Here is a 226,901-nt window from a genome sequence, read left to right on the forward strand (position 1 = left end):
GTGTCGACGTGGGTGCCGACGCTGCTGGTGCTCGCGCTGCTGGCGGCGGCCGTGGGGGCGTACCGCTTCGAGTGGGGCCAGCGCTACCTGCCCGGCCTCGCCGCCGACCCGGCCACCGAGCCCGAGCAGGTGCTCCCGCCGGCCGGGCTCGAGCTGCCGGACTGGGCACCGGCGTCCGCCGGCGGGGACCCCGTCGACACCTCGGCGGCCATCGATCCCGATGCGGTCGCGGCCGCCCTCGCGCCCGACCTCGCCGACCCCGACCTGGGCCGGCACGTCGTCGCAGCCGTCACGTCGCTGACGCCGGGCCCCGCGGGGTGGAGCACGGAGGAGCAGCGCTACCTGCCCGCCTCCACCACCAAGCTGCTGACCGTCGGCGCCGCCCTGGCGGTGATCGGCGCGGACCGCCGCTTCACGACCCGCGTGGTGCGCGGCGACCGCCCGCGCGACGTGGTGCTGGTGGGCGGGGGAGACCCGCTGCTGGCCAGCCAGCCGCTCTCGCTCACCGAGGCGGCCACCACCTATCCCGCGCGCGCCGACGTCACCACGCTCGCCCTCGAGGCGGCCGAGGCGCTCGGCGGGAAGGCGCCGGTTCGGGTCCGCTTCGACGACAGCCTCTTCACCGGCCCCACCGACAACCCGGCCTGGCGGCGCGACTACGTCCCCGACGACATCGTCAGCCCCATCACCGCGCTCATGGTCGACAGCGGCGTCGAGCCCGACGGCCAGTCCCGCTCCGACGACCCCTCCCTGGCCGCCGCCCGGGCCTTCGCCGAGGGCCTGCGCGCCGCCGGGCTGCGGGTGACCGGCCAGCCGCGGCGGGTCGTCGTACCCCCGGGCGCGGAGGAGCTCGCCGCGGTCGAGAGCGCACCGCTGTCGCAGATCGGCGAGCGGATCATCGAGGTCAGCGACAACGAGGGCGCCGAGGTCGTGGCCCACCACGTCGGGATCGCGATGCTGGAGACGGGCTCCTTCGAGGCCGGCGCCACCGGCGTGCTCGAGGCGCTCGCCTGGCGGGGCATCGAGAGCCGCGGCGACGAGGTGTACGACGGCAGCGGGCTCTCGCGGCGCACCCGGGTGTCCACCGCGACGGTCCTCGAGCTCCTCCAGCACGCCGCCTCGCCCGAGGGCGAGGACCTGCGCAGCCTCGTCACCGGCCTGCCGGTGGCCGGCTTCACCGGGTCGCTGACCTACCGCTTCGCCGAGGGCCCAGCCGTCGCGCGCGGCCTGGTCCGCGCCAAGACCGGCACCCTCACCGGCGTCAACGCCCTCGCCGGGATCGCCGTCGGGCGCGACGGCACCCCGATGGCCTTCGTCCTCGCCGCCGACAGGACGCGGCCGGAGAACAGGTACGACGCCCAGGAGGCCCTCGACCGCGCCGCGGCGGCGCTCGCGGCGTGCCGCTGTGGTGCCTGACGGGCGGTGCGTCTGACCGCCTCGCTGCGGTGGTTCAGCTCGCCGCTGGTTTCCCCGCCTGTCTCGCGCTGGTTTCCCCGCCTATGCGGGGAAACCCGAACATGTCGAGGCGTGTACGCCCCCAGAAGTTGGAGGAACGCTCGAGGAGTCGGTCCGGCATGGGCCTGTCCTGCTCGCTCCTCCTGCACGTCGCGGGCGCGCCGCGGACCCCCTCCCTGGGCGGGGGAGGGATTGTTCGCGCCCGGCTAGGGTCGGGACATGAACCTGATCGACTGGGACTTCGCCGTCACCGTGGGGTCCAAGGTCGCCGGCCCGGGGCCCGAGGTGTCCGCCGACGAGGCGGCCGCCGCCGTCGTCGAGCTGCGTGAGGGGGCGGCGAGGTCGACTCCGCTCGTCAGCGAGTTCACCGGGCTGCGGACGACGGCCGGCACGGCGCCGGTGCTCGTCGTGGACCGGAGCGGCTGGCTGCAGGCCAACGCCGACGGGTTCGCCAAGATCCTGACGCCGATCGTCGACAAGCTCACCGAGAAGAAGGGCGCTCCGTCCGGGTTGTCCGCCGCCATCGGCTCGCGGGTCACCGGCGCCGAGGTCGGCCTGCTGCTGGGGTTCCTCGGCAGCAAGGTGCTCGGCCAGTTCGACCCCTTCCACGACCCGCACGGCCGGCTGCTGCTCGTCGCGCCCAACATCGTGCACGTCGAGCGGGAGATCTCCGCCGACCCGAGCGACTTCCGGCTCTGGGTGTGCCTCCACGAGGAGACCCACCGCGTGCAGTTCACGGCGAACCCGTGGCTGGGCGACCACCTGATGGCCCAGATGAACGCCGTCGCCGACACCATCGAGCCGAGCGCGTTGCTCGACGGGCTGCGGCGCGGGGCCGAGGCGATCCGCGGCGGCAACGCCAGCGTCGTCGACATCGTGTCCTCGCCCGAGCAGAAGGAGATCCTCGACCGGGTCACCGGCGTCATGTCGCTGCTCGAGGGCCACGCGGACGTCGTGATGGACGGCGTCGGCCCGAGCGTCATCCCGTCGGTCGCGCAGATCCGCACCAAGTTCAACCAGCGCCGCCAGGGCGTCGGCACGCTCGACAAGCTGCTGCGGCGGCTGCTCGGCCTCGACGCCAAGATGGCGCAGTACCGCGACGGGGCCGTCTTCGTCCGCCACGTCGTCGACAAGGTCGGCATGGAGCAGTTCAACGCCGTGTGGACCGGGCCGGAGACGCTGCCGTCGAAGGACGAGATCGGCGATCCGGACGCCTGGGTCGCCCGGGTGCTGTGACGCTCCACCCCTCCGTCGCGGCGGTCCGGCTCCCGGTCCGTGCGGCGCTGTCCGGCCTGTCCGCGGGCGACGTCGTCGCCGTCGCGTGCAGCGGCGGGGCCGACTCGCTGGCCCTGGCCTCGGCCGCGGTCTTCGAGGGCCACAAGCGCGACCTCCGCGTCGTCGGGGTGACGGTCGACCACGGCCTGCAGCCCGGCTCGGCCGCCCAGGCCGACCGGGTGGTCGCCCAGCTCGCCGCCCTGGGCGTCGACGAGACGCTCACCGCGCGCGTCACGGTGGACGCCGTCTCCGGCCTCGGTCCCGAGGCCGCCGCGCGGGAGGCGAGGTACGCCGTCCTCGAGGAGGTCGCCTCCCACCTCGGCGCCCGCACGGTGCTGCTCGGCCACACCCTCGACGACCAGGCCGAGACCGTCCTGCTCGGCCTGGCTCGCGGCTCGGGCGGTCGCTCGCTGCAGGGCATGCGGCCCGGCTTCGGCGTCTTCGCGCGCCCGCTGCTCGGCGTACGCCGGACCGACACGCTCACCGCCTGCCTGGTCGAGGGGATCGAGCCCTGGGACGACCCCCACAACCACGACCCCGGCTACACCCGCGTGCGCGTACGCGACCGGGTGCTGCCCGTGCTGGAGGCCGAGCTCGGCCCGGGGATCACCGAGGCGCTCGCCCGCACCGCCGACCAGCTGCGCGAGGACACCGCCCTGCTCGACCTGCTCGCCGCCGAGGTGCTGGCCGAGGTGAGCAGGGACGGCGGCCTCGACGTCGCCACGCTGGGCGCCCGGCCGCCGGCACTGCGCCACCGGGTGGTCCACCGGGCCGCCCTCGGCGCCGGCGCCCCGGCGTCCGAGCTGACCCGCGACCACGTCCTCGAGGTCGACAAGCTGCTCGTCGGCTGGCGGGGCCAGAAGTGGATCGACCTCCCCGGCCACCTGCGCGCCGTGCGCCGCGACGGACTGCTCGTGGTCGAGGCCCGCTGAGCGTCCGGGACCCAGCAACGGAGCGGCGACACCTCACGACGGTGCAGAGTGGGTACCTCAGGATCGCGCGCCCGACGACGGCGCCGCCCGGAACGGGGGAGCCATGGACAGAGTGCTGGTCGTCGACGACGACGACGACATCCGTGACCTCATCGTGTTCGCCCTGCGCCGGCGCGGCTTCGAGGTGCACAGCTCCGGTGACCCGCTCGCCGCGCTGGCCTTCGCCACGGCCGAGGGCTGCACCGCCGCGGTGCTCGACTGGAGCATGCCGACGATGGACGGTGGCGAGCTGTGCGCCCGCCTCCGCGAGCTGCCCGACCTGCGCTCCGTGCCCATCGTGATCCTCACCGCGCACGCCGACGCGGAGACCCGGGAGAAGGCGTTCGCCGCCGGAGCGACCCGCTACGTCACCAAGCCGTTCTCGCTCAAGCACCTCGCCGAGGTGGTGGCCGAGCTCGTCGCCGCACCCGAGGGGTGAGACCGGTCGGCCAACTCGCCCAACTCCCGGACCGCGGGCCACCAGTCGACATACGATCCGACGCGTGGGGAAGCGGACTCGGGTGGAGGTCTGCGTGGGCGCCCTCGTCGTCGCGGCGGTGGTGGTCTACGCAGTCTCGGACAGTGCTGCCCTCGACCGGCTCGTCTACCTCGGCGTCCTGCTGGGAGCCAGCGCGGTGGCGTGGGTCGGAGCGCTCCGTAGCCCCGCGGAGCACCGGCGGTTCGGCTCGCTCGTCGCGGCCGGCATCCTGCTCACCGCGCTGGGCGACACCGCCTGGGAGCTGCTCGCGTGGCAGGGACGCGACACGGACGTCTCCGTCGCCGACCCCCTGTGGTTCGCCAGCTACGTCGTGCTGTGCGCCGCGCTGTGGGTGCTGCTGCGCCGCAGCGAGGTGGGTCGCGACGCCCAGGCGCTGGTGCTCGACGCGGTGACGATCGTGGTCGTCAGCATCCTGGTCTTCTGGAACTTCTCGATCCACACCATCGTCAACGACCAGCAGCTCGCCCCGCACGTCCGGGTGGCGTGGTCGGTCTACCCGGTTGCGGACGCCGTCCTGCTCGCGCTCGTGGCCCGGGTGCTGATGAGCCGGACGGCGCGCGCGCACCTCGAAGCGTCGTTCGGGATCGGCGTCGTCCTGTGGCTGGCCGCGGACATCGCCTGGCTGATGTCCGTCGAGGGCGACGCCGTGCTGCTCATGGACGCCGCCTGGATGGTCGCCCCGGTGCTGCTGGCCCGGAGCACGTGGCGCTCGGCCGAGTCGGGGGTGGACCGCGGTCCCGCCCTGCCCAACGGCCGCATGGTCCAGATGGGCATCGCGATCGTCCCCCTGCTGGTGCCTCCCGTGCTCATGCTCTTCGCCGACACCCGCGACGAGCTCGACCACCTCGTCCTGGTGGTCGTCGGCGCCACCACGCTGACCCTCCTGGCGTTCGTCCGGACGGCCCGGCTGATGCGCTCCGAGGAGCGCGCGCTGCGCGAGCTGGAGCTCGCGCGCGACGCCGCGCTCGACGCGTCGCGGGCCAAGTCGATGTTCCTCGCGACCATGAGCCACGAGATCCGCACGCCCCTCACCATGGTGCTGGGCACCGCCGAGCTGCTCGAGGACACCCCGCTGGACGAGGAGCAGGTGCACCTCCTCGCCACCATGCGACGCTCGGGCGACCACCTCACGGCCCTCGTGGACGACATCTTGGACTTCTCGCGGATCGAGGCCGGTCAGGTCTCGCTGACGGCGGAGCGGTTCGACGTCGCGGGCGTGGTCACCGACCTGGTCGGCGCCTACGCGCCCCGCGCGGCCCGTGCCGGCATCCGGTTCGAGCACCAGGTCGCCCCGGGCGTGCCCACCACGATGACGGGGGACCGGACCCGCGTGCTGCAGGTCGTGCGCAACCTGCTCGACAACGCGGTGAAGTTCACGCCGGAGGGAGGTGTACGCCTCGACGTGCGCCCGGCGGCCGACGCGGGGGGAGGGGTCGGTGCGGTGGAGGTCGCCGTCTCGGACACCGGGATCGGCATCGCCGAGGACGACCTCGCGACGGTCTTCGAGTCCTTCCGCCAGGTGGACGGCTCCACGACCCGCCCCTACGGCGGCAGCGGGCTCGGCCTGGCGATCTGCCGCCAGCTCGTGGAGCTGATGGGCGGCGAGCTCGACGTGACCAGCCGGTCCGGTCAGGGCAGCACCTTCGTCGCGCGCCTGCCCGTGGGCCCGCGCGAGGACTCCCGCGCGGACCCGCGCGAGAGCCGGACCCTCGCGCCGACCGGCGGCGGGGGCGCGCGGCGTACGCCCTAGGCTTCAGCCATGGACTCGTCCCACGTGGAGAACGACCTGGTCAACATCCTCTTCACCGAGGCCCAGATCCAGCAGCGGCTGGGCGAGATGGCGGTCCAGATCACCGAGGACTACGAGGGCCGCGACCTCCTCGTGGTGGGCGTGCTCCGCGGCGCCGTCATGGTGATGGCCGACCTCTCCCGCGCCATGCCGCGCCACCTCGAGATGGACTGGATGGCCGTCAGCTCCTACGGGTCCGGCACCAAGTCGAGCGGGGTGGTCCGCATCCTCAAGGACCTCGACACCGACATCAGCGGCCGCGACGTGCTCATCGTCGACGAGATCATCGACACCGGGCTCACGCTGAGCTGGCTGGTCAACAACCTCTCCAGCCGCAACCCGGCCAGCGTCGAGATCGCCACGCTGCTGCGCAAGCCCGAGGCCCTCTCGATGCCCGTCGAGCCCAAGTACGTCGGCTGGGACATCCCCAACGAGTTCGTCGTCGGCTACGGCCTCGACTACCGCGAGCGCTACCGCAACCTGCGCGACATCGGCACCCTCGCGCCCCACGTCTACTCGTGATCGCGGGCGCCGCTTCACCCCGCCTGAAAGAATGAGCGCCCGAGCGGCGTGTAGCGTCGCCTCCTCAACTCCGAACCGGTGAAAGTTACCTGTGAAGCGCATATTCAAGGGTCCCTGGCTGTGGATCGTCCTGTCCGCCTTCGCGGTGCTGCTCGCGATCCAGTTCCTCGCGCCCAGCGACGGCTACGACGAGGTCGAGACCTCGACCCTCTCCACCTACATCTCCGACGGTGACGTCGAGGAGATCGAGTTCAACGGCGTCGACTACGAGATGCGCGCCACGCTCGACGACGGCGTCCGCGACAGCGGGGAGAAGGTCGTCGCCTCCTACGTCACCGGCCAGGAGGAGACGCTGATCGCGGCCGTGGAGGAGCAGGTCGACGAGGGGACCATCGAGTCCTACAAGGCCGAGACCCCCCAGCCGAGCTTCCTCGGCTCGCTGCTCGCGACCCTCCTGCCGTTCGCGCTCATCATCCTGCTCTTCATCTTCTTGATGAACCAGGCCCAGGGCGGCGGCGGACGCGGCGTCATGCAGTTCGCCAAGTCCAAGGCCAAGCTGATCACCAAGGACATGCCGAAGACGACCTTCAGCGACGTCGCCGGCTGCGAGGAGGCGATCGAGGAGCTCGGCGAGATCAAGGAGTTCCTCACCGACCCGGCCAAGTTCCAGGCCGTCGGCGCCAAGATCCCCAAGGGCGTCCTGCTCTACGGCCCTCCCGGCACGGGCAAGACCCTGCTCGCCCGCGCCGTCGCCGGCGAGGCCGGCACCCCGTTCTACTCCATCTCCGGCTCCGACTTCGTCGAGATGTTCGTCGGTGTCGGCGCGAGCCGCGTGCGCGACCTGTTCGAGCAGGCCAAGGAGAACGCACCTGCTATCGTCTTCATCGACGAGATCGACGCCGTGGGACGCCACCGCGGCGCCGGCATGGGCGGCGGCCACGACGAGCGCGAGCAGACCCTCAACCAGCTGCTGGTCGAGATGGACGGCTTCGACGTGCGCGGCGGGGTCATCCTCATCGCGGCCACCAACCGGCCCGACGTCCTCGACCCCGCGCTGCTGCGCCCGGGCCGCTTCGACCGCCAGATCCAGGTGGACGCCCCCGACCTCAACGGCCGCCACCAGATCCTCAAGGTCCACTCGCGCGGCAAGCCGATCGCGCAGGACATCGACCTGCTCAGCATCGCGCGCCGCACGCCCGGCTTCACCGGCGCCGACCTGGCCAACGTGCTCAACGAGGCCGCGCTCCTCACCGCTCGCGGCAACGCCAAGATGATCACCGACGAGGCCCTCGACGAAGCCATCGACCGCGTCATCGCCGGCCCGCAGCGTCGTACGCGCCTGATGAGCGAGCGCGAGAAGCTCATCACCGCCTACCACGAGGGCGGCCACGCCCTGGTGGCCGCGGCGCTGCCCGGCACCGACCCGGTGCACAAGGTGACGATCCTGCCGCGCGGCCGTGCGCTCGGCTACACGATGGTCCTGCCCGACCGCGACAAGTACTCCCAGACGCGCAGCGAGATGCTCGACTCCCTCGCCTACATGCTCGGCGGCATGGCCGCGGAGGCGCTGATCTTCCACGACGTCACGTCGGGCGCCGGCAACGACATCGAGAAGGCCACCAGCCTGGCCCGCGCAATGGTGACCCAGTACGGCATGACCGAGCGCCTCGGCGCGGTCAAGCTCGGCGACAGCAACTCCGAGCCGTTCCTGGGCCGCGACATGGGCCACACCCGCAACTACTCCGAGGAGACCGCCGCCGCGGTCGACGAGGAGATCAAGAAGCTGCTGGGCCAGGCGCACCAGGAGGCCTTCGAGATCCTCGAGACCAACCGTGACGTCCTAGACTCCCTGGTGCTGGCGCTCCTCGACAGGGAGACCCTCGACAAGGGCGAGATCGCCACGATCTTCGAGCCGCTCAACCGTCGGTCCGCGCGACCGGCCTGGACCGGCTCGCCGGAGCGGGTGCCCTCGACCATCCCGCCGGTCGACATCCCGCAGGAGATCCGCGACCGCGTGCACGCGGGCGCGCTCGCCCCGGAGTCCTCGGGCGGCGCCATCCTGACGCCCCCGGGTGCCGGTGGTGACATCCACGGCGCCCCCGAGCTCGGCCCGGACACCCCGACGCCGCCGCACCCGGACGCACCGTGACCGACCCGATCACGGTCCCGGAGCGGGCGCCCGAGGAGGTGCCCGACTTCGACCACGAGCGGGCCGAGGCAGCCGTGCGCGAGCTGCTGGCCGCGATGGGGGAGGACCCCTCCCGCGAGGGCCTGCTCGACACGCCGGCGCGGGTCGCACGGGCGTACGCCGAGATGACGCTGGGCATGCGCCAGACGGCCCGCGACGTGCTGACCACCACCTTCGACATCGGCCACGAGGAGATGGTGCTGGTCCGTGACATCGAGCTGTGGTCGATGTGCGAGCACCACCTCGTGCCGTTCACCGGGGTCGCCCACGTCGGCTACATCCCCGCCGAGACCGGCAAGATCACCGGGCTGTCCAAGCTGGCCCGGCTCGTCGACGTCTACGCCCGGCGCCCGCAGGTGCAGGAGCGGCTGACCACCCAGGTCGCCGACTCGCTCATGGAGATCCTCGAGGCGCGCGGCGTGATCGTCGTGATCGAGGCCGAGCACCTCTGCATGACCATGCGCGGCGTGCGCAAGGCCGGCGCGCGCACGATCACGTCCGCGGTGCGCGGCGCGATGCTGACCAACCAGGCCACCCGCGCCGAGGCGATGGCGTTGATCTCGGGCACCAGGTGACCGAGGGCCGTCGCCCACGTGCTCCCCGGGTGATGGGGGTCGTCAACGTCACCCCGGACTCGTTCTCCGACGGCGGCCGCTGGGACACCACGGAGGCGGCGGTGGACCACGGCCGCGCCCTCCTCGCCCAAGGGGCCGACCTGCTCGACATCGGTGGCGAGTCCACCCGCCCGGGCGCCACCCGCCCGCTCGTCGAGGAGGAGCTCGACCGGGTCGTGCCGGTGATCCGCGAGCTCGCCGCGAGCGGTGCGCTGCTCTCCGTGGACACGATGCGCTCCGAGGTCGCCGAGGCGGCGCTGGCCGCCGGGGCACGGATCGTCAACGACGTGTCGGGCGGCCTGGCCGACCCGCGGGTGCTCGACGTCGTCGCCGACCACGGCGCCTCCTACGTCGCCATGCACTGGCGCGCGCACGCCGACCGGATGCGCGACTTCGCCGACTACTCCCCGCACGGCGTGGTGGAGTCCGTCCGCCGCGAGCTGGGCGACCGCCTCGAGGCGATCGAGGCGGCCGGGGTGCCGCGCGAGCGGGTCGTGCTCGACCCCGGCCTGGGCTTCGCCAAGGAGGGCCACCACAACTGGGAGCTGCTGGCCTCGCTCGGCTCGCTGCGCGAGCTGGGCTGCCCCCTGCTGGTCGGGGCGAGCCGCAAGTCCTTCCTCGGCCGGCTGCTCGCCGTCGACGGCGAGCCGCGGCCCGTGGACGGGCGCGAATACGCCCACGCGGCCCTCGTCGCGCTGCTGGCCGCCCGCGGCGTCGACTGCCTGCGCGTGCACGACGTACGCGCCACGCGGGACGCGCTCGCCGTCGTCGCGGCGATGGGAGCGGCGATTGGCGAGTCCTCCGACGCCCCACAGGCTGACGCCACCGACCCGCTGTCCCACTGGGAGGACCACGCATGACCGACGAGCTGTCCGTGACGGGCATCGAGTGCTGGGCCCACCACGGCGTCTTCGACTTCGAGCGGCGCGAGGGGCAGACCTTCGTCGTCGACCTGGTGCTGGGGATCGACACGCGTCGCGCGGCCGCCACCGACGACCTGGTGGAGACGGTGAACTACGGCACCCTGACCGCCGACGTGAAGGCCGCCGTGGAGCGCGATCCGGTGGACCTGATAGAAACCGTCGCGCAACGCATCGCCGATGTGTGCCTGTTGGACACTCGTGTTGAATGGGCGCGAGTCACGCTCCACAAACCTGATGCACCCATCGACGCGACGTACTCGGACGTCGCGCTGACGATCACCAGAACGCGAGGCAACGCTCATGACTGAGACACCCAATCCCAACCTCGTGGATGCCGACTCCCTCACCGGAGAGATGCACCCGATCCGCCGGGTGGTGGTCGCTCTCGGATCCAACCTCGGTGAGCGGCTGTCGTCCCTGCAGGGAGCGGTGGACGCGCTCGCCGACACCCCCGACTTCTTCGTCACCGGCGTCTCGCCGGTCTACGAGACCGCCCCGGTCGACTCGCCCGACGGCTCCGGTCCCTACCTCAACGCGGTCGTCCTCGCCGACACCACGCTGCCTGCCGCGCGCCTGATGGAGCGCGCGCTGGCGATCGAGGACGCCTACGAGCGCGAGCGCACCCACGTCCGCAACGCCCCCCGGACGCTCGACGTCGACCTCGTCGTGGTCGGCGACCGCCGCTCCGACGAGGACTTCCTCCGCCTGCCGCACCCGCGCGCCCACGAGCGGGCGTTCGTGTTGCAGCCCTGGCACGACCTCGAGCCCGACGCCGTCTTCCCCGACCGCGGCCCCATCGCCGACCTGCTGATGGCGGCGGACTCGACGGGAGTCAAGAAGCGCGACGACCTCACGCTCGAGGTCGAGTGACCCGCTGGTGAGCCAGCCCGGACCGGACGACGAGCCGACGGAGCCACACGGGTCGCTGCGTCCGACGTCGGCGCGGGCGCTGACGACCTGCGCCGTGGTCGGGCTGGTCCTCGGGTGGGGGATCCACCCGCTGATGGTCCGCGTCGGTGGCAGCGCGCCGCTGGTCTCGTGGTCCCAGGCCCTCGCGCTGGTCCTCGTCGCGCTCATCATGTCGTTCCTCGCGTGGCACACCTGGCAGACGGTCCAGGTGCGCGGCGAGCGGCTCGAGCCGCACCAGGCGGTCAACCGCCTCGTCCTGGCCCGGGCGTGCGCGCTCGGTGGCACGCTGGTGGGCGCCGGCTACGTCGGCTACGCCGTCAGCTGGCTGGGTGACGACTCGCAGTACGCCGACCGCTGGATCCTGCGCGCCCTGGTGGCGGCGGTCGCCGGCGCGGTCGTGGCCCTCGCCTCACTGGCCCTCGAGCGTGCGTGTCGCACGGACGGGGGCCGGCCGCAGGCCTAGGGTGGCGCCATGCCTTCCCAGCAGCCCCAGCAGTCACAGGCGTCCCGCGCGGCGGCACGTCGTCGCCAGCGCAGCACGCGCCTGGTCGTCGCCGTCGTCCTCCTCGCCGTCGCCGCCGCGGTCGTCGTGGCCGCGCTGGTGTCCTCGTCGGCCGGCCTGACCGCAGTCGCTGCCGTGGTGGCCCTCGTCCTCGGGGCGGCCGCCACCCGCATCACCCACTCCGAGCTCATGCAGGCCCGCCGCGACGCCGCGCGCGACCGCGCCCAGCAGGCCCAGGACTACCGCGTCCTCACCGAGCAGCGCACCGAGGAGGCCGCCGCCTTCGCCGCCGACATGCGCCGCAAGATCGCCGACCGCGAGGAGGCGCTCGCCGTGCTCGAGCGCGCGCTGTCGACGGCCCAGAAGTCCGCCGCCGAGTCACAGCTCAAGCGCGGCCAGGAAGCCCGTCGCGCCGACGCCGCCGAGCGTGGCCGCGAGATCGCAGAGCGGGGCCGTGACGACGCCGAGGGGCGCGCCGCCGAGGCCATCGTGATCGTCGCCGAGCTCGAGGCCGAGCTCGACGTGGTCCGCGCCGAGCTCGACGCCCTGCGCGCCACCGTCGCGCGCAGCGCCCACCGCAGCGCCTGACCGCCCTCCCCGTCTCACCGCCGGCCCGTGCTGCCCCGCCGGGCGGTGAGTGACGCAGCTTCTCGTGACGCAGAACCTGCCTCACCACCGCCGAGGCGATCGAGCGGTGAGTGAGGCAGCTTCTCGTGACGCAGAACCTGCCTCACCCACCGCCGAGGCGATCGGGCGGTGAGTGAGGCAGGTTTTCTGCATCCGGACCCTGCCTCACTCACCGCCGGGGTGGGCCGTGACGGCGTACGGAACAATGGCCGACCGTGATCCCCGAGGACAACAGGTTCGAGAGCGATCCCGCCGACGCGCTGCCCGAGGACCCGGGCCTGCCTCGCGGCTGGGTCGTCGAGGCACCTGACGGCGCCGACGCGGCCACCGTCGAGCGGCTGGCGGAGCTGCTGCGCGGCCACGAGCGCGCCGGCCGCGGCTGGGCGGGCTCGGGCACGGACGAGGTCCTCGTCGAGGTCTCCGAGCGCGGCCTGCTGATGCGGGAGAACGTCGTCGTGCGCGACCCGGACGGCGTCGTCCGGGCGTGGGGGAGCGTCCACGACCGCGCCGAGGGCCGGATGCTCCTCGTCCACATCGTCGACCGCGCGGTCGACGACGCGGTGGCCGACCGGTGCAGCGCCGTCCTCTTCGAGTGGGCCGAGGCGCAGGCGCAGGCAGTCGGCGCCGCGCGGGGGCTCGAGGTGCAGCAGATCGACACGGGCGCGTTCGCCGACGACGAGCGCCAGCACGCCTGGCTGGCCGCAGCCGGCTTCGAGAAGGTCCGCACCTGGTGGCAGATGAGCCGCTCCGTCGAGCCAGCGGAGGCGGAGCTGGTGCCCGACCCGGCGCGCTGGGAGCGCAAGGGCGTCGTCTTCCGCCTCGTCGAGCGGCAGGGCGGCCCGGACTCGGACGGCATGCCCGACGAGGCCGACCTGCGCGCGGTCCATGAGGTGCTCGAGGGGGCCTTCACCGACCACTTCAACTCCGCCGAGGAGACCTTCCAGGAGTTCATCCATCGCCTGCGCGAGGACCCCGGGCACCGCTGGGACCACTGGTGGCTCGCCGAGGTCGCGGACGAGGCGACCGGCGCGGTGGAGCCGGCCGGCGCGCTGGTCGGCAGCGTGAGCGAGTCCGCCACCGGCCCGGACGGGTCGTACGTCGCCTACCTCGGGGTCCTCGAGTCCGCCCGGGGCCGCGGCGTCGCCTCCGGCCTGCTCCGCACGATCATCGCCGACGCGGCCTCGCGCGGCCGTGACCGCGTCGGCCTCGAGGTCGACGCCGACTCCCCGACCGGCGCGGACGGGATCTACACCGCGATGGGCTGGGGCACCACGTACGTCACCGAGTCCTGGCACCGGGATGTGCCGGTCACGTAGCGCTAGGCGCGCAGGGACTCCCGCAGCGCCCGGTGCACCCCGGCCGGGGTGAGCACGCCGAGGAACGTCGGGCCGCGACGCACGCCGACCATCGGCTTGTCGTGGCGCAGCATCGCGGCGAGCGCCTCCTCGAGCGAGGAGTCGATGTCGATGGCCGAGCCGAGGTCACCGGTGGAGACGCCGTCGAGGGGCTCGAGGTGCTCCGCGCGCAGCCGGGTGACGGAGAGCCCGCGCAGCCCGCCGGCGCCCACGAAGTCGGCCACCTGGTCGTCGGCCGGGCGCGCGAGCAGCTCGACGGGGGTGGCGAACTGGGCGAGCCGACCGCCGACGGCGAAGACAGCCACCCGGTCGCCCATGCGGATCGCCTCGTCGATGTCGTGGGTCACCAGCACCACGGTCTTGCCGAGCTCCTCCTGGAGCCGGCGGAACTCGTCCTGCAGCCCGCGGCGCACCACGGGGTCGACGGCGCCGAACGGCTCGTCCATCAGCAGGACCGGCGGGTTGGCCGCCAGCGCCCGCGCGACGCCGACGCGCTGGCGCTGCCCGCCCGAGAGCTCGTGGGGGTAGCGGCGGGCGTACTGCTCGGGGTCGAGCCCGACCGTCGCGAGCAGCTCGTGGGCCCGCTCGCGGGCGGTGGCCTTCGACTCGCCGTAGAGCAGCGGCACCGTCATCACGTTCTGCTCGATGCGCTGGTGGGGGAACAGGCCGATCTGCTGGATGACGTAGCCGATGCCGCGCCGCATCGCGACCGGGTCCTCCCCGGTGACGTCGTGGCCGTCGAGCCAGATGCGGCCGGTGGTCGGCTCGATGAGCCGGTTGATCATCTTCAGCGTCGTCGACTTGCCGCAGCCCGACGGGCCCACGAGGCAGACCATCTCGCCGCGGCCGACGTCGAGGTCGAGCTCGTGCACGGCGACGGTGCCGTCGGGATAGGTCTTGCCGACCCCCTCGAGGCGGATCATCGCGTCACTCGAGCCGGTGGCCCCGCCGGTCCTCGCGGGTGGCGTCGATCCGGCGACCGAGGCGGTAGCGTCCATGCTCGTGACACTACTGGTGAGCGCGGCGGAGCCGAGCTGTTACAGCCGGTTCGTCAACGAGTGGTTCTGCTGGCAGTACGTCGAGGACCGGCACGAGCAGATCACCGACGCGCTCGTCCAGCACGTCGCCATCACCCTCGCCGCGCTGGCGCTCGGCGTGGTGCTGGCCTTCCCGCTCGCCCTGCTCGCCCGCCGCTACACGCGGCTCGAGTCGGCGGTGCTCGGCTTCAGCGCCGGGCTCTACACGATCCCGTCGCTCGCCCTGCTGCCGCTGCTGGTGCCCTTCACGGGGCTCTCCCCGGCGACCGTCGTCATCGGGCTCGGGCTCTACGCGTTGACGATCCTGGTGCGCGCGCTGCTCGACGGTCTGCGCTCGGTGCCCGACGAGGTGCGCGAGGCGGCGCGGGGACTGGGCTACGGCAGGGCGCGGATGCTGACCCGCGTCGAGCTGCCGCTGGCATTGCCGGTCGCGATGGCCGGGCTGCGCGTCGCGGCGGTGTCCACGATCGCGCTCACGACCGTCGGCACCCTGGTGTCCTACGGCGGGCTCGGCAACCTCATCTCGCACGGTGTCGCCCGCGACTTCCGCGCCGAGCTCATGACCGCGGCCGTGCTCTGCGTCGTGCTCGCGCTGGTGCTGGACGTCCTGCTCGTGGTGCTGCAACGGGTGCTCACGCCGTGGACGGCGGGGACGCGCTGATGGAGCTCTTCGCCGAGACCTGGCAGTACCTCCTCGACCCCGACAGCTGGACGGGCGCCGGCGGGTTCGTGGCCCGCCTGCTCGAGCAGCTGCTGCTCACCGCCACGGCGCTCGTCGCCGCCATGCTGCTCGGACTGCCGCTCGCGCTGTGGCTGGGCCACATCGGTCGCGGCGGCTTCCTCGCCGTCAACGTCTCCAACGTCGGCCGTGCGGTCCCCACCTTCGCCCTGCTCGCGCTGCTGGTGGCCGCCGACTGGCCCGGCTCGGCCGACTTCGGTCCCTACGGACGCGCCGGCCTGGCCACCCTCATCGCCCTGGTCCTCTTCGCCCTGCCGCCGCTCATCACCAACGGCTACGTCGCGATGCGGGAGGTGTCGCCCGACGTGCTGGAGGCCGCCGACGGCATGGGGATGTCGTCGGCGCAGCGCTTCCGGCGGGTCGAGCTGCCGCTCGCGCTGCCGGTGGTCGCCTCGGGCGTACGCCTCGCGCTGGTGCAGGTCTGGGCGACGGCCACCATCGCGGCGCTGGTCGCGGGGCCCGGTCTCGGCCGGATCATCACCGAGGGATTCGCCCGCAACGACTACGCCCAGGGGATGGCCGGCGCGGTCGTCGTCGCCGTCGTCGCGCTGGTGCTCGAGGTGGCCGCCGCGGCCCTGCAGCGGGCGGTCGACCCCATGCCGCGGGGTCCGTCACCGGATCGTGATGAGGCGTTGTCGGTGCGCTCGGCTACGGTGACGGAGGCCCCCACCGGGGGCTGAGCGGCACCGCTCGCATCACCGGACACGCGTGGCTCGGCCACGGGACACAGAAGGTTGAACGACATGCACGTACGACGTCCGCTCATGGCAGTGACCGGCTTGGCGCTCGCCGCCCTGCTGGCCGGCTGCGCCGGCGACGACCTCGCCGAGGACAACGACGACCCCACCACCTCGGGCTCCGGCTCGGGCGGCTCCGGCGAGGGCACCTCCGTGGTGATCGGCAGCCAGAGCTTCGACGAGGCAGCCCTCGTCACCGCGATGTACCAGGAGGTCCTCGAGGCCGAGGGCTACGAGGTGGAGACCCGCCTGGTCGACACCCGCCCGGTCTACCTCAACGAGATGCCCGACGCCGTCCAGATCGCGCCGGAGTACGTCGCCGGCATCGTCGACCAGCTCAACACCGACGCCAACGGTCCCGACGCCGAGCCGCTCTCCACCAGCGACGCCCAGGAGACGATCGACGCCGGGGCGACCCTGCTGGAGGAGAAGGGCATCACGCTCCTCGAGCCCTCGGAGGCGTTCTCCGCCAACGGCTACTTCGCCAGCCAGGAGTTCTCCGACGCCGAGGGCGTCACCAAGCTGTCCGACCTCGAGGGGCAGGCGGTCACGCTCGCCGCCGCGCCGGACTGCAAGGGCCGCACCGACTGCGAGAAGGGCCTCGTCGACACCTACGGCATCGACATCACCCTCGAGCCGCTGGGCTACGCCTCGACCGAGACGTTCCAGGCGGTGCTCGACGGTGAGGCCCAGATCGGCCAGACCAGCACGCTCGACGGCACCCTGGAGGACCAGGGCCTGCTGCTGCTCGAGGACGACAAGGGCATCCAGCCCGCGCAGAACCTCGTCCCCGCCGTGTCGTCGGAGTTCCTCGCCGACCACCCGGACGTCGAGGGCACCCTCAACGACCTGATGGCCGCGCTGGACAACGAGACGCTCGGCCAGCTGCTCGTCCAGGTCCAGATCGACCGCGAGGAGCCGGCCGCCGTCGCGCAGGAGTTCCTCGAGTCCGAAGGCCTGCTCTGATCCCCGCCTGACCGTTCAGCCTGGCCGTTCACCACGGTGTGCAGCCGCCCGGGCACGTCCCTCGATCACGTGACCGAGGGGCGTGCCCGTCGGTCTGCACACCGTGGTGAAGCAGCACCGTCGTGAAGCAGCAGCGTCGTGAAGCAGCAGCGCGAGGGGGAGCGGCGCCGGGGCCGAGCTCACACCTCGTGCTCCCGCAGCGCCAGCGCCTCGGGCGGTACGGTGCTGTCGTCGAGCACGGAGTGCGGCACCGAGAGCCGCCAGGCGCCGGTGGCGACGTCCTGCACCCGGGGTGCCGGGCCGTCGAGCGTCCCCGCCCACTCCATCAGCGAGACCACGTCCGCGCGCCGGTCCTCGGCGACCAGCCACCCCGCCAGCCGGTGCACCGGCGGCAGCCCGCTGTGCACCAGTGAGCGCTGCCCCCACAGCTCGAGCACCCCGGCGCGCAGCAGCCGCCACCACGGGTCGGGAGCCCCCGGCACGAGCAGGAAGTAGCGCCACAGGTCGCCGGCCAGCACCCGGTCGACGAAGACCTGCTCGACCTCGGCCGAGCCGTGCGCGCGCACGGACGCCAGGGCCTGCCGCTTGGTCTCCCACCGGTCGGCGAGGTCCTCCATCGACGACGCGCGGCTCTGGGTGATCGAGCCCTCCCGGATGCGCCAGCGGTAGACCACCTCGTCGAGCACGTCGAACGACCCGTCGAGGAACGACCGGGTGGTGGTGGGCTGGTCCTCGTAGCGCAGGCCCTCGGGCCAGGCCAGGCCCGACGCGTCCCAGAAGGAGCGGCGCCACACCTTGTTCCAGGCGAAGACGTCGCCGAGGATCTCGGGCCGGTCCTCGATCCGCGCGCCCCGCAGCGGCCGGTGCAGCCGGCGCATCCACGGCGGCTCGACCAGCCGGTCACCCTCCCAGCGCACGACCGACCCGGTCGCGAAGTCGGAGCCCGACCGCTGGAGGGCCCCGACGAGGTCGGCGTACGCCGTCGGCGGCAGGACGTCGTCGGAGTCGAGGAACGCGAGGTAGTCGCCGCGCACGTGTGCGGCGCCGAGGTTGCGGGCCGCGCCGAGGCCGCCGTTGGCCGAGTGCACGACGCTGATGCGGCTGTCCCGGCGGGCCCACTCGTCCGCGATCTCGCCGGTCCGGTCGGTCGCGCCGTCGTCGACGACCACCGCCTCCCACCGCGTGTGGGTCTGCGCCAGCAGTGAGCGGACGCAGTCGTCGAGGTAGTCCTCCACGCCCCAGGCGGGGACCACCACGCCGAGGAGGGGAGCCCGGGAGAACAGCCGCTTCATGTCGCGCGAGCCTAGTGGTGCGCGGCTCGGGAGCCGGGCCCGCCGGTAGGCTGCCCGCCGTGACCGAGCAGCCCAGAGCGATCGACGAGATGAACCCCGACGGAGTGCCGCGGAAGGTCCTCTTCGTCGCCGGCGCCGGGCGCAGCGGCACCAGCACGCTCGCCGGCATCGTCTCCCGCCTCGGCATGCACGTCCCGCTGCCGGAGGTGCCGCCGGACGACTCCAACCCCCGCGGGTTCAGCGAGCCGCAGTGGGTCGTCGACGTCCACGACCAGTGGCTCGCCGAGGCCCTCGTGCAGGTCAGCGACTCGCGGCCCACGGCGTGGTTCGACACCGGCCGCATCTGCAGCCGCGAGCCCGCCCGGATCCGGGTCAGCGAGTGGCTCGAGCCGCACTTCGCCGAGCACCCCGAGCTCGTCGTCAAGGACCCCCGGCTGAGCTGGTTCCTCGGCCTGTGGCGCGTCGCCGCGATCCGTACGGGCGCGACGCCGGTCTTCGCCACCATGCTCCGCCCGCCGGCCGAGGTAGTCGGCTCCAAGCAGAAGTACTACGCCAACAAGCTCGGCTCCGCGCACCTCGCGGCCAGCTGGGTCAACATGCTGCTCCACACCGAGCGGGCGACGCGGCCCGCCGAGGGCGACGGGGGGCGCGTGTTCGTCCGCTACGAGGACCTGCTCACCGACTGGGTGCGCACCAGCACGGCCCTGGGCCACGCGCTGGGGCTGCAGACGATCATCCACACGCGCAGCGACCAGATCCGCGAGGTGCACCGCTTCATCGACCCGCACCTGCGCCGCGTCACCGCCACGCTCGACGACCTCGCCCTGCCCCGGCGCCTCCACGAGCTGACCGGCCAGACGTGGGAGGAGCTCAACAAGCTCGCCGACGAGGGCGGCGACACCGCTCAGGCGCGCGCCACCTTCGACCAGCTCCGCGAGGAGTACGTCGACCTCTACGAGGAGGCCGCCGCGATCAGTCGCTCGAGCTCGGTCCACGCCCGCCTGCAGGGTCGCCGGCAGGCGCTCGCCGAGTCCGCCGCCGAGGCGCCGTCGCGGTCGCTGGCCGACCGCGTGCCCCACGACGTACGCGCCGCGATCCCGCCGTCGGTGCGTCGCGGGGTCCGCAAGGCGCTCGGGCGCGAGCGGGACGACCGGTGACGGTCCCCATCGGCTCCGGTCACGGCCTGACCAACATCGAGGGGCACGCCGACTTCGACATCGTCTGGCCGTGGAACGAGCCCGGCGGGCTCCGCCGCGGGGCGACCGCGGTGCTGCGCGTGAAGAACGAGGCGCCGGGCCTGCGCTTCGTGCTGCCGCCGCTGCTGCGCGCCTGTGACCACGTCCTGCTCGTCGACAACGGTTCCGACGACGGCACGGGCGAGGAGGCCCTGCGGGTCGCGGCCGAGCACGGCCTCTCCGACCGGTTCACGCTGAAGGAGTACCCCTTCCAGGTGGCCCGCGCGGGTGCCGAGCACCTCGCGGTCAACGAGCGCTCGGTGCACTCCCTCGCCTACTTCTACAACTGGTGCTTCTCCCACGTCCGCACCCGCTACTCCTGGAAGTGGGACGGAGACATGGTCCTGACGACCGAGGGCGAGGTCTCGATGGCCGACCTGTCCTGGCAGGTCGGGGTGGCCGAGGCCGTCATCCGCTTCCCGCGCCACGGGCTCTACATCGAGTCCGAGAGCCGGGCCTTCCTCGACCTCGGGCTGCGCAACATCGAGGAGTGGGGCTTCCCGATGAGCCCCGACTACGTCTACACCAAGGCTCCCGAGTGGGAGATCCGCACGACCCCGGAGCGGATCGAGATGTTCGCGCTGCCGCAGGGCCTGTGCGTCGAGCTCAAGTGGCTCGACGGCGACGAGTTCGCCCACTGGACCAACCCCGAGTCGTTCGCGACCTCGATCCGCAACCGCCGCAAGCGTCGCGAGTGGCTGGTCTGGAACGCGCTGCACTCCGGCGAGGTGCCCGAGGGCGTCGTCGAGATCGTCGCGCCCGAGGGCGTGCACGTGGTCGACCACGTCACCCACGCCTGGCTGCCGCGTGCCCCGCGGCCGTTCGTCGTCGACGACCCGGACCACGCGAGGCTGCACCTGCGCGCCTGAGGCACCGCCCGTTGCCGGGCGACTCCCCTTCCGTGACCCGGTTCACAGGCTGATCGGGCATACGGGTCCGCTGCGCGACGGTTCCACCGGTCTATGGTCCTCATGGCCTTGGTCGAGTGTGCGTAGTGACTTAGTTGAGTTACGGCGCGCGGACCGGGCCCACCGCCGCGTACGTCGAAAGGCTCCACCATGTCCTCCGAGCTCCCCCAGATCGCGCCGCCCTCCTCGCGGCGCACGCCCCTCATCATCGGCATCGCCGTGCTGGTGGTCCTCGCCGTCGTCGCCGGCGTCCTGTGGTCGCGCGGCGGTGACGAGGCAGGCGCCGCCGGCGGCGAGGAGAACGCGAAGGTGGTGCTGGGCACCGTCGGGGCGAGCGACCCCTACTGGGAGGTGCTCGTGGACGCCGCCGCGGAGGAGGGCATCGACCTCGAGGTCAAGGACTTCGCCGACTACACCCAGCCCAACCCCGCGCTGAGCGAGGGCGAGCTGGACGTCAACCAGTTCCAGCACCTCGTCTACCTCGCGGAGTACAACGTCGCCAACGGCGACGACCTCGTCCCACTCGGCTCGACCGCGATCTACCCGCTCGGCCTCTACTCCACCAAGGTCGACTCCGTCGAGGAGATCCAGGACGGCGACACCGTGGTCGTGCCCGACGACGACAGCAACCAGGCCCGCGCGCTGCTCATCCTCCAGTCGGCCGGCCTGATCACCCTCGAGGACGGCGGCAGCATCTACTCCACGCTCGCCGACATCGACGAGAGCGCGTCCCGGGTCGAGGTCAAGGCCATCAAGGCCGACCTCACGCCGACCTCGCTGCCCGACGTCGCCGCGGCGATCGTCAACAACGACTTCGTGGAGAAGGCCGGCCTGGAGTTCGAGGACGCCCTGGCCACCGACGACGCCGATGACCCCAAGGCGCTGCCGTACGTCAACGTGTTCGCGGTCCGCGCCGAGGACCGGGACGACCCCACGCTGGCCAAGCTCGTCGCGGTCTACCAGGAGACGCAGGCCGTGCTCGACGGGGTCCAGGACGTCTCCGGCGGCACCGCCGAGCTCGTCCAGGTCCCCCAGGACGAGCTCCAGGCGGCGCTCGACGAGGTCGTGGCCGACACCGAGGCCCGCCAGTAGTCCGCGGCGCCCCGCACGCCGTACGAGGAGGAGGAGCCCCGATGCCGCTCGTGGAGATGACCGACGTCCACAAGACCTTCCCCGCCGCTCGCGGCGGGGCCGCGGTCGAGGCGATCCGCGGCGTCGACCTGAGCGTCGAGGCCGGCGAGATCGTCGGCATCGTGGGCTACTCCGGCGCCGGGAAGTCCACCCTCGTGCGGCTGATCAACGCGCTCGAGACCACGACCTCAGGCAGCGTCCGCGTCGGGGGCCGCGAGGTCACCGCCCTCGGCGAGCGCGAGCTCCGCGAGGTCCGGCTGGGCATCGGGATGATCTTCCAGCAGTTCAACCTGTTCCGCTCGCGCACCGTGTGGGGCAACATCGCCTACCCACTGCAGGTGGCCGGCGTGCCGGGCGCCGAGCAGAACAAGCGGATCTCGGACCTGCTGCACTTCGTGGGCCTCGCCGACAAGGCGCACAGCCACGTCGACGAGCTCTCCGGGGGCCAGAAGCAGCGGGTCGGCATCGCCCGCGCGCTGGCCACGAACCCGAGCCTGCTGCTCGCGGACGAGGCGACCAGCGCCCTCGACCCCGAGACCACCCAGGAGGTGCTGGCCCTCCTGCGCCGGGTCAACCGCGAGCTCGGCATCACCATCGTGGTGATCACCCACGAGATGGACGTCGTGCGCAGCCTGGCCCACCGCGTCGTCGTGATGGAGGCCGGGCGCATCGTCGAGGAGGGGCCGGTGGTGCGGGTGCTGTCCGACCCCCAGCAGCCGGTCACGCGACGCTTCGTCGCGACCATCGTCGACGACGAGCCCGACGCCGAGGCGCTCGCCGCACTGCACGCCCGTCACGCCGGACGCTTCGTGAAGCTCGCCTTCCGCGGCGACGAGGTCCGCCAGAGCGACGTGTTCGCGGAGCTGCTGCGCCACGGCGTGCGCTTCGAGCTCGTCTACGGCGGGATCGAGGAGGTCCAGGGCGAGACGTTCGGCAACCTGACGCTGGCGCTCGAGGGCGACCCCGCTGCCGTCGATGCCGCGGTGGGCGCCGTCCGCGACCTCGTCCCGACCACGGAGCTGGCCCGATGACCGCCCTCGCGATCGACACCAACATCGGCGAGCTCTGGCCGCTCGTGTGGCAGGCGACCTACGAGACGCTCTACATCGTCGCGCTCACCCTCGGGCTGGGCGGCCTGCTCGGCCTGCTGCTCGGCCTGGCGCTGTACGTCACCCGCCGCGGCGGGCTCTACGCCAGCCGCCCCGCCAACGTCGTGCTCAACGTGCTGGTCAACTTCTTCCGGCCGATCCCGTTCGTCATCTTCATCGCCGCGGTGCAGCCGCTGGCGCGGGTGGTCGTCGGCACCGGCATCGGCAACCCGGCGATCATCTTCGCGCTGACGCTCGCGGCCACCTTCGGCATCAGCCGCATCGTCGAGCAGAACCTCGTCACGGTCGACCCCGGCGTCATCGAGGCGGCCCGGTCGGTCGGCGCGAGCCGCGCCCGGATCATCCGCACGGTCGTGCTGCCCGAGGCGCTGGGCCCGCTGGTGCTGGGCTACACCTTCGTCTTCGTGGCGATCGTCGACATGACCGCCGTCGCCGGCGTGGTCGGCGGCGGCGGGCTGGGCAACTTCGCCCTGCAGTACGGATTCCGTCAGTTCGACGCCGTTGTGACGTGGACGGCGGTGCTCATCATCGTCGCGCTCGTCCAGGTCGTGCAGCTGGCGGGCAACGTCCTGGCCCGCCGCGTGCTGCGGCGCTGATCCCGCACGTCTGCTCCGCTCACCGGCTGTCGTGGCCCGGTCGGTCACGTGGCGTGCGTCACGCCCGCTGGCGTTCCACCACGGAATCCGCAGGCGTAGGCTCGAGGTTGATCGCAGTAGATCGGTACCCGCGAGGGACTGAAACGAAGAGGTCGACATGACGAAGCACCGCATCGGCGTGATCGGAGCAGGGCGGGTGGGCGCCGTACTGGCAGCCGCGTTCCGCGCCGCGGGCCACGAGGTCGTCGCCGCCGCCGGCGAGTCCGACGCCTCCCGTCGCCGCATCGCCGAGCTGCTGCCGGGCGTCCGCACCGCCAAGCCGACGGACGTCGCCCGTGCGAGCGACCTGCTCCTCCTGACGGTCCCCGACGACATGCTGTCCAACGTCGTCACCATGCTCGTGGCCAGCGGTGCCGTGCGGGAGGGCCAGCTCGTCGTGCACACCAGCGGACGGCACGGCCTCGCCGTCCTCGAGCCCGCCCGCGCGGCGGGCGCGACCACCATCGCGATGCACCCCGCCATGACGTTCACCGGCACCGAGGTCGACCTGCCGCGACTGTCGGGCTGCGTCTTCGGCGTGACCGCCGACGACGCCGACCGCGCCCTCACCGAGGCTCTCGTCGCCGACCTCGGCGGCCGCCCGATGTGGGTGCCGGAGTCGCGCCGCACGCTCTACCACGCAGGCCTCGCCCACGGCGCCAACCACCTCGTCACCCTCGTGGCCGAGGCGATGGAGATCCTCTCCGCCGCCGGTGCGGAGGACCCCGCCGCCACGCTGCGGCCGCTGCTGACCGCCGCTCTCGACAACGCGCTCGAGGACGGCGACGCCGCCCTCACCGGCCCGATCGTCCGGGGCGACGTGGAGACCGTGCGCGCCCACCTCGCCGACCTCGTCGCGACGGCGCCGCAGACGCTGCCGTCCTACGTCGCGATGGCCCGCGCGACGCTCGACCGGGCCGTCACCGACGGCCGGCTGCTGCCCATCCGGGCCGCGAAGATGCTCCGGGTCCTGCAGGCCGCCGAGGCCGGCACCCGCGCGGGCGCCGAGCACCGATGACCGCAGCCCCCGTCCTCGCGTCCACCCGCGAGGAGCTCTCAGCCCTGCTCGACGGCGCCCGCAGGTCCGGCGGACGCGTCGCGTTCGTGCCGACGATGGGTGCCCTCCACGAGGGCCACGCCAGCCTGATGCGTGCCGCGCGCGCAGCGACGGACGGTCCGCTCGTCGTGAGCATCTTCGTCAACCCGATGCAGTTCGCCCCGACGGAGGACCTCGACCGCTACCCCCGCACGCTCGACGCGGACCTCGAGGTCTGCGCGGCCGAGGGCGTCGACGTGGTCTTCGCGCCGGGCGTCGAGGAGATGTACCCCGGCGGGTTCAGCCACGACTCCGTCCGCGACGGCGTCACCGTCGCGCCGGGGTCGGTCGCCACGATCCTCGACGGCGCCTCCCGGCCGGGTCACTTCGACGGCGTCCTGACCGTCGTCGCCAAGCTCTTCGGCCTGGTCCGCCCCGACGTCGCGGTCTTCGGTCAGAAGGACTACCAGCAGCTCGTCCTGATCCGGCGGATGGTCCGCGACCTGTGCCTGGGCATCGACGTCGTCGGAGCGGAGACGGTGCGGGAGCCCGACGGACTGGCCCTCTCGAGCCGCAACCGCTACCTCGACGCCGACCAACGGCGGACCGCGCTGGCCCTGAGCCGGGCGCTGCGGGCCGCGCAGGAGCGGGCGGCGTACGGCGTGCCCGCGGCGCGCTGGGCCGCGATGGCGGTGCTCAAGGCCGAGCCGGGGCTGCAGCTCGACTACCTCGCCCTCACCGGGCCCGACCTCGGCGAGCCGCCGGAGACCGGCGAGGGCCGGGTCCTGGTGGCGGCGCGGGTCGGCACCACCCGGCTGATCGACAACGTGCCGGTCGTCTTCGACCGCGCCACCCCTGACCTCATGACGGCGGGGACCGCGCCTGCGGCCTCGACCACCAGTGAAAGGAGCAGCTGATGCTGCGCACCATGATGACCTCGAAGATCCACCGGGCGACAGTGACGCAGGCCGACCTGCACTACGTCGGGTCGGTGACGGTCGACGAGGACCTGCTCGACGCCGCCGACCTGCTGCCCGGTGAGCTGGTCCACATCGTCGACGTCACCAACGGCGCCCGGCTCGAGACCTACACGATCGCCGGCGAGCGCGGCTCGGGCGTCATCGGCATCAACGGCGCCGCGGCCCGGCTCGTGCACCCCGGCGACACGGTCATCCTCATCGGCTACGGCCAGATGGAGACCGCCGACGCCAAGGAGCACCAGCCGCACGTGGTGTTCGTCGACGGGGACAACAAGGTCCTGGCGACCGGCTACGACCCGGCCGAGACCTTCGGCGACGCAACGCTGAGCCGCGGCGACCTGCTGGCGCCCCGGCCCACTCGCTAGCCTGCACGGATGACTGCTCACCGGCCGGTCCCGGGCCGCCTCCGCGCGCCCGCCCCCGGCTGGACCATCCGCGCCGACGTCGTGGTGGTGGGGTCCGGGATCGCCGGCCTCACCGCCGCGCTGCGCGTGCACGCGGCCGATCCGTCGCTGCGGCTGCTCGTCGTCACCAAGGACGTCCTCGCCGCCGGGTCGACCCAGTGGGCGCAGGGCGGCATCGCCGCGGCGCTCGGCCCCGAGGACACCCCGGAGCAGCACGAGCGCGACACGCTCGTCGCCGGCGCGGGGGCGTGCGACCCCGAGGCCGTCCGGGTCCTGGTGACCGAGGGCCCCGCGGCGGTGCACGAGCTGATCGCGCTCGGCACCCGCTTCGACCACCACCCCGACGGCGAGCTGTCGCTGACCCGCGAGGGCGGCCACCACCGTGACCGGATCGCCCACGCTGGCGGGGACGCGACCGGTGCGGAGATCCAGCGGGCGCTGATCGCCGCCGTCGAGCGCGCGCCCGAGATCGAGGTCGTGCAGCACGCGCTGGCCGTCGACCTGCTCCTCGCCGCCGACGGCGGTGTCGCCGGGCTGACGCTCCACGTGCTCGGCGAGGGCCAGCGCGACGGCGTGGGCGCCGTGCACTGCCGCGCCGTGGTGCTCGCCTCGGGCGGGCTGGGCCAGGTGTTCAGCCAGTCCACCAACCCCAGCGTCTCGACCGGTGACGGGATGGCGCTCGCCCTGCGCGCGGGCGCGCGGGTCCGCGACCTCGAGTTCGTGCAGTTCCACCCGACCGTCATGTGGCTGGGACCCGACTCGCAGGGCCAGCAGCCGCTGATCTCCGAGGCCGTCCGCGGCGAGGGTGCCTTCCTGGTCGACGCCGAGGGCCGGCGCTTCATGCAGGGGCAGCACGAGCTCGCCGACCTCGCGCCCCGCGACGTGGTGGCCAAGGCCATCACCCGCCGGATGATCGAGACCGGGCAGCCCCACGTGTGGCTCGACGCCCGCCACCTCGGGCTGCCCGCGAGCGCAGCGAGCCACCCCGGTGATCGAGCAGGCGGTGAGGAACGAGCCGCCGTATCGAGGTTCTGGGCCCGCCGGTTCCCCACCATCCTCCGCGTCTGCCGCGAGCACGGGGTCGACCCGGTCACGCAGCTCATCCCCGTCGCACCGGCCCAGCACTACGCCTCCGGCGGCGTCGCCACCGACCTGTGGGGACGTACGACCGTGCCCGGGCTCTACGCGACCGGCGAGGTCGCCTGCTCCGGCGTCCACGGCGCCAACCGGCTGGCGTCCAACTCGCTCCTCGAGGGGCTGGTCTTCTCCCGCCGGATCGCCGACGTCCTTCCGGCCGAGCTCCGCGGCTGGGCCGAGCCCGCCGAGGACGACCGGCGCGAGGGGCTGGTCTCGGGGGAGCGGCGCCGAGTGATGCAGGACCTGATGACCCACCGGGTGGGTGTCCTCCGGCACGCCGACGGCCTCTCCGACGCCCTCGACGTCCTCGGCACGCTCGACCCGGGCGACGCCGTCGTCGACCCCGCGGCCTGGGAGACGACCAACCTGCTGACCATCAGCACCGCGCTGGCCGCGGCGGCTGCGCTGCGCACGGAGACCCGCGGCTCGCACTGGCGCGAGGACCACCCCGAGCGCGACGACACGAGGGCCGGCCACGTCGACTCCTGGCTCGACGCGGACGGCACGGTGCGGGTGGAGTGGACCTACGCCCCCTCCACCGACCCCACGGAGGTCGTCGCATGACCACCCCACGACGTTCTTCTCCTCCGCTCCGCTCCTCCGAACAACGCCGCAGGGACCCCGCATGACGAGACCCAGCGACGTGCCGCAGGAGCTGCGCGACGAGCTCACCGCCACCGGGCTCGACCTCGACCACGTGTGGGACGTGCTCCGGCGGGCGCTGTCCGAGGACCTCCCCGACCACCGCGCGGACGACCCGACCAGCTCCTCGACCATCCCGCCCGACGCCCGCGGCGAGGCCGTCTTCGCCGCCCGGGAGCCGGGGGTCGTGGCCGGCCTCGGCGTCGCCGCCGTCGCCTTCGTCATGGTCGGCGCGGACGCGACGATCAGCGACCGCCTGCCCGACGGCACCCGCGTCGAGCGCGGCGACGTCGTGATGCGGGTCGCCGGGCTCACCCAGCGCCTGCTGGTCGCCGAGCGCACCGCCCTCAACCTCGCCTGCCACCTCTCCGGCATCGCCAGTGCCACGGCGCGCTGGGTGGAGGCGCTCGACGGCTCGCCGACGCGGGTGCTCGACACCCGCAAGACGCTGCCCGGCCTGCGCGCCCTGCAGAAGTACGCCGTGCGCTGCGGCGGCGGCGTCAACCACCGCACCAGCCTGCAGGACATGGCGATGGTCAAGGACAACCACGTCATCGCGGCCGGTGGTGCGCTCCCCGCGCTCGAGGCCATCCGGGGGCGGCACCCGGGGCTGCCGGTCGAGGTCGAGGTCACGACGCTCGACCAGCTCGAGGAGCTGCTCGCGCTGCCCGGGCCGCCGGAGCGGATCCTGCTCGACAACATGTCGGACGAGCTGATGACAGAGGCGGTCCGTCGTACGGCCGGGCGGGTGCCGCTCGAGGCCAGCGGCGGGATCACCCTCGAGCGCGCCGGCCGGATCGGCGCCACCGGGGTCGACTTCGTGTCCGTCGGTGCCCTGACGCACTCGGTCGTCGTGTTCGACATCGGGATGGACCTGGTCGACGGGCCGGGGACGAGCGCATGACACTGCTCGCCGCCGACATCCGCAACACCCACACGTTCGTCGGGCTGCTCGACGGCGACGAGGTCACCGCCCACTGGCGCGTGGCCACCGACGAGCGGCGCACCGCCGACGAGTGGTCGATGCTGCTCACGGGGTTGCTCGGCGAGCGTGCCGACGAGGTGGAGGGCATCGCCGTCTGCGCGACCGTGCCGGCCGTCCTGCACGAGTGGCGCGAGATGCTCGAACGCCATTTCGGTGACGTCACCGCCATCGTCGTCGAGCCGGGGGTCCGCACCGGCATCCCGGTCCTCATGGACAACCCCCGCGAGGTCGGTGCCGACCGGATCGTCAATTCCCTGGCCGCCGCAGCACTTCACGGGGGACCCGCGATCGTCGTCGACCTCGGCACCGCCACGACGTTCGACGTCGTCAATGCCAAGGGCCAGTACGTCGGCGGCGCCATCTGCCCCGGCATCGAGATCTCGCTCGAGGCGCTCGGGCGCCGTGGCGCGCAGCTGCGCACGGTCGAGCTGGCCCGTCCGCGCTCGGTGATCGCCAAGAACACCGTGGAGGCGTTGCAGAGCGGGATGGTGTTCGGCGTCGCCGCCCAGGTCGAGGGGCTCGTCGCGCGGATGATCGCCGAGCTCGGCGAGCCCGCCGAGAATGTCAGCGTGATTTCGACCGGGCATTTGGCGCCGTTGCTCACCGACGATTGTGGGTGTTTCACGATTCATTCACCGTGGCTCACCCTGCAGGGATTGCGACTGGTCTTCGAACGCAATTCCTGAATTGCGTCGTCAAGAATTCCCTGACTCCTTTTGTGCAATTCCTGAGTTGCTGCCACACTGCTTTCGCCCTGTCGCAGGAAAGCAAAGGAATCCGCAATGGCACAAAAGGTCAACATCGTCCTGGTCGACGACCTCGACGGCACCGAGGCCACCGAGACCGTCACCTTCGGCCTCGACGGGACGACCTACGAGATCGACCTCAACGACGCCAACGCCGCTGCCCTGCGCGAGGCGCTGAGCGGCTACGTCGGTCACGCCCGCAAGGTCGCCGGCGGGTCCCGCCGCACCCGCCGGTCCACCAACGGCGCGTCCTCCTCGGGCTCCAACACCAAGGACGTCCGTGAGTGGGCCAAGGAGCAGGGGATGGAGGTCTCCGAGCGCGGCCGCATCTCCGCCGACGTGCAGCAGGCCTACGACGCCGCCCACTGACCGCCGCCGCGCGCGAGGCGGCTCACCGGTCCCGGTGGGCTGCCCTCACGCGACGTCGGCGTAGATGGCGCGACGCACGTCCGCCGTCAGGTCGGTGTACTCCGGGAGCGAGCGGATCTCCTCCACCGGCACGCTCTCCCCGTCGCGGCCGAACCGGGCCGGGGCGTCGAAGACGATCCGCCCCGGTCGGGGGCTCATCACGAGGACCCGGGACCCCAGGTAGACCGCCTCGTCCACGCTGTGGGTGATGAACAGGACGGTCTTGCCGGTGTCGCGCCAGATCTGGAGGAGCTCCCCCTGGAGGCGCTCGCGGGTCAGCGCGTCGAGGGCGCCGAACGGCTCGTCCATCAGCACGATGTCGGGGTCGCCGGCGAGCACGCGCGCGATCTGGCAGCGTTGCTGCATGCCGCCGGAGAGCTCGTACGGGCGGTGGTCGGCGAAGGCGTCGAGCCCCACCATCTCCAGGTAGCGGTCGGCGCGAGCGCGTCGCTCGGCCGCCGGCACCCGCTGGAAGCGGGGGCCCACCTCGACGTTGCGGCGCACGCTCAGCCACGGGAAGAGGGTCGGCTGCTGGAAGACGACACCGCGGTCGTGCCCCGGGCCCCGGACGGGCTCGCCCGAGACCGTCACCGAGCCGCTGCTCGGCTCGGTGAAGCCGGCGAGGATCCGCAGCAGGGTCGTCTTGCCGCACCCGGAGGGTCCCGCGAGGGTGACGAACTCGCCGGGAGCGATGTCGAGGGTGGTGGCCGCCAGGGCGGGGATCGACTCCCCGCCGACGTCGAAGCTCTTCGCGACCCCGTCGAGCACGATGGCGCGGCCGTGCCCCGTACGGGCGGTCACGGCGTCACCGACGCGGCGGGGCCGGCATCGACGTGCGAGGCGTAGTCCTGCGTGCTCCCCACCGCCTCGATGCCACCCTGCTCCAGCAGGAAGGACGCCGTGGTGTGCAGGTCCTCGGCCAGCTTGCCGCCGAGGTAGTCCGGTCCGGCCTGGGTCGCGGCGTCGAGGAAGGTGAGTCCCTCGAACTGGGGGAGGACGTCCTCGGGGTCGATGCCGAGCACGACGGCGACCGACTCGGCCGCGGTCTCCGGGTCGTCCTGGATCATCGTGACGGCGTGGTCCTGTGCCTTCGCCCACTGCTCCATGAACGCGGCGTTGTCCGCGGCGAACGCGGCGTCGACGGTGCCCACGTCGAAGGTGGGTCGGCCCGCCTCGGCGGTGTCGGCGCTGGACAGGATGCGGGTGCCGCCGTCCTCGATCAGCTGGCTCTGCGTGGGGTCCCAGACCCAGGCGGCGTCGATCTGGTCGCCCTGCCAGGCGCCGGCCATCTTCTCCGGGTCGAGGTTGATCACCTTGACGTCCTTGTCGGGGTCGAGGCCCTCCTCGATCAGGGCCTGCAGGAGCGAGTAGTGCGCGGTGCTGCTGAACGGCACCGCGATGGTGCCGCCTCGCAGGCCCGTCAGGTCCGTGACGGCGGGGTCCTTGACGACGAGGGACTCGGCGTCGCCGATCACGTCGTGGATCCAGACCACGTCGATGTCGACGTCGGCGTTGGTCGGCGCGGACGAGGCGATGGTCGCCGGCGAGGATCCCATCAGGCCGAGGTCGACCTCACCGGCGCCGTAGTAGCCCACGACGTCGCCGCCCGAGGCCGCCTGGACCCAGGTGATGGTGGCGTTGGGCATGCAGGCCTCGAGCAGGCCGAGGTCCTTGACCACGACGTCGCCGTTGGGGATCGCCTGCCAGGCGATCCTCGCCGTCGTCTCGACCGACTCGTCGGGCGTCCACGGGCACGCGGAGTCCTCGGGGGCGGTGGTGCTCGAGCGGCCGGCCTCGACGCAGCCGGTGAGGCCGAGGGCGAGGGCGGCTGCGGTGGCGGCCGTGGCGAGGGTGCGGAAGGGGTGCATCAGTGCTCCTGGTTGTCAGCGGGGTGAGGGGTGGGTAGGTGGATCAGGCCTTGCCGCGCCACGGCACGAGGGCCCGTTCGAGCGACTTGAGGCCCAGGTCGAGCACGATGGCGGCGAGGCCGATCACGAAGATGCAGGCGACGACGAGGTCGCTGCGCAGCTGCTCGCCGGCGAGGTAGGCCAGGCCGCCGATCCCGGGGATGCCGTTGGCGATCTCGGCGGCCACGACGGTGGTCCACGCGAACCCGGTCGCCACCCGGATGCCGGTCAGGACGTCGGGCAGCGTGGACGGCAGCACGACGGCCCACACGGTCTGGGCACGACGGGCGCCCAGGCTGAGCGCGGCGTTGACCTGGTCCTCGCGCACGCCGCGGACGCTGGCCATCGTCGCCATCGTGATCGGCGGGAACGCGGCGAGGAACAGCAGCCACACCTTGGAGGTGTCGCCGATCCCGAACCACACGATGAGCAGGCCGATGTAGGCGAGGGGCGGGAGCGAGCGCAGGAAGTTGAGGTAGGGCTCCAGCAGGGTGCCGAGGAACGTCGTGCCCATCACCAGGCCGAGCGGCACGCCGACCAGGATGCCCCCGCCGACGCCGGCGGCGATGCGCTGGAGGCTCGCGACCAGGTGCTCCCACAGGTAGTAGTTCTGCTCGCCCCGCACGATGCGGTCCGATCCCGCGCTCACCGGGTGGTCGGAGTTGGCGCGGACGAAGGCGTCCCACACGTCGCCGGGCGAGGGCAGGAACAGGGGCCGGACCAGGCCGGCCCGGGTGACCACCCACCACGTCGCCAGCAGCACGACGAAGGTGGTGACGTGCAGCGCCGTACGACGTGCGCGTGTGCGTCGCGCGCCACGGCGGCGGGTGTCGGCGACGTCGCGGTCACGCGGTGTCGCGCGCTGCAGGGTCGGGGTGAGGCTCATCGGACGTCCTTCGGGTGGTGGAGCAACAGCCCGAGAGCATAACCATACTGACTTACTACACTTTAGGTGCCCACCCCTCGGCCCCGTTCGCTGTGAGCGGACGCTCTGGTGACTGGGGTGGGAACACGTAGGCTGATGGCGGGCGTTGAGCCCAGTGTTCGCGTTCCCGCTCCGGCGGGAGGCAGGCGGACCACGCAGACGTAGAGGAGCGCACATGTTCGAGCGGTTCACCGACCGAGCCCGGCGAGTTGTCGTGCTGGCCCAGGAAGAGGCCCGCATGCTCTCCCACAACTACATCGGGACCGAGCACATCCTGCTCGGCCTCATCCACGAGGGCGAGGGCGTCGCTGCCAAGGCGCTGGAGTCCCTCGACATCTCCCTGGAGGCCGTGCGCGCCCAGGTCGAGGAGATCATCGGCCAGGGCCAGCAGGCTCCCTCGGGACACATCCCCTTCACGCCCCGCGCCAAGAAGGTGCTCGAGCTCTCGCTGCGCGAGGCGCTCCAGCTCGGCCACTCCTACATCGGCACCGAGCACATCCTGCTCGGCCTGATCCGGGAGGGCGAGGGTGTCGCGGCCCAGGTCCTGCAGAAGCTCGGCGCCGACCTCAACCGGGTCCGCCAGCAGGTCATCCAGCTGCTCAGCGGCTTCCAGGGCAAGGAGTCGGCCGCGGCCGGCGCCCAGACGTCCGGCTCCGGCGGCGAGGCCCCCTCGAGCTCGCTCGTCCTCGACCAGTTCGGCCAGAACCTCACCCAGGCCGCGCGCGAGGGCAAGCTCGACCCCGTCATCGGGCGCGAGCAGGAGATCGAGCGCGTCATGCAGATCCTGTCGCGCCGCACGAAGAACAACCCCGTGCTCATCGGCGAGCCGGGCGTCGGCAAGACCACGATCGTGGCCGGCCTCGCCCAGGACATCGTCCGCGGCAGCGTGCCGGAGACGCTGAAGGACAAGCAGATCTACACGCTCGACCTCGGTGCGCTGGTCGCCGGCTCTCGCTACCGCGGTGACTTCGAGGAGCGCCTCAAGAAGGTGCTCAAGGAGATCCGCACCCGCGGCGACATCGTGCTGTTCATCGACGAGATCCACACCCTCGTCGGCGCCGGCGCGGCCGAGGGCGCGATCGACGCCGCCAGCATCCTCAAGCCGATGCTGGCCCGCGGCGAGCTGCAGACCATCGGTGCCACCACGCTCGACGAGTACCGCAAGTACCTCGAGAAGGACGCCGCCCTCGAGCGCCGCTTCCAGCCCATCCAGGTGCAGGAGCCCTCGATCGCGCACACCATCGAGATGCTCAAGGGCCTGCGCGACCGCTACGAGGCGCACCACCGCGTCACCATCACCGACGAGGCCCTGGTCTCGGCGGCGACGCTGGCCGACCGCTACATCTCCGACCGGTTCCTGCCGGACAAGGCCATCGACCTCATCGACGAGGCCGGTTCGCGACTGCGCATCCGCCGGATGACCGCGCCGCCGGACCTGCGCGAGTACGACGAGAAGATCGCCGACGTCCGCCAGCGCAAGGAGGCGGCCATCGACGGCCAGGACTTCGAGGCCGCGGCCCGCCTGCGGGACGAGGAGAAGCAGCTCGCCGCCCGCCGTGGCGAGCGCGAGAAGCAGTGGCGCGCCGGTGACCTCGACGAGATCGCCGAGGTCGACGAGGAGCTGATCGCGGAGGTCCTGGCCGTCGCCACGGGCATTCCGATCGTCAAGCTCTCGGAGGAGGAGTCCACCCGTCTGCTCAAGATGGAGGACGAGCTCCACAAGCGCGTGATCGGCCAGGAGGAGGCCGTCAAGGCCCTCAGCCGTGCCATCCGTCGTACGCGTGCGGGTCTGAAGGACCCCAAGCGTCCCGGTGGCTCGTTCATCTTCGCCGGCCCCTCGGGCGTCGGGAAGACCTGGCTGTCCAAGACGCTCGCCGAGTTCCTCTTCGGCGACGAGGACGCGCTGATCCAGCTCGACATGAGCGAGTTCTCCGAGAAGCACACGGTGTCGCGCCTGTTCGGCTCGCCCCCCGGCTACGTCGGCTACGAGGAGGGCGGCCAGCTCACCGAGAAGGTGCGCCGCAAGCCGTTCTCCGTGGTGCTCTTCGACGAGGTCGAGAAGGCCCACCCCGACATCTTCAACAGCCTGTTGCAGATCCTCGAGGAGGGTCGCCTGACGGACTCGCAGGGTCGCGTCGTCGACTTCAAGAACACCGTCATCATCATGACCACCAACCTCGGCTCGCGAGACATCGCCAAGAGCGTCAACCTGGGCTTCGGCGCGGTCGGCGCCGACCCGGCGGGCTCCTACGAGCGGATGAAGAGCAAGGTGTCGGAGGAGCTCAAGCAGCACTTCCGTCCCGAGTTCCTCAACCGCGTCGACGAGATCGTCGTGTTCCCGCCGCTGTCGCAGGAGCAGATCGTGGCGATGGTCGACAACATGATCGACGCCGTCGAGCTGCGCCTGAAGGACCGCGACATGTCCCTCGAGCTCACCCAGTCCGCGAAGGACCTGCTCGCCGTGCGCGGGTTCGACCCGGTGCTCGGTGCGCGTCCGCTGCGCCGCACGGTGCAGCGCGAGATCGAGGACGTCCTGGCCGAGAAGATGCTGTTCGGCGAGGTCGGCCCGGGCCAGATCGTGCTGGTCGACGTCGAGGGCGAGGGCCCCACGGCGACGTTCACGTTCCGCGGCCAGAAGAACTCGACGGTGCCCGACATGCCGCCGCTCGAGACGGTCGTGGAGGGTCCGCTCGGCGACGGGCCGGACGACTCGGCCGGACCGACCGACATCCCCAAGGCCAACGAGGCCTGAGCCTCATGGCCTGACCCGCCTCACCAGATCACCCCGGGAGCGCCCAGCGCCCCGGGGTGACCTGCGTCAGGAGGCCGTCGGCGACGAGGCTGTCGAGGCACCGCTCGCGCTGCTCCGTCCCGGGCCAGGCCGCCTCGACCTGGGCGAGCCCGAACGAGGCGGCGTCGCGGGCCAGCGCCATGATGCGTCCGCGGCACTGCCGGTCGGTGCCGGCCCACGCCTGGCCGCGGCGGGGCGGTCCGTCGTACGCCGGGAAGCCGGCGGCACGCCAGGCGCAGACCTCCGCGACGGGGCACGCGTCGCACCGGGGCTGGCGCGCCGTGCACACGAGCGCGCCCAGCTCCATCGTGGCGACCGCCCACGTCGCCGCGGTGGCGGGGTCGTCGGGCAGCAGCGCGGTGGCGACGTCGCGCTCGGCGCGGGTGACGGCCGGCGCGGGCAGCTCGGTGCCCGAGACCGCTCGCGCCAGGACCCGGCGGACGTTGGTGTCGAGCACGACGTGCCGGCGGCCGAAGGCGAAGCTGGCGATCGCCGCGGCGGTGTAGTCGCCGACGCCCGGCAGCGTGAGCAGGTCGTCGTACGCCGCCGGGACGACGCCGTCATGGCGCTCGACGATCGCGACGGCGGCGGCGTGGAGGCGCAGGGCCCGGCGGGGGTAGCCCAGCCGGCCCCACATGCGCACCGCCTCACCCGTGGGCGCCGCGGCGAGGTCGGCCGGGGTCGGCCACCGCTCCAGCCAGGCGGCGTGGACCGGGACCACCCGGGCGACCGGGGTCTGCTGGAGCATGAGCTCGCTGACCATCACCGACCACGGCGAGGCCTCCGGCCCGCGCCACGGCAGGACCCGCGCGTGGTCGTCGTACCAGTCGAGCACGGCGTCGTGCAGGTCGCTCGGTGCGGGCGTGTCCATCGCGGCGATCGTAGGTGAGTCGGTGCGCCTCCGCCGAGACGGGCCGGTCGCTGCCTACCCTGACCCCATGCCGACGACCGTACGACCTCGTGGGCCGCTCCCGGCCCGGGTCTACTGGACCCGCCGCATCGTCGTGCTCGGCATCCCGCTCCTCCTCGTCGTGGTCATCGCCCGGCTGCTCGGCGGCTCGTCCGACGGCTCCTCCGACGGCGCGGACCGGGCCACCCAGGCAGGCGCCACGGTCCAAGAGACGGCGCCCAGCGCCGGCCCGACCGCCGGCGCCACCACCGGCACCGAGGGGAAGAAGCGCAACGGCAAGGGAGAGGGCAAGGGGAAGGGCAAGAAGCAGCGCCAGGAGGAGACGGCTCCGCCCGAGCCGGTCCTGGCCGAGCCCACCGGCCCGTGCGCCGAGTCCGACATCGTCGCCACGCCGGCGATCACCACGGCGCCCGGCGGGTCCGACATCCCCATCACGATCAACCTGCGCACGCTGGTGAGCGAGGCCTGCACCTGGCAGGCGTCGGCGCAGACGATGACCGTGACGATCACGTCGGGCGACGACTACATCTGGAGCACCCGCGAGTGCCCGGCCGCCATCCCGGTGCAGGACGTGGTGGTCCGCTCGGCCGTCGACGCCCCGGTGGTGGTGACCTGGTCGGCCAAGCGCTCGGACGAGACCTGCTCGAACCTCACCGCGTGGGCCGAGCTCGGGTTCTACCACGTGCAGGCGGCCGCCCTCGGCGGCGACGCCACCGACGTCCAGTTCGAGCTCGTCGCCCCCCAGCCGGGGGTCGTCACCCAGACCGCCGACCCCCAGCAGCAGGGTGGCGGCAAGGGGAAGAACGGCGACACCGCCCACACGCCCGGCGAGGACGGGGCGGGGAACTCCGCGGGGTGACCCTCCTCGGCGGTGGGTGAGTCACGTTCTCGTCGCCTGGGACGTGGCTCAGGCGCCGGCCGGTGAAGGTCCGGGGCGGTTCCTCGGACACGTGTGCGGGATGTGGTCGTCGTACGCCGGGCGTGGGGGCGGTTTCTCGGACACGTGTGCGGGGTGTGGTCGCCGTACGCCGGGCGTGGGGGCGGTTTCTCGGACACGTGTGCGGGGTGTGGTCGTCGTACGCCGGGCACGGGGGCGGTTTCTCGGACACGTGTGCGGGGTGTGGTCGTCGTACGCCGGGCGCGGGGGCGGTTTCTCGGACACGTGTGCGGCCCGCGCCGCCGCCCCCGCCTCAGATGTAGCGCTCGGTGATGCTCGACTCCGCGAGGCGGGACAGGCCCTCGCGGACGCTGCGGGCGCGGAGCTCGCCGACGCCCTCGACGGCCTGGAGGTCGTCGATGCCGGCGGAGAGCAGCTGCTGCAGGCCGCCGAAGTGGTCGACGAGGCGGTCGACGACGGCGGCGGGCAGGCGCGGGACCTTGGCGAGCAGCCGGTAGCCGCGGGGCGCGACGGCGGCGTCGAGGTGCTCGGCGCCGCCGAGGCCGATCGCGCGGGCGACGGCCGCGGGGTCGACGAGCTCGGTGGGGGACAGGCCCTCGAGCTCGGCGAGGTGGGACTCGGGGCCGGCGATGCGGCGGCGGGCGTGGGGGAGGTAGTCGCGGACCACGAGCTCGCGCTCGGCGTCGACGCCGGTGACCAGCTCCTCGAGCTGGAGGGAGAGGAGGCGACCGTCGGTGCCGAGCTCGAGGACGTAGTCCTCGATCTCCCGGGCGATGCGGATGACCATCTCGAGGCGCTGGGCGACCACGGCGACGTCGCGGACGGTCACCAGGTCCTCGATCTCCAGCGCAGAGAGCGTCGCGGAGACCTCGTCGAGGCGCAGCTTGTAGCGCTCGAGCGTCGCCAGCGCCTGGTTGGCGCGGGAGAGGATCTTGCCGGAGTCCTCGAGGACGTGGCGGATCTCGCCGACGTAGGCGGCGATGATCTGCATCGACTGCGAGACCGAGATGACCGGGTGCCCGGTCTGCTTGGCGACGCGCTCGGCGGTGCGGTGCCGGGTGCCGGTCTCCTCGGAGGGGATCGTGTGGTCCGGCATGAGGTGGACCGCGGCCCGGTGCACCCGCGTGATGTCCTTGTCGAGGATGATCGCGCCGTCCATCTTGGCCAGCTCACGCAGCCCGGTGGCGGTGAAGGGCACGTCGAGGGTGAAGCCGCCCGTCGCGATCGAGTCGACCGTCTTGTCGAGGCCCAGCACGATCAGGGCGCCGGTGCGGCCGCGGAGGATGCGCTCCAGGCCGTCACGCAGCGGGGTGCCGGGGGCGATGGACGCCAGGGTTGCGCGCAGCCTGAGCTGCTCGTCGACGCGCTCTGCCACCGGGTCCTCCACGTGCTCTCTCTGCGGGCGCCGCCCCCGCGCGCCATCGGGTGCAGTGTAGGGGTGAAGCAGCCCTCCCCAGTGATCCTTTGGGGTGCCCGCCCCGGCGGCCGGGCGCGAAGCCCGGATTCGGAGGGTCGGCCGGGACGCGAGGCCGGGTCGCGAGAACGGGTCGGAGCGGGCTCAGAGGGGCGGCGTGAGGTCGAGCGTCAACAGGGCCCCGAAGACGTCGTCGACCTCGATCACCTTGAGCCCGTCGACGGTGCGGTGGCTGGGGATCCCGCGCTCGCTGGCGAGCGTGCGTCCGCGCGGGACGACCGCCACCTTGAAGCCGAGGCGGGCCGCCTCGGCGATGCGCTGGGGCAGGTCGCGCACCCGGCGCAGCTCACCGGCGAGACCGATCTCGCCGATCGCGACCGCCCCGCGGGGCGCCGGCACCCCCAGGTGGGAGCTCGCCACGGCCACCGCGATGGCCAGGTCGGCGGCCGGGTCGTGGAGCTTGGCCCCGCCGACGGTCGCCACGAAGGTGTCGCTGCCGGTGATCCGCAGGCGGGCGTGGCGGGTCAGCACGGCCAGCACCATGTCGACGCGGGAGGACTCCACGCCCGAGACCGTGCGTCGTGGTCGCTCGAGCGGCGAGGGCGTGAGCAGGGCCTGCACCTCGGCCAGGAGCGGGCGACGGCCCTCCATGGTGACCGCGACGCACGTGCCGGAGACGTCCTGGGTGTGGTGCTCCACGAACAGGCCGGTCGGGTCGGTGACCGCCGAGATCCCCTCGGAGGACAGGTCGAAGCAGCCGACCTCGTCGACCGGGCCGTAGCGGTTCTTCATGGCCCGGACCATGCGGAACCGCGAGTTGCGGTCGCCCTCGAAGTGCAGGACGACGTCGACGAGGTGCTCGAGGACGCGGGGGCCGGCGATGGAGCCGTCCTTGGTGACGTGGCCGACGAGCATCGTGGTGATGTTGCGCGTCTTGGCGACGCGGATGAGCGCGGCGGCGACCTCCTTGACCTGGGTGACGCCTCCCGGCACGCCGTCGACCCCGGACGCGCCGATCGTCTGGACGGAGTCGACCACCAGCAGGGTCGGGCGGACCTCCTCGATGTGGGTCAGCACCGCCCCCAGGTCGGTCTCGGCGGCGAGGAACAGCTCGTCGTGGACCCCGCCGGTGCGGTCGGCGCGCAGGCGGACCTGGGCGGCCGACTCCTCGCCGGTGACGTAGAGGGTGCGCTGGCGGGTGCGGGCGGTCTGGGCGGCGACCTCGAGGAGCAGGGTGCTCTTGCCGACGCCGGGCTCGCCCGCCAGGAGGATGGCGGCGCCGGGGACGAGCCCGCCGCCGAGGACGCGGTCGAGCTCGGGCACGCCGCTCGAGCGGGCGACGGACTCGGTGATGGCGACCTGCCCGATCGGCACCGCCGGCGTCGACACCGGGCCGGCGGCGGCCCGCAGCGTCGGCGCCCCCGCCTCGGCGACCGAGCCCCACGCCTGGCACTCGCCGCACCGGCCGACCCACTTGCCGGTCTCCCAGCCGCACTCGGAGCAGCGGTAGGACGGACGCGCCTTGGCCTTGGTCGACATGGCCCTCACGCTAGGTCAGGGCACCGACACCCGGTCCGCGCCGCGCCACCCGACGGGCCCACCGTCACCCGTCCGGTACGGACCACCTCTCCACAGGAGGTGCCCCATCCTGTGGACGACACCCGAAACCTGTGCACAAGTCGGTCCCCGGCTGGGGATGGAGGCCCCCGGTCGGGGGACGGACCGGTGGAGGGGGAACGGGCTCCCGCGACCCCTTGCGCCGCCCGGGAACGGTCGCGTAGAACTGCACCCACGCCGACCCGCAAGGGGAGGCGGGACGACTCGGGGACGAGGATCCGTCCGGACGGGAGGCTTCGGCCGACCGGCCGCCGCGACTGGGTGACGCAGGAGCGGGGATCGTCGAGGAAGAGCCGTCGACCGGAGGTCGTCACACGATCCGGTCAACCGAAGGGCCCTTGCGACTCATACTCGCAAGGGCCCTTCACCTCTGTGGTGGGCGTGGACCCCCGGACGCCAAGGCTTATGCTGACCGCCGTTGGATCGATCAACGTGCGCGGAGGGGGATCCATGGGGCACAGCGACCGTCGGCTCGGCAGCCAGCTGCCGGTGACGCCGCCGACGCTCGCCGACGTCGCCGAGCGCGCCGGGGTCTCCCGGCAGACGGTCTCCAACGCGGTCAACAACCCCGACCTGCTGCGTCCCGACACCCTCGAGCGCGTCCGGCAGACGATCGCGGAGCTGGGCTACTCGCCCAACCGCGCCGCCCGCAACCTCCGCACCCGCACGTCCTCGCTGATCGGCCTGCGCTTCAACCCGGTCCAGGAGGGCACGGCCAACGCCGCGATGGACCGCTTCGTGCACTCCTTGGTCGAGGCCAGCGAGGAGGCGGGCTACCACGTCCTGCTGTTCCCCGGTGACGACGAGGACCCGGTCGGCGGCTACGACAACCTGCTGCGCTCCACCGCCGTCGACGCGTTCGTCGTCACCGACACCTACCTCGGCAACCCGCAGGCCGCGTGGCTGAGTCAGCAGCGCGCGCCGTTCGTGGCCTTCGGCCGCCCCTGGGACGACGAGACCGCCCGCCACGTGTGGGTCGACGTCGACGGGGCCGCCGGGATCCGCCTCGCGACGCAGCACCTCATCGACCGTGGCCACACGCGCATCGCGTGGATCGGGTGGCGCAAGGACTCCCCGATCGGCGAGGACCGCCGCTCGGGCTGGGTGTCGACGATGCACGCCAACGGCCTGTCCACCACCGGCCTCGCGTCGCGCGTGGAGGACGTCGTGCACAGCGGCGCCGAGGCTGCCGCCGTGCTCCTCGACGAGTCACGGCCGACGGCCTTCGTCTGCGCCTCCGACACGCTCGCCATGGGCGTGCTGCACACGCTCTGGATCCGCCAGCTCGCGCCCGGGCGCGACATCGGGGTCGTCGGGTTCGACGACTCGCAGGTGGCGCAGGTCTACCCCGTCGGCCTCACGTCCGTACGCCAGCCGCTCGAGGACGTGGCGGTCGAGGTCGTCCGGACGCTGCGCGCGCTGCTCTCGCACCAGCCCGTCGCCAGCCGGGGCGTCCTGCTCGAGCCGACGCTCGCCATCCGCGAGTCGAGCCAGCCGGGGGTCCCGGTCGCCGGCCGTCCCGCCTAGCTGCTGGACTTCTTGCCCGACTTCTTGCCGCCCTTCTTGCCGCCCTTCTTCCCGAGCTCGGCCTGCGCTGCCGACGACTTCCGGGGGTTGGACTTCCCCTCCTCGTCGGCCTTGGCGTTGGCCTTCCTGGCCGTCTTGCTGCCCTTGCCCTTCTCGTCCGCCACGGCTGCTCCTCACGCTCGGGTGGGTCGGCGCGGCCGCCGGCCTCGACCGCGACGTACCCCCTGTGCCCGGTTCGATGTCGTCGCCCGGGGCAGGCGCCCGGACGTCGCGTCGCTCAGAAGTGGCGCCACCACAGGTTGACCGCGTAGTCGACCGTCGTGCCGGTGTGCGAGGCCAGCGCTTCCTCGGCGGCCTCGGGCGGCAGCTCGATGCGCACCACGGACTCGAGGTCCGCCCTCGACCCGAAGGACCACCCCATGTCGATCGGGCGGCGCTGCCAGCCGCGCGTCGACCAGAACCGCTCCACCGCGTCGGGGTCCACCTCGGGGAAGCCGCGGCGGAACCACGCGCCGAAGGTGGAGCGCGTGGGGTCGTTGTCGACGACGAACGCCGTGCCCCCGCGGCGTACGACCCGATCGAGCTCGCGCAGCCCAGGCTCGCAGCCCGGGCCGAAGAAGTAGGCCCAGCGCGCGTGCGCCACGTCGACCGACGCGTCGGGCACGGGCAGCTCCTCCGCCCTGCCCGCCAGGACGCTCACGTGCGGCAAGGACCGCGTACGGCGGCGGGCGAGCGCGACCAGCGGGGGATGGGGCTCCACGCCGATGACCCGGGTCGCGGACCCGGCCCACCGGGGGAGGTGGAAGCCGCTGCCGCAGCCGACGTCGAGCAGCGTGCGTCCGGCCCAGTCGCCGATCTCGCGCATGCCGGTGGCGATGCGGTCCTCGGGGTCGGCCGCGCGGTTCTCGAGCTCGTAGAGCTCGGGGGTGTTCCAGATGTTGGGAGAGGGGCGGACCCTCACATCCTGACCAGGCCCCGGGGGGTCTGCAGCTGCACCGCGACGATGCCGGGGGTGCCGTTGGGGGCGACCCACTCGACCTTGACGTCCTCGAGCGGGGCCTCGACGGTCTCGCCAAGCCACTCGCTGACCCGCTGCGGGTCGCCGGCGATCTCGAGGCAGGCCAGCGAGAAGTCGCCGCTGGCGCCGTTGCTCGGGTGCAGCTCGGACGGCGTGAGCCACTGGATGAAGAACGGCAGCTGCGGGTCGGAGATCAGGCCGTTGACGCCGATCTGCTGCCACAGCAGCTCGGTGCCGTCGGGGCGGTGGCGGTTGCCCTTGACCGACTCGCGGCCCAGCCGCGTCTCGATGGTGGCGATGTCGGACACGGCCACGACCCAGCCCATCCAGCCGCCGCCGAGGGCGGAGCGGGCACGGACGGCCTGACCGAAGGGAGCCTTGTCGCTGGCGGGGTGGTCGAGGACCTCGACGACCTCCATGTAGGTGCCGCCGGCCAGCGGGAGGATCATGTTGCGGGTGCCGAAACGGGGGTGCACGCCACCGTCGATGAACGTCGTCCCGAGCAGCCCCCCGAGGCGCTGGGCGGTGCTGGCGAGTCCATCAGGTCCGGCGGCGAAGCTGACGTGGTCCAGGCGCATGCAGAGATTCTGAGCCTGTTCCCTCCCGGCAGCCACACCGGGGGTCAGGTCTCTTGACGTCGACAGATCGCTGTCGAAGGTCCGGCCAGCCTCAGCGCGGGTCGGCCGGGTGCAGCGCGAGGGCCGACCGGGAGCGGGTGTGCGCCACGCAGTGGCGGCTCAGCTCGGCGTACGCCTCGACGCCCATCAGCTCGACCAGCTCCGCCTCGTGGGTGACCCAGACCGGCTCCAGGGCGACGTGGGCCTCGGTGTTGCCCGAGCAGTACCAGTCGAGGTCGTGGCCGCCCGGGCCCCAGCCGCGCCGGTCGTACTCGCCGATGGACACCTCGGTGTAGGCCGTCCCGTCCTGGCGCTCGACGTTGCGGAACTGGCGACGGATCGGCAGCTGCCAGCACACGTCGGGCTTGGTCTCCAGCGGGTTGCGGCCCTGCTGCAGCGCCAGGCCGTGCAGCGCGCACCCGGCGCCGCCCGGGCCGGTGGCGGGAGCGAAGTCGACCCGGTTGTGGAACACGCACGCCTGCTGGCCGTCGACCTCGACGGTCAGCGTCTTGCGCTCGCCGTCCTCGTCGGTCTCGATCCAGTCCGACTTCCGCACCGACCGCCGCGGGTGGAGCTGCCAGTCGTCGGGGGTCAGCTGGGCGACGAAGCCGGCCACCCGTCGCTCGTCGTCCTTGTCCGCGAAGTGGGCACCCAGCGTGCAGCAGCCCACGTCGGGTGCGTCGGCGTAGATGCCCTGGCAGCCCTGCCCGAAGATGCACATGTAGGAGGACGTCAGCCAGGTCAGGTCGCACCGGAAGACCTGCGTCTCGTCGGCCGGGTCGGCGAACTCGACGAACGCGCGGGGGAAGACCAGGTCGACTTCGGGCACTCCACAACCCTAGTCGCGCACCGCAGCCCTAGTAGCGTGGCGGTCATGCGCCTGGGCGTCCTCGACATCGGATCCAACACCGGCCACCTGCTGGTGGTCGACGCGCACGGCGGCGCCGCGCCCCTCCCGGCGTCCTCGCACAAGCAGGCCCTGCGCCTGGCCGAGCACCTCGACGACGAGGGCGCGGTCACGCAGAAGGGCATCGACGCCCTCACCGACTTCTGCGCCTCGGCCACCGAGATCGCCGGCGACAAGGGCTGCGAGGAGATGCTCGGCTTCGCCACCTCGGCCGTGCGCGACGCGGTCAACTCCGACGAGGTGCTGGCCCACGTCGAGGAGCACAGCGGGGTCCGGCTCGAGGTGCTGTCGGGCGAGGACGAGGCGCGGCTGACGTTCCTGGCCGTACGCCGCTGGTTCGGGTGGTCGGCCGGGCGGCTGGTGGTCTTCGACATCGGCGGCGGCTCGCTGGAGATCGCCGGCGGCACCGACGAGGCGCCCGACGTGGCGTGGTCGCTGCCCCTCGGCGCCGCCCGCGTGGCCCGTACGGCGTTCCGCGACGGGCCGCACCGGGCCACCGAGGACGACGTCCGCGGCCTCCGCAAGCAGATCCGCGCCGAGATCGCCCGCGACGCCGGCCACCTGCTGCGAGGTGGCGTACCGGACCGCGCGGCGGCCACGTCGAAGACGTTCCGCTCGCTCGCCCGCATCTGCGGCGCCGCGCCGAGCGCCGACGGCCCGCTGGTCCCGCGCGCGCTCGAGCTGGCGACGCTCTCGGGCTGGATCCCCAAGCTGATGGCGCTCTCCCCCGAGGAGCTCGCCTCCCTGCCGGGCGTCTCGCCGAGCCGCACCCACCAGATCGTGGCGGGAGCGCTGGTGGCCGAGGCCTGCATGGACATCTTCGACCTCCCCGAGCTCGAGATCTGCCCGTGGGCGCTGCGCGAGGGCGTCATCCTCGAGCGGCTCGACCGGATCTCCGTGGTCTCGAGGCGGCGCTGATCATGACCGCCACGCCCCTGATCGGCCTCTCCACCGCCTCGGTCTACCCCGAGTCGACGGCGCACGCCTTCGGTTGGGCCGCCTCCCTGGGCTACGACGCCGTCGAGGTGATGGTCGGCATCGACGCCCTGAGCCAGCAGGTGGACGCCGTCAAGAAGCTGAGCGACCACCACCGGGTGCCGATCTGCGCCGTCCACGCCCCGTGCCTGCTCTTCACGCAGCGGGTCTGGGGCACCGACCCGTGGGTCAAGCTGGAGAAGTCGGCGGAGATGGCCCACGCGGTCGGCGCCGACGTGGTCGTCGTCCACCCGCCGTTCCGCTGGCAGAAGGACTACGCAGCCGGCTTCGTCGAGGGCATCGCGTCGCTCGAGGCCCGCACCGGCATCGCCTTCGCGGTCGAGAACATGTATCCGTGGCGGGCCTCGTCGCGGCGCGGCATGGAGATGTACCTCCCCGGCTGGGACCCCAGCGAGCAGGACTACGCCCACACCACGATCGACCTCTCCCACGCCGCCATCGCGCGCTCCGACGTCGTCGAGATGGCCCAGCGGATGGGCGAGACGCTGCGCCACGTGCACCTCACCGACGGCAGCGGCTCGGCCAAGGACGAGCACCTCGTCCCGGGCCGCGGGATCATGGGCGCCGCCGGGTTCCTCGAGCACCTCGCCGGCACCGGCTTCGCCGGCCACGTGGTGCTCGAGATCAACACCCGCCGCGCCGCCGGCCGCGCCGAGCGCGAGCTCGACCTGACCGAGTCCCTCGAGTTCGCCCGGACCCACCTCGGGGTGACCACGCCGTGACCGCGCCGGCGGCCGCCCGCGCGTCCCGCGGACGCCGACCGGGTGCGCCGGACACCCGCGCCGAGGTGCTCGCCGCCGCGCGGGCGTCGTTCGCCGAGAAGGGCTTCCGCGGCACGACCATCCGCGGGGTGGCCTCCGCCGCCGGCGTCGACCCCGCCCTCGTGCACCACTACTTCGGCACCAAGGACGACCTCTTCGTCGCCGCCCTCGAGATCCCCGTCGACCCGCGCGAGGTGCTCGCCCCCGTGGTCGCCGCCGGTCCCGACGGCGCGGGGGAGCGGCTGCTGCGCACCTTTCTCGGCGTCTGGGACGACCCGGCGATCCGGCCGGGCCTGCTCGCGATGGTCCGCTCGCTGCTCGCCGACGACGACGGCGGGCTGGTGCGCCAGGCGTTCATCCCGGTGGTGGTCGGGCCGCTGCTCGCCGAGCTGGTCCCCGACCGGCCTGAGGCGCGCATCCCCCTCGTCGCCAGCCAGGTGGTCGGCCTCATCGTCACCCGCTACGTCATCGCGCTGCCGCCGATGGCCGACATGCCCGCCGACGAGGTCGTCGCCCGCATCGGGCCGGTGCTGCAGCACTACCTGACCGGCGACCTGCCGTGACCGCCACGGCCTGACCAGTGCGGCCCGGGGCCGAGCCGCAACATCCGCAGGATTGCGGATGCGCCCGGTGCTGGCGCGGGTGGAGGGTGGGCCGACAGCTCACCGACATCCCACCGGCAGACGAGGGCACGCCATGGCACAGGGAACGGCACCCGCACCCGAGCACACCCCCGGCCACGCCTCGCGGCACGGCCGGGAGAGCTTCTACATCGAGGGCGAGGGGGTCGTCGGGTCCACCGACCCCGGGGCCGCACCACCGACCACGGCGCGGGCCAACACGACGGCCGCCCGGGGTCCGGCCCTCGCCGCCGCGCCGACCTTCCGCTTCTCGCGCCTCGGGCCGCCCGGCGTACGCCTGCCCGAGGCCACGCTGCGCAAGGTGGCCCTCGCCATGACGGGCGGCTCCGTGGTGGACGGGACGATCCCGGCCGGGTTCACCTACCTCGGCCAGTTCGTCGACCACGACCTGACCTTCGACGCCACCACCGTCGCCTTCGGCGACAGCGTCTCGCCGGCCGCGCTGCTGCAGGGGCGCTCGCCGACCCTCGACCTCGACAGCCTCTACGGCGCCGGCCCGCTCGACGGCGTCTCCGCCGACTTCTACGAGGCCGACCGCACCCGCCTCAAGGTCGGCCGGACCACGAAGATCGGCGGCGACCGGGCGCGGGTCGGCTTCGACGTGCCCCGCGTCGGCGGCCCCGGAGCCGGCCGGGGCAAGGCGGCCATCCCCGACCGCCGCAACGACGAGAACCTCGTGGTCGCGCAGACGCACGCCGCGATGATCCGCTTCCACAACCGCGTCGTCGCGGGCCTCGGCCCGGCCACCCCGCCCGCCGAGCGGTTCGAGAAGGCGCGGCGCAAGGTGGTGCTGCACTACCAGTGGATGCTGCGCACCGACTACCTTCCGAAGATCTGCGACGGCGACGTCGTCACCGACGTCTTCACCACCGGTCGCAAGGTGGTCGACCCGGGCGCCGACCCGTTGACGATGCCGACCATGCCGGTCGAGTTCTCCGTCGCGGCGTTCCGGCTCGGGCACGCCATGGTGCGCGAGGCGTACGACTGGAACGCCCGCTTCCCGGACGGCTCGGGGTCCCTCGACCTGCTGTTCTTCTTCTCCGGCACGAGCGGCGGCGTCGGCAACGGGGACCCGACGCTGCCGTCGAACTGGATCGCGGACTGGCGCCGGCTCTACCGCTTCTCGCAGGTCGGCCACGACGAGCTCAAGCCGCCGCCGGGGGAGTTCAACCTGGCCCGGCGCATCGACACCCGCCTCGTCGACCCCCTGGCGGCCCTGCCGAAGGGCTCCTTCGACGGCAGCGTCTCCGACGAGGCGACCATCCGCGCCAACCTCGCCTTCCGCAACCTGGTCCGCGCACGGATGCTCCGGCTCGCCAGCGGGCAGCAGATGGCCGAGCTGATGCGCGCGAGCGGGGTGCCGGTGACGACCCTGACGCGGGCACAGCTGCGCGACGGCGCCGGCGGGCCCGGCTCCGCGCAGCTGGACTCGCTGACCGACGCCCAGCGTGACGCCTTCCTGGCCGACACCCCGCTGTGGTTCTACGTCCTGCGCGAGGCCGAGCTCAACGACGGCCGCCTCACCGGCGTCGGCGCCCGGCTCGTGGTGGAGACGTTCCACCGGGCGATGGAGGGCAGCACCCACTCGATCGTGCGCAACCCCGCGTTCCGGCCCGACCTCGGCGAGAAGGACGGGCGCTTCCGGATGGCCGACCTGCTGCTGGTCGCGTTCGAGGGCCAGGAGGCGCTGCTGGCGCCGCTGGGGGACTGAGGACCTCTTTCCCGAGCTCGAGCGGTGAGTGAGGCAGGTTCTGGCGGGTCAGAACCTGCCTCACTCACCGCTTTGCGTTCCGGCCGGGGTTGACGCGCTTCGGCTCCCGGCGCACAATTCAACACATGATGAAAAACGTCGTCGAGGTACGCGACCTGGTCGTCGTACGCGGTGAGCGCGAGGTGCTGCCCGGCATCTCGCTGGACGTCCCGGCCGGGGTGACCGGCCTGCTCGGACCGAGCGGCTGCGGCAAGAGCACGCTGCTGCGCTGCCTCGTCGGCGCGCAGCGGGTGCGGTCGGGGACCGTCGAGGTCCTCGGCTCGCCTGCCGGCAGTGCCGACCTGCGCACCCGGATCGGGTACGTCACCCAGGCGGCGAGCGTCTACGACGACCTGACCGTGGCGGAGAACCTGTCGTTCTTCGCCCGGGTGCTCGGCGTGGACCGGTCGTCGGTGGACCGGGCGATCGAGGCCGTCTCGCTCGGCGACCACCGTGACCAGGTCGTCGGCCGGCTGTCCGGCGGTCAGCGCAGCCGGGCCGGGCTGGCCGTAGCGCTGCTCGGGGAGCCCGACCTCCTCGTGCTCGACGAGCCGACCGTCGGCCTGGACCCGGTCCTGCGCCGCGACCTCTGGGCCCTCTTCCACCGGATCGCCGACGGCGGCGCGGCGGTGCTCGTCTCCAGCCACGTGATGGACGAGGCGGAGCGGTGCCACCGCCTGCTGCTGATGCGCGAGGGGCGGATCATCGCCGACGGCTCGCCCGACGAGGTCCGCGAGCGCACCGGGGCCGCCGACGTGGAGCAGGCCTTCCTGCGCCTCGTCGAGGGACGGGAGGAGGTGGCATGACGCCGCGCGTCACGCTCGCCGTCGCCGGGCGGGTGCTCACCCAGGTCCGCCGCGACCACCGCACGCTCGCGATGCTGATGGTCGTCCCGTGCCTGCTGATCAGCCTGCTGTGGTGGATGTTCCAGGAGCTGCCCGGCGACCTCTTCGACACGTTCGGGCCGGGACTGCTGGCGATGTTCCCCTTCATCGTGATGTTCCTCGTGACGAGCGTGACCACCCTGCGCGAGCGCTCCTCCGGCACCCTCGAACGGCTCCTCACGATGCCGATGGGCAAGCTCGACTTCCTCGTCGGCTACGCCCTCGCCTTCGGCCTGCTCGCCGCGGTCCAGGCGGCGCTGGCCGTCGCGGTCAGCGTGGGCCTGCTCGGCCTCGACGTGCAGGGCCCCGTCTGGCTGCTGGGCGTCGTGGCCGTCGCCGACGCCGTCCTCGGCACGGCGCTCGGGCTGCTCGTCAGCGCGTTCGCCACGACGGAGTTCCAGGCGGTGCAGTTCATGCCGGCCTTCGTGCTGCCGCAGATCCTGCTCTGCGGGCTCTTCGTGCCGCGCGACCAGATGCCCGACGTGCTCGAGGCCGTCAGCGGCGTGCTTCCCCTGTCGTACGCCGTCGACGCCATGCAGGAGCTCGTCGGGGCCGCGGACACGGCGGAGGTCTGGCGCAACGTGGTCGTCGTGTGCTGCTTCGCGCTCGCCGCGCTCGGCCTGGGGGCGGCGACCCTCAGGCGTCGGACGCCCTGACCAGGGTGAACAGCCACGCCGCGACGCCGAAGAGGACGGCGTACATCACGGTCAGCATGACGACGTCGCCGATGGAGGCGCTCGCCCCGTCGGCGACGACCAGGCCGACGGCGACGGCACCGGCGACGAGCGTGGTGACGGCCGCGGCGGCGAGCGCGAGGGCCATCCCGCCGGCGCGGAACCGGGTGGCGACGGCGACCAGCAGGCCGACGGCCGGGGCCGCGAGGTAGACCGCGTCGCGGTCACCGTCGCCGACGATGCCGAGCGCGCCGATGCCGAGCAGCAGGAACAGGACGGTGCCGAGCGACACCGCCGCGGCCAGCCCGTAGCGGGCGCGCGGGGTGGCGGGCAGTGCGGACAGGAGAGCGGACATGGGTCCTCCTCGCGATCAAGGATCGCAGGTCGTGGTGGTGAGGTGTGGGTCGTGGAAAGACGTGGACGCAGGCCGGACGGGTCAGCGGTCGGCGTCGGTGGCCAGCAGCCGCCAGCCGCCCGCGACCAGCGCGGCCAGGCCCCAGGCGGCGAGGGTGAGGCGGGCCGAGGTGGTGGTCATGTCGTCGCGCGGGCCCTCGCCGAAGATGAGGAACAGCGCTCCGGAGCCGGGCAGGTGGGTCGCGACGTCGAGGGTCCACTCGTAGGGCAGCTGGGCCAGCAGCAGCGGGCCGACGAGCATGAGGGCGATGGCGAGGACCAGTGCGGCGGCGGTGCTGCGGGTCGCCAGGCCGAGCCCGACCCCCAGCAGCGCTCCGGACCCCAGGATGAAGCCGAGGTCGCCTGCCATCTCCAGCCCGTCCACGAGGGGTAGGCCGAGGTGCGGCACGAACGACCAGACGACCGTCGCCCCCGCGAGGACGAGGCCCACGCCGAGCAGGGTCGTGGTCGCGACGACCACCACCGTGCGCGCGGCCAGCAGGATGCCGCGGCGCGGCGTCCACTGCAGCGTCGGCACGATCCCGCCGGTCGCGTGGTCGGCCGTCGAGACGACGACGGCCATCGCGAGGATGCCGAACAGCGCGAACATCCCGGTGAACCGCGCCCCGTCCCAGGCCGTCGACCCGGGTGTGATGTCCGAGGGGTCCGCGGCCGCGTCGCTGCCGATGACGGCGCCGAAGCCCAGCACCACCACGGCGAGGACGACGGCGAAGATCCAGCTCGAGCGCACGGACCAGATGCGGGACCACTCGGCGCGACCGGTGCGCGCCAGGGCGAGGGCGGGGCTCATCGGAGGGCTCCTTCGGGTCGGGAGTCGGGTCGGGGTGCGGGCTGTGGGTCGGCCTGGGGGCCGGGGGTCGTCCCGGTGAGGGAGAGGTAGGCGTGCTCGAGCGACTGCTCGACCTCGGCGAGGTGGTGGGCCCGTACGCCGACGTGGTGGGCGAGGTCGCCGAGGTCCGGGGCGTCGATCCCGGAGACCTCGAGCTCGTCGTCGCCGGTGCGCTCGACGACGGCGTGGGCCGGCAGGTGGCGCACCAGCTCCTCGGTCGAGGGCGTGCGCACCCGGACCCGCGGCCCGCCGGCGCTGCGCAGCAGCGCGGAGGTCTCGGTGTCGGCGACCAGGCGGCCGCCGCCGATGACCACCACGCGGTCCGCGACCAGCTGCACCTCGCTCATCAGGTGGCTGGAGACCAGGACCGTGCGGCCCTCGTCGGCGAACCCGCGCAGCAGGGCGCGGATCCACCGGACCCCGTCGAGGTCGAGGCCGTTGACCGGCTCGTCGAACAGCAGCACCCCGGGGTCGCCGAGGAGCGCGCCGGCGATGCCGAGCCGCTGGCGCATGCCCAGCGAGTAGCCCTTGATCCGGCGGCGCGCCGCCGAGGCCAGGCCGACCTGCTCGAGCACCTCGTCGACCCGGGCCAGCGGGATCGCGTGGGTGCGGGCCGCGACCGCCAGGTGCGCGCGGCCGGTGCGGCCGGGGTGCATGGCGCCCGCGTCGAGGAGGGCCCCGACCTCGTGCAGCGGCGAGGCCAGGTCGGCGTACGCCCTGCCGCCGATCGTGGCGGTGCCGGACGTCGGCCGGTCCAGTCCCACCATCATCCGCATCGTGGTCGACTTGCCGGCGCCGTTGGGTCCGAGGAAGCCTGTGACGGTGCCCGGGACCACGTCGAAGGTGAGGTCGTCGACGGCGCGGATGCCGCCGTAGAGCTTGGTGAGACCGCGCGCACTGATCATGTCCACGACGCTAGGAGAACCACCGCCCGGAAGGGGTGGAGGACCTGTGAAGGTTCGGTGGAGGTCGGCGTAGCCTTGCCGCCATGTCGTTGCTCCGCCAGCCGATCCTGCTCCTCGCCCGCAGCCAGGGCGTCAAGAAGCTCGTCTCGACCATGCCCGTCTCGAGCGGCATCGTGACCAGCTACGTCCCCGGCGAGACCACCGGCCACGCCGTCGACGCCACCGCCCGGCTCGTTGACGACGGCCTGCGGGTCACCCTCGACTACCTCGGCGAGGACACCACTGACGCCGCCCAGGCCGAGGCCACAGTGGCGGCCTACAAGGAGGTGCTGGCCGACCTCACCGCCCGGGGCCTGGCCCCGCACTCGGAGGTCTCGGTCAAGCTGAGCGCCATCGGCCAGTCCCTCCCCGACAACGGCCACAAGGTGGCGCTGGAGAACGCCCGCGAGATCTGCCGCGCGGCCCGCAACGCCGGCACCACGGTGACCCTCGACATGGAGGACCACACCACCACCGACTCCACGCTCACGATCCTGCGCGAGCTCCGCAAGGACTTCCCGGAGACCGGAGCGGTGCTGCAGGCGATGCTGCACCGCACCGAGGCGGACTGCCGGGCGCTGGCCTACGAGGGCTCGCGCGTGCGGCTGTGCAAGGGCGCCTACATGGAGCCCGAGGAGGTGGCCTTCCAGGACAAGCTCGACATCGACAAGGCCTACGTCCGCTGCCTCAAGGTGCTGCTGGCCGGCCAGGGCTACCCGATGATCGCCACCCACGACCCGCGGATGGTCCAGATCGCCTCCTCGCTCGCGAGCCGCTTCGGCCGCCGCCCGGGGACCTACGAGTTCCAGATGCTCTACGGCATCCGGCCCGAGGAGCAGAAGCGCCTCGCCGCCGCCGGCGAGACGGTGCGCGTCTACATCCCCTACGGCACCGAGTGGTACGGCTACCTGATGCGCCGCCTGGCCGAGAAGCCGCAGAACCTCGCCTTCTTCGCGCGCTCCCTCGTCTCCAAGAAGTAGGTTGACCCCCGTGAGCACAGCGATCATCGGCGCCGGCGTCATGGGGGAGACCCTGCTGTCCGGGCTGGTGCGCGCCGGGCGCCGCGTCGACCAGCTGATGGTCGGGGAGAAGCGGCCCGAGCGGGCCCAGGAGCTCGAGGAGCGCTACGGCGTGGCCGTGGTCTCCAACCGCGAGGCGGCCGCCAAGGCCGACACCGTGGCGCTCGTGGTCAAGCCGCAGGACATGGGCGACGTGCTTGCCGAGATCGCCCCCGAGCTGCGGGCCGGCCAGCTGGTGGTCTCGCTGGCCGCGGGGATCACCACCGCCTTCATCGAGTCGCGCGTGCCCGAGGGCGTCGCCGTCGTCCGGGTCATGCCCAACACCCCGGCGCTCGTCGACGAGGGCATGGCCGCCATCTCGCCCGGCTCGCACTGCGACGAGGCGCACCTCGCCGAGGTCGAGTCGCTGATGGCCTCGACCGGCAGGGTGCTGCGCATCCCGGAGAAGCAGATGGACGCGGTCACCGCGATCTCCGGCTCCGGCCCGGCCTACATCTTCTTCGTCGTCGAGTCGATGATCGAGGCGGGCGTCCACCTCGGCCTGCCCCGCGCCACGGCGACGGACCTCGTCGTGCAGACCCTCGTGGGCTCGGCGGCGATGCTGCGCGAGACCGGCTCGCACCCCGTCGTGCTGCGCGAGCAGGTCACGTCCCCCGGCGGGACCACCGCCTCGGCGCTGCGCGAGCTCGAGATCCACAAGGTCCGCGCCGCCTTCCTCGCCGCGATGGAGGCCGCCCGCAACCGCTCGCGCGAGCTGGCCGAGGGATCCTGAGCGACCACGACGGGGTAACGTCCGCCACATGGAGTGCGCCGGGCCCACGTCAGTCGTCTTCGACCCGACGCTCACGGAGTACGACTTCGGTCCCACCCACCCGATGTCCCCGATCCGGGTGGACCTCACCATGCGCCTGGCCGAGGAGCTCGGCGTCCTCGACCAGATCAAACGGGTCGACGCTCCGGTCGCCACCGACGCGCAGATCGCCACGGTCCACGAGCAGGGCCTCATCGACGCCGTCACCGAGGCCGGCCGCACGCCGGGCTTCGAGGACCTGGCGCGCGGCCTCGGCACCGAGGACGACCCCGTGTTCGCGGACATGCACCTCGCCAGCGCCCACGTGGTCGGCGCCACCCTCGAGGCGTTCCGCCAGGTGTGGAGCGGCGAGTCGCTGCACTCGGTCAACATCGCCGGCGGCCTGCACCACGCGATGCCCGACCGCGCGAGCGGCTTCTGCATCTACAACGACGTGGCGGTCGGCATCACCCAGCTGCTGGCCGACGGCGCCCAGCGGGTGGCCTACGTCGACATCGACGTGCACCACGGCGACGGCGTGGAGAAGGTCTTCTGGGACGACCCGCGCGTGCTGACCATCTCCCTGCACGAGACCGGCCAGATGCTGTTCCCCGGCACCGGCTTCCCGACCGACACCGGCGGCGACGGTGCCGAGGGCAGCGTCGTCAACGTCGCGCTCCCGCCCGGCACGTCCGACGCCGGGTGGCTGCGGGCCTTCCACGCCGTGGTGCCCCCGCTGCTGCGCGAGTTCTCCCCCGACGTGCTGGTGACCCAGCACGGGTGCGACTCGCACATGAACGACCCGCTGGCCCACATGATGCTCAGCGTCGACGGCCAGCGCGCGGCCTACCTCGCCCTCCACGACCTCGCCCACGAGGTGGCCGACGGCCGCTGGGTGGTGACCGGTGGTGGCGGCTACTCCGTCGTCGACGTGGTGCCGCGGGCCTGGACGCACCTGCTCGCGATCGCGTCGGGCCGCCCGCTCGAGCCCGGGCTCGAGACCCCTCCCGGCTGGCGGGCGTACGTCGAGGGGGTGCTCGGCGCGACCGCCCCGCACCGCATGACGGACGGGCGTACGCCGGCCTACCGCGACTGGTCCGCCGGCTACGACCCGGACGCGTGGCTGGACCGGGCGATCCACGCCACCCGCACCGCGGTCTTCCCGCTGCACGGGCTCGACCCGCTGCCCTGACCACAGGCGCCGGGGCGATGTCGACACGCCCGACGCGACCTCGTGCCTCGGTCGCGGGCCCGCTCGATCTTCGCCGAGTTCGATCCACTCCGTGGGCTCGACCGGTGAACAATCAACCCGACACGCCGCCAGTCACACAAGTTTCTCTGGCGTTCCTCTTCCCCACGCGTCACGCGAGCCCTATTGTCACCGGAAGCGGCACGCCTGTGACGCCGGTGGGGAAGCCGGCGCCGTTCCGCACAGAAGGATCGGTGCACACCATGGCTGAGAACACCCCTGGCGACATGTCCGAGGCGCAGTTCCTGACCATCGCGGAGGTCGCGGCCAAGATGCGCGTCTCGAAGATGACGGTCTACCGGCTCGTCCACGGCGGCGAGCTGCCCGCCGTCCGCGTCGGCCGCTCGTTCCGGGTCACCGAGGACGACGTCAACGAGTACTTGCGCAAGAGCTTCTACAACGCCGGCTGACGCCTGCTCGTCCGCGGCCAGACGCTGGCGCGGCGCTCGATCGACGTCCACCAGACGCGATTCCACCCTCCACACCCCCGGCCGTTAGGGTGTGCAGGTCCGGCCGACGAGTGTCGGCCGCAAGGAAAGGTCTGATCCACGTGGGTTCTGTCATCAAGAAGCGGCGCAAGCGCATGGCCAAGAAGAAGCACCGCAAGCTGCTCAAGAAGACGCGCGTCCAGCGCCGCAAGCTCGGCAAGTAAGCACCTTCGCCCATGGGACGGGTCGTGCTGGTCACCGGGATCTCCCGGGACCTGGGGCGACGATTCGCGCGCGCCGCGGCCGGCGACCCGTCCATCGAGCGAGTGATCGGGGTCGACGTCGTCCCTCCCCGCGGCGACATCGGTGACGTCTCCTTCGTCCGTGCGGACATCCGCAACCCGGTCATCGCCAAGGTGCTCGCCAAGGAGGACGTCGACACCGTCGTCCACATGAGCGTGATCGCCACGCCCGGCTCGGCCGGCGGTCGCGGGACGATGAAGGAGCTCAACGTCATCGGCACCATGCAGCTGCTCGCTGCATGCCAGAAGTTGACGACCGTCGAGCGCCTGGTGGTGAAGTCGACGACCACCGTCTACGGATCGAGCCCGCGCGACCCCGCGATGTTCACCGAGGACATGGGCCCCAAGCGCCTGCCCTCCTCCGGCTACGCCAAGGACGTCTACGAGGTCGAGGGCTACGTCCGCGGCTTCGCGCGCCGCCGCTCCGACGTCGCCGTGACGATGGTCCGCGCCGCCAACGTCATCGGCCCGCACGTGTCGAGCCCGCTGACCAACTACTTCCGGCTGCCCGTCGTCCCGCGCGTGCTCGGCTTCGACCCGCGCATGCAGTTCCTCCACGAGGACGACCTGATGCGGGTGCTGCGGCACGCCGTGGTCACCGGCAGGCCCGGCACCTTCAACGTCGCCGGCGACGGCCTGCTGACGCTGACCCAGGCCGTACGACGCCTCGGCCGGCCGTCGGTCGCGATGCCGCGCTTCGCGGTCGGACGGCTCGGTGCCACCATGCGGCAGGCCCGCCTCTCGGACTTCTCACCGGAGCAGCTGGGGTTCTTGACCTACGGTCGAGGGGTGGACACCACCAGGATGCGCACGGTGCTCGGCTTCGAGCCGACCTACTCCACCGCCGAGGCCTTCGCCGACTTCTGCCGGGCGCTGTCGCCCGCGGACCTCGAAGGGGCCGGTCGTGCCTGAGGAGGCCCGCCCCCCGTCGCGCCAGGACGCCGTGGTCATCCCCATCGGCACCGGCGGACGTCCCGGGCGCGGCTCGGGCAGCGCGCGGCCGTCCTCGGCGGCCCGCAACCTCGCACCCAAGCCCCGCAACGCGCGGCCTCCCGCCAAGAAGGCGGCCACCCAGACTGCCGCAGAGCCGGACACCCAGCCTGCTGCTGAGCCTGCTGGCGAGCCGGCCGCTCCGGCTGCGTCCACCCCGACCGGCCCGGGGCCCACCCCGCCGCGTCCCCCGGTCACCGCTGCGGGGCCCACTGACGGCATCCCCGTCGGCGACTGGCTCTCCGCCCTGCAGGACGCGGCCGTCGAGGTGTTCGGCGACGACTGGGAGCGCCGCCTGGCCGAGCTGATGGCGTTCGTACGCCGTCGCCTCGAGGGCGACTACGAGATCGACGACTACGGCTTCGACCGCGAGCTCACCGAGCGCTTCTTCATGACCGCCCTGCGCCCCGTGGCGGAGAAGTGGTTCCGCCTCGAGGTCCGCGGCCTGGAGAACATCCCGGCCGAGGGCGGCGCCCTCGTGGTGTCCAACCACTCGGGCACCGTGCCCGTGGACGGCCTCATGACCATGCTCGCGGTGCACGACCACGCCCACCGCTTCCTGCGGCCCCTCGGCGCGGACCTGGTGTTCAAGCTGCCGCTGGTGAGCTCGCTGGCGCGCAAGTCGGGAGCCACCCTCGCCTGCATCGAGGACGCCGAGCGGATGCTGTCCGGCGGCGAGCTGGTGGGGGTGTGGCCCGAGGGCTTCAAGGGCATCGGCAAGCCGTTCAGCGAGCGCTACAAGCTGCAGCGCTTCGGTCGCGGGGGCTTCGTGTCCGCAGCCCTGCGCACCGGCGTACCCATCATCCCGCTCTCGGTCGTGGGCGCCGAGGAGATCTACCCGCTGGTCGGCAACGTCCCGTCGCTGGCCCGGCTGCTCGGCGTGCCCTACATCCCGATCACGCCGTTCTTCCCGTGGCTGGGTCCGCTCGGGCTGGTGCCACTGCCGTCGAAGTGGATCCTCGAGTTCGGGGAGCCGATCCGCACGGACTCCTACGACGCGACAGAGGCCGAGGACCCGATGCTCGTCTTCAACGTCACCGACCAGGTGCGCGAGACCATCCAGCACACGTTGTTCGACCTGCTCCGCGAGCGCGGCGGGGTCTTCGGCTAGACGGCGCAGGGCCAGTCAGGGCCCGTCGGCGCCGGTCGGTCAGGGCCGGTTCGGGCCGGGCAGCAGGCCGCCGGTCGCGTTGCCGAGGTTGAGGCCGGTGAGCCCGTTGAGCGTGCCGGTCACCTCGCTGATGAGGCCGCCGGTGGCGTCGTCGACGTCGGAGGTCAGGCCGCCGAGCGCGCCACCGGTGACGCCGTTGAGCTGGCTGGCGAGGTCGCCCGTGGTGCTGGTGACGGTCCCGGTGACCCCCTGCGTGAGCTCCTTGACGCCCTGGGTGGGGTCGGGCCGGGTGGTCGGCACGCTCTGGGTCGGGATGGGCGCGACGGGGGAGGGCGTCTGCGTCGGCAGCCCCGGCCGGGTGGTCGGGGCCGGTGTCGTGGGCCCGGTGGTGGGCCCGGTCGTCGCCCCGGGCGTCGGAGCGGTCGTCGGAGCGGTGGTGGTCGCGGTGCCGGGGACGTCGGTCGGCCCGGCCGGCGGGGGCCCGAGCTCCGGAGGAACCTCGAGGCCCGTGAGGTCCTGGCCCGAGACGGGCGCCGCCTCGAGGGTGGCCTCGTCGGTGTCGAGGCCGGTCAGCAGGTCGGTGGGCAGGCCGGCGCTCGTGAGCAGGAACTCCGGGGTCGTCGTGATCCCGCCCTCGCAGCCGCCGCAGGCGCTGCTCACCTCGAGGTCGAGGTCGCTGAGGGTGCGTCCGGCCGCGACGAGGTCCTCGCGGGCGCTGAGCGGCAGCTGGTCCTCGAGCTCCACGAGGCGGTCCATGCTCGTCGCGGTGAACTCGCGTGCCGCCTCGACGTCCGCCTGCACGTCGGCCTCGGCGCCACCGGCGTCGTAGGCCGTCAGGATGCTGCGGACGCCCTCGCTGGACTGCTGCGTGAAGTCCTCGAGCGTGTCGGGCACCAGCTGCTCGCGACCTCCCTCGCCGGCAGCGATCTCCTCGATCTCGTCGAGACGTGTGTCGGCCTGCGCCAGCAGGGTGCGACCACGCGCGGCGTCGTCGTCGGCGAGGCGGACCTCGGCGGACTCGATGCCGCGCTTGACGCCGTAGAGCGACTCGCCGGGCAGCGCGGTCTGGGCCGCCACCGCCATGGTGGCCGCGGCGCCGACGAGGGCCGCACCGCCGAGCGCCGCGCCGAGGCGGCGCTGGCGGGTGCGCACCGTGGCGGGCATCGCGAGGCGCGCGGGTGCGGAGGGCCGGGGGACCAGGACGGTGTCGGCCTCGGCCATCAGCCGCTCGCGCAGGGAGCTGACGAACTCTGGACGGGCGGCCACGTCGGGCACGGACCGCAGGTCCGAGACGACCCCGAGGAGGTCGGCGTAGCGCGCCGCCTCGTCATCCGTGAGCGGGGTGCCGGGTCGCCGGGAGAGGAGCGCCTCGAACTCGTCGGCACGCCGTCGCGCCGCGAAGGGGGCTGTCATCGGGATCGTCCTGTCTCACTGCTGGTGGTTCCTCCCACACAGACGAACGACCGGGACGAGGTGCGGGTTACGGGAGAGGTCATGAGTCCCTCAACCCCTCGGGCAGGAGCTTGGCGAGGTTGCGGACGCCGCGCAGCTGCAGCTGCTTGACGGCGCCGTCCGAGCGGTGGAGGGCCAGCGCCGTCTCCGCGATCGAGAGTCCCTGCAGGAAGCGCATGATCAGGCACTCACGCTGCTCGGTGGGCAGCTCGGTGAGGGCCTTGAGCAGCACCTCGTTGGTGAGCCCGGCGATGACCGTGCCCTCGGGTCCCTCGGTGGCGTCGTCGTGCGGCGTCATGTCCTCGGTCGTCATCTCCAGGCGGGTGCGTCCGGCCTTGAAGTGATCGGTGGTGAGGTTGCGCGCGATGGTCATCAGCCAGGCGCCGAAGTCCTTGCCCTGCCACCGGAAGCTGTTCATGCTCCGCAGCGCGCGGAAGAAGGTCTCGGAGGTGAGGTCCTCGGCGAGCACCTGCGAGCGGGTGCGGTGGTAGAGGAACCGGTAGACCGAGGCCTGGTAGTGGTCGTAGAGGAGCCCGAACGCGTCCTTGTCGCCCGCGCGGGCCAGCTCGACGAGGGCGATCAGCCGCTCGCGCTCGGCCTCGTCGGCCTCGGACGACGTGGCCTGGTCCTCGTCGCCGACCGGTGCGGAGCCCGCGGTCCACGACCGGCCGGGCACGGCGTCGTCGCCGCCGGGACGGGCGGTGGAGCCCGGTGCGGTGGTCTCGGACAGCAGCGCGAGCGCCGGGAGCGCACCCGCGGGCGTGGCGGACAGCTGCGGCTGCGGGGCGAGGACGGCGAGGACCGCGCGGCGCAGCGCGTCCATGCCTTCGTCGAAGGCATGCTCGAGGTCGCGTGTCGAGCGCATGCAGGTCCCCCTCCCGGTTGCAGCAGTGTCCACGATAAGTGGCCCCCGTGTCCGTGTGAACCCGTGAGTAACCCGGAGTTGCAGCGCGCGGTGGCCCGATCCCACCTCAAGAGGTGGAGTGCCGGCCCCGCAGCCCGATCCCGGCGACGACGGCGCCCGACACCGCGCCGGCCGTCGCGGCCGCGACCAGCCCCGCCCGTGCCGCCTTGCGCCCGGTGCGGTAGTCGCGGACCCGCCAGCCGGCGGCCCGGGCGTGGGCGCGCAGGCGCGCGTCCGGGTTGATGGCGCACGGGTCGCCGACGAGCGAGAGCATCGGCAGGTCGTTGCTGGAGTCGGAGTACGCCGAGCAGCGGGCGAGGTCGAGGCCCTCGCGGGCGGCGAGCGCCTTGACGGCCTCGGCCTTGGCCGGGCCGTGCAGCAGGTCACCGACCAGCCGCCCGGTGTAGACGCCGTCGACGTGCTCGGCAACGGTGCCCATCGCGCCGGTGAGGCCGAGCCGGCGGGCGATGACGGCGGCGATCTCGATGGGCGCCGCGGTCACCAGCCAGACCCGCTGGCCCTCGTCGAGGTGCATCTGGGCCAGGGCGCGGGTGCCCGGCCAGATCCGGTGGGCCATGCCCTCGTCGAAGATCTCCTCGGTCAGCTCCTCGAGCTCGGCGGTGGTGTGGCCGGCGATGAAGGACAGCGCGGAGTTGCGCGCGTCGGCCACGTGCTCGAGGTCCTCGACGCCGACGACGCGGAAGTAGGCCTGCTTCCACGCCGCCGCGGCGATCTCGCGCGTGGTGAAGAACTCGCGCCGGTGCAGGCCTCGCGCGAGGTGGAAGATGCTGGCGCCCTGCATGATCGTGTTGTCGACGTCGAAGAACGCCGCGGCGCCCGGGTCGGTCGGGGTGGTGAGGGCGTTCTCGACCTCCGCGGACGCCGCCGCGGCCTCGCCCGCGAGCGCCGATCGCTGCTGCAGGTCGAGCCGGCGGGAGCGCTCGGATCGGGTCATCGCGTCAGCGTAGCTGTGGAAGGATCGCGGCATGCCGCGCAACGACGTCTCCGCCCTGGTGGCCGAGGCCGCCGCGGACGTCCCCGACCGGCGGGCCCTCGTCGAGGGCGGCGGCCGGTCGCTGACGTGGGCCGGTCTCGAGGACGAGGTGGCCCGGATCGCCACCGGTCTCGGTGCGCGCGACATCCGCGCCGGGCAGCGCGTGATGATCGTGGTGGGCAACCGCATCGAGTTCGTCACGACCTACCTCGGCGTGCTGCGCGCCCAGGCCGTCGCCGTGCCGGTCGACCCGCGCTCCACCGCCGACGAGGTGGCGCGGATGGTCGCCGACTCCGGCGCGCGCCTGGTGGTGGTCGACGAGTCCGCGGTCGAGGTCGTCCGCGCCGCCCTGTCCGGCCTGTCCGGGCTCGGCGCGACCGCCGCGCCCACCGTCGTGGTGACCGGCACAGAGCCCGCGGAGGGGGAGCTCGCGCTCGCCGACCTGCGCGCGGACGTCGTACGCCCCGTCCCCCCGCTGCCGGACCCCGAGAAGCTGGCGGCGCTGCTCTACACCGGCGGCACGTCGGGCCGTCCGCGGGCGGCGATGCTGAGCCACCGCGCCCTGCTCGCCAACATCGAGCAGGTCGCCGCCGTGGAGCCGCCGATGATGCACGGCGACGACGTCGTCCTCGGCGCGCTCCCGCTCTTCCACGTCTACGGGCTCAACGCGGTCCTCGGCGGCGTCCTGCAGCACCGTGCCCGGCTGCTCCTCGTCGAGCACTTCGAGCCGCAGGCCGTGCTGGACCTCATCGAGGACGAGGCGTGCAGCGTGGTGCCCGTCGCACCGCCCGTCTTCGCGCACTGGCTGCCCGACGAGCACCTCGCGGAGCGGATGGGCCCCGTCCGGCTGGTGCTGTCGGGGTCCGCGCCGCTCGCGGCGGAGGTCGTCGAGCAGTTCACGGCGACCACCGGCGTCCCGGTCCACCAGGGCTACGGGCTGACCGAGGCGGCGCCCGTCGTGACGAGCACCCTGTGCAGCAACCCGCCGCAGCCCGGCTCGGTCGGCGCCGCCCTGCCGGGCATCGAGCTGCGGCTGGTCGACGAGAGCCGCGGCCGGGTCGCGACCGAGGACCCGGGCGAGATCCAGGTGCGCGGCGACAACCTGTTCAGCGGCTACTGGCCCGACGGGGCCGACGGCCCGGACGAGGACGGCTGGTTCCGCACCGGCGACGTCGGCTTCCTCGACGCCAGCGGCGACCTCTTCCTCGTCGACCGCGTCGAGGAGCTGGTGCTCGTCAGCGGCTTCCACGTCTACCCGTCCGAGGTGGAGGACGTGCTGCGCGAGGTGGACGGCGTCCTCGACGCGGCCGTCGTCGGTGCCCCCGACGCCGACACCGGCGAGTCGGTCGTCGCCTACGTCGTCGCCAGCGGCGACTCCTCCGGCGTCGAGGAGGCGGTCCGCGCCCACGCCGCCGAGCGGCTGGCCCGCTTCAAGCAGCCGGCGCGGATCGAGGTCGTCGACACCCTGCCGCTCACCGTGACGGGCCGGGTCCAGAAGGGACGGCTCCGCGGGCTGGAGCGGCGCCGCGTCCTGGGGCTGCTCGAGTGACCGCCACGCCGGCCCCGGCCCGGGTCACCCTCTACTCCCGGCAGGGCTGCCACCTGTGCGACGACGCACGGGTGGTGGTCGCGGCCGTGTGCGCGGACCTGGGGGAGTCCTTCGACGAGGTCGACATCGACGCCGACCCCGACCTCGTCGACCGCTTCGGCGACGAGGTCCCGGTGACGTTCGTCGACGGGCGCCAGCACGACTTCTGGCGCGTCGACGAGGCGCGCCTGCGGGCCGCGCTCGGCTCCTGAGGGAAGGCGACCGCCCGGCTGCGCGTTGCACCGACGTGAGGCTCTCCCTGCTCGACCGCTCGCGGACGCGCCTCGGCGCGCCCGATGCCGAGGCGATCGGGGCGACGGTGGCCCGCGCCGTGCACGCGGAGCAGGTCGGCTACGACCGCTACTGGGTCGCCGAGCACCACGGGGTGCCGGGCATCGCCTCCGGGACGCCCGCCGTGCTCCTCGCCGCGATCGGCGCGCGGACCTCCCGCATCAGGATCGGCTCCGGCGGCGTCATGCTGCCCCTGCACCAGCCGGTGGTCGTCGCCGAGCAGTTCCTCGTGCTCGACGCCCTGCACCCGGGACGGGTCGACCTCGGGATCGGGCGGTCGCTCGGGTTCACGCCGCCCGTGCGCCGAGCGCTGCGGCGCGAGCTCGACGCCGTGGACACCTTCGAGGAGGACCTCGCCGAGCTGCGTCGCTACCTCGAGGGCACGGCCGAGGTGACGGTGCGGCCCGTCACCGGTCGGCCGGTGCCGGTGCACCTCCTCGCCACCGGGCGCGGGCTCGAGGCCGCCGCTCGTCTCGGGCTGCCCGTCGTCGTCGGCGGACCCGTCCTCGACTCCGACGAGCTGCCGGAGGCGCTGGCCCGCTACCGCCGCGGGTTCCGTCCGCACGGGGACAGCGCTCCGCGCGTGACGATCTCGCTGGACGCGCTCGTCGCGGACGACGACGCCACCGCGCGCGAGCTCGCCCTGCCCGAGGCGTACGCGATGGCGGTGTCGCGCCAGACCGGCGAGTTCCCGCCGCTCGAAGGCGTGGCCGCGATCCGCAGCTCGCCGTGGCCGAGCCAGGTGGAGCGCCGCGTCGAGGCGTCGCTGGACCGGGCCGTGGCGGGGAGCCCCGCGACCGTGCGGCGCCGCCTCGAGGCGCTGGTCGCGCGGACCGGCGCCGACGAGCTGCTGGCGAGCGCCTCGACCCACGACCGAGACGCCCTGCTCGCCTCGGACCGGATGCTCGCCGAGCTCCTGCGATGAGGGTCGCGACGGGTCGCGTTACGCCTCCTCGGACCCTCCGCGCAAATCGCGGGAACCCCCGCCGCAGGTGGGTCTTCTCACATGTGCTAGGCCACGCTCGGCTCGTTTTGTTCTCCCGTTCACAAACTCCTACAGTGGCGGAGTCAGGCGATTCCCGTCACCTGGCTGGAAAGAAGCAGCGCTGTGACTGCACGGACCCCCGACTCTGCCCGGGACATCCCCGAGGCGACCGTCGCCAGGCTTCCCGTGTACCTGCGTGCCCTCATCGGCCTCGCCGAGGACGGGACCACCACCTGCTCCAGCGAGGAGCTCGCCGCCTCCGCCGGCGTCAACAGCGCCAAGCTCCGCAAGGACCTGTCCTACCTCGGCAGCTACGGCACCCGCGGTGTCGGCTACGACGTGGAGTACCTGCGCTACCAGATCGCCCGCGAGATCGGCGTGACCCAGGACTGGCCCGTGGTCATCGTGGGCATCGGCAACCTCGGCCACGCCCTCGCCAACTACTCCGGCTTCCGCAGCCGCGGCTTCCGGGTCGTGGCGCTGCTCGACGCCGACCCCGCACGGCACGCCGAGGTCGTGGCCGGCCTCGACGTCCGCTCCTTCGAGGACCTCGAGTCCATCGTCGCCGAGCACGCCGTCGCCATCGGCGTGATCGCCACCCCGGCGGTCGCCGCGCAGTCCGTGGCGGACCGGATGGTCGCGTGCGGCATCACCAGCATCCTCAACTTCGCGCCGACCGTCCTGTCGGTGCCCGACGGCGTCGACGTGCGCAAGGTGGACCTGTCCATCGAGCTGCAGATCCTCGCCTACCACGAGCAGCGGAAGGCGATCGTGCCCGGATCGGAGAGTGTCTCGTGAGCGTCCTCGTGGTGGGGATCTCCCACAAGTCCGCGCCGGTGGAGCTGCTGGAGCGGCTCGCCCTCGACGGCGACGGCACGACCAAGCTGATCGCCGACGTGATGGGCGGCGAGCACGTCACCGAGGCGACCGCGATCGTCACCTGCAACCGGCTCGAGGTCTACGCCGAGGTCGACCGCTTCCACGGCTCCGTCGAGGCCCTGTCCGGCCTCCTCGTCGAGCGGGCCGGCCAGCCCACCGAGGCCCTCCTGCCGCACCTCTACGTCCACTACGACGAGGGCGCGGTGTCCCACCTCTTCCAGGTCGCCGCCGGCCTCGACTCGATGGTCGTCGGCGAGGGCCAGATCCTGGGCCAGACGCGCGACGCCCTGCGCGTCGGCCAGGAGCACGGCACCGTCGGCCCGGCGCTCAACACGCTCTTCCAGCAGGCCCTGCGCGTCGGCAAGCGCGCCCACGCCGAGACCGACATCGACCGCGCGGCCCCGTCGCTGGTCAGCGCCGCGCTCGAGCGCAGCGCCGTGGCCGTCGCCGGTGCGCGCGTCGTCGTGATCGGTGCCGGCGCGATGGCGTCCCTCGCCGTCGCCCACCTCGCGCGGGGCGGCGCCGGCACCATCACGGTGCTCAACCGCACCTCCGCCAACGCCGACCGCCTCGCCGACGAGTACGGCGCCACGTCGCTGCCGCTGTCCGCGCTGGGCGCCCAGCTGGCCGAGGCCGACCTCGTCGTCTCCTGCACCGGGGCGCCAGAGCCGCTGGTGCGGCTCTCCGACGTGGTCACCGCCCGCGGCAGCAGCGACCGGCCGCTGACCGTCATCGACCTCGCGCTGCCCCACGACGTCGACCCCGCCCTCGGCGAGCTGCCGGGCGTCGAGCTGATCAACCTCGCCGGCCTCGCCGACGAGCTGCGCGGTCTCGAGGCCACTGCCGGTGTCGACGACGTACGCACCATCGTCGGGCAGGAGATCGCCGCCTTCCTCGCCGTCCGGCGGCAGGCGAGCGTCACGCCCACCGTGGTCGCGCTGCGCTCGATGGCGACCACGGTGGTCGACGCCGAGATGCAGCGCCTCGCCGCCCGCCTGCCCGAGATCGACGACGCCACCCGCGCCGAGGTGCTGCAGACCGTGCGCCGGGTCGCCGACAAGCTCCTCCACGAGCCGACTGTGCGGGTCAAGGAGCTCGCGGACGCCGAGCCGGCCGTCTCCTACACCGCCGCGCTGGCCGAGCTGTTCCGCCTCGACCCGCAGGCCGTGGACCGGATGACGCGGGCGGAGGGCAAGCCGTGACGGCCGCGACCCCCGCCGTGCTGCGCCTCGGCACCCGCGCCTCGGCGCTGGCCACCACCCAGTCCGGCCTCGTGGCAGACATGATCCGCGAGCGCCTCGGCCGCGAGGTCGAGCTCGTCGAGGTCTCGACCGAGGGCGACCGCAGTGCGGCCCCGCTGGCCACGATGGGCGGGAGCGGTGTGTTCGTCAGCGCGCTGCGCGACGCCCTGCTCGCCGGGCGGGTCGACGTCGCCGTCCACTCGCTCAAGGACCTGCCCACCACCCCGGCCGAGGGCATCGCCCTGGCCGCGGTGCCGCTGCGCGAGGACCCCCGCGACGTCGTCGTGGCCCGCGACGGGCTCACCCTGGGCGAGCTGCCGGTCGGCAGCGCCCTGGGCACCGGCTCGCCGCGCCGGGTGAGCCAGCTCGCCGCCCTCGGCCTCGGCCTGGACCTCCACGGCATCCGCGGCAACGTCGACACCCGCATCCGCAAGGTCCGCGAGGGCGAGGTCGACGCGGTCGTCCTGGCCCGTGCCGGGCTGGCCCGGCTGGGTCGGCTCGACGAGGTCACCGAGGTGCTCGACCCGCTGCAGATGCTGCCGGCGCCCGGCCAGGGCGCGCTCGCCGTCGAGTGCCGCTCCGACGACACCGACCTGGTCGCCGCGCTGTCGCACCTCGAGGACCCCGCCACCCGCGCCGCCGTCACGGCCGAGCGCGCCGTCCTGTCCGCCCTCGAGGCCGGCTGCTCGGCCCCGCTGGGTGCGCTGGCCGAGGTGGTCGAGGGCGAGGACGGCGAGGAGCTGTGGCTGCGTGCCGTGGCCCTGTCGGAGGACGGCGGGCTGTCGGTGCGGATGAGCGCGACCGGCCCGGTCGCGGACGCCGCGCACCTCGGAACACGCCTCGCGAGCGAGATGCTCGCCGAGGGAGCAGCAGACCTGATGGAAGCACCACCAGTGAGGAACCAGCACGCATGACGCGAGTACAGACCCCGCAGGCCACCACCCCCGCCCAGGGCTGGGTGTCGTTCGTCGGCAGCGGACCCGGTGACCCGGGCCTGCTGACGGTGCGTGCCGTGGAGCTCATCGAGGCGGCCGAGGTCGTCGTGACCGAGGCCCCCGAGCACGTGGACCTGGTCCGGTCGCTCCTCGGCCTCGCCGAGGGCCCCGACGGGTCCTGGGACGGACCGGAGATCGTGGACGGCGGCTTCGGCGAGGACGGCCAGCCGCTGACCCACGCGGCCCGCGCCAAGGTCGTCGTACGCCACGGCAAGAAGCAGCGCGTGGTCCGGCTGATGACCGGCGACCCGTTCCTCTACGCCTCCGGCCCCGAGGAGGCGCAGGCCTGCGTCAAGGCCGGCGTCGGCTTCGAGGTCGTCCCCGGCGTCTCGTCGGTGAGCGCGGTCCCGGCCTACGCCGGCATCCCGCTGACCACCAAGCGGCACCGCGAGATGGCCGTCGTCACCTGCGGCGAGAAGGTCGACTGGAGCGCCTACGCCGACGACCGCACCCTCGTCCTGCTCTCCGGAGTCGGCAGCATCGGCGAGACCTCCGCGGCCCTGATCGAGGCGGGCCGCTCGCCCGAGACGCCCGTCGCGATGACCCGCGTCGGCACCACGACCGAGCAGCAGACCCTCATCTCCACGCTCGCCGACATCGCCGCCGACGCCCGCGCGGCGCGCATCTCGCCGCCCGCGATCACCGTCATCGGCGACGTCGTCGACCTGCGCCAGACGCTGTCGTGGTTCGAGACCAAGCCGCTCTTCGGCTGGCGCGTGCTGGTGCCCCGCACGAAGGAGCAGGCCGGCTCGCTCTCGCGCCGCCTGCGCGACTACGGCGCCGTGCCCGAGGAGGTCCCCACCATCTCGGTCGAGCCGCCGCGCAACCCGCTGCAGATGGACAAGGCCGTGCGCGGCCTCGTCGAGGGCCGCTACGAGTGGATCGCCTTCACCTCGGTCAACGCGGTGAAGGCCGTGCGCGAGAAGTTCGAGGACTACGGTCTCGACGCCCGCGCGTTCTCCGGGCTCAAGATCGCCGCGGTCGGCGACAAGACCGCCCAGGCCATCGCCGACTGGGGCCTGCGCGCCGACCTCGTGCCGTCCGGTGAGCAGTCCGCCGCCGGCCTGCTCGAGGACTGGCCGCCCTACGACGAGGTGCTCGACCCGATCAACCGGGTCTTCCTCCCGCGCGCCGACATCGCCACGGAGAACCTCGTCGCCGGCCTGGTCGACCTCGGCTGGGAGTGCGACGACGTCACGGCCTACCGGACCGTGCGCGCCACCCCGCCGCCGGCGCCGGTGCGCGACGCGATCAAGACCGGCAAGTTCGACGCCGTCGTCTTCACCTCGTCCTCGACGGTGCGCAACCTGGTCGGCATCGCCGGCAAGCCGCACCCGTCGACGATCATCGCCGTGATCGGTCCCGCGACCGCCAAGACCGCCGAGGAGCACGGCCTCCGGGTCGACGTCCTCGCGCCCACGCCCGACGTGGAGGTCCTGGTGGACGCGCTGGCCGACTTCGGCGCCACGCGTCGCCTCGCGATGCTGGAGGGCGGCGAGCCCGTCACCCGGCCCAGCGAGCGCACCGCCTCCGGGCGCCGCAAGGCCCGCGCCAAGTAGCCACCTGCGGTGGGGAAGGATGGACCCGTGACCGACGACAGCCAGCTCGAGGTTCCGACCATCCGACCCCGCCGGCTCCGGCGCACCCCCGCGCTGCGGCGCATGGTCGCCGAGACCCACGTGGTGCCCAGCTCGCTGGTGCTGCCGGTCTTTGTCCGGGAGGGCATCGACGAGCCCCGCCCGATCTCCACCATGCCCGGCGTCGTCCAGCACTCGCGCGACTCGCTCAAGCGGGCGGCCGCCGAGGCGGCCGAGCTCGGCCTCGGCGGCGTGATGCTCTTCGGCATCCCCGAGCACAAGGACGCCACCGGCTCCGGCGGCATCGACCCCGCCGGCGTGCTCAACCTCGCCATCACCGACGTCGTCGCCGAGGTGGGCGACCAGCTCACCGTGATGTCGGACCTGTGCCTCGACGAGTTCACCGACCACGGGCACTGCGGCCTGCTCACCAGCGATGGCGAGGTCGACAACGACCGGACGCTCGCGGCGTACGCCGAGATGGCGCTCGCCCAGGCGGCCGCGGGCGTCGACATGGTCGGTCCCAGCGGGATGATGGACGGCCAGGTCGCCGTGGTGCGGCAGGCGCTCGACGGCGCCGGGCACAGCCACGTCTCCGTGCTGGCCTACTCCGCCAAGTACGCCTCCGCCTTCTTCGGCCCGTTCCGCGAGGCCGTCGACTCCTCGCTCGTCGGCGACCGCCGGACCTACCAGCAGGACCCCGCCAACGCCGTCGAGGGCGTGCGCGAGGTGCTGCTCGACGTGGAGCAGGGCGCCGACATCGTGATGGTCAAGCCGGCCCTGTCCTACCTCGACGTCGTCCGCCGGGTGCGCGACGCCGTCGACGTCCCGGTCGCGGCCTACAACATCTCGGGCGAGTACGCCATGGTCGAGGCCGCCGCCGCGAACGGCTGGATCGACCGCGAGGCCGCCATCCTGGAGACCCTCACCTCGATCCGCCGCGCCGGCGCCGACGTGGTGCTGACCTACTGGGCCTCGGAGGCCGCACGGCTGTTCGCCCGCTGAGGCCTGGGGCGACATCGCGGACACGTGTCCGCGACGTCGCCCTCGTACGCCGCGGCCGGGGGCGACATCGCGGACACGTGTCCGGGGCGCCCGCCTAGGGGTTCATCAGGTTGTTGATGCAGGCGTTCAGCTGGTTGAGGTTGATCGCCAGGATCCCCGAGGCGAGGCACTGCGCCTGGGCCTGCGCCCAGGTGAGCGTCTGCGTCAGCGTCGGGACCGGGACGGTCGGCAGCGGGGGCAGCGTGGACGGCACCGCCGTCGGCTGGGACGTGGGGGTCTGGGTCGGCACGGCCGTCGGGTCGTCGGTGGGCGACTGGGTCGGGCTCTGGGTGGGGTTCTGCGTGGGGCTCGGCGTCGGGTTCTGCGTCGGGTCCTGGGTGGGGTCCTGCGTGGGGGTCGGCGTCGTCGTCTGCGTCGTCGTCGGGCTGGGGCCCTTGGTCGGCGACGGGTTCTTCGTCGGCCGGTCCTCGTCGCGGTCGTCCTTGGTGCCGGCCGATCCCTTGCCGCCGCGGTCCTCGCCGCCGCCGTCGGTCCCGCCGGTGGCGGCGGTCGTCCCCGGCACCATGACCCCGCTGGGCAGGGTGGAGGTCGGCACGGCGCTGAAATCGCCGTCGAGGTAGGCCTGCATGATGGACAGGACCAGGTCGACGTAGTCGTTGGAGTGGTTGTAGCGGTAGACCGAGGCCCGCTGGCCCTGCTCCGTCGACAGGTCGTCCTCGCCGGAGCAGAGGTAGACGGCGGTCGACAGCGCGGCGTCGTCGACGTCCTGCGGGGCGCGGCGGCCGTCGCTGTCGCCGTCGACGCCCACCACCGACCAGGTGGACGGGATGAACTGCATGGGGCCGACCGCGCGGTCCCAGCGGGTGTCGGCGTCGTACTGCCCGCCGTCGGTGTCGACGATCGCCTGGGTGTCGTTGCTGCCGTCGAGGGCGATGCCGACGATGGCGGGCCGGGCCACGCCCGACTCGTCGAGCGAGCTGCCGCCGGAGCGGCCGTGGTCGGACTCGACGCGGCCGATCGCGGCGACGAGCTCCCACGAGAGCCGGCACCCCGGGTCGGCCTTGTTGATCACGCCCTCGGCGCGCTGGTAGGCGGCGAGCGCGACCTGCGGGATGTCGCCGGCCGAGCCGGGGGTGACCGCGGCGGCACGGGTGACGGCGTCGCCCACGCTGGCGGGCGCCTCGATGACGGCAGCGGGGAGGTTGGTGCCGTCGGGGAGCGTCCCGGAGCCCTCGGGGTCCGCGCTGGCGGACCCGACGCCCACACCGGCGAGGCTGGCCGTCCACGCGGCCGAGAGCACGGCCAGCGGGATGATCGCGGTCGCTCGGCGGATGTGGGCGGAACTCGACATGTCGGACACTCTCCCCTGGGTCTTCCCGGTCCATGATGCCCCCTCGGAGGCCATCCACACCCCCCGACGAGGAATCTCCCCACGCACGTTACGCAGCCCCCGGCTGTGGGCCAAGGCACAGCCGCCCCCTGCGGGTGAGCACCGGCTGGGGACGGCTTGCCCACCTACGCGACAATGGGGGGGTGACCACCGCGACCATCTCCACCTCGACCGCGGCCAGCCGGGCGCTGTTCGACCGTGCCCGGGCCGTGACCCCCGGGGGCGTCAACTCGCCGGTCCGCGCCTTCAACGCCGTCGGCGGGACGCCGCGCTTCATCACCTCGGCATCCGGCGCGTGGCTCACCGACGCCGACGGCAACGACTACGTCGACCTCATCTGCTCGTGGGGCCCGATGCTGCTCGGCCACGCGCACCCGGAGGTCCAGGCCCAGGTCATGGCCGCCGTCGCCCGCGGTACGTCGTACGGCACGCCGACGCAGCCCGAGGTCGAGCTGGCGGAGGAGATCGTCGCGCGCACCCCGGTCGAGCGGGTCCGGTTCGTGTCGTCGGGCACGGAGGCCACGATGTCGGCCATCCGCCTGGCCCGCGGGGCCACCGGCCGCGACCTGGTGGTCAAGTTCGCCGGCTGCTACCACGGTCACGTCGACCCGCTGCTCGCTGAGGCCGGCTCGGGCGTCGCCACGCTCGCGGTGCCCGGCACCAGCGGCGTGCCCGCCTCCTCGGCCGCCGAGACGCTCGTCCTGCCCTACAACGACCGCGACGCGGTGCGGGCGGCGTTCGCGGCGCACGGTCCGCGGATCGCCTGCCTGATCACCGAGGCCACCCCCGGCAACATGGGGGTCGTGCCGCCGGAGCCCGGCTTCAACGCGTTCCTCGCCGAGACCTGCCGCACGCACGGCGCGCTGTTCATCAGCGACGAGGTGATGACCGGCTTCCGCGCCACCGCGCAGGGCGGCTGGGGCCTCGACGGCGCCGTCGAGTGCTGGGTCCCGGACCTGATGACGTTCGGCAAGGTGATGGGTGGCGGCTTCCCGGCCGCGGCCTTCGGCGGCCGGAGCGACCTGATGGCCCACCTCGCCCCTGAGGGGCCCGTCTACCAGGCCGGCACGCTGTCGGGGAACCCGGTCGCGACCACCGCGGGCCTCGCAACGCTGCGGCTCGCCACTCCCGAGGTCTACGCCCACCTCGACGCCACGGCCACGACCATCCGGGACGCCGTCGCCGAGCACCTCGGGGCGGCCGGCGTGCCGCACACCGTGCAGACCGCCGGCACGATGTTCTCGGTCTTCTTCACCGGTGGGCCGGTGCGCGACTTCGCCACCGCGAGCCGGACGGACACCCGCGCCTACGCCGCGTTCTTCCACTCCATGCTCGACCAGGGCGTCTACCTGCCGCCGTCGGCCTACGAGGCGTGGTTCGTCTCCGCCGCCCACGACGACCGGGCGGTGTCCACCATCATCGATGCGCTGCCCGCCGCCGCCGCGGCAGCCGCGACCGCGGGAGGCCGCTGACATGGGTGACCGGACGATCGTCCACCTGCTCCGCCACGGCGAGGTGCACAACCCCGGGGGCGTGCTCTACGGCCGCCTCGACGGCTTCCACCTCTCCGACCTGGGCCGGCAGATGGCGCACCGGATCGCCGAGGCCGTCGGCCACCGCGACATCGTGCACATGCGTACGTCCCCGCTCGAGCGGGCCCGCGAGACCGGCGCGCCGCTGGCCGAGGCGCGCGGCCTCACCCCGACGGTCGACCCGCGCGTCATCGAGTCGAGCAACGAGTTCCAGGGCGTCAACTTCGGCGGCGGCGCGATGACCTTCGTCAAGCAGCCGTGGCTGCTGCGCCACATGTACAACCCGTTCAAGCCCTCGTGGGGCGAGCCCTACGACGAGATCGCGGGCCGGATGGTCGCCGCCATCCACGACGCGCGCGACGCGGCCCGCGGCCACGAGGCCGTCATCGTGTCCCACCAGCTGCCCATCTGGACCACGCGGCTGTTCCTCGAGAAGCGCAGCTACCTCCACCACCCCAAGTCGCGCCAGTGCACCCTGTGCTCGCTGACCAGCGTGGTCTTCGACGGCGACCGCATGGTGCAGGTCCGCTACTCCGAGCCGGCGGGCGACCTGATCCCCGTCGCCGACCGGTCCGCCCCGTTCTCCGCCGGCGGGGCGCCGCGGGAGGACCGGCCCTGAAGCTCCTGCGCGCGCTCGTCGCTCCTCTCCTCGCCCTCGCCTGCCTGCTCGTGCTCGCGGGCTGCTCCGGCCTGTCCGGCACCGGCGACAAGGGCTACATCTCCGGGGAGGGCGTCCCGGTCGAGGTGGCCCGGGAGGACCGCGACGCTCCGGTCGACCTGAGCGGCACCGACCTCGACGGCCAGGACGTCGACCTGGCGCAGCTGCGCGGCAAGCCCGTCGTGGTCAACGTCTGGTGGTCGGAGTGCCCCCCGTGCCGGGTCGAGCAGCCCGACCTCAACGAAGCGGCCGCCGAGCTGGGTGACGACGCCACCTTCGTCGGGCTCAACATCCGCGACTCGTCCGCCGACAAGGCCCTCGCCTTCGTCCGCAACTTCGAGGTGCCCTATCCCTCGATCTACTCGCCCGACGGCCAGGCGCTGCTGTCCTTCGCCGGCACGCTCAACCCGCGCTCCATCCCCAGCACCGTCGTGCTCGACGCCGAGGGCCGCGTGGCCGCCTCGGTGCAGGGCCGCATCCCCACCACGCAGACCCTCCTCTCGCTGGTCGAGGCGGCGGCCGCGGATGGGTGAGTTCTTCCAGGAGACGGCCCTCTCCGGGTCGCTCATCCTCGCGCTGCCCGTCGCCCTGCTCGCCGGGCTGGTGTCCTTCTTCAGCCCCTGCGTGATCCCGCTGCTGCCCGGCTACCTGTCCTACGCCACGGGGCTGTCCGGCGCGGACCTCGAGGAGGCCCGCCGCAGCCGGCTGGTGACGGGTGCGGTGCTGTTCGTGCTCGGCTTCTCGGTCGTCTTCGTGCTCCTCGGCAGCCTCACCGGTGCCGCCGGCGCCTGGCTGTTCACCCACACCCGCCAGCTCAACGTCGTCCTCGGGGTCATCACGATCCTGCTCGGCGTCGCGTTCCTCGGCGGGATCGGCTTCCTCCAGCGCGACTGGCGCATCCACAAGGTCCCCGCCGTCGGGCTGGCCGCCGCGCCGCTGCTCGGCTTCCTGTTCGGCGTCGGCTGGACGCCGTGCGTCGGCCCGACGCTGGCGGCCATCAACGTGCTGTCGGTCAACGAGGCGACCGCCGGTCGCGGGGCCGTGCTCTCCGCCGTGTTCGCGCTCGGGCTCGGCCTCCCCTTCATCGCCGCCGCCGTGGCCTACCGGCGGATGATCCGCGCCTTCGCGGTCGTGCGCCGCCACCAGGTCCTCGTCATGCGCATCGGCGGCGGGATGATGGTCGTGGTCGGCATCCTCCTCGTCACCGGCTGGTGGGACCGCATCGTGCAGTGGCTGCAGCTGCAGGCCGTCCAGGGATTCACGGTGGCGGTGTGACCGACCTCCGGCAGCGGCCGTCCGACGACCGCCAGGCCACCCCGCTGCCCGCCGACCTCGACGCCCGCGGGCTGGTCCGCTGGTCGTGGCGCCAGCTGACCTCGATGCGCACGGCGCTCGTCCTGCTGCTGCTGCTCGCCCTCGCCGCGATCCCGGGGTCCGTCGTCCCGCAGGAGAACATCGACTCGCTGGCCGTCTCGCAGTGGCGCGACGACCACCCGCGGCTCGCCCCGATCTGGGACCGGCTCGACCTGTTCTCGGTCTACGGCTCGGTGTGGTTCTCCGCGATCTACATCCTGCTGATGATCTCGCTGATCGGGTGCATCATCCCGCGCCTGTTCGTCTACGGCCGCGCCCTGCGCGCCCGGCCGCCGCGGGCACCCCGCCACCTCTCGCGGCTGCCCGAGAGCACGTCGTACGTCACCGACGAGGACCCGGAGGACGTGCTGCGCCGGGCCACCGACGTGGCCCGCGGGCGCCGGTTCCGCGTGGACCGGGCCGAGGGCTCCGACGCCGTCGCCGCCGAGCGCGGCCACCTGCGCGAGGCCGGCAACCTGGTCTTCCACCTCGCCGTCACCATCGTCCTGGTCGGGGTCGCCGTCGGCAGCCTGTTCGGCTACAAGGGCGGCGTCATCATGTACAACGGCGACGAGTTCGGCTTCTCCAACAACCTCACCCAGTACGACGACTTCGCGCCCGGCAGCCTGTTCGACCCGGCGGTGATGGAGCCGTTCTCCTTCAGCATCACCGACTTCGACGTCGAGTGGATCACCGAGGGGCAGCGCGCCGGGATGGCGCGGGAGTTCGTGGCCCACCTCGACTACACCACCGAGCCCGGCGCCGAGGCGCAGGAGTACGACCTCAAGGTCAACCACCCGCTGGCGATCGGCGGGACCGACGTCTTCCTGGTCGGGCACGGCTACGCCCCGGTCGTCACGATCCGCGACGGCGACGGCAACGTCGTCCAGTCGGGTCCGAGCGTCTTCCTGCCCACCAACGCGCAGACGTTCGAGTCGTTCGGGGTCATCAAGGCACCTGACGCCCAGCCCGAGCAGATCGGGCTCGAGGGCACGTTCTACCCGACGTTCGCGATGGGCCGTGACGCCGCCGGCGAGCTCACGATGCCGGCGTCCATCTGGGGCGACGCGCTCGACCCGCTGGTCTCCCTGCAGGTCTACACCGGCGACGTCGGCCTCGACGACGGCTCGGGCTCGTCGGTCTACGTCCTCGACAAGACGCGCGCGACGCAGGTCCTCAAGGCCAACGGCCAGCCGTTCCGCATGGACCTGCGTCCGGGCGACACCGTGACCCTGCCCGACGGCCTCGGCAGCGTCACCTTCGACGGCCTCCAGCGCTGGAACAAGATCCAGATCAGCCGCAGCCCCGGCAAGATGGTCGCGCTCGTGGGTGTCGTGCTCGCCCTCGCGGGGCTGCTCGGCTCGCTGTTCGTGCGGCCGCGCCGGGTGTGGGTGCGCGCGCGGCGCCGCGAGGACGGCAGCACCCTCGTCGAGGTGGCCCGCCTCGACCGGTCCAACGGGGCCGTGCCGGGCGAGAGCACCGAGCTCGACGAGATCGTGGCGGCCCTCCGGGGCCCCGACAAGGCCGAGACGGCCGACAAGGCCGAGAGGCCCGAGGAGGAGACGTCGTGACCGACGCACAGTGGGAAGTCTTCAGCTACCAGGGCGTGATCGCCGCGGCCGTCCTCTACTTCGTGGCGATGCTCGCCTACTTCGTCGAGCTCGCCGGGCTGCGCACCGTCGGCTCGGAGCAGACGGTGCAGGACCGGCGCACGGCGATGGCCGGCCGGCTCGGGCTCGTCCTGACCGGCTTCGCGGCCGCGGTGCACCTCGTCGCGCTCGTGGCCCGCGGCCTCGCCGCGGACCCCAACCGGGTGCCGTGGGGCAACATGTACGAGTTCGCGATCTCGGGCACCTTCGTGGTGGCCCTCGTGTTCCTCGTCTCGAGCTTCGTGTGGGGCACCGAGTGGCTGGGCCCGCTGGTGACGACGTTCATCGTCGCCGCGCTGATGGCCGCCTTCCTCGCGCTCGACGACGCGGTGCTGCCCCTGCCCGACGCGCTCAACTCCTACTGGCTCGTGATCCACGTCGTGTCGGCCGTCATCTCGACGGGCGCCTTCACCATCGGCGCGCTGCTCTCGGTCCTCTACCTGGTCAAGAGCCGCTCCAGCGCACGGACGGGCTACCTCGCCCGCGTCCCGGACCTCGCGCGGCTGGACCGGCTGTCCTACCGGATGCACGCCTTCGCCTTCCCGGTGTGGACCTTCGCGGTCCTCATCACCGGGCCGATCTGGGCCCACCAGGCCTGGGGCGCCTACTGGAACTGGGACCCCAAGGAGGTGTGGGCCTTCATCACGTGGGTGGTCTACGCCGCCTACCTCCACGCCCGGGCGACCGCCGGCTGGCGCGGGCGCAACGCCGCCTACCTGGCGCTGCTCGGCGTCGCGACCCTCTGGTTCAACTTCATCGGGATCAACTTCTTCAGCTCCTCCAGCCAGCACTCGTACGCCGAGAGTGCGGGCGAGGTCGTGCGGGTCGACCGGGTCGCGGAGGACGCCGCGACCGGGTCCTCAGCCGTCGTCGGGGTCGCGCGGGCGGTCGAGGCCACGCAGGAAGTCGGGGTCGTCGTCGGGGCCGATCACCCGCGGGCGTGAGCCGTTGGCGCCGTCGAGGCGCCGCAGCGTCAGCCTGACCAGGACCCACACGGCGAACGCGATCAGCGCGACCACGAGCAGGACCTTGAGCATTCCTCCAATGTAGTCGGCACGTCCTAGGCTGGAGCCGTGAAGGAGTTCGTCGTCTACACAGCGATGCGGATCGCGCTGTTCCTCGCCTCGTTCGGCATCGTCGTCGGTGTCATGGCCCTGGTCCTCGACGGCCGCTTCAACCTGTTCTGGGCGGTGGTCCTGGCCTTCCTGATCTCCGGCGTCGCCTCGTTCTACCTCCTCGACCGCCAGCGCGAGGCCTTCGCCCGACGCGTCGAGACGCGGGCCGCGAAGGCCGCGGCCGCGTTCGAGGAGCGCAAGGCGCGCGAGGACCGGGACTGAGCCCAGGTCGAGTGGTGGCCCCGACGCTGACCCGCCGCCAGGCGCTGGCCTGGCGCCTCGGGCGCCAGCACCTCGTCGGCGGTGCGTCCGGACCGGCGGAGGTGGTGCGCACCCTCGCCGCGGTCTCCGTCTTCGGCTCCGACCCCGACCTCGCCGTACGCCGCCGGCTGGCGTCGCCCGGCGAGCCGGGGGAGGTGCAGCGCGCCCTCCGCGACGGCCGGCTGGTGCGCACCTTCTCGTTCCGCGGCTCGGTGCAGGTGATGGCCCCGGAGACCGCCGGCGCCTACCTCGCCCTGCGCGCCGCCGGCCGCCAGTGGGAGCTGCGCAGCTGGGTCGAGCACTACCGGGTCCGGCCCGAGGAGTGGCCCGACCTGCGCGAGGTGGTGCGCGGTGCGGTGGCCGACGGCCCGGTCGTCCCGCAGGCGGTCGCCGACGCGCTGACCGCCGGTCGTCGGTTCGCCCACCTGGCCCCGCAGTTCGCTGAGCCCAACCCCACCTTCCTCAAGCCCTTCGCGTGGCAGGGCGACATCGTCCTCGGCCCCGAGCTCGACGGGCCGCTCACCCTGCAGAGCCCTGCCGCGTCACCCGCCTGGGCGGGGATCCCGCCGCTCGACATGGCGGGGCCGCGCGCCGTCCTCGACTACCTCCGTGCCTACGGCCCGGCCACGCCCGCCCACCTCGACGACTGGCTCGGGGGCGGTCTCAGCGCCGGGCGGGCGCGGCTGCGTCGTTGGTGGGCCGAGGTGGAGCCCGGGCTGGTGGAGGTGGACGTCGAGGGCGAGCGCCGGTGGCTCGTCGCCGACGACGCGGAGGAGGTCGCCGGCACCCGGCCCGCCACGCGCGTCGTGCTGCTGCCCGGGAAGGACGACTGGGTGATGGGCCCCGGCACCAAGGACACCTGGGTCGTGCCGCCCGAGCAGCGCACCGCCATGACCCGCGGCGCCGCCTCGGTGGTCGTCGACGGCGTCGTCGCCGGGACCTGGCGCGTCCACGGCGCCAGCGTGGAGCTCACCTGTCGCCTGGTCGACGCGGACCTGGCCGCCGCGCGCGCCGAGGTCTCGCTGCTCGGCGGCCTTCTGGGCCGCGACCTCTCGCTCAGAACCCCGTGAGGCTGTGGGGCGGCTCGGCCAGGTCCGCCATCGCGGCGAACCGGCGTACGCCCTCGTCCGGGCCGTCGACGCGACCGGCACGCCGCAGCAGCCCGACCGGGACGGCGCTGAGGTAGAGGCTGGCCAGGGTGCTCGCGTCGACGTGGACGTCGGCGGCGCGGTCCGTGCGGGCCACCGCGGCGGTGCCGTCTGCGGCGGTGACCTCGAAGCGTCCGGCGGCGTGGCCCTGCGGGTCGTCCACCTCGAGCACGACGGTGCCGTCACCGGCCCACGGGCGGGCCTCGAGGGCCCGGGGGACGTCGAGGACGCGGAGCCAGAGGAACTCCTGGACCTCGGTCGTGCGCACCCGGTTGAGGTCCGTGAGCGCCCACGCGAGGGGGTCCTCGGGGTGGAACAGGTTGAAGGTGACCGTCCGGATGCGGTCCATTCGGCCGAGCAGCGACCACAGCGCGAGCTGCGCCTGGCTGGTCAGCGCGATCATCTCCTCGACGCGGAGGGAGTACTTCTCGCCGTGCTTGAACAGGACGAAGCCGTCCACGTGGCCGTCGGCATCGAGGTGGACCGCGGCCCTGAGCTTGCGGTTGGCGCCGCCGCCGTCGAACTCGTAGGCGCCGGTGTGGATGTCCTCGTACTGCGCGGGCCACTCGACCGAGCCCCGCTGCCGGGCGTGGAAGGCGTCGAAGACCCCCTTGACGTGCGCCCACGCGTCCTTCGGCTCGATGAGCTCGACGCGCCCCGGGTCGGTGGAGGAGCGCATCTCGAAGCCGGGTGTCGTGTCGACCTCGACGCCGCACCGGAACGTCGCCGCGCCGAAGCCCCAGCGCCCGTAGATGGTCGCCTCCGACGCGGTGAGGGCGGCCATCGGCACGCCCTGCGCGACGGCGTCGGCGAGGTCGTCCTCGATGAACCGGCGCAGCAGCCCCCGGCGGCGGTGGGCGGCGCTCGTGGTGACGTCGGTGATCATCCGCAGCGGCAGGAGCCCACGCCCGGCGTTGAGAGTCTTGTCGAGGCTGGCGTAGGTCGCCACGGGGATCGGGCCGGCACCGAACTCCCCCTCGGGCAGCCAGGCGCCGCGGACCACCGCCCGGTCGGCGCGGTAGTGGCCCACCCACCGCTGGACCATCTCGTCCTCGGGCCGGTCGTCGCGGAACCCGCGCAGCACGCCCTCGATCCACCCCCTCCGGCGGGCGGCGGCGGCCTCGGAGTCGTCGAACAGGTCGAGGGTCGCGACGTCGTAGTCCACGCGGTCACGCTAGTGAACGGCTCGGCGGCCCGGCCACGGGTTATCCCTCAGGCGAGGACCAGCAGCGGCACCGCGACGAGGACCGACCAGACCAGCTCGGAGGCGCCGGTGGCGGCGAGCACGGGGACGAGGGCCGGGCCGGACGCGCCGGTCAGGACGGCCCGGGTGGGGGCCGCGGCCCGGGCGAGGAAGCCGAGTCCCACCAGCGCCCACCAGGTGGTCGCTGCGGCGACGGCCACGACCGCGGCGGCCGCGGCCAGGACGAGGAAGGCGTAGAGGAAGCGGGTGCGCTCGTCGCCCAGCCGCACCGCGAGCGTGCGCTTGCCGGCGACGGTGTCGGTGGGGATGTCGCGGAGGTTGTTGGCGACCAGGATGGCGCAGGCCAGCGCGCCGATGCCGACTCCGGCGTAGAGGGCCGGCCACTCCCACGTCCGGGTCTGGACGTAGGTCGTGCCGACGACCGCCACGAGGCCGAAGAACACGAAGACCATGACCTCGCCCAGGCCGAGGTAGCCGTAGGGCTTCCCTCCGCCGGTGTAGAACCACGCCGCGACCACGCAGACGGCGCCGACCGCGACGAGCCACCAGGCCGTCGTCGCCGCGAGCACGAGGCCGGCGGCGGCGGCGACCCCGAACGCGGCGAACGCCGCGGCCTTCACCGCGGCCGGCGTCGCCGCACCGGACCCGACCAGCCGCATCGGGCCGACCCGGTCGGCGTCGGTGCCGCGGATGCCGTCGGAGTAGTCGTTGGCGTAGTTGACCCCGACCTGCAGCGCGAGGCTCACGACGAGGGCGAGCAGCGCCTTCCACCACACCGCCTCATCGACGTGCGCCGCGACACCGGTGCCGGCCAGCACGGGGGCGACGGCCGCGGGAAGGGTGCGCGGCCGGGCGCCGGCGAGCCAGTCAGCGGGGGAGGTCACCGCCGGATTGTGTCAGTGCCGGGTCGGGGTCGAGGAGCGAGGGCGGTCCGGCGGCCGCGACCTCCTCGACGTCGGGAGCGTCGGCGCGGGCGTCCGCGAGGACGTCGGCCGGCACGTTGTGCTCGAGCCAGCGCCGGCCCGCGTGGGCGGCGAAGTGGAGGCCGGTCGCGGCCGCGGTGACGATGGCGGCGATGGTCAGCCAGCCGAAGGCGCCCCACTCCATCGCGAGGAAGCCGTAGACCGCCGGCGCCCAGAAGCGGCCGAGGGTGCCGCCGAGCTCGGAGACGCCCTGGTAGTCGCCGCGCCGCCGCGGGTCCATGAGCTCGACCTCGAGGGTCCAGCCCGACGCGGACAGGAACAGCTCGGACCAGGTGAGGACGACGTGGCCGAGGAAGAAGAGCGCGATCGTCAGCCAGCCGACGGTCTCGTGGGTGACGAGGGTGATCACGCAGGTGAGGACGAAGAAGACCGTGGAGAGGCGCACGGCCCGCAGGGCGGTGGTGACGTCGCGGATGCCGCGGGACGCCAGCTGCGGGAGCACGATGCACATGAGCGTGTTGGTGCCGAAGAGCAGCGCGACGAGGACCTCGGGGGCGTCGGTCTCGGTGACCAGCCAGACCGGGATCACGGTGTGCAGCAGCACCTGGTTGGTCCACATCACGCCGGTCAGGGCGGTGACCGCGAGCCAGCTGCGGTTGCGGATCGCGGGGATGCCCTCGGGCTTGGCGCGCGGCTCCGGCCCGCGGACGTCGTGGCTGGCGTCGGGCAGCCGGAGCACCGCGACGCTGTTGGCCACGAACAGCACCGCGCTCAGCATCGGTGCCCACCGCAGCGCGTCGGTGCCGAAGGCGATCGCCACCACGCCGATCAGCCCGCCGAGGCTGAACCCGAGGTTGAGCGCGGAGTACATGTAGGCCCGCGACTCCACCCGCTCGGCCGGCGGCAGGACGTCGATGACGTAGGCGCCGTGGGCGGTGCCGGCCAGCGTGCCCACGACCTCCATGGCCACCGCGAGGGCGACGTACTCGGGGAAGCTGTCGATCCACGGCCACGCCGCGAACAGGGCGCCCTGCACCAGGGCGCTCAGCGACCACATCCGCTTCGGGCCGAAGCGGTCGACCAGCCTGCCCATGGGCACCGCCACCACGAAGCTCGCGATCGCAGCGATCGTGAGACCGAGGCCCACCTGGCCCAGCGACAGGCCGACGACGAGGATGAAGAACACCGCCGACCCGGCCAGGAAGGCCCCGTCCGCGGAGGCGAAGATGAGCGACTGGGCGGACAGCCGCCCGGCGAGGGTGGACGGGGGAGTGGCGTAGCGCTTGAGGGCAGTGAGCATCGCCGACATCCTCTCCCGCGGCACCGACGTCCGTCCTCCGATTTCCGGGTGGGGTGCGCCACCCCGGACCGACGACGGCCCGCGTCGTCAGGTGCCGGCGGGGGAGAGCATCCCCTGGTCCACCCACATCTCGACGACGGCCCAGCCGTCGGGCTCGGGTGCGGCGACCACGATCCGGCCGCTGTAGCGGCCCTCGACCTGCCGCCAGCCGAGCAGCAACGCGGCCTGGCGACCGTGGGGCCCGTCGTACCAGCAGTGCCGCACCGGCGGGGCCGGCGGCTCGCGGGGCGCCGGGTGCTCGACCGGTCGCTCGGGCGCGACCCCGTGGCCGGCCTCGCGGGCCCGGGTGTTGGCGACGCGCTCGGCGAGCGTCTCCCGTCGTCCCGACGTCATCCCACCGGCCATGTCGCGAAGGGTAGGCGGCGCCACCGACCCTCGCCGGAGCCCGCTGGGCGCCGTCAGGCGCCGGGCACCACGCGCAGGTCGCGGTCGGCGCCGTCGCCGAGGGCCCGCAGCGCCTCCTGGTAGCCCGCGCTGTCGTGCGCGGCCACCGCCGCCTCCACCGACGGGAACTCGATGACCACCGTGCGGGTCGACTCGCCCTTCTCGAAGGTCGCCTCCGGCAACCCCCTGGCGAGGAACCGCCCGCCCGCCTCGCGCAGGGCCGGGCCGGCGAGGTCGGCGTACGCCGCCACCTTGGCGGGGTCGTGCACGGCCTTGTAGACGCAGATCCAGTAGGCACTCATGCGCCGACAGTACGACGTGCGTCCCGCCTCAGGCGGCGCTGCCGTGCCGGGCGAGATAGCGCTCGGCGGCACGCGCCGAGGGTGCCATCGTGAGGGTGGAGACGACGACGATCGCCGCGATGACGACCCAGCCCAGCGAGCCCTGCTCCAACGCCAGCCAGGTGAACAGCGCCGGCGCCCACACCGAGCCGGCCGTGTGACCGATGTGGGCCGCGCCCTGGTACTCCGCGCGCTGGTCGGGATCGGTCAGCTCGGACTGGAAGCCCCAGGAGCCGGCCGACTGGAACAGCTCGGCGCCGGTGACCGTCACGTGGCCCAGCCAGACCAGGAAGATCGTCAACCAGCCGAGGGTGTCGTGGGTGACGAGCACGATGGCGCAGGACAGCACGAAGAACCCCGCCGAGATGTAGGACGCCCGCAGCGAGCGGGCGACCGAGTCGACCCCGCGGGCGGCCGCGACCTGCAGCAGCACGGCCATCACGGTGTTGGTGCCGAACAGCCACGCGAGCAGCACGCGCGGTGCGTCGGTCTCCTCCACCAGCCACAGCGGGATCACGATGTTGAGCAGCACCTGGTTGGTGCCGAGCACGCCGTCGCCGGTCATCAGCGCGAGGAAGGCGCGGTTCTTCAGCGCCGCGGGCTTGATCGTGGCGTCGTCGGCGTGGGTCGTCACGGCCCGGGCGGGCGGATCGGGCAGCCGGGTGATCCACCAGGCGTTGGCCAGCAGGATCGCGCCGGTGAGGATCGGCACCGCCCGCACGACGGCGTCGCTGTCGGTGGCCAGCGCGAGCCCGCCGATGAGCGCACCGAGGGTGAAGCCGATGTTGAGCGCGGCCCGCATGAACGCCTGCGACTCGACGCGCTCCTCGCGGGTGAAGATGTCGAGCGTGTAGGCCCCGCGCCCGCTCCAGCCGGCCTGGCTGACCACCTCGAGCACCACCATCATCAGCAGGTAGGCCGCGAAGCCGTGGATGAACGGCCAGACCAGGTAGAGCGCGGACGTGAGGAACGCGCTGACGGCCCAGGTGCGCCGGGTGCCGACACGGTCGGCCAGCTTGCCCGACGGGACGGCGAAGAAGAACGACGTGATGCCGGCGACGGTGAGGCCGATGCCCACCTGGGCGGGCGAGAGCCCGACGATCTGGGTGAAGAAGACGGCGGAGCCGGTGATGAAGGTGCCCTCGCCGACGGCGAAGAGGATCGACTGCACCGACAGCGACCGGGCGAGCGGGCTGGGCGGCAGCTGTCGTCGCCACCACGACTCCCGCGGTGGGGCACTGCGGGAGCGGTCCTCGGTCCCGTCCTCGGTCCCCGTGCCGTCCATCCGCCCGATGGTCGCAGACCGGTTAGCGTTCGTCGTGTGAGTTTCCTCCGACCCTCGGACGAGCCCGCGATCGCGGTCCGGCAGCTGTCGCGGTGGCTCGAGCAGGACGTCCCCGACCCGCTGCTGATCGAGACCTCCGGCTCCACCGGCAGGCCCAAGGGCGTGGTGGTCCCGCGGCGGGCCGTGCTCGCCAGCGTGGGCGCCTCGGCCCGCCGGCTCGGCGCGTCGGGGCGCTGGCTGCTCGCGCTCCCGTCGTCGTACGTCGCCGGGGTGCAGGTCGTCGTCCGCTCGCTCGTCGCCGGGCACGCGCCGACGGTCGTCGAGGGGCTCGACATCGCGACCGCCCTGGCCGCCGGCGACTCCGACGTCCCGGCGTTCGTCTCGCTGGTCCCCACCCAGCTGCACCGGATCCTGGCCGACCCCGAGCAGCTGGCGGCGCTCGCCCGCTGCCACACGGTGCTCGTCGGCGGCGGTGGCCTCGACCCGGCCCTGCGTCGGCGCGCGGAGGACCGGGGGGTCCGGGTGGTGACCACCTACGGGTCCTCGGAGACGGCCGGTGGCTGTGTCTACGACGGTCTCCCGCTCGACGGCGTCGGGGTCACGATCGGTGCGGACGGTCGCATCCGGATCGCGGGCCCGACGCTGTTCAGCCACTACCACGACGACCCGGACCTGACGGCCGAGAGCGTCGTCGACGGCTGGTTCCTGACCTCCGACGCGGGCCGCTTCGACGAGGACGGCCGGCTCCGCGTCGTCGGCCGCATCGACGACGTCGTCGTCAGCGGCGGGGTCAAGGTCCCGCTCTCCACGGTCGCCGAGCGCCTGCGCGAGCACCTGCTCGTGCAGCAGGCGGAGGTGTTCGGCGTGCCGGACCCGGAGTGGGGCCACAGGGTCGTCGCGGTCCTGGTCGGCACGGCCCGCGACGCGGAGCTGCGCGACTGGGTCAGCGTGCACCACCCCCGGTCCTGGGCGCCGCGTGAGTTCCACCGGGTCGAGCGCCTGCCCCTGCTGCCCAACGGCAAGGTCGACCGCCAGGCCCTGCAGGCCGGCCTCTGATGCACGTCTTCTCGATCCCCCTGCGCACCCGCTTCCGCGGCATCACCGTCCGCGAGGGCGTCCTGCTGCGCGGGGACGCCGGATGGGGGGAGTGGTCGCCGTTCCTGGAGTACGACGACGCCACCTCGCGCCCGTGGCTCGCCTGCGCGCGCGAGTCCGCCGACCAGGGCTGGCCCGAGCCGCTGCGCGACCACGTGCCGGTCAACGTCACGGTCCCGGCCACCGACCCCGCGCACGCCCATGCCATCGTCACGGCCGGCGGCTGCCGCACCGCAAAGGTCAAGGTCGCCGAGCGCGGGCAGAGCCTCGCCGACGACCTCGCCCGGGTCGAGGCGGTGCGCGACGCGCTCGGCCCGGACGGCCTCGTCCGGGTCGACGCCAACGGGGGCTGGGACGTCGACGAGGCCGTCCGCGCGGTCGCGGCGCTCGACCGGGCGGCCGGCGGCCTGGAGTACGTCGAGCAGCCCGTCGCGGAGGTGGAGGACCTTGCCGTCGTACGCCGGCGGGTGCGGGTGCCGGTCGCCGCCGACGAGTCGATCCGGCGTGCCGAGGACCCCTACCGCGTCCGCGACCTCGAGGCCGCCGACATCGCCGTGCTCAAGGTCCAGCCCCTCGGCGGGGTGCGCGCGTGCCTACGGATCGCGGAGGACATCGGGATGCCGGTCGTCGTCTCCAGCGCCGTGGAGTCGAGCGTGGGGATCGCCGCCGGGGTCGCGCTGGCGGCGGCCCTCCCGGAGCTGCACCACGCCTGCGGGCTCGCCACCGTGCAGCTGCTGACGGACGACGTGGCGCTCGCCCCGATGCTCCCGGTCGACGGCGTGCTGCGGGTGGGTCGGCCGGAGGTGGACGAGGCGGCGCTCGCCCGGCTCGCCGCTCCCGACGACCGGGCGGCCCACTGGCGCGACCGGCTCGCGTCGGTAGGGCAGGATCGCTCCTCGTGAACGACTCGACGGAGCTCGCCCGGGCCGTGGTCACGGCGCTCCGCGGCGCCGGGGCGCGGGAGGCGGTGCTCGCGCCGGGGTCCCGCAACGCACCACTGTCGTTCGCGCTCTTCGACGCCGCGCAGGCGGGTGCCCTGCGCCTGCACACGCGGATCGACGAGCGCACGGCCGGGTTCCTCGCGCTGGGGCTGGCGAAGGTCACCCGCGAACCGGCGGCGGTCGTGTGCACCTCCGGCACCGCCGTCGCCAACCTGCTGCCGGCCGTCATGGAGGCCGCCCACGCCGGGATCCCGCTGGTCGCGGTCACGGCTGATCGTCCGGCCCGGCTCCGGGGAACGGGCGCCAACCAGACCACCGAGCAGGCCGGCGTCTTCGGCGCCTTCGCGCCCACCCTCGACGTGGCCGCCGCCGACCTCGACGAGCAGCTGGCCTTCCTCCGCCGGCACCGGCACCGGCGGCCGCTGCACCTCAACGTGCAGCTCGACGACCCGCTCCTCCCCGACGACGGCTGGGACGTCGGCAGCGTGCCCGAGTGGGTCGACCCCGACCTCGGCCCGGTGCAGACCCAGCACCTGCTGGCCCCCGGCCCGCGCACGGTCGTGGTGGCCGGCGACGACGCCGGTCCGGTCGCCCGGGTGATCGCCGAGCGCGCCGGGTGGCCGCTCCTCGCCGAGCCGTCGAGCGGGTGCCGCACCGGCGACAACGCGATCCGCGCCTACCGGCTCCTCCTCGACGGCGCGCTCGGCGCGCGGGTCGAGCGCGTGGCCGTGCTCGGCCACCCGACGCTGTCCCGCCCGGTCGCGCGCCTGCTCGCACGCCCGGACGTCGAGGTCGTGTCCGCGCACCACCGCGGCATGTGGACCCGACGCCCGTTCCCGGTGGACCACGAGGCGGTCCACCTCCTGGCCACGGACGAGACCGACCGGTCGTGGCTCGACGAGTGGCGCAGCGCGGACCGCTCCGTCTCGCAGCAGCTCGACCGGCTGCTCGCCGCGGAGCCCGACCTCACCCCCCACGAGGTGGCCGGCGCCGTGAGCCGGGCGCTGCCACCGGGCGGGCTGCTGTTCGTCGGCGCCTCCAACCCCGTCCGCGACCTCGACCTGATGGTCGCCCGCTACGAGGTCGGGGGGCGCCGCAAGGTCATCGCCAACCGCGGCCTCGCCGGCATCGACGGCACCGCGAGCTCGGCGATCGGCGCGGCGCTGGGCCGGCCGCAGTCCACGCGGGCGCTGGCGCTGATGGGCGACGTGACGTTCCTGCACGACACGACCGGGCTGTTCCTCGGCCCGCGCGAGCCGCGGCCCGACCTGACCATCGTGGTGGTCAACGACGACGGCGGCTCGATCTTCGCGACGCTCGAGCAGGGCGCGCCCGAGTACGCCGACCGCTTCGACACGCTGTTCGGCACCCCGCACGGCGCCGACCTGGGCAGCCTGTGCGCCGCCGCCCGGGTGCCGCACCTCGCCGTGCGGAGCCTGCCGGAGCTCGAGCAGGCGCTCGCGACGCCCAACGGTGGCATCGAGGTGGTCGAGGCGCGCGTGCGCCGCGACAACCGCGCGGACCTGGAGAAAAGGATCCGCGCGCTGTCCCCCTGAGGGGACAACGCGCGGATCGTGGTGCTGGTGCCTGCTGGTCAGTCGATCAGGGCTGCGGGGTCTCCCACACGCGGACCCAGTCGACGTACATGTGCTGCGGCAGCTTCTTGTCGTTCATCTCGAGGGCCTCGTAGTCGGAGGCGAGCAGGCTCAGGATGAGGTACTGCTGCGCCTTGGAGACGCGGGCCGACGTGCGCCAGGTCTCCTTGCCGTCGATGCGGAAGATGATCGCCTTCGGGGTCCACTGGACCGAGAACACGTGGTAGTTCTTCGACCAGCCGTCGCCCTTGTTCTTCAGGAACGACTTCGAGTCCTTGATCCACGAGCCCGTCTTGATCAGGCGCTTGCCCTTGTACCAGTGGATGAAGCTGGTGAGGCCGCCCTGCGGGTGCTTGTCGCCGAAGTACTCGATGACGTCGATCTCGTGGCCGTCGCTGCCCGGCTGGTTCTCGCCGTTGGGCTGCAGCCAGAAGCTGGCGTGCTGGCCCTGGAGCTTGTGCATCTTGATGCGCGCGGCGGCGACGCCGTAGCGGAAGCTGAAGGCGTTGGCGGTGCCGACGTGGCCGTTGAGGCGGTAGCTGATCTTCTTGGTCACCTTGCGGGACTTCGCCGTGCACTTGCCCTTGGCCGAGCGGTCCTTGATGACGCTGAGGCGCAGCGCGCCGCCGCCGACCTTGACGGCCTTCGGCGAGCCCTTGGAGCAGGCGCGCTTGCTCTGCTTCTCGTAGTCCTGGCCGCGCATGCTCCACACGGAGGACAGCGAGCCGCCGGAGAACTCGTCGGTGAAGGTCGGGGTGACCCACTGCGAGGTGTCCTGGCTGGTGCTGGTGACGGCCTTGAGGCCGCCGGCCTTCTGAGCGGTGGCGCGGTAGGTCAGGGGCAGGCCGCCCTTGGAGACCAGTGCGGCGAAGTGGGCGCGGCCCGACTTCTCCTGCTTGGCGGTGGCGACCTTCGTCCACGACGAGCCGTTGAGCTGCTCGAGGACGACCTTGCGACCCACCTTGACCGGCTTGATCGTCGCGGTCACGGCAGCCTTCGCGGAGCTCGCGCTGGCGGCGCCCCGGCCCTGCTGGACGATCTGCGGCAGCACCTCCAGCGAGATCTTCTGGCCGGCCTTCTCGGCGGTCGACGTCGAGGCGGCGCGAGCCGCCGAGTCGGTGGCCGATCCGGTCTCGGTCGTCAGGAGCAGGGACGCGGGCAGGAGCAGCGCGGCGACGCTGCCTGCGAGCACGCGGCGTGCAGACATGTGAACTCTCTTCGTCTCGGGTGCGATTGGCTTTCCCCCAGGGCACTCCACCCAGTCGGAGGCGCGACCACCATAACCGCGCACCCCGTGCGGGAGACGATTCGCCGCCTAGGCTGCGTGTCATGAGGATCACCAAGTTCGGTCATGCGTGCGTGCGCATCGAGGGTGACGGCGGCGTCGTCGTCATCGACCCGGGCGTCTTCACCGACGCGGCCGCGCTCGCGGGCGCCGACGCCGTCCTGATCACGCACGAGCACGCCGACCACGTGCACCCCGACCACCTCCGCGGCACGGACGTGCCCGTCTGGACGATCGCGGCGGTGGAGCGGCTGCTGCGTGACCAGGCGCCCGAGGTCGCCGAGCGCGTCACCGTCGTCCGCCCGGGCGACCGGCTCGAGGTGGCGGGCACGGCCGTCGAGGTGGTGGGGCACAAGCACGCGGTCATCCACCCCGACTACGACCGGTTCGACAACTCCGGCTACGTCCTCGAGTCGGGCGGGACCAGCGTCTACCACCCGGGCGACGCCCTCACCCCGCCCGGCCGTGCCGTCGACGTGCTGCTCGCCCCGGTCAGCGCGCCGTGGCTCAAGGTGGCGGAGGCCGTCGACTTCGTCCGCGAGGTCGCGGCGCCGAGGTCGCTGGGCATCCACGACTGCGTCTACAGCGACATCGGCCTCGACATGGTCGCCACGCACATGGGCAACCTGCTGCCGGCCGGCCAGTCGTTCGAGCGCCGGGAGCCCGGCCAGGACCTCTGAGGTCGGTCCGGGGTCGGTCCGCGGGTCGGTCCGCGGGTCAGTCCGCGCCGAGGGAGTCGCGCACCGGCACGAACTTGGCCTGCGACTCGGCCAGCTCCGCCTCGGGGTCGGAGCTCGCCACGATGCCGCAGCCGGCGAAGAGCCGCACGCCGCCGTCGATGACCATCGCCGAGCGGAGCGCGATGCCCCACTCGCCGTCGCCGGAGGCGTCCATCCAGCCGACCGGCCCGGCGTAGCGGTCGCGCGGCATCCCCTCGATCTCCGCGATCAGGTCCGTGGCCGCCGCGGTGGGGGTGCCGCCGACGGCCGCCGACGGGTGCAGCGACTCGGCCAGCTGCAGCGACGTGGCGGCGTCGTGCACGACGCCGTTCACGTCGGTGGCCAGATGCATCACGTTGGGCAGGTGCAGGACGAACGGCGCCTCGGGCACGTTCATCGACGAGCAGTGCGGCTCGAGCGCGTCGGCGACCGAGCGCACGGCGTACTCGTGCTCCTCCAGGTCCTTCGACGACCGCGCCAGGGTGGCCGCGAGCGCCATGTCGCGCCCGTCGTCACCCGTACGCCGGATCGTGCCGGCCAGCACCCGTGAGGTCACCAGGCCGCGCTCGCGCCGCACCAGCATCTCCGGGGTGGCCCCGAACAGGCCGTCGACGTGGAACGTCCAGCACATCTCGTACTGCTCGGCGAGGCGGCGCAGCGGCCAGCGCACGTCCAGCGGCTCGTCGGTGGTGGCGATGAGGTCGCGGGCCAGGACCACCTTCTCCAGGTCGCCCGCGGAGATCCGGCCGACGGCCTCGGCGACGACGCTCATCCACTCGTCGCCGTTGCGGGCGCCGTCGGAGAAGACGAGGCCGACGGGCGGGTCGGGCACGGGCGCCGGGGCCAGGTCCGGTGCGTCGACCGAGACGGTGGTCAGCCACGTGCGACCGGCACGCCGGCCGACCACGACCTGCGGGACGACCAGCGCCGAGTCGCCGGGCTCGTCGGCGAAGGCGAAGGTGCCGAAGCTGACCAGTCCCGTGCCGGGCTCCCCGACGAGGTCCTCGACCTCGGCGCGTGCCACGGTCTCGGACCACCACTTCACGGCGTCGCTGAACCGGGTCGGGCCGGACGTCTCGAGGCGCGCGGCGACGCCCCAGCCCACCAGGCCCTCGCCGCGGCGCAGCCAGCTGACCGGCTCCTGCGCCGGCAGCAGGTCGAGGAGGGGGAGGTCCGCCAGGTCCACCGCGACGGTGCGCACGACGAGGGGCGCGGTGGGAGCGGACGAGGGGGTCGTCACGAGGGGGGAGCCTACGCCGGGGCACCGAGCCGGCCGTGCGGAGATCGACGAATCCGTGAACAGGAGAGGGGCTCCTGGCCTACGTTGCGGCGGTACACGAGCCAGGGAGGCGCAGGTGCCCGTTCAGGAATCGCCGCTGACGCGGCTGACACGCCACGCTCGCAACCGCGCCCTCGAGGTGGCGGTCGCCGAGCGCGACGGCCGGGCGTGGAGCACGCTGACCTGGAACGAGCTCTACCGCCACGTCATCGACGGCGCCGCGGGCATGATCGAGGCCGGCGTCAACCCGGGCCAGGTCGTCGTCATCAGGGTGCCGACCGGCATCCGGCAGGTCGAGCTCGAGCTGGCCACCCGCGTCGCTGGCGCCGTGCCGCTGCTCCTGCCCGAGCACCTCGACGCCGCCGAGGTGGGCCGCCTCCTCGACGAGATCGAGGTCCGCCTCGTCATCGTCGACGACGAGAGCCGGCTCTTCCTCCTGCGCCGGGCCGCCCTGCTCGAGGCCCAGCTGTTCGAGTGCGACGACCGGTCCTGGGAGCGGTTGCGGGCCATGGGCCTCGAGCGACGCAAGCGCCAGCCCGAGCTCCTGTCCTGGGTCGACTCCGTCCGCGTGGGCGCCCCGTCGAGCGCGGTGCTCGGCCTGCCGCGCGAGAAGAGCGAGGCCTGGCTGTTCCGACCCGAGTCCTCCGGCACGCTCGCCGACCTCACCGCCGACGACGTCGTCGTGCTCACCGGGGAGGCGACCGACCGGTTCACCACGGTCGTCCGCGACGCGCACCTGACCGCGGGGTGCACGCTGGCGTGGGTCGAGCACCCCGAGGACCTCGAGGGCGCCCTCGCCCACTTCTCGCCGACGCACGTCCTGCTCGACCACGCCGCCGCCCGGGTGCTCGAGGACCTCGTCGAGGCCGGGACCGTCGCGGGCGCGCCGTGGCACCCGACCCCGCGGGAGGTGCTCGAGGCGACCTCGGCCCGGGTCGCCGAGGCCAGGCTCGGCTCGCGTGCCCGCAGGCTCGCCGACGACGTGTCGGCACTGGCCCCGTGGTGGGGCGGACGGGTGCGGGTGCTCGCCCTCGACGCCCGCGTCAACCGGACGATCAGCTCCCTCGCCACGACGCTGGGCTTCCGGCTCGGCCGGATCGCGCACCACCCGGCCGTCCGGCTGCACCTCGCCGACGAGCACGCCGTGGTCCCCGTCCCGGCCCCGGCCCCGGTCACCGTGGTCGACGCGACCTCCCTCCCGCGGCGCGGTCGCGCCGGTCAGGAGCTCGACTCCGCGTTCTCCCTCGCCCCCTCCTAGAGGGTATGACGGCGCGTGACGGCGGTCTCACGGACCGGGCGTTCGTTCCACGGCTCGTCGACGACCTGACCACGAACGGGTAAAACGCCCATCCGGAGGCACGGACTGCGCGGAATGCTGGTTGCACATTCAACCAGTACTCAGAGGAGCTCCCAGGTGGCCTTCATCCCGCAGGCTCGCGCCTCGGCGCTGCCGCACGGCGTACGAGCACAGCTCGCGCCGTCGGCACGGCGCCGGGTGAGGGCCCGTGCCGCGGAGCACGGAGGTGACACCGCCTTCCTCGTCGGCCCGGTCGATGCCCTCGAGGCGCGCTCGTGGTCGCAGGTCGAGGACGCCGTCGAGCGGGCAGCGGCCGGGCTCGTCCGCAGCGGGCTGCGGCCCGACCAGGTCGTGCTGTCGCTCCTCCCGGCCGGCCACGGGGTGCCCGAGCTCGACGTCGCCCTGCGCGCGGTCGGTGCCGTCGTCGTCCACGTGTCGCCCGAGGTGGGTGCCGACGAGCTGGCCCGCCGGCTGGCCGGTGCCGACGTACGCCTGGTCGTCTGCGAGGACGAGTCGGAGCTCCAGCGGCTGGTGGGCCTGCCCCTGCCCTCCGCGATGGTCTTCGCCCTCGGCGGCGGCCGCGGCTGGGACCGGCTCCTCGAGCTCGGCGCCGAGCGGCTCGTGATGGACCCCGACGCCGTGGACCGCGCGGACCGGGTGGTCGACCCGGCGGGGACCACCGCCCGGGTGCTGCGGTCCGGGGCGCCGCTCGGCCGCGTCGCTGACGCGGACCGGGCCGGGGAGCTCGTCCCGGGCGACGGCGTCGCGCTGCTCTGCGGCGACCTCGCCGACCCCTTCGTGCAGCAGGTCCGCGACGCCCACCTCGAGTCCGGCGGCGCCCTGCTGCACGTGGCCGCCCCGGCCGACCTGCCCGCGGCCATGGCCGCGGTGCGGCCGAGCGTCCTGGCGCTCGGCCAGGACGCCGTCGCGGCGATGCCCGGCCTGCTCGCGACCGCCGCCGCCGGGGACCACCGCCGGCGTCGCCCGGGACGGGCGCGCGCGGCCGACCCCGCGACGCTGCGGGCCTGGGCTGGCGGCAACCTCGCGTCGGTGGTGGCAGCCGACGTCCCCGACGTCGTGCAGAAGGCGTTCACCGCGGGCGGCGCCCGCGTGTCCGGGACCGGCACCCCCGCCCTCCTCCCCGCCGACCTCCCGGTCCCGCCGCCGGTCGTGCTCGGCGACGCCGCGGACCTGCCGCGGCGGGCCCGGCGCGAGCCGGCGCGCGAGTTCCAGCTCGAGACGGAGCGCGAGACGACGCAGCCCGAGCCGGACGAGTCGGCCTTCGTGCTGCCCTCCCTGTCCCTCATCGGCGGCGAGTCGTTCCTCGACAAGCTGCTGCTCGCCAAGGCGCGCGAGGCCGCGTCGTGAGCGAGCGCCGCAGCCGCCTCACCGGGAGCATCCGGCGTCGCGCCGGCAGCTCCCCCCACACACTTCCCGACCACCCTGGTCGGGATGAGAACAAAGGAAATGACATGACCAACGTTGACGTGATCCTCAAGGAGGCCGTGAACATCGACGGCGCCGTCGCCGCCCTCCTCGTGGACTACCAGTCGGGCATGGCCCTGGGCCAGGCCGGCGACGCCAGCGCCCTCAACCTCGACGTGGCGGCCGCCGGCAACACCGACGTCGTCCGCGCCAAGATGCGCACCATGGAGAGCCTCGGCCTCAACGACACCATCGACGACATCCTCATCACCCTGGGCAAGGCCTACCACCTGATCAACCTGCCCAAGGACCACCCGGGGCTGTTCATCTACCTGGTGCTCGACAAGAGCCGGGCGAACCTGGCCATGGCGCGGCACAAGCTGTCGTCGCTGGCCAACCAGCTCGAGATCTGAGCGCGGCTGCGACCGGTCAGGATCGGTGGACGATCACCTTGTCGCCGAGCCTGACCCGGTCGAACAGCCACGCCACCTTCGCGCGGTCGCGCACGTTGACGCACCCGTGCGAGGCGCCGTCGTAGCCGTTGGCGGCGAAGTCGGGGGAGTAGTGCACCGCCTGCCCGCCGGAGAAGAACATCGCGAACGGCATCGGGGTGTCGTAGAGGCTCGAGACGTGGTCGCGCGACTTGCGGAAGACCGAGAAGGCGCCCTCACGGGTGGGCAGCTCGTCGGAGCCGAAGCGCACCTCCACCGTCTCGAGCACGACCCCGTCGACCACCCAGCGCAGCGAGCGCGAGGTCTTGTCGATGCACATCGCGCGGCCCGTGGTGCACCGTGGGTCGAGCGGGGGGCCCTGCGCCACGATGTTGAAGAGCTCGGCCCGAGTCGGCGCGCGGGTGCTGCCCTCCAGCCGGGTCAGCGTCCGCCGGTCGACCTCGCCGGTGACGGGGATCCGCTGCCGGGTCTGGAAGGCCTGCACGGCGGCCACCGTCCGGGCGGAGAACCGGCCGGTGACCTCGCCGTCGTAGAGCCGCGCCTGCTGCAGGCGGGCCTGTACCTGCCTGACCCGGAGGCCGCTGTCGCCGCGCTGCAGCAGCGGGCGGCCGGGCGTGTAGACGTTGTGCAGCGCCTCGGTGGTCGGCTCGGTGGTCAGCGCGACGATCCTGCGCCACGTGCGCTCGTCGACGACGCCGTCCGAGGTCCAGCCGCGGCGGCGCTGGAAGGTGGCCACGCCGTCGCGGGTCTCCGCGTCGAAGCGGCTGGTCACGACCTCGGAGTGGAGGTCGAGCTGGTGCAGCCGGCTCTGCAGCACCCGCACCGCCCAACCGCGGTCGCCGAGACGGAGCGGGGCGAACGCACCGGCTGACGACGACGCGGCGCTCACCGACGGGCTGACCGACGAGCCCGCTGCGGGACCGGCGGTCACGACGGCGGCGAGGCCGGTGACCCCACAGAGCAGGGCCGCCAGGAGCGCGCGGGCGCGGAACGGCGTGTGGCGTGGCATGTGGGTCCTCCCCCGGGAGCGGCCATCGACGTGACGAGTGTAGGGACGTCCGGCGACACCCCCACGTTGCCGTGACCGGGGCTCGGACGCCTACGCTCGCCGCGTGGCCCGCGCTGACCTGGACAAGCAACCGACCGACGTACGTCGCATGTTCGACACCGTGGCCCGGCGCTACGACCTCACCAACGACCTCATGACCGCCGGGATCCAGCGCAGCTGGCGCCGCTCGATGGTCGCGGCCGTCGCCCCCCGGCGCGGCGACCTGGTCCTGGACCTCGCCGCCGGCACCGGCTCCTCGAGCGAGCCCTTCGCCGCGCACGGCGCCACCGCGGTGCCCTGTGACTTCTCGGTCGGGATGCTCCGGCAGGGCCGCAAGGTCCGCCCGGGGCTGCCGTTCGTGGCCGGCGACGGCACGCGGCTGCCCTTCCTCGACGACACCTTCGACGCGGTCACCATCTCCTACGGCCTGCGCAACTTCGTCGACCCGCTCGCGGGCCTGCGCGAGATGCGCCGCGTCACCCGCCCCGGCGGCCGGCTCGTCGTGTGCGAGTTCAGCCGCCCGGTCAACGGTGCGCTGCGCACCGTCTACCTCGACGGCGTGATGCGGGCGCTCCCGCGGATCGCGTCGGTGACGGCGAGCGCCCCGGACGCGTACGTCTACCTGGCCGAGTCCATCCGCGCCTGGCCCGACCAGCCCGAGCTCGCCGCGATGGTGGCGGAGGCGGGCTGGAAGCGCCCCGAGTGGCGCAACCTCACCGGCGGCATCGTCGCGCTGCACCGCGCCACCGCCTGAGCGGGTCCGTCCGAGCGGGGCTCCCGCGAGGTGAATTAGGGCACGCCTGCGTGCATTAAATGCGCAGGTCAACGCGGGTGTGAGTGGTCCGGCCCCCGACGTGACGCACGCCGCATCGGAGATCTACACTGTGGCGCGCGCCACTCGTGAAGACATTCACAAAGCCACATGCTCCACTCCGCCGGCGCAGGCACCGGAAGGAAAGCGATGGATCTCTACACGCCGATCCTGGCGCTGGCACTCATCGCGACGGGCTTCGCGGTCTTCTCCGTGATCATGAGCGCCCTCGTGGGTCCCAAGCGCTACAACCGGGCGAAGCTCGACTCCTACGAGTGCGGCATCGAGCCGACCCCGCAGCCCGTCGGCGGCGGCCGCTTCCCGGTCAAGTACTTCATCACGGCGATGCTGTTCATCGTCTTCGACATCGAGATCATCTTCCTCTACCCGTGGGCCGTGCACTTCGACCAGATGGCCCTGTTCGGACTCGTCGAGATGGTCTTGTTCATCGCCACTGTCTTCGTCGCCTACGCCTACGTGTGGCGCCGCGGCGGACTGGATTGGGACTGATCATGGGACTGGAAGAGAAGCTGCCGAGCGGCGTCCTGCTCACCACGGTGGAGGGCGTGGCCGGCTACATGCGCAAGGCCTCGTTCTGGCCCGCGACCTTCGGCCTCGCCTGCTGCGCCATCGAGATGATGACGAGCGGCGGCCCCAAGTACGACCTCGGCCGCTTCGGCATGGAGGTCTTCCGGGCCAGCCCCCGCCAGGCCGACCTGATGATCGTCGCCGGGCGCGTGAGCCAGAAGATGGCCCCCGTCCTGCGCCAGATCTACGACCAGATGCCCGAGCCCAAGTGGGTGCTCGCCATGGGCGTGTGCGCCTCGTCGGGTGGCATGTTCAACAACTACGCCATCGTCCAGGGCGTCGACCACGTCGTCCCGGTCGACATGTACCTCCCCGGGTGCCCGCCCCGCCCGGAGATGCTCATCGACGCGATCCTCAAGCTGCACGACCAGGTCCAGCAGACCAAGCTCGGCGTCAACCGTCGCAACGAGGTCGCCGAGCTCGAGACCAACGCCCTGCGCGCCCTGCCGACCTCCGACATGAGGGGCCTGCTGCGATGAGCGACGACAAGCCCGACCAGCAGGCCGCCGACACCCCCGAGGAGAAGGTCGACGAGAAGGTCGCGGGCCAGGCCTCGGACGAGTCCGACGACAAGGCCGACGCCAACGAGTCGGCCCGTCCCGCGGAGGAGCGCAACCTCGAGGAGGCCAAGGACGAGACGGGCACCGGCAGCGGTGTCGCGCAGCCCGCTCCCGACCAGTCGCCCGAGAACGTGCCTGCTCCCACCGGCGAGGTCCGCGCGGTCGGCGAGCGCCACGGCATGTTCGGCGTCACCGGCACGGGTGACACCTCCGGCTACGGAGGACTCGTCGCCGGCAAGGTGTTCCCCGCTCCGTCGGCGCGGCCCTACGGCGGCTGGTTCGACGAGGTCGCCGACGCCCTCGAGGCGCGGCTCGCCGCCACCGAGCTGATGACGGCCATCGAGAGCGTCGTGGTTCACCGCGGCGAGATCACCTTCCACGTCCGCCGCGAGGACCTGCCGTTCGTCGCGCAGATGCTGCGTGACGACGAGGCGCTGCGCTTCGAGTTCTGCTCCGGCGTGAGCGGCGTGCACTACCCCGAGGACACCGGCCGGGAGCTGCACGCGGTCTACCACCTGACCTCGATGACCCACAACCGGCTGATCCGGCTCGAGGTCACCGCTCCCGACAGCGACCCGCACGTGCCCAGCCTGGTGAGCATCTACCCCACCCTCGACTGGCACGAGCGCGAGACCTACGACATGTTCGGGCTCGTCTTCGACGGCCACCCCGCACTCACGCGCGTCCTCATGCCCGACGACTGGCCGGGCCACCCGCAGCGCAAGGACTACCCCTTGGGCGGCATCCCCGTGGAGTACAAGGGCGGCAGCATCCCGCCGCCCGACCAGCGCAGGAGCTACAACTGACATGAGCACCGACCAGGACTTCTACGCGGCAGGCGGCGAGACCAGCCAGGGCCGCGTCTTCACGGTCACCGGCCAGGACTGGGACTCGATCACCCAGAGCATCGGCGAGTCCGCCGAGGAGCGCGTCGTGGTCAACATGGGCCCGCAGCACCCCTCCACCCACGGCGTGCTCCGGCTCATCCTCGAGCTCGAGGGCGAGTCGGTCACCGAGGCCCGCTGCGGCATCGGCTACCTGCACACCGGCATCGAGAAGAACATGGAGTACCGCTCCTGGGTGCAGGGCGTGACCTTCTGCACCCGCATGGACTACCTCTCCCCGTTCTACAACGAGATGACCTACGTGCTCGGCGTCGAGCGGCTGCTCGACATCGAGGACGACATCCCCGAGAAGGCGCAGGTCATGCGCGTGCTCCTCATGGAGCTCAACCGCATCTCCTCCCACCTCGTCGCCATCGCGACCGGCGGCATGGAGATCGGCGCGCTGACGGTGATGACGATCGGCTTCCGCGAGCGCGAGCTGGTGCTCGACCTCTTCGAGCTCATCACCGGCCTGCGGATGAACCACGCCTTCATCCGCCCCGGCGGCGTCGCCCAGGACCTGCCGCCCGGTGCCCTCGACGAGATCCGCGACTTCATCGCCCTGATGAAGAAGCGCCTGCACGAGTACGCCGCGCTCTGCAACGCCAACCCGATCTTCAAGGGCCGCCTCGTCGACGTCGGCCGCCTCGACCTCGCCGGGTGCATCGCGCTCGGCATCACCGGTCCGGTGCTCCGCTCGACCGGCTACGCCTGGGACCTGCGCAAGACCCAGCCCTACAGCGGCTACGAGGACTACGACTTCGAGGTCCAGACCTGGGACACCTGCGACTCCTACGGCCGGTTCCGGATCAGGCTCAACGAGATGTCGGAGTCGCTCAAGATCGTCGAGCAGGCGGCCGACCGCCTCGCCGGCCTCGAGGGCGCCCCGGTCATGGTGGGCGACAAGAAGATCGCCTGGCCCAGCCAGCTCGCCATCGGCAGCGACGGCATGGGCAACAGCCTCGACCACATCCGCCACATCATGGGCGAGTCGATGGAGGCGCTGATCCACCACTTCAAGCTGGTCACCGAGGGCTTCCGGGTCCCCGCCGGTCAGGCCTACGTGCCGATCGAGTCCCCCCGCGGTGAGCTCGGCGCCCACGTCGTCTCCGACGGCGGGACGCGTCCCTTCCGGGCGCACTTCCGGGACCCGTCGTTCACCAACCTGCAGGCCACCAGCGTGATGAGCGAGGGCGGCATGGTCTCCGACGTCATCGTCGCGATCGCCTCCATCGACCCCGTCATGGGAGGAGTCGACCGATGAGCACCGAGCAGACTGCCGGGGGGCACACCTCGGCGCCTGACGCCCTCGACGCCACGACCCTCGCCGAGCTGCGCGAGATCGCGGCCCGCTACCCCGAGGCCCGCTCGGGCCTGCTGCCGATGCTGCACCTCGTGCAGTCGGTGCAGGGCCGGATCACGCCCGAGGGCATCGAGGCCTGCGCCGAGGTCCTCGGCATCAGCGCCGCCGAGGTCAACGGGGTCGCGACCTTCTACACGATGTACAAGCGCAAGCCGGTCGGCGACTACCACGTCGGCGTCTGCACCAACACGCTGTGCGCGGTGATGGGCGGCGACCTCATCTTCGAGCGGCTCAAGGACCACCTCGACGTCGGCAACGACGAGACGACCGCCGACGGGAAGATCACCCTCGAGCACGTCGAGTGCAACGCGGCCTGCGACTACGCCCCGGTGATGATGGTCAACTGGGAGTTCATGGACAACCAGACCCCGGAGTCCGCCGTCCAGGTGGTCGACGACCTGCGAGCCGGCACCCCCGTCCACTCCACGCGCGGCCCGCGGCTGTGCACCTGGCGCGAGGCCGAGCGGGTCCTCGCCGGCTTCCCCGACGACCGTGCCGACGAGGGACCGACCGCCGGCCCCGCCTCGCTGGCCGGCCTCACCATCGCCCGCGAGAAGGGCTGGACGGCTCCGGAGCCCTCCGACACGGCTCGCACCTCGGCCACCCAGGACAAGGGAGACAGCTGATGGGAACACTCACCCCGGTCCTCACCGACAACTGGGACACCGAGCGCGCCTGGACCATGGCGGCCTACGAGGAGCGCGGCGGCTACGCGGCGCTCGACAAGGCCTTCGCCATGGCCCCCGACGACGTGATCGACGCCGTCAAGGAGTCGGGCCTGCGCGGCCGCGGCGGCGCCGGCTTCCCCACCGGCATGAAGTGGGGCTTCATCCCGCAGGACAACCCGCGGCCCAAGTACCTCGTCGTCAACGCCGACGAGTCCGAGCCGGGCACCTGCAAGGACATCCCGCTCATGATGGCCAGCCCGCACACGCTGGTGGAGGGCGTCATCGTCAGCGCTTACGCCATCCGCGCCCACACCGCGTTCATCTACGTCCGCGGCGAGGTCCTCCACGTCGTACGACGCCTGCAGCGCGCGGTGCAGGAGGCCTACCTGGCCGGCCACCTCGGCAGCAACATCCACGGCTCGGGCTACGACCTCGACCTGGTCGTCCACGCCGGCGCCGGCGCCTACATCTGCGGTGAGGAGACGGCGCTGCTCGAGGGCCTCGAGGGCCGCCGCGGCCAGCCGCGGCTGCGTCCGCCGTTCCCCGCGGTCGCCGGCCTCTACGCCAGCCCGACCGTGATCAACAACGTCGAGTCGATCGCCTCGGTCCCGAGCATCATCGTCAACGGCCCGGAGTGGTTCGCGGGCATGGGCACCGAGAAGTCCAACGGCTTCGGCATCTTCAGCCTGTCCGGCCACGTGCGGACCCCCGGCCAGTACGAGGCCCCGCTGGGCATCACCCTGCGCGAGCTCATCGACCTGGCCGGCGGCATGCGCGAGGGCCACGAGCTGAAGTTCTGGACGCCGGGCGGGTCGAGCACCCCGCTCCTGACGCCCGAGCACCTCGACGTGCCGCTCGACTTCGAGTCCGTCGGTGCGGCCGGCTCGATGCTCGGCACCCGCGCGCTGCAGCTGTTCGACGAGACCACCTGCGTGGTCCGCGCGGTGCTGCGCTGGACGGAGTTCTACAAGCACGAGTCCTGCGGCAAGTGCACCCCGTGCCGCGAGGGCACGTGGTGGCTGACCCAGACGCTGGCCCGGCTGGAGAAGGGGCAGGGGAGCGAGGCCGACCTCGATCTGCTCCTCGACCAGTGCGACAACATCCTGGGCCGCTCGTTCTGCGCGCTCGGCGACGGCGCCACGAGCCCGATCTCGAGCTCGATCCAGCACTTCCGCGACGAGTACCTCGCCCACCTCACCCACGGCGGCTGCCCCTTCGACGCCGCCGCCTCGACCGCCTTCGCACCCGCTGGAGCACATGCATGACTGCGACCGACAAGGCGCCCGACACGGTCGGCACCGACCTGGTCACGCTCACCATCGACGGCGTCCAGGTCAGCGTCCCCAAGGACACGCTGGTCATCCGCGCCGCCGAGCAGGTGGGCGTGCAGATCCCGCGCTTCTGCGACCACCCGCTGCTCGACCCGGTCGGCGCCTGCCGCCAGTGCCTGGTCGACATCCCCGACGCCGGCAACGGCCGTGGCTTCCCCAAGCCGCAGGCCTCCTGCACGCTGCCGGTCGCCGAGGGCATGGTCGTCAACACCCAGGCGACCAGCGAGGTGGCCGACAAGGCCCAGCAGGGCGTCATGGAGTTCCTGCTGATCAACCACCCGCTCGATTGCCCGGTCTGCGACAAGGGCGGCGAGTGCCCGCTGCAGAACCAGGCGATGAGCAACGGCCGGGGCGAGAGCCGCTTCGCCCACTCCGGTGGCATCAAGCGCACGTTCCCCAAGCCGATCCACATCTCCGCCCAGGTCCTGCTCGACCGCGAGCGCTGCGTGCTCTGCGCGCGCTGCACCCGCTTCTCCGAGCAGATCGCCGGTGACCCGTTCATCGCCCTGGCCGAGCGTGGTGCGCTGCAGCAGGTCGCGATCTACGAGCGCGAGCCCTACGAGAGCTACTTCTCCGGCAACGCGATCCAGATCTGCCCGGTGGGTGCGCTCACCTCGGCCGACTACCGCTTCCGCTCGCGTCCCTTCGACCTCGTCTCCAACCCCGGCGTCGCCGAGCACGACGCCTGCGGTGCCGCGATCCGCATCGACCACCGGCGCGGCAAGGTGATGCGGCGCCTCGCGGGCAACGACCCCGAGGTCAACGAGGAGTGGATCAGCGACAAGGACCGGTTCGGCTTCCGCTACACGCAGGTCGAGGACCGGATCACCTACCCGCAGGTCCGCGAGGACGGCGAGCTCCGGCCCGCGTCGTGGCCCGAGGCGTTCGCCGTGGCCGCCCGCGGCCTGCGCGCCGCCGGTGCCGCCGCCGTCCTCACCGGCGGTCGCGTGACCGCCGAGGACGCCTACGCCTACGCCAAGTTCGCCCGCGTCGCGCTCGGCACCAACGACGTCGACTTCCGTGCCCGCCCGCACAGCGCCGAGGAGGCCAGCTTCCTGGCCTCGCACGTGGCGCTCACGGGCGGCGTGACCTACGCCGACCTGGAGGCCGCGCCGGTCGTCGTGCTGCTCGGCCTCGAGCCCGAGGACGAGGCCGCCACCATCTTCCTGCGCCTGCGCAAGGCCGCCCAGCGCGGACGTACGCAGGTGGTCTCCGTCGCCCCCTACACCTCGCGCGGCCTGCGCAAGATGAAGGGCCGGCTCGTGCCGGCGGTGCCCGGCACCGAGGTCGAGGTCATCGGCTCGCTCCGCGACGCCGAGCACGGCGTCACCAAGGACGCGATCATCCTCGTCGGCGAGCGCCTGGCCGGCACCCACGGTGCCCTCACCGCCGCAGCCGAGCTCGCCGCCGGCACCGGAGCCCGGCTGGCCTGGGTCCCGCGCCGCGCCGGCGACCGCGGTGCCGTCGAGGCCGGTGCGCTGCCCAACCTGCTGCCCGGCGGTCGTCCCGTCACCGAGGCCACTGCGCGCGTCGACCTCGCCGCCGCGTGGGGCGTCGACACGCTGCCCGCCAAGGTCGGTCGCGACGGCAACGCGATCGTCGCCGCCCTCGCCAAGGGTGAGCTCGGGGGAGTGGTGGTCGGTGGCGTGGACCCCGACGACACCGCCGACCCCGCCGCCTTCCGGGCCGCGCTCGACGCGGCCGGGTTCGTGGTCAGCCTCGAGCTGCGCGAGACCGACGTGACCCGAGTCGCCGACGTCGTCCTCCCGGTCGCCCCGGTGGCCGACAAGGCCGGCACCTTCGTGACCTGGGACGCCCGCCCGCGCGCGTTCGAGGCCGTCTTCGCCAACCCCTCGTCGCTGCCGGACCTGCGCGTCCTCGCCGGCATCGCGCAGGAGCTGGGCCGCCCGCTCGGCTTCCGCACGGTCGCCGACGTGCGCGCCGAGATGCAGTCGCTCGGCCCGTGGGACGGCGCCCGCCCGGCGCACGACGCCGGCAAGCCGCCGCGCGCCGCCAAGGGCAGGCGCGGTGCCGGAGCCCTGGCCCTCGCCACCTGGAAGCAGCTGGTCGACCTCGGCTCGATGCAGGACGGCGAGGCGCACCTGCGCGCGACCGGCCGCACGCCCGTCGTGCGCGTGAGCCGGGCGACGTACGAGTCGGTGTTCGGCCTGCTCGAGGGCGAGCCCGGCCGCGAGCAGCTGGCCACCGTCTCCGGCGACCGCGGCAGCGTCACGCTGCCGGTCCTCATCGCCGACCTGCCCGACGACGTGGTCTGGGTCCCGGCGCGGTCCTTCGGCCGCGGCGTCCTGGCCGACCTCGCCTCGCCGGGCAGCCCGGTGACGCTGCGACAGGCGGCGTCGGTCGAGAGCACCGGTCTGGCCCTGAAGGGAGCCACGAAGTGACGAGCATCCTCCCGCTGGCAGCCGAGCTGCCCGACCCCGGCCTGGCCGCCTTCGGCCAGGACCCGTGGTGGGTCATCGCGCTCAAGGCCGTCTTCATCTTCCTGACCCTGGTGCTGCTGACGCTGTTCAACATCTGGTTCGAGCGCCGGGTCGTGGCCCGGATGCAGCACCGCATCGGCCCCAACGTGCACGGTCCCTTCGGCCTGCTGCAGTCGCTGGCCGACGGCGTGAAGCTCGCGCTGAAGGAGGACATCATCCCCAAGGCGGCCGACAAGGTCGTCTTCCTCATCGCGCCGGTGATCGCGGTCGTCCCCGCGTTCATCACCTGGGCGGTCATCCCGTTCGGGCCGGTGGTCAACTTCTTCGGCCACGAGACCCCGCTCCAGCTGACCGACATGCCGGTGGCCGTGCTGTTCATGCTCGCCATCGCCTCGATCGGCATCTACGGCATCGTGCTCGGCGGTTGGTCGTCCGGGTCGACGTACTCGCTGCTCGGCGGCCTCCGCTCGAGCGCGCAGATGATCTCCTACGAGGTCGCGATGGGCCTGGCGCTGGTCGCGGTGTTCCTCTACGCCGGCTCCATGTCGACCTCGGAGATCGTCGCCGCGCAGGACCGCCTGTGGTTCGGGCTGATCCTGCTGCCGTCGTTCGTCATCTACGTGATCTCGATGGTCGGCGAGACCAACCGCGCGCCCTTCGACCTCCCCGAGGCCGAGGGCGAGCTGGTCGGCGGCTTCCACACCGAGTACTCCAGCCTCAAGTTCGCGTTGTTCTTCCTCGCCGAGTACATCAACCTCGCGACCGTGTCGGCCATCGCCACCACGCTGTTCCTCGGCGGCTGGGCCGCTCCGTGGGGCATCGAGAACGTGTGGGAGGGCGCCAACAGCGGCTACTGGCCCCTGCTCTGGTTCTTCGGCAAGGTCTTCATCTTCATCTTCCTGTTCGTCTGGCTGCGCGGCTCGCTGCCCCGCATGCGCTACGACCAGTTCATGGCGCTGGGCTGGAAGGTCCTCATCCCGGTCTCGCTGGCCTGGATCGTGGCCGTGGCCACCATCCGCGTCATCTCGCTCGAGGGCAACATCAACCGCACCTACCTCGTGGCGGCGATCGCCGTCCTGCTCGTGCTCACCGTCGGGCTGATGTTCCTCGGCGACAGCGGCGACAAGGACGACGACACCCGGGCCGAGGAAGCCGACGAGCCGCACGACGCGTTCGCCGGCGGCTTCCCCGTCCCGCCCATGCCCGCCGGCGGCGCCGTCCGCGGGGGCGCGCAGCCGCTGACGTTCACCCACTCGCCGGGGGGACGCACCACCGTCACCGCTTCAGCGGAGGAGAACCATGAGTGAGTCCAGCTCCGGCTCGAAGAGCGTCAAGGAGAGCCTCTGGGACCCGATCGCGGGGTTCGGCGTCACCTTCCGGACGATGTTCAAGAAGGTCGTCACCGAGCAGTACCCGTTCGAGAAGCTCCCCACCGCCCCGCGCTTCCACGGCCGGCACCAGCTGAACCGCTGGCCCGACGGCCTCGAGAAGTGCATCGGCTGCGAGCTGTGCGCGTGGGCCTGCCCCGCGGACGCGATCTACGTCGAGGGTGCCTCCAACGTCGACCTGCCCGACGGGTCCGGGCGCTTCAGCCCGGGTGAGCGCTACGGCCGCGTCTACCAGATCAACTACCTGCGCTGCATCCTGTGCGGGCTCTGCATCGAGGCGTGCCCGACCCGCGCGCTGACGATGACCAACGAGTACGAGCTGGCCGACAACAACCGCGCCGACCTGATCTACGAGAAGTCCGACCTGCTCGCGCCGCTGCTGCCCGGGATGGAGCAGCCGCCGCACCCGATGCGGCTCGGCGACGACGAGGGCGACTACTACCGCGGCAGCTACAGCGGGCGGACCGCCGACCCGGCGACCGTCGGCGGCGAGGCGCAGGCCCAGGAGCAGTGGACCAGCTCGACCGAGAAGGAGTCCTGATGGCCTTCTGGCTCCTGGCCCCGATCATGGTGCTCGCCGCCCTCGGCATCCTCTTCGTCCGCAAGGCCGTCCACGCGGCGCTGCTCCTCGCCGTGGTGATGATCAGCCTGGCGGTGCTCTACGCCGTCCTGGACGCGCCGTTCCTCTTCGCGGTCCAGATCATCGTCTACACCGGCGCCATCCTCATGCTGTTCCTCTTCGTGATGATGCTCATCGGCGTCGACGCCTCCGACTCGATCGTGGAGACCATCCGCGGCCAGCGGGTGATGGCGGTCGTCCTCGGCCTGCTGTTCGGCACCGTGCTGGTCGTGGGCATCAGCCAGGTCACGCTGGGTGCCGTCGTCGGCCTCGACGAGGCCAACGCCGGCGGCAACGTGCCGGCGATCGCCAACATCCTGTTCTCCCGCTACGTCTTCGCCTTCGAGGCGACCAGCGCCCTGCTGATCACCGCCGCGCTGGGCGCGATGGTGCTCGCCCACCGCGAGCGCCTCACGCCGAAGGCCACGCAGGCCGACCTCGCCGCGAAGCGGATGCGCGACTACGCCGAGCACGGCAAGCACCCCGGTCCGCTGCCCTCGCCCGGCGTCTACGCCCGGCACAACGCCGTCGACACCCCGGCGCTGCTGCCCGACGGCACGGCCGCCGAGTCGTCGGTCTCCCGGGTGCTCGCCGCCCGCGGCACGGTCCGCTCGGCTCCCGCGCTCGCCGACGACATCGACGACGTACGCCGCCAGATCGGGGACCCGGCCACGATGCCGGAGACCTCCGGCAAGGCCGGCGCGGCCGCGAACACCGAAGAGGACGTGAAGTGACCCAGTACGTGATCCTCTCCGCGATCCTCTTCACCATCGGCTGCGTCGGCGTCCTGGTGCGCCGCAACGCCATCGTGGTGTTCATGTGCGTGGAGCTGATGCTCAACGCCTGCAACCTGGCGTTCGTCGCCTTCGCCCGTCAGCACGGCAACCTCGACGGCCAGATCACCGCCTTCTTCGTGATGGTGGTGGCGGCTGCCGAGGTCGTGATCGGGCTCGCGATCATCATGACCATCTTCCGCACGCGACGCTCGGCCTCGGTCGACGACGCCAGCCTGCTGAAGTACTGAGGGAGCACTCGTGAACCTGTTGTCCCACTCGGTCCTCATGGCGGCGGAGGACGGTGGCCACGCACCCGTGGTCGCCCCCGACGGCATGGCCGGTGGCGTGTTCGACCTGCTGTGGCTGGTCATCGCCCTGCCGCTGCTCGGTGCGGTCCTGCTGCTCGGCGTCGCGCCGTTCCTCCGGGGGTCGCTCAAGGCCACCGTCGACAAGCACGGCCACCTCCTCGGCACCGCCATGGCGGTCCTGTCGTTCGTGCTGAGCCTCGCGCTCTTCCTCGCCCTGCTCGGCCGCGACGCCGAGGAGCGCCAGGTCGGCCAGCAGCTCTGGACCTGGTTCGAGACCGGCTCCCTCACCGTCGGCATGGACCTGCTCTACGACCAGCTCGCCGCGCTCTTCCTGTTGCTGATCACCGGCGTCGGCTCGCTGATCCACGTCTACGCCATCGGCTACATGGAGCACGACCCGCGCCGGCGGCGGTTCTTCGGCTACCTCAACCTGTTCGTCGCGGCCATGCTCACGCTGATCCTGTCGGCCAACTTCGTGGGCCTGTTCCTGGGCTGGGAGGGCGTCGGCCTCGCGTCGTACCTGCTCATCGGCTTCTGGCAGCACAAGCCCTCGGCGGCCGCCGCCGCCAAGAAGGCCTTCGTCATCAACCGCGTCGGTGACATCGGCCTGTCCCTGGCGATCGCGCTGATGTTCGCCACCTTCGGCACCACCGACTTCGGCGGCGTCAGCGAGCTGGCCGGCGACGCGTCGCAGGACACGATGACGGCGCTCGGCCTGCTGCTGCTCCTCGGGGCGTGCGGCAAGTCCGCACAGGTGCCGCTGCAGGCGTGGCTGCTCGACGCGATGGAGGGCCCGACCCCGGTCTCGGCGCTGATCCACGCCGCCACCATGGTCACCGCCGGCGTCTACCTCGTGGTGCGCGCCAACTTCATCTTCGACCTCGCCCCGATCGCTCAGACCGCGGTGGTCGTGGTGGCCACGGTGACGCTGCTGTGGGGTGCGGTCCTCGGGTGCGCGAAGGACGACATCAAGAAGGCGCTGGCCGGCTCGACGATGAGCCAGATCGGCTACATGATGCTCGCCGCCGGCCTCGGACCGGTCGGCTACCCGTTCGCGATCTTCCACCTGCTCACCCACGGGTTCTTCAAGGCCAACATGTTCCTCGGCGCCGGCTCGGTCATGCACGGGATGGATGACGACGTCGACATGCGCCACTACGGCGCTCTCAACAAGGCCATGCCGGTGACGTTCCTGACCTTCGCGATGGGCTACCTCGCCATCATCGGGTTCCCCGGGTTCTCCGGGTTCTGGTCCAAGGACAAGATCATCGAGTCCGCCCTGGCCGAGAACCTGCTCGTCGGTGTGCTCGCCGTCATCGGAGCGGGCATCACCGCCTTCTACATGACCCGCCTCATGCTGCTGACGTTCTTCACCAGCAGGCGCTGGGAGAAGGACGTCCACCCGCACGAGTCGCCCAAGGTGATGACCGTGCCGCTGATCGTGCTGGCCGCGCTCTCCGTGCTCGGCGGTGCCCTGCTGCTCAACGACTGGATCGTGACCTGGCTCGAGCCGGTCACCGGTCAGGCCGAGCACCACGAGCCGCCGCTGCCCGCGATCGTCATCACGCTGATCATCACCGCCGTCGTCGCCCTCGGCGTCGCCGCCGCCTGGTTCCTCGTCGGCAAGCGCGACGTGCCGCGCGAGGCGCCCCGGGACGTCTCCTTCGCGACCCGGGCCGCGCGTGCGGACCTCTACGGCGACGCGATCAACGACGCGGTCGTGGTCCGTCCCGGGGCCTCGCTCGTGGGCGGCCTGACCACCTTCGACCGGGTCGGGGTGGACGGCGTCGTCGAGGGCGGCTCGGCCGCCGTCGGCGGGCTGTCCCGCACGATGCGCCGCGTCCAGAACGGCTTCGTGCGCTCCTACGCCCTGTCCCTCCTCGGGGGCGCCCTCCTGGTCGTCCTCGCTCTCCTGGCGGTGAACTTCGCATGATCCTGACGATCCTCATCCTGCTGCCGCTGGTCGGCGCGGTCGTCACGGCCGTCGTGCCGGGCGCGCTCGCCCGACTGGTCGGCCTCGGCTTCGCCGCCGCGACGCTGGTCGCCGGCGTCGTCGTCGCCACGCAGTACGACGCCGGCGGGGGCATGCAGCTCACCGAGACCCACACCTGGATCGAGTCCCTCGGCGTCCACTACGCCCTGGGCGTCGACGGCCTGGGCCTGCTGATGATCCTGCTGACCGTCGTCCTCGTGCCGATCGTGCTGCTCGCCGGCTGGCGCGAGTCCGACGAGCCGGGCAACAGCGGCGCCCGGGCGTTCTTCGCCTGGACCCTGGCCCTGGAGGCCATGTCTCTGGCGGTCTTCGCCGCGACCGACGTGCTGCTCTTCTACGTCGTCTTCGAGGCGACGCTGATCCCGGCCTACTTCCTCATCGGCGGCTTCGGCCGCGCCGGTCGGGGACGGGCCGCGACCAAGTTCCTCATCTACCAGCTCGCCGGTGGGCTGATCATGCTCGCCTCGGTGATCGGCCTCTACGTCGTCTCCGCCAACGCCGGCAACCCGAGCTTCCTGCTCAGCGACCTCGCCGCCATCGACATCGACGAGACCACCCAGCGCTGGCTGTTCGTCGGCTTCTTCATCGCCTTCGCGATCAAGGCGCCGATGTTCCCGGTGCACACCTGGCTGGCCGACACCACCGAGAAGGCGACGACGGGCACCTCGGTGCTCCTGGTCTGCGTCCTCGACAAGATCGGCACGTTCGGCATGCTGCGGTTCTGCCTCGGGCTGCTGCCCGACGCCTCGCAGTGGGCGACGCCGGTCGTGGTCGCGCTGGCGCTGGTCTCGATCATCTACGGCGCGCTGGTCGCCATCGGCCAGGACGACGTCCTGCGCCTGATCGGCCTCACGTCGCTCTCGCACTTCGGCTTCATCGTGCTGGGCATCTTCGTGTTCAGCTCCACCGGTGGCGCCGGCGCGATCCTCTACATGGTCAACCACGGCATCGCGACGGCGCTGATGTTCCTGGTCGCCGGGTTCCTCATCCGTCGCACCGGCACGGCGTCCATCCGGCAGATGGGCGGCGTCGAGCGGACGGCGCCGGTCCTGGCCGGCTTCTTCCTGGTCGCCGGGCTCGCGGCCGCCGGCCTGCCCGGCCTGTCGCCGTTCGTCTCGGAGATGCTCGTCATCATCGCTGCGTTCGACCACCACTGGCTGGTCGGGTCGGTCGCCGTCCTCGCCATCGTCCTCGCCGCGTTCTACGCGCTCTGGATGTACGAGCGGACGATGACCGGCGGCGGCCGCGGGGCCGCCGGCCGCGAGGGCCTCGCGCCCGTCGCGGACCTCGACCGGCGTGAGGTCGGCATCCTCGCGCCGCTGCTGCTCGCACTGGTGCTCTTCGGCTTCTACCCGATGCCGCTGCTCGACGTCATCAATCCCGTCGTCCACGACACCCTCGCGGAAGTGGGCATCGGCCAGGAGGGTGGTCCCCAGTGACCGAGTTCGTGAAGCCCAGCATCGAGTACTTCGAGCTGTGGCCGCTGCTGGTCGTCTTCGGGGTCGCCTGCCTCGGCGTCGTCGTGGAGGCCTTCCTCCCGCGCGCCGCGCGCTACACCGCCCAGGTCGTGCTGGCGCTGGTCGGCCTCGTCGTGGCGCTGGTCGGCGTCGTGCTGGTCGCCCGGGACGTCACCACGTACGACGAGGGCGCCGCGCGCGGCGTCCTGGCGGTCGGCGGCACCATCGCCGTCGACGGGCCCAGCCTGTTCATCTGGGGACTGGTGCTGGCCCTGGCCATCGCCGGCGTCCTCCTCTTCGCCGAGCGCCGGCTCGACAACGGCGTCTCGGCCTTCGCCGGCCAGGCCGCCGCGGTGCCCGGGACCGACGCGGAGACCGCCGCCATCGCGGCCAACCGCGAGCACACCGAGGTCTACCCGCTGATGATGTTCGCGGTCTTCGGGATGATGCTGTTCCCGGCCGCCAACGACCTGCTCACCATGTTCGTCGGCCTCGAGGTGCTCTCGCTGCCGCTCTACCTGCTCACCGGCCTGGCGCGCCGTCGCCGGCTGCTGAGCCAGGAGGCGGCGCTCAAGTACTTCCTGCTCGGCGCGTTCTCGTCCGGCTTCTTCCTCTACGGCGCCGCCATGCTCTACGGCTACGCCGGGTCGATGGACTTCGCCGCGATCAACGAGGCGGTCCGCAACGACGTCGGCAGCTCCAGCCTGCTGCTCCTCGGCACCGGCCTGCTCTCCGTCGGCCTGCTGTTCAAGGTCGGCGCGGTGCCGTTCCAGGCGTGGACGCCCGACGTCTACCAGGGCGCCCCGACCCCGGTCACGGCCTTCATGGCGGCCGGCACCAAGGTCGCCGCTTTCGGCGCGATCATGCGCCTGTTCTACGTCGCCCTCGGCGCCGACCGCTGGTCGTGGCAGCCGATGCTGTGGATCATCGCGATCCTGTCGATGTTCGTCGGTGCCGCGCTCGCGATCACGCAGAGCGACATCAAGCGCCTGCTGGCCTACTCCTCGGTCGCCCACACCGGCTTCATCCTCACCGGCGTGATCGGGATCCAGGCCTCCGACCAGCTCGCGGTCGGCGAGATCAGCTCGGTGCAGGCGGTGCTGTTCTACCTCGCCACCTACGGCTTCGCCACGATCGGCGCGTTCGCCGTGGTCAGCCTGGTCCGCGACGGCGGCGGCGAGACCACGGCCATCGACCGGTGGGCCGGGCTCGGCAAGGAGTCGCCGGTGGTCGCGGCCGTCTTCGCCTTCTTCCTCCTCGCCATGGCGGGGATCCCGCTCACCGCGGGCTTCGTCGGCAAGCTGGCCGTCTTCTCCGTGGCCCTCGCCGCGGGGGCGTGGCCGGTCGTCGTGGCCGCCGTGCTCGCGAGCATCATCGCGGCGTTCCTCTACATCCGGGTCATCAAGGTCATGTACTTCGACGAGCCGATCGGCGCCGGTCCGAGCGTGGCGTACCCGTCCGTGCTGACCGCGACGACCATCGCCGTCGGCGCGGCCGTCACGCTCGTCCTCGGCGTCCTGCCCGGCCCGGTGCTCGACCTGGCGGCGGTTGCGGGAGAATTCATCAGGTGACCGACTCGCCCCTCGCCATGCCCGTCGTCGACGCCGAGCTCGAGCTCCGGCTGGTCGGCCGGCTGGCGCGCATCGAGGAGCTGTTGGCCGAGCACTGCCAGGGGCGTACGCCCTACGTCACGCAGGCGGCGACCCACCTGATGATGGCAGGCGGGCGGCGGTTCCGGCCGCTCCTCGTGCTGCTGGCGGCGGAGGCCGGCACGCATCCTGACGCGCCGGAGGTCGACACCGCCGCGTGCGTCGTGGAGCTGACGCACGTCGCCTCGCTCTACCACGACGACGTGATGGACGAGGCGGCCCTGCGCCGCGGGGCCGACACCGCCAACGCACGCTGGGACAACCACGTCGCGATCCTCACCGGCGACTTCCTGTTCGGCCGCTCGTCCGAGCTCACCGCCGACCTCGGGCCCGACGCCGTACGCATCCAGGCCCAGACCTTCACCCGGCTCGTGGAGGGCCAGATCCTCGAGACGGTGGAGCCGGGGCCGGGGGAGGACCCGCTCCAGCACTACCTCGAGGTCGTCGCCGGCAAGACGGGGTCGCTGATCGCGACGTCGGCCCGCTACGGCGCGATGTTCGGCGGCGCCCGCCCTGAGGTGGTCGAGGCGCTGCGCGCCTACGGCGAGATCGTCGGCTCGGCCTTCCAGCTCTCCGACGACATCCTCGACATCGCCGCCGACTCCGACGCCTCCGGCAAGACGCCGGGCACCGACCTGCGCGAGGGCGTGCCGACCCTGCCGGTCCTGATGGCGCAGGCGTCCACCGACCCCGCGGACGCCCGGCTCCTCGAGCTGCTGGCCGAGCCGCTGGTCGACGACGGCCTGCGCGCCGAGGCGCTCGACCTGCTCCGCCGGCACCCCGCCATGGACCAGGCCCGTGACCACGTCCTCGGCCAGGCCACCCAGGCCAAGAAGCTGCTCGAGGTGCTCGACCCCGGTCCGGTGCGCACCGCGCTGGAGTCGTTCGCCGACATCGTGGCGACCCGCACGTCCTGACGAGACGCCCCGTTGGGGTGGGGCGTGCGCATGGAGTGAGCCCGATGCGGTCACTGGGAGGGACAGAACCTCCGACCAGTCAAGGCGGCACCACATGTCTCACGCGAACGAAGAAGCGGGTCGCGACACGGCCGGGCGCCGGTCGCTCGACGGCGCGGACGACACCCGGCACACCATCCCCAGACCGGCGGACGAGGAGCTCGTCTACCGCGTCGACGACAAGGACGAGGTCGTCGGTGCCGGACGCCGGAAGTTCGACGTCCTGGCCACCATCGCCGGCGCGCTCGCCGCGCTGGGGACCTTCCTGCTGCTCACCAGCCTGCTGAGCGCGCTCGGCGGCACCATCGGCTTCGAGACCGGGCTCGACGACAGCGACATCGCCCTCGGCAGCGTGATCGGTGCCCTCGTGGCACTGTTCATCGCGTGCCTGGTCGGTGGCTGGGTGGCCGGGCGCATCGCCCGCCACCACGAGGCCAAGCACGGGCTCGTCTCACCGCTGTGGCTGATCCTCATCGCCGCGGTGCTCGCCGGTCTCGGTGCGCTGCTGGGCGACCAGTTCAACGTGACCGAGAAGATCGGGCTGCCCAACTGGTTCTCCCGCGACGCGTGGACGACGGGCGCGATCATCGCCGGCCTGCTCGCGCTGGCGCTCATGCTGCTCGGCGGCTGGCTGGGCGGGAAGCTCGCCTCGCGGCACCGCGACCACGCCTCCGTGGCCGTCGTCGAGACCAAGCGCGCGGTGCGCGAGCGACCGGGCGGGATCGTCCGGGGGAGGAGCAACCGATGAGCGGGACGGGCGAAGGTCTGCCGCGCGACCACGACGGCACCGACGAGGTTCACGACTCCGAGCGGACGCTGCACGGCAGCACGACGTACGGCGCCGACTCCGACTCCGATTTCGACGCGACGCGGTCCGACCCGGGCAGCGCCGAGACGGTGCTGCACGAGGAGCGGGCCGTCACCGGGACCGAGACCGTCGACGCCGGCAGCGTCCGGGTGCGCAAGCACGTCGAGACCCACCCGGTGGAGTACTCCGTGCCGCGCGACGTCGAGCACGTCGACACGAGCGAGCGGATCTCCGTCGCGGAGGGCGACTCCGGCGAGGTCGAGGTGCTGGAGGACGGCTCGGTGTCGATCCCGGTCTTCGAGGAGGTCCTCGTCGTCACCAAGCGGCTGGTCGTCCGCGAGCGGGTGATCGTGCGCAAGCACACCGTCGTCGACGAGTACCAGCTGCAGACGGAGCTGCGGCGCGAGCACATCTCCGTCGACGCCGACGACTCGGTCGACCTCGTCGACAACCGGTCCGGCGCCGGCGTGGACCGCGACGACACGACCACGGACGACACGACCGACCGCACCTGATCTCGCGCCGGACGTCATACGGGCGGGGCCGACGGTGGCCCCGCCCGTACGACGTCCGCGGAGCTGCTCAGGTGGCCGGCGCGGAGTCGATGATGTCGGCGAGCACGGACCCTGCGTGCAGCAGGACCAGCATGCGTCGGGCGATGCCGTCCAGCCGGGCGTCGAGGGCGGCGACCGAGTCGCTCGTGTCAGCGAGGTCGCGGATCGCCGTGATGGCCCTCTGCACGTCGGGGATGCGGTAGCCGCCGGCACGCAGGGCAGCGGTGACGCGCGCCTCCCGGATCGCGGTCACGGTGTAGCGCCGTGCGGTCCCGGTGCGTGTGGTGACGCGCTCGGGTGCCACCAGGCCGGCCTGCTCCCAGAAGCGGAGCGTCGACGCCCTGACCCCGAGCGCCTGCGACAGCTCAGTGATCGTCATGGAGTCGTCCTCGACGGGCTCGGCGTCGGTCGTCGCCTCGTCGTCGATGAGCGCGAGCGCACGCCGTGCCGAGAGCGCCTGCTCCCGCTCGGCCTCGAGCCTGGTGTGCAACCCGCAGACGAGGGCCGAGGCCCGGTGGCGCGGCTGGAGGCGGATCTCCCGCATGGCGCGCCGCGCCTCGACCGGCCCCACGGCTCGGGCGAGGTCACGGTAGGCGCGCAGGTCGCGGACGTGGTCCGCCGAGAACCGCCGGTACCCGTTGGGCGACCGGGCCGCCACGGCGATCACGCCGAGAGCCTCCAGGTCGCGCACCTGCTGGGCGGAGCATCCCGCAGCAGCCGCGACAGCAGCCGTCGTCATCAGTGGCGCCGTCTGGTCCGCGCGCATCGTCCGAACCCTCCACAAGCACTTCAACCACACACTTGAACCATGAGTATGGACCAGGTCCTCCGGACGATCCGATCCTTCGACGGGGTGCTCGAGCTCGCCCCGGGCGAGGGCAGCGCCTTCCCCGAGCTGGCATGGGGCGACCACTTCTTCTACTACGCGCCCGACGGCGAGGTGCCGACGCGCGAGCAGCCGTACGCCACCATCGTGACGAAGAACTATCCCGACGACGCCCCGTCCCGCCTCGACGAGCCCGACCGGTGGCGACTGAACATCCATGCCGGCACTAAGAAATTCGTCGAGCTGCTGGGGGAGGACCCCCGCTCACCGGTGAGGACGTGGGACCTCGCCGCCACCGACGTGGTCCTTCCCCACCCGGTCCACCGCGCGCAGGGCTGGGTGGCGATCGTCGTCCCGGGGGCGGCCACCCACGAGCTCGCGGTCCGCCTCCTGCGGGACGCGCACGAGGCGGCTCGGCGCCGGGCTTCGCGACGACCCCGCTAGACCTGCTCGGTCAGCTGCGGCGGCGGCGCGCCGGTGAGCCTGACGCCGGTGATCGTGCGCCGGGTGAGGGCGAACGCCCCGACGAGCACGGCGAGGGCGAAGCAGCCGAGCTGCACGCTGCCCGCGCCGAAGGCGACGGCGAGCGGGCCGACGGCGACCTGGCCGATCGGGGTGGCCACGAACGAGAAGAACCCGTCGATCGCCATGATGCGCGACAGCATCGCCTCGGGCACCTTCTCCTGCACCAGGAGGTTCCACGAGAGGTCGAGCAGGCTCAATGCCGCCCCGGCGACGACGAAGGCCGTCGAGAGGAGCCACACCTCGACGTGCGTGCCCAGCACGAGCATCGGCACGCACCACACGACGAACGCGACCATGATGACCTTCATCGGTGCGGTGACGACGACCTTGGCGAGGAAGAACGCCGCGACGAACACCCCGACCGCCTGGGCGGACCGGGCGAGGCCCCAGCCCTCGCTGCCGATCGTGTCGTCGGCGATGACGGGGCCCAGCACGTTGATCGCGCCGCTGACGAGGGCGTTGAACACGAGGGCTGCGGACGCGGCCGGGATGACCCAGCCCAGCTGACGCGCGTACGCCCAGCCGGCGGTGAAGTCGCCGATGACGCTGGGCTTCGCGCTGCTGCGGTCCCCGGGAGGGAGCCGCACGAGGAGCAGGAGGACGGCCGCGACGAGGTAGGTCACCGCATCGACCGCCAGCGCCCACCCCGGCCCGACGGTCGCGACCAGCACGCCCGAGAGCGCGGGACCGATGATCCCGAGCGCGCTGGTGGCCTGCCCGATGAGCAGGAACGCGGCCTGCCGCTCCTCGGCGGGCAGCAGGATCGGGACCATGCCGAGGAACGCGGGATAGCTCACGGCGAAGACGGTGCCGGCCACGGCCTGGAGGACGACGAGGTGCCAGATCTCCGCCTGCCCGCTGATGACGAGTCCGGCCGTCAGCGCCTGCGTGATGCCCTGCACGAGGTTGCACCCGCGCAGCACGATCGCCCGCGGCAGGCGGTCGGCGATCGCTCCGCCGAGGAGCATGAAGACGACCGTCGGCACGCTCGACGCCGCGACCACCCAGCCGAGGGCCGACGCGGAGTCGTCGATGTCGAGGACCGCGAACGCGAGGGCCACCCCGGCCATCGACGAGCCGGCGCGGTTGACCACCTGCCCGATGAAGAAGTAGCGGAAGGCGGGTGTGGCGAGCGGCGACAGTCGGCTGCTCACCGAGGAAGTGAAGCGGCATCGGCCTCGCCGCACAAGTGACGCGGCCGGTCATGCCTCCCGCGCGAGCGCGGCGACGCTCTCGCCCACGTGGTCGCGGAAGCGCGGCCGGCTCGGCGTCCAGCCGAGGTCGGCGCGGACCCGGTCGCCACGGATGCGGAACGACGTCGTCAGGCTGTCGACCAGGGGACCTCCCAGCAGGAGCCTCAGGAGGGCCGGGGGCACGGAGCCCACCCGCGGGCGTCCCATGGCGTCGGTGACGAGGTCGGTGAGCTCGCGCAACCGGAGCGGCTCGTCGTCGACCACGGCGTACGCCGACCCCGGCTGCGCGCGGGCCAGCGCGGCGACGTACGCCGCCGCCAGGTCGTCGACGTGCACGCAGCTCCACCAGTTGCGCCCGGCGCCGAGGCACCGCAACCGGCCCTGCTCGGCCTGCTCGACGAACGCCGAGGCGAACAGGCCCCCCGGACCGTAGACGAAGCCGGGCGACAGGCGGACGACGTCGAGGCCGCGGTCGCGGTGGAGGGCGTCCAGCTCCCGAGCCATCCGCGCATGGCCCACGCCGAGCGGGGAGGGCGTGAGGGGAGTGGCCTCGTCGATCCACGCGTCGCCGTGGTCGCCCCAGTCGAAGCAACCGCCGGTGTAGACGAGCCGGCGACCGTGCCCGACGCACGCGTCGGCGAGCGCCTGCGTCATGACCCGGTCGGCATCGAAGAGCCGCTCGGCTCGCCGTGCAGTGAGCCGGCCCGGAAGTGACAGCATGGCGGTGTGCACGACGGCATCCACACCCTCGACCAGGTGCGCGTACGTCCCCGGGACGAGCATGTCGCCCTCCCGCAGGACCGGCGCCTCGCCCAGCTGCCTGCGCGCCCGGCCGGCGTCGCGGACGAGGGCCTCGACCCCGTGCCCGTCGGCCAGCAGCCGCCGCACCACGGCGGAGCCCACGAATCCGGTCGCCCCGGTCACCAGCACGCGCATGGCGTCACTCCGTCCGTCGGTGGTCGATCGTCAGTCCTGCTGACGGTAGCCCACGACACCTACGCCGCATGAGGGCCGAGGTACGGGACGGGCTCCCCGCCGAGCTCACCGCGCGCACGGCGGTCCTGCTGCGAGAGGTGCTGGCGCGTGTGGAGGCCACGGGCGAGGAGGCGCTCGCCACCCTCGACCTGAGCGGGCGCGAGTACGGCGTGCTGGCGCTGCTGGTCCACGACGACGCTGCCCGCAACCAACGCCACCTCGGCGCGGCGCTGGGGATCGACCGCACCACGACGATGAAGCTGATGGCCGGCCTGGAGTCGCGGGGCCTGGTGGAGCGTGGACCGGACCCGGCCGATCGACGCTCCTACCGCCTCGTCGCCACGGACGCCGGGCGCGCGCTCTGTGCTCGCGCCGACCTGGTCCTGTCCGCGTGTGACGACGTCATCACGGAGGGTCGGCTCGACGAGCACGAGGTCGTGGTGCTGCGGGACCTCCTGCGGCGGCTGGTGTGACCAGCCTGCACTCCTGAGCGAGACACTGTGCCGGTGACGATGGACCGCGAGCGCTGGCTGGACCTCGTCTCGGAGATGTTCACCCTGGTGATGGAGCAGGCGGCTCTCGGCGAGGTGACCCGTGCGGTGACCGACCTCCTCGGTGACGGACGGGAGGTCGTGCACGGCCCCTGGCAGCCGGATGAGTGCCGGGCGGTGCTCGAGCCGTGGCACCAGGCCGGGTGGCTCGACCTGGTCGCCGATGCAGAGCCTCCCTCCGGTCTCGCCGACGCGCCATGGCGCGACCGGGCCGCGCGGGACGGCGCATACCTCGTCCTGGACGCGGCTGATGCGCGAGCGCTCCTCGCCGCCCCGGCGCGCTGGGTCGCCGGCACCGCGGACGGCGAGGTGATGCTGTGCGTGAGCGACAGCGGCTCCGCCCGCGAGTACGCGGAGTGGCTCCGGCTCGCCGGTGATGCGGAGCGGGTCGGCGAGACCTGAGCCGACGGTTGCCGCGCGCGACGTGCCTGCGGTCTCGTCAGGGCGACGCCCGGCGTGACCGGTGCTCCGTCGGTGGAAGCAGGCGTGGGCCCGTGCCGCACGTGAGGGTGCTGCCCATTCGCACCGAGCGGAGCGGGGCGCGGACTTCGGTAGTGGGACGCGCCGTTGCGTGCCAGAGCCCCCGCCGACCTCAGGTCGGCGGGGTGTGGGGCGGCGTCATGGTCGGTCGGGCGGGTCGGCCCCAGCAGCAGCGCGCGGCGGGGTGTCGATGCGGATCGTGCCGGTGTGGTCGCGTCGGTAGCGGTGGCCGTGCGGGCTGGTCCACTCGTAGACACCCGGCGCGGTCACCTCGTAGCGCCAGGCGGTGTGGGTCTTGAGGCGGTGGTGCCAGCGACACTCCGGGGCGAGGTTGGAGCTGACTGTCGGACCGGGTTGCGTGCGGCCCTCGCCGGCAGCGTCGTGGTCGTAGGCGATGACGTGGTCGATGTCGCAGGCTCGTGCTGGTCGGGTGCACCACGGGAAGACGCAGGTGCGGTCGCGGAGGATGATTTGTTCGCGGATGCGGTCGGGGATGTCGTAGCCGGGTGAGGTGAGCTCGGCGGTGAGGTCGATGACCGGCTTGATGGTGACCTTGGTGCGGGAGTCGCCGCACCAGTTCGTCACCTGGTCGAGGAGGACGAGCCGCTGGCCCTCCTCCATCTGCCCGGTGGGGCCGAAGATGGTGTCCAGCCCGTCGAGACTGGTCGGGAAGTGGGTGTGCAGGACGACTTCTCGCGCAACGGGCAGGCCGTCCTCGCTCCTGGCGGCGGTCGAGCCTCGGGCGTGGAGGTCGAGGGCGGTCTGGGTGCGGGCGAGGTCGCCGAGCGCAGCGGACCGTCGGGCGTCGAGCGGAGCTTGTGAGCCGAGTGCTTTCAGCGTCTCGGCGCCGTGGGTGAGGGCTCGGTCGAGGTCGAGGGCGTCGGCGATGTCGAGCTCGGCCTCGAACCGCATGGTGCCGGCGTAGTGCACGTCGTCGGAGTGGAGGGTGGCGTGGCGCGGGTCGACGTGCTGCCACCCGTCTTCGGGATCACTCGTGGGGTCGTGGGTGTCGAGGTGGTGGCGCTTGATGGTCTCCGCGACGAGCCGGTCGAGCTGTGCGGGACCGACGCGTCCGGCGACGGCCGCGACCTGGGCGTCGACCCACCGCGCCGCCTCGACCGTGAGGGACGGGGTGGCGTGGATCGTGGCTTCGGCGACCGTGCGGGCGCGCCAGGCCGGGACCTGGCCGGCGTGGACATGCGCCCACAGCCGTGGGAGGCGGTGCCGCAGCTCGAGGGCGGCACCGATGAGCCGCTTCGCCGAGGTGGAAGAGATGCCGAGCACGGTTCCGAGCTCGGCGATGCAGAACTCCGCCACCGCCGGACAGCCCTCGCCGGCGATGGGCTCCTCGTGCTCGAGCCCGTAACGGCCATCGTCGGTGAACACCGCGGCGGTGTGGATCGACTCCGGCGGGTGGAGGTCGGCCCACCGGGCGGCCACCTCCAACAGGTCAGCTGCCGCGCGGTCCTCAGCGGCCTTCCGGTCGTGGGCGAGTGCCAGCAGCGCGGGGCCCGAGAGGTCCTCGACCTCTGCTCTTGGGGCCGCTGCCAGCGTCTCGATCATGTGTTCGATTCTACGGACAACCACCGACAACGGACTGTGCTCAAGAAGTTCTGTTGCAGACGTCTCGATACGCCTCGTTCCCGGCTACTCGATCAGCGAGGCAGCCCGGGTCTGGATACGCGTCGATCGTGCCTCGGCTCGGCTGCTTGACCCCGACGGAAGGGGTCTCGATACGCCTCGTTCCTCGGCTACTCGACCAGCGAAGGAGACGAGCGACCAGCGAAGGAGACGAGCGACCACCGAAGAAGACGAGCGACCACCGACCGCCGACCCGCAGCCCTCAGGCAGCGCTCGCGTGCGCCACCAGGCGCAGCTGTCGGCGTCGGTGGTTCACCATCTCGATCGTGAACACCGCGAGGGCCACCCAGACCAGGCCGAAGCCGATCCACCGGCTGGCGGGCATCGCCTCGTCGAAGACCAGGATGCCGAGGGCGAACTGGATGGTCGGCGCGAGGTACTGCAGCAGCCCCAGCGACACCATCGACACCCGGATGGCGGCGGCGCCGAAGAGCATGAGGGGGATGGCGGTGATGATCCCGGTCGTGGTGAACAGCAGCGCGTGCCCGGTGCCGTGCGAGGCGAAGTTGGACTCGCCCGTCGACATCAGCCACGCGATGTACGCCGCCGCGACCGGCGCCAGCACGAGGGTCTCCAGGGTGATGCTCTCCACCGCGTCGACGGCCGCCTGCTTCTTGGCGAGGCCGTAGGTGCCGAAGCTGAAGGCGAGGACGAGCGCGACCCACGGCGGTCGGCCGTAGTCGACCGCCAGCACGACCACCGCGACGAAGGCGATGCCCATGGCCACCCACTGCAGGCGTCGCAGCCGCTCGCCGAGGACGAGCACGCCCATGAGGACCGTGACGAGGGGGTTGATGAAGTAGCCCAGCGACGTCTCCACGACCCGACCGTTGTTGACGCCCCAGATGTAGGCGCCCCAGTTGAACGAGATGACCACGGCGGCGCCGGTGAGGATGAGCACCTTGCGGCGGTCGCGCACCAGGGCGCGGAGCTGGCCGGCCCGGCGCCACAGCACGACGATGACGAGCATGGTCAGCAGCGACCACACGATGCGGTGGGCGAGGATCTCGACAGCGCCGCCGGGCTCCAGCAGGGTCCAGTAGAGCGGGAAGGTGCCCCAGAGGATGTAGGCCAGCGCACCGAGGATCACGCCGCGACGGCTATCTGGCACTCGGGAAGTGTAGGGGCGGGCGTCGCCTACGATGGTGGGGCCCCGGGGGCGGGACCCCGGTCGCACCAGTTCCAGTCGTCTCTCGAGGGGGAGTTACACATGCGGACCTTCCGCGCAGTCCTGGCGGCCTTCGTGGCCGCCCTGCTCGTCTCCAGCGCGCTCGCCACGGGAGCGAGCGCCGGCTCTCTGCCCAAGCGGATCATCGACGAGGTGCCGCCGGGCGACAAGCAGGTCTCCTACAACGCCTTCAAGCTCAAGGGCACCGTGAGCGAGCCCCAGGTCGACGGCACCCTGCTGCCCTACGCCGAGCAGAAGGTGAAGATCCTCAAGAAGGCCTGCGGCTCCTGCAAGTGGAAGACCGTCAAGAAGGTGAAGACCGACGAGCGCGGCGTCTTCAAGACCCGCATCTACGCCCCCTCGAAGGGCCGCTGGAAGTGGCGCTCGAAGGTCGACAACTCCAACGGCTACGGCAACACCAAGGGCAAGGTCTGGACGCTCTACTTCCGCTGAGCCCCGCCCGGACGGTCCCCGACCCCGACCGGGGTCAGAGGATCGTCCAGGTGTCCCCGCCGCCGATCAGCGCCGCCAGCTTGGCGGAGCGGTCGGCGGCGGCGCCGTCTCCGGACCCGTGGGTCGCGCTGGCCACCTGCTCGCGGGCGGCGTCGTCGTACGTCGGTCGCTCGACCTGGCGGAAGATGCCGATCGGCGAGGTGTTGAGGTAGCCCGAGTCGGTCAGGCGGGAGATGGCGAAGGCCAGCGTGGGGTCGGAGCTGTGGGCGTCGTGCACCACGACGTCGGCCGCGGCCACGTCGGCGGTCGCGACGACCTTCACGCCGCCCGTCGCCTCGTCGCGGACCAGCGCCTTGCTGCCACGTCCGTCGTCGAGCGCGGCGCCGAAGGTCACGGGCTCGCCGTGCACCAGCGGGATGATCGCGTCGGCCTTGGTCTCGGGGGACTTGATGGCGTCGAACGCGCCGTCGTTGAAGATCGGGCAGTTCTGGTAGATCTCGACCAGCGAGGTGCCGCGGTGGGCGGCGGCCGCGGCGAGCACCGAGGTGAGGTGCTTGCGGTCGGAGTCGATGGTGCGGGCCACGAACGTCGCCTCGGCGCCCAGGGCGAGCGACACCGGGTTGAAGGGGTGGTCCAGCGAGCCCATCGGCGTCGACTTGGTGACCTTGCCGGTCTCCGAGGTGGGGGAGTACTGACCCTTGGTGAGGCCGTAGATCCGGTTGTTGAAGAGCAGGATCGTCATGTTGACGTTGCGGCGCAGCGTGTGGATCAGGTGGTTGCCGCCGATCGACAGCGCGTCCCCGTCGCCGGTGACGACCCACACCGACAGGTCCTCGCGAGCCGTGGCGATGCCCGTGGCGATCGTCGGCGCGCGGCCGTGGATCGAGTGCATGCCGTAGGTGTCGAGGTAGTAGGGGAAGCGCGACGAGCAGCCGATGCCGGAGACGAAGACGATGTTCTCGCGGCGCAGGCCGAGGTCGGGCAGGAAGGACTGCACGGCCTTGAGCACGGCGTAGTCGCCGCAGCCCGGGCACCAGCGGACCTCCTGGTCGGAGGTGAAGTCCTTGCCCGTCTGGGGCTGGTCGGTGGTCGGGACCGCCTCGATGCCGGAGCGGAAGGCGGGGATGCCCAGGTCGGTCAGGGGCTCAGTCATCGTTGCTCTCCTGGTCGGTGGTGGGGGTGAGGTCCACGTCGATCCCCTCGGCCTCGGCCACCAGTCCGCCGATCACGTCGGCGAGGACGGCTGCCTTGAGCGGGAGACCGCGGACCTCGTTGTAGCCGACCACGTCGACGAGGTACTTCGCGCGCAGCAGCATCGAGAGCTGGCCGAGGTTCATCTCGGGCACCAGCACCTTGTCGTAGCGGCGCAGCACCTCGCCCAGGTCGTGGGGGAAGGGGTTGAGGTGGCGCAGGTGGGCCTGCGCGACGCGGTAGCCGGCGCGGCGGACACGGCGTACGCCGGCGCCGATGGGGCCGTAGGTCGAGCCCCAGCCGAGGACGAGGACCTTGGCGCCGCGGCCGTCCTCGGCGCCCGGGTCGTCGACCACGAGCGGCGGGAGCGAGTCGGCGATGCGGTCGACCTTGGCCTGGCGGGTGCGGACCATGAAGTCGTGGTTGGCCGGGTCGTAGGAGATGTTGCCGTGACCGTCACCCTTCTCCAGCCCGCCGATGCGGTGCTCGAGCCCGGGCGTGCCGGGGATCGCCCACGGGCGGGCCAGGGTGGCCTCGTCGCGGAGGTAGGGCCAGAACTCCGCGTCGTCGCCGTCGCCGTAGTTGGTGGCGGTCGCGAAGTCGGGGTCGATGGTCGGCAGCTCGTCGAGGGAGGGGATGCGCCACGGCTCGGAGCCGTTGGCGAGGTAGCCGTCGGAGAGCAGCATCACCGGTGTGCGGTAGGTGACGGCGATGCGCACGGCCTCGATCGCGGCGTCGAAGCAGTCGCCGGGGGACTGCGGCGCGACGATCGGCACCGGGGCCTCGCCGTTGCGGCCGAACATCGCCTGCAGGAGGTCGGCCTGCTCGGTCTTGGTCGGCAGCCCGGTGGAGGGGCCGCCGCGCTGCACGTCGATGACGACGAGGGGCAGCTCGGTCATCACGGCCAGGCCGATGGCCTCGGACTTGAGGGCCACGCCGGGACCGGAGGTGGTGGTGACGCCGAGCTGGCCGACGAAGGAGGCGCCGATGGCCGCGCCGACGCCGGCGATCTCGTCCTCGGCCTGGAACGTCGTCACGCCGAAGCCCTTGTGCTTGCTGAGCTCGTGGAGGATGTCGGAGGCCGGGGTGATGGGGTACGACCCCAGGAAGACCGACAGGCCCGACTGCACGCCCGCGGCGACGAGGCCGTAGGACAGGGCGAGGTTGCCGGTGATGTTGCGGTAGTTGCCGGGCGCCATCTTGGCGGGCTTGACCTCGTAGCGGACCACGAACGCCTCGGTGGTCTCGCCGAAGTTCCAGCCGGCCTTGAACGCTGCGAGGTTGGCGTCGCGGATGTCGGGCACCTTGGCGAAGCGCTTGGTGAGGAACGCGTCGGTCGTCTCGGTCGGGCGGCCGTACATCCACGACAGCAGGCCCAGCGCGAACATGTTCTTGGCGCGCGAGGCGTCCTTGCGCGACAGCCCGAACTCCTTGACCGCCTCGACCGTCATGCCGGTGAGGTCGACCGTGTGGACGGCGTACTCGGAGAGGCCGTCGCCGTCGAGCGGGTTCTCGGTGTAGCCCGCCTTCGTCAGGTTGCGTGCGGTGAAGTCGTGGGTGTCGACGATGATCGTCGCGCCCTTGGACAGGTCGCCCAGGTTGGCCCGCAGCGCGGCCGGGTTCATCGCGACGAGCACGTCGGGGGCGTCGCCCGCGGTGAGGATGTCGTGGTCGGCGAAGTGGACCTGGAACGACGAGACGCCCGGGAGCGTGCCCTGGGGTGCGCGGATCTCCGCCGGGAAGTTCGGGAGGGTGACCAGGTCGTTGCCGAAGGCGGCCGTCTCCTGCGTGAAACGGTCGCCGGTGAGCTGCATGCCGTCGCCGGAGTCACCGGCGAACCGGATGATGACGCGGTCGAGCTGCTTGACCTGCTTCTCGGGTGCTACCACAAGCGTCAACGATAGCCGCCGCCCGGTCACCGACCGACGCTCGGCTGCGTGGTGGGACGGCCGCCGAGCGGGGGGTGTGACAGGGGTCATGCGGCCGCCGCGGGACGCTGTCGCGTCGCGTCTTCCAGCATGTGAGACGGCCGCCGAGGCGATTCTCCGCGAGGCCCGGTGAGCGTGACACGCGCCGCGACCTGCCCTTTTGTTAGTCCGCCGAACGAATCCGTGCGACGAATTGGTAAGGCCGACTAACGAACCTCTTGTGACCGATGTCACGCAGTCCCTACGGTCGAGGCGACCGGGCGCACCGCGCCCCATCCACTCGGGAGGATCCATGCTGTCCACGCTCGTCCCTCGACCGCCCGTCCGGCGGGCCGTCGGCCTCGTCGCCGCCACCGTGCTGACGGTGGCGCTGCTGCCGTTCGCGCTCGCCGCACCCGCCTCCACGCTCGCGCCGGCCGGCCCTGCCGCCCTGGCTGCCTGCACCGCCCCGGCCTGGACCGCCACCGCGGTCTACACCGCGAACAACCAGGTCACCCACGCCGGGCGCACCTGGCGCGCCAAGTGGTGGACCCAGAACGAGACGCCCGGGACGACCGGGGAGTGGGGGGTCTGGGCCGACCTGGGCGCCTGTGGTGGCACCCAGCCCACCGACCCGCCGACCACCACGCCGCCGACGACGCCGCCGACGACGACGAACCCGCCGAGCCCGAGCGGCAAGAAGGTCATCGGCTACTTCACCAACTGGGGCACCTACGGCCGCAACTTCCACGCCAAGGACCTCGACACCTCCGGCTCCGCCGCCAAGCTCACCCACATCCTCTACGCGTTCGGCAACGTCCAGAACGGTCGCTGCACCGTGGGTGACCCGTACGCCGACCACGACAAGGCCTACACCGCCGCGCAGAGCGTCGACGGCGTCGCCGACACCTGGGACCAGAGCCTGCGCGGCAACTTCAACCAGCTGCGGAAGCTCAAGGCCAAGCACCCGCACCTCAAGATCCTGTGGTCCTTCGGTGGGTGGACCTGGTCCGGCGGGTTCGGCCAGGCGGCCCAGAACCCGCAGGCCTTCGCGGCCTCGTGCCGTGCCCTTGTCGAGGACCCCCGGTGGGCCGACGTCTTCGACGGCATCGACATCGACTGGGAGTACCCCAACGCGTGCGGCCTGACCTGCGACACCAGCGGGACGCAGGCCTTCCCGCGGCTGATGCAGGCACTGCGCGGTGCCTTCGGGACCGACCTGGTCACCGCGGCGATCACCGCGGACGGCACGAGCGGCGGCAAGATCGAGGCGGGTGGCTACGGGCAGGCGGCGCAGCACGTCGACTGGTACATGCCGATGACCTACGACTACTTCGGCGCCTTCGCGGCCCAGGGCCCGACGGCGCCGCACTCGCCGCTGACGTCGTACGCCGGCATCCCGACGCAGGGCTTCGACTCGAGCACCGCGATCGCCAAGCTCAAGTCCCTCGGCGTCCCCTCCTCCAAGCTGCTCCTCGGCCTCGGCTTCTACGGTCGTGGCTGGTCCGGCGTCTCGCAGGCCGCGCCCGGCGGCTCGGCGACGGGCCCGGCCCCCGGCACCTACGAGCAGGGCATCGAGGACTACAAGGTCCTCAAGCAGCGGTGCCCGGCGACGGGCACGGTCGGCGGCACCGCGTACGCCAAGTGCGGCGACCAGTGGTGGAGCTACGACACCCCGGCCACGATCGGCACGAAGATGGCCTACGCCAAGCAGCAGGGCCTGGCCGGCGCCTTCTTCTGGGAGCTGTCCGGCGACACCGCCAACGGTGAGCTCATCACCGCCGTGAGCAGCGGCCTGCGCTGATCGAGCACTGATCCAGCGCTGAACAGGACGTCGCCCCTGCGGGGCGGCACGCCCGGACCGGGAGCGGTCGACCGCTCCCGGTCCGTGGCGTTCCGGGTGGCGTTCCCGGTGGCGTTCCAGGTGGCCTCCGCAGGGGCGCCCGAGGGCGTTCCCGGAGGTGCGCTCGGACGGCGACACGCTCGGGGTTCGGACCAATGTCATCGACATCCATAAAGTCATGTATCTTTCTCGACATTGCTCACCGATCGAGAAAGTCGAGTACCCCCCATGCAGATCCGTTCACGTGCCGCACTCGCGGCAGCTCTGGTCGGGGCCCTGGCCCTGTCCGCCTGCGCGCCGGGTGGTGCCAGCGGCAGCGATGACGACGCGGCCAACACCATCAGCATCGTCGGCTTCGCGGTCCCCGAGGCGGCCAACAAGAACATCGCCGCCGAGTTCACCAAGACCGACGAGGGCGAGGGCGTGCAGTTCCAGACCTCCTACGGTCCCTCCGGCGACCAGAGCCGCGCGGTCGCCGCCGGCCTCGAGGCCGACTACGTGCACTTCTCGGTCCCGACCGACGTCACCCGCCTCGTCGACGAGGGCCTCGTGGCCGACGACTGGGACGCCGGTGAGAACAAGGGCGTCGTCTCCCGCTCGGTCGTGGTGTTCGGTGTTCGCGACGGCAACCCCAAGAACATCAAGACCTGGGCAGACCTGGTCAAGCCCGGCGTCGAGATCGTCACGCCCAACCCCGCGTCCTCCGGCGCCGCGCGCTGGAACGCCCTCGCCGCCTACGGGCAGGTGATCAGCGACGGTGGCACCGAGGAGGAGGCGACCGAGTACGTCGACAAGTTCTTCAAGAACGTCGTCTCGCTGCCCGGCAGCGGTCGTGACGCCACCACCGCCTTCCTCGGCGGCACGGGTGACGTCCTGATGGCCTACGAGAACGAGGCGATCCTCGCGGCCCAGAACGACGAGGCCTTCGAGTACGTCCTGCCCGAGACCTCCCTCCTCATCGAGAACGCCGGCGCCATCCTGGAGGACGCCTCCGAGCCGTCGCAGGCGTGGCTGGACTTCGTCCTCTCCGACGAGGGCCAGAAGCAGTTCGCGCTGACCGGCTTCCGCCCGATCCGCGACGACGTCGACTACGGCGGCACCGTCGAGGGTGCGACCGACCCGTCCAACCCGTTCCCCGAGGTCCCCACCCTGCTGACGGTGGACGAGGACTTCGGTGGCTGGGACGAGGTGTCGACGAAGTTCTTCGACGAGGAGAACGGGCTCATCTTCGAGGCCATCCTCAACGCCGGCCTCTCGCTCGAGTGATCCGCCCCACCTCCACATGACCTCCACCGAGATCGCAGCGGTCCGACCGGCGAGGACTCCTCGCCGGTCGGGTCCGCGTTCCACGCTCACGCGGTCGTCGGGACTCGGGCTCGGCATCGCCATGATCTGGTTCAGCGCGCTGGTCCTGATCCCCCTGATGGCCGTCGTGGTCACCGCCATCGACGGTGGCTGGGACGTCTTCTGGTCGACCATCACCAACGGCCAGACCGCGGCCGCCATCCGGCTCACCGTGTTCACCGCCCTCGGCGTCACCGCCGTCAACGTCGTCATGGGCCCGCTCATCGCGTGGGTCCTGGTGCGCGACCGGTTCTGGGGCAAGTCGGTGCTCGAGGTGATGATCGACATCCCCTTCGCGCTGCCGACCATCGTCGCGGGCCTGGTGCTGCTCTCGCTCTACGGCACCGACAGCCCGATCGGCGTCGACATCGCCAACCAGCGGCCGGCGGTCTTCCTCGCCTTCCTCTTCGTGACGCTGCCGTTCGTGGTCCGCATGGTCCAGCCGGTGCTCGAGGAGCTCGACCGCGACGTCGAGGAGGCGGCCGCGTCCCTGGGCGCGAGCCGGGTCACCACCTTCCGCCGCATCATCCTGCCCAGCCTCGCCCCCGCCATCGCGGCCGGCGCGGCCCTGTCCTTCGCCCGCGGCGTCAGCGAGTACGGCTCGCTCGTGCTGCTGTCGGGCAACCTCCCGTTCAAGACAGAGGTCACCTCCGTGCGGATCCTCAGCAGCATCGAGAACGACAACGTCGCGGCCGCCGCGGCCGTCGCGACGGTGCTGCTGGTCATCTCGCTCACGGTGATCGTGCTGCTCGACGTCATCCAGAGGATGGTGGCCGCACGTGGCTGACACCCTGGTCCACGAGCCCGTCGCGCCGCCGGTGGAGGAACGCCGCCGGCCGCCGCGGGTGCGCAAGACCCCGATGACCTACGTCCTGCGGATCATCGCGGCGACGTACCTGTTCTTCCTGGTCGCCTGGCCGGTGTCCCTGGTCGTGACGAACACGTTCGAGGGCGGCTTCGGCTCCATCACCGCGCTGCTCGAGGACCCCGACACCGTCGTCGCGCTCCAGCTCAGCGCGTACGTCGCCGTGTTCTCCGTGATCATCAACACGGTCTTCGGCATCGGGATCTCGCTGCTGCTCGTCCGCTACGAGTTCCCGGGCAAGCGCGTGCTCAACGCCCTGCTCGACATCCCGCTCTCGGTCTCGCCGATCGTGGTGGGCCTGGCGCTCGTCCTGGTCTACAGCGGGCGCAACGGCTGGTTCGGCCCGACGCTCGCCGGCTGGGGCTTCGACGTCATCTTCTCCACGCCGGGCATCATCATGGCCACCACGTTCGTCGCCCTGCCGCTGATGATCCGCGAGCTCGTGCCGGTGCTCGAGGAGATCGGCATCGAGCAGGAGCAGGCGGCGCAGAGCCTCGGCGCCAGCGCGCTCCAGCGCTTCCTACGGATCACGCTGCCGTCGATCAAGTGGGGCATCGTCTACGGCGTCGTGCTGACCCTCGCCCGGTCGCTCGGCGAGTTCGGGGCGGTCAAGGTCGTCTCCGGCAACGTGCTCGGGCAGACCCGCACCGCCACCCTCGTCGTCGAGGAGAAGTACCTCAACTTCGACCAGCAGGGCGCCTACGCGACCGCGTTCCTGCTGGCGATGGTGTCCGTCGCCTGCATCGTGATCGTCGCCATCATCCGTCCCAAGAACCACCCCTGACCGGTCCTCGACCCGGTTCTCGACTCTTTCCCCGAAAGGCCACCCATGAGCATCGACGTGCAAGGGCTGAACAAGAAGTTCGGCGACTTCGTCGCCCTGGAGGACGTCAACGTCACCATCCCGACCGGCCAGCTGACCGCCCTGCTCGGGCCCAGCGGCGGCGGCAAGTCGACGCTGCTGCGCATCATCGCCGGGCTGGAGAGGTCCGACACGGGCACGGTCAGCATCGAGGGCGTCAACGCCACGAACCTGCCCGCGCAGAAGCGCAACGTCGGCTTCGTCTTCCAGCACTACGCCGTCTTCAAGCACATGACGGTCGCCAAGAACGTCGCCTTCGGCCTCGAGATCCGCAAGCGCCCCAAGGACGAGATCGCGCACCGGGTCGACGAGCTGCTGCGGCTGGTGCACCTCTCGCAGTTCGCCCACCGCCTCCCCTCGCAGCTGTCCGGCGGGCAGCGCCAGCGCATGGCCCTGGCCCGGGCGCTCGCCGTGGAGCCGTCGGTCCTGCTGCTCGACGAGCCGTTCGGCGCCCTCGACGCCAAGGTCCGCAAGGAGCTGCGCGACTGGCTGCGCCGCCTGCACGACGACGTGCACGTCACGACCGTCTTCGTCACCCACGACCAGGAGGAGGCCCTCGAGGTCGCCGACGAGATCGTGGTGATCAACGAGGGCCGCGTCGAGCAGGTCGGCACGCCCGACCAGCTCTACGACGAGCCGGCCAACGACTTCGTGATGTCCTTCCTCGGTGAGGTGACCCACCTCGGCGGGAGCTCGCTGCGGCCCCACGACATCGACGTCGACACGGCGCCCAAGATGGCCGGTGCCGTCGAGGGCACGGTCGCGCGGCTCGTGCGGATCGGCTTCGAGGTGCGGATGACCGTGCTCACGGTCGACGGTGACGAGGTGTCCGTGGTCGTCACCCGGGCCCACGCCCGCTCCGCGGGCCTGACCGAGGGCAGCACGGTGTGGCTGACCCCCGCCGCGGGCGCGACGATGGTGCCGCGGATGGCCGTGGCCGGCTGAGGACCGCCCTCGGGGTGGGAGCGGTGCCGAGGATGCGCACCCACCCCTCCCCCGCGACTAGCGTGCGCGGGTGGACACGACGACCCGGGAGGAGCTCTGGGCGGCGGTCGAGGCCCTTCGACACCGAGGCCGCGGAGATCGCCATCGCCAGGCTCCTGTGGGACCTGCCCCTGTCGGGCGCGGTCGCGGGCGTCGTGCTGCCCTTCCTCGCGGAGGTCGGTGACCGCTGGGAGTCAGGCACGCTGTCGGTGGCGCACGAGCACTTCGTGACCGACATGCTGCGGCGCAGGCTCGCCGTGCTCTCCGCCGTCCCGCCGCACCCGGTCCTCGAGGACCCGTCGGCGTCGGCGCCCGTCGTGCTGCTCGCCTGCCCGTCGGGGGAGCGGCACGACATGGTGCTGCTCTGCGTGGCCCTGATGCTCCGCGAGCGCGGGGTCCGCACCCGCTTCCTCGGTGCGGACACCCCGGTCCCGGCGATCCTCACGGTCGCGCGCGCCACGGCGGCCGACGCGGTGGTGCTCGCCGCGACCCGGTCGACGGCCTTCACCGCCCACGCGACGGCCCTGCGCCGGCTCAGCGCGGCGCACCCCCTGTACGTCGCCGGGCGCGGCGCGGACGCGCGTACGGTCTCCGAGATCGGCGCCACCGCCCTGCCGGACGACGCCGTGCGCGCGGTCGTGGTGCTGGTCGGCGAGCTGCTGCGGTTCAGCGGTAGTTGGTGAACTGCACCGCGAAGTCGTAGTCCTGCGACTTCACCAGCTGCTGCACGGCCTGCAGGTCGTCGCGCTTCTTCGACGACACGCGGAGCTCCTCGCCCTGCACCTGCGCCTTGACGCCCTTGGGGCCCTCGTCGCGGATGAGCTTGGAGATCTTCTTGGCGTCCTCGGAGGTGATGCCCTCCTTGAGCGCGATGTCGATCTTGGAGACCTGGCCGGACTGGCGCGGCTCGGAGGTCTCGAGGATCTTGAGGCTCTGGTTGCGCTTGACCAGCTTGTCCTGGAAGACGCTCAGCACCGCGCTGGCGCGGTCGTCGGCGGAGGCGGTGATCTCGATGGCCTTCTCGCCCTTCCACTCGATGCTCGCGCCGGTGCCCTTGAAGTCGAACCGGGTGGCGATCTCGCGGGCGGCCTGGCTCAGGGCGTTGTCGACCTCCTGGCGGTCCAGCTTGCTCACGATGTCGAAGCTCGAGTCAGCCATGTGTGTGCCTCCTTCAGTGGGGCTGCCGGGGTGCCCCGGCGATTCGTAGCGGGGTTCGTGCCTTGCTATTGTTCCGCACGGCCCGGCAGGTTGCCCGAGCGGCCAAAGGGAGCTGACTGTAAATCAGCCGGCATTGCCTACAGAGGTTCGAATCCTCTACCTGCCACACCTCACTCCCGGACTCGCGCAGCGGGTCCGGGAGTGGCCATTTCCCGGCAGCCCGCGGCTTGACCGCCGGCCGACGTTCTGCCTGACTTTCGGCGTGAGTGAGCAGACGACGTCGCGGCAGTCCGGTCCCACCGACGAGTGGCTCGCCGCCGAGTGCCGCCGCCTCCTCGGTTTCGGCCGTCGGGTGACCCACCCCGCCGGGGGCGCCGCTTGGCTCGACGACGACGGGGCGCCCGACCTGTCGCGTCCGGTGCACACCTGGATCACCAGCCGCACCGTGCACGTGTACGGACTGGGCTCGCTGCTCGGGGTCGAGGGCAGCTCGTCGATCGCCACCGCGGCGCTGCACGGCCTCGCCACGACGCTGCGCGACGCCGACCACGGCGGCTGGTTCGGTGCGGTGGACGCCGACCGGGCGCCGAGCGGCGGCACCGGCAAGTCCTGCTACGACCACGCGTTCGTGATGCTCGCCGGCTCGACCGCGGTCGTCGCCGCGCTGCCCGGTGCGGAGGACCTGCTCGCCGAGGCGACCCACGTGTTCGAGGAGCACTTCTGGGACGAGGCCCTCGGTCGCGTCGTCGACGGCTGGGACCGGGACTGGGAGCACGCCGACCCCTACCGCGGGCTCAACGCGACGATGCACTCGGTCGAGGCGATGCTCGCCGTCGGCGACGTCACGGGCGAGGTGGTCTGGCACGACCGGGCGGCCCGGCTCGCCGGCCTGGTGGTCGACCTCGCGGGGGCACACGACGGCCGGCTGCCCGAGCACTTCGGCCCCGACTGGTCGGTGGACCTCGAGCTCAACCGGGACCGTCCCGACGACCCCTTCAAGCCCTTCGGTGCCACCGTCGGGCACGGCCTGGAGTGGTCGCGGCTGCTGCTCCACCTCGAGGCATCGCTGGGCGAGGCGGCCCCGCCCGGGCTCCTCGACACCTCCAGCCTGCTCTTCGACCGGGCGGTGGCCGACGGCTGGCACGTCGACGGCGCACCCGGGTTCGTCTACACGACCGACTGGGACGGCGCGCCCGTCGTACGGCAACGGATGCACTGGGTCGCGGCCGAGGGCATCTCCGCCGCCGCGGCGCTGCACCGGCGCACGGGCGAGAGCCGCTACGCGGAGCGGTACGCCGAGTGGTGGGCCTACGCGGCCGAGCACCTCGTCGACACCGACCGCGGCTCGTGGCACCACGAGCTCGATCCCGCCAACCGCCCGCAGGCGTCGGTGTGGCCGGGCAAGCCGGACCTCTACCACGCCGTCCAGGCCACGCTGCTGCCCCGGCTGCCGCTGGCGCCGAGCCTGGCGTCCGGTCTCGCCCTCGCCGGGGCGTCGTTCGAGCGGCTCTGACCAGCGGCATGATGGACCCATGACGGGACCCCTGACGGATGCGCCGGCGAGCGTCCTCGTCGTCGGCGAGGCGCTCGTCGACGTGGTCCCGGACGCGTCCGGGCAGCCGCGTGACCACCCGGGCGGCAGCCCCGCCAACGTCGCCATCGCCCTCGGCCGGCTCGACCGCGACGTCCGCCTGGTCACCCTGCTGGGCGACGACGCCCGCGGTGGTGCGGTGCGTGCCTGGCTCGAGGCCAGCGGCGTCACGGTGCTCGCCGGACCGACCGTCACCGGACGCACGTCGACCGCCGCCGTCGCCCTCGACGCGAGCGGAGCCGCGACCTACGACTTCGACCTCTCGTGGGACCTCGGCCCGGTCCCCGACGAGGACTGCGACGTGCTGCACGTCGGCTCCATCGCGACCGTGCTCGAGCCCGGCGCCGACGCGGTGCTCGAGGCGGTCCGCTCGCAGCACGGCAGGGCCGTCGTCTCCCTCGACCCCAACGCCCGCCCGGCCATCACGCCCGACCGGGCCGGGCCGGTCGCCCGGGTGGAGGAGCTGGTCGCACTGGCCGACGTGGTCAAGGTCAGCGACGAGGACCTCCACTGGCTGCACCCCGACCACGACCCCGTCGCGACCGCCGCCCGCTGGGCCGGGGCCGGCCCCGGGCTGGTGGTCATCACCCGCGGCGGCGCCGGCGCGGTCGTCGTACGCCGTGGCGGAGCCGTGCTCGAGGTGCCGGGGGTCCCGGTCGCCGTGGCCGACACCGTGGGCGCGGGCGACACCTTCAGCGGCGTGCTGCTCGACGCCCTCCTCGACCTCGGCGTGCGCGGCCCGGGCGGCGCGGCGGCGCTGCAGGCACTGCCGGACCGCGACGTCCTCGGCGCGGTGACGACCGCCGCGATCGGCGCCGCGATCAACGTCTCGCGACCCGGTGCCGACCCGCCGTGGCGGGCGGAGCTGACGGCCGCGCTCGGCGGTTCCGGAGCGGGCCAGGGGTGAGCGCGGAGCAGGTCCACGACATCGGGAGGCGCCGGGCCTGGGTGATCTGGCTCGTCGCGCTCTCGGTCTACATCCTGGCGGTGTTCCACCGCAGCTCGCTGGGCGTCGCGGGCATCATCGCCTCCGAGCGCTTCGACATCAGCGCCACCAGCCTGGCGACGTTCACGGTGCTGCAGCTGGTCGTCTACGCCGGCATGCAGGTGCCCGTCGGCGTCCTGCTCGACCGCTTCGGGTCCCGGGCGATGCTGCTGAGCGGGCTGGTGCTGATGACCGTCGGCCAGCTCGCGTTCGCCTTCGCCGAGTCCTTCCCGACGGCGGTGGCCGCGAGGGCCGCGGTGGGCGCCGGCGACGCGATGATCTTCATCAGCGTGATCCGGCTCGTCACCGTCTGGTTCCTGGTGCGCCAGGGACCGATGGTCACCCAGGTCACCGGCCTCTCCGGACAGCTCGGCGCGATCGCCGCCGCCGGCCCGCTGGCGTACCTCCTCCACGAGCTCGGCTGGACCCGCGCCTTCGCGCTCACCTCGAGCATCGGTCTGGTGCTGCTCGTCGTGGTCGCCCTCCTCGTCAAGGACTCGCCCTACCGGCGCGACGACGTCGTGGCGATCAAGCTGCGGGCGCTCGCGCAGTCGGTCCGCACGGTGTGGGGCAACCCCGGGACGCGGCTGGGCATGTGGTCCCACTTCGTCTCGCAATTCTCCAGCACCGTCTTCGCGCTCCTGTGGGGCTATCCCTTCCTCGTGCAGGGGCTGGGGTGGTCGACCGGCGCCGCCAGCACGCTGCTGATGGCGATGACCGCGTGGGCCGTGGTGAGCGGACTGGCGCTCGCCCGGCTGGTGGCCCGGCTGCCCTACTACCGCTCGTGGATCGTGGTCGGCGTCGTGGTCGCGATGGTCGTGCCGTGGACGGCCGTGCTGCTCTGGTCCGGCGCCGCGCCGGACTGGCTGGTGGTCGTGATGGCCTTCGCCACCGCGAGCGGCGGTCCCGCGGCGATGGTCGCCTTCGACCTCGCCCGGTCCTTCACGCCCGCCCACGAGACCGGCCGCGCCAACGGCCTCGTCAACGTCGGTGGCTTCACCGCCTCACTGCTGACCATGGGCCTCATCGGGATCGTGCTCGACCTGTCGGCGTCCGGCGGGATGGGCTCGTACACCCTCGACGACTTCAAGCTCGCCATGGCCGTGCAGTACCTCTTCTGGGCGCTCGGCGTCGTCCAGGTCCTCCGCTACCGCCGTCGCGGCATCGCCCACCTCGCGCGCGTGCACCCCGGCTCGATCGAGCAGATGAAGGCCGGGCAGCCCTTCGTGCACCCGGGGATCGGGACCGAGGGGGTCTAGGCGCGGGGCTGGGCGAGGGGGTCCTCCGGCAGGTCCTCGGGCCTGACCGCGGCCGGGTCGATGAACTGGTGGGCGTCGCCCATGAAGGTGTGGACGAAGCCGCACCGGATGCAGATGACCCCGTCGGCCGACCGGTTCATCCAGTCCAGGTCGAAGAACGTCATCCCGGTCGTCGTCATCTTCACCTCGCGGCGGGCGAAGACCAGCCCTCCGCAGACGTGGCACGCGAGGAAGCTCTGCGTGGGGCGGATGAAGACGTGCACCTGGTCGCCTTCGGGTCTCGGGAGCGACGAGCCTAGGGGCTGCGAGGCGTACGACGTCCCGGCCGCGCCCGACCTTCGACACGTGTCCGAGATGTCGCCCCGGAGGTCGCCGAGCGGGGCAGGAACTCGGACACGTGTCCGGGGTGTGGCCCGGGACGCCGCCGCCCAGGGGCAGGAACTCGGACACGTGTCCGGGGCGTGGCCCGGGACGCCGCCGCCCAAGGGCAGGAACTCGGACACGTGTCCGGGGCGTGGCCCCGGACACCGCCGCCCAAGGGCAAGAACTCGGACACGTGTCCCAGGAAGCCCTAGCCGATCTCCCCGTCCCCGTCGGCGTCGAGGTCCCCGGTCGGGTCCTCGGCCGTGGGGTCCTCGAGGTAGTCGCCCCCGACGGGGTGGCCCTGCCACGACACCATCTCCCAGCCGGACTCGTCGTCGCCCTCGAGGACGATGAGCGCGGTGTTGTGCAGCGGCTGGGTCGCCGGGGGCGCGTCGGGGTGCGGGGCCATCCGGGTGGACACCCAGGTCCGGAGCGCCGCGCCGTGGCTGACGACCAGGGCCGCGTCGTGCCCGGCCTCGACGATGCGCCGGACCGCTGCGTCGAAGCGGGCGAGGAACTCCTCGCCGGTCTCGCCGCCGGGCATCCGGTGGGCGAGGTCGCCCTCGAGCCAGGTCGCGACGGTGCCGATGTAGCCGGACACGGCGTCGTGGTCGTTGCGCATCTCGAAGTCGCCGGCCGCGATCTCCTCCAGGCCCTCCACGACCGTCGGCTCGAGGCCGCGGTCCTCGGCGGTGGGCGCGGCGGTCTGGTGCGTACGCACGCGGCTGGAGACGTAGATCGCGTCGAGGTGCTCGTCGGCGAGGGCCTTGCTCGCCGCCACCGCCTGGGCCCGGCCGAGGTCGGTGAGGTCGACGCCGGGGTGGGCCGTGTCGAGCTCGCCCGACACGTTGGCGTGGGTCTGGCCGTGGCGCATCAGCAGCAGTCGCACAAGTGGTCCTCGTCGGTGGTGGGGCGGTGGTTCGAAGGTCGGAGCAGCGGGTCAGGTGTTGAACTGCGACGTCTTGGAGGACGCCAGCTCGCGGGCCTGCTCGAGCGGCACGGTCTCCAGCGCCTCGGCGATGTCGGTGCCGAGATGGGTGACCTCGGGTCCGGGCTCGAGCGGGACGAGGGTGTGGACCAGCCGGTCGTCGTAGGTGTGCACCATCGTGAACGCCTGTGCTCCGTCGACGCCGGAGACGAGGCGGTCGAGCGGGGCCGGGTCGGTGGTGTAGCAGGTCGCCGGGACGACCGAGACCGGGACGCCGGCGAAGGTCGACCACGTCGCGAGGTGCAGGTGCCCGGCCAGGATCCCACGCACGTCGGTGCCGGCGACGACCTCGGCCAGCGCCTGCTGGTCGTGCAGCTCGATGAGCTCGGCCGCGCGCAGCATCGGCAGCGGGAGCGGCGGGTGGTGCATCGCGAGCAGGGTGCCGTGCTCGGCCGGGGTGGCGAGGACACCGGCGAGCCAGTCGAGCTGCTCGCGCCGGAGCTCGCCGTGGTGGTAGCCGGGGACGCTGGTGTCGAGGGCGACGATCCGCAGGCCGTCGACCTCGTGCACCCGGTCCTGGAAGCCGTCGTCGTCGGAGTCGTGGAGCCCGCGGGCGAACGGGCCGCGCTCGTCGTGGTTCCCCATGGTCCACACCACGACCGCGCCCATCTCTGCGGCGGCCGGCTCGACGATGGAGCGCAGCGTCTCGTAGGCGTCCGGCTCCCCGCGGTCGGCGAGGTCGCCGGTGAAGACGAGGGCCTGCGGCGCCGGGCGGACCGCCGCCAGCCGCTCCAGCGCGCGCCGGAGGTGGGCCGCGTTGTCGACGATCCCGTAGTGCAGCGCGCCACCACCGATGAGGTGCGGGTCGGACAGGTGCGCGACGGCGTGCCGGGGGGCGGCGTACTGACCGAGCTGTCTCACAGCACGCAGCCTAGGGGCGGACGTCGTCGCGTCCCCACCGGATTCCGGTCCCGGGGTGAGCCTTGGCCCGGCGTTCACCCGGACGTCGGGTCGCGGTCGAGCACGGCTCGTACCGTCCGCTGCGTGGTGTCACGGGGACTCGTCGGCAGCGTGCTCGTCCTGCTCGGGGGCCTGGTCGTCGCGACCATCCCGTCGAGCGCGACGGTCGCGGACGTCGACCTGCTGCAGCTGCTGCGCGGCTCTGCCTCGGGACGGATGGCCGGGCTCGTCGTCGTGCTGGTGGGCCTCGGCATGCTGGCCTCGGCCTGGCTGCGCCTCTGCCGCGTGGCCGCCCGTGCCGATGCGTCGGAGCAGGCCGGCACGATCGCCCTGGTGCGCGCCGCCGCAGTGGCCTGGTCGGCGCCGCTCCTGCTCGCCCCGCCGCTGTTCTCCCGCGACGGCTGGTCGTACGCCGCCCAGGGCACGCTGGCCCACCGTGGTATCTCGCCCTACGAGCACGGCCCGTGGAGCCTGGTCGGACCCCGGTCGGTCCCCGGACCGATCGTCGAGGGGGTCGACCCGCGCTGGATGGCCACGCCGGCGCCGTACGGGCCGGTCCCGCTGATCGGTGGCGACCTCGCCGCCGGGCTGACCGCCGACCCGTGGCTCCTCGTGGTCGCGCACCGGGTCATGGCGCTCGCCGGCCTCGCGCTGCTCGCGTGGGCGCTGCCCCGACTGGCGCGCTGGTGCGGCAGCAACCCGGCCCTCGTCTCGTGCCTCGTGCTCGCGTCCCCGCTGACGGTCGCGAACGGCGTCGCGGGGCTGCACAACGACCTGCTCATGGTCGGCCTGATGGCCGCCGCGCTCGTCGTCGCGCGCGAGCACGGCTGGGTCGCGGGCGCCGTCCTCGGCGGCCTGGCGGCCGGCGTGAAGCTCCCCGGCGGGCTCGTGTGCGTCGCCGTGGTGCTGCTCACCGCGCCGGTTGCTGCCGGCGTGGCCGTGCGGGTGCGCCACGCCGCCCGGGTCGCCGCGGTGTCGGTGGCCGCCCTCGTCGTGCCTGGGGTGGTGTGGGGACTGGGCATCGGCTGGCTCGGCGCCCTCACCGTGCCCGGGACCGTCGACACCCCGCTCTCGCTGCCGACGCTCGTGGGGGGCTGGCTCGACGTGGTCGCGCCGCTGGTCGGTCTCGGGACGAGCGACGGGACGTTCCTGGACGCGGTCCGCCTCCTGGCGCAGGCGGGCCTCGTCGCGGTGGTGGTCGCAGTCCTGCTCAGGTGGCGCACGGGTGACGGCGCCCAGGCGGTCCGCGCCGCCGCGCTGCTGACCGGGGCGGCTGTCGCGCTGAGCCCGGTGGTCCACCTGTGGTACTTCCTGTGGGTGGTCCCGTTCGTCGCCGTGCTCCGCCTCGGCCGCTCCGCGACGGCCGCACTGGTCGCCGTGTCACTGGTCGCCGGCCTCGTGGCGCCGATGGACTCGTCCCTGCACGGCGCCTACCTCGCGATCGTGATCGGCTCCCTCGTCGTGGCCGCCGCGGCCGCGCTGCTGCTGGTCACCCGGCGCGCCCGCGAGCGGCTGGCCGGCATCGCGACCGACGAGTGGACCGCGAGCAACGACTCGACCGTCGTCGACCAGGGGTAGCGCTCGGCGCGCTCGCGGGCGGCGGCCCGCCGGCTCACGACCGGGCGCCCCGCCACCTCGAGGACGGCATCGGCCAGCGCGGCGGCGTCCGGGCGCGCCCAGGCGCCCGAGGCGCCGTCGACCAGCTCGCGCGCGCCGCCGCGGTCGGCGGTGACCACCGGCGTGCCGGACGCCAGCGCCTCGAGCACGGCGAGGCCGAACGTCTCGCCGGGACAGACGCTCAGCGCGACGTCGGCGTCGGCGAGGGCCCGGCTGAGCCGGGCGGGGGAGTCGACGTAGCCGTGGAAGCGGACCGGCGCGTCGCCCGCGAGCTCGACCAGCTCGTCGAGGTGCGGGCCGACGCCGTAGACGTCCATCCGCACCGGCGTGCCGCGGCGGTGCAGCTCCACGGCGGTCGCCACGGCCAGGTGCGGGCTCTTCTCCCGCGAGAGCCGCCCGGCGTGGACCAGCCGGAGCACCGGGACGGACGGGCGGTCGGACGGGCGGTCGGACCGGCGGCTCCGGGGGCGGAACGTCTCGAGGTCCACGCCCAGCGGCACGCGTACGACGGGGCAGCCGGCATTGTCGGCCGCCTGCTGGAACTCCTGGCGGGCGTAGTCGGAGGTGACCACGACCGTGTCGACGCTGCGGACGAGCAGCCGGTTGAGCAGCCCGATCGAGACCTTGGAGGTGGTGTCGAGGCCGGTGCGGAGGGCGAGCATGTCGCCGAGCCGCTCGTGCGAGAGCAGCACCGACCCGACGCCGCTGCGGCGCGCCCACCGGGCGACGGGGAGCAGGGTCAGCTTGTCGCTGAGCTCGACGGAGGTCGGCCCCCACTCCTCGAGCACCTCGGTCACCCGCCACGGCTCGACGATGAGGCGGTAGCCCCCGCCGACCCGCGGCGCCCGCAGCTGCACGACGTCGCCGAGCGGCGTTGAGGTGCGGGCGTCCTCGGGCCCCGGCACCACCAGCAGGCGCCGGCACCCGGCGTCGACATAGCCCGCGCCCAGCGCGCGCAGCGCGGTGCGCATGCCGCCCGAGGCGGGTCCGACGAAGTTGGCCAGCTGGGCGATGCGCATGCGGGCACGGTGGCGCAGCGAGGTGAACGGACGGGAATGCCCGCCCGGCCGTCAGTGGGCCGGGAGGATGCGCCCGGTCACCTCGCCGAGGGTGAGGCGACCTCCGCCGGTCGCGGGAGCGGTGTAGCGCAGGGTCACCTCGTCGCCGTCCTCGAGGAAGGTGCGCTCGCGGCCCGCGGCGGTGAAGGGCTCCGCGCCGCCCCAGCTGAGCTCGAGCAGCGAGCCGCGCTCGTCGCGGCCCGGACCCGAGACGGTGCCCGATCCCCACAGGTCGCCGGTGCGCACGCTGGCCCCGTTGACCGTGGTGTGCGCGAGCATCTGCGCGGGCGACCAGTACATCGTGCGGTAGGGCGGGCGCGCGACGACCTCGCCGTCGAGGACGACCTCCACGTCGATGTCGAGCCCGGCGGGCCCGTCGACGCGCAGGTAGTCGAGCACGTCCGGGTCGGCCTGTCCCGGCAGGTCGGTCCACGCCGCGCCGAGGGCGGCCAGGGGCGTGACCCACGCGCTGATCGACGTGGCGAACGACTTGCCCAGGAACGGGCCGAGGGGGACGTACTCCCACGCCTGGAGGTCTCGTGCCGACCAGTCGTTGAGCCCGACGACGCCGAAGGTGTGCCGTGCGAAGTCGGCGGTGGTGACGCGCTCGCCCATCCGGGACGGCACGCCCACCACGAAGCCGAGCTCGGCCTCGATGTCGAGGCGCCGGGAGGGGCCGTACGTCGGGTGCTCGTCCGTGGGTGCCTTGCGCTGGCCGCACGGGCGTACAACGTCGGTGCCGGAGACCACGACCGTGCCGGACCGGCCGTGGTAGCCGACCGGGAGGTGCTTCCAGTTCGGCAGGAGCGGCTCCTGGTCGGGGCGGAACATCCGGCCGACGTTGGAGGCGTGGTGCTCGGAGGCGTAGAAGTCGACGTAGTCGCCGACGGTGAAGGGCATCAGCATCGTCACGGAGTCGACCGGTGCCAGCGCCGGCTCGACGAGGTCGCGCTCGGCCTCCCCCGTCAGCAGGCCGGTCACCCACGCGCGGGTCGAGGCCCACACCTCCGGTCCCGCGGCCATGAAGGGGTTGAGGGTCGACTGGTCGAACAGCTCGTGCGTGTCCACCATGTCGGCCGCCGCGACCACGCTGAGGTCGAGCACCTGGTCGCCGATGCGGACCGCCACGCGGGGGCGCTCGCCCGAGCGGGCGAAGACGCCGTAGGGCAGGTGGTCGACGTCGAAGCCCGAGCCGGCCGCGCCCTCGACCCACGTCGCGGCGCTCACGACGCCGCTCCCGCGGACGGCACCAGCCCGAGGGCCACGAGGTCCTCGAGCGGCTCGGTGACCGAGCACGACCCGAACGAGGTGAACCACCGGCGTGCCGAGGCCACGTCCGCCTCGGCCAGCCCGTCGGCGAGGGCCGCGCCGTCGCGCTGCTCGAGCACGGCGACCGCCTCGTCGGCGGAGCCGCCGTCCCAGAGCGCCCGGGTCGCGGCCACCACGTTGAGGAAGCCGTGCGCGCCACCGCCCTCGGGGTCGTGCCGGACGGCGCGGTGCAGGCCGGCGGTGGCCTTGAACGGCGTCTCGCGGTCGAGGGCGGCGTCGATCCAGCCCGCGACAGTGCGCGAGTCGGGGACGAGGTCGTGGTCGACGTGGCCCAGGCGGAGCTTGAGCCGGTGGTCGCAGGCGGCGACCTCGTCGGCGGCGGCGAGCCAGGCGGCGGTCGGCGGGCCGGGCACCTCGATGAAGACGGGCACGTCGAGCCCAGCCGCCCGCGCCGCGGCGTCGATGCGGCGCACGTTGCCGACCGGGTCGTCGGCGTCGCGGACCGCCGCCTCGAGTCCGGCGAGGCGCAGGCCCTTGCGCGCCGCCAGGGCGGCGACGCCCTCCACGGCACCGGCGCCGCCGGTCAGCACGACCGAGACCGGCATGTCGGCCGGGACGGAGCCGAGGGCGGTGTCGGGGACGACGAAGGACCCGGCCAGGCCGGACCACCAGGCCGTGCCGCGCTCGGCGTACGCCGCGAGGGCGTCGGCGAGGTCGGCGTCACCGGGCGGGAATACGGCCGCGTCGTCGACGAGGCCGCGCCACTGCTCGGGCCACGGACCGGGCTGCGGGTGCGACACGACAGGTGCGGAGGAGGGAGGCACGGGACTACTCTAGCCACCAGATAGCGGACGTCAGCGTCCGATAGTCGGATGACGGGAGCACGCGGATGGCCTACTACCGGGCGGTCGGACGACTGCCGCGCCAGCGGCACACGCAGCTGCGCGACGACGACGGGCACCTGTTCCGCGAGGAGCTCATGGGCGAGGAGGGCTTCTCCTCCGACTCCTCCCTGCTCTACCACCGCGGCGTGCCGAGCGCGATCACCGACAGCACGGTCTGGGAGCTGGCCGACCAGTCGCGCACCCCCAACCACCCGCTCAAGCCGCGCCACCTCAGGCTGCACGACCTCGAGACGGGCCGGTGCCCCGTCGAGGGCCGCCGCCTGGTGCTCGGCAACAACGACGTGCGCATCGCGTACGTCGTGACCGGGACAGAGCCCTCACCGCTCTACCGCAACGCCATCGGCGACGAGTGCGTCTACGTCGAGTCCGGCACGGGCACCGTCGAGACCGTCTTCGGCGTCGTGCCCTACCGCACCGGCGACTACGTCGTGGTCCCGCGCGCCACCGACCACCGCTGGGTGCCCGCCGAGCCGTCGCGGCTCTACGCCATCGAGGCCAACAGCCACATCCACCCGCCCAAGCGCTACCTCTCCCGCTTCGGCCAGCTCCTCGAGCACGCGCCCTACTGCGAGCGCGACCTCCACGGACCCACGGAGACCCTCGAGGTCGAGGGCACCGACGTCGAGGTGCTCGTGAAGCACCGCACGAGCGCGGGCATCGTCGGCACGAAGCTCACCTACGCCACCCACCCGTTCGACGTGGTCGGCTGGGACGGCTGCCTCTACCCCTACACGTTCAACGTCGAGGACTACATGCCGATCACCGGCAAGGTCCACCAGCCGCCGCCGGTGCACCAGGTCTTCGAGGGCTGGAACTTCGTGGTGTGCAACTTCCTGCCCCGCAAGGTCGACTACCACGAGCTCGCCATCCCGGTGCCCTACTACCACTCCAACGTCGACTCCGACGAGGTGATGTTCTACGTCGGCGGCGACTACGAGGCCCGCAAGGGCTCGGGGATCGGCATCGGCTCGATCAGCCTGCACCCCGGCGGCCACGCCCACGGACCGCAGCCCAGCGCGATCGAGGCGTCCCTCGGTGTGCAGTACTTCGAGGAGTCGGCCGTCATGGTCGACACCTTCGCCCCCCTCGAGCTCGGGGAGGGCGGTCGCGCGGTGGAGGACCCGGCGTACGCCTGGACCTGGGCCGGTCGTGGTCCCGACTCCGCCGGCGACGACGGCGGGCCGGCGGTCTACAGCAACAGCTGAGCGACGGAGGCTCGGCCGCTGGCCGTCGCCTCGAGGACGAGATCACGGAAGATCCGAGTCACCCGGTGGCTCGGATCTTCCACGTTGTCGCTGGAGTTCCCGGATATCCAGGGACTCCAGCGCAAGCCGACAAGCCGACAGCCGACCGGACCCCTTCGGGTGGTCGTTAGCGTGGCGGGCATGAGTGCCGAGCCAGGGACGCAGGGCGTCCCGGACCTGCCCGCCTGTGTCTTCCTCCTCTTCGGCGCGCGGGGCGACCTCGCGGCGCGCAAGCTGTTCCCCGGGCTCTACCGCCTGGCCGCCGCGGGTCGGCTGCCGGAGCGGTACGCCGTGATCGGCAGCGGCCGGCACGCGCCCGACTCCGACGAGGTCTTCCGCGACGAGGTGCGCGAGGCCCTGGACGACTCGGTGGACGACCTCGACGAGGCCGTCGCGCGCGAGCTGCTGTCCCGCACGTCGTTCGTCGCCTCGGACGCCGACGACGGCTCCGACCTGGCCGCGCGGGTGCGCGAGGCGGAGGAGGACCTCGGCGACGACGCGCTGCGCCTGGTCTACCTCTCCGTCCCGCCGGGGGCCATGTCCGGGATGGTCGGCATGGTCGGTCGCGAGGGCCTCGCGGAGCGGGCGCGCCTGGTCATCGAGAAGCCGTTCGGGCTCGACCTCCAGTCGTTCGGCGAGCTGGACCGCGACGTGCGCGCGGTCTTCGAGGAGGAGCAGGTCTTCCGCATCGACCACTTCCTCGGCAAGGAGGCGGTGCAGAACGTGCTGGCGCTCCGTTTCGCCAACGCGCTCTTCGAGCCGGCGTGGGACCGCAGCAGCATCGCCTCGGTGCAGGTCGACGTCCCCGAGACGCTGGCCATGGAGGGCCGCGGCTCGTTCTACGAGTCGACCGGCGCGCTGCGCGACATGGTCTCCACGCACCTGTTCCAGATCCTCGGCGCCGTCGCGCTGGAGGACCCGGGCGAGTGGACCGCCGACGCCGTCCGCCGGGCGCGCGCGGCGGTCTTCGAGGACGTACGTCCCCTCGACCCGTCCCGGGTGGTGCTCGGCCAGTACGACGGCTACCGCGACGAGGAGGACGTCGAGGAGGACTCGACCGTCGAGACGTTCGTGGCGCTCGAGGCGTGGGTCGACAACGACCGCTGGCGCGACGTCCCCTTCCACCTGCGCACCGGCAAGGCGATGGCCGAGACCCGGCGCACGGTGACCCTGCGGTTCCGGCAGCCCGAGTCGTCCGTGTTCGGCAGCGGCCTGGCCCCCGACGAGCTGGTCCTCGAGCTGACCGACGAGGCGCAGGTCCACGTCGACCTGCTCGGCAAGCGGCCCGGCCCCGAGATGGAGCTCGCCCCCGCCACGATGCGCCTCGACCTCGGCAAGGAGCTGCCGGACGACGAGCCGCTGGAGGCCTACGAGCGGCTGCTGCTCGACGTGCTGCAGGGCGACCACACGCTCTTCGCGCACGCCGACGAGACGCGGCGGCTGTGGGAGGTCTGCCAGCCGGTGCTCGACGACCGCCCCGACCCGCTGCCGTACGCGTCCGGTTCGTGGGGACCGCAGGCGGCTCTCGACCTGCCGGAGGGCGGCTGGCGACTGGGACGGCAGGACGCCGATGCCGACTGAGCCCCGGGAGGCGCCGCCGATCGCCGACCACGGGCTCGTCGGCGACCTGCGGACCGCGGCGCTCGTCGCCACCGACGGCACGATCGACTGGTTCTGCCCCGGCCGCTTCGACAAGCCGAGCGTCTTCGCCTCGATCCTCGACCCAGACGCCGGCTCGTGGCGGCTGCGACCGGAGGACCCGGACGCGCGGAGCCAGCAGTACTACCACCCCGAGACCAACATCCTCGTCACGCGGTTCATGACCGAGAAGGGGGTCGTCGAGGTCCAGGACTTCATGCCCGTCCTGCGCGCCCACGACCCCGACCACCGCCAGCGCCTCGTCCGGCGGGTGGTCGGCCTGCGGGGCCGGGTCGACCTGGCGATGACGATGACGCCGCGACCGGACTACAGCACCACCGAGCCGGACCTCTCCGTCGCCGACGACGAGGTGGTGCGGTTCGCCGACGGCGACCTGCACCTGGCGCTGTCGAGCACGGTGGCCCTCGACGTCGACCGCACCACCGCGTCGGCGCAGGTGTCGTTGACGACGGGGGAGTCCGCCCTCTTCGTGCTCGAGGTCCTCGCCCCGGACGAGCCGGCGCAGGGGTGCAGCGAGTCGGACGTCGAGGAGCTCTTCGACCGCACGGCGGCGTTCTGGCGCGGCTGGCTCTCGCAGAGCACCTACACCGGCCGGTGGCGGGAGTGGGTCGACCGCTCGGCGCTCACCCTCAAGCTGCTGTGCCACGAGCCGAGCGGCGGCATCGTCGCGTCCCCGACCACCAGCCTGCCCGAGACGATCGGCGGCTCGCGCAACTGGGACTACCGCTACGTCTGGGTGCGCGACGCGGCCTTCAGCGTCTACGCCCTCCTGCGCCTCGGCTTCACCGACGAGGCCTCGGCGTTCGTCCGGTTCCTCTCCGAGCGGCTCGGTGAGGCCGGTGACGACGGCGTCGACGTCGAGCGGCTCGGACCGCTGCGGGTGCTCTACGACCTCGACGGCGCGGTCCCGCACGAGCGCGAGCTCGACCACCTCGCCGGCTACCGCGGGTCCCGCCCGGTCCGCGTCGGCAACGCCGCGGTCGACCAGCTGCAGCTCGACGTCTACGGCGAGCTGATCGACTCGGTCTACCTCTTCGACAAGCACGGCAGCGGCATCAGCCACGACGCGTGGACCGACCTGCGCCGCATCGTGTCGTGGTTGATGGACAACTGGGAGCGGCCCGACGCCGGCATGTGGGAGGTGCGCGGTGAGCCGCGGACCCACACCACGTCGCTGGTCATGTGCTGGGTGGCGGTCGAGCGGATGATGCGCGTAGCCCGGCGCCGAGGCCTGCCGGGCGACCTCACCGAGCTCGCCGCCACCCGCGACGCCATCTACGAGCGGGTGATGACCGAGTGCTGGAACGACGACCTCGGCACCTTCACCGCCCACGCCGGCGGGGAGGTCCTCGACGCCGGCACGCTGCTCATGCCGATGGTGAAGATGGTGGCGCCGGACGACCCGCGGTTCCTCTCCACCCTGGCGCACATCGAGGACCGGCTGGTCTCCGACCAGCTCGTCCTGCGCTACGACCCGGCGACCCTGGACGATGGGGTCGAGGGCGCCGACGGCTTCGACGGCCCGCCCGACGGGGAGGGCACGTTCTCGCTGTGCTCGTTCTGGTACGTCGAGGCGCTGACCCGCGCCGGCCGGCTCGACGACGCACGCCTGGCGCTGGAGAAGATGTTCACCTACGCCAACCACCTCGGGCAGTACGCCGAGCAGGTCGGCCTCAACGGCGAGCAGCTCGGCAACTTCCCCCAGGGCTTCACCCACCTGAGCCTGGTCTCGGCCGTGATCAACCTGGACCGTAGCCTCGACGCATGACGACCCCTTCTCGGGCCCGTCCGACCGGGATGGTCGTGGCACTGATCCCGTTCGTGCTGGCGATGCTGTCGATGATCGGCCCCTTCAGCATCGACACCCCGTTCCCGGCCTTCGCCTCGATGGGCGACGAGCTCTCGGTCACCTCGGCGCAGCTGCAGCTGGTGGTGACGGTCTACATGCTGGCCTTCGCCGCCATGAGCCTGTTCCACGGCCCGCTCTCCGACGCCGTGGGACGCAAGCCGGTGATCGTGTGGTCGCTGGTGGTGTACGCCCTCGCGTCCGTGGCGTGCGCGTTCGCGCCCTCGCTGGAGTGGCTGCTGGTCGGCCGCGTCGCCCAGGGCCTGGCCGCCGGCGGGTCGACGATCGTGAGCCGCACCATCATCCGCGACCTCTTCGACGGCCCGCAGGCGCAGCGGATGATGAGCCAGGTCGCGGTGCTGTTCGGCGTGGCCCCCGCGATCGCGCCGATCATCGGCGGCCTGCTCATCCAGGTGGGGCCGTGGGAGTCGGTGTTCTGGTTCATGGCCGGCCTCGCGGTGGCCCTGGTCGTGCTCACCGTGACCCTGCTGCCCGAGAGCCACCCGCCCGAGCGCCGGGTCCCGCTCCGGGTCGGCGAGATCCTGCGCGGCCTCGGCGAGGTGCTGCGCGAGCCGGCCTTCCACCGGATGACGTGGGCCGGCACCCTGGTCTTCGGCGCGCAGTTCCTCTACATCGGCGGCGCCTCGATCTTCGTGGTCGACCTGCTCGGCGAGGGCGAGCTCGACTTCTGGAAGCTCTTCGTCCCGATGATCGGCGCCATGGTGGTCGGCTCGCTGAGCAGCGGCCGCTTCGGCCGGGTGCTCACCAGCTCACAGCTCGTCTCCATCGGCTACGCCGTCAGCACGGTGGGAGCGGTCGTCGGGGTCGGCATCGCGCTGACGCCGGCGGGCGAGGTCCTGCCCTGGGCCGTGGTCGGCATCTCGATGGTCGCCTTCGGCAACGGGCTGGCCTACCCCAACATCCAGCTGCTGATGCTCGACCTGGTCCCCACGCGCCGCGGCGCGCTCATGTCGGCCTCGTCGTTCGTCACCCTCGTCTTCAACGCCGTGAGCGCGGCGGTCCTCGCGCCGTACGCCGGCCGCTCGGTCCTCGGCTTCTCGATCACCGCCGCGGTCTGCGTGGTCCTCGGCTGGCTCTGCTGGCGCTGGCACCGCGCGGTGAGCCGGGTCGCCCCCGCCCCGGCGGCCCCGGCTGTCGCCGACCGCATCTGACGGACCTGGACACCCGTCAGGCGGAAGTCGTCAGGAGGTCCAGGCGCGCCAGAGGGCGGCGTACTCCCCGTCCAGCTCGACCAGCTCGTCGTGGCTGCCCAGCTCGACGATGCGCCCGTCGAGGACCACCGCGATCCGGTCGGCGTCGTGGGCGGTGTGCAGCCGGTGGGCGATGGCCACCACGGTGCGGCCCTCGAGCAGGTTGTTCATCGACCCCTCGAGCGTGCGGGCGGTCCGGGGGTCGATGAGGGAGGTGGCCTCGTCGAGGACCAGCGTGTGCGGGTCCGCGATGATCAGGCGGGCGAGCGCGACCTGCTGCGCCTGGGCCGGGGTCAGCGCGTAGCGGCCGGAGCCGATCATCGTGTCGAGCCCCTCGGGCAGCCGCTCGACCCACGCCAGCGAGCCGACGGCCCGCAGCGCCTCGCGGACGGCGTCGTCGGACGACGCCTCGCGCGCCAGGACGATGTTGTCGCGCACGGTGCCGATGAAGACGTGGTGCTCCTGAGTGACGAGCGCGACCTCGGTGCGCAGCACCTCGAGCGGCAGGTCGACGAGGTCGACGCCGCCCACACGGGCCGACCCGGTGCGCGGACGGTTGATGCCGGCCAGGAGCCGGCCCAGCGTCGACTTGCCCGAGCCGCTCGGCCCCACCACGGCCAGGCGCTCGCCGGTGCGCAGCCGCAGGTCGACGCCGTGCAGCACGTCGTGGCCCTCGCGGTAGGCGAAGCGGAGGTCGTCGCCGACCAGCTCGACGCCGTCGGGGAGGCGGTCGCCGGGCTCGCGGTCGGGCGGCACCTCGGCGATGCCGAGCAGCCGGCTCGTCGACGCGGCGCCGACCTGCAGGCGGTCCACCTCGCCGATCACGGCGTCGAGCGGCTCGGCCAGCGCGACGACGTAGAGCATCGCGGCGGTGATCTGCCCGAGGTCCACCCACCCGCGGCTGTAGCCGTAGGCGCCGACCACGAGGGTGACGACCTGCGGCACCTGGAAGGCGCCGTTGAGGGCGGCGAAGAGCACGTTGCGCAGCGTCATGCCGTAGCGCTCGGCCTGCGCCGAGACCTCGATGTCGTCGCCGCCGGCCCGCACCCGGGCCCCGGACAGGCCCAGCGCCTCGACGGTGCGCGCCCCCTCGACCGTCTCGGTGAGGGTGGTGTTGATCCGCGAGTAGGTGGCGCCCTCGGTGATGTAGGCCTTCGGTGCCCGGCGCAGGTAGGTGCGCACGGCGGGGGTGCAGAGCGCGAAGACCAGCAGTGCCGGGACGGCCAGCACGAGCGAGTTCAGCAGCATGGCGACGACCGAGAGCACGACCGTGAGCAGCGAGATCAGCAGCCTCGGCACGCCCCACTGCACGGACCGCGCCATGGTGCCCACGTCGCGGGTGACGCGCGTGACGAGGTCGCCGGTGCTGGCGCCCTCGACCCGGCCCACCGGCAGCCGGAGGATCGTGGCGACGATGTACTCGCGGGCCGAGGCAAGCAGGTCCTGGCCGAAGTGGGTGGACGTGCGCTGGGCGCCGAAGGTGAACAGCGACTGCAGGACCACGACGCCGATGACGGTGAGAGCCAGGCCGTCGAGGCCGTCGACGGAGGCGCCCTGCGACTGGACGCGGTTGACCAGCGAGCCGAGCAGCCTCGGGACGACGAGCGCCGAGCCCGCGGCGAGCGCGTTGAGGAGCACCAGCACGGCGAACGAGCGCTTGCGGCGGCGCACGAGGTCACCGAAGAACGCGAGCACCGCCCGGTTGCCGGAGACCGGCCACCCGCGCACCGGGTTGCGCGAGGCGTCGTAGACGTCCTCGGCGCGCTGCCGACGCAGGGCGTGCCGCTGCCACAGGGCGCGGTGGCGCTCGCGGAGCCCGGCGTGCTCCGGCGGGTGCAGCTCCGGTGGCACGACGGGCGGGTCGTCGGTCCGGTCGCGCCAGGTGTCGGCCGAGGTCGCGAGCAGGTCGGTGCCCGTCGAGCTGCTCATCGCACGACCTCCTCGGCGTCGAGCGCCCGGGCGACCACGCGCCGGTAGTCGTCGTCCCCGGCCAGCAGGTCGGCGTGGCGGCCCTCCGCGACGACCGTGCCGTCGTGCAGCAGCACGACGTGGTCGGCGTGGTGCAGCCAGAGCGGTGAGACGGTCGTGACCACGGTGGTGCGCCCGCGGCGGGTCTCGGCGACCCGCTCCGCGATCCGCGCCTCGGTGTGGGCGTCGACCGCGGAGGTGGGCTCCACCAGCACCAGGACCGGCGGGTCGGCCGCGACGGCGCGGGCGAGGACGACGCGCTGGCGCTGCCCGCCGGACAGCCCGCGGCCACGCTCCTCGAGCTGGCCCTGCCAGCCCTCGGGCAGCGCGTCGTAGACGTCCTCGGCGTTGGCGACGCGCAACGCCTGCTCGGCCTGCTCGCGCGTCAGCCGCGCGTGCGGGTCGACGGCGTCCTGCAGCGTGCCGGCGAAGAGCTGGCTGCTCGTGTCGCTGACCAGCACCCGGCGGCGTACGTCGTCGAGGTCGGCCCGGGCCAGGTCGACGCCACCGAGCGTGACGCCCCAGTCGCGGCGGGCCTTCTCCTCGTCGAGCGCGGCGATGCGGGCCCGCTCGCGCGCACGCTCGGCCCGGGCGCGCCGGGCGGCACGGCCCTTGGTGTCGTCGTCGTCCTCGGCCGGGACGGGCTCGGTGTCGGCGGGCAGGTAGCGACCGAGGCGGTCGGCGAGCGCCGAGCTCTGCTCCGGGACCGCGCTCACCACCACGGTGAGGATGCCCGGCCGCACGGTCAGGCCGCTGGAGGAGTCGTGGAGGGCGGCGGAGCCGTCGAGGGCGACCGGCTCGGCCGGTGCGCGCCACGGCGGGCGCTGCTCGAAGATCGCGATGGCCTTGCGCGCGCTGACGAGCGAGCGGACGCCCTTCTGCGCGAACTCGAAGAAGGTGCGGATGGGCCCGACCATGAAGAGGCCGTAGCCCAGGAAGGTGATGAGCTCGCCGACGCTGAGGTCGCCCGACTCGACCTCGCGGGTGCCGAGCCAGACCAGCGCCACGAGGAAGATCCCCGACAGCAGCACGCCCACGGCCTCGACGACGGCCTGCCAGATGCCGGCGCCGACGCCGGCCTCCTTGGCCGACTGCGACTGGCGGTCGTAGTTGGCGCCGAAGGTCTGCTCGCCGCCGATGCCGCGCAGGATGCGCAGCCCGGCCACGATGTCGGTGGCCATCGACGTGAGGTCGGAGGTGCGCGAGCGCTCGAGCTGCTGGCGGCGGTGCAGCGGCCGCAGGAGCGGCAGCGCCGCGCCCAGCAGCACGGGGGCGGCGACGAGCGTCAGCAGGCCCAGCTCCCACGACATCGACAGCACGATGAACGCCACCGTCAGGTAGGACACCAGCTGCCCGGTCGCGCGGGCCACGATCTCGGTGAACGCCCCGAACTCGTCGGAGTCGCTGGAGGCGACGCTCAGCACCTCACCGGTGGGTGAGCGGCGGGGCAGCACGTGCCCCATCTGCGCGACCTTGCGGGTGACCATCTCGAGCGTGCCGTAGAGGGCGACGAGCCAGCTGCGGACCACGAGCGTGTGTGAGACGACGCCGAAGACGCCCCCAATCACGACCACGCCGAGGAGCAGCGCGGCCCACCCCAGGAGGGCGGCCTCGTCGCCGCCCACGACGCCCTGGTCGACGGCCCGGCCGAAGATCCACGGCCCGAGGGTCATCGGCAGGAACCACAGCGAGTAGCACAGCGAGGACAGCGCGATGAGTGCCTTCTGCTGGCCCACGACCCACCGCAGGAACGCCACGGGCGACCGGGTGTCGGGGTCGGGCGTGGGGGCGTCGTCTGAACCGGAGAAGAACGTCGCGATCCGGGGAGGGAAGTCCTGCATGTCAGGTCGAACCCTAGGCGCCCGGACCTCATCGGCCCTAAGCATTAACGAGGGGGCGCGCCCGTTCACCCCTGCGGGTACGGTGGCCACGATGACTTCGCACATCGACGTGCTCACCTCGCGCGAGGTCCCGCTGGGCGGTCCCCGGGCCATGCGCGTACGACGCACGCTCCCGCAGCGCCACCGGTCCCTGATCGGTGCCTGGTGCTTCGTCGACCACTACGGGCCGGACGAGGTCGAGCAGACCGGCGGCATGGTCGTCGCGCCGCACCCCCACACCGGCCTCCAGACCGCGAGCTGGCTCTTCGAGGGCGAGATCGAGCACCGCGACTCCGCGGGGCACCGGGCGGTCGTGCGTCCCGGCGAGCTCAACCTGATGACGGCGGGCCGCGGCATCAGCCACACCGAGGTCTCGACGACCGGGACGTCGGTGCTCCACGGCGCCCAGCTGTGGATCGCGCTGCCCGAGGGGAGCCGACACACCGACCCCGGCTTCGAGCACTTCGCCCCGCAGCCGGTGCGTGGTCCCGGGTGGGAGGCCCGCGTCTTCCTCGGCTCCCTGCTCGGCGCGGAGTCCCCGGTGGCCACCCACACGCCGCTGCTGGGGGCCGAGCTGATGCTGGCGACGGGCCGGACCCTCGAGCTCGAGGTCGACGAGACGTTCGAGCACGGCGTCCTGCTCGACGTCGGCCTGCTCGCGGTCGACGGCACCGAGGTCAAGCCGACCGACCTCGCCTGCGTCGCCGCCGGACGCACCACGCTGACCGTCACCGCCCTCGAGGAGTCGCGCCTGCTCGTGCTCGGCGGGCCGCCGTTCGGCGAGCCGATCGTCATGTGGTGGAACTTCATCGGCCGCACCCACGACGAGATCGTCGGCTACCGCGACGAGTGGCAGGCGCAGATCCGCGACGGCCGGATCGTCGACGGCCGCTACGGCCTCGTCGACATCGAGATGGACCCGATCCCGGCACCGCCCCTGCCCCACGTCCGGCTCAAGCTCCGGCACTGACCTCCCTCATCGAGGGCATGTCGCCCGCGGCGGCACGTCCTACTGTCGGTCCATGGCGGCGGTCACGGGCACCCAGCGGCTGGCCGACGCCGCGTCCGCCTTCACCAGCAACGCACGCAACCCCCTCCTGCGCCGGGCCCAGCTGAGCTTCCTCGGCGCCTGGACCGCCGAGTGGGCCTTCACGGTGGCCCTGGGCATCGTGGCCTACCGCGACGGCGGCGCCGCCGCGCTCGGCCTCGTCGGGCTGCTGCGGATGGTGCCGTCCGCGATCTGCGCGCCCCTGCTGTCGCCGTACGCCGACCGCGGGCGCCGCGAGCGCGTGCTGGTCGTGGTCTCGACCGCGCGCGGGATCGTCACGGCGGCCGCCGCGGTCGTCGCCGCGCTCGGCGGTGCCCCGATCGCGATCTACGCCCTCGCCGTCCTCTCGACGGTCGCCGCCACGCTGTTCCGGCCGGCGCACTCCGCGCTCCTGCCGTCCCTGTGCCACACCGGGCACGAGCTGGCCAGCGCCAACGTGGTGCGCGGGATGCTCGACTCGGTGGCCACGCTCGTGGGTCCGCTGCTGGCCGCGGTGCTGCTCGAGGTCGCCGACGTCGACGTGGTGTTCGGGGTCGCCGCGGCGGCCTCGCTCTGGTCGGCCGCGCTGCTGCTCCGGCTGCGCTACGACGCCCCGCCGCGGCCCACGGTCGCCGGCCGGCACCTCGGGCGCGAGGTGGTCGACGGCCTGCGCGCCGTCGCGGGCGACGGCGGGCTGGCGCTGGTGCTCGGCCTCGCCGCGGCCCAGTCCCTCACGCGCGGGGCGCTCACCGTCTTCTCGGTGCTGGTATCCATCGAGCTGCTCGACCGCGGCGAGCCCGGCGCCGGGACGCTGATGACCGCCGTGGGCGTCGGCGCCGTCCTCGGCTCGCTCGCCGCCTCCTTGCTCGTCGGCACCCGCCGGCTCGGCGCGTGGTTCGCCCTCGGCGTCACGCTCTGGGGCCTGCCGCTCGTGCTCGTCGGGCTCGTGCCTCACGACGTCCCCGCGCTGGTGGCCATGGCGATGATCGGCGTCGGCAACGCGCTCATCGACGTAGCGGGGTTCACCCTCCTGGGCCGGCTGGCGCCCGACGCGGTGCTGGCCCGCGTCTTCGGCGTCCTGGAGAGCACGGTCGCCGTCTCGATCGGCCTGGGCGCCGTCGCCGCCTCGTGGGCCGTGGCCGCCTGGGGCCTGCGCCCGGCCCTCGTCGTGGTCGGCCTGGTCTGCCCCGTGCTGGCCGGCGCCTCGTGGTGGCGGCTGCGCGCCCTCGACCGGACCGTCGGGGTGCACGACGAGGCCGTCGGCCTCCTCCAGCGCGTGCCGATGCTGCGCACCCTCCCGCTGCCCTCCGTCGAGCACCTCGCGCGCGGCCTCGAGTCCGTCGACCTCCCGGCGGGGGCGACCGTCTTCAGCCGGGGCGAGACGGGGGACCGCTACTACGTCGTCGAGTCCGGCGAGGTCGACGTGGTGGGCGACGGCCGGGTCGTCGCCACGCTCGGGCCGGGCGAGGGCTTCGGCGAGATCGCCCTGCTGCGGCGCAGCACCCGCACCGCCACCGTCGTCGCGCGGACCGGCGTACGCCTGCGGGCGCTGCGCTCGGAGCACTTCCTGACCGTCGTGACGGGCTGGACGCCCAGCGCCAGCGAGGCCGTCGTCGGCGTCGACCGGCTGCTCGAGCGCTACGACCCGGACCGGCCGGCGACCGGGAGTCCTCCGGGGTCGTGAGGGCTGGTGGGTGGTCCGCCGGTCTGCCACTGTGAGCCATGGCTTCTGCGCGCGGGCTCCTGCTCATCGCCGACATCGGTGGCTACACCGACTACATGAGCACCCACCGGATGAGCCTCGCGCACGCCGAGGTCAACACCGGCCGGCTCCTCGCCACGGTCGTCGACGCCGTGCCCGGCCTCGAGCTCATCGAGATCGAGGGCGACGCCGCGTTCCTCCACCGCGAGGTCGGCACCAGCGACCACGACGAGCTGGTGGCCGAGGTCGCCCGCTCCGCGGCGGCCATGCACCGCGCCTTCCACGTCGAGCGCGAGTACGTCGCCACCAACCTGTGCCCCTGCTCGGGGTGCAAGGAGGCCGCCAACCTCACCCTCAAGTTCGTCGCCCACGTCGGCGAGGTGGCCACGCAGACGATCCGCGACCGGCTCAAGCTGGTCGGCATCGACGTCATCCTGGTCCACCGCCTGCTCAAGAACCCCGTCCCGCTGCGCGAGTACGTCCTGCTCAGCGAGGAGCTCTACGACGGCGGCTCGCCGGCGCTGCCGGCCGACGTGCAGCAGGTCGAGCCCGTGCTCGAGGGGTTCGGTCCGCTGCGGGCCTTCTACGTCGACGTGCGCGACCTCCCGGCTGGCGACCCGACGCCCCTGCCGCGGCCCACCTGGCGCGGTCGCCTCGCGCGGACGGCGTACGCCGCCGGCGCGGGCCTGCCCTACATGCTCGGCCGGCGCGGCCGCGGCCGGGGTGCCGTGCAGCCCGTCGGCTGAAGGCCCAGCCTCCTGTCGGTGCCGTGCGCGAGGATGCGGACGTGGAGACGGAACCGGTCAGGGGCGCAGGCCCCGTCGTGGGCGCCGACGGCGTGGCGCGCTGCCCCTGGGGCGCCGGCGACCCGGTCAACCTGGCCTACCACGACACCGAGTGGGGGCTGCGCGTCCACGGTGAGGCCGCCCACCTCGAGCGGCTGACGCTGGAGGCGTTCCAGTCGGGCCTGTCGTGGCTGACCATCCTCAACAAGCGCGAGCACTTCCGTGCCGCCTTCGCCGGCTTCGACGCCGACGCGGTGGCCGCCTTCGGTCCCGCCGACGTCGAGCGGCTGATGGCCGACGCCGGCATCGTCCGCAACCGCCGCAAGGTCGACGCCGCCATCGCCAACGCCCGGGCGACCGTCGCGCTGCGCGACAGCGGTGGGCTGGAGGCGTTCATCTGGTCGTTCCGGCCCGAGCCGGGCCTCGCTCCGCGCACGACCGCCGACGTGCCGACCACGTCGCCGGAGTCGCTGGCGCTGTCGAAGGCCCTCAAGAAGGCCGGCTTCGCCCACGTCGGACCCACCACGATGCATGCGCTGATGGAGGCCATCGGCCTGGTGGACGACCACCTCGAGGGCTGCCACCGGCGGGGTGTCGCGGGTTGAGCGGATGGCCTAGCCTCCCGACATGACGCGCGTGCACGCCTTCTCCGACGACGCCCTGGCCGACCTCGACGCCTGCGGGCTGGTGGCCGCCCTGCGCGCCGGTGACGTCTCGATCCTGGAGGTCGTCGACGCGGCCGTCGCCCGCACCGAGAAGGTCGACGCCGCCCTCGGCGCGGTCGCCCACGCCGCCTACGACCGGGCGCGCGAGGAGGCTCGCTCGCCGCGCGGTGGCTTCTTCGCCGGGGTGCCCACGTTCGTCAAGGACAACGTCGACGTCGCCGGGATGCCCACCCAGCACGGTGCGGACGCCTTCACCGCCGAGCCGGCGAAGGCCGACGGCGACTTCGCCCGGATGTACCTCGCGACCGGGCTGATCCCGCTGGGCAAGACCCAGCTCTCCGAGTTCGGCTTCTCCGGCGCCGCGGACCACGTGAGGCTGGGCGCGGTGCGCTCGCCGTGGAACCTCGACCACTACGCCGGCGCCTCGTCCGCCGGGTCGGCCGCGCTGGTGGCCGCCGGCGCCGTCCCGATCGCCCACGCCAACGACGGCGGCGGCTCCATCCGCATCCCGGCGGCGGTCAACGGGCTGGTCGGCCTCAAGCCGACCCGCGGCCGGCTCGCCCAGGACCGGATGATGCGCGAGATGCCCGTCCGCATCGTCTCCGACGGCGTGCTGACACGCAGCGTGCGCGACACCGCGGCGTTCTACCGCGAGGCCGAGAAGATCTGGCGCAACCCGCTCCTCGCGCCGGTCGGCGACATCACCCGGCCGGGCCGTGCTCGGCTCCGCATCGCCGTCGTCACCCAGGGCATCGGACGCGACTCCAGCCCCGAGGTGCGCGAGTTGACCCTGCGCACCGCCGCGCTGCTGGAGTCGCTCGGCCACCACGTGGAGGAGATCGACAACCCGATCCCCGACAGCTTCCCGGAGCACTTCGTGCGGTTCTGGTCGATGCTCGCGCTGGTGATCGCGCGCCGCGGCCGCAAGGACTTCGGCGCCACGTGGGACCCCACCAAGCTCGACAACCTGACCCTGGGGCTGGCCAGGCACGCCGCCCGCAACCTGCACAAGCAGCCGTACTCGATCGCCGTGCTGCGCCGCTCCCAGCACCTCGCCGCCCGCCACCGCGCGTCGTACGACGTCACCCTCACCCCGACCCTGGCCACCGAGACGCCCCGCGTCGGACACCTGCGCCCCGACCAGGACTACGACGAGATCATGACGCGACTGATGGAGTGGGTGGCGTTCACGCCGCTCCAGAACGCGACCGGTGAGCCGGCCGTCTCGCTGCCCCTCGCCACGACGGCCGCGGGACTGCCGCAGGGCATGATGCTGGGGGCCGGCGCGGGTCGCGAGGCCCGCCTGCTGGGCCTGTCCTACGAGCTCGAGGAGGCCGTCGGGTGGCCCCGGATCCACGCCTCCGCAGAGGCCGGCTGAGCCGATTTCTCATCGTGGCGGGGCCTGTGTATCGTTCTCCGTCGTTGCCCCTTTAGCTCAGTCGGCAGAGCGTCTCCATGGTAAGGAGAAGGTCTACGGTTCGATTCCGTAAAGGGGCTCTGGGTCGGACCTCCTCCGGGGTGTCCGTCCTCCGCGGCGGGGTAGCTCAGGTGGTTAGAGCACACGGCTCATAATCGTGGTGTCGCGGGTTCGAGTCCCGCCCCCGCTACCACCAGTCCCACGCCGCACCACCCCGCAACCCAAGGATCTCCCATGGCCAGCAAGAGCTCTGACGTCCGCCCCAAGATCACGCTCGCGTGCACGGAGTGCAAGGAGCGCAACTACATCACCAAGAAGAACCGACGCAACGATCCCGACCGGATCGAGCTGAAGAAGTTCTGCCCGCGCGACCGTCGGCACACGATCCACCGCGAGACCCGCTGACGTCGTCCGTCGTCGCACCCGACCCGTCCGAGCACTCGGACGGGTTGTCGTGTTTGTAGGCTCGGTGCCATGCCCGTCGACCCCTCGCTGGTGGGACGCGCGTTCCCCGCACCGGCGCCCCTGTCCGTGACCCCCGAGCGGGTCAGCGCCTTCGCCGCGGCCGTCGGCCACCCCGGCGCCCCCGAGGTGGTCCCGCCGACCTTCCCGATCGTGCTCGCCTTCGACGCCATGCAGGCCTTCCTCGACGCCGAGCGGATCGACCTGCACCGCATCGTCCACGGCGAGCAGCGCTTCGCCTACGCCCGCCCGCTCGTGGCCGGCGACGAGCTGCGCGCCACCCTGACGGTCACCGGCCTGCGCCAGATCGGCGGGGCCGACATCATCGCGACGAGCAGCGAGATCGTCGACGCCGCGGGCGCGGTCGTCTGCACCGGCAAGGCCACGCTCGTGCACTCCTCCGGATCGGACGGTGACGCATGAGCACCCTCAGCGCCGGCGACGTCCTGCCCCCGGCGACCTTCACGGTCACCCGCGCCGACCTCGTGGCCTACGCCGAGGCGAGCGGCGACCACAACCCGATCCACCAGGACGAGGACGTGGCCCGCAGCGTCGGCCTCCCCGGCGTGATCGCCCACGGGATGTACACCCTCGCCCTGGTCGGCACCGCCGTCGCGGGGTGGACCGGTGGCGCCGAGGTCGTCGACCTGGGGGCGAAGTTCACCAGCCCCGTCGTGGTGCCCGCCGAGGGCGGCGCCGAGGTCGTGGTCGGCGGCACGGTCAAGTCGGTCGCCGACGACCTGGTGACCCTCGCGCTCGAGGTCACCTGCGGCGGCCAGAAGGTGCTCGGCATGCCCAAGGCGGTCGTGCGTGCCTGACCTGCGCGACCACACCACCCTGCGCCTGGGTGGCCCCGGTCGGGAGTGGGTGCGTGCCACCACCGAGGCCGAGCTGGTCGCCGCCGTGGCCGACGCCGACGCCGCGGGCACGCCCGTGCTGGTGCTCGCCGGCGGCTCCAACCTCGTCGTCGCCGACGCGGGGTTCGACGGCCGGGTCGTGCAGGTCGCCACGACCGGCGTGCACGCCGACACCGACACGTGCGACGTCGACGCCCTGGCCCAGTGCGGCGGCGTGGTGCTCACCGTCGCCGCGGGCGAGGACTGGGACGCCCTCGTCGCCCTCGCCGTCGCGCAGGGGTGGGCCGGCATCGAGGCCCTCTCCGGGATCCCCGGCGCCGTCGGGTCGACCCCGATCCAGAACGTCGGCGCCTACGGCCAGGACGTCTCCCAGACCATCGCCCGGGTCCGCACGTGGGACCGGGTCGAGCGCACCCAGCGCACCTTCGCCGCCGCGGACTGCGGGTTCGGCTACCGCCACAGCCGCTTCAAGGCCGAGCCCGGGCGCTACCTCGTGCTCGAGGTGACCTTCCAGCTGCGGCAGGGCGACCTGTCCGAGCCGGTGACGTACGCCGAGCTGGCCCGCCGCCTCGGCGTCGAGGTCGGGCAGCGGGCGCCGCTGGCAGCCGTGCGCGAGGCGGTGCTGGCGCTGCGCTCGGGCAAGGGCATGGTCCTCGACGACGGCGACCCCGACACGTGGAGCGCCGGGTCGTTCTTCACCAACCCCGTCCTCACCCCCGAGCAGGCCGCCGTGCTGCCGGCGGACGCGCCGCGCTGGGAGCAGCCGGACGGGACCGTGAAGTCGAGCGCCGCCTGGCTGATCGAGCGGGCGGGCTTCGGGAAGGGCTTCACGAGCGGCGAGGCGGGGGAGCGGGTCAGCCTCTCGACCAAGCACACGCTCGCGCTCACCAACCGCGGCGGCGCCACGACCGACGAGCTGCTCACCCTGGCCCGGGAGGTCCGCGACGGGGTCCGCGAGCGCTTCGGCGTCACCCTCGTCAACGAGCCGGTGACCGTGGGCTGCTCGCTCGACGGCTGACCTCGAGCAGCCCGTCAGGCCAGCCAGGCGGCGATGTCGCGCCGGGCCGCCTCGACCACGTCGGACGGCGCCTGCGACGCCTCGAACGACATCTCCGCCAGCCGGGCCAGCGTCGCGTCGTCGAGGTCGTGCGCGGCCCGCATCGTGGCGTACTGCCCCGCCAGCCGCGAGCCGAAGAGCAGCGGGTCGTCGGCGCCCAGCGCGACGGTCGCGCCGGCGGCGAGCAGCTGGGGCAGCGGCACCGACGTGAGGTCGGAGTAGACGCCCAGCGAGACGTTGGAGACCGGGCACACCTCCAGCGCGATGCCGCGGGACACGATCCGGTCCAGCAGCTCGGGGTCCTCGGCGCTGCGCACGCCGTGGCCGAGCCGCTGCGCTCCGAGGCTGTCGAGGCAGGTGCGGACGTGGTCCGGTCCCCGCAGCTCGCCGCCGTGGGGCACGAGCACCAGGCCGGCCCGCTCGGCGATCTGGAACGCGCCCGCGAAGTCCTCGGTCCGGCCACGCCGCTCGTCGTTGGACAGCCCGAACCCGACCACCCCGCGTCCGGCGTACTGCGCAGCCAGCCGGGCCAGCGTGCGGGCGTCGAGGGGGTGGCGCGTGCGGTTGGCCGCGACCACCACCGCCATCCCGAGGCCGGTCCGCTCCGAGGCGTCGCGGACGCAGTCGAGGACCAGGTCGGTGAACGCGGTGATGCCGCCGAACCGCGCGGCGTAGCCGCTCGGGTCGACCTGGATCTCGAGCCACCGCCCGCCGTCGCGCACGTCGTCCTCGGCCGCCTCCAGCACCAGGCGGCGTACGTCGTCGGGCGTGCGCAGCACCGAGCGCGCCACGTCGTAGAGCCGCTGGAAGCGGAACCAGCCCTTCTCGTCGGCGGCGCTGAGCACGGGCGGCCAGTCCTCGACCAGGGAGTCCGGAAGGGCGATGTCGTCGCGCTCGGCGAGCTCGAGGAGCGTGGCGTGGCGCATCGAGCCGGTGAAGTGCAGGTGGAGGTGCGCCTTCGGCAGCTCGGACACCTCGCGCGGCCGCTCGCCCCGGCCCACCCCCTCACCCGTCATGCGCGCATCGTAGGCGGGGCGACCGACCCGCCCGGCGTGCGGATCCTCCCCTCGGTTCGACTGGGACTGGATCGGCCCCGTATGCTTCCCGATTGGTGGTTTCGCCAGATGCTTCGGCATGCCCCCAGTGATGGGGACGGGACCACCGGAGGGCACTAGCTCAACTGGCAGAGCATCGGTCTCCAAAACCGAAGGTTGGGGGTTCAAGTCCCTCGTGCCCTGCGAGGAAGCACAGCAGCAGCAACAACGAGAAGGTGGGAAACGTGGCCGACGGCAACGCGGTTCAGGACCGGCGCGACTCGCGCGGCGACGACCGTGGGCGCACCAGCCCCGCCACGTTCCTGCGCCAGGTGGTGGCCGAGCTCCGCAAGGTGGTGTGGCCCACCCAGCAGCAGCTGATCACCTACTTCTTCGTGGTGCTGGTCTTCGTCATCGTGATCATGGCGCTGGTGACGCTCCTGGACCTGGCCTTCGGGAAGCTGGTCTTCGAGGTCTTCACCGGCAGCAACACCCAGTGACGACGGAGCAGTGGTTCCACCGCTCGTGATCCGCCGGGTCATCCCGGCCCCCCGGTCCCGGTGACCGGACCCCAGCAACGACGTACGGAGTGAGACGTGTCTGAGAACAGTGACGTGGACCCGGTCGACGACCAGGTCGAGTCCTACGACGAGGCGACCCCGGAGGACGCCGGCGTGGACTCCGTCGAGGACACCGAGGTCGACACCGAGGTCGACACCGACGTGGACATCGACGTGGACGCCGACATCGACGAGGCCGAGCAGGCCGACGAGGACGCCGCCGACGTCTCCGCCGACGAGGCGTCCGCCGACGTCGTCGACGAGGACGAGGCCGTGGCTGACGACGAGCCCGCCGAGACCGAGGCCGACGACCCGCTCGAGGCCTTCCGCCGCGAGCTGTGGGCCAAGCCGGGCGACTGGTTCGTAGTGCACACCTACTCCGGCATGGAGAAGCGGGTCAAGCACAACCTCGAGAACCGCATCATCTCCCTCAACATGGAGGACTACATCCACGAGATCGTGGTCCCCACCGAGGAGGTCGCGGAGATCAAGAACGGCCAGCGCAAGATGGTCACCCGCACCGTCCTGCCCGGCTACGTCCTGGTCCGCATGGACCTCACCGACGAGTCCTGGTCCGCCGTGCGCCACACGCCCTCGGTCACCGGGTTCGTGGGCCACAGCCACCAGCCGGTCCCGCTCAGCATGAGCGAGGTCGAGGACATGCTCGCGCCGGCCGTCGTGGCCGTCGCCGAGGCCGAGGCCGCCGCGTCCGGCGACAAGGGTGCCTCCACCACGCCGCGCAAGCCGGTCGAGGTCGCCGACTTCGACGTCTCCGACTCGGTGATGGTCGTCGACGGCCCGTTCGCCACGCTGCACGCCACGATCACCGAGATCAACGCCGAGTCGCAGCGCGTCAAGGCGCTGGTCGAGATCTTCGGCCGCGAGACGCCGGTCGAGCTGTCGTTCAGCCAGATCCAGCGCGTCTGACGATTTCGTCGCCTCCGTCCCGCGGAGCGACAATGGAACAAGCGACAACCCGTGGCAGGGGGCATCGGCCCTCGTCATGACCACATGAGAGAAAGAGAAGGCAATGCCTCCCAAGAAGAAGATCGCCGCACTGGTCAAGGTGCAGCTGCAGGCCGGCTCGGCCACCCCGGCCCCGCCGGTCGGTACGGCGCTCGGCCCGCACGGCGTCAACATCATGGACTTCTGCAAGGCCTACAACGCCCAGACCGAGTCCATGCGCGGCAACGTCATCCCCGTCGAGATCACCATCTACGAGGACCGCACGTTCGACTTCATCACCAAGACGCCGCCGGCCGCTGAGCTGATCAAGAAGGCCGCCGGGCTCTCCAAGGGCTCGGGCGTGCCGCACAAGGACAAGGTCGGCAAGCTGACCAAGGACCAGATCCGCGACATCGCCACCACCAAGCTGCCCGACCTCAACGCCAACGACCTCGAGGCGGCCATGAAGATCGTCGAGGGCACCGCGCGCTCGATGGGCGTCACCACCGACTGACACGTGGGAGAGCCGCGCTGGCTCGCTGACCACATCCTTCGCACCACAGAAACGAGAAGACCATGCAGCGCAGCAAGACCTACCGCGCGGCGGCAGAGTCGTTCGACAAGGACGAGATCTACGCCCCGCTGACCGCCATCAAGATCGCCAAGGGCGGCTCCAAGAAGAAGTTCGACGAGACCCTCGACGTCGTCATGCGCCTGGGTGTCGACCCGCGCAAGGCCGACCAGATGGTCCGCGGCACCGTCAACCTCCCGCACGGCACCGGCAAGACCGCCCGTGTCCTCGTGTTCGCCAACGGCGACAAGGCCGACGCCGCCCGTGAGGCCGGCGCCGAGCACGTCGGCAGCGACGAGCTCATCGAGAAGGTCGCCGGCGGCTGGCTCGACTTCGACGCCGTCGTGGCGACGCCCGACATGATGGGCAAGGTCGGCCGCCTCGGTCGCGTCCTCGGCCCCCGCTCGCTCATGCCCAACCCCAAGACGGGCACGGTGACCCCCGACGTCGCCAAGGCCGTCTCGGACATCAAGGGCGGCAAGATCGAGTTCCGCGTCGACCGGCACGCCAACCTGCACTTCATCATCGGCAAGGCGTCCTTCTCCGAGGCCCAGCTCGCGGAGAACTACGCGGCTGCCCTCGAGGAGGTGCTGCGGCTCAAGCCGGCCAGCTCCAAGGGCCGCTACATCAAGAAGATCACCGTCTCGACGACGATGGGCCCCGGCATCCAGGTCGACCCCAACCGCGTCAAGAACGTCGCCTCGGAAGACGAGGCCGTCCAGGCCTGAGCCTGGCCCGTCCCCGGTCACGTCGGTCCGGTCGCCCCTCGGGGCGGCCGGACCGTCGTGCTTTTCGGGGACGCCGTTTCGGTGTGGAAGCATCGGGTAGGAAGGGGTCGGGCGCACCGTCGCCCGTCCCCGCTCGACCTCGACCTCGCCTCGTTCCCAGGAGCTGCACATGCGCGTCACCACCCTTGCCCGCCGCCTCGGCACCGCCGCCCTGGTGCTGACGATCGGCGTCGGCGCCACCGCCTGCAGCGACGACTCGGAGTCGTCGGAATCCCCGAGCTCCGCCACCGACGAGGGCGCCGCCTCCACCGAGGAGAGCGACGCCCCCGAGGAGGAGGGTGACGCCGAGGCGGCCTCGCTCGCCGAGCTGTCCGCGGAGGACTTCTACCCCTCGGTGATGGCCGCGATGCGCGAGGCCGAGACGTTCAACTTCGAGACGGTCGCCGAGACCAACGGCCAGGCGCAGAACATGACCGGCCAGGCCCGCTTCGGCGACGACGGCGTCGAGATGAAGGCGTCGAGCACCGGCGCCCAGGCGATGGAGATGATCCTGCTCGGCAAGGCGATGTACATGAAGTCGCCCGCGCTCGGCACCGGCGACAAGTGGATCAAGATCGACCTGAGCGACCCCAACTCGCTGTTCGGCATGATCGGCAAGGCCACCGACCCCGAGGTCATGTTCAAGGCCATGGAGACGCCCAAGAAGCTGGAGCTCGTGGGCACCGAGGACGTCGACGGCGTCGAGACCAACCACTACCGCATCACGCTCGACCCGACGAAGTACCTCGAGGCGATGGAGTTCCCGCCGGCCATGGCCGACATGCTGCCCCAGGAGCTCGTCACCGAGATGTGGGTCGACGCCGACGACCTGCCGCGCAAGTTCACCCAGACGCTGGAGCTGCCGGCCGCCGGTGGCGGCCCGGCCACGAGCTCCACGACCGAGGGCACCTACTCCGACTTCGGCACCGACGTCGAGATCGAGGCGCCGCCGGCCAGCGAGGTCACCGAGGACTTCCCGGGCGCCTGATCCCGGGAGAGGACTGAGGACCCCGACCGCACGTCGGACGAGGACCTCGGCGAGGGCGTACGCGCTGCCGCACCGGCGCGTGCGCCCTCGTGCGTCGTCCGGGGGTCAGTCCCGGAAGATCCGCTCGTCGATCAGCTGCTCCTTGACCTCGGTGCCCTCGTGCTCGAAGCGGCCCTGGTCGAAGCGGGTGCGGTACTGCAGGACCGCACCGTCGCGGCCGAAGCGGTTCTTCTCGATCGTCACGACGGCGAAGTCGCGGAACCGCTCGGCGTTGGTGAGGTCGTACGTCAGGTGGTGGCGCGCGACGATGTCGTACTTGTTGTTGAGCACCAGCACCACGTCGGCCTCGTAGGCCAGCGCGCTCGAGCCGCGCAGGTCGCTCGCGCGCATCCGCTTGCCGGAGCGCAGCGCCTCCTTCTCGGCGGCGGCGATGGCCAGCACCGGGGCGCCGATGTCGATCGCGAGGTCCTTGAGCCCCTCGACCACCTCGGTCGAGCGGGCCACGTCGTCGACCTGCGTCGACTTCACCTTCTGCAGGTAGTCCACGACCACGAGCGGGGTGCCGCCCGACGCCTCGCGCACCTGCTGGATGGCGGCGCCGATGGCGGCCAGGTCGGTGCGGGTGCCGGTCGAGCGGTGGACGAAGAGCATCTCGGAGTAGTGCGCCACCTTGGCCAGCGCCTCGACGCCGCAGGGCACCGACTCGAGCCGGTGCTCGAGCGAGCTGACCCAGAGGTCGTCGAAGATGGACCGGATGCTGGTGACCCGCACCTGGTCGGAGTCGTCGAGCTCGCCGGCCTCCATGGCGATGAGCTTCTGGGTGATGTCCTCGGCGTCGTGCTCGTAGGAGAAGTAGAGGACCGGGCGTCCGGTCGCGGCGTTGTTGCGGGCCACCTGGAGGGCGAAGGTCGACTTGCCGAGTCCCTGCGGCCCGGCGAGCAGGACCAGCGAGCCGGCGCGCATCCCGCCACCGATCATCGGGTCGAGGGCGCCGAAGCCGGTCTTCCACACCCGACCGGCGGCGTTGCGCCCGGTGAGCATGCGTTCGTCGCTGCGGGCGAGGGAGGTCCCGACGGTCATGAGCTGGTGGTCCACGCGCCCATGGAACCAGTCAAGGGCCCGCGTCGGCAGGCGAATGGGCACACGGCCCCGGGTCCGCCGCCGATTTGTGTGGTGCGGACCCGACGCGTACTGTTCCAACTCGAAACCAGAGACCGCAGGTTGTCACGAGCTCCTCGCCCGTGACCGAAGGTTCGCAGCAGCGGACGGCCGGCGCAGGTGACAGAGCAGCGGCACTCGCCGCACCAACGCCCTGAGCCTGTGCTCGGGGCGTTCGTCGTCTGTGGCCCGGACGCCGGCGGTCGACCCCGGAAGGAGACCCATGGCGCGGCCAGAAAAGACTGCCGCCGTCGCAGAGATCGTTGACTCGTTCAACGACTCCGCCGGCGCTGTGCTGACCGAGTACCGCGGGCTCACCGTGAAGCAGCTGCAGGACCTGCGGCGAGCCCTCGGCGAGAACGCCAACTACGCCGTGGTCAAGAACACGCTGGCCAAGATCGCCGCCACCGAGGTGGGCATCGACGGCTTCGACGACCTGCTGACCGGCCCCACCGCCATCGCCTTCATCAATGGAGACGTGGTCGAGGCCGCCAAGGGTCTGCGTGACTTTGCCAAGGCGAACCCCGCCCTTGTGATCAAGGGTGGAGTCCTCGACGGCAAGCCGCTCGACGCAGCCGAGGTGGCCAAGCTGGCCGACCTCGAGTCGCGCGAGGTGCTGCTGGGCAAGCTGGCGGGCGCGATGCTCGCGAGCCTCTCCCAGGCCGTCTACCTGCTCAACGCGCCGATCGCCCAGGCCGCCCGTCTCGCGGGTGCGCTCCAGGCCAAGGCCGAGCAGGACCCCTCGATCCTCGCAGGTGGTGCCGGCGTGCCGGCCGCTGCCGAGGACGCCCCGGCGGAGGAGGCCCCCGCGGCCGCCGAGCCCGAGGCGACCGACGAGGCGGCCGACTCGGCCGCCGAGTCCACCGACGCCTGACCAGGCCGACGTACACCACCTGAAACCCGGCGCGCCCGCACCACCGCGGACGCGCCACACACGGAAGGAACCGCCACCATGGCGAAGCTCAGCACCGACGAGCTCCTTGACGCCTTCAAGGAGATGACCCTGATCGAGCTCTCTGAGTTCGTGAAGCAGTTCGAGGACACCTTCGGCGTCACCGCCGCCGCCCCCGTCGCCGTGGCCGCCGCCCCGGCCGCCGGTGGCGCCGCCGGCGGTGCCGACGAGGCCGCCGCCCAGGACGAGTTCGACGTCGTCCTCGAGGCCGCTGGTGACAAGAAGATCAACGTCATCAAGGAGGTGCGCGCCCTCACGAGCCTCGGCCTGAAGGAGGCCAAGGACCTCGTCGAGGCCGCCCCGAAGCCGATCCTCGAGAAGGTCGACAAGGCTGCGGCCGACAAGGCGAAGGAGGCCCTCGAGGCCGCCGGCGCCACCGTCACCGTCAAGTGACGATCCGCTAGTCGCGCCACGAGGGGCGGTCACCGAGAGGTGGCCGCCCCTCGTGCCATTTCCGGTGCGACGCGTGCGCCGATCCCGGCCGAGCAGGGTCTGTCGCGCGGCGCGACGACGCACTACAGTGAGAGCGCTCGATGCGTATCACGAAATGAGTTGCCTCATGCGCAACAAACGGACCGCCGCGACGCTGACCCGCCTGCTGGAGAACGCGCGCTACGAGGTGCTGCCCACCGCGTCCACGGAGGACAAGGTGCTCGAGCACCTGCCCCGGGACCGCACGGTCACGGTGACGGCCTCGCCCTCCAAGGGGCTCGAGGCGACCTTCGACCTCGCCGAGCGGCTCGCCGGCCACGGGTACGCCGTCGTGCCCCACGTCGCCGCGCGGATGGTGAGCGGCCGCACCGAGCTCGAGGAGATCGCCGACCGGCTGCTCGGCAAGGGCATCACCCGCGTCTTCGTCCCGGGCGGCGACGCCGAGCCGGCCGGGGACTACCCCGACGCGCTCGCCCTGCTGCAGGACCTCGCGGCCATGGGCTCGCCGTTCTCGCACGTCGGCATCACCGGCTATCCCGAGTCGCACCCGACGATCCACGACGACCTCACCGTGCAGTCGATGTGGGACAAGCGGCAGTTCGCCACCCACATCGTCAGCAACCTGACCTTCGACCCCACCCTCGTCCGCAGCTGGGTGCAGAGGCTGCGCGCCCGCGGGGTCGCGATGCCCCTGCTGCTCGGCATGCCCGGCCCGGTCGAGCGCACCAAGCTGCTGGGCATGGCCACGCGGATCGGGGTGGGGGAGTCGACGAAGTTCCTCGCCAAGAACAAGGGGCTGTTCGCGCGGCTCGCGGCGCCCGGCGGCTTCACCGGCGAGAGCTTCCTGGAGAAGTGCGCGCCCGCCCTCGGCGAGGACGGGGCCCTGGTCGAGGGCCTGCACGTCTTCACGTTCAACCAGGTCGGCGAGACCGAGGCCTGGCGCACCGGCATGCTGGAGCGGTTGCGGGGCTAGGTCGCCAGCCCCGCCCGTGGCGCGAGCCGCTGCTCCACGAGGTCGGCCAGCGCCTGCTCGAGCCCGCCGTGGCCCGTCTCGACGACGGTGAGCGGCAGCCCGATGCGCGCCGCCGCGTCCTCGGCCAGCGCGCGCAGCTCGGCGTCGGGCGACTGCGCCAGCCACACGACGCGGGTGTAGTTGCCGAAGTAGGTGTCGCACAGCTCGGGGTAGCGGTCGAGCCCCATCTCCTGGACGACCGTCCGGGAGAACGACCTGACCAGGAAGTCGGTCAGCAGGTAGGTGCCGGGCTGCTCGTCGAAGAACCTCTCGAGCCGCGAGGGGCCGGCGAAGACGTCGTAGCAGTGCAGTCCCGGGAGCCGGGGCACCCCGAGCTGGAGGCACACCTCGTCGAGGGCTCCGTAGGTGCCGCAGTCGGCGTAGCCGATGACGACGTGGTCGTAGGACGTCCGCAGGTGGGTGGCCAGCACGCGGACCTCGTCGGCGATCCGGTCCGGGTGGTTGTGCAGGAGGGGCGGCAGCGGGTGCACGTCGAGCGGCCAGCCGCGCCGCTCGGCGACCGCGGCCGCGGGCTGGGCGATCGCCCCGCACGCGACGAGCGCGACGCGACCGCGCCGGTCAGAAGGAGAGCTGCTCGACGAAGGCGTCGTTGAAGTCGGGCCGGTCCGAGAGCTCGACATAGGTCACCTCCTCCAGCAGGGCCAGGGCGCCGGCCCGCTCGCGCACCGACAGCAGCGCCATCTTGGCGCCCTCGCCCGCGACGTTGCCCGCGGCGACGATGCGCAGCACCGGCAGCTGCGGCACGAGCCCGATGCGTACGGCGGACGCGGGGGAGAGGTAGCTCCCGAACGAGCCGGCGAGCAGCACCTGCTGCACGTCGCGGTGCTCGAGGCCGAGCTGCTCGAGCAGCAGCGACCAGCCGGTCGAGATCGCCGCCTTGGCGAACTGGAGCTCGCGGACGTCGCGCTGGGAGAAGTAGACGCACTCGGCCGGGTCCGACTCCGGCGTCGGCCGGTGCAGGATGAAGACCCGCTCCTCGCCGATGCGGGCGAGCCGGTCGGCCAGGGCGGGGGCGATCTCCTTCGCGGCCTCGTCGGGGACCAGCCGGCCGGTGGCGTCGAGCAGGCCGACGCGCACCAGCTCGGCGACCGCGTCGACGAGCCCGGAGCCGCACAGGCCCTTGGCCTCGACGTCGCCGATCACGCCGAGGGTGACGGCCGGGTCGTCGCCCAGGGCCGTCGGGTCGACCTTGATCACCTCGATGGCGCCGTCGGCCGCGCGCATGCCGCAGCGGATGGCGCCACCCTCGAACGCCGGTCCGGCGGGCGCCGCGGTCGACAGGATGGTCTCGCCGTCGCTGAGCACGATCTCGCAGTTGGTGCCGACGTCGATGAAGAGCCGGGTGCGCTTGTCGCGGTCCATCCCGGTGGCGAGCATGCCGGCCACGATGTCGCCGCCGACGTAGGCGCCGAGGGCCGGGAAGAAGTACGCCCGCGCGCGCGGGTGCAGGGTGAGGCCGATCTCCGAGGCGAGCACCGACGGCGGCTGCGAGGAGGACATCACGAACGGCGCAACCCCGAGCGGCTCCGGGTCGATGCCGAGCGCGAGCGCGGTCATCGTGGCGTTGCCGGCGACGGCGACCTCGTAGACCTGGGCCGGGTCGACGCCCGCCTCGCGGCAGACCTGCCCGGCCAGGGACGACAGGGTGCTGGCCGCCGCCTGCTGGAGCCGGCCGAGCGCCTCCTCGTCCATCATGGTGGCGCTGATCCGGGTGATCACGTCGCCGCCGAACGGCTGCTGCGCGTTGAGCATCGAGGTGACGGCCATGGGTGTCCCGGTGCCGACGTCGAGGAGGGTGCCGACGACCGTGGTGGTGCCGAGGTCGAAGGCGATCGCGTAGCGCGCCGCCGTCGTGTCGCCGGGCTCGACGTCGATGAGCGACTCGTCGAGGATCACCGCGGTGACCTTGAAGTCGGCCTCGCGCAGCACGGTCGAGAGCCGCCGCAGGACGTGCAGGTCGGCGGTCAGCTCGAGGTCCTCGATGGCGTCGGTGAGCCGGACGAGGTCGGTGCGCTGGTCGGCGAGGGTGGCCTCGTCGAGCTCGACGTAGCGCTTCTGCAGGGCCGGGCGCAGGATCACCTGGCGGCCGATGCCGACGGTCGCTGCCTTGGGCCGGGTGGCCAGCGGCGGCACCTCGACGGCGAGGTCGCGGGTGGCGTGCACCAGGCAGCCGAGGCGCCAGCCGTCCTCCAGCTGCGCCGGCGTGAACGTACGGACGTCGTGCCGGGTGACCGGCACCTCGCCGCCCGAGGTGACCTGCACCTTGCACTTGTGGCACGTGCCGTGGCCGCCGCAGGTGGAGTCGATGGCGATGCCGTTCCACGACGCGGCGTCGAAGACGGTCACGCCCGGCGGCACGCGTACGCCGCGCTGGCTGGGCGGCACGGCGGCGCCGTCCTCGGCGCGGGTGTGGACGGTGAAGGACAGGTCGACCCGACCCGTTCCGTCGTGCGCGGCGGGGTCGGCTCCGGGCCGTTCGATGAGGCCCTCGCGGGCGACGTCCGCGAGGGAGAAGTCGGGCCCCTCGGGGGGTCGGGTCACGTCGCGGCCGCCGCCGCCTGCTTGGCGCGGTGCGCCGAGATCCACGCCATGCCCCAGTCGTCGTGGCCGAGGAACACGTCGGCCGCCTTGACCGCCTCGACGACGCGCGGCGTGCGGGTGTCCATGATCGCGCTGGTGAGCCCGGAGGTCATCGCCATCGGCAGCCACGACGCGTTGAGCGTGTGCCGGTCGGGCATGCCGAAGGAGACGTTGGACGCGCCGCAGGTCATGTTGACGCCGAACTCGTCGCGGATGCGCCGCATCACCTCGAAGGTGACCAGCGTGGTGCTGGTGTCGGCGCCGATCGGCATGGCCAGCGGGTCGATGACGATGTCGGCCTGCGCGAGACCGTACTCCTCGGTGGCCACCCGGATGATCTTGGCGGTGAGGTCGAGGCGCTTGTCGGCCTCCATCGGGATCTCGTCGTGGTCGTTGGGGAGCGCGATCACGGCGGCGTCGTACTTCTTCACGAGCGGGAGGATCGCCGCCATGCGGTCGTCCTCGGCGGTGATCGAGTTGACCAGCGCACGGCCCTGGTAGACCGCGAGCCCCGCCTCGAGCGCCTCGACGACGGAGGAGTCGATGCAGATCGGCAGGTCGGTGAGCTCCTGCACCATCTGGATCGCCTTGGCGAGCAGCTCGGGCTCGTCGGTGAGCGGCACGCCCATGTTGATGTCGAGGACGTCGGCGCCGCCCTCCACCTGGGCCTTGACGTCGCGCTCGATCGCGGAGAAGTCGCCCGCGCGCAGCTGCTCCTGGAAGATCCTGCGACCCGTGGGGTTGATGCGCTCGCCGATGAGGCAGAACGGCCGGTCGTGGCCGATGACGACCTCGCGGGACGCCGAGCGCAGGACGGTGTGCAGCCCAGTGGCGGCCATCAGGCGGACACCTTGGCGCGCTTCTCCTGCAGGAGGTTCTTGGCCCGCTTGACCGTCTGCGAGGCGTCGGCCGCGTAGCCGTCGGCCCCCACCGCGTCGGCGTACTCCTGGGTGACGGGAGCGCCGCCCACCATCACGATGACGCTGTCGCGGATGCCGGCCTTCTCCAGGGCGTTCATGTTGGCCTTGAACATCGGCATCGTGGTGGTGAGGAACGCCGAGAAGCCGACGATGTCGGGCTGGTGCTCCGCGATCGCGGCGACGAACTTCTCCGGCGCCACCTGCACGCCCAGGTCGATCACCTCGAAGCCGGCGCCCTCGAGCATGATGTTGACGAGGTTCTTGCCGATGTCGTGGACGTCGCCCTTGACGGTGCCCATGAGGAACTTGCCGACGGTCTCGACGCCCGTCTCGGCGAGCAGCGGCCGCAGCCGCTCCATCGCGCCGGCCATCGCACGCCCGGCGATGAGCATCTCCGGCACGAAGAAGTCTCCGCGCTCGAAGCGCGCCCCGACCTCCTCGAGGGAGGGGATCAGCGCGTCGAAGAGCAGCGTCTGCGGCTCCATGTCGAGGTCGAGCCCCTCGTTGGTGAGCTCGAGGACGCGGGGGGCGTTGCCGACCAGCGTCTCGTCGTAGAGGGCTTGCAGGATGTCCTCGGGGGTCATGCGACCACCTCCTGGGTGCGTGCTGATCGGTGGGCGGGTCGGTGGTCCGAGCGGTGGGGCGGGTGGGTGGTGCGCCGCGCGGGTCCGCGCAGCAGGCTCGACAGCGCGGTGGACCGGTCGAGCAGGCGGCGGCCGAGCTCGTCGAGCCGCGCCTCCAGACGGGGGGTGGGCCCGGAGATCCCGAGGGAGGCGACGAGGTCGCCGTGCACGCCGAAGACCGGGACGGCGATGCCGGTGAGGCCGATCTCGAGCTCGTCGCGGGTCAGCGCCCAGCCGCGCTCGCGGGTGCGCAGGCAGTCGCGGCGTACGTCGTCGCGGCCGGCGAGGGTGGCGGGCGTGGGCCGCTCCAGCTCGCCGTCGGGCAGCTCGAGGGCGTCCCAGGCGAGGAAGACCTTGCCGAGCGCGGAGCAGTGGGCCGGCACGTCGACCTCGGTCCAGTCGCGGGTGCCGAGCAGGAAGGTGGAGTCGACCTGCGCCACCTGCACGACGCGCTCGCCGCGGGTGACGCTGAGGTGGACGGTCTCGCCGGTGTCGGCGCCGATGCCGTCCATGACCGGACGAGCCAGCCGCACCAGCTCGTCCCAGGGGTCGTGGCGAGCGGCGTAGAGCCAGAACAGCCGGCCGGCGACGTAGGACCCGGCGGCGTCGCGCTCGAGCAGGCCGGAGCGCTCGAGGGCGGTCAGCAGCCGCGAGGTGGTCGACTTGGCCAGCCCGCTCGCGTCCTGGAGGTCGGCGAAGCTCATCGGCTCGTCGGCGTGCACGACGGTGGCCACCAGGTCGGCGGCGCGGTCCAGCGCTCGCGTGCCGGTGGCGGGGTCGCTCACGACGGCTCCTTCGCTGGAGGGGTTCCCTCGGGTTCCATGATGTGGAACCGTGGTTCCACATCATGAGGCTAGAAGCCCGCATGAGCCGAGGTCAAGGAGGAGCCCGTGTTCCGCAACACGATGCCGCGCTACGAGGTGCTGTCCGAGGACGCGATGGCGACCCTCGACAAGGGGTGGCGACGACTGATGACCGAGATCGGCGTCGAGTTCATGGACGAGCGCGCCCTCGAGCTGTTCCGCCAGGCGGGCCAGCGCGTCGAGGACAACACCGTCTTCCTCGACCCCGACTTCGTCCTGGAGCAGGTCGCCAAGGCGCCGCGCGAGTTCGACGTGCAGGCGCGCAACCCCGAGAACTCCATCCACATCGGTGGCGACTCGATGGCGTTCGGCGCGGTCTACGGCCCGCCGTTCGTGCGGCAGGGCGACGTACGCCGTGACGCGACGATGGAGGACTTCCGCAGCTTCACCAAGCTGGCGCAGTCGTTCGCGGTGCTCGACTCGGCCGGCGGGGTGATCTGCGAGCCCAACGACACCCCGCTCGACAGCCGCCACCTCGACATGACCTACGCGCTCCAGACGCTGACCGACAAGGTCTACATGGGCAACGTCGTGTCCGGGGTCAACGCCGCGGACACGCTCGCGATGACCTCGATCCTCTTCGGCTCGCGCGAGGCGATCGAGGAGACCCCCGCGACGATCTCGCTGATCAACTGCAACTCGCCGCTGCGCTGGGACGACCGGATGCTGGAGGCGCAGTTCGAGTACTCCCACGCCGGCCAGCCGGTGGTGCTCACGCCGTTCATCCTCATGGGCGCGATGTCGCCGGTGACGATCCCCGCGGCCCTGGTGCAGCAGATCGTCGAGGCGCTCTCCGGCATCGCGCTGTCGCAGCTGATCCGTCCGGGCACGCCCGTCATCTTCGGGTCCTTCCTGTCCAACATCGACATGCAGTCGGGGTCGCCGACGTTCGGCACGCCGGAGTCCGGCCTCGGGCTGCTGTGCACGGGCCAGATCGCCCGGCACTTCGGGCTGCCGTTCCGCACCGGCGGCGGGCTGACGTCCTCGCAGGTGGCGGACGCCCAGGCGGGCTACGAGGCGCTGATGACCCTGATGCCGACCTTCCTGGCCGGCGCCAACTGGGTGATGCACTCGGCCGGCTGGCTCGAGGGCGGCCTGGTCGCCGGCTACGAGAAGTTCATCGTCGACATCGAGCTGCTGCAGATGCTGCGCCACGAGTTCACGCCGCTGGAGATCGACGAGGCGTCGATGGCCTTCGACGCCCACCAGGAGGTCGGCCACGGCGGGCACTTCCTCGGCGCCATGCACACGATGGAGCGCTTCCGCACCTGCTTCTACCGCCCGCTGCTGTCGTCGTCGGAGAACTACGAGCGGTGGATGCGCAACGGCGGCCACGACGCCAACGACCGCGCGACCGCGCGCTACCAGAAGACGCTGGCCGACTACGAGCAGCCGGCGCTCGACGACGCCGTGCGCGAGGAGCTCGAGGACTACGTCATCCGGCGGCGGGCCGAGCTGGGGGACTGACGCCGTCGCTGTGGTGGACGCTGTTCACCCAGACCGACTCGGGATGGGTCTCGTCGCCGGCGGCCACGTCGGCGGCGGTCCGGAGCTTGGCGACCTTGTGGATCAGCATGCCGAAGCCGACCTTCGCGATGACGTCGGCGGCTGAGAACGCCACGTGGATGGTCGTGGTCCACCATCCGCCGTCGAAGAAGATCGGGATCAGGTAGACGACCGGGTAGACGAAGAAGACGGACAGCAGCACCGTCGCGGCCTGGCCGAGGCCGCGTCCCACATCCGCCGGCAGGCTCCTGACCGAGCTCACCACCGCGGGGACGAGCACCACGTAGATCACCACGAAGCAGGCCATGCTGACGCCCCACCACAGCCACAGCCAGAAGGTGTCCTCACCCTCCTTGAACACCTGGTCCCCGAGGTATCCGGTGACGATCATCGCGAACGCCGCAGCCATCACCACCGCCCGTGTGCGGGCGAGCCTGCGGCCGACGAGTGTGCACACGGCGAGGAGCTCGGCCATCAGCAGCGGCACGGTGACGGCCCAGTCCATGTAGCGCGAGGTGATGGTCGACAGCGCCTCCGAGTTCGGTACGTAGCTGCCGCCCGAGTAGTCGTAGCCACTGTGGACCTGCAGGAACACCATGAGGTACGACAGGCTCGCGACGCCCGCGATGCACAGGCTCGCCAGCACAGCCGGCCGGTAGCGCGAGCTCACCTCCCCCAGGCTGGTCCAGCTGTAGAGGAGCTGGGCGACGAGGGCGAAGCCCGCCACCACGATGCCGAAGACGATCAGGTCGTGCTGGGCCGAGCTCAGCACGACCCTCTCGGGAGCCGTGACATCGGCGGACGCGGCGAGGAGCATTCAGCGATCCTCTCGACGGTTCGGCCGCTCGCACGTGTGCGCACGTGCTGGCCCGGCCGGTACCCCGGCGGGGGTCGAGCATGTGGCGAGGCCCGGCGGGTCACTCCGATGTCTCGCTGGGGGGGAGGAGCCCGCGTTCGAGCATCCGGTCGGCGGACGTGATGGCGTCCTGGACGAACCTGGCCGTCAGGCGGGTGTACTCCTCGACCTCGCCCGGCGACCAGCCCTGGAGGACCTCGGCGATCATCCGGTCGCCCAGGGCGTACACGCCACGGGCTGCGTTCTCCCCGTCCTGGGTGAGCGTGACCAGGGTGGCCCGGCGATCGGACGGGTCGGCCGATCGTCGCACGAGTCCGTCAGCCTCGAGCCGTCGCACGATCTTGCTGATGTAGGACGCCCCGATGTCGAGCACCTCGGCCAGGGCGGTCGGGCGCATCGGGCCCCACGCGAGGAGGTGCCGGAGCGCCTGGTGGGAGGGCTGGTCGAGCGACTCCCCTGCGCGACTCCGTGCAGCGCGCTAGCGCTCCGGCTCGTGGGTTTCACGGGGACGGACCTGGAGGTGGGCCGGCCCGTGCTGTCCGCACGATCAGTGGCATGGAACGGCTCGCTCTCGTTCAGCGCGACGATCACCAACGACGGTCCGTCGGAGGCGCGGGTGGCGATCGACTACTCGATCGGGTTCCGGCGGGCCAACGGCGCCATCCATCCCAGGACGTTCAAGCTGGCCTCGCGTCGGATCGCGCCCGGGGAGTCAGTCGTCGTGGACAAGACGCACTCCTTCCGCCCGATCAGCACCCGGAACCACTATCCGGGCGAGCACGTCGTGACAGTGCAGGCCAACGGGGTGGTGTCAGGCGAGTCGCGCTTCGTCCTCAGTCCGGACGGAACTGGCTCGACGCCGCGAAGTTCACGCTGATACGGGGGCCTGATGGCCCGACCTCCTTGGGCACCGAGTGACGCCAGTCGACCTGGCAACGGCCACCCATCACGATGAGGTCACCGGCCAGTGGCCGGAACGTCCTGCTCGGGCCGCCCGTCGTCGGCCGCACCAGGAAACGCCGCGGGGTGCCGAGACTCAGCACCGGGACGACGCACTCGCGCCGGCGCGCCGAGGCACCGTCGCCGTGCCATCCGGTGCTGTCGCGATGGGTGCGGTAGAGGTTGATCCACAGGCGGTCGTAGGTGACGCCATAGTGCGCGGTCAGCGTGCGCGCCATGTCGCGCAGCATCTCGTGGGCGTCGCCGAGGTCGCGGTGCTCGGCGGTCAGGCGGGGCTCCTCGACCCTCGTGCCGTACATCCGGCGCCACCGCTGCTGCCAATCGGCACCCGCGAGCAGGTCCCTGAACAGCTCGTCGGCACCGAGCAGCCAACCTGGAACGTGCTCCACCCAGGAGTGCGCGTCGAGCTGCACCCGGTGCGCCGTGCCGAACGTCTCGTCCACCCCGGAGACATGACGGTCGCTGCTGCCGAAGAGTGGAAGCGCGCCTTCGTCCATGGTCGCAGTCCTACCAGCCGCCACCGACAACTGGGCACCATGCTCCACGGTGTCGCGGTGTGGACCCGGGCTACGGGCTAGGGCCCGCGATCACGGCGCCGTCAACCGGCGGCCACAGGCGACTGATCGAAACAGCAGCGACTAACGTCACTTTCATGCAGCAGTCGCGGCGCGCACTCGCCCTCGTGGTCCTGAGCTGGTTCGTCGCGCCCCTGGCCCTCACCGGAGGTGCGGCGTCGGCGGAGTCGACGGGCACCCCGGCGGAGGCGCGCACGGTCCGCGTCGGGACCGAGGGGACGTACCCGCCCTTCACGTTCCACGATCCCGGAACCGACGAGCTCACCGGCTTCGACATCGAGGTCATCCGCGCCGTGGCCGACGAGGCCGGGTGGGACCTGGAGTTCGTCGAGGCGCCCTTCGACTCGATCTTCCCGGCGCTGGACGCCGGCCGGGTCGACGTGATCGCCAACCAGATCACGATCAACCCCGAGCGCGAGGCGCGGTACCTCTTCTCGACGCCCTACACCTACTCCCGCGGCGTGATCGTCACCGCCGCCGGCAATGACGACGTGAGGACGCTCGACGACATCGACGGCCTGGTGGCCGCGGAGTCCGAGACGAGCAACTGGGCGCAGGTTGCCCGCGACGCCGGCGCCGAGATCCGCGCGGTCGACCAGTTCGCCCAGGCGGCTGAGCTGCTCGTGCAGGGGCGCGTCGATGTCGTCGTCAACGACAACATCGCTGTCCTCGACTACCTCGCCTCCACGGGGTCGGACGAGATCGAGATCGTCGGCGACGCCGGCGAGGACGTCGGTCAGCAGGCGCTCACCTTTCGCCAGGACAGTCCCGAGCTGCAGCAGGAGGCCGACGACGCGCTCGCCAGGCTCGCCGACGACGGCACGCTCGCAGACATCTCGGAGGACTACTTCGGCGCCGACGTGACTGTCGAGGACGCCGCCGAGGTCACCGACGTGAGGGGCTCCGACACCCGCTCGACCGCCGAGGTCGTGCGGGGCGCAGCGTGGCCCATGCTCAAGGGACTGCTGGTCTACACGCTCCCGCTCACTGCCGCCAGCTTCGCGATCGGCCTGGTGCTGGCGCTGGTCACGGCACTGGCCAGGATGTCGTCCAACCGGCTCGTCCAGCTGCCCGCCCGCGTCTACATCTCCGCGATCCGCGGCACCCCGCTCCTGGTCCAGCTCTTCATCGTGTTCTACGGCCTCGGCCAGATCGGGCTGACGATCCCGCCTGTGCCCGCCGCCATCATCGCGCTCAGCCTCAACGTCGGCGGCTATGCCGCTGAGATCATCCGCGGCTCGATCCTGTCCGTCCCACGCGGGCAGTACGAGGCAGCCACCACGATCGGCATGCGCTACCCGCAGCTGATGCGTCGGATCGTGCTGCCGCAGGCCGCGCGGATCGCGGTGCCGCCGCTGTCCAACACCCTGCTCTCGCTGATCAAGGACACCTCGCTGGCCTCGGTCATCCTCGTGCCCGAGCTGCTGAGACAGGCGATCAACGCCGCGTCGCCGAGTGCGGACTTCATGCCGCTCTACCTCTTCGCGGCGCTCTACTACTGGATTGTCTGCTTCATCGTGGCGCAGGCGCAGGAGCCGCTGGAGCGGCGACTCGGGAGGTACGCAGCGTGAGCACCACGCCACTGATCGAAGCCCACGGGCTGCGCAAGGCCTTCGGCGACAACGTCGTGCTCAGGGGCGTCGACCTCAGCGCCGACGACGGGACCGCCACCGCCCTCATCGGTCCTTCGGGCTCAGGCAAGACGACGATCCTCCGCTCCCTCAACGTCCTCGAGGTGCCGGACAGCGGGACCGTACGCATCGCTGACGCGACCGTCGACTTCGGCGACACCTCTGTCGACCGATCCACCCGGCGCGCCGAGGTGAACGCGCTGCGCTCGCACAGCGGCATGGTCTTCCAGTCGCACCACCTCTTCCCGCACAAGACCGTCCTGCAGAACCTGCTCGAGGGGCCGGTCCAGGTACAGGGCCGCGAGGTCGAGGAAGCCACCGCCGACGCCCGCCGGCTGCTCGAGCAGGTCGGCCTCGACGGCCGCGAGGACCAGTACCCCTCGCAGCTCTCCGGAGGCCAGCAACAGCGCGTCGGCATCGCCCGCGCGCTCGCCCTCAACCCGAAGGTCGTGCTGCTCGACGAGCCCACCTCCGCGCTCGACCCCGAGCTGGTCGGCGAGGTGCTGGCTGTCATCCGCGACCTGGCGACCTCGGGCTGGACCCTCATGATCGTCACCCATGAGATCCGCTTCGCCCGCGACGTCGCCGACCAGGTGCTGTTCCTCGACGGCGGCGTCATCGCCGAGCAGGGCGGCGCCGAAGTGCTCCACGACCCGCAGCAGGAGCGCACGAAGCAATTCCTGCGGCGGGTGCTCGAGCCGGGCTGAACAACCCGTCCCGCAGGTGCCGCAATGCGGTTGACCTCCCGACATGTCCGGAGAGCTCGTCCTGGTGCTGACGCCACTCGTGTTGGTCGTGCTGATCCTCCGGACTCTGTTGGCACTCCGTTCTTGCGTAGAGAGGCGGATCGAACCCGCAGGGGGACCGGACTATCCCGCCGCCGCATCGCGGCGGTAGGACGCCTCAACCGAGTGTCGCGCCGCTTCGTTCAGGAGCGTGCGCTGGCCGACGCGCGTGAGCAAGGCCCGGCCGGCCGTGCCGGCAAAGTCGCCCCGACTGGGCGGTTTCCTTGATCCAATGGGGCTCGTGACAGGTGAAACCTCTACGCAGTCCGACGGGCTGATTCGCCTCAACCTGCGTCCCCCGACCATGGGCAGCGGCCGTCACGCGCCGTGGGTACAGGTGGACGGAGTCCAAGTTCCCGTCAGGGTCGGAGACAACTTGCTTAAGGTCTCCGCCGGCCCGCACTTGGTGCAGGTTGCGCCGCGGTGGGACCCCGCCCGCGTCCGTGAGCTCGACGTCCACGTCAGCCCGGGAGCTGTCGTCCCGGTGTTCTACGCGGACCCGCCATCGCGGTTCTTCGGCGGCAGTCTGGGCACGAGGCACCGACAGGACTGGGCACTTCGATGCCTGCAAACATGGGGCGTGCTGATCGTCCTCACCATGCTGGTCGGGTACCTCCGCGGCTGACGCCGCTAGAAACAGCTCGGTGCCAGATCCGTGCACTCAACGCGGCAGATGCGGGCGAGCGCAGCCGCCCTCAATGCGGCCATGTGCGGATGTTGCGTCTGGCACGATTCGCGGGTGAGCCGTGCGTACTGCGAGGAAGTTGCTGGGCAGTTGCGCGGGCTCCTCGTCCGACTTGGCGACCGTCTCCTGGGCAAGGACGTGACGCTCGTCGGCGAGTTCATCGACGCAAACGAACTCGGCCTGGCGTGAACAGGTGGCGGACGGGCTCAGCGAGGACGATCAGCCGCTGTCTACTGACGAGCGTGCCGACACGCTGGCCCTTGTCGTGCGAATGGAGATGGACGACCGGGTGCCTAGGGCGCTCGCCTTTCGTCCGGCCCGATAGGCAGTCACGCGCTCATCGGCAGTGGTCGTTCGCACCGGGGCCGACAGGCGGCAAATGACACACATCGTCGAAGGCATGGATGGTGCCTGTCTCGGTTGCTCGTGGCGTCATAGGAGGGGCAGCGGGACACGCGCCTTAAGGGCCGACACTCTCCGGGTCCATGCGCGTCGTCGCCGCCTATCTGTGACCTCGGCCTGTGTGGTCGGCCGCGTCTGGTCCAGAATCACGTGGTGCTCGGCGTGACGGATCCTTTTGCCGTCCGTGTGGACCTCGCTGAGGTGGGCAGTCGCTAGCTGCGTTGAAATCGATGCCGACCCCTCCCTGCCCACCCCAGCTTGACCTGTCGCCCGGCGCAGAGTCAGATGGTGGCTCGGCCGACATTGGCCAGTCGCCGGCGCTGCACGCTCACATGCACACTGAACCTCTTGCTTGGGTCACCGTTAAGCGGGTTGTTGTCGTTGGTTCCCAGCCACAGACTGCGCACGGCTGCGCGCGGGTGACCGATCGTCCAGTCGCCCCCCGAGCCAATGTAAAACCAGTCGTTGTTCCCGCCAACCATGGCGCCATCCCAGGCACCGGCCAAACAGAACGGATGGTTGCGGGGCAGAGGGTAGCCGCTACCGCTTGGCTGCGCCCATGTGGTCCATCCATCCGGCCCGTAGTCGCCGGTAAATGCGACCCCTGACCAGTTCACACCGCTCGCACGGATATGGAGCTGGTCCCCGTTCGCTACAAGGATTCCTGTAGATCGTGGACCGCCACCAGGCCCGTCCCAAACGTAGTAGGTCGTTGACGGCACGTCACGGCCCTGCGCTGCGACGACTTCCTCGTACTGAGAGGTCTGGTTGATCGCTACGACGTTCCTTGTCCCGCAGTGCCTGGCTTGGTAACGCAGAGGGACTCCGGGGTTGTCCTTGGTCAAGGTCCCGCCACCCGTGATCCAGTCGGCTAGGTGGTTGACAGGGTCAAGGACGACGCTGTTCGCCGCCTCGCCTGCTCCGCCTACGACTGTGACCTGGACCCGGGACTGCTGCAATGTCTCCTTCTGCTCCGTTGTCAGGTTGAAACTGCCCTTAATCCCGGCATTAATCGCGGCCTCGAGCGTGACGATCATCTCGTTGGCGGATTTCGTCCCCGTCATGGTGACGAGCAGCATTCGACCGTAGTCAATCTCGGCCAGGTAGACCGGCGGATTGGATGTGGGCGCTACCTGCTCTACCTGGTCGACCGTGACGCCTTCGGCGAAAAAGGTACTCGGCGCGTCGTCTGGAGTGAACGCAGCGCGGTAGAAGACCTGCCGATAGAAGACCATCACGCTGGTCTGCTCGACGTCGTGCGTCAGCGAGGCCTTCAGATCGACAGACGCTGGCCCGTAACTGAATGACACACCCATCCTCACCAGACCGTGCTCTGTTGTGCGTACTTCGTGCTTGTCGAAGGTCACGTCTGCGGCACCGTCTTGAGGATTGAGATCGGCGAGCAACTGGGTCCTCGCGTCCTGCATCGCCGCGAGGTCGACTTTGTCGACCGCGACGCTGGCCGAGCGTGGCGCCCCGCCCTGCACGAAGTCCGTCGTGATCGTGAGTGTGCCACCCGAGCGCTTTAGCCCGCCCGCGATGGGCGCCAGCCGCCCGGTTGCCAGGCTCGTACCCTGCAGCACGGCGCCGGGGTACAGGATGTCGGTAACCGGGGCGAGCACCCACGGGTGGTCGTTGCTGGTCACCAGATTCGCCGCCTCACGCGAAAGGTCATACGCGACCCCGTTGACCGTGGTCGTCCTCGGCGGAAGGGGCGTGTGGTCATTGACCGGCGGGTTGGTGGTGAAGTCGGGCAGCGACCGAAGGTAGGCATCGACGGCCTGACTGTCGCGGACTGACGGGACGGGCGCCCCGAGCGGGATGGCCTTCATGTCGTCCGCGGCTATCAACTTGACCGCATCCTCCCCGCCGAATTGGCCTTCGAGGGTGTCGGCGTCCGGGATCTTGTGCCGCTTATGCGACAGCATCACGAAGGTGTCGGCGCCGCTCTCGCTGCGGTACACGCGGTTATCGGTCCTCGACGGGATCGGAGTCCCGTGAGGGATGGACCGCAAGACCTTGTCCGTGACGGCGCGGACCGCCTTCATCCCGTCGGGTGTGAGAGCCGACAGCGTCACGAGGTCCGGAATCAACCTGCGCTTCCCGGCAGTCACGCGAAAGACGCGCGGCGACCTCGGACCAACGATGAAGGTCCCGTCTGGCGGCTTGGCTCCTCGCGCGACCGGCACGGCACTGATGTGGAGAGCGGCTGCGAGTTCCGGGTCGGAGCTGTGGATTGCGAGGCCATCCGCCGCGCTTTCGAGATCTGCGGTCTGCGGGGCGTAGGCGGCTTCTTGATCGGTGGGCATGACTATCTCCTTTGAGGTCAGGCGTTGGGGGAAATGGTGGAACTGGCGGGGTCGGATGCACCCAGAAGGTCCTGAAACCTTCGGAGGACCTTGTCCGTGAAAAGTCCGGCGAGTGCGCCTGCGGTGGTGAGCACGGTGACGCCTGCGGTGGAGGTGGTGGTGTCGCCGATGCTGACGAGCCCAGCGCTGATGGCGACAACGACGATGGCGCCCAAGAGGGCGGACCACACGGGCCGGAGCAAGTACCACCAGACGAAGCCCTGCTCGAGATTTTCGTGGCCAGCGCGCTGAGAGAAGACCTGGCTCTGTTGAATGAGGCTTCCCACTAGTCCTGCGACGGCACCCAACAGGAGCAGGCTCATGTCAAGGCTGATTTCGACGTCCAGGCCCCACTGTGCGAGCAGGGGTTCGGTCGCGATGGCGCCTGGTGGCGCCGCCTCTTGTGCTGCGACGAGCCTCTCGGAAAGGCCGTAAGCGCCGACGAGTGCGAGGAGGGCGGCCACTCCCGCCGCGGCGTTTGCTGCACCTACGACGCGCCTCGTTGCGGTTGGCATGGCGCGTGCAGAGCGTGAAGGTGGGCCACTAGGGATGTTCGCGTCTTCATCCGCCATTGAGATGACCGAGGCGGAAAGAGTTTCGGTTGTCATGCTGACCTCCTGAGTGTGTTGTTTGGGATTACGAGGGAATGCTTCGACGGGGGAGGTGCGCGGGCCTGATTGCTGACCGCTGAGGAATGCCTGCGGGTCCTGAAGCCAGACCACGACTGAGCGGCGCGCGGTGGAGAGCGTGATGCCGCAGCGTGGGCAGTGCTTGCGGTCAACTGCGTACAAGTCCTGCCCGCATGCGCACGTTGGCAGTTGGCTCAATGCGGCGCCGCGGCCAGTCGGGACGGCCGTCGTGGTGACGAATGCAGAATTGGCTGCCGTGTCGGCCGCCCGCGGGTCCCCGTTCGTGGTGCCTGCGCGCCCGGCGGAAGAGGGTTGAGTGATCATGACGTAGTCCTGGGTCGTCGTCGTTCGGACTTAACGGCCGGCTTGAAGAACCTGAACGCCGCGAGCGGTAGCGGGAAGCGGCCGCGGGGCACTGCGCTCGAAGGTCGGCGGGCGGCTCGCTGGTTACCTCGGACAACTAGGGCTCTAGTGCGCTGCTCGGCGTCGCGGAGCCGGTCGTCGACGGTGTGGCGGGCGAGGGTGAGGGCCATTTCTGGGTTGCTGTTGAGCGGGTTCATAAGGTGCTCCCGGTATCTGTGCGGTGCGATGACCGAATGTGTTGTCCAAGCCCGAGCTGCTGGTGCACCGAAGGGCTAGAACACTTCGGCGTTCCTTTGCGATGTGTACTTCTGCCCCCGGGCCCCTAGGTCCGGTGCGTGGCTTGAGACTGGTGCGGCGCCGCAAAGGCAGCGCAAACTAGTGGTGGTTGCCGCCGCACGGAGTCGGTGGCAACCGCGACTGGGAGCCAACGGTGGTTAGTGGCGCAAGCTGGGCAAACGCCAGCCAGGCGGTCATGGTCCGCCTGCTTGGCCCGTTGGTGATCTCGCGCCGAGATGGTGACCATTTGGTGGCGGGTCGGCAACAGCGCGCCGTGCTCGCCTTGCTAGCGCTCAGGCTCGGCCACGTAGTACCCGCGGACGAGCTGGTCGAGCAGGCATGGCCCGAAGCCCCGCCGGCTACCGCCGCGGCTGCACTCCGTGTCCACATCGCACGGCTGCGTCGTACGTTGGTGCCCGAAGACGACTGCCCTGACCCCCTGCCACACCAAGTAACTGGTTACGTCCTCAATCCCACTACAGTCACCACTGACGTCGCCGAGTTTGTGAGCAGGGTTGAGCGGGCCCGCGCCGACCTCAGCGTCGGCGACGATGTCTCGGCGGCGCAGAATTTCCGCGGCGCCTTGGAGCTTCGCCGCGGCCGAGTGCTTTTGGGCCTGGACGAGCTGGTGGCCGTACGGGAGCAGGTGGAACACCTCGAGGAGGTTCTCCAATCGGTCGAGGAAGAACTGCTCGACGTGCGTCTGGCCCAAGGTGACCACGCTGCCGTGTGCGCCGATGCGGCCGCTTTGGTCGCTCAGTCTCCGTTCAGGGAACGGAGGACCCGTGCATTGATGCTGGCTCTCTACAGAAGCGGACGTCAGGCGGACGCCCTCGCCGCGTGCGCCCGGACGCGTCAGCGGTTGGCCGACGAGCTGGGCGTCGACCCCGGCCCGGAGCTCCAAGAGCTCGAAGGCGCCGTTCTCCGGCAGGAGGCGCATCTCGGTTGGGCACCGCGGGTCGCGCCACCTGCCGGGCTGGTCGCAGCGCGACAATCCGGCCCGGCGGTGTCGGAGGCCCTTCGCGACCTTGTCGGCGCACGGCTTAGCGAACTTCCGGATCCAGCCAAGCAGGTCGTGGTGCTCTCGGCGCTGCTGGGCGACTTTGCCGACGACGCCGTCCTTGCGGCGGCGACGCGCCTGGAGCTCGGCGACCTCGGGCGCGCTATCAGGCTGGGTCAGGATTCCGGGCTGCTGGGTGACAGCGAGGGACAACGTGTCCGGCCGAGTCGTCGTAACCTCGCCGAGGCCGTTCTCGCCGTCGTGGACGCACGCGAGCGGGAGCAACTGCACATCGCTGCCGCGGAGGGCCTCGAGCGGGTGTTCGGCGAGACTGGCCTGGTTCCGGCGGCACAGCACCTCGTCGCAGCGGGGCGTTCAGCGAACCCAGCCAGGACCGCTGGCGTGGGGGTCTTGGCCGCCGAACATTGCCTACGGAAGGGGTCCCCCGAGGAAGCCGTGGACATCTGCGGGACCGTGCTCGAGGCCCTCGGTCATCAGACACCTCCCAAGTTCAGGGTCGATCTGCTCACCACACTCGCGTGCGCAGAGGCATCGCAGGGGCACATGGAGGTCGCGGAACGCACGTGGCGGACCGCCCTCGAGGAGGCACGCCAAATCGCGGACCCCGAGCGGTTCGCCCTGGCTGTGCTTGCCCATGCTTGGGCGCGTCGGACGATGCTTTCGCGTGGTCAGGAGGCCCAGCTGTTGCATGAAGCGCTGGCGAGGCTCGGCCCGGCTGCAAGCGCGCTCCGCATCAGACTCTCGAGCGCTCTGATCGGGGAGGCCGCCGCACGCGGTCAGATCGCCGAGGTCGAGCACCTGGCCGATGAGGTCCGCGAGGCCGCGGAAGCGGTGGGAGACTCTCTCGCGCTTGTAACCGCACTCTACGCCGAGCACGTGATGATGCGTCCGACTCCGCGCCTGAGCAGTCGTCGGGAAGTGGCTCGGCGATTGGAGGACGAGGCAGCGAGCCTAGGGGACCCCTACTGGTCCGGAGCGGCTCGAATGGCCAGGCTCTACGACGAGTTCGTGGAGGGTGACGCCGACGCTGTCGACCTGTCGATCAGGGAGCTTGGCCGATGGGCGGAGCAGTCCCAGTCGCCCCGCTTGACCTGGCACAATCTGCTGGCCAGAACGACGTTGCTCCGCCTGTCGGGGGACTATGCGGCGGCAGACCAATGTGCCGAACGTGCCCTGCTCCACGGAGTGGCCTTCTCGATAGCGGATGCGGCGCCAGCTAGCCTCATCCACCGATTTCTCGCCGACCTAGAGACCTCGACTGTCGCTCCACTGCTGTCCGTCGTCGAGCCGTATACAAGGCAGCAGCCTGACAACGCACTCGGTAATGCGGCTCTGGCGATCGCGGCCGTGCAAGCTGGACGCCTCGAGCTGGCGCAGTCGGCCGCCGATGCCGTCATAGCTGCGATTCGTGGCTCAGTAGGTGACGAGAGCACCCCGCTGGCTCTCGCACTGCTGGCCGAGGCCGAGCTCGCCGGTGCTGGCTTGCGCCATATTGAGGAGCTCACCCAGACGCTGGCGCCATACACCGGTCAGTTCATCGTGTTCGGGCAGGTCACAGGATCCCGTGGTCCCGTCGACCGGATCCTCGGGCGGTTGACCGCGTCCGCGGGCGAGCCAGATTCGGCCCTTATTCTGCTCCGATCAGCCGAGGAGCAGTGCCGGCGGGCCTCGTGGTGGCCCTGGGTCGTCCAGTGCGTGACAGATCGCGTCGTCGTCCTGCGAGACCTCGGGCGAACCCCCGAGGCGGAGGAGCTTGCAGCCCAGTCGCGGCCGGCCGCAGCCAGACTAGGATTGCTCAACTGTGCCGCTGTGCTAGAAGATCGCCCACACAGTCGCTAGTCATCACGTTGCAGCCGGCCCTGAACGAGACGAGTGCCTGCACGACATAGATTCCTCACCAAAGGGTTCGACCCTTTGAGTAATTCGGCTGGTTTGCCACTAGTTAACCGGGTGGAGTTCGCGACTGGGCGATGTCTGCACGACGACGTGGGCGCCCCGCCTCGTCGAACAGGTAGAAGCCGCTCATTGACCGGGGCGCCTCATGGTGCTTTCGTGAGAAGACCCGAGATTCAGCGGGTGACGGCCGTGCTTCCCGTCGGGTGCAAGGATCGAGGTCATCACATGCCAGACGCGACGGTGCTGCTCACCGACGACCCTGATCGCTTTCGGGCGCAGGTCAGACCTGGCGACCTACTACTATTCGACTCCACCTCGTGGATCGCTGGCCTCACGAAATGGGCCGACGCAGCACCGTTCAACCACGTGTCTCTTGCCCTCAATCAGGACTACCTAATCGAGGCAAACAGACAAGCCCCGGAGCCGTGCGACATCGCGGATCACAGGCTGGCGCCTGCTGCGAATCAGGCGGTACGGAAGGTGTGCCTACACCGGCGCCTGGCCGCGCACGGGATCTCGGCCATCACCCTTCTTCGGCCCGTCGACAGGCCGGACAGTCTAGATCCGGTCCTACGGAGAGCCGAGGCATTCCTTGACGAGGGGGACCTGTTCTCCGTTGTGGACCTTGCTCTAATCGGGCAGCAGCGGTTTCTCATTAATTACCGGGACGAGCTGTACAAACACCGGCTGGCGTTCAAGCTGCTGACTGCACTGTCTACCGTCATGCTCGGCAGCATAGGTGACGGCGAGCGCAGCTTGAGTTGCTCTGAGTTCGTCTACCGGTGTTTCACCGAGGCAGACACAACGCCCCCGCGCCGAGGAGTATGGGTGCCCCCCTCGCCGACGAACGACGCACGAGACGTCGGGCTTAGCGCGGATCCTGACCTGTTCATGAGCGGCCCGACTGCCGCCACGTTGGACCAGCCGAATGCCGGTGTTCCGGAGCACCCTCTGGCTAGTCCAGTCCGTAACCGCGGTGTTGCTGGGCCAGAAGACGATCCTGTCGCGAAAGTTCCAGGTGCGCCGCTGGACCCGTGGGAGGTCTTTTCAAGGCTCGGCGGAGGGATCAACGCTGAGGAACTTCCACTGACCGAACTCGCCCAGATCGACCTTTCCCTTATTGCCGAGGTGGACGAAGAGGCAGAAGCGCAGACCGACGCAGTGCTTAGTGCCGAGTTGGATGCGGCGGGTGCGGCATACGACGCGGCCTTTGGGGCGGGCCTCGACGCCGGAGCGCTCCGTGATGCGGCCGCGCGAGTGGACCTGGTAATGGGGTTGCATGTGAGTGAGTTGTGGGCGCGGCTCGCCCGCCGAAACCTTCTAGCATCGCACCCGGGCGAGCCGGGGTGGGTAGATCAAGCGGGTCTTTCAAACGCGAACCGAGTTTCCCCGGCGGATTTTGCCCGTTCTGCGCAGTTCACCCGCTGCGCCGTCTTGACTCGCGACCACCAAGTCGTCACCGGCACCCAAACTCCTTAGCGCGCTCGCGCACGGTGCGCTCTCACACGCACGGTTCTTGCTTCTGATCGGGCTGCTGCTGTTGCGCCGCTGGTCATCCTCAACGACCGCCATCGGGCGATCGCGGAACTTAGGGTTGCCATCTAAACCTGACTCCTGCGAACCCCATTGCCGTGTAACCGGCCGGAGCCGAGACTCACTTTGCCGAGTCAACTTGAGCGTGTTTCCCGGAACGGCCGCCGTGACCGGCGCCCTAGCTGTACTGATCGGTGAGGTTGGTCAACCTGGTGATGGGGGCTGACCCGCCGATCGCGGTGTGGGGCCGGTGGTGGTTGTACTCGTGGAGCCATGCTGGCAGAGCTGCTCTGCGGGCTGACTCGGAGTTGTAGAACTTCTTGAAGGCCCAGCCGTCGGCCATGGTGCGGTGGAAGCGTTCGATCTTGCCGTTGGTCTGTGGTCGGTAGGGACGCGTCTTCTTTGCGGTGATGGCGAGATCGGCGCAGGTCTCGCGCCACAAGTGGCTGCGATAGGCGCTGCCGTTGTCGGACAGGACGCGTTCGACCACGACGCCGCGCGCGGCGAACCAGGCGACGGCTCGGCAGAGCACCCCGGCCGCGGTGGCGGCCGTCTCGTCGTCGTGGACTTCGGCGTAGGCGATGCGGGAGTGGTCGTCGATGACGGTGTGCACGAACGCGGTTCCGACCTTCGGCTGCCGGTAGGCGTTGCTGATCCCGGTGCGGTTGCGGGTCGCGATCCGGTTCTGATCGCCTTGGTGTCGTCCCAGGTAGCGCCAGCCGCCGCCGTCGGGGATGTTGCCGAGCTTCTTCACGTCGACGTGGATCAGCGATCCGGGGTGATCGTGCTCGTAGCGCCGGGTCGGTTCACCGGTCGCGCGGTCGACATGGGTGAGTCGGTTGAGTCGGCACCGGACCAGCACCTTGTGGACCGTTGACGGTGCCAGACCGACGCGGTCCGCGATCTGCACCGGCCCGAGCCGGTGCTTCCACCGCAGGTGCACGATCTTGCGCACCACCGGCTGCGGCACCTGGTTCGGGGAGCGGTGCGGGCGCGACGAGGCGTCGTTCATGCCAGCCGGCCCGAGCCGGCGATAGCGGTCGGCCCATCGCTTCGCGGTAGGCCATGACACGTCGTATCGCTCGGCGGCTCGAGCGATGGGCCAACCGTGATCGACGGCCAGGCGCGCGAGCCGAAGACGGGCGCGAGGGGTGAGTGCGGCGTTAGCGTGGGACACGAAGACCTCCAGGGTGGGGAGCGGTTCCTAGACAGCTCCACTCCACGCCCGGAGGTCTTCGCCTTCCAAGCTCATTCAGATCGTGTCGTCACACGATCTGGACCAACGTGCCCGATCAGTACACCTAGCCGTCCTCGCCGGGCTCAGGTCGAATGAGTGTCCAGACGCACATACGAATAAGTGGTCATCTGCATGCGGATTCGAAACACGGCGCTGACACGCGGCGCAATGTCGCGCCCCGGACGGTACGCGGCGCAATGTCGCGGCCCGGGACGGTACGCGGCGGTTAGACGCGCGCAGGAGTCGCCGCGGCCACGTTTGGAAGTCCGCGAGGCGCAGTGCCGCGTCCGACGGGCCTGAGCCCGCCCGCCCTGTCGGAGGCACTGCCTAGAGTCCTGCACGTGAGCTACGTGCAGATCGGAACCAGTCGGGTACGCCTTGAAAAGTGGGAGGACATCCTTCTCGCTGTTGGTGAGGGCCTGCTCGACGAACGTTCCTACTGCGAACTCAAGAAGGGTCTCCCGCCGCCCGGGCAGAACACTGAAGTCTCACGCGACTTGGCCTCCTTCACCGTCGAAGGAGGGGTGATGGTTTATGGGATTAGCGACGCCGGCGCTGGGAAGGCAGGAGAGGTCGTCGGCATCACCGACCCCGAATCTGCTAAGACCCGACTGGTCGGGATCGCCATGGGCAAGGTTTCTCCCGCGATGGTCTGCGACGTGCGTGTCGTCATGGATCCCGACGATTCGGCACGCGGGTGCGTGATCGTTGAAATTCCGCCCTCCCCTATCGCTCCCCATCAGGCCGATGAGCGGTATTGGGGGCGGTCCTCCGAAGGCAAGCGGGTCCTACCCGAACCGCACGTCGCCAACATCTTCGCTACGCGACGCAATCGCGACGATGGGCTGAACGAGCACCTGCTCGGTCTTGCCGGAACTTTCGACCCTGTCCCTGCGCGGGATCGCTCCCATGGACACCTCTACTTCACCGCCGTCCCGCTCACGCCACCGGTGGGACCGCCTCCGTGGGATCACAATAAGCGGCCGATGGAACTGGCGGTCGAGGCCCGATTCCCTGCCCACGAGTACGGCGGGGGCGACTTAACATCGCTTAACTACACCGAGACACACCCTCGGGGAATTATGGCGACGTCTGTGTCGGACCGCGAACTCGATGAGCTGTACGCCAAGCGATTGCTGATCCGTGACACCGGCGGGGTCGACTTCGCGGCAGGACTTGGCACCCGCAGTCGGTACACGGGTGGCAACCGTCCCGAAGCCACGGTGGTGCCGCTCAGCGTCGTCCTTATCCACGTCGACCAGTGTGTCCGTCTAACCGCGCACGTTGCCCGACTGCGAAGCGACAGCGGCACCTGGCACTTGGGTGTCCATATGACATCGCTTCTCGGCGTTCCGTCCGGGGCCGCACTCGACGAGAGGTCGTTCGAGCGTGCGGCGAAGTATCCCGAAGAGACCTTCACGAACGACGTGTATGCACCGGCAAGCGAGATGAGCGACTCGCCGCAGCGCGTCGTTGAGGCACTGATGACCCCGCTGGCGCGTGGTCTCGGGGCGCTGCGCGCCTTTCCCTATGAATCTCCCGTCGAGTTCATGCGACGCAATGTCTAAGACCGGCGAGGGGCTTGATAAACGAGCACGGAGGCATCGCGCGCTGGCTCAACCGCGCGCGATTCGCGTCCTCGGGCGGTCAAACCGCTGGTTGGCGTTGATGGGCCGACAGGCGGCGGAAGAACTCAACGGCCCCCGAGTCTGATACGGCAGCATCCTTGAAGAAGCCACAAGCTTGACGATGGCTCAAGAATGCGCTTCCTACGCGGCTGGTTCGCGCCGACCGATCGTGCGCGGTAGAGACTCGATGAGACGCCACGCGACGAGTGTGCTCGGTCCATCGCCGATCTCACGTAGCGTCGTCCCCGCCGATGCCACTAGGGGGATGTGATGGTTGAGAATCTAACTCTGAGCGACGAGCCGCTCGACCCTTCGCAGCCCGCACAAGACCGACTGGACCATGCATCGCTGGCGCAGCGAATCGCCGAGGTGCTCGAAAGCTTGCGATCTGAAGACAGCTCCAGCGTTCTTGCGTTGATTGGCGCCTGGGGCGCTGGTAAGACGTCGACTTTGCGTTCAGTCGCTTCGCGCGTGGAGACCATGGAGGGTAGATGGCTCACTGCCACATTCAACCCTTGGCTCTTTTCGGACGAAGAGTCCTTGCTTTTGGGGTTCTTGAAGACGCTTCAGGATGTGATGCCACGCGATCGGCGGTGGAAGCGGGCCCGTGAATCTGTAGGCAGGTTTGGCCAGGCGATCAGCCCTCTTGGAAAACTGACTAGCCTGGTGGGGGGTTGACTCATCGAGCATCTTGGAGTCGTTCGGTCGTAGCTTGGCAGAGGGGCCTAACGCAGCAAAGGCGCAGGCCATCCTGACAGGAGAATTGAAGGCGCTCCAACGTCCCATCCTGCTTATTTTCGACGACTTGGATCGACTGGCTCCTAGTGAATTGCTTCAAACGCTAAAACTTGTGCGATTGGTGGGTCGCCTTCCTCACGTTTACTACTTGCTCGCATACGACGAAGAAACGCTGCTTGAGACCTTGTCCCGAACTGAGCTCGTGGGCGATGAGCGAGGACGGGCCCTAGATTATCTCGAGAAGGTCATTCAAGTGCGCCTGGACATGCCACCTCTCCGGGATCACCAGGTTTCCGAATTGTTCAACGATTGCTTCTTCAATGGTCTCTTAACGCGTGCTCCGAGTGTGACTATTGATGAGACGGCTGCTGAGCGACTCGGTAAGGCGTACTGGGAAATTCTCATCCACACGCTCCGGACGCCGCGGTCAATCAAGCGCCTATTCGCGCAGGCGGAGGTCGCGGTCGGACTTGCCGCGAAGGGAGAAGCTGATCTCGTCGACCTTTTCCTCATCAACTACATCAGAACGCATGAGCCGTCGCTTTATCGCGCCCTTCCGAGGCTCCGGGGGGACCTGCTGCGAACTCCTGCCGGTCTATTTTCAAAACAGCGGGACTTCGCAGAGCTGCTCGAACAGTGGCGGGATGCATTGAAGAATGCACATGTCCGTGCTGACAACGTCGAAGGCGTCCTGAGGTTGCTTCGAGTCTTGTTTCCCGCGCTAGATGCGAAGCTCTCTGGCTCGACCCTGCCGCGCGGTGACTATGACATGGTGGCACGACGCCGCGGCGTTGGGCATGAGGACTATTTCGATCGATACTTCGCTCTCGAGGTGCCACGAGAGGATCTTCCAGACGCAGTAGTCGCCGAGGCATTCGCGGCCGCAGATAGCGAGACGCCGTCATCGAATATCGATGCAGTACGCGATACTCTAGCGAAGGAACCAGGTCGCGTTCTGCGCAAACTGGAATCGCAACTCAGGATCGCTGATGACTCTGTATTGCATGCCGTCCGATGGGTCGGGGCTGCCTACCATCACATGCCAACGGACCAGGGTCTATTTGACTATCGAGGCCGAAGTGAGGCGGAAAAGTTCATCGAGCGAATTTTCTCACAGGTGGACGAGGAGCGCGGGCTCCAAATGTTGTCGGAAATGTGCGACATGGATGGCGGCATTCTTCTCGCCGTGACCGTGTGCGCGTCAATCTTGCGCGACAGACACGAACCTGCAATACATTGGCGGGAGCGAGCTTCGGCATTCGTGGCGCAGAGAGTGCTTGTCGCGATGGCTCCATATACCGACGAACCTCTAACTGCCCTCGGGAACCGGCCGATGCACTTCCTGTGGATGTGGTGGCATGTGGACCCCGAGGCTGCGACCGGGTGGGTTCGCGCTCAGATCTTAGAGGGGAGATGGGACGCGCTGGAGTTCGTTGCCGCCAACGTTCCGATCGCCGTCGGGGCCACAGGCGAGGTCATCTCACAGTTTGACGTGGCAGACCTGGAGCGTTGGGTGCCTCTTGACTTTGTTCTTGAGCGCTTGCGTCCGGACTTGGAGCGGCTGGCCGACGACATCGAAGAGTTCGATCGTTGGGAGAAGAAGCCGACCCCCGAGAATCTTCGACTCGCTGCACTCAAGGCATTGGCGGCCCTGGCCGCACGACGGCAGCCAGGCGGAGGCGCGCAGCAGGGGGATTCCGAATAGGTCGCCCGGGCCTGCGACAAGCGGTTGAGACGGCGGCGAAAGGCTTGCGTCCTTCTAGGCCGTTCGCAGCAGTTTCGACGCACGCCCATTCTGGGCGGACTGCCCGCCTACGACAGCCCGATGATCGTCCCGTCGTCCGCCAGGTCGATCCGCGCCGCGGAGGGCTCGCGGGGCAGCCCGGGCATGGTCATCATGTCGCCGCAGACCACCACCACGAACCCGGCGCCGGCGGAGAGGCGTACCTCCCGCACGTGCAGCTCGTGGCCCGAGGGCGCGCCGAGCGACTTGGGGTCGGTGGAGAACGAGTACTGGGTCTTGGCGATGCAGACGGGCAGGCCGGAGTAGCCGTCGCGCTCGATGCGCTCCAGCCGGCGGCGCGCCTTGGCGTCCCACGTCACCAGCCCGGAGCCGTAGAGCCGGGTGGCGATCGCCTCGACCTTCTCCGTCAGCGACAGGTCGTCGTCGTAGGTGAAGGAGAACTCCTGGGCGGACGGCTCGGCCAGCGTGGCGAGAACGCCCTCGGCGAGGTCCTTGGCGCCGTTGCCGCCGTCGGCGACGTGCGTGGCGGGGAATGCGCGCACGCCCTCGTCGGCGACCAGCTCGACCACCCGGGCCACCTCGGCGTCGGTGTCGGTGGGGAAGCGGTTGACCGCGACGACGCACGGGATGCCGTAGACGTCGCGGACGTTGGCGAGGTGCCGGCGCAGGTTGGCCATGCCGGCCTCGACCGCGGCGACGTCCTCGGTGCCGAGGTCGGTGAGCGCCACGCCGCCGTGGTACTTGAGGGCACGGACGGTGGCGACGACGACCGCCACGTCGGGGCGCAGGCCGGACTTGCGGCACTTGATGTCGACGAACTTCTCCGCGCCGAGGTCGGCGCCGAAGCCCGCTTCGGTGACGACGAAGTCCGCCAGCCGCAGCCCCGCCCGGGTGGCCATCACCGAGCTGCAGCCGTGGGCGATGTTGGCGAACGGGCCGCCGTGCACGAAGGCCGGCGCCCCTTCGAGGGTCTGGACGAGGTTGGGTGCCAGCGCGGTGCTCAGCAGGACGGCCATCGCGCCGTCGGCACCGAGGTCGCGCGCGGTGACCGGCTTGGTCGAGCGGTCGTAGCCGATCACGATGTCGCCGATGCGGCGCTTGAGGTCGGCGCGCGACTCGGTGAGGCAGAAGATCGCCATCAGCTCGGAGGCGACGACGATGTCGAACCCGTCCTCGCGCGGGAAGCCGTTGGCGTGCCCGCCCATCGCCACGACGACCTCGCGCAGCGCCCGGTCGTTGGTGTCCAGCACGCGCTTCCACGTCACGCTGCGCACGTCGATGTCGAGCTCGTTGCCGTGGTGGACGTGGTTGTCGATGAGGGCGGCGAGCAGGTTGTTGGCCGCCGCGATGGCCGCGAAGTCGCCGGTGAAGTGCAGGTTGATGTCGGTCATCGGCACGACCTGGCTCCAACCGCCACCCGCGGCGCCGCCCTTCATGCCGAAGACCGGTCCCATCGACGGCTCCCGCAGGCAGGCGACCGTGCGGTGGCCCAGTCCGTGCAGCGCGTCGGTGAGGCCGACGGTGGTGGTGGTCTTGCCCTCGCCCGGCGGGGTCGGCGACAGCGCCGTCACCAGGACGAGCTTGCCGAGGGGGCGGTCCGCCAGCGAGGTGAGGTAGCCGATGTCGACCTTCGCCTTGTCGTGCCCGTAGGGCACCAGGTGCTCCTCCGCGATGCCCAGCGTCTCCTCGGCGATCTCCCGGATGGGGCGCAGGACGGCGGCGTTGGCGATCTCGATGTCGGACTGCATGGCGGCTCCTCAGTGGTGGTGCCGTCGGTTCAGCGGAACACGACGGTGCGCTCGCCGTTGAGCAGGACCCGCGACTGGGCGTGCCAGCGCACCGCCCGTGAGAGCACCTGCGCCTCCACGTCGCGTCCTGCCGAGACGAGCATGTCCTGGTCGTAGCCGTGGTCCACGCGCAGGACGTCCTGCTCGATGATCGGCCCCTCGTCGAGGTCGCCGGTCACGTAGTGCGCGGTCGCGCCCACCAGCTTCACGCCACGGTCGAAGGCCTGGTGGTAGGGCCGGGCTCCCTTGAAGCTCGGCAGGAACGAGTGGTGGATGTTGATCGCCCGCCCGGACAGCTGGCGGCACAGGTCGTCGGAGAGCACCTGCATGTAGCGGGCGAGCACGACCAGGTGGGCGCCGGTCTCGTCGACCAGCTCCATCAGCCGCTTCTCGGCGTCCGCCTTGGTCTCCGGGGTCACCGGGACGTGGTGGAACTCCACGCCGTACGACTTCGCCAGCGCGCCGGCGTCGGGGTGGTTGGACACGACGGCCGGGATCTCGATCTGCAGGGCGCCGGTGCTGGCGCGGAACAGCAGGTCGTTGAGGCAGTGCAGGTGCTTGGAGACCATGATCAGCGTGCGGTAGGGCGCGGCCGCCGCCCACAGCTCGAACTCCATGCCGAACCGCTCGGCGACCCCGGAGAACGCACTGCGGAGCGCGTCGGCGCCGCCGGGAGCGTCGGCGTCGAAGCCGATCCGCATGAAGAAGGTGTCGGTGAGGCGGTCGCCGAACTGCTGGCTCTCCACGATGTTGGCCCCCTGCTCCACCAGGAAGCCCGAGACGGCGTGGACGATGCCGGGGCGGTCGGGGCACGAGAGGGTGAGGACGTACGCGGCTCCGCCGGGGCCGTGCGGCATGGTGTCTCCTGACGAGTGGTCGGCCGTGGTGGCCGGCGTGGTGGTGGCGATGGGACCGCTGCTGTTGCGCTCCACGGAACGCAGTCTGCGATACGCAACAGCCGCTGCGCTAGTGTCCCCCCATGGCGAAGGGTGCCGACGTGCAGGACCGGGGCGAGGAGCAGGCGCCCGCGAGCTCCGCCGTGACGGGTGCGGGTGTGCAGTCGGTCGACCGCGCGCTGGGGATCCTCGAGGTGCTGGCGCGCACCGGCGAGTCCGGCGTCACCGAGATCGCCGGCGAGCTCGGCGTCCACAAGAGCACCGCCTTCCGGCTGGTCGCGACGCTCGAGGCGCACCGCCTCGTCGAGCAGACCGCCGACCGCGGCCGCTACCGCCTCGGGATGGGCATCCTCCGACTGGCGGGCGCCACGACGGCACGCCTCGACCTCGTGCAGGAGGCCCGCCCGATCGCGCGCCAGCTCGCGGCCGACACGGGCGAGACGGTCAACATCGCCGTCCTCGCCGAGAGCTCCGCGCTCTACCTCGACCAGGTCGCCGGCTCCTCGGCCCTCCAGCCGCACAACTGGGTCGGGCAGCACATCCCGCTCCACGCGACGAGCAACGGCAAGGTGCTGCTGGCCGGGCTGGACGAGCCGGGCCTGGAGGCCGTCCTCGGCCAGCTGGCGACGTACACCCCCCACACGATCACCCGGCGCGCGCAGTTGCGCGAGGAGCTGGCCCAGGTCCGCGAGCAGGGCCACGCCGTCGCCGTCGACGAGCTGGAGGTCGGCCTCACCGCGGTGGCCGCGCCGATCCGCAACGCGCACGGCGACGTGGTCGCCTCGATCAGCGTCTCCGGACCGTCGTTCCGGCTGCCCGAGGACCGGTTGGTCGAGGTGGTCCGGGCGGTCGTCGAGGCCGCCCGCGAGGTGTCCCACCGTCTCGGGTGGGGTCACAGGTAGGTCACACTGTCCCCACCACCCGGGGCTCGACCCTTGACGGGACAGGGGCGGCGCACCATCCTTCGGGGTGTCTCGCCGGTTGCGCTCGGAGCACCTGGTTGCGACATGCGCAACAACTCACCGAGGGCAGGACACGCGTGCCGGATCTCTACATCGACGGAGCGTGGGCGACCGCGCTCTCCGGGGCGCGCCGCGAGATCCGGTGCCCGGCCGACGGCACCCTCGTCGCCGAGGTCGACGAGGCCGAGGCAGTCGACACCGAGGCCGCCATCGCCGCCGCCCACGCGGCCTTCCACGACGGCCCCTGGCCCACCACCTCCGGCCGGGAGCGCGGCGACCTGCTGCTGCGGCTCGCCGACCTCCTCGAGCGCGACACCGACCTGATCGCCCGGATGGAGGCGCTCGACACGGGCAAGCGCTTCGTGGAGGGGCAGTACGACGTCGCCGACGTGGTCTCGGTCTTCCGCCACTACGGCCGCACGGCGACCGAGGAGGCGGGCCGGGTGGTCGACACCGGTCGGCCCGACGTGGTCAGCCGGATCGTGCACGAGCCGATCGGGGTGTGCGCCCTCATCACCCCCTGGAACTACCCGCTCCTCCAGGTGTCCTGGAAGGTCGCGCCCTGCCTGGCCACGGGCAACACGTTCGTGCTCAAGCCCAGCGAGCTGACCCCGCACTCCGCCATCCACCTCATGCGGCTGCTCGAGGAGGCGGGACTGCCGCCCGGGGTGGGCAACCTCGTCCTGGGCGCCGGTGCCACCGCCGGGGCGCCGCTCTCGACGGACCCGCGGGTCGACATGGTGTCCTTCACCGGCGGCATCGAGACCGGGCGCCGGATCGGCGCAGCCGCCGCTGCGACGGTCAAGAAGGTGGCGCTCGAGCTCGGCGGCAAGAACCCCAACATCGTCTTCGCCGACGCCGACCGCGACGTGGCGCTCGACTACGCCCTGACCGCGGTCTTCCTGCACTCCGGCCAGGTCTGCTCCGCGGGTGCGCGCCTCCTCGTCGAGGAGTCGATCCACGACGAGTTCGTCGACGCCCTCGTCGCCCGCGCTGGCGTGATCCGCCTCGGCGGTCCCTTCGACGACGACGCCGAGACCGGTCCGATCACCAGCTCCGCCCACCGCGACAAGGTGGAGGCGTACGTCGCCCGCGGGCTCGCCGAGGGAGCGGTGCTGCGCTGCGGCGGTGCCCGCCCCGACGACCCGGCGCTGGCGGACGGCTTCTACTACCTCCCGACGGTCCTCGACCGCTGCACGACGTCGATGTCGGTGGTGCAGGACGAGTCGTTCGGGCCGGTGCTGACCGTCGAGACGTTCCGCGACGAGGACGAGGCGGTGACCATCGCCAACGACAGCATCTACGGCCTCGCCGGGGCGGTGTGGACGCAGGACGCCGGGCGCGCCGAGCGCGTCGCCGCGCGGCTGCGCATGGGCACCGTGTGGATCAACGACTACCACCCCTACGTCCCCCAGGCCGAGTGGGGCGGCTACAAGCAGTCGGGCACCGGGCGCGAGCTCGGGCTCGCCGGGCTCGAGGAGTACCGCGAGACCAAGCACGTCTGGCACAACGTCCGGCCGGCGGTGCAGAGCTGGTTCTCGCCGAGGATGCCGGGGTAGGCCGTGGCTGCGGACCGGTACGACGTCGTCATCGTGGGTGGTGGGTCGGCCGGCTGCGCGCTCGCGAACCGCCTCTCCGCGGACCCCTCCACGTCGGTGCTCGTGCTCGAGGCGGGCCGCACCGACCGCTTCGACCCGCTCATCCACGCCCCGGCGGCGCTGCCGTTCCCGATCGGCAACTCCCTCTACGACTGGAAGTACGAGTCCGAGCCGGAGCCGGCGATGGACGGGCGCCGGATCTACCACGCCCGCGGCAGGGTCCTCGGCGGCTCGTCCTCGATCAACGGGATGATCTTCCAGCGCGGCAACCCGATGGACTACGAGCGGTGGGCCCGCGAGCCGGGCATGGAGGCGTGGGACTACCGCCACTGCCTGCCCTACTTCAAGCGGATGGAGTCGCTGGTCATGCCCGATGGGCAGGTCGGCGCCGACGCCTGGCGGGGCGGGTCGGGTCCGCTGGTGCTCGAGCGGAGCCCGGCCACCAACCCGCTCTTCAGCGCGTTCTTCGAGGCGGCGCAGCAAGCCGGCTACCCCCTCACCGACGACGTCAATGGCTACCGCCAGGAGGGCTTCGGGCGCTTCGACCGCAACATCGTCAAGGGCGTGCGGATGTCGGCCGCCCGGGCCTACCTCCACCCGGTCATGAAGCGCAAGAACCTCACGGTCGAGACCTTCGCCCAGGCCACCCGCATCCGCTTCGAGGGCACCCGCGCGGTCGGCGTCGACTACCTCCGCGCCGGCCGCCGCCACGAGCAGGTGAGCGCGGGCGAGGTCATCCTCTGCGGCGGAGCGATCAACTCCCCGCAGCTGCTGCAGCTGTCCGGTGTCGGCAACGCGGAGCACCTGCAGCCGCTGGGCGTGGAGATGGTGCAGGACCTGCCCGGCGTGGGGGAGAACCTCCAGGACCACCTCGAGGTCTACATCCAGTACGCCTCGCTCCAGCCGGTCTCGATCGTCGAGGGCCTCAAGTGGCGCAACCGGCCGCTGGTCGGGCTGGAGTGGCTGTTCAGGCGCACCGGCACGGCGGCCTCCAACCACTTCGAGGGCGGCGGCTTCTGCCGCTCCAACGAGGACGTCGACTGGCCCAACCTCATGTTCCACTTCCTGCCGATCGCGATCCGCTACGACGGCTCCGCGCCCGCGGGGCAGGACAAGTACGCCCACGGCTACCAGGTCCACATCGGCCCGATGTACGCCGACACCCGCGGGTGGGTGCGGATCGCCTCGACCGACCCGCGGCAGAAGCCGCGGATGCTCTTCAACTACCTCTCGACCGACAACGACAGGAGGGAGTGGGTCGAGGCGGTGCGCGTCGCCCGCGACATCCTCAACCAGCCGGCGTTCGCTCCGTTCAACGGCGGCGAGCTCTCGCCCGGTCCGTCGGTGAGCACCGACGAGGAGGTCCTCGACTGGGTGCGCCGCGACGCCGAGACCGCGCTGCACCCGTCGTGCACCGCCAAGATGGGCACCGACGACCTGTCCGTCACCGACCCCGCGAGCCTCCGGGTGCACGGCACCGAGCGCTTGCGCGTGGTGGACGCCAGCGTCTTCCCGTTCGTCACCAACGGCAACATTTACGCGCCCGTGATGATGGTCGCCGAGAAGGCTGCCGACCTCATTCTGGGTAATACGCCGCTCGCTCCCGCCGACGTGCCCTACTACCGGCACCGTGACCAGTCCCCGCTCCACCCGCCCGGGGACCCGCGCAACGCGGTCCCCGCCGGTTCCGTCCACCACCCAGCGGAGGAGCAGCCATGACGGCAGCCCTGTCGGTCGACAGTCTCTGGAAGATCTTCGGTCCCCGCTCGGACCGCATCATCGGCACGGCCGACGCTGAGCTGTCGCGCGCCGAGCTCAAGACCAAGACCGGCAACGTGGTCGGGGTCAAGGACGTCTCCTTCGAGGTCGCACCCGGCGAGGTGTTCGTCGTGATGGGCCTCTCCGGGTCCGGCAAGTCGACGCTCGTGCGGCTGCTCACCCGCCTCATCGAGCCCACCAGCGGGACGGTGTCGCTCAACGGGATGGACATCACCTCGGCCTCGGAGAGCCAGCTGCGCGACGTACGCCGCACCCAGGTCTCCATGGTGTTCCAGCACTTCGGGTTGCTGCCGCACCGGCAGGTCATCGACAACGTCGCCTACGGGCTCGAGGTGCGCGGCGTCCCCAAGAAGGAGCGGCGGGAGAAGGCCGGGCAGGTCGTCGACCTCGTCGGTCTCACCGGCTACGAGAAGTCCTACCCCGACCAGCTCTCCGGCGGCATGCAGCAGCGGGTCGGCCTGGCCCGCGCCCTGGCCGGCGACCCGGAGATGCTGCTCTTCGACGAGCCGTTCTCCGCGCTCGACCCCCTGATCCGCCGCGACATGCAGAACGAGGTCATCCGACTGCACCGCGAGCTCGGCAAGACGATGGTCTTCATCACCCACGACCTCGCCGAGGCCCTCAAGCTCGGTGACCGGATCATGATCCTGCGCGACGGGGCGATCGTGCAGATCGGCACCCCCGACGAGGTCGTGGCCCGCCCGGCCGACGACTACGTCAAGGACTTCGTCTCGGAGGTCCCGAAGTCGCACGTGCTGACGCTGAAGTGGGTGATGCGCGAGCCGCGACCCGGTGAGTCGATGGACGGGCCGGCGCTGCCGGTCTCGACGATCGTGCGCCAGGCCGCCCGGGCCGCCATCGCCTCCGAGCACCCGATCCGGGTCGTCGACGGCGACCGGCTCGTCGGGGTGGTCGACGAGGAGGACATCATGCGCGTCGTCGTGGCCGAGGAGGAGCCGTGACCGCCACCGCGACCGATCCGGAGGCCGCACCGCGGCGCGTCGAGCCGGGCGCGCCGCCGCCGGTCGAGGCCGAGGCCCACCTCAGCCGCTGGATCCCCGCCTCCGCGGTCGTGGTGGCGTGGATCGTCGTGTGGTCCTTCACCGAGGGCACGGACACGCTGCCGCTTCCGGGCGTGGCCCGCACCGAGCTGCACGACGGCTTCACCGAGCTCCAGAACTGGCTGCTCGCCGGGCGCGACACCAACCCGGTCATGCAGGTGACCAACGCGATCGCTGAGTTCTTCCGCTCCTGGGTCGACTGGCTGCAGCGGATGGTCGTCAAGCCCAACCTGCCCCGGCCCGTGCCGGAGATCGGCTGGCTCGGCGTGGTCGCGCTGGCGACGTACGTCGGGCTGGCGATCGCGAGCTGGCGGATCGCGATCCTCGTGTGCGCCTCCTTCCTGTCCTTCGGCGTCCTCGGCTTCTGGCAGGACTCGCTCGACCTGCTCATCGTCACCGGCATCGCGGTGACGATGGTCGTGGTCATCGGGATGCCGCTGGCGGTGCTCATCGGCACGCACGCCGGCGCCAACCGGGTGGTCACGGTCTTCCTCGACCTGATGCAGACCATGCCGACCTTCGTCTACCTGCTGCCGATCGTGCTCTTCTTCGGCATCGGCACGAGCGCCGCGGTCGTCGCGACGCTCATCTACGCGCTGCCGCCCCTGATCCGCATCGCCGGCTTCGGCATCCGGGAGGTGCCGGAGACGACCATCGAGGCGACCGACTCGGCCGGGCAGACCTACTGGCAGCGGCTGCTCAAGGTGCAGGTCCCGATGGCGCGCAAGACCATCATCGTGGGCCTCAACCAGACCACGCTGGCCGCACTGTCGATGGCGACGCTGGCCGCGTTCGTCGACGGCCCGGGGCTCGGCCAGCCGGTGCTGGATGCACTGCGGATCAACGACGTCGGCGCCGCCGTCGTCCCCGGCGCACTGATCGTGGTGATGGCGGTGATGCTCGACCGCACCACGACGGCGGCGAGCGAGCGCGCGGAGAAGGTCGCGCGGGGCGGGGGTGGTGACCCGCGGGTGCGCCGCGTGCTGCTCCTCGTCGGGGCCGCGGCCACGCTGGTGGCCGTCTACCTGTCGCGCACCTACGTCACCCTCGCCGAGTTCCCGACCTACGGCATCGGAGACCGGATCGGGTCCGCGGTCGGCGACGGCGTCGACTGGTTCACCGACACCTTCGGCGAGCTCACCGGGGCGTTCAAGGACGCGATCACCAACGCGCTGCTCAACCCCATGCAGTCGCTCCTCGCGGAGTCGCCGTGGTACGTCTCGTTCGCCGCGATCTCCGCGCTCGCGTTCGTCTTCGGCGGCGCGCGGGCGCTGGTCTCGACGCTCGTCTGCCTGGCCGGCATCTACTACCTCGACCTCTGGCACGACGCGATGATCACCCTCACCATGACCATGGTCGCCACCGTGCTGGTGATGGCGCTGGCCCTCGTCTTCGGGGTCTGGATGGCCCGGGACCGCCGGGTGGACCTCGGCATCCGGCCGATCCTCGACGCCGGTCAGACCATCCCGCCGTTCGTCTACCTCATCCCCGTGCTGGCCCTCTTCGGCCCGTCGCGGTTCACCGCCATCGTCGCCGCCATCGTCTACGCCGCCCCGGCGGCCATCAAGCTGGTCGCCGACGGGGTCAAGGGCGTCTCGCCCACGACGATCGAGGCGGGTCGATCGACCGGGCAGACCACGTGGCAGGAGATCGTCAAGGTGCAGCTCCCGATGGCGCGGGGCTCGCTGGTGCTGGCCACCAACCAGGGCCTGCTCTACGTCTTGTCGATGACGGTCATCGGCGGCCTCGTGGGAGCCGGTGCGCTCGGCTTCGACGTCGTCTACGGCTTCTCCCGCAGCGAGGCGTGGGGCAAGGGACTCGCCGCCGGCCTCGCGATCGTGCTGCTCGGCATCATGCTCGACCGGATCACCCGCGCGGCGGCCGACGTGCGCCGCGACGACGGGCCCGGCACGCGGCGGGCCTTCCACATCCGGCTGCCGATCGGGCCGCCCCACTGACAACCACCGGTCCTGTCGACCGCTGAGGAGAGAAGGAGAACCACCATGAGGATCGTCACGAGCCGGGGGGCTCGGCTGGGGGCACTCGCCACCGTCGCCACCCTGGCCCTCTCTGCGTGCGGGGGCGGGTCCATCGAGGCCGAGACCGAGGCCAACGAGTCGCAGGCCGCCGAGGCCGGCGGCGAGTGCGGTGAGCTCAACATGGCCGTCAACCCGTGGGTGGGCTACGAGGCCAGCGCCTACGTCGTCGGCACCGTCGCCCAGGACCAGCTGGGCTGCACGGTCAACTACAAGGACCTCAAGGAGGACGTGTCCTGGCAGGGCTTCGGCACCGGCGAGGTCGACGTCGTCATCGAGGACTGGGGCCACCCCGACCTCGAGAAGAAGTTCTTCGAGGGCGAGGGCGACGGCACCGCGATGGACATGGGGCCGCAGGGCAACGTCGGCATCATCGGCTGGTACGTCCCGCCGTGGCTCGCCGAGGAGCACCCCGACATCCTCGAGTGGGAGAACCTCAACAAGTACGCCGCCGACTTCGCCACCTCCGAGTCCGGCGGCCAGGGCCAGTTCCTCGGCGCCGACCCGTCGTACGTCCAGTTCGACGAGGCGATCGTGAGCAACCTCGACCTCGACTTCAAGGTCGTGTTCTCCGGGTCCGAGGCCGCCAGCATCGAGGCGTTCCGCAAGGCCGAGGAGAACAAGGAGTTCCTCATCGGCTACTTCTACGAGCCGCAGTACTTCATGGCCGAGGTGCCGCTCGCCAAGGTCGCCCTGCCGCCCTACGAGGAGGGTTGCCAGGCGGACCCGCAGGACGTCGCCTGCGACTACCCCGAGACCGAGCTCAAGAAGATCGTCGGCACCGACTGGGCCGCCTCGGACTCCACCGCCGTCGGGCTGGTCGAGAACTTCGAGTGGACCAACGAGGACCAGAACGTCGTGGCCGGCTACATCGCGGGCGACGGCATGTCCCCGGAGGAGGCCGCGACGACGTGGATCGAGGACAACCAGGACAAGGTCGACGCCTGGCTCGGCTGACGGCCGCCGTCCCGGTCGACCCTTGACAGTCGACCGGGGCGGGGCCACTGTGTGTTGCTAACCACGCACTAGGTTGCGCAACGCGCAACGGAATGGGGCGGACCATGGCACTCAAGGAACCCATCGGGGGACCGGACACCCGGGTGCCCACGCCCGGCGACGGCGGCCGGACCGGGGACGGTCACTTCCCGCTCGACAAGGTCACCTTCGGCGTCGCCGCAGCGCTCGCCTGCGCCTTCCTGCTGTGGGGGATCCTCGACTCCGAAGGCATGGGCACCGGCACCGGGGAGGTGCTCGGCTGGCTGACGCGGTCCTTCGGCTGGCTGTTCATCCTGGTCAGCGCGATGTTCCTGCTGTTCTCGGCCTACCTGGCGCTCACCCGCTACGGCAACATCAAGCTCGGCCCGGACGACTCCACCCCCGAGTTCTCCACCTTCTCCTGGGTCTCGATGATGTTCGCCACCGGCATGGGCATCGGCCTCATGTTCTGGGGCGTCGCGGAGCCGCTGACCTACCTCACCGCCACCGACGCCGCGAGCATCCCGCCCGGCCGCGGCGACCCGTCCACCCCCGACAGCGCCCGCGTCGCGATGGAGTACGCCTTCTTCCACTGGGGCTTCCACCCCTGGTCGATGTACGCCGTGATCGGCCTCGCCATCGGATACTTCGCCTACCGCAAGGGGTCCGGCAACCTCGTGTCCGGCGCCTTCGGGCCACTGCTCGGCCGGCACGCCAAGGGCGGCCCGGGCAAGGCCATCGACGTGATCGCGATCTTCGCCACGCTCTTCGGCTCCGCCACCTCGCTGGGCCTCGGCGCGCTGCAGATCACCGGCGGGCTCGACGACGTCTTCGGCAGCGGCCAGTCGAGGTGGCTCACGGTCGGCGTCATCGCGGTCCTGACCCTCTGCTTCGTGCTGTCGGCGGTCACGGGCGTCGACAAGGGCGTCCAGATCCTCTCCAACGCCAACGCGGTCGCCGCGCTGCTGCTGGTGCTCTTCCTCTTCGTCGTCGGTCCGACGGTGTTCATCCTCAGCACCTTCACCGAATCGCTGGGCGGCTACCTCACGCACCTGCCGACGATGGCGTTCCGCACCGGCGCCTTCGGCGGCACCGAGTTCCTGAGCGCCTGGACGATCTTCTACTGGGCCTGGTGGATCTCGTGGACGCCCTTCGTCGGGATGTTCATCGCGCGCATCTCGAAGGGCCGCACGATCCGCCAGTTCGTCATCTACGTGATCCTGGTGCCGAGCCTGGTGTCGTTCGTGTGGTTCTCGATCATGGCCGGCTCGGCCTTCGACCTGCAGCTCTCCGGTGCGCGCGACTTCACCGACGAGCTCGCGACGGGCAGCGAGGGCGCGCTGTTCGCCATGCTGCGGGAGTACCCCCTCGCGAGCATCACCGTGGTGCTGGCCGTCTTCCTCGTGGCGATCTTCTTCATCACCGGCGCCGACTCCGCCTCCATCGTGATGGGCATGCTGAGCCAGAACGGCAAGGAGGAGCCGATGCGCTGGCTGGTCGTCTTCTGGGGCGTCGCCCAGGGTGCGGTGGCTGCGATCCTGCTGTTCTCCGGCGGACTCGGGGCGCTGCAGACACTGGTGATCATCGTGGCCGGCCCCTTCATGCTGGTCATCTGCGCGATGTGCGTGTCGTTGATGAAGGCGCTGCGCGAGGAGCCGTACGAGTCCACGCTGCCGCCGCGGGTGCGCAAGGCCGTCCTCCACGCCCAGCGCTACGACTCCATGGAGAACCACTCCGTCGCGCTCGCCGCGCTCGGGGCCGACCCCGACGACGTGAGCCCGGGCCCTGCGGGGAGCAGCGCCAGCGGGAGCACCGACGCGAGGACCGACGCGAGGGCCGGGACGAGCACCGAGGCGGGCGCCGAGGCGAGCGCCGAGGCCGCCCGGGAGCAGCGCCGCACCGACTGACCGGTCCACCGCGGCCGCACCCCGCCGACCGCTCCCCGGACGTCCTTGACAGTGCCGGGGAGCGGCGGCGTACATTTCTGCATGTCGCACATTGCGCAACCCGTTGCATGATACGCAACACCGGAGTCTCCCACCCGTTCCAGGAAGGTCAGCCATGGCAGAGGTCCCCGCGACCGCGGACGTCGTCGTGATCGGAGCCGGCATCGTCGGCAACAGCCTCGTGCACCACCTGACCCGGCTCGGGTGGAAGAACGTGGTGCAGATCGACAAGGGAGCGCTACCCAACCCGGGCGGCTCGACCGGCCACGCGTCCAACTTCATCTTCACCGTCGACCACTCCCGCGAGATCACCGACCTCACCCTCGACTCGGTCGCGCAGTACGAGGAGATGGGCGTCTTCACGCAGTCGGGCGGGTTCGAGATCGCCCGCACCGAGGAGCGGATGGAGGAGCTGCGGCGCCGGATGTCGAGCGCCCGCGCGTGGGGCATCGAGGCCGAGCTGGTCAGCCCGGCCTTCGTGAAGGAGAAGGTCCCCTTCATCGAGGAGGACCAGTTCATCGGGGCGTTCTGGACGCCCGGGGTCGGCGTCGTCGACTCCCTGCGCGCCGGCACCATCATGCGCGAGCGCGCGCTCGCGACCGGCGAGCTGACCGTCGTCCCCACGGTCGAGGTCGTCGGCCTCGACACCGAGGAGGGCGCCAACGGCAACCGGCGCATCACCCGCGTGCGCACCACGGGCGGCGACATCGAGGCCGGCACCGTCGTCATCGCGGCCGGCGTCTGGAGCCCCAAGCTCGGCGACATGGCCGGCATCAGCATCCCGCTGACCCCCGCCGTCCACCAGATGATCAGCGTCGGCCCCTGCCCGCAGCTGGCCGAGCAGGAAGGCGAGATCTCCTTCCCGATCGTCCGCGACATGGACACCTTCTGCTACGAGCGCCAGCACGGCGCCGACATGGAGGTCGGCTCGTACGCCCACCGCGCGATCCTCCACGAGCCCGAGGACATCCCCTCGATCGAGCAGGCCAAGCTGTCGCCGACCGAGATGCCGTTCACCTCCGACGACTTCGACCCCCAGCTCGAGCAGGCCTACGAGCTGATGCCGGAGCTGCTGGGCGCCGAGGGTGCGGAGATGCGCTACGCCATCAACGGCCTGCTGTCGCTCACCTGCGACGGCAACCCCATCCTGGGCGAGAGCGAGGTCGCCGGCCTCTGGACGGCCTCGGCCGTCTGGATCAAGGAGGGGCCCGGCGTGGGCCGCGCGGTCGCGGAGTGGATGACCCACGGCCACTCCGAGATCGACCTGCACCACAGCGACATCGCGCGGTTCCACGAGCACCAGAAGCGCCGCGAGCACACCCGCCTGCGCACGACCGAGTCGTTCATCAAGACCTACGGCATCATCCACCCCGGCGAGCAGTACGAGTCCGACCGCGACCAGCGGCTCTCGCCGATGCACGACTCGCAGGCCAAGCTCGGCGCCGTCTTCTTCGAGACCGCCGGGTGGGAGCGACCCTTCTGGTACGAGTCCAACGCCTCGCTGCTCGAGCAGTACGGCGACGCGGTGATGCCGCGTGAGCACGAGTGGGACTCGCGCTGGTGGAGCCCGATCATCAACGCCGAGCACCTGCGGATGCGCGAGGCCGCCGCGGTGATCGACCTGTCGGCGTTCTGCATCTTCGACATCACCGGCCCCGGGGCGCTCGACGTCGTCCAGAGGACCTGTGTGGCGCAGTGCGACGTCGCCACCGGCAAGGTCGTCTACACGCCGGTGCTCGACGCCAAGGGCGGCTTCCGCTCCGACCTGACCGTGATGCGCCTCGGCGACGACCACTTCCGGGTCGTCACCGGCGGTGCGCACGGGATGGCCGACCGGGCCTGGTTCTCGGGGCACCTGCCCGAGGACGGCTCCACCCGGCTCACCGACCTCACCGACGACGTCTCCACGATCGGCGTCTGGGGTCCGCGAGCGCGCGACATCCTGACCTCGCTCACCTCCGACGACGTCTCCGACGGCGGCTTCGGCTTCCTGACGTGCCGCGAGATCACGGTCTCCGCGGGCTCGGGGGAGGGGATCACGGTCCTCGCGTCCCGCATCTCCTACGTCGGCGAGCTCGGCTGGGAGCTCTACGTCCCGATGTCGCAGGCGGCCGACCTCTGGGAGGCGCTCCTCGAGGCCGGCGCCCCGCACGGTGCGGTCCCGGCCGGCATCGGCGTCTACGGCACGACGGGCCGGATCGAGAAGGGCTACCGCGCCTTCGGTGCCGAGCTCGACGCCGAGCGCAGCATCGTCGAGGCCGGGATGCAGCGGCCCAAGGTGAAGGCGGCCGACTTCGTCGGCAAGGAGGCCTACCTCGCGCAGCGTGACGCCGCCCCGCAGTCGGTGCTCTGCACCCTCACCGTCGACGACCACACGTCGGCGTCCGGCACCAAGCGATACATGCTCGGTGGCGAGCCGATCCTCACCCGCGACGGAGGTGTCCTCACCGACGGGCACGGCCACCACCCCTACGTCACCAGCGCGGGCTCCGCGCCCTCGCTCGGCGCCCACGTGCTGATGGCCTACCTCCCGCCCGACCAGGCCGTCCTCGGCAACGAGCTCGCCGTGTCCTACATGGAGGAGCTCTACCCGGTCACCGTCGGCTCGGTCGACGCCACCCCACTGCTCGACCCGACCAACGAGCGTCTGAAGTGACCTCGCCCCTGGTCTGCGTCAAGCGCGTCGTCGACTCCTCGAGCGAGGTCGTCCTCACCGAGGACGGCCAGGGCGTCGACGGCCGCTTCGCGGGCTTCACCACGAGCGCCCACGAGGAGTGCGCCGTCGAGCTCGCCGTCCGGGTCGCCGCGGCCGACGGCGGCACGGTCACGGTGATGACGCTCGGCGACGCCGACGCGGTGGAGCAGCTGCGCTCCGCGCTCGCGGTCGGGTGCGGCGCCGCGACGCACGTCCTCGCCGACCCGCAGGGCTACGGCCCGGCCGACGTCGCCCGCGAGATCGCCGCCGTCGTCCGCGACCACGAGGCGGCCGGCTCGCCGCACCAGCTCGTGCTGCTCGGCAACGACGCCGCCGACACCGGCGACTTCCAGGTCGGCATCCGCCTGGCCTACGAGCTCGGCTGGCCGGTCGTCAACGGCGTCAGCACGGTCTCGGTGTCCGACGGCGAGGTGACCGCGAGCGGCGCCGGCCCCGACGGCTTCGAGACCTACCGGTTGCCGCTGCCGGCCGTGGTCACGATCCTCGAGGGCGGCGTGGAGCCGCGCTACCCGACCGTGCCCGGCCGGATGAAGGCCAAGAAGGCCCCGATCGAGGAGCGCGAGCCCACCGGCGAGCCGGTCGGCCCGTCGCGGGTGCGGCTCGTGCTGCCGCCGCCGTCGGCCTCGAGCGTCCAGGTGCTCGGCGAGGGTGCCGGCGCCGCGGCCGCCGTCGTCGACCTGTTCGAGGAGCTGGGGGTGCTGGCCCGATGATCCTGGTCCTGGTGGAGGTCACGCCTGCGGGCGAGGCCGTCGAGACCTCGTGCGAGGCGCTCACGTTCGCCCGCGACCTCTCCGCCGCCGGCGGCGGGGTCGCCATCGACGCCGTCGTCGTCGGCCGGCCCGACGACGCGCTCGTCGGCGAGCTCGCGTCCTACGGCGTCCGGCGCGTCCACGCGCTCACCGGGTCGGCGTACGACGCCTATGCCGGTGCAGCCTGGGCCGCCGGGATGCTCGCGGTCCGCGAGCGGGCGGGCTCGGTGGTGCTGATGGCCGCCGGCACGTCCCGCGGCAACGAGGTGCTGGCCCACGCAGCGGCACGCACCGGCGTGCCGATGGCCGCCAACGCCGTCTCCTTCGGCGGCCTGTCGCCCTTCACGGTGACCCGCCAGGTCGTGGGCGGCGCCGCGCTGGAGGAGATGCAGCTCGGGCAGCGGCCCGCCGTGTTCACGGTCGCCGGGCACGCCGTGCAGGCCACCCCCGCCGACGCCCCCGGTGCGGGCGAGCTCGTCGTCGAGACGCCGGACGTCGCCGAGGCCGACCTCGTCGCGCGCGTGGTGTCCACCGACGAGCCCGCGCCCGACCTGTCCGGCGCGCTGAAGTCGGCGCGCGTCGTCGTCGGCGCGGGGCGCGGGGCCGGCTCGGCCGACGGCTTCGGCGAGATCCTCGAGCTCGTCGACCTCCTCGACGCCTCCCTCGGGGTCTCGCGCGTGGTGACCTCGCTCGGCTGGCGCCCCCACCACGAGCAGGTGGGCCAGACCGGGAGCCGGATCGCCCCCGACCTCTACATCCCGTGCGGCATCAGCGGTGCCATCCAGCACTGGGCGGGCTGCAGCAGCGCCAAGGCCATCCTGGCCATCAACACCGACCCCGACGCACCGATGGTCACCAAGGCCACCCACGCGGTGATCGGCGACCTCCACGAGGTCATCCCGGCGGTCAACGCCGAGATCCGCCGCCGGCGCGGCTGACCCGAACGGGCCCCGGGCCGCCCGCGGGCGGGTGGTCGGGGCCGTGCCGGGGGCGCCCATGCGGGTGGTCACGGCGCGTTCTGCTTGACCCGGGGCCCCGCGACGTTCATAGTCGTGGCCAACGCGTGGCACTCTCCCTTCGGGAATCGACCCCGCGTTTGAAGCGTGTCCGCAGTTGCGCTATCGTGGTTCCTTGCGCCTGCCCTCAGATGCCCGACGCCTTCGGACGGTTGTTGCGGTGGTCGGCCGGCGCCAGATCACTTGATCATTCGTGAGGACACCTCTTGGCCGCGCGCAGCTCCGCTGGTAACTACCGTCGCACTTCTTTTGCAAAGATCACCGAGCCTCTCGAGGTTCCCCCCCTCATCTCGCTCCAGACCGACAGCTTCGACTGGCTGGTCGGCAACGAGCGCTGGGAGGAGACGGTGGCGGCCCGCAGGGCTGCCGGTGAGGACGTCTCCGAGAAGACCGGTCTGCAGGAGATCTTCGAGGAGATCTCCCCGATCGAGGACTTCTCCGAGACGATGATGCTCTCCTTCGACAACCCGGTCTTCCTCGACGAGAAGTACACCGAGGAGGAGTGCAAGGAGAAGGACTTCACCTACTCCCGCCCGCTCTACGTCTCGGCCGAGTTCATGAACCACGAGACCGGCGAGATCAAGGGCCAGACGGTCTTCATGGGCGACTTCCCCATGATGACCCGCAAGGGCACCTTCATCATCAACGGCACCGAGCGGGTCGTCGTGTCCCAGCTCGTCCGTTCGCCCGGCGTCTACTTCGAGTCGAGCCCGGACAAGACGTCCGACAAGGACATCTTCACCGCCAAGCTCATCCCGAGCCGTGGCGCGTGGCTCGAGTTCGAGATCGACAAGCGCGACCTGGTCGGCGTACGCCTCGACCGCAAGCGCAAGCAGAACGTCACCGTCCTGCTCAAGGCCCTCGGCTGGACCACTGACCAGATCCGCGAGGAGTTCGGCCAGTACGAGTCCATGATGCTGACCCTCGAGAAGGACAGCGTCCGCTACGAGGTCGTCCACGAGGAGCTGCAGAAGAAGGCGCGGGGCGAGGCCCCCACCGCCGAGCAGGTCAACGACGAGGTCACCCGCCTCGCACTGCTCGACATCTACCGCAAGCTCCGCCCGGGCGAGCCGCCGACGGCCGAGGCCGCGCAGACGCTGCTCAACAACTACTACTTCAACCCCAAGCGCTACGACCTGGCGAAGGTCGGCCGCTACAAGATCAACAAGAAGCTCGGCCTCCACGAGGCCTTCGACCAGCAGACGCTGACCATCGACGACGTCGTGGCCGCGATCCGCTACGTCGTGCAGCTGCACGCCGCCGGCGTGCAGGGCGAGGCGCCCGACCTGGTCGACGCCTCCGGCGCCGTGGTCGAGGGTCCCGACGGTGCCCCCGTCAAGGTCCAGGCCGACGACATCGACCACTTCGGCAACCGCCGCATGCGCACGGTCGGCGAGCTCATCCAGAACCAGCTCCGCACGGGCCTGGCCCGCATGGAGCGCGTGGTCCGCGAGCGGATGACGACCCAGGACGTCGAGGCCATCACGCCGCAGTCCCTGATCAACATCCGCCCCGTGGTCGCGGCGCTGAAGGAGTTCTTCGGCACCTCGCAGTTGAGCCAGTTCATGGACCAGACCAACCCGATCGCCGGCCTGACGCACAAGCGTCGCCTCTCGGCCCTCGGCCCCGGTGGTCTGTCCCGCGACCGCGCCGGCATGGAGGTCCGTGACGTCCACCCGTCGCACTACGGCCGCATGTGCCCGATCGAGACCCCGGAAGGCCCCAACATCGGCCTGATCGGGTCGCTGGCCTCCTACGGCCGGATCAACCCGTTCGGCTTCGTCGAGACGCCCTACCGCAAGGTGCAGGCCGGTGTGGTCACCGACCAGATCGACTACCTCACCGCCGACGACGAGGACCGCTACGTCATCGCGCAGGCCAACGCGCCGCTCGACGACAAGATGCGCTTCACCGAGGAGCGCGTCCTGGTCCGCCAGAAGAACGGCGAGGTCGACGCGATCCTGCGTGACGAGGTCGACTACATGGACGTCTCCCCGCGCCAGATGGTGTCGGTCGCGACGGCCCTGATCCCGTTCCTCGAGCACGACGACGCCAACCGCGCGCTCATGGGCGCCAACATGCAGCGCCAGGCCGTGCCGCTCATCACGAGCGACAGCCCCCTCGTGGGCACCGGCATGGAGTACCGCGCCGCCGTCGACGCCGGTGACGTGGTCGTCGCCGAGAACGCCGGTGTGGTCAAGGAGGTGTCCGCCGACGCCATCGAGACGATGAACGACGACGGCACCTACCAGACCTACAAGCTGGCCAAGTTCCGCCGCTCCAACCAGGGCACCTGCATCAACCAGCGCCCGCTGGTGAAGACCGGTGACCGCCTCGAGGTCGGCACGCCGATCGCCGACGGTCCGTGCACCGACAACGCGGAGATGGCGCTGGGCACCAACCTGCTCGTCGCCTTCATGCCGTGGCAGGGCCACAACTACGAGGACGCGATCATCCTCAGCCAGCGCCTGGTGCAGGAGGACGTCCTCACCTCGATCCACATCGAGGAGCACGAGGTCGACGCCCGCGACACCAAGCTCGGCCCCGAGGAGATCACGCGGGACATCCCCAACGTCTCCGAGGAGGGCCTGGCCGACCTCGACGAGCGCGGCATCATCCGCATCGGCGCCGAGGTCACCACCGGTGACATCCTGGTCGGCAAGGTCACGCCCAAGGGCGAGACCGAGCTCACCCCCGAGGAGCGCCTGCTCCGCGCGATCTTCGGCGAGAAGGCGCGCGAGGTGCGCGACACCTCGATGAAGGTGCCCCACGGTGAGTCCGGCACGGTCATCGGCGTGCGGGTCTTCGACCGCGAGGACGGCGACGACCTCCCCCCCGGCGTCAACCAGCTGGTCCGCGTCTACGTCGCCCAGAAGCGCAAGATCTCGGTGGGCGACAAGCTCGCCGGACGCCACGGCAACAAGGGCGTCATCGCCAAGATCCTGCCCGTCGAGGACATGCCGTTCATGGAGGACGGCACCCCGGTCGACGTCGTGCTCAACCCGCTGGGTGTGCCGCGACGGATGAACATCGGCCAGATCCTCGAGCTGCACCTGGGCTGGCTGGCCAAGCAGGGCTGGGACATCGACCTCCACGGCGACAAGGGCTCGGCCGAGTGGAAGGACCGCCTGATGGCGATCCACGCCGAGAAGAGCGAGCCCGGCACCAAGGTCGCGACCCCGGTCTTCGACGGTGCCCGCGAGGACGAGATCACCGGTCTGCTGGGCGCGACGCTGCCCAACCGTGACGGTGAGCGGATGGTCAAGGAGGACGGCAAAGCCGCCCTCTTCGACGGTCGCTCGGGTGAGCCGTTCCCGGCGCCGGTGGCGGTGGGCTACATGTACATCCTCAAGCTCCACCACCTCGTCGACGACAAGATCCACGCTCGCTCGACCGGCCCCTACTCGATGATCACGCAGCAGCCCCTGGGTGGTAAGGCCCAGTTCGGCGGCCAGCGGTTCGGCGAGATGGAGGTCTGGGCGATGGAGGCCTACGGCGCTGCCTACGCCCTCCAGGAGCTGCTGACGATCAAGTCCGACGACGTCCCGGGGCGCGTGAAGGTCTACGAGGCCATCGTGAAGGGCGAGAACATCCCCGACTCGGGCATCCCCGAGTCGTTCAAGGTGCTCGTCAAGGAGATGCAGTCGCTCTGCCTCAACGTCGAGGTGCTGTCGCAGGACGGCTCCCAGATCGAGCTAAAGGATGCCGAGGAAGACGTCTTCCGGGCCGCCGAGGAGCTCGGCATCGACCTCTCCCGCCGCGAGCCCAGCAGCGTCGAAGAAGTCTGAGCGCGTCGGTACGCCGGCTCCGGCCGGCGTACCGCCCTCAGTCCCAGCTCCACTCTTTCCCAGAACTAACGAAGGACATCAGCCATCGTGCTCGACGTGAACTTCTTCGACCAGCTTCAGATCGGCCTGGCCACGGCGGACGACATCCGCACGTGGAGCCACGGCGAGGTCAAGAAGCCGGAGACCATCAACTACCGCACGCTCAAGCCGGAGCGTGACGGCCTCTTCTGCGAGAAGATCTTCGGTCCCACCCGGGACTGGGAGTGCTACTGCGGCAAGTACAAGCGCGTGCGCTTCAAGGGCATCATCTGCGAGCGCTGCGGCGTCGAGGTGACCCGTTCCAAGGTGCGTCGTGAGCGCATGGGCCACATCGAGCTCGCCGCCCCCGTGACCCACATCTGGTACTTCAAGGGCGTGCCGTCGCGCCTGGGCTACCTGCTCGACCTGGCGCCGAAGGACCTCGAGAAGGTCATCTACTTCGCCGCCTACATGATCACCTCGGTCGACGAGGACGCGCGCCACCGCGACTCCGAGTCCCTCGAGAACAAGGTCGGGCTCGAGCGCGAGCGCCTCGAGAAGCGTCGCGACGCCTCCATCGAGGACCGCGCCAAGAAGCTTGAGGAGGACCTCGCCACCCTCGAGGCCGAGGGCGCCAAGGCCGACGCCAAGCGCAAGGTGCGCGACGGTGCCGACCGTGAGATGAACCAGCTCCGTGACCGCGCCAACCGCGAGATCGCGCGCCTCGAGGAGGTCTGGGACACCTTCAAGAACCTCAAGGTCCAGGACCTGCTCGGCGACGAGCTGCTCTACCGCGAGATGAAGACCTGGTTCGGCAAGTACTTCGAGGGCCACATGGGCGCCACGGCGATCCAGAAGCGCCTCCAGGACTTCGACATCGAGGCCGAGGTGGAGTCGCTGCGCGACACCATCGCCAACGGCAAGGGCCAGCGCAAGGTCCGCGCCCTCAAGCGCCTCAAGGTCGTCGACGCCTTCCGCAAGACCGGCAACCAGCCCATCGGCATGGTGCTCGACGCCGTCCCGGTGATCCCGCCGGACCTGCGTCCGATGGTCCAGCTCGACGGTGGCCGCTTCGCCACCTCCGACCTGAACGACCTCTACCGCCGCGTCATCAACCGCAACAACCGCCTCAAGCGACTGCTCGACCTCGGTGCCCCCGAGATCATCGTCAACAACGAGAAGCGGATGCTGCAGGAGGCCGTCGACAGCCTCTTCGACAACGGCCGTCGTGGCCGCCCCGTCACCGGTCCGGGCAACCGTCCGCTGAAGTCGCTCTCCGACATGCTCAAGGGCAAGCAGGGTCGCTTCCGGCAGAACCTGCTCGGCAAGCGCGTCGACTACTCCGGTCGTTCGGTCATCGTCTCGGGCCCGCAGCTCAAGCTCCACCAGTGCGGCCTGCCCAAGCAGATGGCGCTCGAGCTCTTCAAGCCGTTCGTGATGAAGCGCCTCGTCGACCTCTCGCACGCGCAGAACATCAAGTCCGCCAAGCGGATGGTCGAGCGCGCGCGCCCGGTCGTGTGGGACGTCCTCGAAGAGGTCATCACCGAGCACCCCGTGCTGCTCAACCGCGCGCCCACCCTGCACCGCCTCGGCATCCAGGCCTTCGAGCCGCAGCTGATCGAGGGCAAGGCCATCCAGATCCACCCGCTCGTGTGCGGCGCGTTCAATGCCGACTTCGACGGCGACCAGATGGCCGTGCACCTCCCGCTGTCCGCGGAGGCGCAGGCCGAGGCCCGGATCCTGATGCTGTCGACCAACAACATCCTCAAGCCCTCGGACGGCCGTCCGGTGACCATGCCCTCGCAGGACATGATCATCGGCCTCTTCTGGCTGACCGCGGAGCGCGAGGGCGAGGTCGGCGAGGGCCGCATCTTCTCGTCCCCGGCCGAGGCGATCATGGCCTACGACCGCGCCGAGATCGGGCTGCAGAGCAAGATCAAGATCCGCCTCAACGACATCGTGCCCCCGCTCGACCTCGAGCTGGGTGCCGACTGGGAGGAGCGGACCGCGATCCTGCTCGAGACGACCCTGGGTCGCGTCTACTTCAACGACACGCTCCCGGCGGACTACCCGTTCGTCAACGAGGAGGTCGGCAAGAAGCGCCTCGGCTCGATCGTCAACGACCTCGCCGAGCGCTACACCAAGGTGCAGGTCGCCGCGTCGCTCGACGCCCTCAAGGACGCCGGCTTCCACTGGGCCACGCGCTCGGGCGTGACGGTCTCGATCGACGACGTCACCACCCCGGACAGCAAGGCCGAGATCCTGGGCCGCTACGAGGCGCAGGCCGAGAAGGTCCAGAAGAACTACGAGCGCGGTGTGATGACCGACGACGAGCGTCGTCAGGAGCTCATCGAGCTGTGGACCCAGGCTGCTGCCGAGGTCGGTCGCGCGATGGAGACCAACTTCGACCGCACCAACCCGATCTACATGATGGTCGACTCGGGTGCCTCCGGAAACATGAACCAGATCCGGCAGGTCGCGGCCATGCGTGGTCTGGTGGCCAACCCGAAGGGCGAGATCATCCCGCGCCCGATCAAGGCCAACTTCCGTGAGGGCCTGTCGGTGCTCGAGTACTTCATCTCGACCCACGGTGCCCGCAAGGGCCTGGCCGACACCGCGCTGCGCACCGCCGACTCGGGCTACCTGACCCGTCGTCTGGTGGACGTGTCGCAGGACGTCATCATCCGTGAGGACGACTGCGGCACCGAGCGCGGCCTGCCCAAGCGGATCGACGACGAGCACGTGGAGACCTCGGCCTACGCCCGCTCCGCCGCCGTCGAGATCACCCACCCGGAGACGGGTGAGGTGCTCGCCGCCGCCGGCGAGGACCTGGGTGACGTCAAGATCGGTGAGCTCGTGTCCGCGGGCATCACCGAGGTGAAGGTCCGCTCGGTCCTCACCTGCGACGCCCGCACCGGCACGTGTGCCAAGTGCTACGGCCGCTCGCTGGCCACCGGCCAGCTGGTCGACATCGGTGAGGCGGTCGGCATCATCGCCGCCCAGTCCATCGGTGAGCCCGGCACGCAGCTGACCATGCGCACCTTCCACACCGGTGGCGTCGCCTCCGCGGACGACATCACGCAGGGTCTGCCCCGTGTGGTCGAGCTCTTCGAGGCCCGCTCGCCCAAGGGCCGGACCCCGATCTCGGAGTCCGCCGGTCGCGTGAAGATCGAGGAGAGCGACAAGGCCCGCGTCGTCGTGGTCACCCCCGACGACGGCTCCGAGGTCCAGGAGATCCCGGTCTCCAAGCGCTCGCGCCTCAACGTCGAGGACGGCGACCACATCGAGGTGGGTCACCACATCACCTCCGGCACCCCCGACCCGCAGGACGTCCTGCGCATCCTCGGTGTCCGCAAGGCGCAGGAGCACCTCGTGGACGAGGTCCAGGAGGTCTACCGCTCGCAGGGTGTGTCGATCCACGACAAGCACATCGAGATCATCATCCGGCAGATGCTGCGCCGGGTGACGGTGATCGAGTCCGGTGACACCAACCTGCTCCCGTCGGACCTGGTCGACCGGGTGCGGTTCGAGGAGGAGAACCGTCGCGTGGTCTCCGAGGGCGGCAAGCCGGCCTCGGGTCGCCCGGTCCTCATGGGCATCACCAAGGCCTCGCTCGCGACGGAGTCGTGGCTCTCGGCGGCCTCCTTCCAGGAGACCACCCGGGTCCTCACCGACGCCGCGATCAACGGCCGCTCCGACAGCCTCCGCGGCCTGAAGGAGAACGTGATCATCGGAAAGCTCATCCCGGCCGGCACCGGCCTCGAGCGCTACCGCAACATCCGGGTGGAGCCCACCGAGGAGGCGCGTGCCGCGGCCTACTCGGTCACGGGCTACGACTCCTACGACTACGACTTCGGTCCGTCGTCGCAGGCCGTCGCGCTCGACGACTTCGACTTCGGGTCGTACCAGAACTGAGTCGGATCGACAGGCCCCGGTCTCCCTCACGGGAGGCCGGGGCCTTTCGTCATGCCCTCATGTCGAGACGGGAGCGACTTTTGATTGACCTCCGACACAAGTCGGCCTAGCGTCGAGACGCGATGTGACGACCACCACCTCGCACCCCTCGGACGAAAGGTGGCCACCATGTGCTTCGGACATGACGGGGACGCGGCGCTCGAGCGCTCCCTCGCCCAGAAGGGCGCCAGCCGGCGCGGACTGCTCCGCGGAGCGGCAGGCGTCGCGGCAGGAGCCGCCGCGGTCGGCGCGACGGCGACGCCGGCGCTCGCCCAGGGCCGCGGACCGGGCCACGGCCACGGCCACGGGCACGGGCGGCGCCGCGAGGTGCCGCACGACCGCATCAGCATCCAGCTCTACACGCTCCGCTCGGCGGCCGACCAGCTCGTCGTGGGCGACCCGGTGAAGATCGGCTACCTGCGGGTGCTGGAGGCGCTCGCCCGCTACGGCTACGAGCGGGTGGAGCTCGCCGGTCTCTACGGGCAGACGGCGGCCGCGATGCGCGCCACCCTCGACGACCTCGGCCTGCGGGCCACGTCGAGCCACGACGGCATCAGCGCCACCATCGGTGCCGCGCACCTGAAGTTCCAGAACGCCCGGACGCTGGGCCAGCGCTACGTCAACGTGCCCTACCTCAACTCCGACAAGCTCGCCGACTGGCAGAGGTGGGCGGACCAGATGAACGAGGAGGCCAGGGTCGCGAGGAGCTACGGGCTGCGCTACGGCTACCACAACCACGCCCACGAGTTCACGATCGACCTCGGCGGCGGGCTGACGCCGTGGGAGGTGTTCATGGACCGCCTCGACCGCCGGTTCGTGCACCTCGAGGTCGACCTCTACTGGGCCTTCACCGCCGGCGTGAACACCGGGCACACGACCGCCGAGTCGGCGCTCGAGTTCGCGAAGGACGTCGTCAACGACGCCCCGCTCGCGGTCCGGCAGTACCACGTCAAGGACCGCACCGCGATGGGCACGACCCAGGCCGAGGCCGACATGTGCGACCTGGGCGTCGGGGTCATCGACTTCCCCGAGCTCTTCCGCAACCACGAGGTCGAGGAGTACATCGTCGAGAACGACACTCCCGACAACCCTGCGGCACCGCTGCTCTCGGCGGCGGTCGGTCACCTCTACCTCGACCACCTGGAGTACTGAGGTCGCGACTGGTCCGCGACCGGCTGGGGAGGTCTGAGAGGATTCCGGCGTGACCGCGCCCTCCTCGCGACCGACCTCGGCCGACGTCCTCGTCGTCGGCGCCGGGCCTGCGGGCTCGGCCGCCGCGGCGTGGGCGGCGCGGGCCGGGCTCGAGGTCGTGCTGGTCGACGCGGCGACGTTCCCGCGTGACAAGACCTGCGGCGACGGTCTCACCCCGCGCGCGATCGGGGAGATGCAGAGGCTCGGCCTCGAGGACTGGCTGCGCGCCCACACGGTCAACGAGGGACTGCGCGCGCACGGCTTCGGCCAGACGCTGCTGCTCCCCTGGCCGGGCGGCTCGCTCCCCGACTGGGGCTCGGCCGTCGCCCGCACCGAGCTCGACGACCACCTGCGCACGGTGGCGATCAAGAGCGGCGCCCAGGCGGTCGACGGCACCCGCGCGGTCGGCGCACGCCGCGATGGAGAGCGGGTGGCCGCGGTCGAGCTGCGCGACGGCGCGGGCACCTACGAGGTCGCCTGCCGGTGGCTCGTGGTGGCCGACGGCGTGCGCTCGCCACTGGGCAAGGTGCTGGGCCGCGAGTGGCACCGCGACACCGTGTACGCCGTCGCCGGCCGGTCCTACGTCGACTCCGAGCTGTCCGACGACCCGTGGATCAGCTCCCACCTCGAGCTCCGCGACGAGGCGGGCGAGCTGGTGCCGGGCTACGGCTGGATCTTCCCGCTGGGCAACGGCACCGTGAACCTCGGCGCCGGCACGCTGGCGACGAGCCGACGGCCCGCCGAGGTGGCCATCAAGCCGCTCATGCAGACCTACGCCGACACGATCGGCGCGGACTTCGGGCTGTCCGGCGAGCTGAGGATGCCGACCTCGGCGCTGCTGCCGATGGGCGGTGCCGTCAGCAACGTCGCGGGCCCCAACTGGGCGCTCATCGGCGACGCCGCTGCGTGCGTGAACCCGCTCAACGGCGAGGGCATCGACTACGGCCTGGAGACCGGCCGCTTCGTCGCCGAGCACATCGCCGGGGGAGCCGGGCTCGGCGAATCGTGGCGCTCGACGCTGGTGGAGCACTACGGCGAGGCGTTCTCCATCGCCCGGCGCCTGGCGGGGATCGCGACCCAGCCCCGGGTCGTGGCCGCGCTCGGCCCGGCCGGCATGCGCTCGGACTGGCTGATGACGCTGGCGCTGCGGTGGATGGGCAACCTCGTCGACGACGCGGACCGTGACCGCGCCGCTCGGGTGTGGCGGTGGGCCGGTCGCCGGTCGATGGCCCGCGACGCGCGGCCGCCCTTCGCCTGAGCACGCTCCGGCGGCCGGGTCCTCAGGCCGGGGTGCGCTCCGAACGGGTGCTCCTGCGGCGCTGCTCGATCCAGCCGAGCGGGTTGGTGAACGGCTCGAGCACGCGACGGACCGGCGGGCTGGCGAGCAGGAGAGTGAGCGCGACCGCACCCAGGATCGTCAGCACCAGCCCGAGGATGGGTTGCGCCGCGGTGAAGTCCGGCCAACCGAGCGCCAGGAACGTCTTGATGACGAAGCCGTGGAAGAGGTAGATGACCATCGTCGCCGTGCCCATGGTGGTGAACCAGCCGAGGTCGCGCCGGGGCACGAGGGCCATCGCGGCGAACGCCCCCGCCAGGCCGACCATCATCACCGTCAGCCGCGTCTGGAACGCGATCTCGTTGTCGATGGGCAGGTCGGAGTAGCCGGTGTCGTACCAGAGCAGCGCCGTCTCGGCCCACGTGTCGGTGTAGACCGCCATGATGCCGATGCCGACCAGCGTCGGGACCGCGGCGAGGCGGACCCACACGTCGTCGAGGTGCGCGAGGTGGCGCGGCTTGAGGTGCAGGCCCAGCACGAAGAAGGGGAGCAGGCCGAGGAAGCGCGGCATCATCAGGGCGTCGTCGGTCCACAGCCCGCCGAGCAGGCTGACGATCACCGAGAGCGGCAGGAACAGCCAGTGCAGCTTGAGGATCGGCGTCACCAGCCGCCACATGAGCAGCACGATGAGGTACCACATCGTCCAGTGCGGCTCGAGCCACAACGGACCGGTCACGCCCTCCCCGACGACCTCGCGCCGGTAGTAGAACAGCGCCGGCTCGAAGAGCAGATAGGGCACCGCCAGGGTGTAGACGAGGTTCTTCAGCCGCCGCCGGTCCCACTCGAACGACTTGGAGAGATAGCCGCTGATGAAGACGAACGCGGGGATGTGCCACAGGTAGATGAAGTCGTAGACCCAGTGGCTGCCCTTGGTCTCCTCGACCAACCCGATCGCATGACCGACCACGACCAGGGTCACGAGCACCATCTTGACGTTGTCGAGCCACGGGTCACGGGACGCGGGGGACACGGCGGACAACCTACTTCACCTTCTTCACTAGGTTGGAGGCATGGGTTCCCTGCCGAGGAGACAGCGAGTGGCGGCGTACGCCGTCATGCTCCGCGAGCGTGGAGGGCGCGTCGAGATCCTGCTCAGCCGCCTCGCGCCCCGGGTCTCGCGCGCCGAGATGTGGACGCTCCCGGGCGGCGGCGTCGACCACGGTGAGGACCCCCGTGCGGCGCTGGTGCGCGAGATCTACGAGGAGACCGGGCTCGCCGCCGCGGTCGGTGAGACGGCCCACGTCTACAGCGCCCACATGCCTCGCGCGCCTCGCGACGGGCTGCTCGTGGACGCCCACGCGATCCGCATCGTCTACGACGCCTGGGTCCCGCCGGACGCCCCGGCACCCCGGGTCGTCGAGGTCGACGGGTCCACCATCGAGGCCGCCTGGCACCGGCTCGAGGACGTGGCCTCCGGCGCCGTCCCGGTCGCGACGCAGGTGACCGACGCCCTCGTCGACCACCAGCCCCACCGGCTGCAGCGCGTCGCGGCGTACGCCCTGGTCCGCCGCGGCGACGACGTGCTGCTCACCCGGCTCTCCACGCGCGCCGCGCACCCGGGGAGGTGGACGCTGCCCGGCGGTGGGGTCGACCACGGCGAACACCCGTCCGTGGCGCTGGCCCGCGAGGTCGAGGAGGAGTGCGGCCTGCCCTGCGAGGTGACCGGGCTGCTCGGCGTCCACGACACCCACTTCGCCGGGCACGCGCCGTCGGGTCGGATCGAGGACTACCACGGCATCCACCTCGTCTACGCCGCCACGGTCGGCGAGGGCGAGCCGCACGTGCAGGAGGTCGACGGCACCACCGAGGCGGTCGCGTGGGTGCCGATGGCCGACATCGAGGCCGGCGCCGTCGACGTCCTCGACCTGGTCCGCTATGCCACGAGGAGCACGCATGACTGAGACCGTCTTCACCTATGCCGCACCCGGCCTGAAGTTCGGCCGCGGCGCCAGCGACGAGATCGGCTGGGACGTCGAGCAGCTCGTCGCCACTGCGGGCTCGGCCCGGCGGGTGCTGCTGGTCACCGACCCCGGCGTGGCGGCGACCGGCAGCCCCGACCGGGTGGCGGCGTCGATGACCGCGCGGGGCCTCGACGTCACGGTGTTCGCCGGCGCCCGGGTCGAGCCGACGGACGCCTCGCTCGAGGAGGCCATCGCCTTCGCGCGCGACGCCGGGCCCTTCGACGCCGTCGTCGCCGTCGGCGGCGGGTCCGCGATCGACACCGCCAAGGCCGTCGACCTGCTGCTGACCAACGCCGGGTCGCTCATGGAGTACGTCAACGCGCCCGTCGGCGGCGGCCGGGCCCCCGAGCACCCTCTCCTCCCGCTCGTCGCCGTCCCGACCACCACCGGCACCGGGGCGGAGTCGACGACCATCTGCGTCCTCGACGTGCTCGCGCTCAAGGTCAAGACCGGCATCTCCCACGCCCGCCTGCGGCCCACCCTGGCCGTCGTCGACCCGGACCTCACCATGACGCAGCCGGCGATGGTGACCGCCTCGTGCGGGATGGACATCCTGTGCCACGCCCTCGAGAGCTGGACCGCGCGCTGGTTCGGCGACTTCGACGCCAAGCAGCCCGAGCAGCGGGTGCCCTACTGCGGCGCCAACCCGATCGCCGACATGTGGGCGGAGAAGTCGCTGTCACTGCTCGCCGGTGCGTTCCGGACCGCGGTGCGCGACGGCAGCGACCGCGAGGCGCGCGAGCAGATGGCGCTGGCCGCCACCTTCGCCGGGCTCGGCTTCGGCAACGCCGGCGTGCACGTCCCCCACGCCTGCGCGTACCCGATCGCCGGCCGCGTCCGGGACTACCGGCCCGAGGGCTACCCGGCCGACGAGCCCATCGTCCCGCACGGGATGGCCGTCGTGATGACGGCGCCCGCAGCCTTTGCGCTCACCCACGAGGCGTCGCCCGAGCGGCACCGACGTGCGGCCGAGCTGCTCGGCGGTGACGGCGAGCCACTCCCTGCCGTGCTGCGCGGGCTGATGCGCGACGTGGGCCTGCCGAGCGGCCTGGCCGAGCTCGGCTACGGCGCGGCCGACGTCGACGACCTGGTGGAGGGCGCGCTCAAGCAGCAGCGACTGCTCGCGACCGCCCCCATCGCGGTCACGGCCGAGGACCTGGCGACGGTGTTCCGGGAGTCGCTCGAGCACTGGTGAGTCCGCCGCCCCCGTGGTCCGAGCAGTCGATGTTCACCGCCAGGTGTACGCGAGTGCTTTGGGGTGCTTCCGTACAGGTGGAGCCGAACAACGACTGTGCCTGACAGGGCCGCTGGCGCACGGTACTCCGTGGAGACCATCCGA

At 71.8% G+C, this 226,901-nt stretch carries 206 protein-coding genes, 4 tRNA genes and 3 pseudogenes (1 of these 213 cut by a window edge); 152 read left to right on the forward strand and 61 right to left on the reverse strand.

Annotated features, from left to right (window positions below):
* The 14 genes from dacB to SHK17_RS02395 all read left to right on the forward strand — a co-directional run.
* Window positions 1-1,416 carry the 3' portion of a D-alanyl-D-alanine carboxypeptidase/D-alanyl-D-alanine endopeptidase gene (gene dacB, locus SHK17_RS02330; RefSeq protein ID WP_322920959.1) on the forward strand. 60 nt of this gene lie to the left of the window's left edge, so 1,416 of the gene's 1,476 nt are visible here — the last part of the coding sequence; the start codon falls outside the window, past its left edge; its stop codon occupies window positions 1,414-1,416.
* A 258-nt stretch (window positions 1,417-1,674) separates the two neighbouring features.
* Entirely contained in the window at window positions 1,675-2,691 is a 1,017-nt protein-coding gene (locus SHK17_RS02335) for a zinc-dependent metalloprotease (protein ID WP_322425109.1), read from the forward strand.
* Entirely contained in the window at window positions 2,688-3,662 is a 975-nt protein-coding gene (tilS, locus tag SHK17_RS02340; RefSeq protein ID WP_322920960.1) for a tRNA lysidine(34) synthetase TilS, read from the forward strand. The genes SHK17_RS02335 and tilS overlap by 4 nt, the downstream gene beginning before the upstream one ends.
* Before the next feature lie 103 nt (window positions 3,663-3,765).
* Entirely contained in the window at window positions 3,766-4,140 is a 375-nt protein-coding gene (locus SHK17_RS02345; RefSeq protein WP_172269375.1) for a response regulator, read from the forward strand.
* A 64-nt stretch (window positions 4,141-4,204) separates the two neighbouring features.
* Window positions 4,205-5,950 (forward strand): sensor histidine kinase, encoded by a 1,746-nt coding sequence (locus SHK17_RS02350; protein WP_322920961.1) that lies wholly within the window; start codon window positions 4,205-4,207, stop codon window positions 5,948-5,950.
* Window positions 5,951-5,959: 9 nt separating this feature from the next.
* A complete protein-coding gene (gene hpt, locus SHK17_RS02355) occupies window positions 5,960-6,511 on the forward strand; it encodes a hypoxanthine phosphoribosyltransferase (protein ID WP_172269379.1) in 552 nt (183 codons plus the stop codon).
* A 91-nt stretch (window positions 6,512-6,602) separates the two neighbouring features.
* Window positions 6,603-8,660, forward strand: a complete 2,058-nt coding sequence (ftsH, locus tag SHK17_RS02360) for an ATP-dependent zinc metalloprotease FtsH (protein WP_172269381.1) — start codon at window positions 6,603-6,605, stop codon at window positions 8,658-8,660.
* 38 nt (window positions 8,661-8,698) lie between these two features.
* Complete coding sequence (gene folE, locus SHK17_RS02365; RefSeq protein WP_322425217.1) at window positions 8,699-9,274, forward strand: GTP cyclohydrolase I FolE; 576 nt, start codon at window positions 8,699-8,701, stop codon at window positions 9,272-9,274.
* Window positions 9,275-9,306: 32 nt separating this feature from the next.
* Window positions 9,307-10,173, forward strand: a complete 867-nt coding sequence (folP, locus tag SHK17_RS02370; RefSeq protein ID WP_322922003.1) for a dihydropteroate synthase — start codon at window positions 9,307-9,309, stop codon at window positions 10,171-10,173.
* Entirely contained in the window at window positions 10,170-10,544 is a 375-nt protein-coding gene (gene folB / locus SHK17_RS02375; protein ID WP_172269385.1) for a dihydroneopterin aldolase, read from the forward strand. Before folP ends, folB begins: the two co-directional genes overlap by 4 nt.
* A complete protein-coding gene (gene folK / locus SHK17_RS02380; protein WP_322425104.1) occupies window positions 10,537-11,106 on the forward strand; it encodes a 2-amino-4-hydroxy-6-hydroxymethyldihydropteridine diphosphokinase in 570 nt (189 codons plus the stop codon). The genes folB and folK overlap by 8 nt, the downstream gene beginning before the upstream one ends.
* Before the next feature lie 7 nt (window positions 11,107-11,113).
* On the forward strand, window positions 11,114-11,608 hold the full coding sequence (locus SHK17_RS02385) for a DUF3180 domain-containing protein (RefSeq protein WP_322920962.1): 495 nt from the start codon (window positions 11,114-11,116) through the stop codon (window positions 11,606-11,608).
* A 9-nt stretch (window positions 11,609-11,617) separates the two neighbouring features.
* Entirely contained in the window at window positions 11,618-12,235 is a 618-nt protein-coding gene (locus tag SHK17_RS02390) for a hypothetical protein (RefSeq protein ID WP_322920963.1), read from the forward strand.
* A 254-nt stretch (window positions 12,236-12,489) separates the two neighbouring features.
* The gene (locus tag SHK17_RS02395) at window positions 12,490-13,590 is read left to right on the forward strand and encodes a GNAT family N-acetyltransferase (RefSeq protein ID WP_322920964.1); all 1,101 of its coding nucleotides are present in this window, start codon (window positions 12,490-12,492) and stop codon (window positions 13,588-13,590) included.
* Between the two features lie 2 nt (window positions 13,591-13,592).
* Here the strand turns inward: SHK17_RS02395 and SHK17_RS02400 are convergent, their stop codons facing one another.
* Window positions 13,593-14,627: an ABC transporter ATP-binding protein gene (locus tag SHK17_RS02400; RefSeq protein ID WP_405030390.1), complete on the reverse strand. Its 1,035-nt coding sequence runs from the start codon at window positions 14,625-14,627 to the stop codon at window positions 13,593-13,595.
* On the opposite strand from SHK17_RS02400, the gene SHK17_RS02405 reads away from it, so the two are divergent.
* The 3 genes from SHK17_RS02405 (at window position 14,626) to SHK17_RS02415 (ending at window position 17,108) form a co-directional block, all read left to right on the forward strand.
* Complete coding sequence (locus SHK17_RS02405; RefSeq protein WP_172269393.1) at window positions 14,626-15,327, forward strand: ABC transporter permease; 702 nt, start codon at window positions 14,626-14,628, stop codon at window positions 15,325-15,327. The genes SHK17_RS02400 and SHK17_RS02405 overlap by 2 nt on opposite strands.
* Window positions 15,306-16,085 carry an ABC transporter permease gene (locus tag SHK17_RS02410; protein WP_322920965.1) on the forward strand — a complete coding sequence of 260 codons (780 nt, stop codon included), beginning with the start codon at window positions 15,306-15,308 and terminating at the stop codon, window positions 16,083-16,085. Before SHK17_RS02405 ends, SHK17_RS02410 begins: the two co-directional genes overlap by 22 nt.
* Window positions 16,086-16,148: 63 nt before the next feature.
* Window positions 16,149-17,108 (forward strand): glycine betaine ABC transporter substrate-binding protein, encoded by a 960-nt coding sequence (locus tag SHK17_RS02415; RefSeq protein ID WP_322920966.1) that lies wholly within the window; start codon window positions 16,149-16,151, stop codon window positions 17,106-17,108.
* Window positions 17,109-17,287: 179 nt separating this feature from the next.
* Here the strand turns inward: SHK17_RS02415 and SHK17_RS02420 are convergent, their stop codons facing one another.
* Window positions 17,288-18,400, reverse strand: coding sequence for a glycosyltransferase family 2 protein (locus tag SHK17_RS02420; RefSeq protein ID WP_322920967.1), 1,113 nt, complete (start codon window positions 18,398-18,400; stop codon window positions 17,288-17,290).
* 59 nt (window positions 18,401-18,459) lie between these two features.
* Between SHK17_RS02420 and SHK17_RS02425 the strand changes: the two genes are divergently transcribed.
* From SHK17_RS02425 to SHK17_RS02480, 12 genes are all read left to right on the forward strand, one after another.
* Window positions 18,460-19,557, forward strand: a complete 1,098-nt coding sequence (locus SHK17_RS02425) for a sulfotransferase family protein (RefSeq protein WP_322920968.1) — start codon at window positions 18,460-18,462, stop codon at window positions 19,555-19,557.
* Window positions 19,554-20,504 carry a glycosyltransferase gene (locus tag SHK17_RS02430; protein ID WP_322920969.1) on the forward strand — a complete coding sequence of 317 codons (951 nt, stop codon included), beginning with the start codon at window positions 19,554-19,556 and terminating at the stop codon, window positions 20,502-20,504. Before SHK17_RS02425 ends, SHK17_RS02430 begins: the two co-directional genes overlap by 4 nt.
* A gap of 189 nt (window positions 20,505-20,693) precedes the next feature.
* Window positions 20,694-21,635 carry a MetQ/NlpA family ABC transporter substrate-binding protein gene (locus SHK17_RS02435; protein ID WP_322920970.1) on the forward strand — a complete coding sequence of 314 codons (942 nt, stop codon included), beginning with the start codon at window positions 20,694-20,696 and terminating at the stop codon, window positions 21,633-21,635.
* 41 nt (window positions 21,636-21,676) lie between these two features.
* A complete protein-coding gene (locus SHK17_RS02440; protein ID WP_322425093.1) occupies window positions 21,677-22,705 on the forward strand; it encodes a methionine ABC transporter ATP-binding protein in 1,029 nt (342 codons plus the stop codon).
* Window positions 22,702-23,379 (forward strand): methionine ABC transporter permease, encoded by a 678-nt coding sequence (locus SHK17_RS02445; RefSeq protein WP_322920971.1) that lies wholly within the window; start codon window positions 22,702-22,704, stop codon window positions 23,377-23,379. Before SHK17_RS02440 ends, SHK17_RS02445 begins: the two co-directional genes overlap by 4 nt.
* A 157-nt stretch (window positions 23,380-23,536) precedes the next feature.
* Complete coding sequence (locus SHK17_RS02450) at window positions 23,537-24,436, forward strand: Rossmann-like and DUF2520 domain-containing protein (protein ID WP_322920972.1); 900 nt, start codon at window positions 23,537-23,539, stop codon at window positions 24,434-24,436.
* Window positions 24,433-25,371 carry a pantoate--beta-alanine ligase gene (gene panC, locus SHK17_RS02455; RefSeq protein WP_322920973.1) on the forward strand — a complete coding sequence of 313 codons (939 nt, stop codon included), beginning with the start codon at window positions 24,433-24,435 and terminating at the stop codon, window positions 25,369-25,371. The genes SHK17_RS02450 and panC overlap by 4 nt, the downstream gene beginning before the upstream one ends.
* Window positions 25,371-25,799: an aspartate 1-decarboxylase gene (gene panD, locus SHK17_RS02460; protein ID WP_322920974.1), complete on the forward strand. Its 429-nt coding sequence runs from the start codon at window positions 25,371-25,373 to the stop codon at window positions 25,797-25,799. The genes panC and panD overlap by 1 nt, the downstream gene beginning before the upstream one ends.
* 9 nt (window positions 25,800-25,808) lie before the next feature.
* A complete protein-coding gene (locus SHK17_RS02465; RefSeq protein ID WP_322920975.1) occupies window positions 25,809-27,539 on the forward strand; it encodes an L-aspartate oxidase in 1,731 nt (576 codons plus the stop codon).
* A gap of 61 nt (window positions 27,540-27,600) precedes the next feature.
* Window positions 27,601-28,521 (forward strand): carboxylating nicotinate-nucleotide diphosphorylase, encoded by a 921-nt coding sequence (nadC, locus tag SHK17_RS02470; protein WP_322920976.1) that lies wholly within the window; start codon window positions 27,601-27,603, stop codon window positions 28,519-28,521.
* Complete coding sequence (locus SHK17_RS02475; RefSeq protein ID WP_172269416.1) at window positions 28,518-29,288, forward strand: type III pantothenate kinase; 771 nt, start codon at window positions 28,518-28,520, stop codon at window positions 29,286-29,288. The genes nadC and SHK17_RS02475 overlap by 4 nt, the downstream gene beginning before the upstream one ends.
* A 96-nt stretch (window positions 29,289-29,384) precedes the next feature.
* A complete protein-coding gene (locus tag SHK17_RS02480; RefSeq protein WP_172269418.1) occupies window positions 29,385-29,717 on the forward strand; it encodes a histone-like nucleoid-structuring protein Lsr2 in 333 nt (110 codons plus the stop codon).
* A 45-nt stretch (window positions 29,718-29,762) separates the two neighbouring features.
* On the opposite strand, the gene SHK17_RS02485 is transcribed toward SHK17_RS02480, so the two are convergent.
* The 3 genes from SHK17_RS02485 to SHK17_RS02495 are packed head-to-tail and all read right to left on the reverse strand — an operon-like array spanning window position 29,763 to window position 32,549.
* Window positions 29,763-30,557, reverse strand: a complete 795-nt coding sequence (locus SHK17_RS02485; RefSeq protein WP_322920977.1) for an ABC transporter ATP-binding protein — start codon at window positions 30,555-30,557, stop codon at window positions 29,763-29,765.
* Complete coding sequence (locus SHK17_RS02490) at window positions 30,554-31,624, reverse strand: taurine ABC transporter substrate-binding protein (protein WP_172269422.1); 1,071 nt, start codon at window positions 31,622-31,624, stop codon at window positions 30,554-30,556. The genes SHK17_RS02485 and SHK17_RS02490 overlap by 4 nt, the downstream gene beginning before the upstream one ends.
* A 43-nt stretch (window positions 31,625-31,667) precedes the next feature.
* A complete protein-coding gene (locus tag SHK17_RS02495) occupies window positions 31,668-32,549 on the reverse strand; it encodes an ABC transporter permease (protein ID WP_322920978.1) in 882 nt (293 codons plus the stop codon).
* Between the two features lie 214 nt (window positions 32,550-32,763).
* Here SHK17_RS02495 and SHK17_RS02500 point away from each other — a divergent pair, with 214 nt between their 5' ends.
* Window positions 32,764-35,340, forward strand: coding sequence for an ATP-dependent Clp protease ATP-binding subunit (locus SHK17_RS02500; RefSeq protein ID WP_172269426.1), 2,577 nt, complete (start codon window positions 32,764-32,766; stop codon window positions 35,338-35,340).
* A gap of 28 nt (window positions 35,341-35,368) precedes the next feature.
* Here SHK17_RS02500 and SHK17_RS02505 read toward each other — a convergent pair whose 3' ends face one another.
* Entirely contained in the window at window positions 35,369-36,250 is an 882-nt protein-coding gene (locus SHK17_RS02505) for an HhH-GPD family protein (RefSeq protein ID WP_322920979.1), read from the reverse strand.
* A gap of 67 nt (window positions 36,251-36,317) precedes the next feature.
* Here SHK17_RS02505 and SHK17_RS02510 point away from each other — a divergent pair, with 67 nt between their 5' ends.
* Window positions 36,318-37,148, forward strand: a complete 831-nt coding sequence (locus SHK17_RS02510; RefSeq protein WP_322920980.1) for a hypothetical protein — start codon at window positions 36,318-36,320, stop codon at window positions 37,146-37,148.
* A gap of 331 nt (window positions 37,149-37,479) precedes the next feature.
* On the opposite strand, the gene disA is transcribed toward SHK17_RS02510, so the two are convergent.
* A complete protein-coding gene (gene disA, locus SHK17_RS02515; RefSeq protein ID WP_322425083.1) occupies window positions 37,480-38,562 on the reverse strand; it encodes a DNA integrity scanning diadenylate cyclase DisA in 1,083 nt (360 codons plus the stop codon).
* Between the two features lie 183 nt (window positions 38,563-38,745).
* Window positions 38,746-40,140: a DNA repair protein RadA gene (gene radA / locus SHK17_RS02520; protein ID WP_172269432.1), complete on the reverse strand. Its 1,395-nt coding sequence runs from the start codon at window positions 40,138-40,140 to the stop codon at window positions 38,746-38,748.
* A gap of 528 nt (window positions 40,141-40,668) precedes the next feature.
* Here radA and SHK17_RS02525 point away from each other — a divergent pair.
* Window positions 40,669-41,745, forward strand: coding sequence for a LacI family DNA-binding transcriptional regulator (locus SHK17_RS02525; RefSeq protein WP_172269434.1), 1,077 nt, complete (start codon window positions 40,669-40,671; stop codon window positions 41,743-41,745).
* Here SHK17_RS02525 and SHK17_RS02530 read toward each other — a convergent pair.
* The 4 genes from SHK17_RS02530 to SHK17_RS02545 form a co-directional block, all read right to left on the reverse strand.
* Window positions 41,742-41,909 carry a hypothetical protein gene (locus SHK17_RS02530; RefSeq protein WP_172269436.1) on the reverse strand — a complete coding sequence of 56 codons (168 nt, stop codon included), beginning with the start codon at window positions 41,907-41,909 and terminating at the stop codon, window positions 41,742-41,744. The genes SHK17_RS02525 and SHK17_RS02530 overlap by 4 nt on opposite strands.
* A 113-nt stretch (window positions 41,910-42,022) precedes the next feature.
* Window positions 42,023-42,706, reverse strand: coding sequence for a class I SAM-dependent methyltransferase (locus SHK17_RS02535; RefSeq protein WP_322920981.1), 684 nt, complete (start codon window positions 42,704-42,706; stop codon window positions 42,023-42,025).
* On the reverse strand, window positions 42,703-43,341 hold the full coding sequence (locus SHK17_RS02540) for a VOC family protein (RefSeq protein ID WP_172269438.1): 639 nt from the start codon (window positions 43,339-43,341) through the stop codon (window positions 42,703-42,705). Before SHK17_RS02540 ends, SHK17_RS02535 begins: the two co-directional genes overlap by 4 nt.
* A 91-nt stretch (window positions 43,342-43,432) precedes the next feature.
* On the reverse strand, window positions 43,433-44,209 hold the full coding sequence (locus tag SHK17_RS02545) for a hypothetical protein (RefSeq protein WP_322920982.1): 777 nt from the start codon (window positions 44,207-44,209) through the stop codon (window positions 43,433-43,435).
* 45 nt (window positions 44,210-44,254) lie between these two features.
* Here SHK17_RS02545 and SHK17_RS02550 point away from each other — a divergent pair, with 45 nt between their 5' ends.
* The 6 genes from SHK17_RS02550 (at window position 44,255) to SHK17_RS02575 (ending at window position 49,975) form a co-directional block, all read left to right on the forward strand.
* The gene (locus tag SHK17_RS02550; RefSeq protein WP_172269442.1) at window positions 44,255-45,205 is read left to right on the forward strand and encodes a Ppx/GppA phosphatase family protein; all 951 of its coding nucleotides are present in this window, start codon (window positions 44,255-44,257) and stop codon (window positions 45,203-45,205) included.
* A 2-nt stretch (window positions 45,206-45,207) separates the two neighbouring features.
* Window positions 45,208-46,005, forward strand: a complete 798-nt coding sequence (locus tag SHK17_RS02555) for a sugar phosphate isomerase/epimerase family protein (RefSeq protein ID WP_322920983.1) — start codon at window positions 45,208-45,210, stop codon at window positions 46,003-46,005.
* On the forward strand, window positions 46,002-46,607 hold the full coding sequence (locus SHK17_RS02560) for a TetR/AcrR family transcriptional regulator (RefSeq protein ID WP_172269446.1): 606 nt from the start codon (window positions 46,002-46,004) through the stop codon (window positions 46,605-46,607). The genes SHK17_RS02555 and SHK17_RS02560 overlap by 4 nt, the downstream gene beginning before the upstream one ends.
* 133 nt (window positions 46,608-46,740) lie before the next feature.
* Entirely contained in the window at window positions 46,741-48,396 is a 1,656-nt protein-coding gene (locus SHK17_RS02565; protein WP_322920984.1) for a peroxidase family protein, read from the forward strand.
* 125 nt (window positions 48,397-48,521) lie between these two features.
* On the forward strand, window positions 48,522-49,241 hold the full coding sequence (locus SHK17_RS02570; RefSeq protein WP_216652097.1) for an ABC transporter ATP-binding protein: 720 nt from the start codon (window positions 48,522-48,524) through the stop codon (window positions 49,239-49,241).
* Window positions 49,238-49,975, forward strand: a complete 738-nt coding sequence (locus SHK17_RS02575) for an ABC transporter permease (protein WP_322920985.1) — start codon at window positions 49,238-49,240, stop codon at window positions 49,973-49,975. The genes SHK17_RS02570 and SHK17_RS02575 overlap by 4 nt, the downstream gene beginning before the upstream one ends.
* Here SHK17_RS02575 and SHK17_RS02580 read toward each other — a convergent pair.
* From SHK17_RS02580 to SHK17_RS02590, 3 genes are all read right to left on the reverse strand, one after another.
* Complete coding sequence (locus tag SHK17_RS02580; RefSeq protein WP_322920986.1) at window positions 49,956-50,348, reverse strand: hypothetical protein; 393 nt, start codon at window positions 50,346-50,348, stop codon at window positions 49,956-49,958. The two genes, SHK17_RS02575 and SHK17_RS02580, sit on opposite strands and share 20 nt — an antisense overlap.
* Window positions 50,349-50,429: 81 nt before the next feature.
* Window positions 50,430-51,197, reverse strand: coding sequence for a hypothetical protein (locus tag SHK17_RS02585; RefSeq protein ID WP_322920987.1), 768 nt, complete (start codon window positions 51,195-51,197; stop codon window positions 50,430-50,432).
* Complete coding sequence (locus SHK17_RS02590; RefSeq protein WP_322920988.1) at window positions 51,194-52,141, reverse strand: ABC transporter ATP-binding protein; 948 nt, start codon at window positions 52,139-52,141, stop codon at window positions 51,194-51,196. The genes SHK17_RS02585 and SHK17_RS02590 overlap by 4 nt, the downstream gene beginning before the upstream one ends.
* Window positions 52,142-52,224: 83 nt before the next feature.
* Between SHK17_RS02590 and SHK17_RS02595 the strand changes: the two genes are divergently transcribed.
* From SHK17_RS02595 to SHK17_RS02625, 7 genes are all read left to right on the forward strand, one after another.
* On the forward strand, window positions 52,225-53,160 hold the full coding sequence (locus SHK17_RS02595) for a proline dehydrogenase family protein (protein WP_449867031.1): 936 nt from the start codon (window positions 52,225-52,227) through the stop codon (window positions 53,158-53,160).
* 10 nt (window positions 53,161-53,170) lie between these two features.
* On the forward strand, window positions 53,171-53,971 hold the full coding sequence (gene proC / locus SHK17_RS02600; RefSeq protein ID WP_322425072.1) for a pyrroline-5-carboxylate reductase: 801 nt from the start codon (window positions 53,171-53,173) through the stop codon (window positions 53,969-53,971).
* 28 nt (window positions 53,972-53,999) lie between these two features.
* Window positions 54,000-55,181, forward strand: coding sequence for an acetoin utilization protein AcuC (locus SHK17_RS02605; RefSeq protein WP_322920989.1), 1,182 nt, complete (start codon window positions 54,000-54,002; stop codon window positions 55,179-55,181).
* 260 nt (window positions 55,182-55,441) lie between these two features.
* Window positions 55,442-55,648: a helix-turn-helix domain-containing protein gene (locus SHK17_RS02610; RefSeq protein WP_129454864.1), complete on the forward strand. Its 207-nt coding sequence runs from the start codon at window positions 55,442-55,444 to the stop codon at window positions 55,646-55,648.
* 140 nt (window positions 55,649-55,788) lie between these two features.
* Window positions 55,789-55,890 (forward strand): 30S ribosomal protein bS22, encoded by a 102-nt coding sequence (locus tag SHK17_RS02615; RefSeq protein WP_008356322.1) that lies wholly within the window; start codon window positions 55,789-55,791, stop codon window positions 55,888-55,890.
* 12 nt (window positions 55,891-55,902) lie between these two features.
* A complete protein-coding gene (locus SHK17_RS02620; protein ID WP_322920990.1) occupies window positions 55,903-56,880 on the forward strand; it encodes an NAD-dependent epimerase/dehydratase family protein in 978 nt (325 codons plus the stop codon).
* Window positions 56,873-58,069 carry a lysophospholipid acyltransferase family protein gene (locus tag SHK17_RS02625; RefSeq protein WP_322920991.1) on the forward strand — a complete coding sequence of 399 codons (1,197 nt, stop codon included), beginning with the start codon at window positions 56,873-56,875 and terminating at the stop codon, window positions 58,067-58,069. Before SHK17_RS02620 ends, SHK17_RS02625 begins: the two co-directional genes overlap by 8 nt.
* Before the next feature lie 39 nt (window positions 58,070-58,108).
* Here SHK17_RS02625 and SHK17_RS02630 read toward each other — a convergent pair whose 3' ends face one another.
* The 3 genes from SHK17_RS02630 to SHK17_RS02640 all read right to left on the reverse strand — a co-directional run bounded on the left by SHK17_RS02630 (window position 58,109) and on the right by SHK17_RS02640 (window position 61,380).
* Window positions 58,109-59,482, reverse strand: coding sequence for a DUF5667 domain-containing protein (locus tag SHK17_RS02630; RefSeq protein WP_322920992.1), 1,374 nt, complete (start codon window positions 59,480-59,482; stop codon window positions 58,109-58,111).
* A gap of 79 nt (window positions 59,483-59,561) precedes the next feature.
* Window positions 59,562-60,386, reverse strand: coding sequence for a sigma-70 family RNA polymerase sigma factor (locus tag SHK17_RS02635; RefSeq protein ID WP_322920993.1), 825 nt, complete (start codon window positions 60,384-60,386; stop codon window positions 59,562-59,564).
* 106 nt (window positions 60,387-60,492) lie between these two features.
* Complete coding sequence (locus SHK17_RS02640; protein ID WP_322920994.1) at window positions 60,493-61,380, reverse strand: HAD family hydrolase; 888 nt, start codon at window positions 61,378-61,380, stop codon at window positions 60,493-60,495.
* A gap of 31 nt (window positions 61,381-61,411) precedes the next feature.
* Between SHK17_RS02640 and SHK17_RS02645 the strand changes: the two genes are divergently transcribed.
* The 8 genes from SHK17_RS02645 (at window position 61,412) to hemB (ending at window position 69,980) form a co-directional block, all read left to right on the forward strand.
* A complete protein-coding gene (locus SHK17_RS02645; protein WP_322920995.1) occupies window positions 61,412-62,968 on the forward strand; it encodes a class I adenylate-forming enzyme family protein in 1,557 nt (518 codons plus the stop codon).
* On the forward strand, window positions 62,965-63,219 hold the full coding sequence (locus SHK17_RS02650) for a glutaredoxin family protein (protein ID WP_172269461.1): 255 nt from the start codon (window positions 62,965-62,967) through the stop codon (window positions 63,217-63,219). Before SHK17_RS02645 ends, SHK17_RS02650 begins: the two co-directional genes overlap by 4 nt.
* A 35-nt stretch (window positions 63,220-63,254) precedes the next feature.
* Window positions 63,255-64,223: an MsnO8 family LLM class oxidoreductase gene (locus SHK17_RS02655; protein ID WP_172269462.1), complete on the forward strand. Its 969-nt coding sequence runs from the start codon at window positions 63,255-63,257 to the stop codon at window positions 64,221-64,223.
* Window positions 64,224-64,406: 183 nt separating this feature from the next.
* Window positions 64,407-65,081, forward strand: coding sequence for a redox-sensing transcriptional repressor Rex (locus tag SHK17_RS02660; protein WP_172269463.1), 675 nt, complete (start codon window positions 64,407-64,409; stop codon window positions 65,079-65,081).
* On the forward strand, window positions 65,078-66,364 hold the full coding sequence (locus tag SHK17_RS02665) for a glutamyl-tRNA reductase (RefSeq protein WP_322920996.1): 1,287 nt from the start codon (window positions 65,078-65,080) through the stop codon (window positions 66,362-66,364). The genes SHK17_RS02660 and SHK17_RS02665 overlap by 4 nt, the downstream gene beginning before the upstream one ends.
* Window positions 66,361-67,317 carry a hydroxymethylbilane synthase gene (gene hemC / locus SHK17_RS02670; protein WP_322920997.1) on the forward strand — a complete coding sequence of 319 codons (957 nt, stop codon included), beginning with the start codon at window positions 66,361-66,363 and terminating at the stop codon, window positions 67,315-67,317. Before SHK17_RS02665 ends, hemC begins: the two co-directional genes overlap by 4 nt.
* Complete coding sequence (locus tag SHK17_RS02675) at window positions 67,314-68,957, forward strand: bifunctional uroporphyrinogen-III C-methyltransferase/uroporphyrinogen-III synthase (RefSeq protein WP_172269466.1); 1,644 nt, start codon at window positions 67,314-67,316, stop codon at window positions 68,955-68,957. The genes hemC and SHK17_RS02675 overlap by 4 nt, the downstream gene beginning before the upstream one ends.
* Before the next feature lie 27 nt (window positions 68,958-68,984).
* Entirely contained in the window at window positions 68,985-69,980 is a 996-nt protein-coding gene (hemB, locus tag SHK17_RS02680) for a porphobilinogen synthase (protein ID WP_322920998.1), read from the forward strand.
* Window positions 69,981-70,074: 94 nt separating this feature from the next.
* On the opposite strand, the gene SHK17_RS02685 is transcribed toward hemB, so the two are convergent.
* Window positions 70,075-71,331 (reverse strand): lytic murein transglycosylase, encoded by a 1,257-nt coding sequence (locus SHK17_RS02685; RefSeq protein WP_322920999.1) that lies wholly within the window; start codon window positions 71,329-71,331, stop codon window positions 70,075-70,077.
* Window positions 71,332-71,513: 182 nt separating this feature from the next.
* Here SHK17_RS02685 and hemL point away from each other — a divergent pair, with 182 nt between their 5' ends.
* Genes hemL through ccsB form a run of 6 tightly spaced genes read left to right on the forward strand, consistent with a single transcriptional unit; the run spans window position 71,514 to window position 77,506 of the window.
* Window positions 71,514-72,842: a glutamate-1-semialdehyde 2,1-aminomutase gene (hemL, locus tag SHK17_RS02690; RefSeq protein ID WP_322921000.1), complete on the forward strand. Its 1,329-nt coding sequence runs from the start codon at window positions 71,514-71,516 to the stop codon at window positions 72,840-72,842.
* A gap of 1 nt (window position 72,843) precedes the next feature.
* Window positions 72,844-73,521 (forward strand): histidine phosphatase family protein, encoded by a 678-nt coding sequence (locus SHK17_RS02695; RefSeq protein WP_172269469.1) that lies wholly within the window; start codon window positions 72,844-72,846, stop codon window positions 73,519-73,521.
* Window positions 73,522-73,571: 50 nt separating this feature from the next.
* Window positions 73,572-74,093, forward strand: a complete 522-nt coding sequence (locus SHK17_RS02700; protein ID WP_322425058.1) for a TlpA family protein disulfide reductase — start codon at window positions 73,572-73,574, stop codon at window positions 74,091-74,093.
* A complete protein-coding gene (locus SHK17_RS02705) occupies window positions 74,086-74,835 on the forward strand; it encodes a cytochrome c biogenesis CcdA family protein (protein ID WP_322921001.1) in 750 nt (249 codons plus the stop codon). Before SHK17_RS02700 ends, SHK17_RS02705 begins: the two co-directional genes overlap by 8 nt.
* Window positions 74,832-76,484, forward strand: coding sequence for a cytochrome c biogenesis protein ResB (resB, locus tag SHK17_RS02710; RefSeq protein WP_322921002.1), 1,653 nt, complete (start codon window positions 74,832-74,834; stop codon window positions 76,482-76,484). Before SHK17_RS02705 ends, resB begins: the two co-directional genes overlap by 4 nt.
* On the forward strand, window positions 76,481-77,506 hold the full coding sequence (gene ccsB / locus SHK17_RS02715) for a c-type cytochrome biogenesis protein CcsB (RefSeq protein ID WP_322921003.1): 1,026 nt from the start codon (window positions 76,481-76,483) through the stop codon (window positions 77,504-77,506). Before resB ends, ccsB begins: the two co-directional genes overlap by 4 nt.
* Here ccsB and SHK17_RS02720 read toward each other — a convergent pair.
* On the reverse strand, window positions 77,423-77,599 hold the full coding sequence (locus tag SHK17_RS02720) for a hypothetical protein (protein WP_322921004.1): 177 nt from the start codon (window positions 77,597-77,599) through the stop codon (window positions 77,423-77,425). The two genes, ccsB and SHK17_RS02720, sit on opposite strands and share 84 nt — an antisense overlap.
* A gap of 36 nt (window positions 77,600-77,635) precedes the next feature.
* Between SHK17_RS02720 and SHK17_RS02725 the strand changes: the two genes are divergently transcribed.
* Together SHK17_RS02725 and SHK17_RS02730 are read left to right on the forward strand one after the other, a co-directional pair.
* Complete coding sequence (locus SHK17_RS02725; protein WP_172269474.1) at window positions 77,636-77,899, forward strand: DUF4229 domain-containing protein; 264 nt, start codon at window positions 77,636-77,638, stop codon at window positions 77,897-77,899.
* Between the two features lie 14 nt (window positions 77,900-77,913).
* Complete coding sequence (locus tag SHK17_RS02730) at window positions 77,914-79,008, forward strand: DNA glycosylase AlkZ-like family protein (RefSeq protein WP_322921005.1); 1,095 nt, start codon at window positions 77,914-77,916, stop codon at window positions 79,006-79,008.
* Here SHK17_RS02730 and SHK17_RS02735 read toward each other — a convergent pair.
* The 6 genes from SHK17_RS02735 to SHK17_RS02760 form a co-directional block, all read right to left on the reverse strand.
* Window positions 78,995-80,251, reverse strand: coding sequence for a GNAT family N-acetyltransferase (locus tag SHK17_RS02735; protein ID WP_322921006.1), 1,257 nt, complete (start codon window positions 80,249-80,251; stop codon window positions 78,995-78,997). The genes SHK17_RS02730 and SHK17_RS02735 overlap by 14 nt on opposite strands.
* Window positions 80,252-80,298: 47 nt before the next feature.
* Complete coding sequence (locus SHK17_RS02740; protein WP_322921007.1) at window positions 80,299-81,174, reverse strand: 1,4-dihydroxy-2-naphthoate polyprenyltransferase; 876 nt, start codon at window positions 81,172-81,174, stop codon at window positions 80,299-80,301.
* On the reverse strand, window positions 81,158-82,513 hold the full coding sequence (locus SHK17_RS02745; protein ID WP_322921008.1) for an MFS transporter: 1,356 nt from the start codon (window positions 82,511-82,513) through the stop codon (window positions 81,158-81,160). Before SHK17_RS02745 ends, SHK17_RS02740 begins: the two co-directional genes overlap by 17 nt.
* Window positions 82,514-82,600: 87 nt before the next feature.
* Window positions 82,601-82,918, reverse strand: coding sequence for a hypothetical protein (locus SHK17_RS02750; RefSeq protein ID WP_172269484.1), 318 nt, complete (start codon window positions 82,916-82,918; stop codon window positions 82,601-82,603).
* Window positions 82,919-82,971: 53 nt separating this feature from the next.
* Complete coding sequence (locus SHK17_RS02755) at window positions 82,972-83,259, reverse strand: DUF1330 domain-containing protein (RefSeq protein WP_172269486.1); 288 nt, start codon at window positions 83,257-83,259, stop codon at window positions 82,972-82,974.
* Window positions 83,260-83,287: 28 nt separating this feature from the next.
* On the reverse strand, window positions 83,288-84,583 hold the full coding sequence (locus tag SHK17_RS02760; protein WP_322921009.1) for an MFS transporter: 1,296 nt from the start codon (window positions 84,581-84,583) through the stop codon (window positions 83,288-83,290).
* A 36-nt stretch (window positions 84,584-84,619) separates the two neighbouring features.
* On the opposite strand from SHK17_RS02760, the gene SHK17_RS02765 reads away from it, so the two are divergent.
* The 3 genes from SHK17_RS02765 to menD are packed head-to-tail and all read left to right on the forward strand — an operon-like array spanning window position 84,620 to window position 88,175.
* Window positions 84,620-85,639 carry an AMP-binding protein gene (locus tag SHK17_RS02765; RefSeq protein ID WP_322921010.1) on the forward strand — a complete coding sequence of 340 codons (1,020 nt, stop codon included), beginning with the start codon at window positions 84,620-84,622 and terminating at the stop codon, window positions 85,637-85,639.
* Window positions 85,639-86,580 carry an o-succinylbenzoate synthase gene (locus SHK17_RS02770; protein ID WP_172269490.1) on the forward strand — a complete coding sequence of 314 codons (942 nt, stop codon included), beginning with the start codon at window positions 85,639-85,641 and terminating at the stop codon, window positions 86,578-86,580. The genes SHK17_RS02765 and SHK17_RS02770 overlap by 1 nt, the downstream gene beginning before the upstream one ends.
* Complete coding sequence (menD, locus tag SHK17_RS02775) at window positions 86,577-88,175, forward strand: 2-succinyl-5-enolpyruvyl-6-hydroxy-3-cyclohexene-1-carboxylic-acid synthase (protein ID WP_322921011.1); 1,599 nt, start codon at window positions 86,577-86,579, stop codon at window positions 88,173-88,175. The genes SHK17_RS02770 and menD overlap by 4 nt, the downstream gene beginning before the upstream one ends.
* A 46-nt stretch (window positions 88,176-88,221) precedes the next feature.
* Here menD and SHK17_RS02780 read toward each other — a convergent pair whose 3' ends face one another.
* Window positions 88,222-89,421, reverse strand: coding sequence for a glycoside hydrolase family 16 protein (locus tag SHK17_RS02780; protein WP_322425045.1), 1,200 nt, complete (start codon window positions 89,419-89,421; stop codon window positions 88,222-88,224).
* A gap of 122 nt (window positions 89,422-89,543) precedes the next feature.
* Between SHK17_RS02780 and SHK17_RS02785 the strand changes: the two genes are divergently transcribed.
* The gene (locus tag SHK17_RS02785) at window positions 89,544-90,179 is read left to right on the forward strand and encodes an MBL fold metallo-hydrolase (protein WP_322425044.1); all 636 of its coding nucleotides are present in this window, start codon (window positions 89,544-89,546) and stop codon (window positions 90,177-90,179) included.
* A 37-nt stretch (window positions 90,180-90,216) separates the two neighbouring features.
* On the opposite strand, the gene SHK17_RS02790 is transcribed toward SHK17_RS02785, so the two are convergent.
* Entirely contained in the window at window positions 90,217-91,458 is a 1,242-nt protein-coding gene (locus tag SHK17_RS02790; protein ID WP_322921012.1) for an isochorismate synthase, read from the reverse strand.
* A gap of 115 nt (window positions 91,459-91,573) precedes the next feature.
* Between SHK17_RS02790 and SHK17_RS02795 the strand changes: the two genes are divergently transcribed.
* The 3 genes from SHK17_RS02795 to SHK17_RS02805 all read left to right on the forward strand — a co-directional run bounded on the left by SHK17_RS02795 (window position 91,574) and on the right by SHK17_RS02805 (window position 94,632).
* Entirely contained in the window at window positions 91,574-92,755 is a 1,182-nt protein-coding gene (locus SHK17_RS02795; RefSeq protein WP_322921013.1) for an AMP-binding protein, read from the forward strand.
* Between the two features lie 156 nt (window positions 92,756-92,911).
* On the forward strand, window positions 92,912-94,162 hold the full coding sequence (locus SHK17_RS02800) for an AMP-binding protein (RefSeq protein ID WP_322921014.1): 1,251 nt from the start codon (window positions 92,912-92,914) through the stop codon (window positions 94,160-94,162).
* A gap of 104 nt (window positions 94,163-94,266) precedes the next feature.
* The gene (locus tag SHK17_RS02805) at window positions 94,267-94,632 is read left to right on the forward strand and encodes a hypothetical protein (protein ID WP_172269504.1); all 366 of its coding nucleotides are present in this window, start codon (window positions 94,267-94,269) and stop codon (window positions 94,630-94,632) included.
* A gap of 16 nt (window positions 94,633-94,648) precedes the next feature.
* On the opposite strand, the gene SHK17_RS02810 is transcribed toward SHK17_RS02805, so the two are convergent.
* The gene (locus SHK17_RS02810) at window positions 94,649-95,680 is read right to left on the reverse strand and encodes a L,D-transpeptidase family protein (RefSeq protein WP_322921015.1); all 1,032 of its coding nucleotides are present in this window, start codon (window positions 95,678-95,680) and stop codon (window positions 94,649-94,651) included.
* A gap of 103 nt (window positions 95,681-95,783) precedes the next feature.
* Between SHK17_RS02810 and SHK17_RS02815 the strand changes: the two genes are divergently transcribed.
* The 18 genes from SHK17_RS02815 (at window position 95,784) to SHK17_RS02900 (ending at window position 114,834) form a co-directional block, all read left to right on the forward strand.
* Window positions 95,784-96,473: a demethylmenaquinone methyltransferase gene (locus SHK17_RS02815; protein ID WP_172269506.1), complete on the forward strand. Its 690-nt coding sequence runs from the start codon at window positions 95,784-95,786 to the stop codon at window positions 96,471-96,473.
* 207 nt (window positions 96,474-96,680) lie between these two features.
* Complete coding sequence (locus SHK17_RS02820) at window positions 96,681-97,040, forward strand: NADH-quinone oxidoreductase subunit A (RefSeq protein WP_172269508.1); 360 nt, start codon at window positions 96,681-96,683, stop codon at window positions 97,038-97,040.
* Between the two features lie 2 nt (window positions 97,041-97,042).
* Window positions 97,043-97,597, forward strand: coding sequence for a NuoB/complex I 20 kDa subunit family protein (locus SHK17_RS02825; RefSeq protein WP_322425038.1), 555 nt, complete (start codon window positions 97,043-97,045; stop codon window positions 97,595-97,597).
* Window positions 97,598-97,857: 260 nt separating this feature from the next.
* A complete protein-coding gene (locus tag SHK17_RS02830) occupies window positions 97,858-98,484 on the forward strand; it encodes an NADH-quinone oxidoreductase subunit C (protein WP_253943342.1) in 627 nt (208 codons plus the stop codon).
* 1 nt (window position 98,485) lies between these two features.
* Window positions 98,486-99,826 (forward strand): NADH-quinone oxidoreductase subunit D, encoded by a 1,341-nt coding sequence (locus tag SHK17_RS02835; RefSeq protein ID WP_172269514.1) that lies wholly within the window; start codon window positions 98,486-98,488, stop codon window positions 99,824-99,826.
* Complete coding sequence (gene nuoE, locus SHK17_RS02840; RefSeq protein ID WP_172269516.1) at window positions 99,823-100,551, forward strand: NADH-quinone oxidoreductase subunit NuoE; 729 nt, start codon at window positions 99,823-99,825, stop codon at window positions 100,549-100,551. The genes SHK17_RS02835 and nuoE overlap by 4 nt, the downstream gene beginning before the upstream one ends.
* A complete protein-coding gene (gene nuoF, locus SHK17_RS02845) occupies window positions 100,548-101,858 on the forward strand; it encodes an NADH-quinone oxidoreductase subunit NuoF (RefSeq protein WP_322922006.1) in 1,311 nt (436 codons plus the stop codon). Before nuoE ends, nuoF begins: the two co-directional genes overlap by 4 nt.
* Window positions 101,855-104,326 (forward strand): NADH-quinone oxidoreductase subunit G, encoded by a 2,472-nt coding sequence (locus SHK17_RS02850; protein WP_172269520.1) that lies wholly within the window; start codon window positions 101,855-101,857, stop codon window positions 104,324-104,326. The genes nuoF and SHK17_RS02850 overlap by 4 nt, the downstream gene beginning before the upstream one ends.
* Complete coding sequence (gene nuoH, locus SHK17_RS02855) at window positions 104,323-105,672, forward strand: NADH-quinone oxidoreductase subunit NuoH (RefSeq protein ID WP_405030392.1); 1,350 nt, start codon at window positions 104,323-104,325, stop codon at window positions 105,670-105,672. The genes SHK17_RS02850 and nuoH overlap by 4 nt, the downstream gene beginning before the upstream one ends.
* Window positions 105,665-106,294, forward strand: coding sequence for an NADH-quinone oxidoreductase subunit NuoI (gene nuoI / locus SHK17_RS02860; RefSeq protein ID WP_172269524.1), 630 nt, complete (start codon window positions 105,665-105,667; stop codon window positions 106,292-106,294). Before nuoH ends, nuoI begins: the two co-directional genes overlap by 8 nt.
* Window positions 106,294-107,106: an NADH-quinone oxidoreductase subunit J gene (locus SHK17_RS02865; RefSeq protein ID WP_172269526.1), complete on the forward strand. Its 813-nt coding sequence runs from the start codon at window positions 106,294-106,296 to the stop codon at window positions 107,104-107,106. The genes nuoI and SHK17_RS02865 overlap by 1 nt, the downstream gene beginning before the upstream one ends.
* Window positions 107,103-107,396 carry an NADH-quinone oxidoreductase subunit NuoK gene (nuoK, locus tag SHK17_RS02870; protein WP_172269528.1) on the forward strand — a complete coding sequence of 98 codons (294 nt, stop codon included), beginning with the start codon at window positions 107,103-107,105 and terminating at the stop codon, window positions 107,394-107,396. The genes SHK17_RS02865 and nuoK overlap by 4 nt, the downstream gene beginning before the upstream one ends.
* A gap of 85 nt (window positions 107,397-107,481) precedes the next feature.
* Window positions 107,482-109,389: an NADH-quinone oxidoreductase subunit L gene (nuoL, locus tag SHK17_RS02875; RefSeq protein ID WP_322922007.1), complete on the forward strand. Its 1,908-nt coding sequence runs from the start codon at window positions 107,482-107,484 to the stop codon at window positions 109,387-109,389.
* On the forward strand, window positions 109,386-110,888 hold the full coding sequence (locus SHK17_RS02880; RefSeq protein ID WP_322921016.1) for an NADH-quinone oxidoreductase subunit M: 1,503 nt from the start codon (window positions 109,386-109,388) through the stop codon (window positions 110,886-110,888). Before nuoL ends, SHK17_RS02880 begins: the two co-directional genes overlap by 4 nt.
* Window positions 110,885-112,477 (forward strand): NADH-quinone oxidoreductase subunit NuoN, encoded by a 1,593-nt coding sequence (gene nuoN / locus SHK17_RS02885; RefSeq protein WP_172269532.1) that lies wholly within the window; start codon window positions 110,885-110,887, stop codon window positions 112,475-112,477. Before SHK17_RS02880 ends, nuoN begins: the two co-directional genes overlap by 4 nt.
* Window positions 112,474-113,472 (forward strand): polyprenyl synthetase family protein, encoded by a 999-nt coding sequence (locus SHK17_RS02890; RefSeq protein WP_322921017.1) that lies wholly within the window; start codon window positions 112,474-112,476, stop codon window positions 113,470-113,472. The genes nuoN and SHK17_RS02890 overlap by 4 nt, the downstream gene beginning before the upstream one ends.
* Window positions 113,473-113,566: 94 nt before the next feature.
* The gene (locus tag SHK17_RS02895) at window positions 113,567-114,259 is read left to right on the forward strand and encodes a YrzE family protein (protein ID WP_322921018.1); all 693 of its coding nucleotides are present in this window, start codon (window positions 113,567-113,569) and stop codon (window positions 114,257-114,259) included.
* Entirely contained in the window at window positions 114,256-114,834 is a 579-nt protein-coding gene (locus SHK17_RS02900) for a YsnF/AvaK domain-containing protein (protein ID WP_322921019.1), read from the forward strand. Before SHK17_RS02895 ends, SHK17_RS02900 begins: the two co-directional genes overlap by 4 nt.
* A gap of 67 nt (window positions 114,835-114,901) precedes the next feature.
* Here the strand turns inward: SHK17_RS02900 and SHK17_RS02905 are convergent, their stop codons facing one another.
* A complete protein-coding gene (locus tag SHK17_RS02905) occupies window positions 114,902-115,639 on the reverse strand; it encodes a MerR family transcriptional regulator (protein ID WP_322921020.1) in 738 nt (245 codons plus the stop codon).
* Between the two features lie 42 nt (window positions 115,640-115,681).
* Between SHK17_RS02905 and SHK17_RS02910 the strand changes: the two genes are divergently transcribed.
* On the forward strand, window positions 115,682-116,143 hold the full coding sequence (locus SHK17_RS02910; protein WP_322921021.1) for a DUF6194 family protein: 462 nt from the start codon (window positions 115,682-115,684) through the stop codon (window positions 116,141-116,143).
* On the opposite strand, the gene SHK17_RS02915 is transcribed toward SHK17_RS02910, so the two are convergent.
* Entirely contained in the window at window positions 116,140-117,378 is a 1,239-nt protein-coding gene (locus tag SHK17_RS02915) for an MFS transporter (RefSeq protein ID WP_322921022.1), read from the reverse strand. The genes SHK17_RS02910 and SHK17_RS02915 overlap by 4 nt on opposite strands.
* 48 nt (window positions 117,379-117,426) lie before the next feature.
* The gene (locus SHK17_RS02920; RefSeq protein WP_322921023.1) at window positions 117,427-118,353 is read right to left on the reverse strand and encodes an NAD-dependent epimerase/dehydratase family protein; all 927 of its coding nucleotides are present in this window, start codon (window positions 118,351-118,353) and stop codon (window positions 117,427-117,429) included.
* Window positions 118,354-118,421: 68 nt separating this feature from the next.
* Here SHK17_RS02920 and SHK17_RS02925 point away from each other — a divergent pair, with 68 nt between their 5' ends.
* Both SHK17_RS02925 and SHK17_RS02930 read left to right on the forward strand, forming a co-directional pair.
* Window positions 118,422-118,865 (forward strand): MarR family winged helix-turn-helix transcriptional regulator, encoded by a 444-nt coding sequence (locus SHK17_RS02925; protein ID WP_322921024.1) that lies wholly within the window; start codon window positions 118,422-118,424, stop codon window positions 118,863-118,865.
* Between the two features lie 33 nt (window positions 118,866-118,898).
* Window positions 118,899-119,345, forward strand: coding sequence for a hypothetical protein (locus tag SHK17_RS02930; RefSeq protein ID WP_322921025.1), 447 nt, complete (start codon window positions 118,899-118,901; stop codon window positions 119,343-119,345).
* A 216-nt stretch (window positions 119,346-119,561) separates the two neighbouring features.
* Here SHK17_RS02930 and SHK17_RS02935 read toward each other — a convergent pair whose 3' ends face one another.
* Together SHK17_RS02935 and rarD are read right to left on the reverse strand one after the other, a co-directional pair.
* Window positions 119,562-120,986, reverse strand: coding sequence for an HNH endonuclease signature motif containing protein (locus SHK17_RS02935; RefSeq protein ID WP_322921026.1), 1,425 nt, complete (start codon window positions 120,984-120,986; stop codon window positions 119,562-119,564).
* A gap of 280 nt (window positions 120,987-121,266) precedes the next feature.
* The gene (rarD, locus tag SHK17_RS02940) at window positions 121,267-122,175 is read right to left on the reverse strand and encodes an EamA family transporter RarD (RefSeq protein WP_322921027.1); all 909 of its coding nucleotides are present in this window, start codon (window positions 122,173-122,175) and stop codon (window positions 121,267-121,269) included.
* Between the two features lie 99 nt (window positions 122,176-122,274).
* Here rarD and SHK17_RS02945 point away from each other — a divergent pair, with 99 nt between their 5' ends.
* Window positions 122,275-122,685 (forward strand): hypothetical protein, encoded by a 411-nt coding sequence (locus SHK17_RS02945; protein ID WP_322425023.1) that lies wholly within the window; start codon window positions 122,275-122,277, stop codon window positions 122,683-122,685.
* A 34-nt stretch (window positions 122,686-122,719) separates the two neighbouring features.
* On the opposite strand, the gene SHK17_RS02950 is transcribed toward SHK17_RS02945, so the two are convergent.
* Complete coding sequence (locus tag SHK17_RS02950) at window positions 122,720-123,826, reverse strand: 2-oxoacid:ferredoxin oxidoreductase subunit beta (RefSeq protein ID WP_449867037.1); 1,107 nt, start codon at window positions 123,824-123,826, stop codon at window positions 122,720-122,722.
* A 4-nt stretch (window positions 123,827-123,830) separates the two neighbouring features.
* Window positions 123,831-125,855, reverse strand: a complete 2,025-nt coding sequence (locus tag SHK17_RS02955; RefSeq protein WP_405030393.1) for a 2-oxoacid:acceptor oxidoreductase subunit alpha — start codon at window positions 125,853-125,855, stop codon at window positions 123,831-123,833.
* A 241-nt stretch (window positions 125,856-126,096) separates the two neighbouring features.
* Here SHK17_RS02955 and SHK17_RS02960 point away from each other — a divergent pair, with 241 nt between their 5' ends.
* The 6 genes from SHK17_RS02960 (at window position 126,097) to SHK17_RS02985 (ending at window position 132,364) form a co-directional block, all read left to right on the forward strand.
* Complete coding sequence (locus SHK17_RS02960; RefSeq protein ID WP_322921030.1) at window positions 126,097-127,587, forward strand: glycosyl hydrolase family 18 protein; 1,491 nt, start codon at window positions 126,097-126,099, stop codon at window positions 127,585-127,587.
* A gap of 267 nt (window positions 127,588-127,854) precedes the next feature.
* A complete protein-coding gene (locus tag SHK17_RS02965; protein WP_172269558.1) occupies window positions 127,855-128,892 on the forward strand; it encodes a sulfate ABC transporter substrate-binding protein in 1,038 nt (345 codons plus the stop codon).
* 16 nt (window positions 128,893-128,908) lie between these two features.
* Window positions 128,909-129,757, forward strand: coding sequence for a sulfate ABC transporter permease subunit CysT (gene cysT, locus SHK17_RS02970; RefSeq protein ID WP_322921031.1), 849 nt, complete (start codon window positions 128,909-128,911; stop codon window positions 129,755-129,757).
* Window positions 129,750-130,619 (forward strand): sulfate ABC transporter permease, encoded by an 870-nt coding sequence (locus SHK17_RS02975; protein ID WP_322921032.1) that lies wholly within the window; start codon window positions 129,750-129,752, stop codon window positions 130,617-130,619. Before cysT ends, SHK17_RS02975 begins: the two co-directional genes overlap by 8 nt.
* Before the next feature lie 45 nt (window positions 130,620-130,664).
* Window positions 130,665-131,642 carry a sulfate/molybdate ABC transporter ATP-binding protein gene (locus tag SHK17_RS02980; protein ID WP_322921033.1) on the forward strand — a complete coding sequence of 326 codons (978 nt, stop codon included), beginning with the start codon at window positions 130,665-130,667 and terminating at the stop codon, window positions 131,640-131,642.
* Window positions 131,643-131,674: 32 nt separating this feature from the next.
* Window positions 131,675-132,364, forward strand: a complete 690-nt coding sequence (locus SHK17_RS02985) for a cobalamin B12-binding domain-containing protein (RefSeq protein ID WP_322921034.1) — start codon at window positions 131,675-131,677, stop codon at window positions 132,362-132,364.
* Here SHK17_RS02985 and SHK17_RS02990 read toward each other — a convergent pair.
* A complete protein-coding gene (locus tag SHK17_RS02990; protein WP_322425015.1) occupies window positions 132,348-132,839 on the reverse strand; it encodes a YajQ family cyclic di-GMP-binding protein in 492 nt (163 codons plus the stop codon). The two genes, SHK17_RS02985 and SHK17_RS02990, sit on opposite strands and share 17 nt — an antisense overlap.
* Before the next feature lie 84 nt (window positions 132,840-132,923).
* Between SHK17_RS02990 and SHK17_RS02995 the strand changes: the two genes are divergently transcribed.
* From SHK17_RS02995 to SHK17_RS03010, 4 genes are all read left to right on the forward strand, one after another.
* Window positions 132,924-133,005, forward strand: a tRNA-Tyr gene (locus SHK17_RS02995).
* A 96-nt stretch (window positions 133,006-133,101) separates the two neighbouring features.
* Window positions 133,102-134,352, forward strand: coding sequence for an AGE family epimerase/isomerase (locus tag SHK17_RS03000; RefSeq protein ID WP_322921035.1), 1,251 nt, complete (start codon window positions 133,102-133,104; stop codon window positions 134,350-134,352).
* A 19-nt stretch (window positions 134,353-134,371) separates the two neighbouring features.
* Window positions 134,372-135,337 (forward strand): carbohydrate kinase family protein, encoded by a 966-nt coding sequence (locus SHK17_RS03005; protein ID WP_322921036.1) that lies wholly within the window; start codon window positions 134,372-134,374, stop codon window positions 135,335-135,337.
* Window positions 135,334-136,674 carry an MFS transporter gene (locus tag SHK17_RS03010; RefSeq protein WP_322921037.1) on the forward strand — a complete coding sequence of 447 codons (1,341 nt, stop codon included), beginning with the start codon at window positions 135,334-135,336 and terminating at the stop codon, window positions 136,672-136,674. The genes SHK17_RS03005 and SHK17_RS03010 overlap by 4 nt, the downstream gene beginning before the upstream one ends.
* Here SHK17_RS03010 and SHK17_RS03015 read toward each other — a convergent pair.
* The 3 genes from SHK17_RS03015 to SHK17_RS03025 form a co-directional block, all read right to left on the reverse strand.
* Window positions 136,671-136,937, reverse strand: coding sequence for a hypothetical protein (locus SHK17_RS03015; RefSeq protein WP_172269574.1), 267 nt, complete (start codon window positions 136,935-136,937; stop codon window positions 136,671-136,673). The two genes, SHK17_RS03010 and SHK17_RS03015, sit on opposite strands and share 4 nt — an antisense overlap.
* Before the next feature lie 308 nt (window positions 136,938-137,245).
* Complete coding sequence (locus SHK17_RS03020; RefSeq protein WP_322425010.1) at window positions 137,246-137,926, reverse strand: histidine phosphatase family protein; 681 nt, start codon at window positions 137,924-137,926, stop codon at window positions 137,246-137,248.
* Between the two features lie 51 nt (window positions 137,927-137,977).
* Window positions 137,978-138,886 carry a phosphodiesterase gene (locus tag SHK17_RS03025; protein ID WP_322921038.1) on the reverse strand — a complete coding sequence of 303 codons (909 nt, stop codon included), beginning with the start codon at window positions 138,884-138,886 and terminating at the stop codon, window positions 137,978-137,980.
* A gap of 150 nt (window positions 138,887-139,036) precedes the next feature.
* Here SHK17_RS03025 and mptB point away from each other — a divergent pair.
* Window positions 139,037-140,359, forward strand: a pseudogene (mptB, locus tag SHK17_RS03030) (polyprenol phosphomannose-dependent alpha 1,6 mannosyltransferase MptB); the annotation flags it as partial.
* Here mptB and SHK17_RS03035 read toward each other — a convergent pair.
* The 3 genes from SHK17_RS03035 to SHK17_RS03045 are packed head-to-tail and all read right to left on the reverse strand — an operon-like array spanning window position 140,356 to window position 143,693.
* Window positions 140,356-141,561, reverse strand: coding sequence for a glycosyltransferase (locus tag SHK17_RS03035; protein ID WP_322921039.1), 1,206 nt, complete (start codon window positions 141,559-141,561; stop codon window positions 140,356-140,358). The pseudogene mptB and the gene SHK17_RS03035 sit on opposite strands and share 4 nt — an antisense overlap.
* Window positions 141,562-141,612: 51 nt before the next feature.
* Window positions 141,613-142,827 carry a fumarylacetoacetase gene (fahA, locus tag SHK17_RS03040; protein WP_172269582.1) on the reverse strand — a complete coding sequence of 405 codons (1,215 nt, stop codon included), beginning with the start codon at window positions 142,825-142,827 and terminating at the stop codon, window positions 141,613-141,615.
* A complete protein-coding gene (locus SHK17_RS03045) occupies window positions 142,824-143,693 on the reverse strand; it encodes a hypothetical protein (RefSeq protein ID WP_322921040.1) in 870 nt (289 codons plus the stop codon). The genes fahA and SHK17_RS03045 overlap by 4 nt, the downstream gene beginning before the upstream one ends.
* 65 nt (window positions 143,694-143,758) lie before the next feature.
* Here SHK17_RS03045 and SHK17_RS03050 point away from each other — a divergent pair, with 65 nt between their 5' ends.
* The 4 genes from SHK17_RS03050 to SHK17_RS03065 all read left to right on the forward strand — a co-directional run bounded on the left by SHK17_RS03050 (window position 143,759) and on the right by SHK17_RS03065 (window position 149,695).
* Window positions 143,759-144,979 carry a homogentisate 1,2-dioxygenase gene (locus tag SHK17_RS03050; RefSeq protein ID WP_322921041.1) on the forward strand — a complete coding sequence of 407 codons (1,221 nt, stop codon included), beginning with the start codon at window positions 143,759-143,761 and terminating at the stop codon, window positions 144,977-144,979.
* Between the two features lie 180 nt (window positions 144,980-145,159).
* The gene (gene zwf / locus SHK17_RS03055) at window positions 145,160-146,599 is read left to right on the forward strand and encodes a glucose-6-phosphate dehydrogenase (RefSeq protein ID WP_322921042.1); all 1,440 of its coding nucleotides are present in this window, start codon (window positions 145,160-145,162) and stop codon (window positions 146,597-146,599) included.
* Window positions 146,589-148,445 (forward strand): glycoside hydrolase family 15 protein, encoded by a 1,857-nt coding sequence (locus SHK17_RS03060; RefSeq protein WP_172269590.1) that lies wholly within the window; start codon window positions 146,589-146,591, stop codon window positions 148,443-148,445. The genes zwf and SHK17_RS03060 overlap by 11 nt, the downstream gene beginning before the upstream one ends.
* The gene (locus SHK17_RS03065; RefSeq protein WP_216652101.1) at window positions 148,442-149,695 is read left to right on the forward strand and encodes a multidrug effflux MFS transporter; all 1,254 of its coding nucleotides are present in this window, start codon (window positions 148,442-148,444) and stop codon (window positions 149,693-149,695) included. The genes SHK17_RS03060 and SHK17_RS03065 overlap by 4 nt, the downstream gene beginning before the upstream one ends.
* 30 nt (window positions 149,696-149,725) lie before the next feature.
* On the opposite strand, the gene SHK17_RS03070 is transcribed toward SHK17_RS03065, so the two are convergent.
* Together SHK17_RS03070 and SHK17_RS03075 are read right to left on the reverse strand one after the other, a co-directional pair.
* Entirely contained in the window at window positions 149,726-151,663 is a 1,938-nt protein-coding gene (locus SHK17_RS03070; protein WP_322425001.1) for an ABC transporter ATP-binding protein, read from the reverse strand.
* On the reverse strand, window positions 151,660-153,543 hold the full coding sequence (locus SHK17_RS03075) for an ABC transporter ATP-binding protein (RefSeq protein ID WP_322921043.1): 1,884 nt from the start codon (window positions 153,541-153,543) through the stop codon (window positions 151,660-151,662). Before SHK17_RS03075 ends, SHK17_RS03070 begins: the two co-directional genes overlap by 4 nt.
* Before the next feature lie 91 nt (window positions 153,544-153,634).
* On the opposite strand from SHK17_RS03075, the gene SHK17_RS03080 reads away from it, so the two are divergent.
* The 11 genes from SHK17_RS03080 to SHK17_RS03130 all read left to right on the forward strand — a co-directional run bounded on the left by SHK17_RS03080 (window position 153,635) and on the right by SHK17_RS03130 (window position 161,515).
* Window positions 153,635-154,552, forward strand: coding sequence for a pirin family protein (locus tag SHK17_RS03080; RefSeq protein WP_322424999.1), 918 nt, complete (start codon window positions 153,635-153,637; stop codon window positions 154,550-154,552).
* A 52-nt stretch (window positions 154,553-154,604) separates the two neighbouring features.
* Window positions 154,605-156,293, forward strand: a complete 1,689-nt coding sequence (locus SHK17_RS03085) for an MFS transporter (RefSeq protein WP_322921044.1) — start codon at window positions 154,605-154,607, stop codon at window positions 156,291-156,293.
* A gap of 38 nt (window positions 156,294-156,331) precedes the next feature.
* Entirely contained in the window at window positions 156,332-157,057 is a 726-nt protein-coding gene (locus SHK17_RS03090; RefSeq protein WP_322424997.1) for a DUF2652 domain-containing protein, read from the forward strand.
* A gap of 41 nt (window positions 157,058-157,098) precedes the next feature.
* Window positions 157,099-157,701 (forward strand): DNA-3-methyladenine glycosylase I, encoded by a 603-nt coding sequence (locus SHK17_RS03095; protein WP_322921045.1) that lies wholly within the window; start codon window positions 157,099-157,101, stop codon window positions 157,699-157,701.
* A 22-nt stretch (window positions 157,702-157,723) separates the two neighbouring features.
* The gene (locus SHK17_RS03100) at window positions 157,724-159,139 is read left to right on the forward strand and encodes an amidase (RefSeq protein WP_322921046.1); all 1,416 of its coding nucleotides are present in this window, start codon (window positions 157,724-157,726) and stop codon (window positions 159,137-159,139) included.
* Between the two features lie 46 nt (window positions 159,140-159,185).
* Window positions 159,186-159,258: transfer RNA gene (locus SHK17_RS03105), tRNA-Thr, on the forward strand.
* Between the two features lie 36 nt (window positions 159,259-159,294).
* A tRNA-Met gene (locus tag SHK17_RS03110) sits at window positions 159,295-159,371 on the forward strand.
* A 41-nt stretch (window positions 159,372-159,412) separates the two neighbouring features.
* Window positions 159,413-159,583 carry a 50S ribosomal protein L33 gene (gene rpmG / locus SHK17_RS03115; RefSeq protein ID WP_056907127.1) on the forward strand — a complete coding sequence of 57 codons (171 nt, stop codon included), beginning with the start codon at window positions 159,413-159,415 and terminating at the stop codon, window positions 159,581-159,583.
* Between the two features lie 69 nt (window positions 159,584-159,652).
* Entirely contained in the window at window positions 159,653-160,063 is a 411-nt protein-coding gene (locus SHK17_RS03120; RefSeq protein ID WP_172269604.1) for an FAS1-like dehydratase domain-containing protein, read from the forward strand.
* The gene (locus SHK17_RS03125) at window positions 160,060-160,458 is read left to right on the forward strand and encodes a MaoC/PaaZ C-terminal domain-containing protein (protein WP_172269606.1); all 399 of its coding nucleotides are present in this window, start codon (window positions 160,060-160,062) and stop codon (window positions 160,456-160,458) included. The genes SHK17_RS03120 and SHK17_RS03125 overlap by 4 nt, the downstream gene beginning before the upstream one ends.
* Window positions 160,451-161,515, forward strand: a complete 1,065-nt coding sequence (locus tag SHK17_RS03130; RefSeq protein ID WP_172269607.1) for a UDP-N-acetylmuramate dehydrogenase — start codon at window positions 160,451-160,453, stop codon at window positions 161,513-161,515. Before SHK17_RS03125 ends, SHK17_RS03130 begins: the two co-directional genes overlap by 8 nt.
* 14 nt (window positions 161,516-161,529) lie before the next feature.
* On the opposite strand, the gene SHK17_RS03135 is transcribed toward SHK17_RS03130, so the two are convergent.
* Complete coding sequence (locus SHK17_RS03135) at window positions 161,530-162,570, reverse strand: adenosine deaminase (RefSeq protein WP_322921047.1); 1,041 nt, start codon at window positions 162,568-162,570, stop codon at window positions 161,530-161,532.
* Window positions 162,571-162,719: 149 nt separating this feature from the next.
* Here SHK17_RS03135 and SHK17_RS03140 point away from each other — a divergent pair.
* The 6 genes from SHK17_RS03140 to SHK17_RS03165 all read left to right on the forward strand — a co-directional run bounded on the left by SHK17_RS03140 (window position 162,720) and on the right by SHK17_RS03165 (window position 166,419).
* Window positions 162,720-162,792 (forward strand) — tRNA-Trp (locus tag SHK17_RS03140).
* Between the two features lie 41 nt (window positions 162,793-162,833).
* On the forward strand, window positions 162,834-163,088 hold the full coding sequence (gene secE / locus SHK17_RS03145) for a preprotein translocase subunit SecE (RefSeq protein WP_172269611.1): 255 nt from the start codon (window positions 162,834-162,836) through the stop codon (window positions 163,086-163,088).
* Between the two features lie 96 nt (window positions 163,089-163,184).
* The gene (gene nusG / locus SHK17_RS03150; protein ID WP_322921048.1) at window positions 163,185-164,075 is read left to right on the forward strand and encodes a transcription termination/antitermination protein NusG; all 891 of its coding nucleotides are present in this window, start codon (window positions 163,185-163,187) and stop codon (window positions 164,073-164,075) included.
* 103 nt (window positions 164,076-164,178) lie between these two features.
* The gene (rplK, locus tag SHK17_RS03155; protein WP_172269613.1) at window positions 164,179-164,607 is read left to right on the forward strand and encodes a 50S ribosomal protein L11; all 429 of its coding nucleotides are present in this window, start codon (window positions 164,179-164,181) and stop codon (window positions 164,605-164,607) included.
* 62 nt (window positions 164,608-164,669) lie between these two features.
* Complete coding sequence (gene rplA / locus SHK17_RS03160) at window positions 164,670-165,392, forward strand: 50S ribosomal protein L1 (RefSeq protein ID WP_172269615.1); 723 nt, start codon at window positions 164,670-164,672, stop codon at window positions 165,390-165,392.
* A 169-nt stretch (window positions 165,393-165,561) separates the two neighbouring features.
* On the forward strand, window positions 165,562-166,419 hold the full coding sequence (locus SHK17_RS03165; protein WP_322921049.1) for a hypothetical protein: 858 nt from the start codon (window positions 165,562-165,564) through the stop codon (window positions 166,417-166,419).
* 105 nt (window positions 166,420-166,524) lie between these two features.
* Here the strand turns inward: SHK17_RS03165 and SHK17_RS03170 are convergent, their stop codons facing one another.
* A complete protein-coding gene (locus SHK17_RS03170) occupies window positions 166,525-167,514 on the reverse strand; it encodes a DnaB-like helicase C-terminal domain-containing protein (RefSeq protein WP_172269619.1) in 990 nt (329 codons plus the stop codon).
* Between the two features lie 286 nt (window positions 167,515-167,800).
* On the opposite strand from SHK17_RS03170, the gene rplJ reads away from it, so the two are divergent.
* From rplJ to SHK17_RS03185, 3 genes are all read left to right on the forward strand, one after another.
* A complete protein-coding gene (rplJ, locus tag SHK17_RS03175; protein WP_172269621.1) occupies window positions 167,801-168,451 on the forward strand; it encodes a 50S ribosomal protein L10 in 651 nt (216 codons plus the stop codon).
* A gap of 78 nt (window positions 168,452-168,529) precedes the next feature.
* A complete protein-coding gene (gene rplL, locus SHK17_RS03180; protein ID WP_172269623.1) occupies window positions 168,530-168,922 on the forward strand; it encodes a 50S ribosomal protein L7/L12 in 393 nt (130 codons plus the stop codon).
* 166 nt (window positions 168,923-169,088) lie between these two features.
* Window positions 169,089-169,934, forward strand: a complete 846-nt coding sequence (locus SHK17_RS03185; protein ID WP_172269625.1) for a methylenetetrahydrofolate reductase — start codon at window positions 169,089-169,091, stop codon at window positions 169,932-169,934.
* Here SHK17_RS03185 and SHK17_RS03190 read toward each other — a convergent pair.
* Genes SHK17_RS03190 through SHK17_RS03210 form a run of 5 tightly spaced genes read right to left on the reverse strand, consistent with a single transcriptional unit; the run spans window position 169,931 to window position 174,902 of the window.
* Entirely contained in the window at window positions 169,931-170,614 is a 684-nt protein-coding gene (locus tag SHK17_RS03190) for a DUF1638 domain-containing protein (protein WP_322921050.1), read from the reverse strand. The two genes, SHK17_RS03185 and SHK17_RS03190, sit on opposite strands and share 4 nt — an antisense overlap.
* Window positions 170,553-172,535 carry an ASKHA domain-containing protein gene (locus tag SHK17_RS03195; protein WP_322921051.1) on the reverse strand — a complete coding sequence of 661 codons (1,983 nt, stop codon included), beginning with the start codon at window positions 172,533-172,535 and terminating at the stop codon, window positions 170,553-170,555. Before SHK17_RS03195 ends, SHK17_RS03190 begins: the two co-directional genes overlap by 62 nt.
* Window positions 172,532-173,413: a dihydropteroate synthase gene (locus SHK17_RS03200; RefSeq protein WP_322921052.1), complete on the reverse strand. Its 882-nt coding sequence runs from the start codon at window positions 173,411-173,413 to the stop codon at window positions 172,532-172,534. Before SHK17_RS03200 ends, SHK17_RS03195 begins: the two co-directional genes overlap by 4 nt.
* Entirely contained in the window at window positions 173,413-174,078 is a 666-nt protein-coding gene (locus tag SHK17_RS03205; RefSeq protein WP_322921053.1) for a corrinoid protein, read from the reverse strand. The genes SHK17_RS03200 and SHK17_RS03205 overlap by 1 nt, the downstream gene beginning before the upstream one ends.
* Entirely contained in the window at window positions 174,075-174,902 is an 828-nt protein-coding gene (locus tag SHK17_RS03210; RefSeq protein ID WP_322921054.1) for an IclR family transcriptional regulator, read from the reverse strand. Before SHK17_RS03210 ends, SHK17_RS03205 begins: the two co-directional genes overlap by 4 nt.
* Window positions 174,903-175,007: 105 nt before the next feature.
* Here SHK17_RS03210 and SHK17_RS03215 point away from each other — a divergent pair, with 105 nt between their 5' ends.
* A complete protein-coding gene (locus tag SHK17_RS03215; RefSeq protein ID WP_322424984.1) occupies window positions 175,008-176,447 on the forward strand; it encodes a trimethylamine methyltransferase family protein in 1,440 nt (479 codons plus the stop codon).
* On the opposite strand, the gene SHK17_RS03220 is transcribed toward SHK17_RS03215, so the two are convergent.
* The gene (locus SHK17_RS03220) at window positions 176,416-177,303 is read right to left on the reverse strand and encodes a bacteriorhodopsin (RefSeq protein WP_322921055.1); all 888 of its coding nucleotides are present in this window, start codon (window positions 177,301-177,303) and stop codon (window positions 176,416-176,418) included. The genes SHK17_RS03215 and SHK17_RS03220 overlap by 32 nt on opposite strands.
* 100 nt (window positions 177,304-177,403) lie before the next feature.
* Window positions 177,404-177,772 (reverse strand): annotated as a pseudogene (locus SHK17_RS03225) (MarR family winged helix-turn-helix transcriptional regulator); the annotation flags it as partial.
* Window positions 177,773-177,874: 102 nt separating this feature from the next.
* Between SHK17_RS03225 and SHK17_RS03230 the strand changes: the two are divergent.
* Window positions 177,875-178,219 (forward strand): hypothetical protein, encoded by a 345-nt coding sequence (locus tag SHK17_RS03230; protein ID WP_322921056.1) that lies wholly within the window; start codon window positions 177,875-177,877, stop codon window positions 178,217-178,219.
* Here the strand turns inward: SHK17_RS03230 and SHK17_RS03235 are convergent.
* A complete protein-coding gene (locus SHK17_RS03235; RefSeq protein WP_322921057.1) occupies window positions 178,176-178,799 on the reverse strand; it encodes an alpha-ketoglutarate-dependent dioxygenase AlkB in 624 nt (207 codons plus the stop codon). The genes SHK17_RS03230 and SHK17_RS03235 overlap by 44 nt on opposite strands.
* A gap of 155 nt (window positions 178,800-178,954) precedes the next feature.
* Between SHK17_RS03235 and SHK17_RS03240 the strand changes: the two genes are divergently transcribed.
* From SHK17_RS03240 to SHK17_RS03250, 3 genes are all read left to right on the forward strand, one after another.
* Window positions 178,955-180,448 (forward strand): ABC transporter substrate-binding protein/permease, encoded by a 1,494-nt coding sequence (locus tag SHK17_RS03240; protein WP_322921058.1) that lies wholly within the window; start codon window positions 178,955-178,957, stop codon window positions 180,446-180,448.
* A complete protein-coding gene (locus SHK17_RS03245; RefSeq protein WP_322424979.1) occupies window positions 180,445-181,215 on the forward strand; it encodes an amino acid ABC transporter ATP-binding protein in 771 nt (256 codons plus the stop codon). The genes SHK17_RS03240 and SHK17_RS03245 overlap by 4 nt, the downstream gene beginning before the upstream one ends.
* Before the next feature lie 817 nt (window positions 181,216-182,032).
* Window positions 182,033-182,167: a hypothetical protein gene (locus SHK17_RS03250; RefSeq protein WP_322921059.1), complete on the forward strand. Its 135-nt coding sequence runs from the start codon at window positions 182,033-182,035 to the stop codon at window positions 182,165-182,167.
* A gap of 494 nt (window positions 182,168-182,661) precedes the next feature.
* Here the strand turns inward: SHK17_RS03250 and SHK17_RS03255 are convergent, their stop codons facing one another.
* Together SHK17_RS03255 and SHK17_RS03260 are read right to left on the reverse strand one after the other, a co-directional pair.
* Window positions 182,662-184,689, reverse strand: coding sequence for a thiol-activated cytolysin family protein (locus tag SHK17_RS03255; protein ID WP_322921060.1), 2,028 nt, complete (start codon window positions 184,687-184,689; stop codon window positions 182,662-182,664).
* Between the two features lie 17 nt (window positions 184,690-184,706).
* Window positions 184,707-185,681 carry a hypothetical protein gene (locus SHK17_RS03260; protein ID WP_322921061.1) on the reverse strand — a complete coding sequence of 325 codons (975 nt, stop codon included), beginning with the start codon at window positions 185,679-185,681 and terminating at the stop codon, window positions 184,707-184,709.
* Between the two features lie 511 nt (window positions 185,682-186,192).
* Between SHK17_RS03260 and SHK17_RS21160 the strand changes: the two are divergent.
* The 3 genes and pseudogenes from SHK17_RS21160 to SHK17_RS03270 all read left to right on the forward strand — a co-directional run.
* Window positions 186,193-186,408, forward strand: a pseudogene (locus tag SHK17_RS21160) (winged helix-turn-helix domain-containing protein); the annotation flags it as partial.
* Complete coding sequence (locus SHK17_RS03265; RefSeq protein WP_405030403.1) at window positions 186,409-188,856, forward strand: BTAD domain-containing putative transcriptional regulator; 2,448 nt, start codon at window positions 186,409-186,411, stop codon at window positions 188,854-188,856.
* 213 nt (window positions 188,857-189,069) lie between these two features.
* Window positions 189,070-190,392, forward strand: a complete 1,323-nt coding sequence (locus SHK17_RS03270; RefSeq protein WP_322921063.1) for a hypothetical protein — start codon at window positions 189,070-189,072, stop codon at window positions 190,390-190,392.
* A gap of 232 nt (window positions 190,393-190,624) precedes the next feature.
* On the opposite strand, the gene SHK17_RS03275 is transcribed toward SHK17_RS03270, so the two are convergent.
* Window positions 190,625-191,623: an IS481 family transposase gene (locus SHK17_RS03275; protein ID WP_322921064.1), complete on the reverse strand. Its 999-nt coding sequence runs from the start codon at window positions 191,621-191,623 to the stop codon at window positions 190,625-190,627.
* Between the two features lie 401 nt (window positions 191,624-192,024).
* Between SHK17_RS03275 and SHK17_RS03280 the strand changes: the two genes are divergently transcribed.
* The 3 genes from SHK17_RS03280 to SHK17_RS03285 all read left to right on the forward strand — a co-directional run bounded on the left by SHK17_RS03280 (window position 192,025) and on the right by SHK17_RS03285 (window position 195,754).
* Entirely contained in the window at window positions 192,025-193,251 is a 1,227-nt protein-coding gene (locus SHK17_RS03280) for an AlbA family DNA-binding domain-containing protein (RefSeq protein WP_322921065.1), read from the forward strand.
* A gap of 330 nt (window positions 193,252-193,581) precedes the next feature.
* Window positions 193,582-193,989, forward strand: a complete 408-nt coding sequence (locus tag SHK17_RS21165) for a P-loop NTPase fold protein (RefSeq protein WP_405030394.1) — start codon at window positions 193,582-193,584, stop codon at window positions 193,987-193,989.
* 34 nt (window positions 193,990-194,023) lie between these two features.
* Entirely contained in the window at window positions 194,024-195,754 is a 1,731-nt protein-coding gene (locus tag SHK17_RS03285; protein ID WP_322921066.1) for a P-loop NTPase fold protein, read from the forward strand.
* 107 nt (window positions 195,755-195,861) lie between these two features.
* Here SHK17_RS03285 and SHK17_RS03290 read toward each other — a convergent pair whose 3' ends face one another.
* Together SHK17_RS03290 and purU are read right to left on the reverse strand one after the other, a co-directional pair.
* Window positions 195,862-197,541, reverse strand: coding sequence for a formate--tetrahydrofolate ligase (locus tag SHK17_RS03290; RefSeq protein WP_322921067.1), 1,680 nt, complete (start codon window positions 197,539-197,541; stop codon window positions 195,862-195,864).
* A gap of 29 nt (window positions 197,542-197,570) precedes the next feature.
* A complete protein-coding gene (purU, locus tag SHK17_RS03295) occupies window positions 197,571-198,512 on the reverse strand; it encodes a formyltetrahydrofolate deformylase (RefSeq protein ID WP_449867032.1) in 942 nt (313 codons plus the stop codon).
* Between the two features lie 47 nt (window positions 198,513-198,559).
* Between purU and SHK17_RS03300 the strand changes: the two genes are divergently transcribed.
* The 14 genes from SHK17_RS03300 (at window position 198,560) to SHK17_RS03365 (ending at window position 223,523) form a co-directional block, all read left to right on the forward strand.
* Window positions 198,560-199,378, forward strand: coding sequence for an IclR family transcriptional regulator (locus SHK17_RS03300; protein WP_322424977.1), 819 nt, complete (start codon window positions 198,560-198,562; stop codon window positions 199,376-199,378).
* A gap of 137 nt (window positions 199,379-199,515) precedes the next feature.
* Complete coding sequence (locus SHK17_RS03305; protein WP_322921068.1) at window positions 199,516-200,997, forward strand: aldehyde dehydrogenase family protein; 1,482 nt, start codon at window positions 199,516-199,518, stop codon at window positions 200,995-200,997.
* Window positions 200,998-201,000: 3 nt separating this feature from the next.
* Window positions 201,001-202,755 (forward strand): choline dehydrogenase, encoded by a 1,755-nt coding sequence (gene betA, locus SHK17_RS03310; protein WP_322921069.1) that lies wholly within the window; start codon window positions 201,001-201,003, stop codon window positions 202,753-202,755.
* Window positions 202,752-203,777: a quaternary amine ABC transporter ATP-binding protein gene (locus SHK17_RS03315; RefSeq protein ID WP_172269660.1), complete on the forward strand. Its 1,026-nt coding sequence runs from the start codon at window positions 202,752-202,754 to the stop codon at window positions 203,775-203,777. Before betA ends, SHK17_RS03315 begins: the two co-directional genes overlap by 4 nt.
* Window positions 203,774-205,834 (forward strand): ABC transporter permease, encoded by a 2,061-nt coding sequence (locus SHK17_RS03320; protein WP_322921070.1) that lies wholly within the window; start codon window positions 203,774-203,776, stop codon window positions 205,832-205,834. The genes SHK17_RS03315 and SHK17_RS03320 overlap by 4 nt, the downstream gene beginning before the upstream one ends.
* 45 nt (window positions 205,835-205,879) lie before the next feature.
* Entirely contained in the window at window positions 205,880-206,869 is a 990-nt protein-coding gene (locus SHK17_RS03325; protein ID WP_322424973.1) for an ABC transporter substrate-binding protein, read from the forward strand.
* 104 nt (window positions 206,870-206,973) lie between these two features.
* Complete coding sequence (locus SHK17_RS03330; protein WP_322921071.1) at window positions 206,974-208,794, forward strand: BCCT family transporter; 1,821 nt, start codon at window positions 206,974-206,976, stop codon at window positions 208,792-208,794.
* Window positions 208,795-208,948: 154 nt separating this feature from the next.
* Window positions 208,949-211,489 (forward strand): GcvT family protein, encoded by a 2,541-nt coding sequence (locus SHK17_RS03335; RefSeq protein ID WP_322921072.1) that lies wholly within the window; start codon window positions 208,949-208,951, stop codon window positions 211,487-211,489.
* The gene (locus SHK17_RS03340; protein ID WP_322921073.1) at window positions 211,486-212,259 is read left to right on the forward strand and encodes an electron transfer flavoprotein subunit beta/FixA family protein; all 774 of its coding nucleotides are present in this window, start codon (window positions 211,486-211,488) and stop codon (window positions 212,257-212,259) included. Before SHK17_RS03335 ends, SHK17_RS03340 begins: the two co-directional genes overlap by 4 nt.
* Window positions 212,256-213,236: an electron transfer flavoprotein subunit alpha/FixB family protein gene (locus SHK17_RS03345; protein WP_322424970.1), complete on the forward strand. Its 981-nt coding sequence runs from the start codon at window positions 212,256-212,258 to the stop codon at window positions 213,234-213,236. Before SHK17_RS03340 ends, SHK17_RS03345 begins: the two co-directional genes overlap by 4 nt.
* Before the next feature lie 284 nt (window positions 213,237-213,520).
* Window positions 213,521-217,102 carry a DNA-directed RNA polymerase subunit beta gene (rpoB, locus tag SHK17_RS03350; protein WP_172269670.1) on the forward strand — a complete coding sequence of 1,194 codons (3,582 nt, stop codon included), beginning with the start codon at window positions 213,521-213,523 and terminating at the stop codon, window positions 217,100-217,102.
* 87 nt (window positions 217,103-217,189) lie between these two features.
* Window positions 217,190-221,035, forward strand: coding sequence for a DNA-directed RNA polymerase subunit beta' (locus tag SHK17_RS03355; protein ID WP_322424969.1), 3,846 nt, complete (start codon window positions 217,190-217,192; stop codon window positions 221,033-221,035).
* 168 nt (window positions 221,036-221,203) lie between these two features.
* Window positions 221,204-222,226 carry a sugar phosphate isomerase/epimerase family protein gene (locus tag SHK17_RS03360; protein WP_322921074.1) on the forward strand — a complete coding sequence of 341 codons (1,023 nt, stop codon included), beginning with the start codon at window positions 221,204-221,206 and terminating at the stop codon, window positions 222,224-222,226.
* Window positions 222,227-222,275: 49 nt separating this feature from the next.
* Window positions 222,276-223,523 carry a geranylgeranyl reductase family protein gene (locus SHK17_RS03365; protein WP_322921075.1) on the forward strand — a complete coding sequence of 416 codons (1,248 nt, stop codon included), beginning with the start codon at window positions 222,276-222,278 and terminating at the stop codon, window positions 223,521-223,523.
* Between the two features lie 22 nt (window positions 223,524-223,545).
* Here SHK17_RS03365 and SHK17_RS03370 read toward each other — a convergent pair whose 3' ends face one another.
* Window positions 223,546-224,571 (reverse strand): acyltransferase family protein, encoded by a 1,026-nt coding sequence (locus SHK17_RS03370; RefSeq protein WP_322921076.1) that lies wholly within the window; start codon window positions 224,569-224,571, stop codon window positions 223,546-223,548.
* A gap of 40 nt (window positions 224,572-224,611) precedes the next feature.
* Between SHK17_RS03370 and SHK17_RS03375 the strand changes: the two genes are divergently transcribed.
* Window positions 224,612-225,502, forward strand: coding sequence for an NUDIX domain-containing protein (locus SHK17_RS03375; protein WP_322921077.1), 891 nt, complete (start codon window positions 224,612-224,614; stop codon window positions 225,500-225,502).
* Entirely contained in the window at window positions 225,495-226,757 is a 1,263-nt protein-coding gene (locus SHK17_RS03380) for a hydroxyacid-oxoacid transhydrogenase (RefSeq protein ID WP_322921078.1), read from the forward strand. Before SHK17_RS03375 ends, SHK17_RS03380 begins: the two co-directional genes overlap by 8 nt.
* The last annotated feature ends 144 nt before the right edge of the window (window positions 226,758-226,901 follow it).

This window comes from Nocardioides renjunii, from assembly GCF_034661175.1.
Taxonomy (GTDB): Bacteria; Actinomycetota; Actinomycetes; order Propionibacteriales; family Nocardioidaceae; genus Nocardioides; species Nocardioides renjunii.

What these genes read in the sequence shown, in the direction of transcription:
- SHK17_RS02335 (WP_322425109.1), top strand. Translation starts at nt 1,675, where the DNA reads ATGAACCTGATCGACTGGGACTTCGCCGTCACCGTGGGGTCCAAGGTC.
- SHK17_RS02345 (WP_172269375.1), top strand. Translation starts at nt 3,766, where the DNA reads ATGGACAGAGTGCTGGTCGTCGACGACGACGACGACATCCGTGACCTC.
- hpt (WP_172269379.1), top strand. Translation starts at nt 5,960, where the DNA reads ATGGACTCGTCCCACGTGGAGAACGACCTGGTCAACATCCTCTTCACC.
- folP (WP_322922003.1), top strand. Translation starts at nt 9,307, where the DNA reads ATGGGGGTCGTCAACGTCACCCCGGACTCGTTCTCCGACGGCGGCCGC.
- folB (WP_172269385.1), top strand. Translation starts at nt 10,170, where the DNA reads ATGACCGACGAGCTGTCCGTGACGGGCATCGAGTGCTGGGCCCACCAC.
- folK (WP_322425104.1), top strand. Translation starts at nt 10,537, where the DNA reads ATGACTGAGACACCCAATCCCAACCTCGTGGATGCCGACTCCCTCACC.
- SHK17_RS02390 (WP_322920963.1), top strand. Translation starts at nt 11,618, where the DNA reads ATGCCTTCCCAGCAGCCCCAGCAGTCACAGGCGTCCCGCGCGGCGGCA.
- SHK17_RS02405 (WP_172269393.1), top strand. Translation starts at nt 14,626, where the DNA reads ATGCTCGTGACACTACTGGTGAGCGCGGCGGAGCCGAGCTGTTACAGC.
- SHK17_RS02400 (WP_405030390.1), bottom strand. Translation starts at nt 14,627, where the DNA reads ATGGACGCTACCGCCTCGGTCGCCGGATCGACGCCACCCGCGAGGACC.
- SHK17_RS02415 (WP_322920966.1), top strand. Translation starts at nt 16,149, where the DNA reads ATGCACGTACGACGTCCGCTCATGGCAGTGACCGGCTTGGCGCTCGCC.
- SHK17_RS02420 (WP_322920967.1), bottom strand. Translation starts at nt 18,400, where the DNA reads ATGAAGCGGCTGTTCTCCCGGGCTCCCCTCCTCGGCGTGGTGGTCCCC.
- SHK17_RS02435 (WP_322920970.1), top strand. Translation starts at nt 20,694, where the DNA reads ATGTCCTCCGAGCTCCCCCAGATCGCGCCGCCCTCCTCGCGGCGCACG.
- SHK17_RS02440 (WP_322425093.1), top strand. Translation starts at nt 21,677, where the DNA reads ATGCCGCTCGTGGAGATGACCGACGTCCACAAGACCTTCCCCGCCGCT.
- SHK17_RS02445 (WP_322920971.1), top strand. Translation starts at nt 22,702, where the DNA reads ATGACCGCCCTCGCGATCGACACCAACATCGGCGAGCTCTGGCCGCTC.
- SHK17_RS02450 (WP_322920972.1), top strand. Translation starts at nt 23,537, where the DNA reads ATGACGAAGCACCGCATCGGCGTGATCGGAGCAGGGCGGGTGGGCGCC.
- panC (WP_322920973.1), top strand. Translation starts at nt 24,433, where the DNA reads ATGACCGCAGCCCCCGTCCTCGCGTCCACCCGCGAGGAGCTCTCAGCC.
- panD (WP_322920974.1), top strand. Translation starts at nt 25,371, where the DNA reads ATGCTGCGCACCATGATGACCTCGAAGATCCACCGGGCGACAGTGACG.
- SHK17_RS02465 (WP_322920975.1), top strand. Translation starts at nt 25,809, where the DNA reads ATGACTGCTCACCGGCCGGTCCCGGGCCGCCTCCGCGCGCCCGCCCCC.
- nadC (WP_322920976.1), top strand. Translation starts at nt 27,601, where the DNA reads ATGACGAGACCCAGCGACGTGCCGCAGGAGCTGCGCGACGAGCTCACC.
- SHK17_RS02475 (WP_172269416.1), top strand. Translation starts at nt 28,518, where the DNA reads ATGACACTGCTCGCCGCCGACATCCGCAACACCCACACGTTCGTCGGG.
- SHK17_RS02480 (WP_172269418.1), top strand. Translation starts at nt 29,385, where the DNA reads ATGGCACAAAAGGTCAACATCGTCCTGGTCGACGACCTCGACGGCACC.
- SHK17_RS02490 (WP_172269422.1), bottom strand. Translation starts at nt 31,624, where the DNA reads ATGCACCCCTTCCGCACCCTCGCCACGGCCGCCACCGCAGCCGCCCTC.
- SHK17_RS02495 (WP_322920978.1), bottom strand. Translation starts at nt 32,549, where the DNA reads ATGAGCCTCACCCCGACCCTGCAGCGCGCGACACCGCGTGACCGCGAC.
- SHK17_RS02500 (WP_172269426.1), top strand. Translation starts at nt 32,764, where the DNA reads ATGTTCGAGCGGTTCACCGACCGAGCCCGGCGAGTTGTCGTGCTGGCC.
- SHK17_RS02505 (WP_322920979.1), bottom strand. Translation starts at nt 36,250, where the DNA reads ATGGACACGCCCGCACCGAGCGACCTGCACGACGCCGTGCTCGACTGG.
- SHK17_RS02510 (WP_322920980.1), top strand. Translation starts at nt 36,318, where the DNA reads ATGCCGACGACCGTACGACCTCGTGGGCCGCTCCCGGCCCGGGTCTAC.
- radA (WP_172269432.1), bottom strand. Translation starts at nt 40,140, where the DNA reads ATGTCGACCAAGGCCAAGGCGCGTCCGTCCTACCGCTGCTCCGAGTGC.
- SHK17_RS02525 (WP_172269434.1), top strand. Translation starts at nt 40,669, where the DNA reads ATGGGGCACAGCGACCGTCGGCTCGGCAGCCAGCTGCCGGTGACGCCG.
- SHK17_RS02540 (WP_172269438.1), bottom strand. Translation starts at nt 43,341, where the DNA reads ATGCGCCTGGACCACGTCAGCTTCGCCGCCGGACCTGATGGACTCGCC.
- SHK17_RS02550 (WP_172269442.1), top strand. Translation starts at nt 44,255, where the DNA reads ATGCGCCTGGGCGTCCTCGACATCGGATCCAACACCGGCCACCTGCTG.
- SHK17_RS02555 (WP_322920983.1), top strand. Translation starts at nt 45,208, where the DNA reads ATGACCGCCACGCCCCTGATCGGCCTCTCCACCGCCTCGGTCTACCCC.
- SHK17_RS02565 (WP_322920984.1), top strand. Translation starts at nt 46,741, where the DNA reads ATGGCACAGGGAACGGCACCCGCACCCGAGCACACCCCCGGCCACGCC.
- SHK17_RS02570 (WP_216652097.1), top strand. Translation starts at nt 48,522, where the DNA reads ATGATGAAAAACGTCGTCGAGGTACGCGACCTGGTCGTCGTACGCGGT.
- SHK17_RS02575 (WP_322920985.1), top strand. Translation starts at nt 49,238, where the DNA reads ATGACGCCGCGCGTCACGCTCGCCGTCGCCGGGCGGGTGCTCACCCAG.
- SHK17_RS02580 (WP_322920986.1), bottom strand. Translation starts at nt 50,348, where the DNA reads ATGTCCGCTCTCCTGTCCGCACTGCCCGCCACCCCGCGCGCCCGCTAC.
- SHK17_RS02585 (WP_322920987.1), bottom strand. Translation starts at nt 51,197, where the DNA reads ATGAGCCCCGCCCTCGCCCTGGCGCGCACCGGTCGCGCCGAGTGGTCC.
- SHK17_RS02590 (WP_322920988.1), bottom strand. Translation starts at nt 52,141, where the DNA reads ATGATCAGTGCGCGCGGTCTCACCAAGCTCTACGGCGGCATCCGCGCC.
- SHK17_RS02595 (WP_449867031.1), top strand. Translation starts at nt 52,225, where the DNA reads ATGTCGTTGCTCCGCCAGCCGATCCTGCTCCTCGCCCGCAGCCAGGGC.
- SHK17_RS02605 (WP_322920989.1), top strand. Translation starts at nt 54,000, where the DNA reads ATGGAGTGCGCCGGGCCCACGTCAGTCGTCTTCGACCCGACGCTCACG.
- SHK17_RS02610 (WP_129454864.1), top strand. Translation starts at nt 55,442, where the DNA reads ATGGCTGAGAACACCCCTGGCGACATGTCCGAGGCGCAGTTCCTGACC.
- SHK17_RS02620 (WP_322920990.1), top strand. Translation starts at nt 55,903, where the DNA reads ATGGGACGGGTCGTGCTGGTCACCGGGATCTCCCGGGACCTGGGGCGA.
- SHK17_RS02630 (WP_322920992.1), bottom strand. Translation starts at nt 59,482, where the DNA reads ATGACAGCCCCCTTCGCGGCGCGACGGCGTGCCGACGAGTTCGAGGCG.
- SHK17_RS02635 (WP_322920993.1), bottom strand. Translation starts at nt 60,386, where the DNA reads ATGCGCTCGACACGCGACCTCGAGCATGCCTTCGACGAAGGCATGGAC.
- SHK17_RS02640 (WP_322920994.1), bottom strand. Translation starts at nt 61,380, where the DNA reads ATGACCCGATCCGAGCGCTCCCGCCGGCTCGACCTGCAGCAGCGATCG.
- SHK17_RS02645 (WP_322920995.1), top strand. Translation starts at nt 61,412, where the DNA reads ATGCCGCGCAACGACGTCTCCGCCCTGGTGGCCGAGGCCGCCGCGGAC.
- SHK17_RS02675 (WP_172269466.1), top strand. Translation starts at nt 67,314, where the DNA reads ATGACGCGAGTACAGACCCCGCAGGCCACCACCCCCGCCCAGGGCTGG.
- SHK17_RS02685 (WP_322920999.1), bottom strand. Translation starts at nt 71,331, where the DNA reads ATGTCGAGTTCCGCCCACATCCGCCGAGCGACCGCGATCATCCCGCTG.
- SHK17_RS02695 (WP_172269469.1), top strand. Translation starts at nt 72,844, where the DNA reads ATGGGTGACCGGACGATCGTCCACCTGCTCCGCCACGGCGAGGTGCAC.
- SHK17_RS02705 (WP_322921001.1), top strand. Translation starts at nt 74,086, where the DNA reads ATGGGTGAGTTCTTCCAGGAGACGGCCCTCTCCGGGTCGCTCATCCTC.
- SHK17_RS02720 (WP_322921004.1), bottom strand. Translation starts at nt 77,599, where the DNA reads ATGCTCAAGGTCCTGCTCGTGGTCGCGCTGATCGCGTTCGCCGTGTGG.
- SHK17_RS02745 (WP_322921008.1), bottom strand. Translation starts at nt 82,513, where the DNA reads ATGCTCACTGCCCTCAAGCGCTACGCCACTCCCCCGTCCACCCTCGCC.
- SHK17_RS02750 (WP_172269484.1), bottom strand. Translation starts at nt 82,918, where the DNA reads ATGGCCGGTGGGATGACGTCGGGACGACGGGAGACGCTCGCCGAGCGC.
- SHK17_RS02755 (WP_172269486.1), bottom strand. Translation starts at nt 83,259, where the DNA reads ATGAGTGCCTACTGGATCTGCGTCTACAAGGCCGTGCACGACCCCGCC.
- SHK17_RS02760 (WP_322921009.1), bottom strand. Translation starts at nt 84,583, where the DNA reads ATGGACGGCACGGGGACCGAGGACGGGACCGAGGACCGCTCCCGCAGT.
- SHK17_RS02770 (WP_172269490.1), top strand. Translation starts at nt 85,639, where the DNA reads ATGCACGTCTTCTCGATCCCCCTGCGCACCCGCTTCCGCGGCATCACC.
- SHK17_RS02780 (WP_322425045.1), bottom strand. Translation starts at nt 89,421, where the DNA reads ATGTCTGCACGCCGCGTGCTCGCAGGCAGCGTCGCCGCGCTGCTCCTG.
- SHK17_RS02785 (WP_322425044.1), top strand. Translation starts at nt 89,544, where the DNA reads ATGAGGATCACCAAGTTCGGTCATGCGTGCGTGCGCATCGAGGGTGAC.
- SHK17_RS02805 (WP_172269504.1), top strand. Translation starts at nt 94,267, where the DNA reads ATGACCAACGTTGACGTGATCCTCAAGGAGGCCGTGAACATCGACGGC.
- SHK17_RS02810 (WP_322921015.1), bottom strand. Translation starts at nt 95,680, where the DNA reads ATGCCACGCCACACGCCGTTCCGCGCCCGCGCGCTCCTGGCGGCCCTG.
- SHK17_RS02820 (WP_172269508.1), top strand. Translation starts at nt 96,681, where the DNA reads ATGGATCTCTACACGCCGATCCTGGCGCTGGCACTCATCGCGACGGGC.
- SHK17_RS02825 (WP_322425038.1), top strand. Translation starts at nt 97,043, where the DNA reads ATGGGACTGGAAGAGAAGCTGCCGAGCGGCGTCCTGCTCACCACGGTG.
- SHK17_RS02830 (WP_253943342.1), top strand. Translation starts at nt 97,858, where the DNA reads ATGTTCGGCGTCACCGGCACGGGTGACACCTCCGGCTACGGAGGACTC.
- SHK17_RS02835 (WP_172269514.1), top strand. Translation starts at nt 98,486, where the DNA reads ATGAGCACCGACCAGGACTTCTACGCGGCAGGCGGCGAGACCAGCCAG.
- nuoE (WP_172269516.1), top strand. Translation starts at nt 99,823, where the DNA reads ATGAGCACCGAGCAGACTGCCGGGGGGCACACCTCGGCGCCTGACGCC.
- SHK17_RS02850 (WP_172269520.1), top strand. Translation starts at nt 101,855, where the DNA reads ATGACTGCGACCGACAAGGCGCCCGACACGGTCGGCACCGACCTGGTC.
- nuoI (WP_172269524.1), top strand. Translation starts at nt 105,665, where the DNA reads ATGAGTGAGTCCAGCTCCGGCTCGAAGAGCGTCAAGGAGAGCCTCTGG.
- SHK17_RS02865 (WP_172269526.1), top strand. Translation starts at nt 106,294, where the DNA reads ATGGCCTTCTGGCTCCTGGCCCCGATCATGGTGCTCGCCGCCCTCGGC.
- nuoL (WP_322922007.1), top strand. Translation starts at nt 107,482, where the DNA reads ATGGCCGGTGGCGTGTTCGACCTGCTGTGGCTGGTCATCGCCCTGCCG.
- SHK17_RS02880 (WP_322921016.1), top strand. Translation starts at nt 109,386, where the DNA reads ATGATCCTGACGATCCTCATCCTGCTGCCGCTGGTCGGCGCGGTCGTC.
- SHK17_RS02895 (WP_322921018.1), top strand. Translation starts at nt 113,567, where the DNA reads ATGTCTCACGCGAACGAAGAAGCGGGTCGCGACACGGCCGGGCGCCGG.
- SHK17_RS02900 (WP_322921019.1), top strand. Translation starts at nt 114,256, where the DNA reads ATGAGCGGGACGGGCGAAGGTCTGCCGCGCGACCACGACGGCACCGAC.
- SHK17_RS02905 (WP_322921020.1), bottom strand. Translation starts at nt 115,639, where the DNA reads ATGCGCGCGGACCAGACGGCGCCACTGATGACGACGGCTGCTGTCGCG.
- SHK17_RS02910 (WP_322921021.1), top strand. Translation starts at nt 115,682, where the DNA reads ATGAGTATGGACCAGGTCCTCCGGACGATCCGATCCTTCGACGGGGTG.
- SHK17_RS02920 (WP_322921023.1), bottom strand. Translation starts at nt 118,353, where the DNA reads ATGCGCGTGCTGGTGACCGGGGCGACCGGATTCGTGGGCTCCGCCGTG.
- SHK17_RS02925 (WP_322921024.1), top strand. Translation starts at nt 118,422, where the DNA reads ATGAGGGCCGAGGTACGGGACGGGCTCCCCGCCGAGCTCACCGCGCGC.
- SHK17_RS02935 (WP_322921026.1), bottom strand. Translation starts at nt 120,986, where the DNA reads ATGATCGAGACGCTGGCAGCGGCCCCAAGAGCAGAGGTCGAGGACCTC.
- SHK17_RS02945 (WP_322425023.1), top strand. Translation starts at nt 122,275, where the DNA reads ATGCGGACCTTCCGCGCAGTCCTGGCGGCCTTCGTGGCCGCCCTGCTC.
- SHK17_RS02955 (WP_405030393.1), bottom strand. Translation starts at nt 125,855, where the DNA reads ATGACCCCTGTCACACCCCCCGCTCGGCGGCCGTCCCACCACGCAGCC.
- SHK17_RS02960 (WP_322921030.1), top strand. Translation starts at nt 126,097, where the DNA reads ATGCTGTCCACGCTCGTCCCTCGACCGCCCGTCCGGCGGGCCGTCGGC.
- SHK17_RS02965 (WP_172269558.1), top strand. Translation starts at nt 127,855, where the DNA reads ATGCAGATCCGTTCACGTGCCGCACTCGCGGCAGCTCTGGTCGGGGCC.
- cysT (WP_322921031.1), top strand. Translation starts at nt 128,909, where the DNA reads ATGACCTCCACCGAGATCGCAGCGGTCCGACCGGCGAGGACTCCTCGC.
- SHK17_RS02980 (WP_322921033.1), top strand. Translation starts at nt 130,665, where the DNA reads ATGAGCATCGACGTGCAAGGGCTGAACAAGAAGTTCGGCGACTTCGTC.
- SHK17_RS02985 (WP_322921034.1), top strand. Translation starts at nt 131,675, where the DNA reads ATGCGCACCCACCCCTCCCCCGCGACTAGCGTGCGCGGGTGGACACGA.
- SHK17_RS02990 (WP_322425015.1), bottom strand. Translation starts at nt 132,839, where the DNA reads ATGGCTGACTCGAGCTTCGACATCGTGAGCAAGCTGGACCGCCAGGAG.
- SHK17_RS03005 (WP_322921036.1), top strand. Translation starts at nt 134,372, where the DNA reads ATGACGGGACCCCTGACGGATGCGCCGGCGAGCGTCCTCGTCGTCGGC.
- SHK17_RS03035 (WP_322921039.1), bottom strand. Translation starts at nt 141,561, where the DNA reads ATGCGCATCGCCCAGCTGGCCAACTTCGTCGGACCCGCCTCGGGCGGC.
- SHK17_RS03050 (WP_322921041.1), top strand. Translation starts at nt 143,759, where the DNA reads ATGGCCTACTACCGGGCGGTCGGACGACTGCCGCGCCAGCGGCACACG.
- zwf (WP_322921042.1), top strand. Translation starts at nt 145,160, where the DNA reads ATGAGTGCCGAGCCAGGGACGCAGGGCGTCCCGGACCTGCCCGCCTGT.
- SHK17_RS03060 (WP_172269590.1), top strand. Translation starts at nt 146,589, where the DNA reads ATGCCGACTGAGCCCCGGGAGGCGCCGCCGATCGCCGACCACGGGCTC.
- SHK17_RS03065 (WP_216652101.1), top strand. Translation starts at nt 148,442, where the DNA reads ATGACGACCCCTTCTCGGGCCCGTCCGACCGGGATGGTCGTGGCACTG.
- SHK17_RS03070 (WP_322425001.1), bottom strand. Translation starts at nt 151,663, where the DNA reads ATGAGCAGCTCGACGGGCACCGACCTGCTCGCGACCTCGGCCGACACC.
- SHK17_RS03075 (WP_322921043.1), bottom strand. Translation starts at nt 153,543, where the DNA reads ATGCAGGACTTCCCTCCCCGGATCGCGACGTTCTTCTCCGGTTCAGAC.
- SHK17_RS03080 (WP_322424999.1), top strand. Translation starts at nt 153,635, where the DNA reads ATGACTTCGCACATCGACGTGCTCACCTCGCGCGAGGTCCCGCTGGGC.
- SHK17_RS03085 (WP_322921044.1), top strand. Translation starts at nt 154,605, where the DNA reads ATGGCGGCGGTCACGGGCACCCAGCGGCTGGCCGACGCCGCGTCCGCC.
- SHK17_RS03090 (WP_322424997.1), top strand. Translation starts at nt 156,332, where the DNA reads ATGGCTTCTGCGCGCGGGCTCCTGCTCATCGCCGACATCGGTGGCTAC.
- SHK17_RS03100 (WP_322921046.1), top strand. Translation starts at nt 157,724, where the DNA reads ATGACGCGCGTGCACGCCTTCTCCGACGACGCCCTGGCCGACCTCGAC.
- rpmG (WP_056907127.1), top strand. Translation starts at nt 159,413, where the DNA reads ATGGCCAGCAAGAGCTCTGACGTCCGCCCCAAGATCACGCTCGCGTGC.
- SHK17_RS03120 (WP_172269604.1), top strand. Translation starts at nt 159,653, where the DNA reads ATGCCCGTCGACCCCTCGCTGGTGGGACGCGCGTTCCCCGCACCGGCG.
- SHK17_RS03125 (WP_172269606.1), top strand. Translation starts at nt 160,060, where the DNA reads ATGAGCACCCTCAGCGCCGGCGACGTCCTGCCCCCGGCGACCTTCACG.
- SHK17_RS03135 (WP_322921047.1), bottom strand. Translation starts at nt 162,570, where the DNA reads ATGACGGGTGAGGGGGTGGGCCGGGGCGAGCGGCCGCGCGAGGTGTCC.
- rplK (WP_172269613.1), top strand. Translation starts at nt 164,179, where the DNA reads ATGCCTCCCAAGAAGAAGATCGCCGCACTGGTCAAGGTGCAGCTGCAG.
- rplA (WP_172269615.1), top strand. Translation starts at nt 164,670, where the DNA reads ATGCAGCGCAGCAAGACCTACCGCGCGGCGGCAGAGTCGTTCGACAAG.
- SHK17_RS03165 (WP_322921049.1), top strand. Translation starts at nt 165,562, where the DNA reads ATGCGCGTCACCACCCTTGCCCGCCGCCTCGGCACCGCCGCCCTGGTG.
- rplJ (WP_172269621.1), top strand. Translation starts at nt 167,801, where the DNA reads ATGGCGCGGCCAGAAAAGACTGCCGCCGTCGCAGAGATCGTTGACTCG.
- rplL (WP_172269623.1), top strand. Translation starts at nt 168,530, where the DNA reads ATGGCGAAGCTCAGCACCGACGAGCTCCTTGACGCCTTCAAGGAGATG.
- SHK17_RS03185 (WP_172269625.1), top strand. Translation starts at nt 169,089, where the DNA reads ATGCGCAACAAACGGACCGCCGCGACGCTGACCCGCCTGCTGGAGAAC.
- SHK17_RS03190 (WP_322921050.1), bottom strand. Translation starts at nt 170,614, where the DNA reads ATGTCGAGCTCTCGGACCGGCCCGACTTCAACGACGCCTTCGTCGAGC.
- SHK17_RS03200 (WP_322921052.1), bottom strand. Translation starts at nt 173,413, where the DNA reads ATGGCCGCCACTGGGCTGCACACCGTCCTGCGCTCGGCGTCCCGCGAG.
- SHK17_RS03205 (WP_322921053.1), bottom strand. Translation starts at nt 174,078, where the DNA reads ATGACCCCCGAGGACATCCTGCAAGCCCTCTACGACGAGACGCTGGTC.
- SHK17_RS03220 (WP_322921055.1), bottom strand. Translation starts at nt 177,303, where the DNA reads ATGCTCCTCGCCGCGTCCGCCGATGTCACGGCTCCCGAGAGGGTCGTG.
- SHK17_RS03235 (WP_322921057.1), bottom strand. Translation starts at nt 178,799, where the DNA reads ATGGACGAAGGCGCGCTTCCACTCTTCGGCAGCAGCGACCGTCATGTC.
- SHK17_RS03240 (WP_322921058.1), top strand. Translation starts at nt 178,955, where the DNA reads ATGCAGCAGTCGCGGCGCGCACTCGCCCTCGTGGTCCTGAGCTGGTTC.
- SHK17_RS03255 (WP_322921060.1), bottom strand. Translation starts at nt 184,689, where the DNA reads ATGCCCACCGATCAAGAAGCCGCCTACGCCCCGCAGACCGCAGATCTC.
- SHK17_RS03260 (WP_322921061.1), bottom strand. Translation starts at nt 185,681, where the DNA reads ATGATCACTCAACCCTCTTCCGCCGGGCGCGCAGGCACCACGAACGGG.
- SHK17_RS21165 (WP_405030394.1), top strand. Translation starts at nt 193,582, where the DNA reads ATGGTTGAGAATCTAACTCTGAGCGACGAGCCGCTCGACCCTTCGCAG.
- SHK17_RS03290 (WP_322921067.1), bottom strand. Translation starts at nt 197,541, where the DNA reads ATGCAGTCCGACATCGAGATCGCCAACGCCGCCGTCCTGCGCCCCATC.
- SHK17_RS03300 (WP_322424977.1), top strand. Translation starts at nt 198,560, where the DNA reads ATGGCGAAGGGTGCCGACGTGCAGGACCGGGGCGAGGAGCAGGCGCCC.
- SHK17_RS03315 (WP_172269660.1), top strand. Translation starts at nt 202,752, where the DNA reads ATGACGGCAGCCCTGTCGGTCGACAGTCTCTGGAAGATCTTCGGTCCC.
- SHK17_RS03325 (WP_322424973.1), top strand. Translation starts at nt 205,880, where the DNA reads ATGAGGATCGTCACGAGCCGGGGGGCTCGGCTGGGGGCACTCGCCACC.
- SHK17_RS03330 (WP_322921071.1), top strand. Translation starts at nt 206,974, where the DNA reads ATGGCACTCAAGGAACCCATCGGGGGACCGGACACCCGGGTGCCCACG.
- SHK17_RS03335 (WP_322921072.1), top strand. Translation starts at nt 208,949, where the DNA reads ATGGCAGAGGTCCCCGCGACCGCGGACGTCGTCGTGATCGGAGCCGGC.
- SHK17_RS03345 (WP_322424970.1), top strand. Translation starts at nt 212,256, where the DNA reads ATGATCCTGGTCCTGGTGGAGGTCACGCCTGCGGGCGAGGCCGTCGAG.
- SHK17_RS03360 (WP_322921074.1), top strand. Translation starts at nt 221,204, where the DNA reads ATGTGCTTCGGACATGACGGGGACGCGGCGCTCGAGCGCTCCCTCGCC.
- SHK17_RS03375 (WP_322921077.1), top strand. Translation starts at nt 224,612, where the DNA reads ATGGGTTCCCTGCCGAGGAGACAGCGAGTGGCGGCGTACGCCGTCATG.
- SHK17_RS03380 (WP_322921078.1), top strand. Translation starts at nt 225,495, where the DNA reads ATGACTGAGACCGTCTTCACCTATGCCGCACCCGGCCTGAAGTTCGGC.